219 protein-coding genes and 1 tRNA gene (2 of these 220 only partly in view) are annotated in these 220,178 nt (G+C 71.2%); 93 read left to right on the top strand and 127 right to left on the bottom strand.

The window, feature by feature from the left end; all coding sequences use genetic code 11:
- The 18 genes from C1M51_RS08560 to C1M51_RS08475 all read right to left on the bottom strand — a co-directional run.
- Positions 1-590, bottom strand: the 5' portion of a protein-coding gene (locus tag C1M51_RS08560) for a Fe2+-dependent dioxygenase (RefSeq protein WP_129449069.1). The gene continues 91 nt to the left of window position 1, outside the view; the window shows 590 of its 681 coding nt (coding positions 1-590); its start codon is at positions 588-590; the stop codon falls past the left edge of the window.
- 80 nt (positions 591-670) lie between these two features.
- A complete protein-coding gene (locus C1M51_RS08555) occupies positions 671-3,007 on the bottom strand; it encodes a TonB-dependent siderophore receptor (protein ID WP_129449068.1) in 2,337 nt (778 codons plus the stop codon).
- Between the two features lie 229 nt (positions 3,008-3,236).
- Positions 3,237-4,658, bottom strand: coding sequence for an efflux transporter outer membrane subunit (locus tag C1M51_RS08550; RefSeq protein ID WP_242500006.1), 1,422 nt, complete (start codon positions 4,656-4,658; stop codon positions 3,237-3,239).
- 17 nt (positions 4,659-4,675) lie between these two features.
- Complete coding sequence (locus C1M51_RS08545) at positions 4,676-6,661, bottom strand: MacB family efflux pump subunit (RefSeq protein ID WP_129449066.1); 1,986 nt, start codon at positions 6,659-6,661, stop codon at positions 4,676-4,678.
- Complete coding sequence (locus tag C1M51_RS08540) at positions 6,661-8,364, bottom strand: efflux RND transporter periplasmic adaptor subunit (RefSeq protein ID WP_129449065.1); 1,704 nt, start codon at positions 8,362-8,364, stop codon at positions 6,661-6,663. The genes C1M51_RS08545 and C1M51_RS08540 overlap by 1 nt, the downstream gene beginning before the upstream one ends.
- Positions 8,365-8,569: 205 nt before the next feature.
- On the bottom strand, positions 8,570-8,989 hold the full coding sequence (locus C1M51_RS08535) for a biopolymer transporter ExbD (RefSeq protein ID WP_011831293.1): 420 nt from the start codon (positions 8,987-8,989) through the stop codon (positions 8,570-8,572).
- Positions 8,990-9,031: 42 nt separating this feature from the next.
- Complete coding sequence (locus C1M51_RS08530) at positions 9,032-9,775, bottom strand: MotA/TolQ/ExbB proton channel family protein (RefSeq protein WP_129452133.1); 744 nt, start codon at positions 9,773-9,775, stop codon at positions 9,032-9,034.
- Between the two features lie 23 nt (positions 9,776-9,798).
- Complete coding sequence (locus C1M51_RS08525) at positions 9,799-10,518, bottom strand: energy transducer TonB (protein WP_129449064.1); 720 nt, start codon at positions 10,516-10,518, stop codon at positions 9,799-9,801.
- A 196-nt stretch (positions 10,519-10,714) separates the two neighbouring features.
- Positions 10,715-11,557, bottom strand: a complete 843-nt coding sequence (locus C1M51_RS08520; protein ID WP_129449063.1) for a 23S rRNA (adenine(2030)-N(6))-methyltransferase RlmJ — start codon at positions 11,555-11,557, stop codon at positions 10,715-10,717.
- A 40-nt stretch (positions 11,558-11,597) separates the two neighbouring features.
- Positions 11,598-12,191 (bottom strand): MOSC domain-containing protein, encoded by a 594-nt coding sequence (locus C1M51_RS08515; protein WP_129449062.1) that lies wholly within the window; start codon positions 12,189-12,191, stop codon positions 11,598-11,600.
- On the bottom strand, positions 12,188-13,318 hold the full coding sequence (modC, locus tag C1M51_RS08510) for a molybdenum ABC transporter ATP-binding protein (protein WP_207207821.1): 1,131 nt from the start codon (positions 13,316-13,318) through the stop codon (positions 12,188-12,190). Before modC ends, C1M51_RS08515 begins: the two co-directional genes overlap by 4 nt.
- Entirely contained in the window at positions 13,315-14,001 is a 687-nt protein-coding gene (gene modB / locus C1M51_RS08505; protein ID WP_129449061.1) for a molybdate ABC transporter permease subunit, read from the bottom strand. The genes modC and modB overlap by 4 nt, the downstream gene beginning before the upstream one ends.
- A 79-nt stretch (positions 14,002-14,080) precedes the next feature.
- Positions 14,081-14,875, bottom strand: coding sequence for a molybdate ABC transporter substrate-binding protein (gene modA / locus C1M51_RS08500; protein WP_129449060.1), 795 nt, complete (start codon positions 14,873-14,875; stop codon positions 14,081-14,083).
- Between the two features lie 68 nt (positions 14,876-14,943).
- On the bottom strand, positions 14,944-15,168 hold the full coding sequence (locus tag C1M51_RS08495; RefSeq protein WP_129449059.1) for a formate dehydrogenase subunit delta: 225 nt from the start codon (positions 15,166-15,168) through the stop codon (positions 14,944-14,946).
- Positions 15,158-16,015, bottom strand: coding sequence for a formate dehydrogenase accessory sulfurtransferase FdhD (gene fdhD / locus C1M51_RS08490; protein WP_129449058.1), 858 nt, complete (start codon positions 16,013-16,015; stop codon positions 15,158-15,160). Before fdhD ends, C1M51_RS08495 begins: the two co-directional genes overlap by 11 nt.
- Positions 16,012-18,942: a formate dehydrogenase subunit alpha gene (fdhF, locus tag C1M51_RS08485; protein ID WP_129449057.1), complete on the bottom strand. Its 2,931-nt coding sequence runs from the start codon at positions 18,940-18,942 to the stop codon at positions 16,012-16,014. Before fdhF ends, fdhD begins: the two co-directional genes overlap by 4 nt.
- A gap of 10 nt (positions 18,943-18,952) precedes the next feature.
- The gene (locus tag C1M51_RS08480; protein ID WP_129449056.1) at positions 18,953-20,515 is read right to left on the bottom strand and encodes an NADH-quinone oxidoreductase subunit NuoF; all 1,563 of its coding nucleotides are present in this window, start codon (positions 20,513-20,515) and stop codon (positions 18,953-18,955) included.
- Positions 20,512-21,003, bottom strand: a complete 492-nt coding sequence (locus C1M51_RS08475) for a formate dehydrogenase subunit gamma (RefSeq protein WP_129449055.1) — start codon at positions 21,001-21,003, stop codon at positions 20,512-20,514. Before C1M51_RS08475 ends, C1M51_RS08480 begins: the two co-directional genes overlap by 4 nt.
- A 175-nt stretch (positions 21,004-21,178) precedes the next feature.
- On the opposite strand from C1M51_RS08475, the gene C1M51_RS08470 reads away from it, so the two are divergent.
- On the top strand, positions 21,179-22,264 hold the full coding sequence (locus tag C1M51_RS08470; protein WP_129449054.1) for a substrate-binding domain-containing protein: 1,086 nt from the start codon (positions 21,179-21,181) through the stop codon (positions 22,262-22,264).
- Here the strand turns inward: C1M51_RS08470 and C1M51_RS08465 are convergent, their stop codons facing one another.
- Positions 22,265-23,110, bottom strand: a complete 846-nt coding sequence (locus tag C1M51_RS08465) for a substrate-binding domain-containing protein (RefSeq protein ID WP_129449053.1) — start codon at positions 23,108-23,110, stop codon at positions 22,265-22,267.
- Between the two features lie 327 nt (positions 23,111-23,437).
- On the opposite strand from C1M51_RS08465, the gene C1M51_RS08460 reads away from it, so the two are divergent.
- Positions 23,438-25,315 (top strand): phosphoenolpyruvate carboxykinase (GTP), encoded by a 1,878-nt coding sequence (locus C1M51_RS08460; RefSeq protein ID WP_129449052.1) that lies wholly within the window; start codon positions 23,438-23,440, stop codon positions 25,313-25,315.
- A gap of 78 nt (positions 25,316-25,393) precedes the next feature.
- Here C1M51_RS08460 and C1M51_RS08455 read toward each other — a convergent pair whose 3' ends face one another.
- Positions 25,394-25,606, bottom strand: a complete 213-nt coding sequence (locus C1M51_RS08455) for a hypothetical protein (RefSeq protein WP_129449051.1) — start codon at positions 25,604-25,606, stop codon at positions 25,394-25,396.
- A 118-nt stretch (positions 25,607-25,724) separates the two neighbouring features.
- Positions 25,725-25,979, bottom strand: coding sequence for a hypothetical protein (locus C1M51_RS08450; RefSeq protein WP_129449050.1), 255 nt, complete (start codon positions 25,977-25,979; stop codon positions 25,725-25,727).
- Positions 25,980-26,123: 144 nt separating this feature from the next.
- Between C1M51_RS08450 and C1M51_RS08445 the strand changes: the two genes are divergently transcribed.
- From C1M51_RS08445 to C1M51_RS08435, 3 genes are read left to right on the top strand one after another with little or no spacing between them, the layout of a single operon-like run.
- Complete coding sequence (locus tag C1M51_RS08445; protein ID WP_129449049.1) at positions 26,124-26,888, top strand: YecA family protein; 765 nt, start codon at positions 26,124-26,126, stop codon at positions 26,886-26,888.
- A gap of 50 nt (positions 26,889-26,938) precedes the next feature.
- Complete coding sequence (locus C1M51_RS08440; RefSeq protein WP_129449048.1) at positions 26,939-27,718, top strand: metallophosphoesterase; 780 nt, start codon at positions 26,939-26,941, stop codon at positions 27,716-27,718.
- A 52-nt stretch (positions 27,719-27,770) separates the two neighbouring features.
- Entirely contained in the window at positions 27,771-28,193 is a 423-nt protein-coding gene (locus tag C1M51_RS08435; protein WP_129449047.1) for a universal stress protein, read from the top strand.
- Positions 28,194-28,203: 10 nt separating this feature from the next.
- Here the strand turns inward: C1M51_RS08435 and C1M51_RS08430 are convergent, their stop codons facing one another.
- A complete protein-coding gene (locus C1M51_RS08430; RefSeq protein ID WP_129449046.1) occupies positions 28,204-28,818 on the bottom strand; it encodes a TetR/AcrR family transcriptional regulator in 615 nt (204 codons plus the stop codon).
- Between the two features lie 165 nt (positions 28,819-28,983).
- Here C1M51_RS08430 and C1M51_RS08425 point away from each other — a divergent pair, with 165 nt between their 5' ends.
- Both C1M51_RS08425 and C1M51_RS08420 read left to right on the top strand, forming a co-directional pair.
- Positions 28,984-29,451 carry a MaoC family dehydratase gene (locus C1M51_RS08425; protein ID WP_129449045.1) on the top strand — a complete coding sequence of 156 codons (468 nt, stop codon included), beginning with the start codon at positions 28,984-28,986 and terminating at the stop codon, positions 29,449-29,451.
- Positions 29,448-29,954, top strand: a complete 507-nt coding sequence (locus C1M51_RS08420; protein WP_129449044.1) for a flavin reductase family protein — start codon at positions 29,448-29,450, stop codon at positions 29,952-29,954. Before C1M51_RS08425 ends, C1M51_RS08420 begins: the two co-directional genes overlap by 4 nt.
- Positions 29,955-30,026: 72 nt before the next feature.
- On the opposite strand, the gene C1M51_RS08415 is transcribed toward C1M51_RS08420, so the two are convergent.
- Together C1M51_RS08415 and C1M51_RS08410 are read right to left on the bottom strand one after the other, a co-directional pair.
- On the bottom strand, positions 30,027-30,287 hold the full coding sequence (locus tag C1M51_RS08415; protein ID WP_129449043.1) for a hypothetical protein: 261 nt from the start codon (positions 30,285-30,287) through the stop codon (positions 30,027-30,029).
- Positions 30,288-30,451: 164 nt separating this feature from the next.
- Positions 30,452-32,254 carry an ABC transporter substrate-binding protein gene (locus tag C1M51_RS08410; RefSeq protein ID WP_129449042.1) on the bottom strand — a complete coding sequence of 601 codons (1,803 nt, stop codon included), beginning with the start codon at positions 32,252-32,254 and terminating at the stop codon, positions 30,452-30,454.
- Positions 32,255-32,425: 171 nt separating this feature from the next.
- Between C1M51_RS08410 and C1M51_RS08405 the strand changes: the two genes are divergently transcribed.
- The 4 genes from C1M51_RS08405 (at position 32,426) to C1M51_RS08390 (ending at position 36,596) form a co-directional block, all read left to right on the top strand.
- Positions 32,426-33,364, top strand: coding sequence for an ABC transporter permease (locus C1M51_RS08405; protein WP_129449041.1), 939 nt, complete (start codon positions 32,426-32,428; stop codon positions 33,362-33,364).
- Positions 33,361-34,419: an ABC transporter permease gene (locus tag C1M51_RS08400; protein ID WP_129449040.1), complete on the top strand. Its 1,059-nt coding sequence runs from the start codon at positions 33,361-33,363 to the stop codon at positions 34,417-34,419. Before C1M51_RS08405 ends, C1M51_RS08400 begins: the two co-directional genes overlap by 4 nt.
- Positions 34,416-36,146 carry an ABC transporter ATP-binding protein gene (locus C1M51_RS08395; protein WP_129449039.1) on the top strand — a complete coding sequence of 577 codons (1,731 nt, stop codon included), beginning with the start codon at positions 34,416-34,418 and terminating at the stop codon, positions 36,144-36,146. Before C1M51_RS08400 ends, C1M51_RS08395 begins: the two co-directional genes overlap by 4 nt.
- 207 nt (positions 36,147-36,353) lie before the next feature.
- A complete protein-coding gene (locus C1M51_RS08390; RefSeq protein WP_036230959.1) occupies positions 36,354-36,596 on the top strand; it encodes a hypothetical protein in 243 nt (80 codons plus the stop codon).
- 349 nt (positions 36,597-36,945) lie between these two features.
- Here C1M51_RS08390 and C1M51_RS08385 read toward each other — a convergent pair whose 3' ends face one another.
- Positions 36,946-39,447: an ATP-binding protein gene (locus tag C1M51_RS08385; protein WP_129449038.1), complete on the bottom strand. Its 2,502-nt coding sequence runs from the start codon at positions 39,445-39,447 to the stop codon at positions 36,946-36,948.
- A 163-nt stretch (positions 39,448-39,610) separates the two neighbouring features.
- A complete protein-coding gene (locus C1M51_RS08380; RefSeq protein ID WP_129449037.1) occupies positions 39,611-40,693 on the bottom strand; it encodes an alkene reductase in 1,083 nt (360 codons plus the stop codon).
- 103 nt (positions 40,694-40,796) lie between these two features.
- On the opposite strand from C1M51_RS08380, the gene C1M51_RS08375 reads away from it, so the two are divergent.
- Both C1M51_RS08375 and C1M51_RS08370 read left to right on the top strand, forming a co-directional pair.
- Positions 40,797-41,639, top strand: coding sequence for an HDOD domain-containing protein (locus C1M51_RS08375; protein WP_165349662.1), 843 nt, complete (start codon positions 40,797-40,799; stop codon positions 41,637-41,639).
- Between the two features lie 120 nt (positions 41,640-41,759).
- A complete protein-coding gene (locus C1M51_RS08370) occupies positions 41,760-42,770 on the top strand; it encodes an ABC transporter substrate-binding protein (protein WP_242500004.1) in 1,011 nt (336 codons plus the stop codon).
- A 9-nt stretch (positions 42,771-42,779) separates the two neighbouring features.
- Here the strand turns inward: C1M51_RS08370 and C1M51_RS08365 are convergent, their stop codons facing one another.
- Positions 42,780-43,565 carry a response regulator gene (locus C1M51_RS08365; protein ID WP_129449034.1) on the bottom strand — a complete coding sequence of 262 codons (786 nt, stop codon included), beginning with the start codon at positions 43,563-43,565 and terminating at the stop codon, positions 42,780-42,782.
- A 151-nt stretch (positions 43,566-43,716) separates the two neighbouring features.
- Here C1M51_RS08365 and C1M51_RS08360 point away from each other — a divergent pair, with 151 nt between their 5' ends.
- Positions 43,717-44,208 carry a glutathione peroxidase gene (locus tag C1M51_RS08360; RefSeq protein WP_129449033.1) on the top strand — a complete coding sequence of 164 codons (492 nt, stop codon included), beginning with the start codon at positions 43,717-43,719 and terminating at the stop codon, positions 44,206-44,208.
- 12 nt (positions 44,209-44,220) lie between these two features.
- On the opposite strand, the gene C1M51_RS08355 is transcribed toward C1M51_RS08360, so the two are convergent.
- Positions 44,221-45,240 carry a DUF6976 family protein gene (locus tag C1M51_RS08355; RefSeq protein WP_129449032.1) on the bottom strand — a complete coding sequence of 340 codons (1,020 nt, stop codon included), beginning with the start codon at positions 45,238-45,240 and terminating at the stop codon, positions 44,221-44,223.
- A 4-nt stretch (positions 45,241-45,244) separates the two neighbouring features.
- The gene (locus C1M51_RS08350; RefSeq protein WP_207207819.1) at positions 45,245-46,018 is read right to left on the bottom strand and encodes a hypothetical protein; all 774 of its coding nucleotides are present in this window, start codon (positions 46,016-46,018) and stop codon (positions 45,245-45,247) included.
- A gap of 343 nt (positions 46,019-46,361) precedes the next feature.
- Here C1M51_RS08350 and C1M51_RS08345 point away from each other — a divergent pair, with 343 nt between their 5' ends.
- Both C1M51_RS08345 and C1M51_RS08340 read left to right on the top strand, forming a co-directional pair.
- Positions 46,362-47,558 (top strand): amino acid aminotransferase, encoded by a 1,197-nt coding sequence (locus C1M51_RS08345; protein ID WP_129449031.1) that lies wholly within the window; start codon positions 46,362-46,364, stop codon positions 47,556-47,558.
- A 32-nt stretch (positions 47,559-47,590) separates the two neighbouring features.
- On the top strand, positions 47,591-48,016 hold the full coding sequence (locus tag C1M51_RS08340; protein ID WP_129449030.1) for a VOC family protein: 426 nt from the start codon (positions 47,591-47,593) through the stop codon (positions 48,014-48,016).
- A 17-nt stretch (positions 48,017-48,033) separates the two neighbouring features.
- Here C1M51_RS08340 and C1M51_RS08335 read toward each other — a convergent pair whose 3' ends face one another.
- From C1M51_RS08335 to C1M51_RS08290, 10 genes are all read right to left on the bottom strand, one after another.
- Positions 48,034-48,681 (bottom strand): glutathione S-transferase family protein, encoded by a 648-nt coding sequence (locus C1M51_RS08335; protein WP_129449029.1) that lies wholly within the window; start codon positions 48,679-48,681, stop codon positions 48,034-48,036.
- Positions 48,682-48,691: 10 nt separating this feature from the next.
- Complete coding sequence (locus C1M51_RS08330) at positions 48,692-49,597, bottom strand: EamA family transporter (RefSeq protein WP_129449028.1); 906 nt, start codon at positions 49,595-49,597, stop codon at positions 48,692-48,694.
- Between the two features lie 64 nt (positions 49,598-49,661).
- On the bottom strand, positions 49,662-50,384 hold the full coding sequence (locus C1M51_RS08325) for an enoyl-CoA hydratase/isomerase family protein (protein ID WP_129449027.1): 723 nt from the start codon (positions 50,382-50,384) through the stop codon (positions 49,662-49,664).
- Positions 50,381-51,553: a CaiB/BaiF CoA-transferase family protein gene (locus C1M51_RS08320; RefSeq protein ID WP_129449026.1), complete on the bottom strand. Its 1,173-nt coding sequence runs from the start codon at positions 51,551-51,553 to the stop codon at positions 50,381-50,383. Before C1M51_RS08320 ends, C1M51_RS08325 begins: the two co-directional genes overlap by 4 nt.
- A 64-nt stretch (positions 51,554-51,617) precedes the next feature.
- Positions 51,618-52,322, bottom strand: a complete 705-nt coding sequence (locus C1M51_RS08315) for an ABC transporter ATP-binding protein (protein ID WP_011831249.1) — start codon at positions 52,320-52,322, stop codon at positions 51,618-51,620.
- Positions 52,312-54,210, bottom strand: a complete 1,899-nt coding sequence (locus tag C1M51_RS08310; RefSeq protein WP_129449025.1) for an ABC transporter permease subunit — start codon at positions 54,208-54,210, stop codon at positions 52,312-52,314. The genes C1M51_RS08315 and C1M51_RS08310 overlap by 11 nt, the downstream gene beginning before the upstream one ends.
- Positions 54,207-55,052: a branched-chain amino acid ABC transporter permease gene (locus tag C1M51_RS08305; protein ID WP_242500003.1), complete on the bottom strand. Its 846-nt coding sequence runs from the start codon at positions 55,050-55,052 to the stop codon at positions 54,207-54,209. Before C1M51_RS08305 ends, C1M51_RS08310 begins: the two co-directional genes overlap by 4 nt.
- A 139-nt stretch (positions 55,053-55,191) precedes the next feature.
- On the bottom strand, positions 55,192-56,547 hold the full coding sequence (locus tag C1M51_RS08300; RefSeq protein ID WP_129449024.1) for a substrate-binding protein: 1,356 nt from the start codon (positions 56,545-56,547) through the stop codon (positions 55,192-55,194).
- Between the two features lie 125 nt (positions 56,548-56,672).
- Positions 56,673-56,846 carry a rubredoxin gene (locus C1M51_RS08295; RefSeq protein ID WP_011831245.1) on the bottom strand — a complete coding sequence of 58 codons (174 nt, stop codon included), beginning with the start codon at positions 56,844-56,846 and terminating at the stop codon, positions 56,673-56,675.
- Positions 56,843-57,925, bottom strand: coding sequence for a Rieske 2Fe-2S domain-containing protein (locus tag C1M51_RS08290; RefSeq protein WP_207207818.1), 1,083 nt, complete (start codon positions 57,923-57,925; stop codon positions 56,843-56,845). The genes C1M51_RS08295 and C1M51_RS08290 overlap by 4 nt, the downstream gene beginning before the upstream one ends.
- Before the next feature lie 342 nt (positions 57,926-58,267).
- Between C1M51_RS08290 and C1M51_RS08285 the strand changes: the two genes are divergently transcribed.
- The 3 genes from C1M51_RS08285 (at position 58,268) to C1M51_RS08275 (ending at position 61,397) form a co-directional block, all read left to right on the top strand.
- Positions 58,268-59,071, top strand: a complete 804-nt coding sequence (locus C1M51_RS08285; protein ID WP_011831243.1) for an IclR family transcriptional regulator — start codon at positions 58,268-58,270, stop codon at positions 59,069-59,071.
- A gap of 78 nt (positions 59,072-59,149) precedes the next feature.
- A complete protein-coding gene (locus tag C1M51_RS08280; protein ID WP_129449022.1) occupies positions 59,150-60,301 on the top strand; it encodes an NAD(P)/FAD-dependent oxidoreductase in 1,152 nt (383 codons plus the stop codon).
- A gap of 130 nt (positions 60,302-60,431) precedes the next feature.
- On the top strand, positions 60,432-61,397 hold the full coding sequence (locus tag C1M51_RS08275) for a cyclase family protein (protein ID WP_129449021.1): 966 nt from the start codon (positions 60,432-60,434) through the stop codon (positions 61,395-61,397).
- A 34-nt stretch (positions 61,398-61,431) separates the two neighbouring features.
- Here C1M51_RS08275 and C1M51_RS08270 read toward each other — a convergent pair whose 3' ends face one another.
- From C1M51_RS08270 to glpK, 3 genes are all read right to left on the bottom strand, one after another.
- The gene (locus C1M51_RS08270) at positions 61,432-61,932 is read right to left on the bottom strand and encodes a hypothetical protein (protein WP_129449020.1); all 501 of its coding nucleotides are present in this window, start codon (positions 61,930-61,932) and stop codon (positions 61,432-61,434) included.
- Between the two features lie 41 nt (positions 61,933-61,973).
- On the bottom strand, positions 61,974-62,522 hold the full coding sequence (locus tag C1M51_RS08265; RefSeq protein ID WP_036234213.1) for a VOC family protein: 549 nt from the start codon (positions 62,520-62,522) through the stop codon (positions 61,974-61,976).
- Between the two features lie 120 nt (positions 62,523-62,642).
- Complete coding sequence (gene glpK, locus C1M51_RS08260; protein WP_129449018.1) at positions 62,643-64,142, bottom strand: glycerol kinase GlpK; 1,500 nt, start codon at positions 64,140-64,142, stop codon at positions 62,643-62,645.
- Between the two features lie 50 nt (positions 64,143-64,192).
- Here glpK and glpD point away from each other — a divergent pair, with 50 nt between their 5' ends.
- Complete coding sequence (gene glpD / locus C1M51_RS08255; RefSeq protein WP_129449017.1) at positions 64,193-65,773, top strand: glycerol-3-phosphate dehydrogenase; 1,581 nt, start codon at positions 64,193-64,195, stop codon at positions 65,771-65,773.
- 349 nt (positions 65,774-66,122) lie between these two features.
- Here glpD and C1M51_RS08250 read toward each other — a convergent pair whose 3' ends face one another.
- From C1M51_RS08250 to C1M51_RS08220, 7 genes are all read right to left on the bottom strand, one after another.
- A complete protein-coding gene (locus C1M51_RS08250; protein WP_129449016.1) occupies positions 66,123-66,308 on the bottom strand; it encodes a CsbD family protein in 186 nt (61 codons plus the stop codon).
- 163 nt (positions 66,309-66,471) lie between these two features.
- A complete protein-coding gene (locus C1M51_RS08245; RefSeq protein ID WP_165349661.1) occupies positions 66,472-67,446 on the bottom strand; it encodes a helix-turn-helix domain-containing protein in 975 nt (324 codons plus the stop codon).
- A 114-nt stretch (positions 67,447-67,560) separates the two neighbouring features.
- Positions 67,561-67,959, bottom strand: a complete 399-nt coding sequence (locus C1M51_RS08240) for a cytochrome c (protein WP_129449014.1) — start codon at positions 67,957-67,959, stop codon at positions 67,561-67,563.
- 22 nt (positions 67,960-67,981) lie between these two features.
- Positions 67,982-69,649, bottom strand: coding sequence for a PQQ-binding-like beta-propeller repeat protein (locus C1M51_RS08235; protein WP_129449013.1), 1,668 nt, complete (start codon positions 69,647-69,649; stop codon positions 67,982-67,984).
- Between the two features lie 188 nt (positions 69,650-69,837).
- Entirely contained in the window at positions 69,838-70,272 is a 435-nt protein-coding gene (locus tag C1M51_RS08230) for a 2,4'-dihydroxyacetophenone dioxygenase family protein (RefSeq protein WP_011831232.1), read from the bottom strand.
- A gap of 142 nt (positions 70,273-70,414) precedes the next feature.
- Complete coding sequence (locus C1M51_RS08225; protein ID WP_129449012.1) at positions 70,415-71,146, bottom strand: GntR family transcriptional regulator; 732 nt, start codon at positions 71,144-71,146, stop codon at positions 70,415-70,417.
- Positions 71,143-72,405: an iron-containing alcohol dehydrogenase gene (locus C1M51_RS08220; protein WP_129449011.1), complete on the bottom strand. Its 1,263-nt coding sequence runs from the start codon at positions 72,403-72,405 to the stop codon at positions 71,143-71,145. The genes C1M51_RS08225 and C1M51_RS08220 overlap by 4 nt, the downstream gene beginning before the upstream one ends.
- 119 nt (positions 72,406-72,524) lie before the next feature.
- Here C1M51_RS08220 and C1M51_RS08215 point away from each other — a divergent pair, with 119 nt between their 5' ends.
- The 7 genes from C1M51_RS08215 (at position 72,525) to C1M51_RS08185 (ending at position 80,400) form a co-directional block, all read left to right on the top strand.
- A complete protein-coding gene (locus C1M51_RS08215; protein ID WP_129449010.1) occupies positions 72,525-73,271 on the top strand; it encodes an alpha/beta fold hydrolase in 747 nt (248 codons plus the stop codon).
- Positions 73,272-73,450: 179 nt separating this feature from the next.
- On the top strand, positions 73,451-74,521 hold the full coding sequence (gene dctP, locus C1M51_RS08210; protein ID WP_129449009.1) for a TRAP transporter substrate-binding protein DctP: 1,071 nt from the start codon (positions 73,451-73,453) through the stop codon (positions 74,519-74,521).
- Positions 74,522-74,591: 70 nt separating this feature from the next.
- Entirely contained in the window at positions 74,592-75,104 is a 513-nt protein-coding gene (locus tag C1M51_RS08205; RefSeq protein WP_129449008.1) for a TRAP transporter small permease subunit, read from the top strand.
- Positions 75,101-76,423 carry a TRAP transporter large permease subunit gene (locus C1M51_RS08200; RefSeq protein ID WP_129449007.1) on the top strand — a complete coding sequence of 441 codons (1,323 nt, stop codon included), beginning with the start codon at positions 75,101-75,103 and terminating at the stop codon, positions 76,421-76,423. The genes C1M51_RS08205 and C1M51_RS08200 overlap by 4 nt, the downstream gene beginning before the upstream one ends.
- A 5-nt stretch (positions 76,424-76,428) precedes the next feature.
- Positions 76,429-77,751, top strand: a complete 1,323-nt coding sequence (locus C1M51_RS08195) for an FAD-dependent oxidoreductase (RefSeq protein WP_129449006.1) — start codon at positions 76,429-76,431, stop codon at positions 77,749-77,751.
- 43 nt (positions 77,752-77,794) lie between these two features.
- Positions 77,795-79,498 (top strand): dihydroxy-acid dehydratase, encoded by a 1,704-nt coding sequence (locus C1M51_RS08190; RefSeq protein ID WP_129449005.1) that lies wholly within the window; start codon positions 77,795-77,797, stop codon positions 79,496-79,498.
- A 41-nt stretch (positions 79,499-79,539) separates the two neighbouring features.
- Positions 79,540-80,400, top strand: coding sequence for an oxaloacetate decarboxylase (locus C1M51_RS08185; protein WP_207207817.1), 861 nt, complete (start codon positions 79,540-79,542; stop codon positions 80,398-80,400).
- 19 nt (positions 80,401-80,419) lie between these two features.
- Here C1M51_RS08185 and C1M51_RS08180 read toward each other — a convergent pair whose 3' ends face one another.
- Both C1M51_RS08180 and C1M51_RS08175 read right to left on the bottom strand, forming a co-directional pair.
- The gene (locus tag C1M51_RS08180; protein WP_242500002.1) at positions 80,420-81,376 is read right to left on the bottom strand and encodes a recombination-associated protein RdgC; all 957 of its coding nucleotides are present in this window, start codon (positions 81,374-81,376) and stop codon (positions 80,420-80,422) included.
- 93 nt (positions 81,377-81,469) lie between these two features.
- Entirely contained in the window at positions 81,470-82,063 is a 594-nt protein-coding gene (locus tag C1M51_RS08175) for a YigZ family protein (protein WP_129449003.1), read from the bottom strand.
- Positions 82,064-82,140: 77 nt separating this feature from the next.
- Between C1M51_RS08175 and C1M51_RS08170 the strand changes: the two genes are divergently transcribed.
- A complete protein-coding gene (locus C1M51_RS08170) occupies positions 82,141-83,091 on the top strand; it encodes a rhodanese-like domain-containing protein (RefSeq protein WP_129449002.1) in 951 nt (316 codons plus the stop codon).
- Here C1M51_RS08170 and C1M51_RS08165 read toward each other — a convergent pair.
- The gene (locus C1M51_RS08165) at positions 83,088-83,276 is read right to left on the bottom strand and encodes a hypothetical protein (RefSeq protein ID WP_036232445.1); all 189 of its coding nucleotides are present in this window, start codon (positions 83,274-83,276) and stop codon (positions 83,088-83,090) included. The two genes, C1M51_RS08170 and C1M51_RS08165, sit on opposite strands and share 4 nt — an antisense overlap.
- Before the next feature lie 157 nt (positions 83,277-83,433).
- Here C1M51_RS08165 and C1M51_RS08160 point away from each other — a divergent pair, with 157 nt between their 5' ends.
- Positions 83,434-84,261 carry an AraC family transcriptional regulator gene (locus tag C1M51_RS08160; RefSeq protein ID WP_129449001.1) on the top strand — a complete coding sequence of 276 codons (828 nt, stop codon included), beginning with the start codon at positions 83,434-83,436 and terminating at the stop codon, positions 84,259-84,261.
- 21 nt (positions 84,262-84,282) lie between these two features.
- Here the strand turns inward: C1M51_RS08160 and C1M51_RS08155 are convergent, their stop codons facing one another.
- Positions 84,283-84,879, bottom strand: a complete 597-nt coding sequence (locus tag C1M51_RS08155) for a DUF1269 domain-containing protein (protein ID WP_129449000.1) — start codon at positions 84,877-84,879, stop codon at positions 84,283-84,285.
- Between the two features lie 148 nt (positions 84,880-85,027).
- Between C1M51_RS08155 and C1M51_RS08150 the strand changes: the two genes are divergently transcribed.
- Positions 85,028-85,996 (top strand): DMT family transporter, encoded by a 969-nt coding sequence (locus tag C1M51_RS08150; protein ID WP_129448999.1) that lies wholly within the window; start codon positions 85,028-85,030, stop codon positions 85,994-85,996.
- A 15-nt stretch (positions 85,997-86,011) separates the two neighbouring features.
- On the opposite strand, the gene C1M51_RS08145 is transcribed toward C1M51_RS08150, so the two are convergent.
- The 11 genes from C1M51_RS08145 to C1M51_RS08095 all read right to left on the bottom strand — a co-directional run bounded on the left by C1M51_RS08145 (position 86,012) and on the right by C1M51_RS08095 (position 97,337).
- Positions 86,012-87,163: a hypothetical protein gene (locus tag C1M51_RS08145; protein WP_129448998.1), complete on the bottom strand. Its 1,152-nt coding sequence runs from the start codon at positions 87,161-87,163 to the stop codon at positions 86,012-86,014.
- 19 nt (positions 87,164-87,182) lie between these two features.
- A complete protein-coding gene (locus C1M51_RS08140) occupies positions 87,183-88,169 on the bottom strand; it encodes a hypothetical protein (RefSeq protein WP_129448997.1) in 987 nt (328 codons plus the stop codon).
- Positions 88,170-88,182: 13 nt separating this feature from the next.
- Complete coding sequence (locus C1M51_RS08135) at positions 88,183-88,896, bottom strand: hypothetical protein (protein WP_129448996.1); 714 nt, start codon at positions 88,894-88,896, stop codon at positions 88,183-88,185.
- A gap of 89 nt (positions 88,897-88,985) precedes the next feature.
- On the bottom strand, positions 88,986-90,227 hold the full coding sequence (gene glcF, locus C1M51_RS08130) for a glycolate oxidase subunit GlcF (RefSeq protein ID WP_129448995.1): 1,242 nt from the start codon (positions 90,225-90,227) through the stop codon (positions 88,986-88,988).
- 14 nt (positions 90,228-90,241) lie between these two features.
- Positions 90,242-91,372, bottom strand: a complete 1,131-nt coding sequence (gene glcE, locus C1M51_RS08125; RefSeq protein ID WP_129448994.1) for a glycolate oxidase subunit GlcE — start codon at positions 91,370-91,372, stop codon at positions 90,242-90,244.
- A 42-nt stretch (positions 91,373-91,414) separates the two neighbouring features.
- On the bottom strand, positions 91,415-92,929 hold the full coding sequence (locus C1M51_RS08120) for an FAD-linked oxidase C-terminal domain-containing protein (protein ID WP_129448993.1): 1,515 nt from the start codon (positions 92,927-92,929) through the stop codon (positions 91,415-91,417).
- A 161-nt stretch (positions 92,930-93,090) separates the two neighbouring features.
- Complete coding sequence (locus C1M51_RS08115; protein WP_129448992.1) at positions 93,091-93,669, bottom strand: hypothetical protein; 579 nt, start codon at positions 93,667-93,669, stop codon at positions 93,091-93,093.
- 82 nt (positions 93,670-93,751) lie between these two features.
- Positions 93,752-94,978: an FIST N-terminal domain-containing protein gene (locus C1M51_RS08110; protein WP_129448991.1), complete on the bottom strand. Its 1,227-nt coding sequence runs from the start codon at positions 94,976-94,978 to the stop codon at positions 93,752-93,754.
- 19 nt (positions 94,979-94,997) lie between these two features.
- On the bottom strand, positions 94,998-95,747 hold the full coding sequence (locus tag C1M51_RS08105) for a PhaM family polyhydroxyalkanoate granule multifunctional regulatory protein (RefSeq protein WP_129448990.1): 750 nt from the start codon (positions 95,745-95,747) through the stop codon (positions 94,998-95,000).
- Positions 95,748-95,853: 106 nt separating this feature from the next.
- Positions 95,854-96,336: a TIGR02281 family clan AA aspartic protease gene (locus C1M51_RS08100; RefSeq protein ID WP_129448989.1), complete on the bottom strand. Its 483-nt coding sequence runs from the start codon at positions 96,334-96,336 to the stop codon at positions 95,854-95,856.
- Between the two features lie 17 nt (positions 96,337-96,353).
- The gene (locus C1M51_RS08095; protein WP_011831206.1) at positions 96,354-97,337 is read right to left on the bottom strand and encodes a fumarylacetoacetate hydrolase family protein; all 984 of its coding nucleotides are present in this window, start codon (positions 97,335-97,337) and stop codon (positions 96,354-96,356) included.
- A gap of 125 nt (positions 97,338-97,462) precedes the next feature.
- Here C1M51_RS08095 and C1M51_RS08090 point away from each other — a divergent pair, with 125 nt between their 5' ends.
- The 3 genes from C1M51_RS08090 to C1M51_RS08080 all read left to right on the top strand — a co-directional run bounded on the left by C1M51_RS08090 (position 97,463) and on the right by C1M51_RS08080 (position 99,714).
- Positions 97,463-98,287 carry an IclR family transcriptional regulator gene (locus C1M51_RS08090; RefSeq protein WP_129452129.1) on the top strand — a complete coding sequence of 275 codons (825 nt, stop codon included), beginning with the start codon at positions 97,463-97,465 and terminating at the stop codon, positions 98,285-98,287.
- A complete protein-coding gene (locus tag C1M51_RS08085) occupies positions 98,284-99,357 on the top strand; it encodes a DUF3108 domain-containing protein (protein ID WP_129448988.1) in 1,074 nt (357 codons plus the stop codon). The genes C1M51_RS08090 and C1M51_RS08085 overlap by 4 nt, the downstream gene beginning before the upstream one ends.
- Positions 99,358-99,435: 78 nt before the next feature.
- Positions 99,436-99,714 carry a DUF3567 domain-containing protein gene (locus C1M51_RS08080; protein WP_011831203.1) on the top strand — a complete coding sequence of 93 codons (279 nt, stop codon included), beginning with the start codon at positions 99,436-99,438 and terminating at the stop codon, positions 99,712-99,714.
- Here C1M51_RS08080 and C1M51_RS08075 read toward each other — a convergent pair.
- Positions 99,668-100,945 (bottom strand): putative zinc-binding metallopeptidase, encoded by a 1,278-nt coding sequence (locus C1M51_RS08075; protein ID WP_036235937.1) that lies wholly within the window; start codon positions 100,943-100,945, stop codon positions 99,668-99,670. The genes C1M51_RS08080 and C1M51_RS08075 overlap by 47 nt on opposite strands.
- A gap of 200 nt (positions 100,946-101,145) precedes the next feature.
- Between C1M51_RS08075 and C1M51_RS08070 the strand changes: the two genes are divergently transcribed.
- The 3 genes from C1M51_RS08070 to C1M51_RS08060 are packed head-to-tail and all read left to right on the top strand — an operon-like array spanning position 101,146 to position 104,715.
- Complete coding sequence (locus tag C1M51_RS08070) at positions 101,146-101,904, top strand: class II glutamine amidotransferase (protein WP_129448987.1); 759 nt, start codon at positions 101,146-101,148, stop codon at positions 101,902-101,904.
- Between the two features lie 16 nt (positions 101,905-101,920).
- Positions 101,921-102,424, top strand: a complete 504-nt coding sequence (locus tag C1M51_RS08065; protein ID WP_129448986.1) for a (2Fe-2S)-binding protein — start codon at positions 101,921-101,923, stop codon at positions 102,422-102,424.
- A complete protein-coding gene (locus tag C1M51_RS08060; protein WP_129448985.1) occupies positions 102,421-104,715 on the top strand; it encodes a molybdopterin cofactor-binding domain-containing protein in 2,295 nt (764 codons plus the stop codon). The genes C1M51_RS08065 and C1M51_RS08060 overlap by 4 nt, the downstream gene beginning before the upstream one ends.
- A gap of 16 nt (positions 104,716-104,731) precedes the next feature.
- Here the strand turns inward: C1M51_RS08060 and pyrF are convergent, their stop codons facing one another.
- Both pyrF and purB read right to left on the bottom strand, forming a co-directional pair.
- Positions 104,732-105,568 carry an orotidine-5'-phosphate decarboxylase gene (pyrF, locus tag C1M51_RS08055; RefSeq protein ID WP_129448984.1) on the bottom strand — a complete coding sequence of 279 codons (837 nt, stop codon included), beginning with the start codon at positions 105,566-105,568 and terminating at the stop codon, positions 104,732-104,734.
- Positions 105,569-105,581: 13 nt separating this feature from the next.
- Positions 105,582-106,955 carry an adenylosuccinate lyase gene (gene purB, locus C1M51_RS08050; protein WP_129448983.1) on the bottom strand — a complete coding sequence of 458 codons (1,374 nt, stop codon included), beginning with the start codon at positions 106,953-106,955 and terminating at the stop codon, positions 105,582-105,584.
- Positions 106,956-107,103: 148 nt separating this feature from the next.
- Between purB and C1M51_RS08045 the strand changes: the two genes are divergently transcribed.
- Positions 107,104-107,724: a glutathione S-transferase C-terminal domain-containing protein gene (locus C1M51_RS08045; RefSeq protein ID WP_011831196.1), complete on the top strand. Its 621-nt coding sequence runs from the start codon at positions 107,104-107,106 to the stop codon at positions 107,722-107,724.
- A 27-nt stretch (positions 107,725-107,751) separates the two neighbouring features.
- On the opposite strand, the gene C1M51_RS08040 is transcribed toward C1M51_RS08045, so the two are convergent.
- The 12 genes from C1M51_RS08040 to C1M51_RS07985 form a co-directional block, all read right to left on the bottom strand.
- Positions 107,752-109,212, bottom strand: coding sequence for a sensor histidine kinase (locus tag C1M51_RS08040; RefSeq protein WP_129448982.1), 1,461 nt, complete (start codon positions 109,210-109,212; stop codon positions 107,752-107,754).
- 68 nt (positions 109,213-109,280) lie between these two features.
- The gene (locus C1M51_RS08035) at positions 109,281-110,012 is read right to left on the bottom strand and encodes a response regulator transcription factor (protein ID WP_129448981.1); all 732 of its coding nucleotides are present in this window, start codon (positions 110,010-110,012) and stop codon (positions 109,281-109,283) included.
- Positions 110,013-110,077: 65 nt separating this feature from the next.
- Positions 110,078-111,742, bottom strand: a complete 1,665-nt coding sequence (locus tag C1M51_RS08030; protein ID WP_036236169.1) for an FMN-binding glutamate synthase family protein — start codon at positions 111,740-111,742, stop codon at positions 110,078-110,080.
- 50 nt (positions 111,743-111,792) lie between these two features.
- A complete protein-coding gene (locus C1M51_RS08025; protein WP_242500001.1) occupies positions 111,793-112,635 on the bottom strand; it encodes an anti-sigma factor in 843 nt (280 codons plus the stop codon).
- Positions 112,636-112,646: 11 nt separating this feature from the next.
- Positions 112,647-113,171, bottom strand: a complete 525-nt coding sequence (locus C1M51_RS08020; RefSeq protein WP_036251953.1) for an RNA polymerase sigma factor — start codon at positions 113,169-113,171, stop codon at positions 112,647-112,649.
- Between the two features lie 17 nt (positions 113,172-113,188).
- Complete coding sequence (locus tag C1M51_RS08015) at positions 113,189-113,593, bottom strand: hypothetical protein (RefSeq protein ID WP_129448979.1); 405 nt, start codon at positions 113,591-113,593, stop codon at positions 113,189-113,191.
- A 56-nt stretch (positions 113,594-113,649) separates the two neighbouring features.
- Entirely contained in the window at positions 113,650-114,552 is a 903-nt protein-coding gene (locus tag C1M51_RS08010; protein ID WP_129448978.1) for an alpha/beta fold hydrolase, read from the bottom strand.
- Positions 114,553-114,584: 32 nt separating this feature from the next.
- Positions 114,585-114,932: a hypothetical protein gene (locus C1M51_RS08005; RefSeq protein WP_129448977.1), complete on the bottom strand. Its 348-nt coding sequence runs from the start codon at positions 114,930-114,932 to the stop codon at positions 114,585-114,587.
- Positions 114,929-115,471 (bottom strand): lactoylglutathione lyase, encoded by a 543-nt coding sequence (gene gloA, locus C1M51_RS08000; RefSeq protein WP_129448976.1) that lies wholly within the window; start codon positions 115,469-115,471, stop codon positions 114,929-114,931. The genes C1M51_RS08005 and gloA overlap by 4 nt, the downstream gene beginning before the upstream one ends.
- 107 nt (positions 115,472-115,578) lie before the next feature.
- Positions 115,579-117,267 carry a nitric oxide reductase activation protein NorD gene (locus C1M51_RS07995; RefSeq protein ID WP_129448975.1) on the bottom strand — a complete coding sequence of 563 codons (1,689 nt, stop codon included), beginning with the start codon at positions 117,265-117,267 and terminating at the stop codon, positions 115,579-115,581.
- Positions 117,268-117,281: 14 nt separating this feature from the next.
- Positions 117,282-118,124 carry a CbbQ/NirQ/NorQ/GpvN family protein gene (locus tag C1M51_RS07990; RefSeq protein ID WP_129448974.1) on the bottom strand — a complete coding sequence of 281 codons (843 nt, stop codon included), beginning with the start codon at positions 118,122-118,124 and terminating at the stop codon, positions 117,282-117,284.
- Positions 118,125-118,140: 16 nt separating this feature from the next.
- Positions 118,141-119,181 (bottom strand): aliphatic amidase, encoded by a 1,041-nt coding sequence (locus C1M51_RS07985; protein WP_036236347.1) that lies wholly within the window; start codon positions 119,179-119,181, stop codon positions 118,141-118,143.
- Between the two features lie 64 nt (positions 119,182-119,245).
- Between C1M51_RS07985 and C1M51_RS07980 the strand changes: the two genes are divergently transcribed.
- The 5 genes from C1M51_RS07980 (at position 119,246) to C1M51_RS07960 (ending at position 124,750) form a co-directional block, all read left to right on the top strand.
- Positions 119,246-120,202, top strand: coding sequence for an alpha/beta hydrolase (locus C1M51_RS07980; protein WP_242500000.1), 957 nt, complete (start codon positions 119,246-119,248; stop codon positions 120,200-120,202).
- Between the two features lie 70 nt (positions 120,203-120,272).
- Positions 120,273-121,316 (top strand): RNA methyltransferase, encoded by a 1,044-nt coding sequence (locus tag C1M51_RS07975; protein ID WP_129448972.1) that lies wholly within the window; start codon positions 120,273-120,275, stop codon positions 121,314-121,316.
- 375 nt (positions 121,317-121,691) lie between these two features.
- Positions 121,692-123,230 (top strand): DNA cytosine methyltransferase, encoded by a 1,539-nt coding sequence (locus tag C1M51_RS07970; protein ID WP_129448971.1) that lies wholly within the window; start codon positions 121,692-121,694, stop codon positions 123,228-123,230.
- Positions 123,181-124,302, top strand: a complete 1,122-nt coding sequence (locus tag C1M51_RS07965; protein WP_129448970.1) for a protein NO VEIN domain-containing protein — start codon at positions 123,181-123,183, stop codon at positions 124,300-124,302. The genes C1M51_RS07970 and C1M51_RS07965 overlap by 50 nt, the downstream gene beginning before the upstream one ends.
- Before the next feature lie 40 nt (positions 124,303-124,342).
- Complete coding sequence (locus C1M51_RS07960; protein WP_129448969.1) at positions 124,343-124,750, top strand: very short patch repair endonuclease; 408 nt, start codon at positions 124,343-124,345, stop codon at positions 124,748-124,750.
- Positions 124,751-125,220: 470 nt separating this feature from the next.
- Here C1M51_RS07960 and C1M51_RS07950 read toward each other — a convergent pair whose 3' ends face one another.
- From C1M51_RS07950 to C1M51_RS07935, 4 genes are all read right to left on the bottom strand, one after another.
- Positions 125,221-125,595, bottom strand: a complete 375-nt coding sequence (locus tag C1M51_RS07950; RefSeq protein ID WP_129448968.1) for a type II toxin-antitoxin system RelE/ParE family toxin — start codon at positions 125,593-125,595, stop codon at positions 125,221-125,223.
- Positions 125,588-125,905, bottom strand: coding sequence for a type II toxin-antitoxin system Phd/YefM family antitoxin (locus C1M51_RS07945; protein ID WP_129448967.1), 318 nt, complete (start codon positions 125,903-125,905; stop codon positions 125,588-125,590). Before C1M51_RS07945 ends, C1M51_RS07950 begins: the two co-directional genes overlap by 8 nt.
- 120 nt (positions 125,906-126,025) lie before the next feature.
- A complete protein-coding gene (locus C1M51_RS07940) occupies positions 126,026-126,682 on the bottom strand; it encodes a PQQ-binding-like beta-propeller repeat protein (RefSeq protein ID WP_129448966.1) in 657 nt (218 codons plus the stop codon).
- A 49-nt stretch (positions 126,683-126,731) separates the two neighbouring features.
- Positions 126,732-127,997 carry a helix-turn-helix domain-containing protein gene (locus C1M51_RS07935; protein WP_129448965.1) on the bottom strand — a complete coding sequence of 422 codons (1,266 nt, stop codon included), beginning with the start codon at positions 127,995-127,997 and terminating at the stop codon, positions 126,732-126,734.
- 191 nt (positions 127,998-128,188) lie between these two features.
- Here C1M51_RS07935 and phaP point away from each other — a divergent pair, with 191 nt between their 5' ends.
- From phaP to C1M51_RS07920, 3 genes are all read left to right on the top strand, one after another.
- The gene (gene phaP / locus C1M51_RS07930) at positions 128,189-128,725 is read left to right on the top strand and encodes a TIGR01841 family phasin (RefSeq protein ID WP_129448964.1); all 537 of its coding nucleotides are present in this window, start codon (positions 128,189-128,191) and stop codon (positions 128,723-128,725) included.
- A 19-nt stretch (positions 128,726-128,744) separates the two neighbouring features.
- Positions 128,745-129,086 (top strand): hypothetical protein, encoded by a 342-nt coding sequence (locus C1M51_RS07925; protein WP_036236292.1) that lies wholly within the window; start codon positions 128,745-128,747, stop codon positions 129,084-129,086.
- 134 nt (positions 129,087-129,220) lie between these two features.
- Positions 129,221-129,544 (top strand): DUF1161 domain-containing protein, encoded by a 324-nt coding sequence (locus tag C1M51_RS07920; RefSeq protein ID WP_242499999.1) that lies wholly within the window; start codon positions 129,221-129,223, stop codon positions 129,542-129,544.
- Between the two features lie 13 nt (positions 129,545-129,557).
- On the opposite strand, the gene C1M51_RS07915 is transcribed toward C1M51_RS07920, so the two are convergent.
- Entirely contained in the window at positions 129,558-130,874 is a 1,317-nt protein-coding gene (locus C1M51_RS07915) for an amidase (RefSeq protein WP_129448962.1), read from the bottom strand.
- A gap of 200 nt (positions 130,875-131,074) precedes the next feature.
- Here C1M51_RS07915 and C1M51_RS07910 point away from each other — a divergent pair, with 200 nt between their 5' ends.
- Both C1M51_RS07910 and C1M51_RS07905 read left to right on the top strand, forming a co-directional pair.
- Positions 131,075-131,428, top strand: coding sequence for a DUF1428 domain-containing protein (locus C1M51_RS07910; RefSeq protein WP_129448961.1), 354 nt, complete (start codon positions 131,075-131,077; stop codon positions 131,426-131,428).
- Between the two features lie 62 nt (positions 131,429-131,490).
- Positions 131,491-131,985 carry a LapA family protein gene (locus C1M51_RS07905; RefSeq protein WP_129448960.1) on the top strand — a complete coding sequence of 165 codons (495 nt, stop codon included), beginning with the start codon at positions 131,491-131,493 and terminating at the stop codon, positions 131,983-131,985.
- Between the two features lie 9 nt (positions 131,986-131,994).
- Here C1M51_RS07905 and C1M51_RS07900 read toward each other — a convergent pair whose 3' ends face one another.
- Positions 131,995-133,452 (bottom strand): acetamidase/formamidase family protein, encoded by a 1,458-nt coding sequence (locus C1M51_RS07900; RefSeq protein ID WP_011831173.1) that lies wholly within the window; start codon positions 133,450-133,452, stop codon positions 131,995-131,997.
- Positions 133,453-133,635: 183 nt separating this feature from the next.
- On the opposite strand from C1M51_RS07900, the gene C1M51_RS07895 reads away from it, so the two are divergent.
- Positions 133,636-136,170, top strand: coding sequence for an acetamidase/formamidase family protein (locus tag C1M51_RS07895; RefSeq protein ID WP_129448959.1), 2,535 nt, complete (start codon positions 133,636-133,638; stop codon positions 136,168-136,170).
- Here the strand turns inward: C1M51_RS07895 and C1M51_RS07890 are convergent.
- Positions 136,143-137,159 carry a 1-aminocyclopropane-1-carboxylate deaminase gene (locus tag C1M51_RS07890; RefSeq protein ID WP_129448958.1) on the bottom strand — a complete coding sequence of 339 codons (1,017 nt, stop codon included), beginning with the start codon at positions 137,157-137,159 and terminating at the stop codon, positions 136,143-136,145. The genes C1M51_RS07895 and C1M51_RS07890 overlap by 28 nt on opposite strands.
- A 141-nt stretch (positions 137,160-137,300) precedes the next feature.
- On the opposite strand from C1M51_RS07890, the gene C1M51_RS07885 reads away from it, so the two are divergent.
- Positions 137,301-137,822, top strand: a complete 522-nt coding sequence (locus C1M51_RS07885) for an Lrp/AsnC family transcriptional regulator (protein WP_129448957.1) — start codon at positions 137,301-137,303, stop codon at positions 137,820-137,822.
- A gap of 301 nt (positions 137,823-138,123) precedes the next feature.
- Here C1M51_RS07885 and C1M51_RS07880 read toward each other — a convergent pair whose 3' ends face one another.
- Positions 138,124-139,218 (bottom strand): fatty acid desaturase, encoded by a 1,095-nt coding sequence (locus C1M51_RS07880; RefSeq protein ID WP_207207815.1) that lies wholly within the window; start codon positions 139,216-139,218, stop codon positions 138,124-138,126.
- Positions 139,219-139,417: 199 nt separating this feature from the next.
- Between C1M51_RS07880 and C1M51_RS07875 the strand changes: the two genes are divergently transcribed.
- Positions 139,418-140,632 carry a multidrug effflux MFS transporter gene (locus C1M51_RS07875; protein ID WP_129448956.1) on the top strand — a complete coding sequence of 405 codons (1,215 nt, stop codon included), beginning with the start codon at positions 139,418-139,420 and terminating at the stop codon, positions 140,630-140,632.
- A gap of 13 nt (positions 140,633-140,645) precedes the next feature.
- On the opposite strand, the gene C1M51_RS07870 is transcribed toward C1M51_RS07875, so the two are convergent.
- From C1M51_RS07870 to urtA, 8 genes are all read right to left on the bottom strand, one after another.
- A complete protein-coding gene (locus tag C1M51_RS07870) occupies positions 140,646-140,990 on the bottom strand; it encodes a hypothetical protein (protein ID WP_129448955.1) in 345 nt (114 codons plus the stop codon).
- Positions 140,991-141,090: 100 nt separating this feature from the next.
- A complete protein-coding gene (locus tag C1M51_RS07865; protein WP_129448954.1) occupies positions 141,091-141,441 on the bottom strand; it encodes a zinc ribbon domain-containing protein in 351 nt (116 codons plus the stop codon).
- A 19-nt stretch (positions 141,442-141,460) separates the two neighbouring features.
- The gene (gene fmdA, locus C1M51_RS07860; protein ID WP_129448953.1) at positions 141,461-142,690 is read right to left on the bottom strand and encodes a formamidase; all 1,230 of its coding nucleotides are present in this window, start codon (positions 142,688-142,690) and stop codon (positions 141,461-141,463) included.
- Between the two features lie 43 nt (positions 142,691-142,733).
- A complete protein-coding gene (gene urtE / locus C1M51_RS07855; RefSeq protein WP_129448952.1) occupies positions 142,734-143,423 on the bottom strand; it encodes an urea ABC transporter ATP-binding subunit UrtE in 690 nt (229 codons plus the stop codon).
- A gap of 13 nt (positions 143,424-143,436) precedes the next feature.
- The gene (urtD, locus tag C1M51_RS07850) at positions 143,437-144,180 is read right to left on the bottom strand and encodes an urea ABC transporter ATP-binding protein UrtD (RefSeq protein ID WP_011831163.1); all 744 of its coding nucleotides are present in this window, start codon (positions 144,178-144,180) and stop codon (positions 143,437-143,439) included.
- 130 nt (positions 144,181-144,310) lie between these two features.
- On the bottom strand, positions 144,311-145,525 hold the full coding sequence (gene urtC, locus C1M51_RS07845; protein WP_129448951.1) for an urea ABC transporter permease subunit UrtC: 1,215 nt from the start codon (positions 145,523-145,525) through the stop codon (positions 144,311-144,313).
- A 31-nt stretch (positions 145,526-145,556) separates the two neighbouring features.
- Positions 145,557-146,471: an urea ABC transporter permease subunit UrtB gene (gene urtB / locus C1M51_RS07840; RefSeq protein WP_129448950.1), complete on the bottom strand. Its 915-nt coding sequence runs from the start codon at positions 146,469-146,471 to the stop codon at positions 145,557-145,559.
- 75 nt (positions 146,472-146,546) lie between these two features.
- Complete coding sequence (urtA, locus tag C1M51_RS07835) at positions 146,547-147,803, bottom strand: urea ABC transporter substrate-binding protein (RefSeq protein ID WP_129448949.1); 1,257 nt, start codon at positions 147,801-147,803, stop codon at positions 146,547-146,549.
- Between the two features lie 205 nt (positions 147,804-148,008).
- On the opposite strand from urtA, the gene C1M51_RS07830 reads away from it, so the two are divergent.
- The 5 genes from C1M51_RS07830 (at position 148,009) to C1M51_RS07810 (ending at position 155,209) form a co-directional block, all read left to right on the top strand.
- Positions 148,009-151,386, top strand: coding sequence for an ATP-binding protein (locus C1M51_RS07830; RefSeq protein ID WP_129448948.1), 3,378 nt, complete (start codon positions 148,009-148,011; stop codon positions 151,384-151,386).
- A complete protein-coding gene (locus C1M51_RS07825; RefSeq protein ID WP_129448947.1) occupies positions 151,370-152,290 on the top strand; it encodes a response regulator transcription factor in 921 nt (306 codons plus the stop codon). Before C1M51_RS07830 ends, C1M51_RS07825 begins: the two co-directional genes overlap by 17 nt.
- Positions 152,291-152,466: 176 nt before the next feature.
- Positions 152,467-153,630, top strand: coding sequence for a homoserine O-acetyltransferase (locus C1M51_RS07820; RefSeq protein WP_129448946.1), 1,164 nt, complete (start codon positions 152,467-152,469; stop codon positions 153,628-153,630).
- Positions 153,627-154,211, top strand: a complete 585-nt coding sequence (gene metW, locus C1M51_RS07815) for a methionine biosynthesis protein MetW (RefSeq protein ID WP_129448945.1) — start codon at positions 153,627-153,629, stop codon at positions 154,209-154,211. Before C1M51_RS07820 ends, metW begins: the two co-directional genes overlap by 4 nt.
- 188 nt (positions 154,212-154,399) lie before the next feature.
- Positions 154,400-155,209, top strand: a complete 810-nt coding sequence (locus tag C1M51_RS07810) for a TenA family transcriptional regulator (RefSeq protein WP_036234030.1) — start codon at positions 154,400-154,402, stop codon at positions 155,207-155,209.
- 84 nt (positions 155,210-155,293) lie between these two features.
- On the opposite strand, the gene C1M51_RS07805 is transcribed toward C1M51_RS07810, so the two are convergent.
- From C1M51_RS07805 to C1M51_RS07795, 3 genes are read right to left on the bottom strand one after another with little or no spacing between them, the layout of a single operon-like run.
- Positions 155,294-156,793 carry an efflux transporter outer membrane subunit gene (locus tag C1M51_RS07805; RefSeq protein WP_129448944.1) on the bottom strand — a complete coding sequence of 500 codons (1,500 nt, stop codon included), beginning with the start codon at positions 156,791-156,793 and terminating at the stop codon, positions 155,294-155,296.
- Complete coding sequence (locus tag C1M51_RS07800) at positions 156,786-160,007, bottom strand: efflux RND transporter permease subunit (protein WP_129448943.1); 3,222 nt, start codon at positions 160,005-160,007, stop codon at positions 156,786-156,788. Before C1M51_RS07800 ends, C1M51_RS07805 begins: the two co-directional genes overlap by 8 nt.
- A 16-nt stretch (positions 160,008-160,023) precedes the next feature.
- Complete coding sequence (locus C1M51_RS07795; RefSeq protein ID WP_129448942.1) at positions 160,024-161,268, bottom strand: efflux RND transporter periplasmic adaptor subunit; 1,245 nt, start codon at positions 161,266-161,268, stop codon at positions 160,024-160,026.
- 305 nt (positions 161,269-161,573) lie between these two features.
- Here C1M51_RS07795 and C1M51_RS07790 point away from each other — a divergent pair, with 305 nt between their 5' ends.
- From C1M51_RS07790 to C1M51_RS07780, 3 genes are read left to right on the top strand one after another with little or no spacing between them, the layout of a single operon-like run.
- On the top strand, positions 161,574-163,082 hold the full coding sequence (locus C1M51_RS07790) for a M20 family metallopeptidase (RefSeq protein ID WP_129448941.1): 1,509 nt from the start codon (positions 161,574-161,576) through the stop codon (positions 163,080-163,082).
- Positions 163,083-163,116: 34 nt separating this feature from the next.
- Positions 163,117-163,494, top strand: a complete 378-nt coding sequence (locus C1M51_RS07785; protein ID WP_129448940.1) for a CidA/LrgA family protein — start codon at positions 163,117-163,119, stop codon at positions 163,492-163,494.
- Positions 163,491-164,258: an LrgB family protein gene (locus C1M51_RS07780; protein WP_207207814.1), complete on the top strand. Its 768-nt coding sequence runs from the start codon at positions 163,491-163,493 to the stop codon at positions 164,256-164,258. The genes C1M51_RS07785 and C1M51_RS07780 overlap by 4 nt, the downstream gene beginning before the upstream one ends.
- Positions 164,259-164,274: 16 nt before the next feature.
- Here C1M51_RS07780 and C1M51_RS07775 read toward each other — a convergent pair whose 3' ends face one another.
- The 8 genes from C1M51_RS07775 to C1M51_RS07740 all read right to left on the bottom strand — a co-directional run bounded on the left by C1M51_RS07775 (position 164,275) and on the right by C1M51_RS07740 (position 171,280).
- Positions 164,275-164,790 (bottom strand): hypothetical protein, encoded by a 516-nt coding sequence (locus C1M51_RS07775; protein WP_129448939.1) that lies wholly within the window; start codon positions 164,788-164,790, stop codon positions 164,275-164,277.
- Positions 164,787-165,548 carry a 5'-methylthioadenosine/adenosylhomocysteine nucleosidase gene (locus C1M51_RS07770; RefSeq protein WP_011831147.1) on the bottom strand — a complete coding sequence of 254 codons (762 nt, stop codon included), beginning with the start codon at positions 165,546-165,548 and terminating at the stop codon, positions 164,787-164,789. The genes C1M51_RS07775 and C1M51_RS07770 overlap by 4 nt, the downstream gene beginning before the upstream one ends.
- A 28-nt stretch (positions 165,549-165,576) precedes the next feature.
- Entirely contained in the window at positions 165,577-166,083 is a 507-nt protein-coding gene (locus C1M51_RS07765) for a hypothetical protein (RefSeq protein ID WP_129448938.1), read from the bottom strand.
- Between the two features lie 130 nt (positions 166,084-166,213).
- Positions 166,214-167,887 carry a long-chain-fatty-acid--CoA ligase gene (locus C1M51_RS07760; protein WP_129448937.1) on the bottom strand — a complete coding sequence of 558 codons (1,674 nt, stop codon included), beginning with the start codon at positions 167,885-167,887 and terminating at the stop codon, positions 166,214-166,216.
- Between the two features lie 146 nt (positions 167,888-168,033).
- A complete protein-coding gene (locus tag C1M51_RS07755) occupies positions 168,034-169,455 on the bottom strand; it encodes an NAD(P)(+) transhydrogenase (Re/Si-specific) subunit beta (RefSeq protein ID WP_129448936.1) in 1,422 nt (473 codons plus the stop codon).
- Positions 169,456-169,458: 3 nt separating this feature from the next.
- Positions 169,459-169,779, bottom strand: coding sequence for an NAD(P) transhydrogenase subunit alpha (locus C1M51_RS07750; RefSeq protein ID WP_011831143.1), 321 nt, complete (start codon positions 169,777-169,779; stop codon positions 169,459-169,461).
- A gap of 18 nt (positions 169,780-169,797) precedes the next feature.
- Positions 169,798-170,160: an aspartate 1-decarboxylase gene (gene panD, locus C1M51_RS07745; protein WP_129448935.1), complete on the bottom strand. Its 363-nt coding sequence runs from the start codon at positions 170,158-170,160 to the stop codon at positions 169,798-169,800.
- A 1-nt stretch (position 170,161) separates the two neighbouring features.
- Complete coding sequence (locus C1M51_RS07740) at positions 170,162-171,280, bottom strand: Re/Si-specific NAD(P)(+) transhydrogenase subunit alpha (RefSeq protein WP_129448934.1); 1,119 nt, start codon at positions 171,278-171,280, stop codon at positions 170,162-170,164.
- 78 nt (positions 171,281-171,358) lie between these two features.
- On the opposite strand from C1M51_RS07740, the gene C1M51_RS07735 reads away from it, so the two are divergent.
- Positions 171,359-171,850: an NUDIX hydrolase gene (locus tag C1M51_RS07735; RefSeq protein ID WP_165349660.1), complete on the top strand. Its 492-nt coding sequence runs from the start codon at positions 171,359-171,361 to the stop codon at positions 171,848-171,850.
- Between the two features lie 2 nt (positions 171,851-171,852).
- Positions 171,853-172,962, top strand: coding sequence for a tRNA 2-thiouridine(34) synthase MnmA (gene mnmA, locus C1M51_RS07730; RefSeq protein WP_129448932.1), 1,110 nt, complete (start codon positions 171,853-171,855; stop codon positions 172,960-172,962).
- Between the two features lie 7 nt (positions 172,963-172,969).
- On the opposite strand, the gene C1M51_RS07725 is transcribed toward mnmA, so the two are convergent.
- The 3 genes from C1M51_RS07725 to lplT form a co-directional block, all read right to left on the bottom strand.
- The gene (locus C1M51_RS07725; protein WP_242499998.1) at positions 172,970-173,596 is read right to left on the bottom strand and encodes a CAP domain-containing protein; all 627 of its coding nucleotides are present in this window, start codon (positions 173,594-173,596) and stop codon (positions 172,970-172,972) included.
- Positions 173,597-173,678: 82 nt separating this feature from the next.
- The gene (locus C1M51_RS07720) at positions 173,679-174,593 is read right to left on the bottom strand and encodes a DMT family transporter (RefSeq protein WP_129448931.1); all 915 of its coding nucleotides are present in this window, start codon (positions 174,591-174,593) and stop codon (positions 173,679-173,681) included.
- Positions 174,590-175,867 (bottom strand): lysophospholipid transporter LplT, encoded by a 1,278-nt coding sequence (gene lplT, locus C1M51_RS07715; protein WP_129448930.1) that lies wholly within the window; start codon positions 175,865-175,867, stop codon positions 174,590-174,592. The genes C1M51_RS07720 and lplT overlap by 4 nt, the downstream gene beginning before the upstream one ends.
- Before the next feature lie 180 nt (positions 175,868-176,047).
- Between lplT and alr the strand changes: the two genes are divergently transcribed.
- From alr to C1M51_RS07670, 9 genes are all read left to right on the top strand, one after another.
- Complete coding sequence (gene alr, locus C1M51_RS07710) at positions 176,048-177,151, top strand: alanine racemase (protein ID WP_129448929.1); 1,104 nt, start codon at positions 176,048-176,050, stop codon at positions 177,149-177,151.
- An 85-nt stretch (positions 177,152-177,236) separates the two neighbouring features.
- Positions 177,237-177,641: a DUF2177 family protein gene (locus tag C1M51_RS07705; protein WP_129448928.1), complete on the top strand. Its 405-nt coding sequence runs from the start codon at positions 177,237-177,239 to the stop codon at positions 177,639-177,641.
- Positions 177,642-177,729: 88 nt separating this feature from the next.
- A complete protein-coding gene (locus tag C1M51_RS07700; protein WP_011831133.1) occupies positions 177,730-177,981 on the top strand; it encodes a GlsB/YeaQ/YmgE family stress response membrane protein in 252 nt (83 codons plus the stop codon).
- A 16-nt stretch (positions 177,982-177,997) separates the two neighbouring features.
- Positions 177,998-178,495 carry a hypothetical protein gene (locus C1M51_RS07695; protein WP_129448927.1) on the top strand — a complete coding sequence of 166 codons (498 nt, stop codon included), beginning with the start codon at positions 177,998-178,000 and terminating at the stop codon, positions 178,493-178,495.
- Entirely contained in the window at positions 178,495-178,983 is a 489-nt protein-coding gene (locus C1M51_RS07690) for an acyl-CoA thioesterase (protein WP_129448926.1), read from the top strand. The genes C1M51_RS07695 and C1M51_RS07690 overlap by 1 nt, the downstream gene beginning before the upstream one ends.
- Positions 178,980-179,390: an alternative ribosome rescue aminoacyl-tRNA hydrolase ArfB gene (gene arfB / locus C1M51_RS07685; RefSeq protein ID WP_129448925.1), complete on the top strand. Its 411-nt coding sequence runs from the start codon at positions 178,980-178,982 to the stop codon at positions 179,388-179,390. The genes C1M51_RS07690 and arfB overlap by 4 nt, the downstream gene beginning before the upstream one ends.
- Before the next feature lie 22 nt (positions 179,391-179,412).
- The gene (radA, locus tag C1M51_RS07680) at positions 179,413-180,777 is read left to right on the top strand and encodes a DNA repair protein RadA (RefSeq protein ID WP_129448924.1); all 1,365 of its coding nucleotides are present in this window, start codon (positions 179,413-179,415) and stop codon (positions 180,775-180,777) included.
- On the top strand, positions 180,774-181,148 hold the full coding sequence (locus tag C1M51_RS07675) for an antibiotic biosynthesis monooxygenase (protein ID WP_129448923.1): 375 nt from the start codon (positions 180,774-180,776) through the stop codon (positions 181,146-181,148). Before radA ends, C1M51_RS07675 begins: the two co-directional genes overlap by 4 nt.
- Positions 181,142-181,543 carry a hypothetical protein gene (locus C1M51_RS07670; protein ID WP_129448922.1) on the top strand — a complete coding sequence of 134 codons (402 nt, stop codon included), beginning with the start codon at positions 181,142-181,144 and terminating at the stop codon, positions 181,541-181,543. The genes C1M51_RS07675 and C1M51_RS07670 overlap by 7 nt, the downstream gene beginning before the upstream one ends.
- A gap of 9 nt (positions 181,544-181,552) precedes the next feature.
- On the opposite strand, the gene C1M51_RS07665 is transcribed toward C1M51_RS07670, so the two are convergent.
- Positions 181,553-181,810, bottom strand: a complete 258-nt coding sequence (locus C1M51_RS07665; protein WP_129448921.1) for a PEP-CTERM sorting domain-containing protein — start codon at positions 181,808-181,810, stop codon at positions 181,553-181,555.
- Positions 181,811-182,019: 209 nt separating this feature from the next.
- Here C1M51_RS07665 and C1M51_RS07660 point away from each other — a divergent pair, with 209 nt between their 5' ends.
- From C1M51_RS07660 to waaF, 3 genes are read left to right on the top strand one after another with little or no spacing between them, the layout of a single operon-like run.
- Entirely contained in the window at positions 182,020-182,943 is a 924-nt protein-coding gene (locus C1M51_RS07660; protein ID WP_011831125.1) for a branched-chain amino acid transaminase, read from the top strand.
- 28 nt (positions 182,944-182,971) lie between these two features.
- Positions 182,972-183,175: a zinc-finger domain-containing protein gene (locus C1M51_RS07655; RefSeq protein ID WP_129448920.1), complete on the top strand. Its 204-nt coding sequence runs from the start codon at positions 182,972-182,974 to the stop codon at positions 183,173-183,175.
- Between the two features lie 16 nt (positions 183,176-183,191).
- Entirely contained in the window at positions 183,192-184,220 is a 1,029-nt protein-coding gene (waaF, locus tag C1M51_RS07650) for a lipopolysaccharide heptosyltransferase II (RefSeq protein WP_129448919.1), read from the top strand.
- A 25-nt stretch (positions 184,221-184,245) separates the two neighbouring features.
- Here waaF and C1M51_RS07645 read toward each other — a convergent pair whose 3' ends face one another.
- The 3 genes from C1M51_RS07645 to C1M51_RS07635 form a co-directional block, all read right to left on the bottom strand.
- On the bottom strand, positions 184,246-184,791 hold the full coding sequence (locus C1M51_RS07645; protein WP_036236145.1) for a DUF3455 domain-containing protein: 546 nt from the start codon (positions 184,789-184,791) through the stop codon (positions 184,246-184,248).
- Positions 184,792-184,894: 103 nt separating this feature from the next.
- Positions 184,895-185,587, bottom strand: coding sequence for an anti-sigma factor domain-containing protein (locus tag C1M51_RS07640; protein ID WP_129448918.1), 693 nt, complete (start codon positions 185,585-185,587; stop codon positions 184,895-184,897).
- A gap of 7 nt (positions 185,588-185,594) precedes the next feature.
- Positions 185,595-186,212, bottom strand: a complete 618-nt coding sequence (locus C1M51_RS07635; protein WP_129448917.1) for a sigma-70 family RNA polymerase sigma factor — start codon at positions 186,210-186,212, stop codon at positions 185,595-185,597.
- Between the two features lie 74 nt (positions 186,213-186,286).
- Here C1M51_RS07635 and purU point away from each other — a divergent pair, with 74 nt between their 5' ends.
- From purU to C1M51_RS07615, 4 genes are read left to right on the top strand one after another with little or no spacing between them, the layout of a single operon-like run.
- On the top strand, positions 186,287-187,174 hold the full coding sequence (gene purU, locus C1M51_RS07630; protein ID WP_129448916.1) for a formyltetrahydrofolate deformylase: 888 nt from the start codon (positions 186,287-186,289) through the stop codon (positions 187,172-187,174).
- A 19-nt stretch (positions 187,175-187,193) separates the two neighbouring features.
- The gene (locus C1M51_RS07625) at positions 187,194-187,634 is read left to right on the top strand and encodes a nuclear transport factor 2 family protein (protein ID WP_036234639.1); all 441 of its coding nucleotides are present in this window, start codon (positions 187,194-187,196) and stop codon (positions 187,632-187,634) included.
- A 16-nt stretch (positions 187,635-187,650) separates the two neighbouring features.
- Complete coding sequence (locus C1M51_RS07620; protein WP_129448915.1) at positions 187,651-188,670, top strand: YheT family hydrolase; 1,020 nt, start codon at positions 187,651-187,653, stop codon at positions 188,668-188,670.
- A 21-nt stretch (positions 188,671-188,691) separates the two neighbouring features.
- Positions 188,692-189,228 carry a DUF2946 family protein gene (locus tag C1M51_RS07615; protein ID WP_129448914.1) on the top strand — a complete coding sequence of 179 codons (537 nt, stop codon included), beginning with the start codon at positions 188,692-188,694 and terminating at the stop codon, positions 189,226-189,228.
- A 77-nt stretch (positions 189,229-189,305) separates the two neighbouring features.
- Here the strand turns inward: C1M51_RS07615 and C1M51_RS07610 are convergent, their stop codons facing one another.
- Positions 189,306-189,851: a cytochrome c5 family protein gene (locus C1M51_RS07610; RefSeq protein ID WP_036234631.1), complete on the bottom strand. Its 546-nt coding sequence runs from the start codon at positions 189,849-189,851 to the stop codon at positions 189,306-189,308.
- 139 nt (positions 189,852-189,990) lie between these two features.
- Here C1M51_RS07610 and C1M51_RS07605 point away from each other — a divergent pair.
- The 6 genes from C1M51_RS07605 to C1M51_RS07580 all read left to right on the top strand — a co-directional run bounded on the left by C1M51_RS07605 (position 189,991) and on the right by C1M51_RS07580 (position 195,734).
- A tRNA-Arg gene (locus C1M51_RS07605) sits at positions 189,991-190,066 on the top strand.
- A gap of 104 nt (positions 190,067-190,170) precedes the next feature.
- The gene (locus C1M51_RS07600; protein ID WP_165349659.1) at positions 190,171-190,818 is read left to right on the top strand and encodes a glutathione S-transferase family protein; all 648 of its coding nucleotides are present in this window, start codon (positions 190,171-190,173) and stop codon (positions 190,816-190,818) included.
- Between the two features lie 113 nt (positions 190,819-190,931).
- Positions 190,932-191,309, top strand: coding sequence for a DUF805 domain-containing protein (locus C1M51_RS07595; protein ID WP_129448912.1), 378 nt, complete (start codon positions 190,932-190,934; stop codon positions 191,307-191,309).
- Complete coding sequence (locus C1M51_RS07590) at positions 191,306-193,591, top strand: FAD-binding protein (protein WP_129448911.1); 2,286 nt, start codon at positions 191,306-191,308, stop codon at positions 193,589-193,591. The genes C1M51_RS07595 and C1M51_RS07590 overlap by 4 nt, the downstream gene beginning before the upstream one ends.
- The gene (locus C1M51_RS07585) at positions 193,591-194,637 is read left to right on the top strand and encodes a hypothetical protein (RefSeq protein ID WP_129448910.1); all 1,047 of its coding nucleotides are present in this window, start codon (positions 193,591-193,593) and stop codon (positions 194,635-194,637) included. The genes C1M51_RS07590 and C1M51_RS07585 overlap by 1 nt, the downstream gene beginning before the upstream one ends.
- Positions 194,638-194,639: 2 nt before the next feature.
- A complete protein-coding gene (locus C1M51_RS07580; RefSeq protein WP_129448909.1) occupies positions 194,640-195,734 on the top strand; it encodes an alpha/beta fold hydrolase in 1,095 nt (364 codons plus the stop codon).
- A 104-nt stretch (positions 195,735-195,838) separates the two neighbouring features.
- Here the strand turns inward: C1M51_RS07580 and C1M51_RS07575 are convergent, their stop codons facing one another.
- Positions 195,839-196,039, bottom strand: coding sequence for a heavy-metal-associated domain-containing protein (locus C1M51_RS07575; protein WP_129448908.1), 201 nt, complete (start codon positions 196,037-196,039; stop codon positions 195,839-195,841).
- Positions 196,040-196,183: 144 nt separating this feature from the next.
- On the opposite strand from C1M51_RS07575, the gene C1M51_RS07570 reads away from it, so the two are divergent.
- From C1M51_RS07570 to otnI, 3 genes are all read left to right on the top strand, one after another.
- Positions 196,184-198,400: a cation-translocating P-type ATPase gene (locus tag C1M51_RS07570; RefSeq protein WP_129448907.1), complete on the top strand. Its 2,217-nt coding sequence runs from the start codon at positions 196,184-196,186 to the stop codon at positions 198,398-198,400.
- A gap of 140 nt (positions 198,401-198,540) precedes the next feature.
- On the top strand, positions 198,541-198,900 hold the full coding sequence (locus C1M51_RS07565) for a MerR family DNA-binding protein (protein ID WP_242500037.1): 360 nt from the start codon (positions 198,541-198,543) through the stop codon (positions 198,898-198,900).
- Between the two features lie 34 nt (positions 198,901-198,934).
- Positions 198,935-199,711 (top strand): 2-oxo-tetronate isomerase, encoded by a 777-nt coding sequence (otnI, locus tag C1M51_RS07560; RefSeq protein ID WP_129448906.1) that lies wholly within the window; start codon positions 198,935-198,937, stop codon positions 199,709-199,711.
- A 17-nt stretch (positions 199,712-199,728) separates the two neighbouring features.
- Here otnI and C1M51_RS19360 read toward each other — a convergent pair whose 3' ends face one another.
- Together C1M51_RS19360 and pcaD are read right to left on the bottom strand one after the other, a co-directional pair.
- A complete protein-coding gene (locus tag C1M51_RS19360) occupies positions 199,729-200,604 on the bottom strand; it encodes a CsgG/HfaB family protein (protein WP_129448905.1) in 876 nt (291 codons plus the stop codon).
- 116 nt (positions 200,605-200,720) lie between these two features.
- Complete coding sequence (gene pcaD, locus C1M51_RS07550; RefSeq protein WP_129448904.1) at positions 200,721-201,998, bottom strand: 3-oxoadipate enol-lactonase; 1,278 nt, start codon at positions 201,996-201,998, stop codon at positions 200,721-200,723.
- A gap of 75 nt (positions 201,999-202,073) precedes the next feature.
- Here pcaD and C1M51_RS07545 point away from each other — a divergent pair, with 75 nt between their 5' ends.
- From C1M51_RS07545 to C1M51_RS07535, 3 genes are all read left to right on the top strand, one after another.
- Positions 202,074-203,177, top strand: coding sequence for a lipid A deacylase LpxR family protein (locus C1M51_RS07545; RefSeq protein ID WP_129448903.1), 1,104 nt, complete (start codon positions 202,074-202,076; stop codon positions 203,175-203,177).
- Between the two features lie 135 nt (positions 203,178-203,312).
- The gene (locus tag C1M51_RS07540; RefSeq protein ID WP_242499997.1) at positions 203,313-203,828 is read left to right on the top strand and encodes a septal ring lytic transglycosylase RlpA family protein; all 516 of its coding nucleotides are present in this window, start codon (positions 203,313-203,315) and stop codon (positions 203,826-203,828) included.
- A 63-nt stretch (positions 203,829-203,891) separates the two neighbouring features.
- Entirely contained in the window at positions 203,892-204,887 is a 996-nt protein-coding gene (locus C1M51_RS07535; protein WP_129448902.1) for a septal ring lytic transglycosylase RlpA family protein, read from the top strand.
- A gap of 8 nt (positions 204,888-204,895) precedes the next feature.
- Here the strand turns inward: C1M51_RS07535 and C1M51_RS07530 are convergent, their stop codons facing one another.
- Complete coding sequence (locus tag C1M51_RS07530) at positions 204,896-205,648, bottom strand: SDR family oxidoreductase (protein ID WP_129448901.1); 753 nt, start codon at positions 205,646-205,648, stop codon at positions 204,896-204,898.
- Positions 205,649-205,712: 64 nt separating this feature from the next.
- Between C1M51_RS07530 and C1M51_RS07525 the strand changes: the two genes are divergently transcribed.
- Positions 205,713-207,623 (top strand): PhoX family phosphatase, encoded by a 1,911-nt coding sequence (locus C1M51_RS07525; protein ID WP_165349658.1) that lies wholly within the window; start codon positions 205,713-205,715, stop codon positions 207,621-207,623.
- An 8-nt stretch (positions 207,624-207,631) separates the two neighbouring features.
- Here C1M51_RS07525 and C1M51_RS07520 read toward each other — a convergent pair whose 3' ends face one another.
- Entirely contained in the window at positions 207,632-209,152 is a 1,521-nt protein-coding gene (locus tag C1M51_RS07520) for a CoA-acylating methylmalonate-semialdehyde dehydrogenase (protein ID WP_129448900.1), read from the bottom strand.
- Between the two features lie 107 nt (positions 209,153-209,259).
- Between C1M51_RS07520 and C1M51_RS07515 the strand changes: the two genes are divergently transcribed.
- Positions 209,260-210,204: a LysR family transcriptional regulator gene (locus C1M51_RS07515; protein ID WP_129448899.1), complete on the top strand. Its 945-nt coding sequence runs from the start codon at positions 209,260-209,262 to the stop codon at positions 210,202-210,204.
- A gap of 213 nt (positions 210,205-210,417) precedes the next feature.
- On the opposite strand, the gene C1M51_RS07510 is transcribed toward C1M51_RS07515, so the two are convergent.
- The 4 genes from C1M51_RS07510 to C1M51_RS07495 are packed head-to-tail and all read right to left on the bottom strand — an operon-like array spanning position 210,418 to position 213,873.
- Entirely contained in the window at positions 210,418-211,515 is a 1,098-nt protein-coding gene (locus tag C1M51_RS07510) for an exo-alpha-sialidase (RefSeq protein ID WP_129448898.1), read from the bottom strand.
- Between the two features lie 36 nt (positions 211,516-211,551).
- A complete protein-coding gene (locus tag C1M51_RS07505) occupies positions 211,552-211,821 on the bottom strand; it encodes a MoaD/ThiS family protein (protein WP_129448897.1) in 270 nt (89 codons plus the stop codon).
- A gap of 47 nt (positions 211,822-211,868) precedes the next feature.
- Positions 211,869-213,203 (bottom strand): D-amino acid dehydrogenase, encoded by a 1,335-nt coding sequence (locus C1M51_RS07500; protein ID WP_129448896.1) that lies wholly within the window; start codon positions 213,201-213,203, stop codon positions 211,869-211,871.
- Positions 213,204-213,219: 16 nt separating this feature from the next.
- Complete coding sequence (locus C1M51_RS07495; RefSeq protein WP_129448895.1) at positions 213,220-213,873, bottom strand: LysE/ArgO family amino acid transporter; 654 nt, start codon at positions 213,871-213,873, stop codon at positions 213,220-213,222.
- A 95-nt stretch (positions 213,874-213,968) separates the two neighbouring features.
- Here C1M51_RS07495 and C1M51_RS07490 point away from each other — a divergent pair, with 95 nt between their 5' ends.
- Positions 213,969-214,907 (top strand): LysR family transcriptional regulator ArgP, encoded by a 939-nt coding sequence (locus tag C1M51_RS07490; protein ID WP_129448894.1) that lies wholly within the window; start codon positions 213,969-213,971, stop codon positions 214,905-214,907.
- Positions 214,908-214,932: 25 nt separating this feature from the next.
- Here the strand turns inward: C1M51_RS07490 and C1M51_RS07485 are convergent, their stop codons facing one another.
- Complete coding sequence (locus C1M51_RS07485) at positions 214,933-215,157, bottom strand: hypothetical protein (RefSeq protein ID WP_129448893.1); 225 nt, start codon at positions 215,155-215,157, stop codon at positions 214,933-214,935.
- 169 nt (positions 215,158-215,326) lie between these two features.
- Between C1M51_RS07485 and C1M51_RS07480 the strand changes: the two genes are divergently transcribed.
- Positions 215,327-216,901, top strand: coding sequence for an alkaline phosphatase (locus tag C1M51_RS07480; RefSeq protein ID WP_129448892.1), 1,575 nt, complete (start codon positions 215,327-215,329; stop codon positions 216,899-216,901).
- A gap of 102 nt (positions 216,902-217,003) precedes the next feature.
- Positions 217,004-217,183 carry a hypothetical protein gene (locus C1M51_RS07475; RefSeq protein WP_129448891.1) on the top strand — a complete coding sequence of 60 codons (180 nt, stop codon included), beginning with the start codon at positions 217,004-217,006 and terminating at the stop codon, positions 217,181-217,183.
- 46 nt (positions 217,184-217,229) lie between these two features.
- Here C1M51_RS07475 and C1M51_RS07470 read toward each other — a convergent pair whose 3' ends face one another.
- The 3 genes in view from C1M51_RS07470 to C1M51_RS19065 are tightly spaced (at most 22 nt apart) and all read right to left on the bottom strand, a layout consistent with a single transcriptional unit that may run on beyond the window.
- Complete coding sequence (locus C1M51_RS07470) at positions 217,230-218,711, bottom strand: VWA domain-containing protein (RefSeq protein ID WP_129448890.1); 1,482 nt, start codon at positions 218,709-218,711, stop codon at positions 217,230-217,232.
- A gap of 7 nt (positions 218,712-218,718) precedes the next feature.
- Positions 218,719-220,119 (bottom strand): AAA family ATPase, encoded by a 1,401-nt coding sequence (locus C1M51_RS07465; RefSeq protein WP_129448889.1) that lies wholly within the window; start codon positions 220,117-220,119, stop codon positions 218,719-218,721.
- A gap of 22 nt (positions 220,120-220,141) precedes the next feature.
- Positions 220,142-220,178 carry the 3' end of a hypothetical protein gene (locus tag C1M51_RS19065; protein WP_207207813.1) on the bottom strand. It continues 806 nt past the right edge of the window, so only the last 37 of its 843 coding nucleotides appear in the window; its start codon lies beyond the right edge, outside the window; the stop codon is at positions 220,142-220,144.

Genomic DNA, 220,178 nt, shown 5'->3' with positions numbered 1-220,178 from the left:
TGGATGTTCTGGTCCAGGTCGAACAGCATCGTGCGGTGCCAGTCCTCGCGCACCATGCTCTGCACCCAGAAGAATGAGCTGACGCGAACGCCACGTGTCACCGGCTCGACGCGGTGCAGGCTGCTTGCCGGGTAGACGATCAGGTCGCCGGCCGGCAGCTTGACCTCGTGGGTACCGTAGGTGTCGACCACCACCAGCTCGCCGCCGTCATAGTCCTCTGGCTCGGTCAGGAACAGGGTGCACGAGACGTCGCTGCGCACCCGCTGCCCGCTGTCGGCGGCCGTCCGGATGGCACCGTCGACATGGAGTCCGTAGTGCTCGCCGCCGCCGTAGCGGTTGAAGAACGGCGGCAGGATGCGGTGCGGCAGGACGGCGGAAAAGAACAGGGGGTTGGCGTGCAGCGCGGTCACGATGGCCTGACCCAGCTGCAGCGCCAGCGGCGAGCCTTCGACCAGTTGGTGGTTGTGTTTCACCTGCGCGCCTTGCGAGCCGACGCTGGCGCGTCCGTCGACCCAGCTGGCGCGATCCAGCGCGGCGCGCAGGTCGGCGACCTGATCGCCGTTCAGCACGGCGGGCACATGGAGCATCATGGTCGAGTCCGTTTCGGCGAGCGATGAAAAAGGCCTCTTCCGAGGAAGAGGCCGGGTCGGGACGGTGAACGAAGGCGTCGTCAGAACGCGTAGCTGGCGGTCAGCGTGACGGCACGGCCATCGCCCGGTGTGGCCCAGCCATTGTTGCGGATGCGCGTGTAGTAAGTGCGGTCCGTCAGGTTCTTCACGTTGAGCTGCAGGTCCAGGCTGCGGTTGACCTGGTAGGCCACCATGGCGTTCTGGACCCAGTAGCTCGGCGCCTTGTACAGCGGCGGCAGCGCGTTGTTGAGGTACCAGCTACCCTGGTACAGCACGCCGTAGCCGACGGTCAGGCTGGGCACGAACTGGTAGGTGGTCCAGAGACTGAACGCGTGCTCCGGTGTGTTGGTCAAGGGGTTGCCCGTCATCGCCAGCGCGGCATCGCAGTTCAGTGCCGTCGGGTTGGCGACGCAGAAATCGGAGGCGCCCGAGAGCACTTCGCTGTCCAGGTAGGTGTAGTTGGCCGACACGCTCCATTGCGGCGTGATCTGCCCGGCCGCACCGAGCGCCACGCCATCCACGCGCGACTTGCCGTCGAGCTGCTGGTCGGGGACCGTCGGGTCGTTGGAGTTGACGCGGTAGTTGCGCAGCTCGTTGCGGAACACCGCGGCCGTCAGCGACAGCCGGTTGTCGAGCACGTCCCACTTGGTGCCGACCTCGATGTTGATGGCCGTCTCGGGCGCGACGTTGCAGTTGTTGTTGCCGGTCGTCGTGGTCTCGTTCTGCGTGCAGGCGCCGTTCACCGTGGCCTTCGAGGGCGTCTTCGAGTTGCCGTAGGCGACGTAGAAGCTGCCGATCGGAACGGGCTTGTAGACCAGGCCAACGCGGAACGAGGTCAGATTGTCGGTGCGCGACTGCGTCGGGCTGCTGGTGGTCACGCCGGCGGCGATGGCGTCGGTCGACGACGAGGTCCGGTTCTTCTCGTAGCGAACGCCGCCGTTGAGTGCCCACTGCTCGTTGAACTTCAGGTTGTCGAACAGGTAGACCGCCACGTTGTCGAGTTCGCCGCGCGTACGGCCAGTCGCGACAAAGTTGACAGGGCCGCCGTAGACGCCCTCCGGGTTCGCGATGTCCATCGGCGGCAGCACGGGGTTCGGCAGTGCGCCGCCGGGGTTGCGCAGCGAGTTGCCGTTGACCAGGCGGTAGCGTTCGTGCGACAGCGAGAAGCCGGTGACGAGCGTGTGCTCGATGCCGCCAGTCTTGAACTCGGTCGTGAAGTCTGTCTGGTTGGCCAGGTAGTCGTTGCTGCTGTCGCGCGTCGACCCGCGCGGACCGCTCGGGGTGTAGAGGCCGGGCGTCGCGCAGGGCGTGCCGTCCGAGGCCAGCGTGCCGCTGGCCAGGCAGTAGCTGCCCTGAGGCGGGTTCACCACGAGGAACTGGTCGATGCGCTGCGCGCGGGTCTGGTTGCGCACCCGGAAGCGGTCGCTGAAGCGGTGATCGAACACCACGGTGAACATGTCGACATCGATCTCCTGCGTGTCGACGTCGCGATAGCCGTAGTAGTTGCTCGACTTGGCGCCCGGGATCAGGCCGTTGTTGAACGCGTTGCGGTAGTAGGGCACGCCATACTGCGGCACGTTCTCGTCGCGCTGGTGCAGGTAGCTCAGGGTCAGCTGCGTCGGGGTGTTGAGCCCGAAGGTGATCGACGGCGCGATGCCCCAGCGCTTGTACTCCTCCACATCGCGTCCCGGCACGTCGTTGCCGTGCGCCATCACATTGACGCGGAAGGCCGTGGTCTCGCCGAGCAGGCGGTTCACGTCGGCGGTGGCCCGCCGGTAGCTGTCGGTGCCCAAGCCGAGGCTGACGCGGCCGAAGTTCTCGGCCTTCGGCGATTTGCTCACGAGGTTGATGCCGCCGCTCACGTTGCCCGCGCCGCCATAGACCGAGTTGGCGCCGTTGGTCACCTCGATCTGCTCGAGGTTGAAGGCGTCGGAGCGGTTGTACTGGGCGCTGTCCCGCATGCCGTCGACGGTGATGTTGTTGTTGGCCGAGTAGCCGCGGAAATTGATGCTGTCGCCATAGCCGCCTCCGCCTTCGCCGGCGCCGAAGGTGATGCCCGGGACCGTGCTCAGGGCCTCCACCAGCGAGACGCGGTTCTGCTGCTCCAGGACCTTCGAGGGCAGCACCGTGATGGTCTGCGGCGTGTCGAGCAGCGGCGCGGTGTACTTGGGCGAGGCCACCTGTTCGGGCTTGGCCACGTTCTCGCTCGCGGCCTTCGCCTTGATCTCCGGCAGCACCGGACTGCCAGTGGCCGGCACCTCGGTCTGCTGGGCGTGGACGGCGGCGGCCGGGATGGTCAAGGCCGCGAAGGCAGCGAGGACCGACACGTTGCTGCGTCGGAGCGGAAGGGCGTGCTTGCGCGCACGGATATAGACCATGGCTTTCTCCTCGGGGGTCGATAAGGCGGCAGAGGCTGGCTCTCTGCGGCAATTCCGACCGCGTTTCGACGCGAGGAGATGCAGATGGCTGACCGGGGGGCTGTCGGAGCTCGACAGCACTCAATCATTGATGATAATTATTCGTATTAAGATTTGTCAACTTGAGTCACGGCGTGTGACGGGGCTGCAACATCGTTGAGTCGAGTCGTTGGAGCAGACTTCAAGAACTTCATTGAGAAAGTTGGCGATCACTCATCGACCAGCCTCCCCCCAGCGCCTTGAACAGATCCAGCGCCGCCGTCAGCCGGGCCAGCCGCAACTGCGCCAGCTGGTCGATCGACGAGAACAGCGTCCGCTGCGCGTCCAGCACGCTGGTCAGGTCGTCGGCGCCCTCGCGGTAGCGCAGTTCGGCGAGGCGCAGCGAGCGCTGCGCCTCGTCGCGGATCGCCAGCTGGGCCTGCTCCTGCCCGCGGTTGCGCACCGCGTTGCCGAGCGCGTCCTCCACCTCCTTCAGCGCGGTGTAGATCGCGCTGCGGTAGCTCTCCACGAGTTGCCGGCGCGCCGATTCGCCCAGCGCCACCTGGTTGCGCAGGCGTCCGCCGTCGAACAGCGTCTGCACGATCGATGCACTGAGCCCGATGCTGGAGGAGGGATTGGCCAGCGACAGCAGCGCCGTGCTGGCCAGCCCGGCGGAGCCCGACAGCGACACGCTGGGCAGCAGCGCGGCACGGGCCGCGGCCACGTCGGCATCGGCCGCGGCGAGCTGCGCCTCGGCGCTGGCCAGGTCGGGGCGGCGCACCAGCAGCTCCGATGGCAGACCGGCGCCGGCCTCGGGCACCGCGAAGCGCTCGAAGCTGCGCGCCTCCACCTGCAGCGCCTGCGGCGGGCGGCCGAGCAGGAGGGCCAGCGCGGTGACGGTCTGGCGCTCCTGCACCTCCAGAGGCTCCAGCGTGGCCCGCTGCGACAGCACCGTGATGCGCTGGCGGCTCACGTCCAGCGCCGACGCCGCACCATTGCGGTAGCGGGATTCGACGATGCCGAACACGCGCTCGGCGATGGCCAGGTTGTCGCGCGCGATCTCGATCCGCATGCGCAGCGCGAGCACCTGGAAATAGGCGTTGGCCACGCCGGTGCTGAGTGACAGCCGCGCGGTCTCGAGGTCGTAGCGGCTGGCGGCGAGCGAGGCCTCGGCGCCCTTCACGCCGGCGGCGAGCCGGCCCCACAGGTCGATCTCGTAGCTGACGCCGAGCGACACGCTCGACGACTTGCTGGTGCTGGCGTCGAACCCCGGCCCCGGGTCGGCGCGACGGGCGCCGGAACTGCCGCTGACGCTGACCGACGGGAACAGCGTCGCGCCGGCGCTGCGCACCGCGATCTCGGCCTGCTGCACGCGCTCGGCGGCGATCGCCAGCGTCGGGCTGCCGGCCTGGGCGGCATCGATCAGCCGCGCCAGCTCGTCGGACTGGAAGCCGCGCCACCAGTCGCGCTGCAGCGGCGCGCTGGCGGCGGTCGTGGCCTCGTTCCACTGCGGCGGCAGGTCGAGCGTGGGCCGCGTGGTGTCGATCGCCGTCGCGCAGCCGGCAAGCGCCAGCGCGATCAGCAGGGCGGAGGCGCGCCAGCGCGGCGCGGGGCGGGGAAGCATCGTGGACATGGGGCGGGAGAGGGTGTTCATTCGGCGGCCAGCGCAACCACCGGGTCGAGCTGCGCGGCCTTGCGCGCGGGCAGCCAGCCGAACACCAGGCCGGTGCCGAAGGCGCAGCCGAAGGCCAGCAGCACCGGCGCGAGCGAGTACTGGATGGGCGTGCCGAAGGCGCCGATCGCTGCGGCGGTGGCCAGGCCGCCGACCACGCCCACCGCGCCGCCGATCGCCGACACCACCATCGCCTCGATCAGGAACTGCTGCATGATGTTGCGTTCGCGCGCGCCGGTGGCCATGCGGATACCGATCTCGCGGGTGCGCTCGGTCACCGACACCAGCATGATGTTCATCACGCCGATGCCGCCCACCAGCAGCGAGATCGCCGCGATCGAGCCGAGCAGGATGGTCAGCGTGTTCTGCGTCTGTTCGGTGGCCTCGATGATCGAGGCCATGTTGCGGATCTGGAAGTCCACCACGCCATGGCGGTCGAGCAGCAGCGACTCCACGGCTTCCTGGGTCTCGTCGATGCGCGACACGTCGTCGACCGCCACCGTCACGTTGCGCAGGAAGCGCTGGCCCGACAGCCGCAGGCTGCTGGTCGCATACGGCACGAACACGATGTCGTCCTGGTCCGAGCCCATCGGCGATGCACCGCGCGCCGTCATCACGCCGACCACCTGGAACAGCAGGTTGTTGACCAGCACGTACTCGCCCACCGGGTTCCCGCCGTCGGGGAACAGCGCCTTCGCAACGGTCTGGCCCAGCACCGCCACGGTGGCGTAGCTCGCTTCGTCCTCGGCGCTGAAGAAGCTGCCTTGGGCCACCGGCCACTGCCGCGCCAGCGGAAACTTCGACGAGGTGCCGTTGATGCTGGTGCTGTAGTCGGCGCCGCTGTAGCGCAGCGTCGCGCTGCTGTTCTGTTCGGGCACCGCGGCCAGCACGTTGGGCACCTGGTCGATCGCGGCCACGTCGGCGACCACCAGCGTCGCGGTGCTGTTGAAGCCGCGCTGGTTGGGGGCGCCGGGGCGCACCAGCATCAGGTTCGAACCCATCGCGCTGATGCGGTTGATGACCTCCTGCTTCGCACCGTCGCCGATCGCCAGCATCGCGATCACCGAGCCGACGCCGATCACGATGCCCAGCAGCGTGAGCACCGAGCGGAACAGGTTGGCGCGCAGCGAGCGCAGCGCCATCTTCGCGGCCTCCACCACGTCGGCCAGGTGCGAGCCTTCGTGGGTGATGGCCGGCGGCACGTAGTCGGCCTGCTCCGGCGATGGCGGCGCCGAGCCGGGGTCGGCGACGATGCGGCCGTCCTTGATCTCGATCAGCCGGTCGGCGTGGTCGGCCACTTCCTTCGCGTGGGTGATCAGCAGCACCGTGTGGCCGCGCGCCGACAGGTCGGCCAGCAGCTTCATCACGTCGGCGCCGCTCTTGCTGTCGAGCGCGCCGGTCGGTTCGTCGGCGAGGATGATGCGGCCGCCGTTCATCAGCGCGCGCGAGATCGACACGCGCTGCTGCTGCCCGCCCGACAGCTGGTTGGGCCGGTGCTCCAGCCGGTCGGCCAGGCCCAGCTCGCCGAGCAGCGCCTTCGCGCGCGCGTGCCGCTGCGCCGGCGGCAGGCCGGAGTACATGGCCGGCACCTCGACGTTCTCGGCCGCGTTGGCGGTTGCGATCAGGTGGTAGCTCTGGAACACGAAGCCGAAGTCGTCGCGCCGCAGCAGCGCGAGTTCGTCGCGGTCGAGCGAGGAGACGTCGCGGCCGAGGAAGCGGTAGCTGCCGGTGGTGGGCTTGTCGAGGCAGCCCAGGATGTTCATCAGCGTCGACTTGCCCGACCCCGAGGCGCCCATGATGGCGACGAACTCGCCCTCGTAGATCGTCAGGTCGATGCCGTGCAGCACCTGCACCGCGAGGTCGCCGTTGCGGTAGGTCTTGGTCACGCCGCGCAGCTCGATCAGCGGCGTCTCGCCGGGGCGCAGCCCGGCGCTGGCGACGGCCGGTTCGGGGTCGCGCTGCATCAGCGGCCTCGCGGCGGCTGTCCCATGCCCGGCGGCATGCCGGCCGGCCCCTGCTGCAGGCCACCGCCCTGCGCGCCGGCGCTGCGCGGGGCCTGCGCCTGCTGCGGCTGCTTGATGCCGGCGACGACCTGGTCGCCCTCGCTCAGCCCGGACAGCACCTGCACCTGCACGCGGTTGCTCACGCCGAGTTCGACGCTGCGTTCCTCCAGCGTGCCGGCCGGCGTCAGGATCTTCACGGTCGAGCGGCGCGTGCCGCGCGGCCGCTCGACGGTCGCGAAGCCGCCGGTGGCAGGAATGGTCGGGCCGCTGGCGGCGGCCGGGGCGGCTGCCGATGCAGCACGGGCCGCCGGGGCACGTGCGGTCTCGCTGCGGCTGCCGCCGCTACCGCCAGCCGCCAGGCGCTGTTCGCGCAAGGCCTGGCGCTCCTCGGGCGACATCGCCTCGAAGGCGGCGCGGCGCTCTTCCCGGCTCATGCCCGCGAAGCGCTCCGGCAGCGGGCCGCCGCTGCGCGGCGCCGAGGCACCCGTTCCCGCCGGGGCCGCGGCATGGGCCGCGCTGCGGCTGGGCCCTGCCGGTGCGGACGCGGCTGCGGCGCCCGTGGCCGCGACTGAGGCCGCGGGGGCGCTGGCGCCCTCGCCCGGCGCCGATGCGGCGCGCTCGGTCTCGCCGCGCTCGCGGCGGCCAACGCCGGTGCGTCCGCCGCCGGCGCTGCCGATCGCCGCGACCGGCACGACCAGCGCGTCCTTGGCTTCGGCCGCGATGAAGAAGACCTGCGCGGTCATGTTCGTCATCAGCGCCTGGTTGTTGTTGGGCACGTCGAACAGCGCGTTGTAGAGCACCACGTTGTTGGTCACGGTCGGCGTCGGCTCCACCTTGCGCAGCGTGCCGTACCAGCGCCGGCCCTGGCTGCCCAGGGTCGTGAAGTAGACCGTCATGTCCTGGCGCAGCTTGCTGACGTCGGCTTCCGACACCTGGGTCTGCACCGTCATCGTCGACAGGTCGGCGATGCGCAGGATGGTCGGCGCCGACTGGTTGGCGTTCAGGGTCTGGCCCTGGCGCGCGGTGACGCTGACCACCGTGCCGGCCAGCGGGGCGTAGATCTTGGCGTAGTTGAGGTTGGCCTCGTCGGCGCGGAGCGTCGACTCGGTCTGCTCGATCGACGCCTTGATGGCGTCGATCTGCGCCTTGGCGGCCTTCGCGGTGGCCTCGGCCTGCTGCAGCGACTCGGTGGTCGTCGCGTCGTCCTTCATCAGGTTGCGCTGGCGGGTGAGCAGCAGCTGCGCCAGCGCGTACTGCGATTCACGCTCGGCCAGCGTCGCGCGCTGGTTGCGCAGGCCGGCGCGGCGCGCATCGACGGTGGCGGTCAGCACCGTCGGGTCGATCTCGGCCAGCAGGTCGCCGGCCTTGACGATCGAGCCGACCTCGACGTGCAGCCGCTTCAACTGCCCGGACACCTGTGCGCCGACGTCGACGTAGTCGCGCGGCTGCACGGTGCCGGTCGCGGTCACCAGGTCCTGGATGTCGGCGCGCTGCACCGTCGCGAACTGGTACTGCTCGCGCAGGTTGGGCTGGCCATAGACCGCGCGCCAGGCCGCGTAGCCGCCGCCGACGACCAGCAGCAGCGCGATCACGGCCCACAGGGCACGATGGGAGAGAAGGCGGCGCCAGCGCGGGCGCGATGCGGTGTCGGGGCGTGCGGTCATGGGAAACGGAGCCGGGGTCCTGGGGTGCGGGTGCGGCGGTCGGTGCGGGCCGGCGGCGAAGGAGTCGCCAGTCTGCCGGCCGCACGGTTAAGCAATGGGGCGCGATTGTGGCGGCTTTGTAAAGCCCGGGCGGGCAGCGCCGGCGGCGCGGGCCCGACGTGACGAAGGCCGCACGCGGCGGCCTTCGTCGTCCGGCGGGCCGCCGTCAGCGCGCGTCGGGCTCGCTGACGAAGCCGACCTTGCTCAGGCCCGCCTTCGAGGCGTCGGCCAGGGTCTCGGCGACGTAGCGGTAGGCCACGGCCTGGTCGGCGCGCAGGTGCACCTCGGGTTGCGGCTGCTTCTGGCCCGCATCGGCGAAGCGCTGCGCGGCTTCCTCGCGCGTCACCGTCTCGCCGTTCCAGAAACGGACGCCGGCGCCGTCGATCGCGAACTCGATCTTGTCGGGCTTGAGCTCGTTGACCTGGCTGCTCGCCTTCGGCAGGTCGAGCTTGACCGCATGGGTGAGCAGCGGGGCGGTGACGATGAAGATCACCAGCAGCACCAGCATCACGTCGATCAGCGGCACCATGTTGATCTCGGACACCGGGGCGGACGAGGACTTGCGGTCGAAGCTGGCGAAGGCCATGGCGGGCTGGCTCCTGCGTGAGGGTGGAGAGAGGGAGGCGGCTCAGGCGCCGCGCGGGGCCGGCGTCAGCTTGCCCGGCATCGTGCGCACGTTGTCGCTGCCGCTCTTCGCGGCGTCGGCCAGCGGCGAACCCATGGACAGGAAGGTCATCAGCTCGAAGGCGAAGGCGTCGAGCTTGGCGTTGAGCACGCGGTTGCTGCGCGTGATGGCGTTGTAGGCCATCACCGCGGGGATGGCGACCGCGAGACCGATGCCGGTCATGATCAGCGCCTCGCCCACCGGGCCGGCCACCTTGTCGAGCGTGCCGGAGCCGCTCATGCCGATCGCCACCAGCGCGTGGTAGACGCCCCAGACGGTGCCGAACAGGCCGACGAAGGGCGCGGTGGCGCCGATCGTCGCGAGCCAGGTCAGGCCGTTCTCGAGCCGCGTGGTCTCCTCGTCGAGCACCTTCTTGATGGTGCGCGTGACGAAGTCCTGCGCGGTGCCCGCCTCCTCCAGCTTGGCCGCGCCGTAGCGGGCATGGTGGGCCTGCGCGTTGATCGCATGGGCGGTCAGGTGCGCGAACGGCTCCTGCACGCCATGAGTGCCGATCTCGGCACCCACCTCATCGAGCGAGCGCGCGTTCCAGAAGAAGTGCAGGAACTTCTCGCTGCGCCGCGTGCGCAGCAGCTGGCCCAGGCCCTTGACGACGATCAGGGTCCACGAGATGGCCGACATCACCACCAGCACGGCCAGCAGCGACTTGCCGACGAAATCGCTCTGCGCGATGAAGTGGGCGAAGCCCATCGAGGTGTTCACATCGGTCACGGTCATCTCTCCATTTCAAAGACCAGGGGCATCACGACCCAGAAGGGCTGGGCCACGCCGTTCTCGGTGTAGGGCTTGAAGCGCGTCGCCTTCACGGTGGCGAGCGCGGCGTCGTCCAGGCGGGAGAAGCCCGAGGCGCGCTGCAGGACCATCTGGCGCGGCAGGCCCTGGTCGTCGACCAGCACGCGCACGAGCACGCGGCCCGATTCGTTGAGCCGCTTGGAAGCGGTCGGATAGACCAGGTTCGGCGGCGTCAGGTACTCCACCTGCGTGATCGCCACGGTGCGCGGTTGCGGCGGCGGGGCCGGTGGCGCGGGCGGGGCCGGCGGCGGCTCGACCGCCACGATCACAGGCGGTTCGGGCGGCGGCGGGGGCGCGACGAACACCGGCGGTTCCGGTGTGGGCACCCGTTCGCTGACGAGGATCGGCGCGGGCGGCGGCGGCGTCTTGGGGATCGGCCGCGGCGGCGGCGGAGGGGGCGGCGGCGGGATCGGCACCGGCGGGGCCGGCGGCGCGATCAGGTCGACCATGATCGGCGCGGCCGCCTGCACCGCTTCGCGCACCGAATCGATCTGCAGCAGGCCCCAGCCGCCGGCGACGTGCGCCGCCAGCACGCCCAGCACCAGCCCGCGCCGCGCGCCCGGCGTCAAGCCTTCCGACGAGGCGGTGGGCAGCGGCGGGGGCGCGACGCCGTTCGGCAGGGGAGGAAAACCAGCGCTCATGAGAAGTCTTGTGGTCCGCAGGGCCGGAGGGCGGGCGCCGCGGGCGAAACCGGTGCGTTGAGGGCTTGGCGGAACTGCCGACGCCGGAACGGGCCATTTTAATGCGAATCATTCGCATTATTCAAGCGGCTTCGACGGCATCCACTGCGCCGATGCCGGCCGGTGGCGACGGCCCACCGAGTGGGCGGCGGCGCGCTCAGGCCGCGCGCTGTTCGAGCAGGTGGCTCGGCGTGTCGACCTGCGCCAGCGCCTGCGCCAGATAGGGCAGCGTGTCGCGCAACTGGGCGTGCAGCGTCCAGGGCGGGTTGATCACCACCATGCCGCTGCCGGCCAGGCCGAAGCCCTGCACGTCGAGCGGTTGCACCGTGAGCCGGGCGTGCAGCCAGCCCTTGGGCGCCAGGTTCTGCAGGCGCTTGGGCAGTTGAGCGGCCTCCAGCCGGCTGACCTGCGGGTACCAGACCAGGATCACGGCTTCCGCAAAGCGCTGCAGCGCCTCGCGCACGGTCGCGACGAGTCGGGTGTAGTCGGCCTTGAGCTCGTAGGACGGGTCGATCAGCACGACCGCGCGGCGCGAGGGCGGCGGCAACTGGGCTCGCAGCCCGGTGAAGCCGTCCTCGTGGTGCACCTCGGTGTGCGGCCGGTCGGCGTGGTGGGCGGCGAGCGTGCGCAGGTCGGCCGGGTGCAGCTCGAACAGGCGCAGCTCGTCGTGCGGACGCAGCAGCCGGCGCTCGAACTCCGGCGAGCCGGGGTAGCGGCCCAGGCCGCCGTCGGGGTTGAAGTCGCGCACCAGCTGCACGTAGTCGGCCACCAGCGGCGGCAGGTCGCCGCGCTCCATCAGGCGCGCGATGCCGTGCTCGAACTCGCCCTTCTTCAGCGCCTCGGGCGTGCCCAGCGAATAGCCGCCGGCGCCGGCGTGGGTGTCGATCAACCGGTAGGGCTTGTCCTTCTGCGCCATGTGGCGCAGCACCGCGCACAGCACGGTGTGCTTGAGGACGTCGGCATGGTTGCCCGCATGGAAGGCGTGTCGGTAGGCGAGCATGCAGTGATTGTCGCGCGCCGGGCGACGCGGCCCTTGCGCGTCAGTCGCGGCGGTGCCTGCCCATCACCGCACGGAACAGCTCGGGAATGCCGACCTCGCGCGGGCCCGGCTGCAGCACCCCCGACTCGCCGGCCGCGATCGTGCCCGACTCGCGCACCGCGAGGTAGACGCCGCAGTAGCCCGACTGCAGCATCATCTTCGCGGCCTGGTTGAAGCCCATCACCGCGTTGAACTTGTCGCAAGGCTGGCGTGGCGCGGCGACCGCCAGCGCGCAGTGCGGGAAGCGCAGCACGTCGCCGATCCACAGCTGGCCTTCCTGCAGGCCGGCGAGCGTGAGGTTCTCGCCCATGAAGCCGTGCGGCAGCGCCTCGTCCCACGGCGCCACGCGCGCCTGCGCGCGCACCGTCTGCCAGAACGCGTAGTGCTCGCTGGGGTAGGCGTAGACGGCCTTGTCGAGGCCACCGTGCACCGTGGGGTCGGCCTGCTCGTCGCCGGCGAGCCCGAGCCGGCCCACCGGCACCGCGCCGCTCACGCCGCGCTTGCCGATCGCGCTCATGACGCGGCGGTCCCCGCCGACCTCCAGCGTGCGCGCCGTGGCGACGTTGACACTCAGGACCCGCAGCGCGTGGCTCATGAGGGCGAGGACTCCGTTTCAGTGTGGACGGCGGCGGCGCGCCCTTCGACCGCCACCGCCTTGAAGCTGGCCACCATCGGCTGGCCCGGCGCCACCGCCAGGGCCTGCACCGAGCGTTGCGTGACCAGCGCCCACAGGCGCTCGCCCGGCGCGCCGCCCGGGCCCAGCGCGAGTTCCACCGCGGCGTACGGCGCCTCGCGCTCGATCACGCGCAGCACCGTGCCGGCGAGCTGGTTGCTCGCGCTCGATGCCAGCACCTCGCGCTGCAGCGCCACGTCGCGCGCGCGGATGCGCAGCCGCACCGCGGCGCCGGGCGCGGCGGCCACCTGCGGCACCGTCACGCGCTGGCCGGCGACCGTCACGGTGGTGAGCTGCCAGTCGCCCAGTTGCTCGGCCACGCTGCCGGCCAGCACGCTGCCGGCCTCGAAGCGGCCGACCAGCGGGCCCAGCGTCAGGTCCGACAGCAGCTCCAGCGCCGGACCCTCGGCGGCCACCCGGCCGTCGGCCAGCAGCACCACGCGGTCGGCCAGGCGCATCACCTCGTCCATCTGGTGGGTCACGTAGAGGATGGGCAGGTTCAGCCGCGCCGGCAGCGCGGCCAGGTAGCCCAGCAGCTCCTGGCGGCGTGGCGGATCGAGCGAGGCCAGCGGCTCGTCCATCAGCAGCGCGCGCGGCTTGCCCAGCAGTGCGCGGCCGAGCGCGACGCGCTGGCGTTCGCCGCCCGAGAGCTGGTGCGGCCGACGCGCCAGCAGCGGCGCGAGGCCCAGCAGCGCCACCACCTCGTCGAGCGCCGGTCCTGCGGCGGAGGCCGGCGCGCGCTTGGCGCCGTAGAGCAGGTTGGCGCGCACGTCGCGGTGCGGAAACAGCCGACCGTCCTGGAACACGACACCCAGTCGCCGCGCCCCGGGCGCCAGGTCGGTGCCGGACGCGGCATCGAACAGCGTCGCCCCGTCGATCGCGACGCGCCCGGCCGACGGCCGCAGCAGCCCCGCGGCCGCCTGCAGCAGCGTGCTCTTGCCGGCGCCGCTGCGCCCGATCAGCGCCGTGATGCCCTGCGGCGGCACGTCGATGCGCGCCGTCACGGCGGTGTCGCCGCGAGCGACGCTCACGTCGATCAGCAGGCTCATCGCTGCCCCAGCCAGCCGGCCACGCGCCGGTGTCCCCACTGCGCCAACGCCAGCGCGCCGATCGCCAGCAGCACCGAGCAGGCCACCAGGCGCAGCGCGGCGGCCTCGCCGTCGGCGCTCTGCAGCGCGCTGTAGATCGCCAGCGGCAGCGTCTGGGTCTGGCCCGGCACGTTCGAGACGAAGGTGATGGTCGCGCCGAACTCGCCGAGCGAGGCCGCGAAACCCAGCACTGCGCCCGACAGCAGGCCGGGCGCGGCCAGCGGCAGCGTCACGCTCGCGAAGGCATCGAGCCGCGAGGCGCCGAGCGTGCGCGCGGCATCCTCCAGACCGCGGTCCACGGCCTCCAACGCCTGCCGCACCGCGCGCACCATCAGCGGCAGCGCCATCACCGCGGCGGCCAGCACCGCGCCGCGGAAGCTGAACACGAAGCTGATGCCGAGCCACTCGTGCAGCCAGCGCCCCAGCGGGCCCTGGCGGCCGAAGCCCAGCAGCAGCGCATAGCCGATCACCACCGGCGGCAGCACCAGTGGCAGGTTCACCGCGGCCTCCAGCAGCGCCTTGCCGGGCCAGCGGCCGCGCGCCAGCGCAAGCGCGAGCAACAGCGCGACGGGCAGCGTCAGCGCGGTCGCGGTGGCCGCGACCTGCAGGCTGAGCCACAGGGCCTGGAGTTCGAGCGGGGTCAAGGGGTCTCGCCCGCACGGGCGGGCGGTGGCGGTCGGAACGGGCCCCGACTGTGCCAGACCGGTGGGTGCCGCGGCGAGATCAGGGCGTCGAGAAGCCGGCGGCCTTCAGCAAGGTGCCCGCCTCGGCGCCGAACAGGTGTTCGTAGAAGCGCTGGGCGGCCGGCCCGGCACCGGTCAGCAGCGCGGCGGGGTAGCGGATCGGCGGGTGGCTGTCGGCCGGGAACAGCGCCACGACCTGCACCTTGCGCGAGGCCAGCGCGTCGGTTCGGTAGGTGATGCCGAGCGGCGCCTCGCCGCGCTCCACGAAGGCGAGCGCGGAACGCACGTTGTCGGCGCGCGCGAGGCGCGGCCCGGCCTCGGCCCACAGACCGAGCGTGCCGAGCGCGGCCTGCGCGTATTTGCCGACCGGCACGTGCGCCGGATCGCCGGTGGCGATGCGGCTGTCGGGGGTGGCCAGGGCGGCGCGCAGCAGTCGGCTCACGGCCTCGGCCGTCTCCGGCGGGGCCGTCGGCTCGGCGCTGCCCGGCGCCACCAGCGCGAGCCGGTTGCCGACCCAGTCGCGCCGCGTGCCGGGCAGGATGCGGCCGGCCTTGCCGACGGCGTCCATCCAGGGCTCGTCGGCGCTGACGAAGATCTGCGCGGTGGCGCCCTGCTCGATCTGACGGGCCAGCGTGGAACTCGACGCGAACGAAAACCGGATGCCGGTGAAGCCGCCCTGCCGCGCGATCGCCTGCAGCACGTCGGTCAGGCTGGCGGCGGCGAACACCACCACCTCGTCGTCGGCCGCGCGGGCGGCGGGCGGACTTGCGAGCAGCCAGGCGGCCAGGGCGGTGGCGAGGGCGGTGCTCAGGCGGCGGCGCAGTGGGGACTTCATGGGCAGGGTTTCGGGCGAGTGGAGGAGGACGGGGTGGCGAGGACGCGAGTCTGGCCGCGGACGGCGCCTCAGTCGAGCACCGCGCGGTGCCGGGTGAGGGCCGCCTCGACCATCGCATTGAGCCCGGCGCTGCCGTGGCGGTCGACGTGCGCCAGCAGCGCGCGCCGCATGCGCGGGTCCCAGAACTTCTTCAGGTGCTCGGCCACTTGCTGCGCGGCCTCGGCCGCGTCGGGCATCGCCTCGAAGAACTGGCCGATGCGGTTGGCCATGCGCACCAGGTTGTCAGCGTCCATCGTCGCGCTCCGCCATGTCGATCCGTTCGGGCCCGGCGTAGACCACCAGGTCGCGGCCGCGCGCGAAGCCGGCCAGGCCCACGCCCAGCCGTCCGGCCAGATCGATGGCCATCGTGGTGGCCGCCGACACGGCGACCAGCAGCCGCACGCGCGCCGCGGCGGTCTTGTGCAGCATCTCGTAGCTGGCGCGGCTGGTGACCGCGAAGAAGCCCTCGGTGCCGGCGTCGCCGGCAGCCAGCGTGCCGGTCCGCGCCATCGCGCCGATCAGCTTGTCGAGCGCGTTGTGGCGGCCGACGTCCTCGCGCAGCAGGCGCACCGCGCCGTCGTCGCCGCACCAGGCGGCGGCGTGCACCGCGCCGGTCGCGTGCTGCAGGGCCTGCAGGCCGCGCAGTTCGGCCTGCGCGCGCGCCAGCGCGGCGCGCGGCACGGCCGGGCCGGGCGGCAGCGGCGCCAGCGGCCGCTCCAGCTGGGACAGGCTCTCGATGCCGCACAGGCCGCAGCCGGTGCGACCGGCCAGCGCGCGGCGCCTTGCCTTCAGGCGTGCCATGCAGCGCGCGGCGATCTGCAGCTTCAAGGTGATGCCCTCGGGCGACTCGACCGCCTCCAGGCCGTGCAGCTCGCCGGGCGCGTCGAGCAGGCCCTCGCTCAAGGCGAAGCCGAGCGCGAAGTCCTCCAGGTCCAGCGGCGTCGCCAGCATCACCGCCTGCGCGACGCCGTTGAACTCGAGCGCCACCGGGCGTTCCTCGGCGACCCAGTCGGGCGCCGCGAACGCGGTGCCGCCGCGCACGCCCGCGACCGGCCGCCGCTGGGCGCCGCCGGCGTGAAGCGGGCCGTCGGGCATCTTCATTTCTTGCTGCCGGCGAGGGCCGGCTCGGCCTTGTGCCGCTCGGCGAGCAGGCGCTCCTGCACCTCGGTGAAGCGGCTGTAGTCCTTCTGCCAACCCGAGGGCTGCATCACCGGCAGCACCTGCACCGCGGTCACCTTGTACTCGGGGCAGTTGGTGGCCCAGTCCGAGCTGTCGGTGGTGATTACGTTGGCGCCCGATTCGGGGAAGTGGAAGGTCGTGTAGACCACGCCGGCCTGCATGCGGTCGCTGACCTGGGCGCGCAGCACGGTCTGGCCCGAGCGGCTCTCGATGCCGACCCAGTCGCCGTCCCGGATGCCGCGCTCCTCGGCGTCGTGCGGGTGCAGCTCCAGCCGGTCCTCGCTGTGCCACTGGTTGTTGTCGGTGCGCCGCGTCTGCGCGCCGACGTTGTACTGCGACAGGATGCGCCCGGTCGTCAGCAGCAGCGGGAACTTGCGTGTCACCTTCTCGTCGGAGGCGACGTACTGCGTGATGAAGAACCTGCCCTTGCCGCGCACGAAGCGGCCGATGTGCATCGTCGGCGTGCCCTCGGGCGCGTCGTCGTTGCACGGCCACTGGATGCTGCCGAGGCGGTCGATCTTCGCGTAGCTGACGCCGGCGAAGGTCGGCGTCAGCGCGGCGATCTCGGCCATGATCTGCTCGGGATGGGTGTAGTCCATCGGGTAGCCGAGCGCGTTCGACAGCTTGACCGTCACTTCCCAGTCGGCCAGGCCGGCCTTCGGGGGCATCACCTTGCGCACCCGCGAGATGCGGCGCTCAGCGTTGGTGAAGGTGCCGTCCTTCTCGAGGAAGGACGAACCGGGCAGGAAGACGTGCGCGTACTTTGCGGTCTCGTTGAGGAACAGGTCCTGCACGACGATGCACTCCATCGACGACAGCGCGTGCGCGACGTGCTGCGTGTCGGGGTCGGACTGCACGATGTCCTCGCCCTCGCAGTACAGGCCCATGAAGCTGCCCGACAGCGCGGCGTCGAACATGTTCGGGATGCGCAGGCCGGGCTCGGGCTGCAGCTCGACGTTCCAGGCCGCCTCGAACAGCGCGCGCGTGCTGCCGTCCGACACGTGGCGGTAGCCCGGCAGCTCGTGCGGGAAGGAGCCGATGTCGCAGGAGCCCTGCACGTTGTTCTGGCCGCGCAGCGGGTTCACGCCGACCCCCTCGCGCCCCACGTTGCCGGTGGCCATCGCGAGGTTGGCGATGCCCATCACCGTGGTCGAGCCCTGGCTGTGCTCGGTGACGCCGAGGCCGTAGTAGATGGCGCCGTTCGGCCGCCGGCCGCGCAGGCGCAGCGTCTCGGCGGTGCCGGCGCTGTCGCCGGTGGCGTAGAGGCGCGCCGCGGCGCGCAGCTCGGCCGCCGGCACGCCGGTGATGGCCTCGGTCGCCTCGGGTGAGTTGACCGGGCGCGACACGAACTCGCGCCATTCGCCGAAGGCTTTGGACTCGCAGCGCTCGGCGATGTAGGCCTCGTCGAGCAGGCCCTCGGTGACGATCACGTGCGCCATCGCGGTGACCAGCGCGACGTTGGTGCCGGGACGCAGCTGCAGGTGGTGCTCGGCACGGATGTGCGGCGACTTCACCAGGTCGATGCGGCGCGGGTCGGCGACGATCAGCTTCGCGCCCTCGCGCAGCCGCTTCTTCATGCGCGAGGCGAACACCGGGTGGCCGTCGGTCGGGTTGGCGCCGATCACGAGGATCACGTCGGACTGCTCGACCGACTTGAAGGTCTGCGTGCCGGCCGATTCGCCCAGCGTCTGCTTCAGGCCGTAGCCGGTCGGCGAGTGGCACACGCGCGCGCAGGTGTCGACGTTGTTGTTGCCGAAGGCCGCGCGCACCAGCTTCTGCACGAGATAGCCTTCCTCGTTGGTGCAGCGCGAGGAGACGATGCCGCCGATCGCGTCGCGCCCGTACTTCGCCTGGATGCGCTTGAACTCGCTGGCGGCGTAGCCGATCGCCTCGTCCCAGCTCACCTCCTGCCACGGGTCGGTGATCTGCTTGCGGATCATCGGCGTGGTGATGCGGTCCTTGTGGGTCGCGTAGCCCCAGGCGAAGCGGCCCTTGACGCAGGAGTGGCCCTCGTTGGCCTGGCCGTTCTTCCACGGCACCATGCGCACGACCTCGTTGCCCTTCATCTCGGCCTTGAAGCCGCAGCCGACGCCGCAATACGCGCAGGTGGTGGTGACGCTGTGCTCGGCCTGGCCCAGCCAGATGACCGACTTCTCCTGCAGCGTGGCGGTCGGGCAGGCCTGCACGCAGGCGCCGCAGCTGACGCACTCGCTCTCCATGAAGGGCTGGTCCTGGCCCGCCGACACGCGCGACTCGAAGCCGCGGCCGCTGATCGTGAGCGCGAAGGTGCCCTGGGTCTCCTCGCAGGCGCGCACGCAGCGGTTGCAGACGATGCACTTGCTCGGGTCGTAGGTGAAGTACGGGTTCGACTCGTCCTTCGCGCTCTTCAGGTGGTGGGCGCCGCCGTACTGGTCACCGACGCCGTAGCGGACCTCGCGCAGGCCGGTCACGCCGGCCATGTCCTGCAGCTCGCAGTCGCCGTTGGCGGCGCAGGTCAGGCAGTCGAGCGGGTGGTCGGAGATGTAGAGCTCCATCACCCCCTTGCGCAGCGTCTGCAGCTTCGGGCTCTGCGTGCGCACCTTCATGCCGGCCTCGGCCGGCGTGGTGCACGAGGCGGGGGTGCCGCGGCGGCCCTCGATCTCCACCAGGCACAGCCGGCACGAGCCGAATGGCTCGAGGCTGTCGGTCGCGCACAGCTTGGGCACCTGCACGCCGGCGTCGATCGCCGCGCGCATCAGCGAGGTGCCCGCGGGCACGGTGACGGCCTGGCCGTCGATCTCGAGCGTGACGGCCTGCGTCGAGGCGCTGGCCGGGGTGCCGTAGTCGATCTCGGCGTGGGGGTCGAGCATGGTGAGCTCCTCAGGCGGCCGCGCGGTCGGGTGTCGCGAGGCCGAAGTCTTCGGGATAGTGGTCGAGCGCCGACAGCACCGGGTAGGGCGTCATGCCGCCCATCGCGCACAGGCTGCCGGCGAGCATCGTGTCGCACAGGTCGCGCAACAGCTTGACCTGCTGGGGGCGGTTCACGTTGGCGGTGATGCGGTCGATCACCTCGACGCCGCGCGTCGAGCCGATACGGCAGGGCGTGCACTTGCCGCAGGACTCGATCGCGCAGAACTCCATCGCGTAGCGGGCGAGCCGGGCCATGTCGGCGGTGTCGTCGTGCACGACGATGCCGCCGTGGCCGACCACGCCGCCGAAGGCCGCGTAGGCCTCGTAGTCCATCGGCACGTCCCACTTCGACTCGGGTACGTAGGTGCCGAGCGGTCCGCCGACCTGCACCGCCTTGATCGGCCGGCCCGAGGCGCTGCCGCCGCCGAAGTCGTACAGCAGCTCGCGCAGCGTCACGCCGAAGGCCTTCTCGACCAGGCCGCCGCGCTTCACGTTGCCGGCCAGCTGGATCGGCAGCGTGCCCATCGAGCGGCCGACGCCGTAGTCGCGGTAATGCGCCGCGCCGCGTGCCAGGATCAAAGGCACCGACGCGAAGGTGATCACGTTGTTGATGACGGTGGGCTGGCTGAACAGGCCTTCGATGGCCGGCAGCGGCGGCTTCGCGCGCACGATGCCGCGCTTGCCCTCCAGGCTTTCGAGCAGCGCCGTCTCCTCGCCGCACACGTAGGCGCCGGCGGCCTTGCGCACCTGCAGGTGGAAGGCGCGGCCCGAACCCAGCACGTCGCCGCCCAGGAAGCCGGCCGTCTCGGCGCGGGCGATCGCGTCGTTCAGCGTGGCGATCGCGTGCGGGTACTCGGAGCGCACGTAGAGGTAGCCCCGGGTCGCGCCGACGGCCAGCGCGGCGATCGTCATGCCTTCGATCAGCATGTACGGGTCGCCCTCCATCGTCATGCGGTCGGAATAGGTGCCCGAGTCGCCCTCGTCGGCATTGCAGACGATGTACTTCTGCGCCGACGGCGTGTTCAGCACCGTCTTCCACTTGATGCCGGTCGGGAAGGCGGCGCCGCCGCGTCCGCGCAGGCCGGACTGCAGCACCTCGTCGACCACCGCCGCGTCGGGCATTGCCAGCGCGCGGCGCAGGCCGGCCCAGCCTTCGTGCGCCTCGTAGTCGGCGAGCGACAGCGGATCGGTGAGGCCCATGCGGGCGAAGCACAGGCGTTCCTGCTTCGCGAGGTAGGGGATCTGATCGGTCGGCCCGTGGCCCAGCGCGTGCGGTGCGCCCTGCAACAGGCCGGCGTCGAGCAGCCCCGGCACGTCCTCGGGTGTCACCGGACCGTAGGCCACGCGGCCGGTGGCGGAGCTCACCTCGACCAGCGGCTCCAGCCAGAACAGCCCGCGCGAGCCATTGCGCACCAGGTTCAACGCCAAGCCGCGCCGCGCGCACTCGGCCTGCAGCGTGGCGGCCACCGCATCGGCGCCGACCGCGAGTGCCGCCGAATCGCGCGGGACGTGGACGGTGATGGCGGCGCTCATCGCGCGGCCTCCGCGGTGTCTTCGGTGTCGTCTTCCAACGCGCCGATCAGGCGATCGAACACGGCCGGGCTGACGCGCGCGTGCAGGTGCTCGTCGATCACGATCGCCGGCGACGACGCGCAGAGCCCCAGGCAGAACACCGGCTCGAGCGTGTAGCGGCCATCGCTGCTGCTCGCGTGGCTGCGGCAACCGAGACGGCGCTCGGCGTGCGCCAGCAGCGCCTCGGCGCCCAGGGCTTGGCAGGCCTCGGCGCGGCACACCTGGATCACGTGGCGGCCGGCCGGCTCGCTGCGGAAGTGGTGGTAGTAGGTGATGACGCCATGCACCTCGGCGCGCGACAGGTTCAGCGCGCCGGCGATCTCGGGCACCACGTCGGCCGGGATGCAGCCCAGCTGGTCCTGCACCTCGTGCAGGATCGGCAGCAGCGCGCCCGGCTCGTCGGCCCGGCGCGCGAGGACGGCGCGCACCACCGCCAGCGGCGTGCTCATCGCGCGGCCGCCCGAACGGCCGGGCGAGCGTTGCAGGAAGCTTTGGGGGAGGCTGTCATATGTTGTTTCCGGCATATGGATTCGAGAGCGTGCTTCACTGTATGGTGGGAGTTCCTGCGGTTCAATATGAACCGTCAGGCCGAGCGCATATGCGCTGAAGCGCCGAAAGATCGCCATGCTCGAAGTTTCGATCCAGCCGCAATGGAGCATCCGCCGCACAGGCCAGCCCGAGCTGCCGCCACGGCTCATCCAGTTGCTCGGACAGGTGCATGAGCACGGCAGCCTGCTGCGTGCCTGCGAGGTCAACGGCGGCTCCTACCGCCATGCCTGGCAGCAGCTGCGCGAGGCCGAAGCCGCGCTCGGGCAGGCGCTGATCCGCACCGAGCGTGGCCAGGGTTCGAAGCTCACCCTGCTGGCCGAGAAGCTGCTGTGGGCGGACCGCCGCATCGCCGCAAGGCTGTCGCCGATGCTGCATACGCTGGCCTCCGAACTGGAAGTCGAACTGGGGCGGGTGGTCAGCCCGGAGGGGGCGATGCTGCGCATCCACGCCAGCCACGGCTTCGCGATCGAGAAGCTCGACGAGTTCCTGCGCGCCGACCAGGTGCCGGTCGAACTGAAGTACTGCGGCAGCCAGGAGGCCGTGGCGTCGCTGGCGGCCGGCAGTTGCGACGTGGCGGGCTTCCACATGCCGCTCGGCGCCTTCGCGCCGGTGGCGCTGGCCCATTACGCGCGCTGGTTCAAGCTGCGCGAGCAGGCAGTGGTGCACGTGGCCACGCGCAAGCAGGGGCTGATGGTCGCGCCGGGCAACCCCAGGAAGCTCTACACGCCGGCCGATCTGGTGCGGCCCGGCGTGCGCTTCATCAACCGGCAGCCGGCCTCCGGGACGCGCTTCCTGCTCGATCTGATGCTGCAGCGCGACGGGGTCGACGCCCGGCGCATCGACGGTTACGAGCGCGTCGAGTACACGCACGCCGCCGTCGCGGCCTACGTGGCCAGCGGCATGGCCGACGTCGGCTTCGGCGTGGAGCCGCCGGCCCGGCGCTTCGGGCTGGAGTTCATTCCGCTCGAGACGGAGCGCTACCTGCTGCTGTGCGATGCGCAGGCGCTGCAGGGCCCGCGGCTGCAGCAGATGCTGCTGTTGCTCCGCAGCGAACCGTTCCGTGCGGCGGTCGACCAGCTGCCGGGCTACGACGGGCAGGGCATCGGCGCGGTCGTCGAGGTCGACGCGCTGCTCAAGGGGCCGAAACGTCGGCGACCGTGATCAGGCCGGCCGGCGGTAACCGCGCCCGAAGCCGGCCACGACGCGCCGGCCGTTCGGGCCGGCGAGCCAGTTCACCAGCAGCTTGCCGCCGGGGTGGTTGACGCGGAACGAGCGCATCACGTGGTAGCTCACCTGCAGGCGCGGGTCGCCTTCGACCAGTACCGCCAGCCCGCTGCCGGCGCCCAGCGCCGACCACAGGCCGCGCTCGACGAAGGCGTAGCCGCCGGTGTCGCGCGCCAGGGTCAGCACGGCGGTGGGTCCGGGTCCGGCGGTGCGCAACCAGGGGCCGACCGGCTGCGGGCCGGCCGCCTTCCACAGGGTCTGCTCCAGCGCGCGGGCGCCGCTCGGCTCGCCCGGTGTCACGAAGACGGCCTCGCCTCGCTCGCCGGCCGCGACGATGCGGCCGAGAGCGGCGGCGGCGTCGCGTTCGCCGGCGATGCCGGCCGGGTCGCCTCGGGCGGGGAGCTTCTTGGTGGCCTTCAGCGGCGCGGGCCCGACCAGCACGAAGTCGCCCAAGGCGATCGGACGGCGGTCGTGCACCAGGTTCTGTCTTTCCAGCGCCAGTTCGAGCTCGGGCGCCTGCGTCAGCGCGGCGTCGAGTTCTCCGCGTTCGAGCTGCGGCAGCAGCAGGCCGCTGGGGCCGGGGCGCCAGTCGATCGCCAGCCCCGTGTCGCGGGCGATCGCGGTGCGCAAGCGCGCGGCGAGGCCGGAGGCCTGCAGGTCGGCCTCGACCCCCACGGTGATCCGGCGATCCGGGCCGCGCTGGGCCCAGGCGGGCCCGGCCAGCGCCACGGCCAGGGCGCCCAGCGCGCGTCGTCGTCGTCGATCGAACACGGGGACTTGCATCACCCCATGTTAAGGGGGGAGCCGCCGCGGACAGGGGGTGCCGGCGGCCGCCGCCGCCGGCAAGATCGGTCCAGCCTTTGGCTGACACCGAGGTGCAGGCGCGTTGGGCGCGTGCTTCGAGGGTCGGGTCGAGGTGCAGAAAAAGCCCACGCATGTGGTCATGCACAAAGTGCATATCACCATCCTGTCACGCCGAAGTCACACCCCTACACTTTCTTTCAGGCATCTCCAGAGCAGTCCCGACCAGGGTGGGATCGATGCCGCCAGTGCCCGCCCCTCCTGCAGTTTTGCAGGCACTGACGAGATCCATTCCTTCCCGGAGAAACGATGAATCACCCCGCCATGCAAGGGCTTCGCGTCGAAGCGCCTGCCCATGTAAAGAACGCCCGCCTGATCGCCTGGGTGGCCGAGATGGTCGCGCTGGCCCAGCCCGCTGCGATCCACTGGTGCGACGGCTCGCAGGCCGAGTACGACCGCCTGTGCGGCCAGCTCGTCGAGGCGGGCACCTTCCGCAAGCTCAACGAGGCCAAGCGGCCGAACAGCTACCTGGCCTGGAGCGATCCGAGCGACGTGGCGCGCGTCGAGGACCGCACGTTCATCTGCTCCGAGAAGAAGGAAGACGCCGGCCCCACCAACAACTGGACCGCGCCCGAAGAGATGCGCGCCCTGTTGCAGACCGGCCGGGCCGACGGGACGCCCGCTCTGTTTGCCGGCTGCATGCGTGGCCGCACGATGTATGTCGTGCCGTTCTCGATGGGGCCGCTGGGCTCGCCGATCGCGCACATCGGCGTCGAGCTGTCCGACTCGCCCTACGTCGCCGTCAACATGAAGATGATGACGCGCATGGGCAAGCCGGTGCTGGAGGTGCTGGGCAGCGACGGCGACTTCGTGCCGTGCATGCACACCGTCGGTGCGCCGCTGGTCCCGGGCCAGAAGGACGTGGCCTGGCCGTGCAACAAGACCAAGTACATCGTCCACTACCCCGAGACGCGCGAGATCTGGAGCTACGGCTCGGGCTACGGCGGCAATGCGCTGCTGGGCAAGAAGTGCTTCGCGCTGCGCATCGCCTCGACGATGGGCCGTGACCAGGGCTGGCTCGCCGAGCACATGCTGGTGCTCGGCGTGAAGAACCCGCAAGGGCAGAAATTCCACGTGGCCGCCGCCTTCCCCAGCGCCTGTGGCAAGACCAATTTCGCGATGCTGATCCCGCCTGCCGGCTTCGAAGGCTGGGAAGTGACCACCATCGGCGACGACATCGCCTGGATCAAGCCCGGCGCCGACGGGCGGCTCTACGCCATCAACCCCGAGGCGGGCTATTTCGGCGTCGCCCCCGGCACCAACGACCAGACCAACCCCAACTGCATGGCCTCGCTGCAGCGCGACGTGATCTTCACGAACGTGGCGCTGACCGACGACGGCGACGTCTGGTGGGAGGGCATGACCGCGTCTGCGCCCGCCCACCTGGTGGACTGGCAGGGCAAGGACTGGACGCCGGCGCTGGCCAAGGAAACCGGCGCGAAGGCAGCGCACCCCAATGCACGCTTCACCGTGGCCGCCATCAACAACCCGGTGCTCGACGAGAACTGGGACAACCCGGCCGGCGTGGCGATCGACGCGTTCATCTTCGGCGGCCGCCGCTCGACCACCGTGCCGCTGGTGACCGAGGCGCGCGACTGGGTCGAGGGCGTCTACATGGCCGCGACCATGGGTTCCGAGACCACCGCCGCAGCCGCCGGCCAGCAGGGCGTGGTGCGCCGCGACCCGTTCGCGATGCTGCCCTTCATGGGCTACAACATGAGCGACTACTTCCAGCACTGGCTAACGCTCGGCCGCAAGCTGCAGGACGCCGGCGCCAAGCTGCCGAAGATCTACTGCGTCAACTGGTTCCGCAAGGGCGCCGACGGCAAGTTCGTCTGGCCGGGCTACGGCGAGAACATGCGCGTGCTGAAGTGGATGCTCGAGCGAGTGCAGGGCAGTGCGCAGGGCAGCGAGAACGTCTTCGGGGTCAGCCCGCGCTATGAGGATCTGGCGTGGAAGGGGCTGGACTTCACGCCGGCGCAATTCGGCAGCGTGATCGGCGTCGACCGGGCCGCGTGGCAGCAGGAGCTGGAACTGCATGCGGAGCTGTTCGCCCAGCTCGCCCACCACCTGCCGCCCGAGCTGCCGGCCACCAAGGCCCGCATCGAGCAGCGGCTGGCCGGCTGAACGGCCCGGAGCCGGGTTGCCGGCGCCCAGTGAAAAGGCCGCCCGAGGGCGGCCTTGTTCGTGGGGCGCGATCGCGGCTCAGAGCCGCACGGTGGCGCCGCGGTACAGCGCGTCGACCGTGCGACGGGCTGCCCGCTGGTCCAGTGAGACCTCGCTGAACTGGTCGAGCCACGCCGCCGGGGCGTGGCCCGCCGTAGGCCGCGGCACGTCGCCGCCGAAGATTTGAAAGGCCGTGCCGACCGACCCGACCGACTCGGCGATCGCGGTGCCGAGCACTTGATAGATGTTCACGAGAAACCTCGAGGTGAATGACGGACTGCGCCGCCGATGCTGTCAATATTAAGGGTTAACCCTTGAATTGCGAATGCCGTTGCGGCATGCGGGCGAGCGGTCGCCCGCATGGCTGCGCTCAGGAGCACTGCGTCTCGCGTTCCCAGCGCCGGGCGGCGCCGCGCAGGTCGGCGGCCAGGCCGGGATCGATGCTCTGGTATTTGTCAGCGAGCGCCCACAGTTGCGGCAGGTCTTGCCGGGGATCGTGAGCTTGCTGGCGCTTCGCCAGGTGACCGGCGGCCCATTGCCACGCGGCGGCGACCGCGCGGGCCAGGGGTTCGGCGCCACGGGGGGCCTTGCGGGGGGCCACGGCCTGGATGCTGATGGTGCTCATGGGATGAACCTTTCCGTTCGTTCGGCGGGAAGCCAGTGACGCGATTCTAGGTGAAAACCCTTATGCCCTGCGCCCGACAAGGTCGCCCGCGCCGCCGTGCCGCGGCAAAGCGTGGCATCCGACCGGCATAGGACAATGGCGGCCATGTCTTCCGCCGCCTCTTCCGCTCCCCTGACCGATCCCGAGATCACCGAGCTTGACGATCTGCTGGCCGCGATCCCCGAACCGCTCGAACCGCTGGACGCGGTGATGCTCGACGGCTACTTGTGCGGCGTGATCGCCCAGCCCGAGCTGATCGATCCGGCGCGCTGGCTGCCGCCGGTGTTCGACTGGAACTTCGGCGATCCCGACCAGCCGGACGCCGGCGCCGAACTCACGCCGGACACCGCCGGCTGGCATGCCGCGAAGCACGAACGACTGCTCGCGCTGGTGATGCGCCACCACGCGGTGCTGGAGCGACAGCTGCGCGAAGACGCTTGGTTCGACCCGCTGGTGATGCAGCCCGACGACGACCAGGGGCGCCCGCTCGAGGGCGCTGCGGCCATCGGGCCCGCCTTTGCGCCGTGGGCGATCGGCTTCGAGCACGCGCTGAATCAGTTCGACGCGCTCGAATCGCTCAAGCATGCCGACCTGCCGGACCTGCTGGCCTGTGTGCGCCGCCACTTGCCCGAGCAGACCGGCGACGATGCAGCGTTCAAGAAGGCGCTCGACGACGAGCACCCGCTGCGCGGCATGGACGAGGCGATCGAGGATCTGGTGTCCAACGTGGTGGCGCTGGCCGACCTGGCCCGTGGCGAGCGACTCAAGGTCGAGACCGTGCGGCGCGCCGGCCCCAAGGTCGGCCGCAACGATCCTTGCCCCTGCGGCAGCGGCAGGAAGTTCAAGCAGTGCCACGGCCGCGACGCCTGAGCTGGCCGCGGCATCACGGCTGCGGCCGGGCGCGCTGAAGGGCTCGGCCCGTGCGACTGCAACTGCTGTCGGACCTGCATCTCGAGACCGAGGCCTACACGCCCGAGCCGGCCGTGGACGCCGAACTGCTGGTGCTGGCGGGCGATGTCGACAGCACCTGGGCCGGGCTGGAGCGCTTCGCGCGCTGGCCGGTGCCGGTGCTGTTTGTCGCCGGGAACCACGAATTCGACCGGCGCGAGCTGCGCAGTGCCTGGCCGGCGCTGCGTGAGCGCTGCGCTTCGCTCGGCATCACACTGCTGGAGCGCGAGCAGCACCGCCGCACCGACAAGGCGGGTCGCCGCATCCGCTTCGTGGCGACGACCCGCTGGTGCGACTTCGACCTGTTCGGTGCCGCGGGTCGTGAGCGGGCGATGCGGGCTGCGGGCTACTTCATGCATGTCATGCGGGCCCGCTGCGATGGCCGGCTGTTCGACGCGGCCGCGGTGCGCGACGAGGCGCTGGCCTGTCGCGCCTGGCTGGCGCAGGCGCTGGCGGAACCGACCGACGCCGACGCCACCGTCGTGATCACCCATTACGGGCCGAGCCTGCGCAGCGTCGACCCGCGCTATGGCGAGCAGCCCGGATCGGCGAGCTTCTGCAACGCCGACGACGAACTGCTGCCGTTCGCCGACCTGTGGCTGCACGGTCACCTGCACTGCCGCCACGACTACAGCGTGGAACACCCGCCCGGCATGCGGCGGGCCCGCACCCGTGTGGTCAGCAATGCGCGCGGCCATGCCCGCAAGGGCGAGGCCGCGGGTCACGACGGTTTGCTGTGCATCAACGTCTGAGCGCCGTGGCTTGCGGCACACTGACAGCTCCATCCTGCACGAGGAGCGAACGATGAAGATCCTGGCCGCCGTCGATGGCAGCAGCTACACGAAGCGCATGCTCGGCTACCTGACGGCGCACGCCGAATGGCTGGTCGCCGGGCACGACATCACCGTGCTCACCGTCAGCGCGCCGGTGCCGCCGCGAGCGGCAGCGGCGCTCGACCGGGACATGATCCAGTCCTACTACGAGGACGAGGCGGAGAAGGTGTTCAAGCCAATCCGCGCGTTCTTCGCCAAGCAGGGCGTGAACGCCACGTTCGTGCGCAAGACCGGCCACGCGGCCGAGGTCATCGGCAAGACCGCCGAAGCCGGCAAGTTCGACCTGCTGATGCTCGGCTCCCACGGCCACGGCGCGCTGACCGGCATGGTGATGGGCTCGATCACCACCAAGGTGCTGGCCTCCTGCCGGACGCCGGCGCTGCTGATCCGCTGAGCGCGGCCGTTCAGGCCCGCGCGCCGACCAGGCCGCGGAAGCAGGTGCGCAGCAGCCACTCGATGATCTGCGCGTCGCTGTGCTGGCCGCCGGCCTTCAGCAGGCCGAGGACCGGATCGCAGGCGCGCGCGAACAGCGTGTAGAGCACCACCTCGGCCGGTAGTTGGCGGTCGATCTCGCCATCGGCCTGCGCAGCGGTGATCCAGGCGCCCAGCCGGTCGCTGACCTCGAACAGCCGATCGAGGTAGCCGCGATTCGCCATCAGCGCATTGCGCAAGGTCGAGTTCTGCGCCGGGAGCGACGGCATCTCGCCCGCCAGCTGGACCTCGAGGGTCCAGCGCGCAACGGCTTCGAGCCGCGCGATCGGCCGCAGTCGATCATCGGCAGCCAAGATCTCCGTGAAAGCGAGCGCCCGCTGCAGGACGCGAATCATCGCGGCCGCCGCCAGCTCTTCCTTGGACGTGAAGTGCTTGTAGAGGCTGGCCTTGGCGATCCCCACGTCGGCCGCCACCTCGTCCACCGTCATCGCCTCGAAGCCCTTTTCCGCCAGCAGGCGGTTGACCGAGGACACGATCGCATCCTCACGCGCGCGCAGCATCTGTTCACGGAAGGAGGTTTTCGCCATCCCGGAATTGTAGGAGTGCGGCTGCCGCGCTGTACTGATGGGTCGCAGCGCTACTCGCGAGTCGCCTTGGGCCGCGCGCGCCGGCGCGGCGGCCGCGAGGCTCTGAGACACTCTCGGGGTACGCCCTCTCCTCGACCCCGACCGGATCCCCGTGCGAACTGGACCATGACCTCTCAACCGCGCTATTTCTGGGAAGACTTCGGCGTCGGCAGCGTGCGCGAGTTCGGCGCCCACACGCTCGGCCGCGACGAGATCGTGCGCTTCGCCAGCGAGTTCGATCCGCAACCCTTCCATCTCGACGAGGATGCCGGCCGGCAGTCGCTGTTCGGCGGCCTGGCGGCCAGCGGCTGGCACACCTGCGCGCTCGTGATGCGCATGATGTGCGACGAATACCTGCTCGATTCGTCCAGTCTCGGCTCGCCCGGACTCGAGCAGCTGAAGTGGCAGAAGCCGGTGCTGGTGGGCGATACGCTGCACGTGCGGATGACGGTGACCGACGCCCGTCCCATGACGAGCAAGCCGCACATCGGCCTGGTGCGCACCCGCTGGGAAGCGCTGAACCAGCGTGACGAGGTGGTGCTGGTGATGGAGGGCTGGAACATGTTCCGCCGCCGCGACGTCCCGGCGCCATGAGCACGCCGCGCGCCCAGGCGCCGAGCTTCACGGCGGCGCATTTCCGCGCCGCGCTGGGCATGTTCGCGACCGGCGTGACCATCGTGACGGCACGCACCGCCGAGGGGCAGCGTGTGGGCCTGACGGCCAACTCCTTCAATTCGGTGTCGCTGGCGCCGCCGCTGGTGCTGTGGAGCCTGGGGCGAAGCGCTGGCACCATGCCGGCCTTCGCGCGCGGCTCGCACTACGCGATCAACATCCTGGCGGCCGACCAGCGCGAACTGGCCGAGCGCTTCGCGAGCAAGACCGCCGACCGCTTTGCCGGGGTGGCCTGGCGCGAAGGCGGTAGCGGTGCGCCGCTGATCGACGGCGCGGCCGCGGTGTTCGAGTGCTTCAACCGCAGCCAGTACGAGGAAGGCGACCACGTCATCTTCGTCGGCGAGGTCGAGCGCTGCAGCGTGACCGCCGGCGCGACACCCCTGATCTTCCATGGCGGGCGCTATTTCAGCGAGCTGCCGCTCTGAGCGTTGCGTCGCTCGGGGATGTGCAAATGACAAGGCCCGCCGAAGCGGGCCCTGCTGCGATACGAGCGGCGTTCAGTTGCGGCGGGTGCGGCGGCTGACCACGAAACCCATCACCAGGAAGGCGGCGAGCAGCTGCATGTAGGTGCTCGGCTCCGGCAGCGCGGTCAGTTCGGCCGACTCCTGCACCGTCGAGCGGTCGGACACCGCCTGGGTCGCATCGGCGCGGGTCGTCTGCGTGGCGACGCCGGCTTTGATGGCCTCGGTGGCGGCGCTGGCCGTGCCAGCCACCAGCAGGCTTGCCGTGACGATCAGGGTCTGAAGGGCCTTGTTCATGGAGTGCATCTCTTGCCGTGGAGTCGTTGAGCAAGAGTTTGTCCGGCCGGGCCGGGGGCGGCAGCCCCCCCTTCGCGGGTGAGGCCCCCCGTGGTTCAGGGGGCTCAAAAGTCGCTTTCGAGGACTTGAGTCGGGTGCGCGTGAACAAGTCACGCAGCCCGCCGTCAAGGTGCGGCGGGACGCCGTGCCGGATCGATGTCCACGTACTGCCACCAGTCGAGCCAGAACGGCGCGCGCCGGTAGCCGACCACCCAGGGATAGGCCAGGTCGGTGAGGATGCGGTGCACGTGCACGCGGTAGGGCGCATACGCCACCAGCAGCTTGGTCGCCTGGTCGAACAGGGCCTGGCGCTCGGGCCCGTCGGGCAGCGCGTTGAGCTGCTCGTAGACGCGGTCGAAGGCCGGCAGCGAGAAGCGCGCGAGATTGCCCTTGCCGACCGACGCCCCGTAGGCGCGCTCCAGCGAGCCCTGGCCGTCGGGCGAGCCCGCGCTGGAGCCGACGCGCCACAGCATGAAGCGCCCCGAGCGCGCCGACTTCAGGTTCTCGGGCCACTGCGCTGTCTTGAGCACGGCGCGCAGCCCGAGCGCGTCCATGTTCTTCTTCCACAGTTCGTCGAGCTGGCGCGAGGCCTGGTCCGACTGGGTCTTCATCTCCAGCACCAGCGGCTGGCCGTCGGGCCGCTCGCGCCAGCCGTCGCCATTGCGATCGACATAACCGTAGAGATCGAGCAGGGCCTTGGCGCGCGGCAGGTCGAAGGCGCTCATCTCGGTGCGCAGCTCGCTGCGGTAGCCGCTGGTCAGCGGCGGCATGATCGATTGCGCCGGGATCGCCTGGCCGCGCCGCACCAGCTGGATCTCGCGGCCGATGTCGGTGCCGAGGGCCATTGCGCGGCGCAGCGCCACCTTGTCCGGCGTGTAGCCGCCGACCAGCGGGTCCTCCATGTTGAAGACGGTCAGCGTCACGTCGGCGCCGGGCACGCGGAACATCTGCAGGCCGCGCTTGGCCAGGTTGGGCGCCAGCGTGCCGCCGGGCACGGCCTGGTCGACGAACTCGTTGGGCAGCCGCTCCAGCACGTCCTGCTCGCCGTTCAGGAAGGCCAGCCAGCGCGGCTGCGACTCCTCGATCACGGCGATCTCGACCCGGTCGACCATCGGCAGGCGCCGGCCCTTGAAGCGCTGCAGCAGCGCCTGGCCCTCGGCATCGTCGGCGTTCGGCTGGGCGTCGTAGACCACCTCGCGATAGCGCGGGTTGCGCTCGAGCACCATGTGCGAGCTGCGCCGCCATTCGGCGAGCCGGAACGGCCCGGTGCCGACCGGGTGCTCCATGATCTTGTCGCCATAGGCCTCGACCACCTCGCGTGCGACCGCGCCCATCACGTCGGAGGCCCAGCCGTAGACGTGCCGTGGCCGCGGCTCGCGCAGCTGTACGCGGAAGGTATAGCGGTCCAGCGCCTTCAGGCCCTCGACCTCGCGGTCGTAGTCGAACGGCTGGCCTTTCAGCGCCGCCTCGCGCAACTCGCTCAGACCGATGATCTTCTCCTCCTCGAGCCCGGGCTGGGCCGGGCTCTTGAGCTTGGGGTCGAAGATGCGCTTGACCGCGTAGACGTAGTCCTGCGCCGTCAGCTCGCGCGGCTGGCCCTTGAAGGCCGGATCGTCGGCGAAGTAGAGGCCCGGCTTGATGCGGAAAGTGAAGCTGCGGAAGTCGTCCGACACCTCGGGCATCGCCGCCGCGGTCGAGGGCCGCAGCTTGAAGGGCCGCGCCAGGTGGTCGTAGCCCAGCGGCGGCTCGAAGATGTGGGCCGTGATGATGCGCGAGTAGAGGTCGCTCACCTGCACCGGATCGAAGCCGGTCTCGGCCACCGGGAAGGCGTAGCGCAGGACCTTGGTCTCGGCCGCGACGGCGATTGCCGTCGCGCAGCAGGCCAGGGCCGCGAGCAGCAGCGCGCGCAGGGGTCGGGAGAGGCTCATGGGCAAGGCGGGCGGCTTCCGGTCGACGTGGGTTGCATGCTATCGCGCGCCCGGGCTTGTCCCGCTGGCGGTGGAGTTGCGCGATCAGGCTCTAGACTCGCGCCTGCACACACCCGTCGGCGGGACCGCGCAGCGCGGCCGCTGCGATCCGTTTCCTGGAGTGCTTCGGCGATGGCGGCCTACCTGATCCGGCGCCTGTGGCAAATGATCCCGACATTGATCGGGGTCGTGCTGCTGGTGTTCTTCCTGTTCAAGACCTTCGGGGGCGACCCGGCCGAGATCCTCGGCGGCCTGAACGCCAGCGCCGAGCAGGTCGACGCGATCCGCGAGCAGCTCGGCCTGAACAAGCCGGTGTGGCAGCAGCTGTGGATCTTCGTGCAGCAGATCGTCACCTTCGATTGGGGCAAGAGCTGGGCCACCAACGAGGCGGTCAGCTCGCTGTTCGCGAGCCGCCTGCCGGCCACGCTGACGGTCATGACGCCGATCCTGCTGCTCGACGTGCTGCTGGCGATCCCGTTCGCGCTGGCCGTCGCCTACGTGCGCGGCTCGCTGACTGACCGCGCGATCATGGTCATCACCACCATCGCGCTGTCGATCAGCTTCCTGGTCTACGTGATCGTCGGCCAGTACGTGTTCGCGTTCCGGCTCGGCTGGTTCCCGGTGCAGGGCTGGAGCGACAGCGTGTGGACCAACCTCGCGGTGTACGCGCCGCTGCCGGTGCTGCTGGCGGTGATGGTGGGCATCTCGCCGCAGACCCGGCTGTATCGCAGCTTCTTCCTCGACGAGATCGGCCAGGACTACGTGCGCACCGCGCGCGCCAAGGGCCTCACCGAGACGCGCATCCTGCTCAAGCACGTGCTGCGCAACGCGCTGATCCCGATCCTGACCAACGTGGCGGTCGCGCTGCCGGGGATCTTCGTCGGCTCCTTCCTGATCGAGACCTTCTTCTCCATCCCGGGCCTGGGACGCGAGGTGCTGCTGGCGGTGAACCGCAGCGACTACCCGGTCATCCAGGCCGTCACGATCTACATCGCCGTCATCACGATGCTGGTCAACCTGGCGACCGACGTGCTCTACAAGCTGGCCGACGCGCGGGTGGTGCTGAAATGAGCGCGCTGCCGATCGACGCGGTGCCCGTCGCCGCCGCCGGCCCGGCGCGCTCCGAAGGCGTGTGGGCCGCGGCCTGGCGGCGCCTGCGCGGCGACCGCGTCGGCATGGTCTCGCTGGCGGTGGTCGCGGCTTTCCTGTTGATGGTGTTGCTGGCCGGGGTGGGCCTGGTCGCGACGGCGTGGCAGGCCGAGGTCGGCGTCCCCAACGCGCCGCCGAGCTTTATGGGCCCGGCGCCGAAGGTGGCCGAGACGGCCATCGCGGTGCCCAGCGGACCGGTGCTGGATCTGTCCGACGTCGACCCGCTGGCGCCGCGCTATGCCGAATGGGCGGAGCGCGCCAAGCAGTTCAGCAGCGTCGCCACGCCGCGCGCCGAGACGCTGCCCTTCGGCGCCGACCGCCTGGGCCGCGACGTGCTGGCCAAGGCCATCAAGGGGGCCGAAGTCTCCATCCTCGTGGGCGTCTCCGCGGCGCTGCTGGCCACGCTGATCGGCACCGTGCTCGGTGCGCTCGGTGGCTTCTTCGGTGGCCGGGTCGGCGACCTGCTGGAGTGGGTCTACAACGTCTTCACGTCCATCCCCGGCATCCTGCTGGTGTTCGCCTTCGCGGCGGTCACCGGCCGCGGCGTGACCTCGGTGGTGCTGATCCTCGGGCTGACCGGCTGGACCGGCATCTACCGGCTGGTGCGGGCCGAGTTCCTGAAGCACGCGGTGCGCGAGTACGTGCGCGCGGCCGAGGCGATCGGTGCCTCCACCGCATCGCGCATGTTCCGCCACATCCTGCCGAACGTGAGCCACGTGGTGCTGGTGCAGTTGTCGATCCACGTGGTGGGCTTCATCAAGGCCGAGGTGATCCTCAGCTACCTCGGCCTGGGCGTCAGCGTCGACCAGGTCAGCTGGGGCACGATGCTGGCCGAGGCCCAGGGCGAGCTGTTGCTCGGCCACTGGTGGCAGCTGGCGGCGGCGACTGGCTTCATGGCGGTCTTCGTCACGGCCTTCTCGCTGCTCACCGACGCGCTGCGCGATGCGCTCGACCCGAAGCTGAGAGGCGCGGAATGAGTGCCCTGCTGAGCATCGACCAGTTGCGCGTAAGCTTCCGTCTCGGCCGCGGCGCGGCGGCCAGCCGCATCGAGGCGGTCGGTCGCGGCGAGCAGGGCGTGAGCTTCCAGATCCCCGAGAACACCACCGTCGCACTGGTCGGCGAATCGGGCTCGGGCAAGAGCGTCACCGCGATGGCGGTGCTGAACCTGCTGCCGGAGAACGCCGAACGCCAGGGCTCCATCCGCTTCCGCGACCGTGAACTGCTCACCGCCGGGCCGGCCGAACTGCGCGCACTGCGCGGGCGCGAGATCGCCTGCGTGTTCCAGGACCCGATGAGCTCGCTGAACCCGGTGTTCACGGTCGGCCAGCAGCTGATCGAGCCGCTGGTGCTGCACCTCGGGCTCGGCCGGCGTGCTGCGCGGGCGCGTGCCGAGGCGTTGCTGAACGAGGTCGGCCTGCCCGATCCGAAGCGGCGGCTCGACGCCTATCCCCACGAGCTGTCGGGCGGCCAGCAGCAGCGCGTGATGATCGCGATGGCAATCGCCTGCGAACCCCGGCTGCTGATCGCCGACGAGCCGACCACCGCGCTCGACGTCACCATCCAGCGCCAGATCCTCGAGCTGCTGGCCGGGCTGAAGGAGCGGCACCGCATGAGCATGCTGTTCATCAGCCACGACCTCGGCGTGGTCGGCGAGATCGCCGACCACGTGGTCGTGATGCGCCAGGGCACGGTGCGCGAGCAGGCCCCGGTCGCGGGCCTGTTCACCGCGCCGCAGGACCCCTACACGCAGGCGCTGCTGGCTTGCCGGCCGACCCTGGCAGCGCCGCCGGTGCGCCTGGCGGTGATCGACGATCCGCAGGCCGGCCCGACCGGGCGCAGCGCGCACGTTGTCGTGCCGAAGGACCCGGACGCGCCGCTCGTGCTGCAGGTCGAGGCCCTCAGCAAGAGCTTCTGGCTGCGCGCGGGCCTGTTCGGCCGCCGGGCCTTCCCGGCCGTCAAGGACGTGAGCTTCGAGCTGCGGCGCGGCCACACGCTGGGCATCGTCGGCGAGTCGGGCTCGGGCAAGACCACTGCCGGCCTGGCGCTGCTGCGCCTGCACGAGGCGAGCGGCGGGCCGACCGGTGGCCGGGTGGTCTTCCACAGCGCCAGGGGCGGCGGCAGCCACGAGCTGCTGCAGCTCGGCAAGGCCGAGTGGCTGCCGATGCGCCGGCGCCTGCAGGTGGTGTTCCAGAACCCGTACGCCTCGCTGAACCCGCGCTTCACGATCGGCCAGACGCTGGTCGAGCCGATGGCCATCCACGGCCTCGAGCGCGACGACGCGGCGCGCGAGGCCCGGGCGCGTGCGCTGCTGGCCAAGGTCGGCCTTGACGCCAGCGCCTGGGGCAAGTACCCGCACGAGTTCTCCGGCGGCCAGCGCCAGCGCATCGCGATCGCGCGCTGCCTGACGGTCGACCCCGAGGTGCTGGTGCTCGACGAGGCGGTCTCGGCGCTCGACGTGTCGGTGCAGGCCCAGGTGCTGAACCTGCTGCGCGACCTGCAGGACGAGCTGGGCCTGGCCTATGTCTTCATCAGCCACGACCTGGCGGTGGTGCGCTTCATGGCCGACGAGGTGCTGGTGATGAAGGACGGCGAGGTGGTCGAACGCAACACGGTCGAGGCCCTGCTCAGCGCGCCGCGCGAGGCCTACACGCAGCGCCTGCTGGGCGCGATCCCGCGCGGCTACCGGGGCGCGGTGGCGGCCTGAGTACAGCGGCGCGCCGGCGCCGGCAGTTGACGACACGCGCCGATCGATCGACCAAAAGCGTCGCCCGTGTAACGGTGTTGAAGCGTCGTGCTCGGCGGGCTGGCGACGGCGCGTGATGGTTTGCACGGCCTCGGCCGTCCGTCGTCCCGCACCGCGGCTGGCACGCTAGATGCGTTGCCGCCCTCCATTCAGCAGGAGGAGTCCGGCATGACACAGAGCATCAAAACAAGGCTTCGCCCCAGCCCGGCGCGCGGCGTTGCGTTCGGCGCGGTGTCTTCGCTGCTGCGCCTGGCGGCGCGCGAGCGTCAGGCGCACGGCGATGCGCCGGCCTGGCTGCAGGGTCTGACACGCGCGCTGCGCGCCGGCGGTCCCGGCAGCGGCGCCCGGCCGCTGCATGCGGTGCTGGCCGGCGGCGATTGCGCACCCAGCGAATGGCGCAGCGCTCGCTGAGCCGACATCGTTCACAGCAAACACATCACACTCCCCCGCCATGATCGCTCCGCGCTTCAAGCTTGCCGCGACCGCTGCCTTCAGCGGATCACGTGACAAGGGCACCAGTGCCGAGCGATCCGGTCGGGGGCCGGTGCTGTCTGCCCGCAACGCGCCCGGTCAGCTCACGCTGCCCTGGGGTGTGGTGCCCGCGGCGCCGGCACGTCAAAGGTTGCGGACCGGTTGACGTCCAAGAGGGGGCGGGCGGGTCGGGGTGGATGAGAGCGAGCCCCTGACCACCACGTCCCGCCCCCTTTCTTTTTCGATCCCCCTCGACGCAGACGCCGCCCCGCAGTGCCGGTCGGCCCGGTCAGCGCGCCGGTCGCCGGGTCACCAGATGGTGATCGAGGCAGCGCAGCAGTTCGGCCACGTCGACCGGTTTGGTGAGATATTCGTCGAAGCCGCGTTCACGCGCGGCGCGCACGACCTGCGGTTGCGCGTCGGCCGACAGTGCGATGCGGGGCACCTGGGCCAGCGCCGCGTCGTCGCGCAGGGCATCCAGGACCTCGAGTCCGCTCATGTCGCCCAGGTGCATGTCGATCAGCAGCAGGTCGGGGGGCTCGCGGCGCGCACTCTCGATCGCCTCGCGGCCGGTGTACGCGACGCGCAACTCGCAACCGCTGCGCAGCAGCAGGAGCTGCTGCACCAGTTCGATGTTGAGCCGGTTGTCTTCGGCGTACAGCACGCTGTGCGGCGTGCTGTCGGAGGCCGCGGGCCTGGACGGATCGGGCACCATCTGACCCGTGGCCGCCGGGGGCCCGGGCGGCGCGGGCGCACGGCGCAGCTCGACATGGAAGGTCGAACCGCTGCCGGGCTGGCTGTGCACGCTGATGCGGCCGTCCATCAACTCCACCAGCCGCAGCGTGATCGCCAGACCCAGCCCGGTGCCTTCGATGCTGCTGCGCTCCGCGCCGAGCCGGTTGAAGGGCTCGAACAGGTGCAGTTGCTGTGCCGGCGTCATGCCCATGCCGGTATCGGTCACGGCGATGCGCACGGTGTGCTCGTCGATGCTCTCGGTCTCCACCACGACCTGGCCGCCCGAGCGGTTGTACTTGACCGCGTTGCTCAGCAGGTTGACCAGCACCTGGCGCAGTCGCATCGGGTCGGCGGTCACGTGCAGGTCACCGGGGCCGCGCCGGATCAGCGTCACGCCGCTCGCGTGGGCCGTCGGCAGCACCAGCGCGAAAGACTCGGTGACCAGCGCGCTCAATCCCACTGGCTGAGGCTGCAGCGGCAGGCTGCCGGTCTCGATGCGCGACAGGTCGAGCACGTCGCCGATCATCGCCAGCAGATGCTGGCCGGCGCGCTCGATGTGGCCGAGGCGCACCCGCTGGCCGTCCTGCAGCGGCGCCGAAGGATCGCCCAGCAGCAGCTGCGTGAAGCCGAGCACCGCGTTGAGCGGCGTGCGCAGCTCGTGGCTCATGCGCGACAGGAACTCGGTCTTGGCCTCGTTCGCGCGCGCCGCCGCCTGGGCGTTCATCAGTGCGGCGTCGGCGTGCTTGCGGTCGGTGATGTCGCTGATGTAGCCGTGCCAGGTCGTGCTGCCATCGGGCAGCCGCTCGGGTGATCCCTGGGCCTCGACCGCGCGCCGTCCGCGTGACGGCAGATCGACCTCGAACTCGATCGCCCAGGGTTCGAGACGCTGCCCGGCGCGCTCCAGCGTCTCCCACACCCGCTTGCGTTGACCCTTGGCCACGCGTTCGATCATCAGGCGCGCGTCGTCACGCACGGCGCCGTCCGGGTCGAGTTCGAACAGCTCGTGCAGGCCGCGGCTCGCGTAGGGCACTCGCGCGACGCCTTGCGCGTCGACATTGAACTGCAGCAGCACGCCCGGCACCCGATCGGCCAGCTTCGTGAACAGCGCCTCGCGCTCCTGCAGCGCGGCTTCGGCACGGCGGCGCTGGTCGATGTCGAGCGCCACCGTGACGGTGTGCTGGAAGCGACCCTGGGCGTCGAACACCGCCGTGACGGTGAGCTGCACCCACAGGGCCGTGCCGTCGGGCCGCAGGTAGCGCTTCTCGCGGTTCTCTCGCAGCACCTGCCCGGCCACCAGGCGGCGCAGCAGATCCTCGTCGTCGGCAAGATCCTCGGGATGCGTCAGCTCGCGGAAGCTGCCCGCGAGCAGCTCGTCGCGCGAGCGGCCCACGATCTCGCAGAAGCGCGCATTGACCTCGAGCAGCCGTCCGTCGGCACCGGTCTGGGCGATGCCGGCGCCGGCCATCTCGAAGCTGTGGCGCCAGCGTTCCTCGCTGGCGCGCAACGCGGACTCGGCGGCCCGCCGCTGGCGGTCGAGCTGCACCGACGCGATGATGCCGGCCATGCTCTGGAACAGCGGGTCGAGCGCGTCCAGCAGGGCGCGGTCGTAGCCCGGCCGCCGGTTCGCGAGGCCGATCATCCCGACCAGCTCGCTGCCGTAGTGCAGCGGCACGCCGAGGAAGGTGTTCAGCGCCTGGTGGCCTTGCGGCAGGCCGCCGCCGCGGCGCGGATCGTTCGGGGCGTCGTTGGCGATCACGGTCTCGCCGGTCACCAGGGCTGCGCCGAACAGCGTCTTCAGGTTGTGGAACTCCATGCCGTCGACGCGCTGGCGCTCGACCTGTTCGCGCGAGGCGGCGTCCCAGGCGATGTTGCTCAGCGTGAAGATCTTCAGGTAGGGCGTGCCGTCGGGCTGGCGCCAGACCTCGGCGATGAAACCGTACTCGCTCTCGCCGAGCCGCAGCAGTTCGGGCAGCAAGGCATCGAACACGCGGTGCGGCTCGGCACTGCGCACGAATCGCGATTGCAGCTGTCGGATGAGTGCACCCAGTTCAGGCATGGCGGCGTCGGGCGAGCTGCGACGTGGACACGGTGCACGGATCGTAAGTCACGCCCGACACGTGGAATACCCCAACGCGGTCGACCCCTCCGCGGGGGGATCCGGCGCGACGATCGCCGTCGGCCGCCGGAGCAGCGGCCCGTCGCCGCCCCGGCGGGCCGCCTCACGGGGCCTGGAGCGCTGGGTAGTCGGTGTAGCCCTTGGCGCCGCCGCCGTACAGCGTGTCGCGGTCGAGCGCCGCGAACGGTGCGCCCACGCGCAGCCGCTGCACGAGGTCGGGGTTGCTGATGAAGGGCCGGCCGAAGGCCACGACATCCGCCCGGCCGGCCGCCACCGCCTCGATCGCCATGTCGCGGTCGTAGCCGTTGTTCACGATCCATGGCGCCTTCACCCGAGCGCGCAAGGCCGCATAGTCGAACGGCGCGACGTCGCGCGGGCCGCCGGTCGCGCCCTCGATCACGTGCAGGAAGGCCAGCTTCAGCGGCGCCAGCTGCTCGGCCACGTGGTTGAACAAGGCCTGCGGATCCGAATCGAGTGCGGCGTCGTTGGCGGGCGTCACCGGCGACAGGCGCAACCCGGTGCGGCCGGCGCCGATCTCGGCGGTCACGGCGCGCATCACCTCGAGCAGCAGGCGCGCGCGGTTCTCGATCGAGCCGCCGTAGGCGTCGGTTCGGTGGTTGGTGCTGTCACGCAGGAACTGCTCGAGCAGGTAGCCGTTGGCGCCGTGCACCTCGACGCCGTCGAAGCCGGCCTCGATGGCGTTGCGCGCCGCCACGCGGTACTGCTCGACGATGCCGGGCAACTCGTCGAGCGCCAGCGCGCGTGGCGCCGACACGTCCTCGAAACCGTTGCGGGTGAAGGTCTTGCTCTTCGCGGCGATCGCCGACGGCGCGACCGGCACCTCGCCCTCGGGCAGCAGCGAGACGTGCGAGATCCGTCCGACATGCCACAGCTGCACCACGATCTTGCCGCCGCGCTCGTGCACCGCACGGGTCACTGCCTTCCAGCTCTCCACCTGCTCTCGGCTGTAGATCCCCGGTGTGTCGAGATACCCCTGGCCCAGCGGCGAGATCTGGGTGGCCTCGGTGACGATCAGGCCGGCGTCGGCGCGCTGGCGGTAGTACTCGACGGCCAGCGGCGACGGCACGCGCCCGGCGACGGCGCGGTTGCGCGTCAGCGGCGCCATCGCGATGCGGTTGCGAAGCTCGATGTCGCCGAGGCGGATCGGATCGAACAGGCTGGTCATGCGCAAATCCTTCACGGAACAAGTTGCAAGCACTCTAGAAGCACTGCAAAAGGCGCGCTGCTGCAGGCTTACTGGATTCGTGCTTGCGCCTAGGATCGCGCCCATGGCCATCGACAACGCCCTGCGCGCCCTTGACATCGACCTGCCGGCCTGCCCGCAGACCCTGGTGCAGCTGTCGCTGCTGATGCACGACGAGGACGCGAACCTGCAGTCCATCGGCGGACTGATCGAGACCGACATGGCGCTCGCGTCGGCCGTCGTCCGCACCGTCAATTCGGCCCTGTTCGGCCTGCTGCGGCGGGTCGAGTCGGTGCCCGAGGCGGTCCGCTATCTCGGCACCCGCGAAGTCGCGGGGCTGACCTTCGAGATCGGCCTGCGCGGCGCCTTCCCGCCCAGCCCGCTGCTGACCGCACTGTGGGCGCGCGCCGGCCGCCGGGGGCTGGCGATGGGCCGCGCGGCCCCCTCGCTCGACATCGACCCCTGGCTCGCGCACACCGCGGGCCTGTTCGCCGAAAGCGGTCAGGCGGCCCTGGTGGGCCATGACGCCCCCGGCTACGAGGCGCTGGTGGCGACCACCCCGAACCCGCTGGTGCAGCTCGAGGCCGAGGCGGTGACCTATGGCCTGAACCATGCTGCCCTGGGCGGCGCGCTGTGCCAGGCCTGGGGCCTGGCCGGCGACGTGGCCGCCAGCGTGCGGCTGCGCCCGATGGCGTTGCGTACCCTGGTTGCGCCGGAGGGCGACGATTTCGCGGCCCCGTGGCTGACCGAACCGCTGTCGGTGCAGCGTCTGCTCGCTCTCGGGGCGGCCGTCGATGCCGCGCTCGAAGGTCAGGGCGAGGACATGCTCGCCCGCGCCAGCGCCACGCTCGGGCCGCTGGCCGGACTCGACGCCGCGCTGCTGCACGAAGCCGTGGCGGCCAGCGTCGCACGGCTCGGCGACGCCTGAGCCGCTGATCCCGGTCCCCACCGCGCAGCGGCAACACGCTGCGCGCGCCGGCACGAGGCGCCCGGTACTGGCACGATGGCGGTCCTTGCGACTCCTTGCCGCCGCCACATGTCCGTCCCGATGAAACGCCGCTCCCTGTTGCTGGCGGCGCTGTGCGCGGCGGCCGCGCCCGTGCGGGCCGCCGACAAGGTGGTCTTCGCCACCAACTGGAAGGCGCAGGCCGCGCACGGCGGCTTCTACCAGGCGCTGGCCGACGGCACCTATGCGAAGTACGGTCTCGACGTGCAGATCCGTCCGGGCGGACCGCAGGTCAACAACCGGCCGTTGCTGCCGGCCGGCCGGATCGACTTCCTGATGACCGGCAACCTGCTGCACAGCTTCGACAACGTGAAGAACGGCGTGCCCACCGTCGTGGTGGCCGCGATGTTCCAGAAGGACCCGCAGGCGCTGTTCGCCCATCCCGGCCAGGGCGTGCGCGGCTTCGACGACCTGAAGAAGGCGCCGGTGGCCTGGATCGCGAAGGACGCGCAGTTCACCTGGTGGGCCTGGCTCAAGAGCGAACACGGCTTTCGCGACGAGCAGCTGCGCCCCTATGCCTACAACCTCGGCCCCTTCCTCGCCAACCCGAAGAGCATCCAGCAGGGCTACGCGGTCGAGGAGCCGGTCTCGATCGAGCAGCAGGGCGGCTTCAAGCCGCTCACCTTCCTGCTGGCCGACCACGGCTTCTCGACCTATTCGACGCTGATCGAGACCACGGCCGAGACGGTGGCGCGCAAGCCCGAACTGGTGCGGCGCTTCGTCGATGCGTCGATCGTCGGCTGGGTCACCTACCTGTACGGCGACCGCCGCCCGGGCGACGCGCTCATCCTGCGCGACAACCCGGACATGCGGGCCGAGACCATTGCCCGCTCGGTGGGGCTGATGAAGGAACTGGGCATCGTCGACTCGGGCGATGCGCAGACGCTGGGCATCGGCGCGATGAAGCCGGAGCGCATCCGTGACTTCCACGACAAGATGGTCCGGGCCGGGCTGTACCGGGCCAGCGAGGTGGACCTGGAGCGCGTGGCCACCACGCACTTCGTGAACCGCGGCACCGGCGTGGCGCTGATGCGGCAGCTGCGCGGGCGCTAGCCCGACGGTCTAGCGGGCGCGCCGCCGCCGGTTGCTGCAGGCGCGCAGCACCGTCACCAGCTCGGCCGCGTCGATCGGCTTGCCGAGGAAGCCGTCGGCGCCGGCGATCGTCGCGCGCACGCGGTCGCTGGGCGTCGACTGGGCGCTGACCAGCACCACCGTCGGCGCGCCCTTGCGGCGCTGCTTGATCTGCTGGCACAGCGCGAGGCCGTCCATGTCCTTCATCTCCACGTCGCTGAAGACGATGCGGAAGTGCGATGTCTGGAGGCGCTCGAGCGCGTCGGCGCCGCTCACCGCCGTCGTGACGCGGCAGCCCAGCTTCTGCAACTGCACCTGCAGGAGCCGGCGCGCGATATCGATGTCGTCGACCACCAGCACATCGATGTCGAAGTGCGTCTCGTCCGCGGCGCGCGGCCGCCGGGCCGGACGCGCGGCGGCGGACTTCGGCGCATAGGGGTCGGCCACCGCCTGGCGCGCCAGCACCAGGGTCTCGAGCGCGCGCGCCACCTGTCGCGCGTCGATCGGGCGGTGCAGGTGCATCACTGCGCCGTCCGGCACCTGCTGGCCGATGACCACGGCCGCGGCCATGCGGGCGGCGGCGCGCACCTCCTCGACGGCGGCCGGCCGATCGCCATCGACCACGCAGAAGTCGCTGTCGGCCAGCGAGGCGGCCGGCTCGAAGGCGGGCGTCTGCCCCGCTGCCAGCCGGAAATAGCTCTCGAGCGCTTGTTGCTCGAAGGCACTGAATCCCACCAGTGCCACGCGGTGCCTCGGGGTCACGACGGGCGGGGGCATGGGAGGCGGAGCGGTTCGCGCATGGATCGGATGCTCCGCTGCGCTGGCGGGCGCGTCAATCCCACGCCGAGCGAAGTGCCGGATGTCGGCGCGCACCGACCGGGCCTAGCATCGGCGCAATCACCACCGCGCGGCCTACCGGGAGTCCTGCATGACCACCACCACGATCTACGATTTCGAGGCCCGGTCCATCGACGGCCGGACCGTCTCGCTGGCCGGCTACCGCGGCAAGGTGCTGCTGATCGTCAACACCGCCAGCGCCTGCGGCTTCACGCCGCAGTTCGCCGGTCTCCAGTCGCTGTGGCAGGCCTACGGCGAGCGTGGGCTGGCGGTCCTGGGCTTTCCGAGCAACGAGTTCGGCGGGCAGGATCCCGGCAGCAACGACGAGATCGCCAGTTTCTGCCAGCTGAACTACGGCGTCAGCTTCCCGATGATGGCCAAGGTCGAAGTCAACGGCGCCGGCGCCCATCCGCTCTACCAGTGGCTCACCGGCGAGGCCAAGGGCCTGCTCGGGACGCGGGCGATCAAGTGGAACTTCACCAAGTTCCTCGTCGGGCGCGACGGCCGCGTCCTCGGGCGCTATGCGCCGACCGACAAGCCCGAGAGTCTGACGCGCGACATCGAGGCCGCGCTCGCCGCCTGAGGTCGCGCGCGCTCAGCCGCGGTCGATCGACAGCACGACCATGGTCTGGTTCAGCAGCTGGTAGGCCACCTCGCCGAAGGTCATCGGGCCGGTGATGGGCCCGGTGCGCTTGCCTTCGAGTCCGGAGTAGAGATAGTTCAGGATGCAGTTGCAGCTCCAGCCGACCTGCCCGCTGTCGGCGGGCAGCGCACCGACCAGCGCCTGCTCGTAGTGGTCCATCGGACGCGCGAAACGGTACTCGATGTCGTCGAACACCGGAGCGTAGAAGTCGACGCGGTGGTCGGCCTCGTCGATGCCCTTGAACGACACGTTGACCATCGCGCCGGAGTAGTCGGCCACCAGGGGCCAGCGTGTGTCGACCGCGTTGCGCTTCAGGTAATCGGCGAAGTTGACCGGTTTGCCGTTGACCAGGCAGTCGTGCGCGTGGAACCCGGCCTCGGTGAAGCGGATGCGATCGCCATCGCCCTGCTCGAACAGGTTGACGATGTCCAGCCGTGCCAGCTGATCCTCGGGCAGCGGCAGGTGCATCACCAGCGCGCGCTCGCCGTCGAACTCGCCGGTCTCGCCGTTGACGACGACCGGTGCCGCCTTGCCGAGATCGTCGAGGTGGATGCCGGCGATCCAGCCGAGCAGCGGCTTCAGGTACATGTCCTCGTACTGCGGCGCCTCGCGCGCGAACTGCGAGTGCACGGCCGAGAAGGCCGGAATGATGATCAGCGAGTAGCCATTGGCCGGGCCGTCGACGCACACGTTCGGCAGGCTCTTCGCGTCGTACCAGCGCAGCGTCGATTCGAGGGCGGCGCCGGGCAGCGCCGCGACGAACACCTGCTCACGCGTGGTGCGCCCGCCGTCCTGTCCCATGAAGTAAGGGATGCTGCCGCCGATCCAGCGGCCACGCGGCAGCCGGCGCAGCAGTGCCTCCTCGCCGGCGACCATGTAGCGGCCGTGGCTGCGCAGCAGCACGCCGGCTTCCTCGACGGACATCAGCGCGCCGGTGGCCGGGCGCAGCGACGATGAGGGTCGTGCGGTCATGGCCTCATCCTAGTTTCAGTTGCGCCAGCTCGTGCGACAGCACCCGCTCGTTCTTCACGAAATAGCGGTGCAGGTCGCGCAGCTTCAGCAGCCGCACCTCGTCGTCGGAGATGAGGTCGAGCTGCGAGCGCACCCGCGTGAGCATCAGCTTCAGGCTCAGCACGCGGATGTCGAGCTGCAGGTCGCCGTTGGCGAGCCGCAGCCAGATCGGGTCGGTGACGTCGGGCACGTCGCCGGTGGCGTCGGGCGTGGCGCTCGGCAACGTGGCGGCCACTGCGGCCGGCGGCGCCGCGGCGTGGGCGGTGTCGGTGCGCGTCGGTGGTGCTGGGTTCGACGCGGCCTGCACCTGGGCGCGGCCGTTGTCGAGCGCGAAGCGGTAGCGCCAGACGTCATTCAGCGACAGCTTCATCAGACTGCAGATCGCCTGCAGCGACACGCCCTCGTTGAAGAAGGCGAACACCTGCTGCGCCAGCGCCGTGGTGAACGGCATGCCCGGGTCGCCCATCCACGGCAGCTTGTCGACCTCCGAGGTCGACGGGATCGACACGTGCAGGAAGAAGCGCACCGGCCCGAGCGACAGGTGCTGCCACATGTGCTGCTGCAGGCGCACCGGCACGCCCTTCTTCGGGCGGCCGAACCAGCCGCGCTCCACCTGTGGGCCGATCCACACGTCGCAACGGCGCTTGCGAAGGTCCAGTTGATAGTCGCTGATCTCCCATGGCCCGTCGACCAGCAACAGGTGGCGCAGCAGCGACTTGTCGACTCCGATCATGAGCATGTCTCCTCGTGGCGCGTCGTCCCGGGCCTTCGATGACGAGACCCGGGCGGGCGGCGTGTTGTGCCGGCTGCCATTGCAAGTGCAGGGCCACGATCGGCCGTCGGCGCCGCGCGGGCCGGAAAGGCGCGGCCCTTGTCCAGAAACGCACGAACCTGCGGCCCCTGCGCGACCATTCCGCCGGTCGGGCGACGGATTCCGTCGGCGGGACGTCGCGGCCACGGCGCAAGCTGTGCTGCGCGGGTGCTCCGCGGTGAAGCGAGGGGATGCTGCGGCCTCAGGGTTTGTTCCGATCCGCCAGGGCTGCCTCGATAATCCGGCCTCCTCCGTCTTCACCCCCGCCGCCATGTTCCAGCACGTCGAAGCCTATCCCGGCGACCCGATCCTGAGCCTCAACGAAGACTTCCAGAAGGATCCGCGCGCGGGCAAGGTCAACCTCAGCATCGGCATCTACTTCGACGATGCCGGCCGCATCCCGGTGCTGGATTCGGTGCAGCGCGCCGAGGCCGAACTGCTGACGCGCGGCGGCACCAAGTCCTACCTGCCGATCGAGGGCGCTGCCAATCTGCGCAACGCCGTGCAGGCTCTGCTGTTCGGCGCCGACCACGAGGCGGTGACCGGCCGGCGCATCGCGACGATCCAGTCGGTCGGCTCCAGCGGCGGGCTCAAGGTCGGCGCCGACTTCCTCGTGCGCTACTTCCCCGGCAGCGCGGTCTGGGTCAGCGATCCGACCTGGGACAACCACCGCGCGATGTTCGAGGGCGCAGGCCTGACGGTGAACACCTACCCCTACTACGACCCGGCGACCGGGGGGCTGAAGTTCGACGCCATGCTCGCCGCGCTGCGCGGGCTGCCGCCCCGGAGCATCGTGCTGTTGCATGCCTGCTGCCACAACCCGACCGGCGTCGACCTGAGCGGGGCACAGTGGGAAGCGTTGATCCCGGTGCTGCGCGAGCGGCAACTTCTGCCTTATCTGGACCTGGCCTACCAGGGCTTCGGCGACGGCATCGAGGCCGATGCCCACGCGGTGCGCGCGCTGGCGTCGGCCGGCCTGAGCTTCTTCGTCGCCAACTCCTTCAGCAAGAGCATGAGTCTGTATGGGGAGCGGGTCGGCGCATTGAGCGTCGTCTGCCCCGATGCCGCGCAGGCCGACAACGTGCTCGGGCAGCTCCGCGCCACGGTACGCCGAAACTATTCCAGCCCGCCGATCCACGGCGGCCAGCTGGCCGCGCTGGTGCTCGGCGAGCCGGCGCTGCGGGCCCGGTGGGAAGGCGAGCTCGCCGCGATGCGCGACCGCATCCTGGCGATGCGCCGCGCGCTGCACGCCGCCCTCACCGCCCGCCTGCCGGGTCGGGACTTCGGCTACTTCCTCAGCCAGCGCGGCATGTTCAGCTACACCGGCCTGAGCGCGGCCCAGGTCGACCTGCTGCGCGAGCGGCATGCCGTCTACCTGGTGCGCTCCGGCCGCATGTGCGTGGCCGGGCTCAACACTGGCAACGTGCAGACGGTCGCCGAGGCGATGGCCGCAGTGCTGGGCGGCTGAATGCAGGCGGTCGGGCACCGAAGGAGGCTGCGATGAGCGACGACAACCCGAGTGCGATCTCCCATGTCTCGATCGGCAGCAACCGCTTCGAGTCGGCGCGCGACTTCTACGACGCGGTGCTCGCCACGCTCGGCGTGCGGCGCCTGATGGAGCACTCCGGCGCCGCGGCGTACGGCAAGGTCTACCCCGAGTTCTGGCTGCAGACACCGATGGACGGCGCGCCGGCCTCGGTCGGTAACGGCAGCCACGTCGGCTTCCTGGCGGCGAGCCGCGCGCAGGTCGATGCCTTCTACGCGGCGGCGGTGGCGGCAGGTGCCCGTGGCGACGGCCCGCCCGGCCCGCGCCCGCACTACGGCGCGCCCTACTACGGCTGCTTCGTGCGCGATCTCGATGGCCACAAGATCGAGGCCTCGTTCTGGGACGAGGCGCTGGCGAGCCCCACCACGCCGGGCGGCTGAGCCGCCGCCCGTGCCGCTCAGACCCAAGGCGCTGCCAAGCCCTCGCGTTCGAACACCTGCCGCACCGCGGGCCGGTCGAGCACGCGCTGGAGGTAGGCTCCCAGTGCCGGCCGCGCGCGGGCCGGGTGCGCGAAATGGCGCGTCCAGCGGCACAGCATCAGCGCATAGGCATCGACCGCGCCGTAGCGTGCGCCCAGCAGCCAGGGCCCGCCGTGGCGCTGCAGTTCGGCCTCCAGCAGATCGAGCAGCGCGCCGGTGCGGCCCTCGGCGCAGGTCTTGAGCTCGGCCGCCCCAGCATCGTTGCCGTCGGTGAGCCAGCGCTCGGGGTAGAAGAACACCATCAGCGTGGCCTGCAGCGTGTTCGTCAGCCACACCAGCCACTTGTAGAAGTGCGCCCGCTCGTCGCTGCCCGGCGGCGGCGCCAGAGCCGCCTGCGGATGGCGGTCGACCAGGTGCAGGCAGATCGCCGCACTCTCGTAAAGCACCAGGTCGCCGTCGACCAGCACCGGCACGCGGCCGTTCGGGTTGAGCGCCAGGTAGGCCGGCGAGCGGTGTGCCTGCGCCGCGGTATCGACCGGCCGCAGCACGAAGGGCACGCCGATCTCGGTCAGCAGGATGTGCGGTGCCATCGCCGCGGTGCTGGGGGCATGGTGGAGTTCGATCATCGGGGCCTCGTCAGGAGACGGATTCCGTGAACCGCTCGGGCGTGGCGGCCGTGCGCGTGGCGCGGCTGGCCAGCGTGTTGAGCGCCAGGCCGCCCAGCACCAGCGCGGTCGCACCCAGCTTCCAGCCCGGCAGGCTCTCGCCGAGCAGCAGCGACGAGGCCGCCATGCCGAACACCGGGACCAGCAGCGCGGCCGGCGCCACGGTCGCGGCCGGATGGCGCGCCAGCAGCCAGTTCCACGCGCCGTAGCCGAACAGCGTGTTGCCCAGCGCCTGCCACGCCACCGCGGCCCAGGCGCCGGCGCTGGCCTGCGACAGGCTCGTGACGATGCGCGCCGGGCCCTCGATCAGCAGGCTCAGCAGCGCCAGCGCGGGCGCGGCGAACACGCTGATCCAGACCATGAAGCCCAGCATGTCGACCCGGCCGACCGATCGGGCCACCATGTTGGCGCCAGCCCAGCACAAGGCGGCCGTGAGCACCAGCGCCAGGCCCAGCGCCGTGATGCTGTGCTGGTCGATGTGGCCGGCGATCAGCGCCATGCCGGTGACCGCGAGGCCGAGGGCCAGCCCCTGCAGCGGCCGCGGCCGCTCGCCGTCGAGCAGCATCGCCAGCACGATGGTGAAGAACACCTGCGTCTGGATCACCAGCGAGGCGAGGCCCGGCGAGATGTCGGCGCGCATCGCGTACAGCATCAGTCCGAACAGGCCCAGGCCGTGCAGCGCACCGAAGCCGGCCAGCTTGTGCCAGGGCACGGCCGGTCGCTTGATGAACAGCAGCAGCGGGAACGCAGACAGCGCGAAGCGCAGCGTCGTGAACAGCAGCGGCGGCAGCTCGGCCAGGCCCCACTTGATGACGACGAAGTTGGTGCCCCAGACCGCGACCACGGCCAGGGCGAGCAGCAGGTGCGGAAGCGGCATGGCGGCAGTTTAGGAGCCGCGACCGGCGCCGCGCCGCGGTGGGGACAAGGACCGCCGCGCGGTCTCAGGCGCGACGATAGGCGGCCACCCGCGCATGCAGGCCGCGGCGGCCGACGCTGCGCACCAGGTCCGCGAGGTCGGCGTCGGCGGTGTCGGCGTCGGTCAGCGCGAACAGCGTGCGCAGGCTGGCCGCATCGAGCTTGCGGGTCGATTCCACCAGGGCGTCGACCCGTGCTTCCGGCCCTTCGGCGTCCACGAGTTCGGTGAGCAGCCCGCAATGCAGCGCCGCCGCGGCATCCAGCTCCTCGTTGTGCAGCAGGATGGCGCGTGCGCGCTCCGCGCCGGTGATGGTCGCGAGACGCCGCGTGCCGAGCGCGACGCCGAACTGGAAGCCGGGGAACCTGAACCGCGCCGCCGGCGTGCCGATGCGCACGGCACACGCGCAGGCGATGTCGGCGCCGGCGCCGAAGGCCGCGCCGGCCACCCAGGCGATGGTGAGGAAACGCGCCTGGCGCAGTCGCGCGAGCAGTTCGTTGATGCGCACGAAGCGCAGCAGCAGGTCGCCTTCGGACAACTGCTCGTAGCCGGTGAAATCGAAGCCCGCGCAGAAGTTGCGGCCCTCGCCGCGGATCACCAGCGCCAGGGTCTCGGGGCCGATCGCGTCGAGGCTGGCGTGCAGGTGGTCGACCAGGGCCGCCGACAGGGCGTTGGCCTTGTCGGGGCGGTTGAGGCACAGCGTGCGCACGCCCTCGGCGGTGGGCGGCGACAGCAGCGCGAGTTCGCTCATCGCAACCACTCCCGGGCGACGGCCTCGGTGTGCTCGCCCAGACGCGGCGGGCGGGCGTCGACCGAGAACTCGTAGCCCGCGATGTGCACCGGAAAGCCGATCGTCGGCGTCTTCAGTCCGTTGGGCAGCTCGAGCTCGGAGACCCAGCCACGCTCCTTGACGTGCGGGTCGGCCAGGATGTCGGCGAAGTCGTTGATCGGTGCACAGGGCACGCCGCGCCGGTCGAACTCGACCAGCCAGTCGGCGGCGCTGCGGCGCGCGAAGTGCGGCTGCAGCAGGGCGGCGAGCTCGCGCTGGTTGGCCGCGCGCTGGGTCTGCGTCACGAAGCGCGGGTCGTCCTCGAGCTGCGGCTGGCCCACCGCCGCGCACACCTCGCCCCACAGCTTGTCGTTGCCGGCCGCGATCACGAAGGGCTTGTCGCTGCCCTCGAAGGCCTGGTAGGGCGCATTGCGCGGGTGGGCCGAGCCGAGCCGCTGCGGCGCCCGGCCGGTGCCGAAGTACTCGCTGATCTGCAGCGCCGAGATGCCTAGCATGCAGCCGAGCATCGAGCAGTCGATCTGCGTGCCGACGCCGGTGCGCCGCACCTCCATCACGGCAGCGAGGATGGCGTACGCCGCGTACAGCCCGGCGGTGAAGTCGGCCACCGGCACGCCGCACTTCACCGGGATGCTGTCGTTCTCGCCGGTCACGCTCATCAGCCCGCTGATGGCCTGGACCGTCACGTCGAAGGCCCCCTTCTTCGCGTAGGGACCGTCCTGGCCGTAGCCGGTGACCGAGCAGTACACCAGCTGCGGGCGGCGCTCGCGCAGCGCTTCGTAGCCCAGGCCCAGGCGCTGCATCACGCCCGGACGGAAGTTCTCCAGCACGATGTCGGCCGCCGCGCACAGCTCACGCACCCGCGCCACGTCGGCCGGGTCCTTGAGGTTGGCCGCGATGCTGCGCTTGTTGCGGTTGAGCGAGGCGAAGTTGCCGCTGTAGGCCTCGGCGTCGGGCGCGGCACGCATCAGCGGCGGCCACTGGCGCATGCCGTCGCCGCCGTCGCTGTTCTCGACCTTCACCACGTCGGCGCCCAGGTCGGCGAGCAGCATCCCGCAGAACGGCACCGTGACGATCTGGCCGAACTCGAGCACCCTGAGGCCTGCGAGGGGTCGAAAGGAATCAACTGACATATCCGCTCCTACTGAATCAAACATCTTTCGCGGGTCGCCGGGCCGCCGGCGGGTGCGACCGGCCCTAGACCGAGAGGTGGCGCTTCTGCGTCTCCTTGTCGTCCATCAGCGCCTTGGCCGAACCTTCGTGGACCACCAGGCCGTTGCTGAGCAGGTAGACGCGGTCGGCCAGCGTCAGGCAGGCCTTGACGTTCTGCTCGACGATCACGATCGTCTGGCCTTCCTTCGCCAGCCGGCCCACCACTTCCATCAGCGCGCGCACGATGATCGGCGCCAGCCCCTCGAACGGCTCGTCGAGCATCAGCAGGCGCGGCGACTGGATCAGCGCCCGCGCGATCGACAGCATCTGCTGCTCGCCGCCCGACAGGTGCCGCCCGTGCGACTTCTTGCGCTCGCCCAGGCGCGGGAACACCTCGTACATCGCGTCGATGGTCAGGGGCTTGGCGCAGCCCATCGCGGCGAGGACCAGGTTCTCCTCCACTGTCAGGCCGGCGAACACGCGGCGGTCTTCCGGCACCAGCTGGATGCCGGCGCGCGCCCGGCCTTCCGGCGAGGCGTCGCGCAACGCGCGACCGGCGTACTCGATGACGCCGGACTTCGGCTCCAGCAGCCCCATCACGGTCTTCAGCGTGGTGGTCTTGCCCGAGCCGTTGCGGCCGAGCAGTGCGACCACCTCGCCCTCGGCGACGCGCAGGTTGATGTCGTGCAGCACATGCGATTCGCCGTAGCAGGAGTTGACGTCGCGCAGCGAAAGCAGGTCAGTCTTCATCGCGACCTCCCATGTAGGCGGAGTGGACGATCGGGTTCTCGCGGATCTCCGCCGGCGGCCCGACGGCGAGGTTGCGGCCCATGTGCAGCACCGCGATGCGGTCGGCCAGGCCGAACAGCGCGTCCATGTCGTGCTCGACCACCAGCGTGGTGCGCCCGATGCTGGCCGCCTTGATCACGCCCACCACCTGCACGCGCTCCTCGGGGCTGAGGCCGGCCAGCGGCTCGTCCAGCAGCAGCACGTCGGGCTGGGTGGCCAGCGCGATGCCGATCTCGAGCCGGCGCTTCTCGCCGTAGGACAGGTCGGACACCGGCCCGCCCAGCCGGTCGGACAGGCCCATCATCGCCAGCAGCCGGTCGGCGTCCTTCATCAGTTCGCCATCGCGCTTGACCGAGGCCATCACGTCGAAGCGGAACGCGCCGCGCTGGCGCGCCAGCAGCGGCACCAGCAGGTTCTCGCGCAGGCTGAGCTCGGGGTAGACCTGCACGATCTGGTAGCTCTTGCTGATGCCCATCGCGCAGGCCTCGCGCACGCCCACGCCGGTGATGTTCCTGCCGCGGAAATGCACCTCGCCGCTGGTGGCCGGCATCTCGCCGGTGAGGATGCGGAACAGCGTGCTCTTGCCGGCGCCGTTCGGGCCGATCAGGCCCATGATCTCGCCCTCGCGCACCGACAGGCACACGTCCTCCAGCGCCACCAGGCCGCCGAACTGCTTGCGGATGTGGCGTGCCTCGATCGCCGGCACGCCATCGTCCGAGGCGGCAGCGCGTGGCGACGCAGCGGCCGTGCCCGCCGTCGCGGCGAAGAAGTCGGCCGGCGGTGCCGCCGGCACGAACGCGGCGAGCTTCTCGGTGGCCGCCGCGGCGGCCGCGGCCGCCGCCATCCGCCGCTTGTAGAAGACATGCTGGATCTCGCCGACGATGCCGCGTCGCATCGTCGTGACGGCCAGGATGAACAGCGCGCCGAGGATCAGCTTCCACATGCCGCCGATGCCGGGGATCTGCTGCAGGATGTCGCGCAGGTAGATCCACACCGCCGCGCCGACCAGCGGGCCGATCAGCGTGCGCACACCGCCGACCACCGTCTGCATGACCACCTGGCCCGAGGTGTCGAGCGCGAACGCATCGGGGCCCACGTAGCTCTGGAAGATGCCCATCAGCGTGCCCGCCAGGCCGGCGTAGCCGGCCGCGACGACGAAGGCCGCCATCTTGTAGCGCTGCACGTCGTGCCCCACCGCCAGCGTGCGCTCGGGGTTGATGCGCGTGGCGTTGAGCACCCGGCCGAACGGCGAGGTCACCACGCGTCGCGCGAACCAGAACGTGGCGACGAAGATCGTCGCGATCACCGCGTACATGCCCCAGCCCGAGGCGAGCTCGAAGCTGCGGTCGCCGAACTGGAACACCGGGTGCGGCACGCCGGGCAGGCCGTTGTCGCCGCCGGTCCAGCGCGACAGCACCGAGTGCTGGATGAAGAAGCACAGCTCGCCGATCGCGAAGGTGATCATCGAGAAGTAGATCCCCACGCGCTTGAGCGCCACCATCCCGACCAGCACGCTGAACAGCATCGACGCCACCACACCGGCGCCGATCGCCAGCAGGAAGTTCGTCACCAGCCCGCTGACCAGCAGGTAGGCGGTCACGAAGCTGCCGGTGCCGAAGAACGCCGCCTGGCCGAACGACAGCATGCCGGCGTAGCCGAACAGGATGTCGAAGCCCAGGCCGAAGATGCCCCACAGCAGGATGCGGATCGCGGTATCGACCGAGCCGCCGCCTGCCAGCAGCAGGAAGGGCATCAGCGCGAGCGCGAGGACGATCCAGCACTCGGTCGGCAGCGAGACCGCCAGCCGCCGCACGCCGCCCGCGCGGGCGGCCAGTTGTTGCGCCGTCATTTCCGTCCCTCCACGCCCATCAGGCCGCGCGGGCGGACCGCCAGGATCGCCACCATGGTCAGGAACAGCGCCACGTCGCTGTAGGCGGCCTCGAAGATCGCCGTCAGTGTCTGGATCTGGCCGGCGATGAAGCCGCCGATGATGGCGCCGGGGAAGGACCCCAGGCCGCCGATCACCACCACCACGAAGGACTGCACCATGAAGCGCGCGCCGACGTCCGGGTTGATCGAGACGATCGGCGCCATCACCACGCCGGCCAGCCCGACGGCCAGCACGCCGATCGCGAACACCACCGCCTTGATCTGGGCCGCGCGCAGGCCGAGGATGCGCACCATCAACGTGTCCTCGATCGCGGCACGCACGATCAGGCCGAGCCGGGAGTGGTAGAGCAGCAGGTAGAACACCAGCAGCGAGAGCGCGGCGATGCCGAACACCACCAGCCGGTATTCCGGGTAGATCACCGGGCCGATCGACACGGCGCCGGCGGCCCAGTCGGGCGACGGCATGGCGCGGCCGACGCCGCCGAAGATGGCGCGCAGTGCCTCCACGATGACGATGCCCAGGCCGAAGGTCAGCAGGATCTGGTCCTCGTGGGGCCGCTGGTAGAAGCGGCTGATCAGTCCGCGCTCGATGACGAAGCCGAAGGCGCAGGTCACGGCCGCGCCGATCACCACGGCAGCGAGGTAGGAGCCGGTCCATTCGAACGCCAGCCAGCCGGCGTAGGCGCCGATCGCGAAGAACGCGCCGTGCGCGAAGTTCACGAGGCCGAGCGTCCCGAGGATGATGGTCAGGCCGCAGCCGACGAGCGCCAGCGTGCCGCCGAGCACCAGGCCGTGGAACACCTGCGATATGACGAGAGGGAGAGGTGGCATGGGAGCCTCCATGGGCCCGCCGCGTGAGCGGCGGCGGGCGGGTCGGATGGATCGGGCGGATCGGCGGCGGACCGGCGCGCTGCGGCGGCGGTCGCGCTGCCGCGGAACCTCAGGTGAGTTCGCCCATCTTGCAGGTGCCCTGGTCGAGCGGCGTCACGGCGTCGGCGCCGGGGATCATCTTGATCACCTCGTAGTAGTCGTCCTTGGACTTCATCTCGGAGGGCTTCTTGCCGCGCATCACCGGGACCGGGCGGACCAGCTGGTGGTCCTCGGGACGGTACATCACGTCGCCCAGCGTGGTCCTGATCGGCACGCGCGCCTCGAGGGCCTTGATGACCTCCGGCGGGTAGAAGGTCTTGGCGCGCTCCACCGCCACCGCCCAGATCAGCATCTGCGAGTAGGCGATGTGCGCCGGCCAGTAGGGCTTGTAGTTGTGCTTGGCCTGGAAGTCGTCGACGAACTGCTTCGCGAGCTCGTTGCTCTCGGCCAGCGACCACCAGAAGTCCATCACGCCCAGAATGTCCTGCGTCACCTCGGGGCCCAGCTGCTGCGCAAGGAAGGGCTGCAGCGTCGGCACCACCAGGGCGGCGTTCTTCATGACACCGAAGTTCTTGGCCTGCTTGATGGACACCGAGCAATCGTTGCCGACCGTGCAGTTCACGAACACGTCGGCGCCGCTGTTGGCGATGTTGAGCAGGTAGGTGCTGAAGTCGGCGGTGCCGATCGGGCAGACCTGCTTGGACACCGTCTTCCAGCCCATCGGCTCGGTCAGCCGCGCCATCGATTCGAACTGCGTGTGGCCGAAGGTGTAGTCGGGCACCAGGTAGGCCACCTTCTTGCCCTTGCCCAGGCGCTCGGCCAGCACCGGGGCCAGCGCGCGCGACGCCATGGTGGTGCTGGGCTGCGAGCGGAAGCTGTAGCGCTGGCAATCCTTGCCGGTCACGTCGTCCGAGCCGGCCGGGCCGGCCATGTAGAGCACCTTCTCGCGCTGCGCCAGCTTGCCGAGCGCGACGGTCACCGCGCTGCTGTAGCAGCCGGTCATCAGGATCGCCTTGTTGTTGCGGAGGAAACGGGTCTGTCCCTGGATCGCCGATTCGGCCTTGGCCTCGGTATCGACCACGCCGAAGGTGATGGTCTTGCCCAGGACACCCTTGCCCTTGAGCTCGGGGATCTTGCCGGCCAGCTTGCCCGAGTTCAGGTGCTCGAACGCCAGCTCGAAGCCGAGCTGCTGGTCCTTGCCTTCGGCCGAGAACGCCCCGGTCAGGGGTACCGACACGCCGACGAATACCGAGCTGCCCTCCGTACCCGCCGGAAAGTTGCCGAGCGGCGGGAAGCTCTGCGCTCGCGCGTCGCGCATCGCGCCGGGCAGCAGGCCCAGCCCGCTCGCGGCCGCGGCGGACAGCACGAGGCTCCGGCGCAGGGTGTCGGGGGTTGCGTCGAACGCGATAGGTCGCTTGTTTGTCACCTCGATCTCCTTTCGGGAAAACCACCGACAGACCTGCCCGGGCTCTGCCGGCCCGGTGCAGCGATGTCAGCCATTGATCGGCCGACTCCGGCCGACCGCCTGACGCCGCGTGCGCGGCGCCTTGTTCACTCTGCGGGCACCATCTCGAACTCGTCCTTGCTGGCCCCGCAGTCGGGGCAGCTCCAGCTGTCGGGCACGTCGGCCCAGGCGGTGCCGGGCGCGATGCCTTCCTCCGGCAGGCCGGCCGCCTCGTCGTAGACGAAGCCGCACAGCACGCAGCGCCACTTCAGGGAGTTCATGCAGCGACCGCCTGCGACGTCGGTTGAGCCTCGGCGGCCACCATGTCGCGCACGATCTCGCGGGCCTTGAGGATGCCGGTGTCCGCGCGCAGGTGCATCTCGCCGAGGTAGTGCGTGTCGGCCAGGTCGAGCATCTTCTGCTGCTCGGTCAAGGCCCACAGGTCCTGGGCGATCACGCCGGGGAACTTCTCGGCCACGCGCGCCACGGTCGACACGCTGGGATCGGCCGGCCAGCGGTGGCCGGCGCGACAGGCGGCGATGACGCGCCAGCGGTGATGGCGTTCGTCGATCGGCGTGATCAGGTGCGTGAGGATGTAGCCTCGTTCGTCCTCGGTCTCCAGCCGCCCGGGCGGCGCGCAGCGCAGGTCCACGCGGATCGCCGCGGGCGAGATCATGCTGTGGGAATGGTGGCGGTCGACCAGTTCGTAGCCGAAGAAGTCTTCCAGGTAGGGCGGGTGGCGGTAGGACTCGGCCTTGCGCACCGAGGTCACCGACCGATTGCCCTGCACCCCGTCATGGGAGAACTCGACCGGGATCTCGCTGTTGGCGATGTCGCCGATGTTGCCGTCGTGCAGCGGGTAGAAGTGGCTGATGTCGAGCAGGTTCTCGATCAGCAGCAGGTAGTTCGTCGGCACCTCGGCGTTCTGCACGCGGATGGCTTCCCATTCGGGACTCGCGAGCTCGGGGATGCGCGGCGGGCGCAGCGTCGGGTTCGCGTCGTCGCCCATCCAGATCCAGACCATGCCGTCCTGTTCGACGATCGGATAGGGCCGCAGCTTCGCGCGGCTGGGGATCGCGCGGCCCGGTTGCGACGGGATCTTCACGCACTTGCCGGCGCTGTCGAAGCAGAGGCCGTGGTACGCGCATTCGAGCGTGCCGTCGGCGAGCAGCTTGCCCGCGGCGAGCGGCATCCGCTTGTGGCAGCAGCGGCCGTCGAAGGCGACGACCTCACCGCCCGCTTCCGGGCGCCACAACACCAGCGGCAGGCCGACGATCGTCTGGCCGACCAGCTGGCCGGGCGCGAACTCGTCGCTGGTTCCTGCGACGTACCAGAGGTTTCGGATCAGGGTCTCTTTCACTTGGATCTCCACGGAAGAGTGCAGAAAGCTCGATCGGCCGGGGCGTGTTGCCGATCGATGTCGACAAAGATGTTCTAAATAATGGAACAGCGTTTCGAATTGATGAAACAATGCTAGCAGTGCCTGACGCAGTGTCAACATTGATCGGCATCCGGATATACGCTTAGGCCGCGCCGTGGAGGTCCGGGAAATCAAGCATTTCCCATGGAGTGGAAAGCGAACGATGGACCGATCGTTCTGTCGGATCGGTGCGTGGTGCCGGGCCGGGTTCTTGACAGCGCGCAGGCACAGACCTAAGCTCTTGGCACAAAGTATCAATATTCAGAACAACACTGAACACGCATGGACACCACTTTCGTGAAGGGCCTCCAGGTGATCGAGGCGCTGGCGACGCACCCGCAGCTGACGGGCGTGACGGAGCTGGCGAAGCACCTGGGACTGACCAAGAGCAATGCACACCGGCTGCTTCAGACGCTGGTGGCCTGCGGCTACGTCCGCAACCTCGAGCAGAGCGGCAAGTACGAGCTGACGCTCAAGCTGTGGGAGCTGGGCGCCGCGGTGGTGGGGCGGCTGGACCTGAAGACGGTGGCGGTCGAGTACATGGAGCGCCTGTGCCAGCTGTCGGGAGAGACGGTGCACCTGTCGGTGCTCGAGGGCACCGAGGTGATCTACCTCGACAAGGTCGACAGCCCGCATCCGGTGCGGGCCTATTCGCGGGTCGGCGGTCGGGCTCCGGCCTACTGCGTGGCCACCGGCAAGGCGCTGCTTTCGTACGCCTCGGCCTCGCTGATCGACCAGATCTCGCTCGAGCTCAAGCCGTTCACGCCCTACACCCTCACCACGCCGAACGAGCTGCGCAACGAGCTCGAGAAGCAGCGCCAGCTGGGCTATGCCGTCAACCGCGGCGAATGGCGCGACGGCGTGTGCGGCATCGCGGCGCCGATCTGGAATGCCGGGGGCCACGTGTGCGCGGCGATCGGCGTCTCCGGTCCGTCCGACCGCTTCAAGCCGCGCAACCTGAAGCTGCTGGCCCCCACCGTCGTCAGCGTGGCCCAGCAGATCTCCGCCCGTCTGGGCTACCGGCCGCAGCGCGAGACCGCGGCGGCGACCGCGGGCGTGGCCGAGCTGGCGGCGAGCGCGGCCTGACGACCGACGCGCGCCGGCCGCGCGCCGGCGATGTCACGGATCACCTCTCTCCTTTTCCACTCTTCCCGGACCCCTGCAATGAGCCCCATCGTCGTGATCGGAAGTGGCCTGGCCGGGTACACGGTGGCCAAGGAACTGCGCAAGCTCGATCGGGGGGTGGCGGTCACGCTCGTCACCGAGGATGACGGCGCGTTCTACTCGAAGCCGATGCTGTCGAACGCCTTCGCGCTGAAGAAGGCCCCGGCGGCGCTGGCCACGGCGGCCGCTGCCCAGTTGGCCGGCGACTACGGGATCGAGATCGTGGCCGGCCACCCGGTCCAGCGCATCGACCGTGCGGCGCGCACGATCGAGGTGGCGGGCCGCGATCTCGCCTACGACCGCCTGATCCTGGCTGTCGGAGGGCGGCCGATCCGGCTTCGGCTGGCCGGCGATGCCGCCGACCGCGTGCTGAGCGTCAACCACCTGGCCGACTACCAGCACTTCCGCCGGCACCTGGAAAGCCATCCGCGCGTGGTGATCCTCGGTGCGGGCCTGGTCGGCTGCGAGTTCGCCAACGACCTCGCCGCGGCCGGCCACGCCGTCGACGTGATCGACATCGCCCCGCGTGCGCTGCCGCGCTTCTGGCCGGACCCGATGGCGCTCGAGTTCCAGGCGCGGCTCGCCGCGGCCGGGGTGCGCTGGCATCTGTCCGAGGCGGTCGAGCGCATCGACACGATCCCTGGCGGCCTGCGGATCACGATGGAGAGCGGCCGCACGCTGGAGGCCGACACGGTGCTGTCGGCGATCGGCCTGGCGGCGAACACCGAACTGGCCGTGCAGGCCGGCCTGGCGGTGAACCGAGGCATCGTCGTCGACCGCCACCTGCAGACCAGCGACGATCACATCTACGCGCTGGGCGACTGCGCCGAGGTCGACGGCCTGCTGCTGCCGTTCATCATGCCCATCATGCATGCGGCGCGCGCCCTCGCACGCACGCTGAACGGGGAGCGCACGGCGGTCGTCTACCCGGCGATGCCGGTGGTGCTCAAGACGCCGGCCTGGCCGGCGGTGTTCTTTCCGCCGCTGCAGCCGGGCGGCGGCAAGTGGCACATCGAGCGGGAAGACACGGGCATGCGAGGCCACTACCGCGCTGCCGATGGTCGTCTGCTGGGCGCCGCTCTCGGTGGCAGCTGCACGCGTGAGAAGGACGCGGTGGCGAAGCAGTTGCCCGCGCTGACGGGCAGTGCCTGAGCGCGCAGCGCCCGCCTGTCGCACCACGGCACATCCTTGGTGGCGCGTGCAAGGCCGAGCCGGACGGGCTATCGTCCGCGCGAGCCCGGACGGCGCCAGCCGAGCGCCGCGACACCACCAAGGAGACTCCATGGTTCTGCACAAGGCGCTGCGGCGCGGCGCGGTTGCGCTTTCCATCGCCCTCGGCCTGGCCGCCTCGGCGACCCAGGCCCTTGCCCACGCCGAAGCGTGGTGCAAGTCGAAGTACGGGCCCACCGATGAGATCGGCGCCGCCAACCTGCTGATTCCGCAGCTCGCGCTCGACGCCGCGAAGCTGGTGAAGACCGGCAAGACCTACCGGCTCGGGGCCGAGACGAACGCCAAGTCGCCGGCCTACCCTCCGCGCGGCTGGTCGCTCACGGTCACCTCGCCGGGCCAGGCCGGCGGCGCGACGATCGGACCGTCCAAGACCAGCTACAACGACGACATCTACGCCGGCTGGGTGGGCGTGGGCAGCCAGATCGACGGGCTGGGCCATGTCGGCATCGACAACGTCTACTACAACTGTTTCAAGAACAGCGAGTTCGTGCAGGTCGACGGCCTGCGCAAGCTCGGCGTCGAGAAGATCCCGCCGTTCGTGACGCGCGGCGTCGTGCTCGACATGACGGCCTATTACGGCCGCGACGTCGTGCCCGAGGGCACGGCCTTCAACCGCAAGGAGATCGACGAGCAGGCCCGGCGCCAGGGCATCGAGATCCGCACCGGCGACGTGGTGCTGTTCCACACCGGCTGGCTCTCGCTGGTGGGCCAGGACGACAAGCGCTACCTCGCCGGCGAACCGGGGCTGGGGCGCGAGGGCGCGGCCTACCTTGCGAGCAAGCAGGTGCTCGCGATCGGCGCCGACACCTGGGGGCTGGAGACCATCCCGTTCGAGAAGGACGCCGGCGTGTTCGAGGTGCACCAGATCCTGCTGGCGAAGAACGGCATCTACATCCTCGAGAACATGAACACCGCCGAACTGGCCCGCGACCGGGCCTGGGAGTTCATGTTCGTGCTGAGCGCGGTGCGCGTGACCGGCGGCGTGCAGAGCCTCGTCAACCCGGTCGCGATCCGCTGAGGGTTGCGGGCCGGGCTCGTGCCGGCGGCCGGCCTCAGGGGGGCGTCGTCGGGCGCTCCGCGCGCTGACCGAGGCGGGGCCGCCACACCGCCAGCGAGACAGCGGCGACGGCGAGCGCCAGGACCGACCACGCGCCGAGGCGCTCGCTGCGCAGCACGGTCGCCAGCGCGGCGGCCGTGGTGGCGTCGGTGGGGTGGGTCAGTGCCTGCACGGCCAGTGTGCGGGCCTGACGTGCCGCACCGTGCACCTGCACGAGCGCGATGCCGCAGACCGCGATGCCGATCAGCAACTTGCCGATCAACCAGCGCTGCTCGATCAGTGCCGGCCGCAGCGCGAGCAGCAGCAGGCCGCTCAGCACCATCAGACCGAGCGCCGGCAGCACGACGGTGGACGACACCGACAGAGCGATGTCGCGCGCCGCCAGCAGGCGCGGCGGCGTGTCGGCCGCCACCGAGGCGATCGCGAGCTGGGCCGCCAGCGCGCCGGCGAAGCCGACGCCGCCGAGCAGATGCAGCAGCCGAAGCAGCGTGCGCACAGCCGAGACCCGTGAGGCCGTCACACCGCTTCCACGGTGACTCAGGGGCGTGCCGGATACCAGGCCAGCGGCTCGGGCAGCGCGAAATCGGCCGGGATGTCGAAGATCTCGATCGTGGTCGTGATCAGCCCCTCGGTGCCGAAGTAGGCGTAGGGCACGCGGCCCTGCCAGGTGCCCGACTGGATCAGTTCCAGGCCGCGCGCCAGGTAGGTGGCCACGCGCTCGGCATAGGGCAGACCGTTGCAGCCCTGCGCCACGTGGTGGATGCCTTCACCGTGCTCGCGCAGGAAGTCCTCGTAGATGTTCGGCCCGGTGATCGGCTCGATCACCTCCCACATCATCGTGCCCGAGAAGGCCAGCGCGAGCTTCATGCGGTAGCGGCCGGGCTGGCCACGGTAGGTCATGTCGCTGCAGGTCTCCGGCCCGAACTCGTAGATGCGCCACGGGCCGATGCCCAGCTTCACCATGCCGGCCAGCGTCCGCTGCATGTCGCGGGTGACCACGCAGGTCTGGATGGTGTCGCCCTGGAAGCTGTTGTCGAGGGCGACTTCGCTGACGACGCGGGGCGTGCTGTGGCTGCTGCTGCTCATGTCGGTGGGGCTCGGTGGTGGACTCGCGGGCCAGGCGGGTGTGGACGGGCGAGTCGGCATCTTGCGCGACGACCCTGCGATGCGATCTCCTGCAAAACCCGAAGCCGGCCGCGGCCCGCGTCAGGGAGCGACCGTCTGGCGCACCGCGCGTTCCCAGCGCGCCATCCGCTCCGCCGCGCGCTCGCGCGGCATCGTCGGCAGGAAGCGCCGCTCGGCCTGCCACTGCGCCGCCAGCTCGTCGGTGCCGGCGTAGAGGCCGCAGCCCAGTCCGGCCAGGCAGGCCGCGCCGAGCGCCGTGGTCTCGATCACCTGCGGCCGCACGACCGGAATGCCCAGCAGGTCGGCCTGGAACTGCATCAGCAGGTCGTTGACGCAGGCGCCGCCGTCGACGCGCAGCTCGCTGACCGGCTGCCCGCCGGCGGCCACCGCGTCGCGGCTCATCGCGTCGAGCAGCGCCGCGCTCTGGAACGCGATGCTCTCCAGCGCTGCGCGCGCGATGTGGGCCACCGTGCTGCCGCGCGTCAGGCCGACGATCGCGCCGCTGGCCTCGGGCTGCCAGTAGGGTGCGCCCAGGCCGGTGAAGGCCGGCACCACCACCACGCCGCCGGCGTCGGGCACGCTCTCGGCCAGCGCCTGCACCTCGCCGCTGCCGCGGATCGCGTGCAAGCCATCACGCAGCCACTGCACCACCGCGCCGCCGATGAACACGCTGCCCTCCAGCGCGTACTGGCGCGGTGCAGCGCTGCCCACCTGCGCCGCCGCGGTGGTGATCAGGCCGTGGGTCGAGGCCTGCCGCTGTGCGCCGGTGTGCATCAGCAGGAAGCAGCCGGTGCCGTAGGTGTTCTTCGCCAGCCCGGCCTGGAAGCCGGCCTGGCCGAACAGCGCGGCCTGCTGGTCGCCCGCGATGCCGCACACCGGCACGGCGCGGCCGAGCAGCGCGGGCTCGGTGTCGCCGAAATGCGAGGCCGACGGCTGCACCGCCGGCAACAGCGCGCGCGGGATGTCCAGCGCCGCCAGCAGCGGCTCGCTCCAGGTGCCGCGGTCGATGTCGAACAGCATCGTGCGCGAGGCGTTGGTGGTGTCGGTGGCGTGCACGCGGCCACCGGTCAGTTGCCACAGCAGCCAGCTGTCCACCGTGCCGAAGGCCAGCTCGCCGCGCTCGGCCCACGTGCGGGCGCCCGGCACGTGGTGGAGCAGCCAGGCGATCTTGCTGGCCGAGAAGTAGGGGTCGATCACGAGGCCGGTCACGCTGCGCACCGCGTCGGCCAGGCCCTGCGCGCGCCAGCGCGCGCACAGCGGCTCGGTGCGGCGGTCCTGCCAGACGATGGCGTTGGCGATCGGCCGGCCGCTCGCGCGTTCCCACAGCAGCGTGGTCTCGCGCTGGTTGGTGATGCCGATGGCCGCGATGTCGGACGCCGCCAATCCTGCCTGGGCCAGCGCCTCGCGGGCCGTGGCGAGCTGGGTCTCCCAGATCTCCATCGGGTCGTGCTCCACCCAGCCCGGTTGCGGGTAGATCTGGCGGAACTCGCGCTGCGCCATCGAGCGGATGCGGCCGTCGCGGTCGAACACGATGCTGCGCGAGCTGGAGGTGCCCTGGTCGAGGGCGAGCAGGTAGGTCATCGGCGGCGTCCGGGAGGTCGACCTCGCCAGCCTAAGCGAAGCCCCGCAGAATGGCAGCAGTGGAACAACCCAGGTCCGACCCGTCCCGTGAGCCGCGGCACTGCGACGTGCTCGTCGTCGGTGGTGGCATCAATGGCACGGGCATCGCGCGCGACCTCGCGGGCCGCGGCTGGCGCGTCGTGCTGTGCGAACGCGACGATCTGGCGGCGCACACCTCGTCAGCCTCCACCAAGCTGATCCACGGCGGCCTGCGCTACCTGGAGCACGGCGAGTTCGCGCTGGTGCGCAAGGCGCTGCAGGAGCGCGAGCAGCTGCTGCGCAGCGCGCCGCACATCATGTGGCCGCTGTCCTTCGTGATGCCGCACGACGCGGCCATGCGGCCGGCCTGGATGATCCGCGCCGGCCTGTTTCTCTACGACCACCTCGCGCGTCGCGACTGGCTGCCCGGCTCGCACGGCGTCGACCTGCGCCGCCATCCCGCCGGCGTGCCGCTGCAGCCGCGGCTGCAGCGCGGCTTCGTCTACAGCGACGGATGGGTCGACGATGCGCGGCTGGTGGTGCTGGCCGCGATCGACGCCCGCGAACGCGGCGCCACGGTGCTGACGCGCTGCGCCTGCATCCGGGCGCAGCGCCATGCGGACGGCTGGCGCGTCACGCTGCAGCGCGCGGGCGAGGCGGCGGTGGAGTGGCAGGCCCGCGCACTGGTCAACGCGGCCGGTCCCTGGGCCGCGAGCTTCGTGCGTGACACGGTGGTGTCGGCGCACGGCGAAGCGCTCGCCACACGCCAGCTGCGGCTGGTGAAGGGCAGTCACATCGTCGTGCCGCGGCTGTTCGACCACGCGCACGCCTACCTGTTCCAGAACCCGGACCGCCGCATCGTCTTCGCGATCCCCTACGAGCGAGACTTCACGCTGATCGGCACCACCGACGTCGAACTGCATGGCGACCCGGGCGACGCCGTCGCCAGCGAAGCCGAGATCGCCTACCTGTGCGAGCAGGTCAGTCGCTACTTCGCGCGGCCGGTCGTGCCAGCCGACGTGTGCTGGTCCTATGCCGGCGTGCGGCCTCTGCTCGACGAGGCCGACGGCGACGAGGCGAGTGCCGTGACGCGCGACTACCTGCTCGAGACACACGCCGACGGCGCCCCGCTGCTCACGGTCTGGGGCGGCAAGATCACCACCTTCCGCAAGCTGGCCGAGGAGGCGGCCGACGCGGTGGGCCGCCTGCTGGGCGAAGCCCGCAACGCATGGACCGCGTCGGCGGTGCTGCCCGGCGGGGATCTGTCGGCCTGGACCGGCACGCCGCCGGGCACGCCGGCCGAGGACTTCGAGCGTTTCGTGGAGGCGCTCGGGCGTCGGCATGCCTGGCTGCCGCCGGCGCTGGCCCTTCGGCTGGCTCGCGCCTACGGCACGCGCGCGACCAACTGGCTGGGCGAGGCCCGGTGCCTGGACGACTTGGGGCTCGAGATCGCCCCCGGGCTGCGCGAAGCGGAGCTGGCCCACCTTCAGCGTGACGAGTGGGCCGTGACGGCCGACGACGCGCTCTGGCGGCGCTCCAAGCTCGGGCTGCACCTCGACGCCCGTCAGCGGGCGGGCGTGAGCGACTGGTTCGCTGCACGCACCGGCGCCTGAGCGGACGAGAAGGGCGGGGTGTCGTCGGTCAGGCCGCGGTGGCCATCGGTGGCGGCATGCCGGGCGGTTCGCGCACCGGCAGTGGCACGTCGGAGGGGGGCGGATCGGTGATCTCCGGCGGCTGCACGTCCGGGCGCGGCGGTGCGGGCGGAATCACCTCCGGCGGTGGCGGGTGCGAGGCCGGCGGCGACGGGAGCTCCGCGCACCGCGGCGCGGGGCGCACGATCCCCCCGGCGGGCCGGAACGGCGTCAACGAGACGCGCGCGATGGGCCGACGGGGCGTTGTCGCACCTGGGTGCCGCGCCGCGTGCGGATGCAGTGAATCGAGATTCATCGTGCACTCGCGCGATCAGGTCTTGTCGATCAGGTCCTTGGCCTTTTCCTTGGCATCGCCATAGGTCGCCTGGGTCTTGCCGGTGACCTGCTCCACGCGGCCCTCGGTCTCGAGTTTCTCGCTGCCGACGACCTTGCCCGCGACTTCCTTGACCTTGCCCTTGGCCTGCTCGATGCGGCCCTTCAGTTGGTCGTTGTTCATTGGTGAATCCTTCCATCCATGCAAACGGTCGGCGGCGCCCCGCGGGATGCCGGACGCCCGACCGATGGAAGGAGGGTGCCGGGGGCGCCGGCCCCTGCCTGCCGGCAACGCGCTCGTCGGCGTGTAGGACGGGGGCGCACGGGACTCGGTCGCGCTGCGCTCGTCAGCGGCGGCAGTGCCCCGGTGGATGGCCGAAATGCTGCTTGAAGACGCGGCTGAAGTGCGCCGGGTCGGTGAAGCCCCACTGGTGGGCGATCTCGGCCACGCTGTGCTCGCGGTAGGACGGGTTGCTCAGCGCCTCGCCGCAACGCTGGAGGCGCTGCTGGCGGATGTAGGCCGACACGCTCTGCCCGGTCTTGCCGAACAGCAGGTGCAGGTAGCGCGGCGAGATGTGGTGCGCCTGCGCGATGCTGCCCGGCGTCAGCGTCTCGTCCTGCAGATGGTCGAGGATGTAGTCCTGCACTCGCTTGAGCTGCTGCAGCGACAGGCCGCGCGGCGCCGGTTCGAGGCGGCAGGACATCGCCGCCGTCAGCAGCTCGACGGTGGCGCGCCGCACCGCGCTCAGCTCGCCCGCCTCCAGCTCCTCGAGTTGCGAGGCCAGCGACTCGATGTGCGAGTACAGCACCGCGCCGATGCCCGAGCGGCTGTCGAGCACGGTGCCGCGGAAGCGCCCGGTGCGTGGCAGCCGCTCCTTCACGTCGTCCCACGGCAGGATCAGCGAGACCTTGTGCAGCCGCTCGGTCACCGTGAATTCCATCGGCTGGTCGCTGGTCCAGATGACCAGATCGCCCGGCCCGACGGCCACGTGCTCGTCGCCGGCCCGCAGCGACTCGCGCCCCGAACGGGTGATCTGCACGCCGATGTAGGCCGCCCCTTCCTGGCTCACATGGCGCGGCAGCCGGCGCCCGCCGCAGGGATCGCAGAGGCACTCGACCACGCGCAGCCCGGCCACGTCGCGGTGCCGCAGACGCGCGTTGAACTCCGGTGCCACGCGGTCCGGCACCTGCCACCGCCGGAAGTTGTCGCTGAGCGCGGCTTCCCAGGCGTCGGTGCGGTCGGCCAGGGCCACGTCCGTGGTCGACCACCAGGGCGGTTCGGGCAACGAGGAGGGAACGGTCGGCGAGGCGCTCGCTTCCATGTCGGGTTCCTGGCGCGGCAACGACCGGCGCTCCGGCGCAGCGTAGTGAGATTCCGGCCGCGGCACGAGAGGGAAACCCATGGGGCGCCCCGGCCGGGCGGCGGCCCGGGTCCGCTAGGGCTGGGCGCGCGGCTGGCCGCCGAGCGAGCGGATGAAGGCCGTGATGCGCCAGATGTCCTCGTCCGACAGCGAGCCCTTCCAGGCCGGCATCACGTTCGCGCCCCGCTTGCGGCCATTGGTGATCACGTCGTGGATCTGCACCGGGTCCCAGTCAACACGCTCGCGGAACGGTCGGTTCTTGCCGGAGTCGCCTTCCTTGCCGTGGCAGTAGGCGCAGATCTGGCCGAACTTCTCGCGGCCGGCCTGCACCCACTCCGGATTGCGCAGGTCCTCGGCGCTGGGAACGGCCGCCGTTTCCTGGGCCTGTGCGGTCGACAGGCCGGTGAGCAGCAGCGCAACCGCGGCGATCCGCCAGGCCGGGCCGGCGGTGTCAGGGGGTCGCATTCTCGTCATCGACAGGTCCTGTTCATCCGCGCTATTCCAGCGTGAAGGCGATCAGCGCCGCGCCGCCGCGCACGTTCTTGAACTCCGGCCACGGGATGGACGCGAAGCCCGGGAACAGCGAGCCGAAGCCGGTCGCCGCGACGATGTACTGCTTGCCGCCGGCCGAGTAGCTGACGATGCCGCCGCGCATGCCCGAGCCGACGTTGAAGGACCACAGCGTCTTGCCGGTCCGGTCGTCGTAGGCCGACAGGAGACCGCGCGGGTCGCCGTTGAAGATCAGGCCGCCGCCGGTGGCCAGCACATGCGCCAGCCCCGGGGCCTCGAAGTCCAGCCGCCAGGCCTGCTTGCCGGTCACCGGGTCATGGGCCACCAGCCGCGCGGACGCCTTCTTGCCCGGCGGCGGGATGATCTCCAGCTCGGCCACGTCGTAGTAGCCCTGCGAGAACGCCAGCTGGTCGATCGGCTGCTGTTTCATCACGACGCGGTTGCAGATCTCGTAGGCGTTCGTGTACCAGAGCTTGGTCTTCGGGCTGTAGGCGCCCGCGTTCCAGCTGCGCACGCCCAGTGCACTGGGGCAGAACACCTCGCTCTGGCCGGACTTCGGCGGATTGCGCCCGATCAGCGCGCCGGTCTTCGGGTCCACGCCCTTGATCCAGTTCATCTCCTCGGCGATCCGCCAGACGTCCTGCACCGCGCCGGTCTTGCGGTCGTAGACCGAGACGAAGCCCCCCTTGTTGAGGTGCATCATCAGTTCCTGGCCGTTCTTCTCGAACATCACGAACTCGTAGGCCGAGTCGAAGTCCCAGGCGTCGTTCGGCACCTCCTGGTGGTGCCACTTGATGCGGCCGGTGGACGGTTCGAGCGCGAGCACCGTCGCGGTGTAGAGGTTGTCGCCCGAGCGCAGCTCGGCATTGAAGTCCGGCGCCGGGTTCGACGTGCCGATGAAGAAGGTGTCGTTCTTCGCGTCGTACTGGCCGGGCAGCCAGGCACCGCCGCCACCGACCTTGATGGTGTCGCCGGGCCAGCTCTTCGGGTCGTCCTTCAGCAGCTCCATCGTCCACGCGCGCTCGCCGGTGTCGGCCTTCAGCGCATAGAGCTTCGAGCGCTGCGCCAGATCGCCGCCGGTCGGGCCGGCGATCAGCACGTCGCCGGCCAGGATGGGCGGCGAGGTGAAGTTGCAGCCGTGGCAGGTCTTGGGGTCGGTGAGCTTCACCTTCCACAGTTCCTTGCCGGTCTTCTGGTCGAGCGCGATCAGGTGGCCGTCCGAGGCGCCGATGAAGACCTTGCCGCGGCCGACCGTCACGCCGCGGTTGTAGAAGCCGAACACAGACTTCTCCTGCACCGCGTCGAGCTCGGGGATGTACTCCCAGAGCTGCCGGCCGGTGGCGGCGTCGAGCGCGAAGCTGCGGTTGTTCGACGCGCTGTAGTACAGCACGCCGTCGAGCGCGATCGGCGTGGCCTGCAGGCCCTGCGCGATCTCGCCCGGCTGGTGGATCCATGCCACCTTCAGCTTCTTGACGCTCTTCCGGTTGATCTGGTCGAGCGGGCTGTAGCGCCAGCCGCGCCAGTCGCCGTGGTAGTCGGGCCAGTTCTTGCCGGTCTCCTCGGCGCTGCCCGTGCCGGTGCAGAGCAGCAGGGCGGCCGCAGCGGCCAGGCCGGCGAGCGATCGCTTTCGCGGAACGTCGAGCTTCGGGATCACGGTGACTCCTCCGTTGGGTATCTCTCGGGCGCCGGATGCCAGGGCGCGGCCGGCCCGGCCGGCGCAGGGCGAGGCAGCTTAGGTCTGCGTGCGGTCTGCGCGCGTCGCCAAGGTGACGTGCGGGCCGACACCCCGTACAAGTCCGGGGGTGCTGCGCGCCGGAGGCGCGCCTTCCCGCAAGCTTCGGCTCACGCCGCCCAGGCGCCCTGCGCGTCCTCCCAGCCGATCACGGCGATCGGCGAGCCGTCGGGCTTCACGAAGGTGAGCGGTCCGAGGAAGCTCATGTAGAACTCGCTCGCCACCGGGAACTCGGTCTTGTCGTGGCGTGCGTTGGCCGACTCGTAGCCGTAGCCCGGCGCGATCGCGGTGTCGCCGCCGGCGGCCTTGCCGCCGCGCACGTCCATCTTGCCCTTGGTCAGGAAGTACTCGCCCGGGCCGACATGGACGTGCGCCGCGAACGACGAGCCCGCCGGGCAGTCGAAGATCGCCGTCCACGAGCCCATCTCGGGCGAGACGTGCAGCAGCTTCCAGCGGATGCCGCCGGTGGAGAACGCCGCAGGGAACGGCTTCCAGTCCACCTGGTCCATCTGCACGTACTCTTCCTTGATCTTCGACTTCAGCATGTCGCGTCTCCTGCGGGTCGGCGTGGCGAGGCGGGATCGGTCGATCCCCGAGACGGCACGATAGCGAGGCCGCGGCCGCCGCCCTAGTCTCAGCGCGCAGCCCGGCTTGACCGGGAGTGAAATTCAGCGCAAACCCTAGGGCCTAGAAGTCGGTGCTGACCGTGGCCTTGGTGAAGGCCTCGTTGTGGTCGATCAGGTCTTCCATGGCGCGGGCCGCCGCCGCCTCGTCGCGCTGCGAGATCGCGCGCGCGAGCGCCCCGTGCAGCTTGGCCATCAGCGGCGTGTCGGCCGCCTGGCGGTAGTGCAGGTACCAGAAGCGCCGCGACAGGCCGTGCATCAGGCCCATGGCGCCGGCCGCGAACTCGTTGCGCGCGGCGCGCAGCGACAGGTCGTTGAATTCCTTGTCGGCGCGGATGAAGCGCGTCTCGTCGTCCTGCTTGCCGGCCGCGTCGAACTCCCGGGCCAGCTCCTCGAAGCGTGCGCGCTCGGGCTCGGTGGCGCGCCGTGCGGCGCAGCGCACCACGAGGCGCTCCACCTCGCGGCGGGTCTCCAGCAGCCGCAGCTGGCGCTTGATGTCGATCTCGGACACCAGCACGCCGCGCTGCGGCAGGATGGACACCAGATGCTCGCGCGCCAGCCGCTGCAGCGCCTCGCGCACCGGGGTGCGCCCGATCTGCAGCCGCGCGGACAGCTCCGCCTCGGAGATCGCGGCGCCCGGCAGCAGCTCGAGCTTGACGATCATCTCCTCGATCAGCTCGTAGGCGGTGGCGGTCAGGCTGCGCGGCTTGGCGGCGGCGGCGCCGTTGGCGGCCACCGCCGTGCGGGAGCGGGCCGTCGTCGCCTTGGGGGTCTTCCTGGCCGCAGTCTTCTTCATGGCGTCTCGATTCCCGACAGTTCACCAGCATAAGCGCGCCGGACGATGGCCGCGTAGTCGGCCTCGGGGGGTTGTTGGGGATAGGCCCTGGCCAGCCGCGTCACCGCGAGTCCGTCGTGCACCAGCTGGTCGAGCGCGCGCTCCGGCACGCCGAAGGCGGCCAGGTCGGCCGGCACGCCGAGCTCCTGCACCAGCGCGCGCGTCCGCACGGACGCCTGGCGCGCCATCGCGTCGCTGTCGGCGCGCGGCACGCCGGCCATCGCGGCGATGTCGGCCAGCTCCTCGCGGCGCGAGGGCCGCAGCGCGTCCATCACGTAGGGCAGCAGCGCGGCATTGGTGCTGCCGTGCGAGGCGTGCGTGAGCCCGGCCAGCGCATAGGCGAGGCCGTGCACCGCGTTCAGCCCGGCCGACGCATAGGACATCGCGGCGAACAGGCTCGCGTAGGCCATGCCGGTGCGGGCCTGCAGGTCGTCGGGCACATGGTAGGCGCGGGGCAGGTGCGCGAAGCACAGTGTGATGGCCTCGCGCGCGAACATCGTCGTCAGCCGGTTGCGGCCGCTGTACGACGGGTCGGCGTCGCCGCCGGTGTCGAAGCGCGTGGCGTCCATCGTCAGGTAGGACTCGATGGCGTGCGTCAACGCGTCGAGCCCGGCATCGGCGGTGACCTTCGGCGGGCAGCTCAGCGTGAGCTCGGGGTCGATCACCGCGATCGCCGGTCGCAGCGCATTGCCCATCACCGCGACCTTGGTGGCGCTGCTGTGCTGCAGCAGGATGGCGCCCGGCGTGATCTCCGAGCCGGTGCCCGAGGTGGTGGGCATCGCCAGCATCGGCAGCGGGCTGCCGGGGAAGCGTGTCGTGCCGACGAAGCTCGCGACCGGTCGGCGGAACGGCAGCGTGAGGCACAGTGCCTTGGCGAGGTCGATGTTGCTGCCGCCGCCGAGCGCGATGACGTGGTCGATGCGCGCGGCGCCCGGGCGCGCGAGCAGCTCCTCGGTGGCGCGGTCGCACAGCTCGGTCGACGGATCGGGCTCGCCGCCGTCGAACACCAGCGCGTCCAGGCCTTCGGCCTGCAGCGCGCGCACCAGCGCGTCGACCACCGTCGTGCGGCCCGAGAAATGGCGGTCGGTGACGATCAGCGCGCAGCGCCAGCGCTGCGCGGCACACAGCGCGGCCACGCGATGGCGTGCGCCGGCGGCCAGCAGCACGCGCGAGGGCGTGCAGAAGTAGAGGGTCTCGTCGGCGCTGACTGGGGTGTGCATCGGCTGGGCTCGTGGGTCGGGCGGGCACGCAACCCGGCGCCGGGCACGCGCCCCGGCGACGCGGGAAAGGCGTCGTGCAATACTAGTAAGACATTACTAATATATCAATAGGAGACACCATGCCCTCACCGTTCCCGCCGCTGCTCGGACGCCTCGACTGCCGGGTGTTCGGCCAGGGCCGGCCGCTGGTGCTGCTGCACGGCATCCAGGGCACGGCCGAGGCCTGGCTGCCGGTCGCGCAGCGGCTCGCCGACACGCACCGCTGCGTGCTGCCCAACCTGCCGGGCCGGGCCGCGTCGCCGCGCTGGCGCACGGCCGACGACGGGCCGATCGAGCGCTACTACCACCTGGACCACTACGCGGGCCTGCTGCACGAGCTGCTGCAGGCGATCGGCCAGCCGGTGGTGCTGGCGGGGTGGAGCATGGGCGTCAGCGTGATCCTGCGGATGGCGGCGCTGCAGGGCATCGACACGGTCGAACGGCTGGTGCTGGTGTCGGGCACGATGCGCGCCGGGCCACCGGAGGCCACCTGGTTCCACGCTGCGGACATCGACGCCCTGCGCAGCGAGGCGCGACAGCGCGCGGAGCGCCTGGGGCTGACGCAGGTGGCCGACGCCGAGGCGGTGGCGTGGTCCTGGCAGTCGGCGCGCGGCCTGGACCTGGCGGCCGGGGCGGCGCGCATCGCGTGCCCCACGCGGGTGGTGCACGGCGAGACCGACGACCAGTGCCCGCTCGCGCATGGCCGGGCGCTGGCCGCGGCGATCACCGGCGCGCAATGGCTGGCGCTGCCGGGAGTCGGCCACAACGTGCTGGGCGCCGAACCGGCACGGCTCGCGGCCGCCATCACGGCGGAAAACCCGCGTTGACATGCATCAAAGAGATTACTAGGATTTAACTAATACATCAGTCGTATTCAGAAACCGGTGCGAGGCCTGCGGCAGCAGGCCGCACCGCCCTGCCGGCGGCGTCGAGAGGCGCCGTCTCCTCGCCACCGCACCCGATCCAGGCCGCCAGAGCCGTCGATCCCACCCCACGGAGACCCACCATGAAGCGTCGCAATTTCGTCAACGCCACCCTGGGCAGCGCCGGCCTGTTCGCCACCGCCGGCGCGCTGGCCCAGACCGCCGGTCCGAGCTACAGCTGGAAGATGGCCACCGGCTGGGCCGGCGGCCCCATCATGGACATCGGCGCCAAGGCCTTCGCCGAGCGCATGGAGTTCTTCTCGGGCGGGCGCTTCAAGATCCAGACCTTCCCGGGCGGTGGCCTCGGCAATGCGCTGAAGGTGCCCGAGACGGTGAAGAACGGCCTGGCCGAATGCGGCCACACCTGGATGGGCTACGACTGGGGCAAGGACCCGACGACGGTGCTGTTCGGCGGCTACGCCGGCACCTTCGACACCGAGCGCATGCTGCACTGGCTCTACGAGTCCGGTGGTGCCGACCTGCAGCGCCAGTTCCGCGAGGACACCGACGGCGTGATCTCGATGCCGCTGTTCATCCGCACGGCCGAGGTGTTCCTGCACTCGCGCAAGCCGGTCAAGAGCCTGGCCGACCTGAAGGGCCTGAAGCTGCGCACCGCCGGCGCCTGGCTGGAGATGTCCAAGGACCTCGGCGCCGCGCCGGTCACCACCGCCGCCGGTGACGTGTTCCCGATGCTCGAGCGCGGCGCGATCGACGCCACCGAGTGGGGCACCCCGTGGGAGAACGTGTCACCCGGCTTCTACAAGGTCGCCAAGTACCTCAGCTACCCCGGCGTGCACCAGCCGACCGCGCCGTTCGAGCTGGTGATCAACAAGGACGTGTGGGCCAAGCTGAGCCCCAACGACAAGAAGCTGATCGAGGTGGTCGCCAAGATGGTGACGATGGAGACCTACCTGCGCATCGGCGCCGAAGACGCGAAGGCGATGGAGTTCTACAAGAAGCAGGGCGTGACGCTGGTGCACCTGGACGACGAGGTCCAGTACACGGCGCGCAAGATCGGCCTCGAATGGGCCGACGCCACGGCGAAGGAGAACAAGCACAAGTGGTTCGCCCGCGTGCACAAGAGCCAGGTCGAGTTCGACGCGGCCTGGAAGGATGCCGACGACTGGCGCAAGGTGAAGGTCAAGCACGCCTGAGCCGGCGGCCTGCGGGCCGCAGGAGCCCGCCCGCGGGGCGGGCTCGTCCCTTCATCCAATGGAGTCGCGATTGAACCGCCTCATCGTCTTGCTGGAGCGCCTGGTCGTGGCGGTCGGCATCGCCGCGGCGATGCTGCTCGTGCCGCTGGTGCTCGCCACCACCTGGGAGGTGGTCGCGCGCTACGCGTTCGGCGCACCCACCATCTGGGCCTACGAGGTCGGCTACCTGCTGACCGGCTCGCACTTCCTGCTGGGCCTGGCCTACACGCTGCGCCAGGGCGAGCACATCCGCATCGACGTGCTCAGCGCCCACATGGCGCCGACGACCCGGCGCCGCATCGACGCCGTCGCCTACGCCGTCGTGCTGCCGCTGCTGGTGTGGCTGAGCGTGGCGCTCTTCAACTACTTCATGGCCGGCTACACGCGCGGCGAGACCTCGGGACAGTCGGCGCTGAACTTGCCGGTGTGGCCGTTCCGTGCGGTGTTCGTCCTGTCTTTCGCGATGTTCTCGTTGCAGGTGCTCTGTGAACTGCTGAAGTCGCTGAGGGCCCCGAAGAACGATCAAGAGGCTCAGCCGTCATGAGCGATTACCTGCCCTTCTTCATGCTGCCGCTGGCCTTCACGCTGATGTTCCTCGGCGTGCAGGTCGCGTTCGCGATGATGCTGACCGCGGCCGCCTTCGGGCTGGCCATCTTCGGCCCCAACGTCATCCACCAGTTCGTCGAGAAGATCGACGACCTGTCGTCGAACTTCGTGTTCGCCGCGGTGCCGCTGTTCGTCTTCATGGGCGCGATGCTCGAGAAGTCGGGCATCGCCGACCGCCTGTTCGAGGCCATCCACATCTGGACGCGCCGCCTGCCCGGCGGCCTGGCGATCGCCACGGTGCTGATGTGCATCGTGTTCGCGGCCTCCAGCGGCGTGATCGGCGCGACCGAGTCGGTGGTGGGCCTGCTCACGATCCCGATCATGCTGCGCTACGGCTACAACAAGAGCCTGATCAGCGGCACCATCTGCGCCGGTGGCTCGCTGGGCACCATCATCCCGCCGTCGGTGGTGGTGGTGGTGATGGGCCCGCTGGCCAACCTGTCGGTCGGCGACCTGATGTACGGCATGGTGCTGCCGGGCTTCCTGATGGCCGGGCTCTACCTCGCCTACATCTTCGTGCTGTGCCTCGTGAAGCCGGAGATGGGGCGGCGCATCCCGCCGGAACCCGGCGATCCGACCTTCATGCAGAAGATCGCCATCACCACCCGCAACCTGGTGCCGCCGCTGGGCATGATCGTCGCGGTGCTCGGCTCCATCCTGCTGGGGCTGGCGTCGCCGACCGAGGCCGCCGCGATCGGCGCGCTCTGCTCGGTGGGACTGACCGTGCTCTACGGCCGCTTCACCTGGCCGGGGCTTTACGAGTCGCTGCTGAAGACGCTGCGCGTCACCGCGATGATCATGTTCGTGCTGCTGGGCGGCACGCTGTTCACCGGTGTCTTCATCGGCGGCGGTGGCATCAACCTCGCCAGCTCGATGATCACGCACCTGGACCTGTCGCCGTGGGCACTGCTGGGGATGATGCTGTTCATCCTGTTCATCGCCGGCTTCTTCCTCGACTGGATCTCGATCGTGCTGATCTTCCTGCCGATCTTCACGCCGCTGGTCACCGCGGCGGGCTTCGATCCGGTGTGGTTCTGCATCCTGTTCCTGATCATGATCCAGACCAGCTACCTGACGCCGCCGATGGCGCCGGCCATCTTCTACCTGCGTGCCGTGGCGCCGCCGGAGATCACGATGCGGCACATGTACTGGGGAATGATCCCGTTCATCGCGCTGCAGGCCATCACGCTGGCCTGCACGCTGATGTGGCCGCAGCTCGTGACCTGGCTGCCGACCGTCGCCATGCAGATGAGGTGATGGCGATGGATGCGAGACCGGGTCAGCGTGTCGAGGTCGACGTGCTCGTGGTCGGCGGCGGTGCCACCGGCGTGGCCGCGGCAACCGTCGCGGCCCGCGCCGGGCTGAAGACCTTGCTGGTGGAGCGCTACGGCTTCTGCGGCGGCGGCGCGGTGGCGGGCCTGTCGGGCACCGTCTGCGGACTCTACGAAGCCGAGGAGACGCCGCGGCGGCCGAAGCAGATCGTGCACGGCTTCGTCGACGACTTCATCGCCGCGATGGAGCAACGCGGCGGGCTGGCCGAGCCGGTGCTCTACGGCAAGACCTGGACCCGGGTGCACGAGCCGTTGGCGTGGCGCGAATCGGCCGATGCGCTGCTGGGCATGGCCGGCGTGCAGCTCGCGTACCACGCGCTAGCGACCGGCGTGCACCGCGACGGCGACCGCATCGACGGCGCAATGGTGTGGACCAAGGGCGGCCTGCTCGATGTGCGCGCCGGCCTCACGATCGACGCCAGCGGCGATGCCGACCTGGTGGCGATGGCCGGCCTCGAGACCTACTGCGGTGCCGATGGCGTGGTGCAGAACCCGACGATGATCTTCCGCCTGCAGGGCGTGGACGTCGCGCGTTTCAAGGCGGCCTACGGCAGCGACACCATCATGCCGCCCGAGGTCACGGCGCTGATCGCCGCCGCGGCCGACACCGGCTACGCCTTGCCGCGCCAGAAGATCTGGCTGTTCGAGACCACGCGTCCCGGCGAGCTGCTGTGCAACTGCACGCGCGTGCGCGGTGCCGACGGGCGCGAGCTCAACTGCATCGACGGCGACGACTTCACCGAGGCCGAGGTCGAGGGCCGCCGCCAGGTGCGCGAGTACGCCCGCTTCTTCAAGGACCGGCTGGCCGGCTGCGAGGCGAGCTGGGTCAACGACACCGCGGTCCAGGTCGGCGTGCGTCAGACCCGCCAGGCACGCGGCCTGGCGACGTTGCGCAACGAGGACGTGGTGAGAGGCAGCAAGTTCGCCGATGGCGTGGCGCGCTCGCCCTGGCCCATCGAGCTGCACGCCGGCAGCAAGCCGCGCGTGCAGTGGCTGCTGAACGACTGGTACGAAGTGCCCTGGGGCTGCTTCGTGCCCGAGCGCGGCGAGGGCCTGCTGTTCGGCGGGCGCTGCCTGTCGGCCGAGCACGAGGCCGTGGCCTCGGCCCGCGTCACCGCGCAGTGCTTCTCCTATGGCCACGCGCTGGGCGTGGCGGCCACGGTGGCGCTGCGCGAGCGCACGCCGGTGCGGGCCATTCCGGGCAGCGTGATCCGCGAGCTGCTGAACCGGCAGGGCGCCTGCCTCGACGCCTGACGCCGGCCTCCCTCACTCCTTTCTTTCCCTGCACCCGAACACCATGGCCCGTTCCTTCCGCAGCAATTTCGAGCCCGGCTCCACGCGCTGGGCGGTGCGTCATGCGCAGTGGAGCGCGATGGGCATCGCCGAGGCCGACTTCGACAAGCCCAAGATCGCCGTCGTCAACACCTCCAGCGGCCTGTCGGTGTGCTTCCAGCACCTCGACGGCATCGCGAAGCGGGTGGCCGAGGCGATCCGCGCCGCCGGCGGGCTGCCGCTGGAGATCCGCACCGCGGCGCCGTCCGACTTCGTCACCAGCGCGGGCCGCCAGGGCCGCTACCTGATGCCCACGCGCGACCTGATCGTCAACGACATCGAGGTGCAGGTCGAGGGCGCCGAGCTCGACGGCATGCTGCTGCTGTCGAGCTGCGACAAGACCACGCCGGCCCACCTGATGGCCGCCGGCCGCCTGGACGTGCCCAGCCTGGTGCTGGCCTGCGGCTACCAGCTCGGCCGCCAGTGCGGCGAGCACCACGTCGACATCGAGGAGGTCTACAAGGCGGTCGGCACCGTGAAGGCCGGCCAGATGGACCTCGACGCGCTGCAGGGCATGTGCCGCGTGGCGATCGACGGCCCCGGCGTGTGCGCCGGCCTCGCCACGGCCAATTCGATGCATTGCCTGGCCGAGGCGCTGGGCATGGCGCTGCCCGGCAACGCGCCGGTGCGCGCCGACGGCCCGCGGCTGCACGCGCTGGCGGCGCAGGCCGGCACGCGCATCGTCGAGATGGTGCAGCAGGACCTGCGGCCGCGCGCCATCCTCACGCCCGGCGCCTTCCGCAACGCGGTGCGCTTCGCGGTGGCGACCGGCTGCTCGGTCAACGTGATGCGCCACCTGATCGCCATCGCGATCGAGTCCGAGTGCCCGGTCGACGTGATCGCGGAGTTCGAGCGCGCCGCCGACGAGGTGCCGATGCTCACCCGCATCCGGCCCAACGGGCCGGACCGCATCGAGACCTTCGAGGCCGCCGGCGGTGTGCGCGGCGTGCTCCGGCAGCTGGCACCGCAGCTCGACCGCGAGGTGCTCACGGCCGACGGCCGGCGCCTGGGCGCGTTGATCGACGAGACTCCGGCGCCCGACGCCGCCTGCATCCGGCCGCTGGCCGAGCCGTTCGCACACGAGCCGGGGCTGATGATCATCCGCGGTTCGCTCGCGCCCGACGGCGCGCTGGTCAAGCTGGCCGCGGTGCCGGCGGCGATCCGCCGCTTCCGCGGCGAAGCCCGGGTGTTCGAGGACGAGGCGCTGGCGATCGAGGGCCTGAAGACCGGCGCGGTGCGCCCGGGCCAGGTGATCGTGCTGCGCATGCTGGGCCCGAAGGGCGGGCCGGGCACGGTGTTCGCGGCCAGCTTCATGGCCGCGCTGGTGGGCGCCGGGCTGGGCAGCGAGGTGGCGGTGGTCACCGACGGCGAACTGTCGGGCCTGAACAGCGGCATCACCATCGGCCAGGTGATGCCCGAGGCGGCCGAGGGCGGCCCGCTGGCGGCGGTGCGCGACGGTGACGCGATCGAGATCGACCTGACCGCGCGCCGCATCGAACTGCAGGTGCCGGCCGAGGAGGTGGCACGCCGGCTCGAAGGCTTCGCGCCGCCGGAGGCGGGCGGCCGCTTCGGCTGGCTGCACCTGTACGGCACACTGGTGCAGCCGTTGTCCAGGGGCGCGGTGCTCGGCGTGCGGCCGGTGCTGACGCCGGCGGACCCGCAGCGCTGAAGCCGCCGCCGCGGCCGCAGCAACGACAGGAGCAGCACGCCATGAGCGGAAACGAAAGCGTCGCGGCCCGGGCCGCGGCCCAGGCTGAACGCGCCGGGCGACTGCGCGCACTGCACGAGCGCGATGGCGCGTTCGTGATCCCCAATCCCTGGGACGCCGGCTCGGCGAAGCTGCTCGCCGCGATGGGCTTCGAGGCGCTGGCCACCACCAGCGCCGGCTACGCGTTCTCGATCGGCCGGCCCGACATGGAGGGCGCGGTCACGCGCGACGAGACCTTCGCCAACGCCCGCGCGATCGTCGAGGCCACCGAGCTGCCGGTGTCGGCCGACCTGGAGAACGGCTTCGGCGACGATCCGGCCTCCTGCGCCGAGACCGTGCGCATGGCCGCGCGGGCCGGCCTGGTGGGCGGCTCGATCGAGGACGCCAGCGGCCGCCGCGACGCGCCGATCTATCCCTTCGAACTGGCGGTCGACCGCGTCCGGGCCGCGGTGCGCACCGCGCGGACGCTGCCGTTCCCGTTCGTGCTGACCGCGCGCGCGGAGAACCTGCTGCACGGTCGCATCGACCTCGCCGACACGATCCGCCGGCTCGAGGCCTACGCCGAGGCCGGCGCCGACGTGCTGTACGCCCCCGGGCTGAAGACGCCCGAGGACATCGCCGCGGTGGTGAAGGCGGTCGCGCCGCGGCCGGTCAACGTGGTGATGGGCCTGGCGGGCGCGGCGCTGTCGTTCGACGAGCTCCAGCGCCTGGGCGTCAAGCGCATCAGCGTGGGCTCGTCGCTGGCGCGTGCCGCCTACGGGGCCTTCCTGCGCGCGGCGCGCGAGATCCGTGCCGACGGCACGTTCACCTACGCCGAGGCAGCCGTGCCGTTCGGCGAGATCAACGCGATGTTCCGCCGCTGAGGCGCCCGCGGCACCGGGCTCAGGCCGCCTTCAGTTCCGGCAGCGGCTCGGGCCGCGATGACGCGCCGGCGGCGGGATCGGCCTCGCCGCCGAGCGCGTCGACCAGGTCGGGAATGAGCTGCACCAGCTCGCCGGTGGCGATGGCCAGGTCGGCATCGAAGGCCGCGTCGGCGTCGGCGCGGCCGGGGTGGGCGTCGAACACGCCGTCGAGGAAGTCGAGCTTCTTGATCTGCGCCGCGTCGGTCAGCACGAAGGACACGCGACCCCGCCAGGTCAGGGCCAGTCGCGTCGGTCGCTTGCCCTCGCCGATGTGCTGCCGCACCTCGTCGGTGTCGAGCCGGTGACGCGCATAGCGCACCACCGACTTCTGCTCGTCGTCGGACTTCAGCTCGCACTCGCGGTCCACCGAGAAGGCGGGCGGCGGCTCGCCGTCGGCCAGCCAGCCGGCCATCGCGGTGGCGGCCGACAGCGCGGTCTGCAGCGGCGCGACCGGCAGGCCGTCGAGCACCTTGACCAGGTGTGTGACCACATCGCCGGCGCGTGCCGGGCTGCTGGCGTCGACGATCAGCAGCCGCCGCTGCGGGTCCAGCCAGACACGGAAGGACGCGCGCTTGGTGAACGCCATCGGCAGCAGTTCCAGCGCCGCCTGCTCCTTCAGCTCCTTCAGGTGCTTGCGGCCCGGCTTGCGCCCGGTGTCGTGCTCGGCGCGCTGCGCCAGCTCGTCGGTGCGGCGCTTCACCACGGCGGCCGGCAGCAGCTTCTGCTCGACCATCAGCGTCGCCAGCCACTGGCCCGCGACGCTCTCGACCAGCGCACCGTGCGCGTGCCCGCGCGGCGGCACCCAGCCGGCCGACAGGGCCTGCGTGGCGCCGCATTCGGTGAAGCGTGCGGTGGCGAGGCGCTCCTCGATCTGTGTCGCGCTGCCCGACCACTCGGGGCCGATGCGGTACACCGTCAGGTTCTTGAACAAGGCCATCCTCTCTTTGATGCAGCGTCGGCCGGCCGCTCGCGCGGCCCGGCCGGGGAGGGGCGATTGTCCATGGTCGGCGCCTGCCGGCCGGGCTGCGGCTCAGTCCGCCGGCGCCACCCACACCAGCCGGCCCTGGCCGCCGTCGTCGAGCCGCCGCCGCAGCGCCGCGGCGTCACCCTCGGGCAGGCTGAACTGCAGCTCCACGTGCATGCCGTGGCGGACCTGCAGGCCCCCGGCACCGGCGGCGTCGAGCTCGCGGCGCAGCCAGCCCTCGAGCGCGTAGGGCAGCACGCAGCGCAGCGTCTGCAGTCGCTGCAGCGGCCGCTTGTCGGCGCCGAGCAGGGCCTGGGCCACCGCGTCGGTGTAGGCGCGCACCAGGCCGCCGGCGCCGAGCTTCACGCCGCCGAAGTAGCGCACCACGGTGGCCAGCACGCCGTCGAGGTCCTGGTGGCGCAGCACCTCCAGCATCGGCCGCCCGGCGGTGCCACCGGGCTCGCCGTCGTCGACTGCCGCCGAGGCGCCGCCGGCCAGCAGCGCCCAGCACACGTGCGCGGCGCCGGGGTGCAGGGCCCGCAGCGCAGCCACGCGCAACAGCGCCGCCGGGCGGTCGGCCACCGGCTCGACGCAGCCGATGAAGCGGCTCTTGCGGATCAGCAGTTCGCTGTGGACGGCGCTGGCCAGGGTGCGGGGCATGGGCGCGCAGCATAGCCGGCACGGCGGCGCGCGCTGTGCTCGAATGCCGGCTTCGCCCCTCTTGCGGAACGCAGCGCGTGCAAGCCCTCATCGCCCTCGTCGTCCAGCACGGCCTGATCGTCGTGTTCGCCACCACGCTGGCGGCGCGCATCGGCGTGCCGCTGCCGGCTGCGCCGCTGCTGGTGGTGGCCGGCGGCCTGGCGGTCGGCGGCACGCTGTCGCTGCCGGCGCTGCTGGCGGTCGCGGTCGTCGCCAACGTGCTGGGCGATGCGGCATGGTTCGTCGCCGGGCGGCACTACGGGCATCGCGTGCTCGGGCTGCTGTGCCGCATCTCGCTGTCGCCCGATTCCTGCGTGCGCCAGAGCGAGGCGCTGATCCTGCGCTGGGGCGGCAGCTCGCTGGTGGCGGCCAAGTTCGTGCCCGGCGTCTCGGTCGTCGCGGCGCCGATGGCCGGTGCGGTGGGCATGAGCGCCGCGCGCTTCGTCGCCTACGACGCGCTGGGCGGGGCCGTCTGGTCGCTGGTGTTCCTGGGCCTGGGCGCGGTGTTCAGCACGCAGATCCAGGCGCTGCTCGACGTGCTGGCCCGGGCCGGCGCCGCGGCGACCGCACTGCTGCTGCTGGCCGTCGCCGGCTTCGTGCTGTGGCGCTACCTGCGGCGGCGGCGCTTCCGCAACGCCGCAGCCATGTCCCGCATCACGCAGGCCGAACTGCAGGCGTTGATCGATGAGGGCGCAGGGCCCGTGATCCTCGACGTGCGCTCCGGCGCCGCCACCGGTCTTGATCTGCGCCACATTCCCGGCGCATGGCGCGTGGAGTTGAGCGAGGTCGCGGTGCATGCGTCGCAGTTGCCGCGCGACCGCGAGATCGTGCTGTATTGCAACTGCCCCAACGAGGCCTCGGCGGCCACCGCCGCGCAGGCGCTGCGGGCGGCGGGGTTGCAGCGCGTGCGACCGCTGGCCGGCGGACTGGAGGGGTGGGCGGCGATGGGCCGCGCGGTGGCCGAGGGTCGGCCGCCGCCGCTGCCCTAGGACGTGGGTGCCGCAGGCGCCATCTGCTTGCAGACGTTGCCGCCGACGATGGTGAGCCGCAGGCTGCCGCCATGCCACTCGAGCCAGTTCAGGGCCACGTAGTCGGCGATGACGCCGGCGTCGATGAGGTCGGCGCGCCGCTGCTTCAGGTGGTCGACGGTCTGCCGCAGGCCATCGCGCAGCATCTCGCGACGTGGATCGGGGCGGGCAGCCGCCGGCAGGGAGCGCCGCTTGGGCGTCGGGGGGCGTTGGAGGGCGATAAGGTTCTCCAGGAGCGGGCTCCCACAGTAACAGCAGTGGCGCGACGCGGCCAGGCATTTCTCCGCATGCCATGATCCCGCGATGAAGGGCGTGCCGCCGCATTTCGACCACCCGCTCGATGCCGTCGAGTTCCGCCGCCCGGGCCACCGCGAGGGCGTCGAGCTGTACCGCGCGCACATCGTGCGCCACGCCTTCGAGCCGCACACCCACGAGGCCTTCGGCCTGGGCGCCATCGAGTCGGGGGTCGAGCGCTTCCGCTACCGCGGCGCGGACCACCTGGCGCCGGCCGACTCGCTGGTGCTGATGAACCCCGACGAACTGCACACCGGCCGCGCCGAGACCGACGGCGGCTGGCGCTACCGCATGGTCTACCTCGATGTCGACGTGGTCGAGCGCATCAGCGGCGAGCGCGGCTGGCATTTCGGCGACGCAGTGGGCCACGACGCGCCACGCGCGCGCCGCGTCGGTGCGCTGCTGCAGCGGCTCTGGCAGGCCGACGAGCCGCTCGCGTTCGACAGCCTGCTGCACACGCTGCTGGCCGAGTTCCGCAGCCACGCCCGCGTGGCGCGCGAGAGCCCGGCCGAAGGAGCCTTGCGCTTCGCGCCGGTGGTGGACTACCTGCGCGCCCATCTCGATCGCCGCCTCACGCTCGACGAACTGGCGGCGGTGGCCGGCCTCAGCCCCTTCCATTTCCTGCGCCGCTTCAAGGCGCAGTACCACGTCACGCCACAGCAGATGCTGATGGCGCTGCGGCTGTTCGAGGCCAAGCGCCTGCTGGCGGCCGGCGAACCGGCGGCGCAGGTCGCCGCGGCCACCGGGCTCACCGACCAGGCGCACCTGACGCGCACCTTCGCGCGCCGCTACGGCGTCACGCCGGCGCGTTACCAGCGGCAGGTGCGGCGGCGCTAGCTGCCGGTCGCGCGGCCCGGCTCAGGGGAAGGCCGGCACGTCCGGCTCCACGCCCTCGAAATGCGCCTCCGGGTGCGTGGCCTGCAGCAGCGACTCGATCTCCTGCACGCGCGAGCGCGGCACGTCGACCATCAGCAGCAGCTGGCCGTCCGCCAGCGCGCCCTCGAAGCGGCGCAGCCGCCCGCTCGGTGCGGCGATGCCGATCATGCTCGACGACCAGGCCCCCAGCAGGCCGCCCAGCACCGCGAGCACCGCCGCCATCGCCCACTGCGGCGAATCGAGCGCCGACCGCAGTTCGGCGCCGCTCCAGTCGGACGACGCGAACACCGCGCGCAGCGCCGCCAGCCCCGACTCGGCACCGCCGACGATCGGGAAGAACATCGCGGCCAGCACGCCGATCACCGCGCCGCCCAGCCCGCCGATCACCAGCCCGGCCTGCGCCGAGCGCAGCAGGTCGGAGGTCTGCAGGAGGTTCGCGGCGTGCAGCCCGGACAGGTCGGCGTTCTCGCGCGCGACGAAGTGGATGTGGGCGTCGCCGATGCGGGCGAGCAGCAGGTCGTTCATGGTCCGCCTGGCGCTCGTCAGGTCGGGCAGCAGCCAATAGATGCGTCTGCGCATGGCACCCTCCTTGAGTGGTCGCGGGGCCCACCCCGCGGGGCGATCGACGTTCCGCTTATACGCCGGCCCATTCATGCGTCGCAAGCAGGGTCAAGGCGCAAGCCGGTACAAGACCGCCGGCGCGGCGGGCGGCTACGCTCGCGGGATCATGTGGATCGGAACCCTGTTCGCGCTGTCCGCCGGCCTGATGTGGGGCCTGGTGTTCATCGCCCCGACCTTGCTGGCCGACTACCCGGCGGCCCTGCTGTCGTTCGCGCGCTATCTCGCCTTCGGGCTGATCGCGCTGCCGCTGGCGTGGCTGGACCGCGCGCGCCTCGCGCAGTTCACGCGCGCCGACTGGCGCGAGGCGCTGCGCCTGTCGCTCGTCGGCAACCTGCTGTACTACCTGTGCCTCGCGGCGGCCATCCAGCGCGCCGGCGGGCCGCTGCCGACGATGATCATCGGCACGCTGCCGGTGGTGATCGCGATCACCTCCAACCTGCGCGACGCCGCGCGCGACGGCCGGCTGCCCTGGGGCCGGCTGGCGCCCTCGCTGGCGCTCATCGCGGCCGGCATCGGCTGCGTTAACCAGGCCGAGCTCGCCGCGCTGCGCGCCGACCCGCAGGCCGACCTGGGCCGCTACGCCGTCGGCGCGCTGCTGGCCGTCGGCGCGGTGGCGTGCTGGACCTGGTACCCGCTGCGCAACGCCGACTGGCTGCGCGCGCACGCCGACCGCAGTCCGCGCACCTGGGCCACCGCACAGGGCGTGGCGACGCTGCTGCCGGCGGCGCTGGGTTTCGCGGGCTTCTGGGCGTGGAACGCGGCGAGCGGCCAGGCCTTCGCGATGCCCTTCGGCCCGCAACCCGAGCGCTTCGTGCTGCTGATGCTCGCGGTCGGCCTGTTCGCTTCCTGGCTGGGCACGCTGTGCTGGAACGAGGCCAGCCAGCGCCTGCCGACCTCGCTGGTCGGCCAGCTCATCGTGTTCGAGACGCTGTCGGCGCTGGCCTATGCCTATGCGCTGCGCCAGGAATGGCCCGGTCCGCTCACGCTCGCCGGCGTGGCGTTGCTGATTGCCGGCGTGATGTGGGCGTTGCGGGTGCGCCCCGAGCCGCTGGCGGCCGAGGCGCACCCGGCCTGAGCGCCCGCCGCGGCGCTACTCGCAGGCGCCGGCGCTGAACAGCTCGCCGGCCACCTGCGCGAACGACTGCTGCAGCACCGTGAGCTCGGTCTCGGCGCGCGCGCCGCCCTTGCTGCCGTCCTCGATGTGCTCGGTCGTCTGCAGCTTGCTGACGGGTGTGCGCTGGCGCGGCGTCATGGTGACGTTGAGCGTGAGCTTGTGCGACGGCAGCACGCGCGGCACGCCGCGCATCTGCTCGCGCACGTGGCGCTGGCAGCTGGCGCGGTCGGTGCCCGGCAGCTTCAGCCCGAGCGGCACGCCGCCGATCGACACGCCCTGCGTGCAGGCGCGCAGCGCGCTTTCCAGCTTGTCGTACTCCGGGTTGTCGACCCGGGAACGCGCCCACTCGATGACGTCGACGCCGATGCGGCAGCGCGCGCTCGCATCCTGCGGCGGCACCACCGGGCGGCCGGCGGACTCGCTCAGCCACGATGCGACGTAGGTGGTCCAGTTGGGGTTGACGCGGCCGCGCTGCTTCACGCCCTCGAGCGCGACCGGCACGCCGCGCACCGCGGTGCGGAAGCGGTCGCCGACCAGGCGGTCGATGACGTCGAAACGCAGCACGTCCACGCGGTCGTCGGCCTCGCGCACGCTCACCACGATGCCGGCGAAACGGCCGTTCGAGCGCACGATCGAGCCGCTGTCGGACTGGATGATGCGCAGCTTGTCCTCGAAGGCCAGCGTGTGCCATTGCGAGGTGCCGCCGGCCGCGCGCAGCCGCACGATGGTCTCGCGGCCGCCGGGGTAGTGGCGCACCACCTCGAAGGGTGCGTTCGCGGCAGCGGCGGCGGGCGCCACCTCCGACGCATCGGGCCAGCGGTCGTTGCAGGCCACGACGGAGCGTGCCGGCAGTTCGATCAGCGCCAGGTCCTCGGTGCGCGACGGGTTGTAGTAGATGCGCTGTCCGGTGGCCTTGCCGCCCTGGCGGTCGGTGACGGTGATGTCGGCGCCGGTCTCCGCGACCACGTGGCCGGCGGTGACGACGAGGCAGTTGTCGCCGCGCCGAAAGCCGTAGCCCGAGCCGTTGGAGTCGCCCTGGCGGATGTCGACCGGCTCGGCGCCGGCGGTGGAGATCAGGGCCGGTGCCAGCAGCAGGCCGAGCCATCGGGCGATCGGGAGGGGTGTCATCGGGCAGGCGGGTGGGTCGTCAGGGGGCGGGTCGAAACAGTCCGGGCAGCGTGGTGACCGTCTGCGCCAGCGTGCCGAGCAGCAGCAGGGTGGCCGCGAACATCTGCACGAACTGCAGCGAGACGAAGCGGTTCCACCAGGTGACGGCGACGGCGCGCTGTTCGCCGCCGTGCTGCGCGATGCCGATGCGCGCGGTCGTCACGTGCAGCTTCACGTCGAGTGCGCGATCCTTGTTGTCGTAGACGATGCCGGTGGCGCTCACCGGCGTGGTGCCCAGGCAGGCGAGCTGCGCGGGCGCCTCGGCATGCATCAGGCAGGCATGCGTGTCGACGCGGCTGCCGGCGTCCAGGGCCTCCTCGATCACCGGCACGCTGCGGTCGGTGAAGGGCTCGCGGGTGCGCGCCTCGAGCTTGCCCTCGCGCAGCAGCGGCGAGGTGGTCTGCTGCCAGCCGCCGCCGTGGCGCAGCAGTTCCCCCAGCACCACGCGGCCGCTCAGCAGCAGCACGGTACCGGACGGCTTGTCGTCCTCGTCCTTCTGCGGGCCCGCTGCGGCGGGCCGTGTCGTCCGCACGCTCAGCGCGCGCGGTCCCTTCGCGGGGTCGGTCGGCAGTTCCAGCACCTGGTCGTCGACCGTCACCACCACCGCCGGCTGGCCGGTCTGGGCGATGCAGCGCGCGTGCAGCGGCCCGCGGGTCAGGTCGATGCGCCACAAGCCGTCGGGGCGCCGCTCCAGCACCGCGCGCGCGCCGCCGCGCAGGTGCACGCTGGTGGCGCTGGCGCCTCGCCCCGGCGCTGTCGCGCCGGCCCCGAGCGCCACGGCCTCGGCCCTGCCGAGGTCCCAGACCAGTTCCTGGTCGCACAGCGGCTCGACCGACAGGACGTCGGTGTTCGCGGTCAGCGTGAACGCCGTGTCGGTCGCGGTGCGCAGGCTGAGCGGCAGCGCGATGGCCGCCGCCAGCGCTGCGAGCAGCAGCATCACGGCCAGGTGGGAGAGCAGGTGTCGCACCGTGCGCGGGCCTTCACCAGCCGACGACGACCGGCTGCTCCAGCTCTTCGAAGCCGTCGCGGCGCACCAGCGTGAGCTTGCCCTTGCTGCCCACGACGTTGGCGAGCGGCAGTTCGCACAGCATGTCGAAGCGCACCGTCGACTTGTCCGGCGCCCGCCGGCACATCTCGGGCGGACGGCCCTTCACCGCGACCAGCATCTCCGGGGCGCGCCGGCTGTTGACATACAACCGCAGCGTCGCGGCCGTCGCCGTTGCGGACGGGACCTCCCAGGCCGCGACCATCGGATGCTCGACCGACGAGCCGTTCTCGACATAGCGCACCGACACCGCGACGCGCTCGGGCGCCAGCGGATTGGGGCGCAGGCGCTTGCCGTCCCTCGGTTTGAGTTCGAGCTCGATCCATTCGCCCTCGCGGGCCTCGCCCTGGAAGACGCCGTCGCCACGCAGCCGGCCATCGGCGGTGGTGAGGCTGACGCGCACCTGCCCGCTGAACGGCGCCTTGGCGCGGGCGTAGAGGAACTGCGCGCCGATCTGCGACTGCACGCCGATCAGGGCCGCGCCCACCACCGCCTGGCCCTGCACCTGGGTCGGCGGGTCGGCCACCTCGCGGTACTCCTGGCCTGCCACGGGAGTGAAGGGCCCCGCCAGCACCTCGCAGCCCGCGATCAGCGCAAACAGCCCGGCCCCGCGTGCGCGCCAACGGCCGCGCCCGTCACGAACTCCCATGCTCTCCCCTTGCAGTCGCCGGTATCGTAGACAGCAATCTGCAAGAGAACAAGCGCAGCGCGGGGCCCACCGACAGGTCCTCGGGGCCGTCAGGCCAGCGCCTCGTCGAGCACCTCCACCCAGTGCTTCACCGGCGTCGGCGTGCCGCTCTGCAGGTGCTGGATGCAGCCGATGTTGGCCGACACGATGGCCTGGGCGCCCACCGGCGCCAGCGCGGCGAGCTTGCGGTCGCGCAGCTGGTAGGCCAGCGCCGGCTGCAGCACCGAGTAGGTGCCGGCCGAGCCGCAGCACAGGTGGCTGTCGGTCGGGGTCAGCGTGACGTCGAAGCCGAGCTCGCGCAGGCCGCTCTCCACGCCGCCGCGCAACTGCTGGCCGTGCTGAAGCGTGCAGGGCGGATGGAACGCGAGCTTGGGGGCCTTGCCGCGCAGCCGCGGCTTGAGCTTGGGCACCAGGTCGGGCAGCAGTTCGCTCAGGTCCCGGGTCAGCGCCGAGATCCTGGCGGCGCGCTCGGCATAGGCCGGGTCGTGCTTCAGGTGGCGGGCGTAGTCCTTGACGGTCACGCCGCAGCCCGAGGCGTTCATCACGATCGCCTCGACGGCGCCCTGCCCGGTCAGGCCCTCGACCAGCGGCCACCAGGCGTCGATGTTGCGGCGCATGTCGGCCAGGCCACCGTCGTGGTCGCCGAGGTGGTCGCGGATGGCGCCGCAGCAGCCGGCGTCGTCGGCCACCAGGGTCTGGATGCCGGCGGCGTCGAGCACGCGCGCGGTGGCGCTGTTGATGTTCGGCGCCATCGCCGGCTGCACGCAGCCCAGCAGCATCAGCACCTTGCGCGGGTGGCTGCGCGTCGGCCAGCGGTGCGCGCTGGCAGGCGCCTTCGGCGGGACCTTGGCCTTCAGCGCCGCGGGCACCAGCGGACGGAACAGCTGGCCGAGCTTCATCGCCGGGGCGAACAGCGGCGAGGTCAGGCCTTCCTTCAGCGCCGTGCGGGCGGCGCGTTCGCCGGCCGGGCGCTCGACCTTGGCATCGACCACGCGGCGGCCGATGTCCACCAGCGCGCCGTACTGCACGCCCGACGGGCAGGTGGACTCGCAGTTGCGGCAGGTCAGGCAGCGGTCCAGGTGGAGCTGGGTCTTGCGCGTCGGCTCGGCGCCCTCGAGCACCTGCTTGATCAGGTAGATGCGGCCGCGCGGGCCGTCGAGTTCGTCGCCCAGCAGCTGGTAGGTCGGGCAGGTGGCGGTGCAGAAGCCGCAGTGCACGCACTTGCGCAGGATCGCTTCGGCATCGGCGCCGTCGGCGCTGCCCTGGTATTCGGGGGCAAGGGTGGTTTGCATCGTGCGGGGTCAGCTCACAGATCGGGGTAGAGGCGGCCGCGGTTGAACACGCCGGCCGGGTCGAACTCGCGCTTGAGCTCGCGCTGGATGCGCTGCAGCGGCGCACTCAGCGGCGCGAACACGCCGGCCGCCTTGTCGCCGCCGCGGAACAGCGTGGCGTGGCCGCCGGCGCGCTGGGCCGCCTCGCGCACCGTGGCCGCGCTGGCGGCGGTGCACCACCAGCGCTGCGCGCCGCCCCATTCGATCAGCTGCTCGCCGGGCAGCGCGATCGGCGCGGCCGTCTGCGGGACCGACAGGCGCCACAGCGCCGCACCGGTGTTCGACTCGACCGCGGTGCGGGCCTTCACGAAGAACTCGTCCTCGTGATCGCGCAGGCCGTCCCAGAACGGCGTGGCCAGGCTGTCTTCCACGCCCTCGCCGCGGTACCGGGTGAGCAGGGTGTCGACGGCGGCGTTCACGGCGGCGCGTGCGCCGCGCAGCCGCAGCAGCAGCATGCCGGCCCACCACGCGCTGGCGCTGATTGGCAGCGGCTGGCCGCCCCAGGCGTTGAGCTGCTGCAGCGCAGCGGCCTCGTCGAGTTCGAAGCGCAGCGTGGCCGTGGCCGGCTGCACCGGCAGCACCTTCAGCGACACCTCCAGCACGACGCCCAGCACGCCCATCGAGCCGCACAGCAGGCGCGACACGTCGTAGCCGGCCACGTTCTTCATCACCTGGCCGCCGAAGCTCAGCACCTCGGCGCGGCCGTTCAGCAGCGTGGCGCCGAGCACGTGGTCGCGCACCGCGCCCACGCTGGCGCGGCTGGGCCCGCTCAGGCCGGCCGCGACGAGCCCGCCCACCGTGCCCTTGGCGGCCGAGCCGACGCGAAAGCGCGGCGGTTCGAACGGCAGGCACTGGCCGTGCTCGGCGAGCGCTGCCTCCAGCTCGGCGATCGGCGTGCCGGCGCGTGCGCTCACCACCAGCTCGGTGGGTTCGTAGCTGGAGATGCCAGTGAGCCCGGTGGTGTGCAGCGCCTCGCCGTGGCGCGGGCCGCCGTAGAAGGCCTTGGAGCCGTGGCCGGCGATCTCGAGCGGGGTGCCGTCGGCCTGCGCGGCACGCACGCGCTCGACCAGGGCGCGCAAGGCGGGGTCGTCGTCGGGAGGGGTCATCGTCGGGGCACGGGTTCTCGAACGGGTTGGGGGCGACCGGCGTCAGAACCGCGGCAGGTCGGGAAAGGGCAGCAGGCCCTTCTTCACGTGCATCTTTCCGTACTCGGCGCAGCGGTGCAGCGTGGGGATCACCTTGCCGGGGTTCAGCAGGCCGGCCGCGTCGAAGGCGCGCTTGAGGCCGAGCATCTGCTCGCGCTCGGCCGGCGTGAACTGCACGCACATCGAGGCGAGCTTCTCGACGCCCACGCCGTGCTCGCCGGTCACGGTGCCGCCGAGCATCACGCTGGTCTCCAGGATGTCGGCGCCGAACAGCTCGGCGCGGTGCAGCTGGTCGGGGTCGTTGGCGTCGAACAGGATCAGCGGGTGCAGGTTGCCGTCGCCGGCGTGGAACACGTTGCAGCAGCGCAGGCCGTACTTCGTCTCCATCTCGGTGATGCGGGTCAGGATCTCGGCCAGCTTCTTGCGCGGGATGGTCGAGTCCATGCACATGTAGTCGGGGCTGATGCGCCCGCTCGCCGGGAAGGCGTTCATGCGCCCGCTCCAGAACTTCAGGCGCTCGGCCTCGCTGGTGCTGATGTCGAAGCGCGTCGCGCCGGCGCCCTCCATCACCGCCACCATGCGCGCGATCTCCTCCTCCACCTCCTCGGGTGTGCCGTCGCTCTCGCAGATGAGGATGGCGTGGGCGTCGAGGTCGTAGCCGGCGTGCACGAAGTCCTCGACGGCGGCGGTCATCGGCTTGTCCATCATCTCCAGCCCGGCCGGGATGATGCCGGCGCCGATCAGCGCGGCCACCGCGTTGCCGGCCTTGCGCACGTCGTCGAAGCTGGCCAGGATGGCGCGCGCCAGCAGCGGCTTGGGCACCAGCTTCACGGTGACCTCGAGCGTCACCGCGAGCATGCCCTCGGAGCCGATCACGGCCGACAGCAGGTCCAGGCCGGGCGCGTCGAGCGCCTCGGAGCCGAACTCGACCGGCTCGCCCTCGACGGTGTAGCCGCGCACCCTCAGCACGTTGTGGATCGTCAGGCCGTACTTCAGGCAGTGCATGCCGCCGGAGTTCTCGGCCACGTTGCCGCCGATCGTGCAGGCGATCTTGCTGCTCGGGTCGGGCGCGTAGTACAGGCCGTGCGGCGCGGCGGCCTCGCTGATGGCCGCGTTGCGCACGCCGGACTGCACGACGGCGGTGCGGCTGACCGGATCGACCTTCAGGATCTTGTTGAACTTGGCCAGCGACAGCGTGACGCCCAGCTCGTGCGGCATCGCGCCGCCCGACAGGCCGGTGCCGGCGCCGCGCGCCACCACCGGCACCGCGAGGCGGTGGCAGGCCTTCAGCACCGCGGCGACCTGGGTCTCGGTCTCCGGCAGCGCCACGACCAGCGGCATGGCGCGGTAGGCGGTGAGGCCGTCGCATTCATAGGGAACGGTGTCCTCGCGCTGCCACAGCAGCGCATGGGCGGGCAGCAGCGGCGCGAGCGCGGCCACCACTTCGGCCTGGCGGCGGCTGCGTTCTTCGCGGGACGGGGCGGCAGGCAGCGCGGTCGCGGCGAGCGGTGCGTTCATCGAGGTCTCCTGGCGTGGCCGCCGATCCCCACGGATGGCGACGGCCGCACTCAACGCGCGAGCTTAAGCGCTGCCGACCCCGCCGGCCGTGCGCTCGGGTTCTGGCGGTTTTGACGCGGACGAGGGCAATGGCACGCGACGAACGCCGCAGGCCGGTCTCGTCAATGGTCCACCAGCGTGCCCGGCGGTGGCGTGGCGCCGGGGCGGGGCGGGACCTTGGGGCCAGGTCGCTCCGGCGGGCGATGCTCCGGCGGGCGCACCGTGGGAGGTGGACGCGGTCGCACCGGGCGGTGCGGGATCACGACCACCGGCGGTGGCGCTTCCGCCTCGGCGCGGGCGCGGGCCGCCTCGCGCTCGGCCTCGGCCTGTGCCGCCTTCGCGCGGGCGAGCTCGACTTCCTGGTCGCGTTCGCGCTGCTGTTCGATCTGGCGGCCGATGCGTTCGCTGACCGCGGCCGATTCGCGCTGCGCCGCGGCGCGGCGCGCGTCGGCCTCGGCCGGGTCTTCCGGGGTGGTGGTCCAGCGGCGTTCGGTCCTCGCACCCGGCTGCGGCCGGTCGGTGAAGATCACGCGGCCATCGGGCAGGCGCTGCTGCACGATCGCGCGCGCGGCGGGGGCTGTGGTTGCGGCGGCCGAGGCCGCCGACGCCGGCGTGGCGGTGGGGGTCGGCTGGGCAGACGCCGGCGCGTGCAGGGCCAGCGCCATCAGGCCCGCGACGATCGGAAGCGACGGGACGCGCATGCTTGTCAGACCGCGACCCTGCACGCCGGTTCCCCGGGGCGAGACCGCCGCCGCAAGGCCCGGCAGCGCTTCGGGCAGGTCCTCACGCCGGCGCGGTGAACACGGTCAGCACGCCGGTGTAGCCGTAGAGATGGCGGTGGCCGATCTCGCCCGCGGCGAAGAAGCCGACCAGCGGCACGTCGCCGAGCGCATGGCGCAGCAGCTGCAGCTCGGCCGACGGCGCCCCGAAGTGCGGGCCGCCGCGGCCGGTGCAGCTCACGTAGAGCGCTCCGGCGATCCGGCGCCCGCCGGTGGGGGCCGTGCCGCCGTCCGGCAGCTCCTCGGGCTCAAGGGCGCTGCGGATCTCGGTGGCGATGCGCACCAGGTCGCGGCGGGCCGCCTCGGTGTCGCGGTGGCAGAAGGCCAGCTGCTGGCCGGCCAGCGCGGTGTCGGCGATCGCGATGCCGCGGCGCTGCGGGTCGATGCCGATCAGGTGGCGCACCCGCGTCTCGGTGCCGAAGGCATGGCCGCGCGCCGCGGTGACGAACTCGCCCGGCTGCGGGGCCGCGGTGTCGCTCAGCCCGACCAGCGTGCTGCGCATGCGGGGCAGCGCCTCGCGCGGCGCCTGCTCGTCGACGGCCAGATCGCCCAGCAGGCAGTCGAGCGCGGGCCGGTCGTCGAGTTCGTAGACCACGTTGCGCTCGATCCGCGTGATGGCCCGCACCGGGCCCACCGGCTGGCAGCCCTGGGTGATGCGCGAGACGATCGCCACGTCGGCCGTGAACGCCACGCCCGACAGGCCGCCGGTGAACACGCCGCCTTCACCGGCGTCGCCGCCGCCGGGCGCGGCGATCGTCAGCACGCGGTTGCGCGCCGAGCCGAGGCCGCCGAACAGGTAGCCGCTGTCGACCCGCTCGCTCAACTCGCTGACCAGCTCCGACAGCTCGGGCGTCGACGGGTCGGCGTGCACCAGCGCCGTGTGCGGCACGAAGCCGGAATCGCCCTGCAGCGGCCGACGTCCGGAGAACACGCGGAACTGTTCGTGCGGCATCGCCGCCAGCATCACCGCGAGCCCGGGCTCGTCGAAGTACTCGACACCGCTCGCGCAGACGCCGATCCCGACGCTGCCGACCCAGGCGGTGCCCGGAAAGCGCTCGCGCAGGTCGGCCAGCAGGGCCTCGGCGGCGTTGGCGTGGTGGTCGGTCAGGTAGCACCAGCCCAGCGTCGGCGCGGGGCGGTCGGCGAGCTGGGCGTCGAGCTGCGCGCACACCAGCCCCAGGGCCAGCCGGGCGTCGGGGTGGGTGGCGTGGGCGTGGGCAAAGGCTTGCATCGAGTCCGGCACGGGAACGTCAGCGTCGGCGCGCGGCGGCCTTGCGTGCCGGTGCGGCCTTCTTCCTGGCCGCGGCAGGCTTGGCGGCCGACTTGCCGGCCGCCGCCGCGCGCGCCGCGCGGTTGGCCACGCCGCCGGCCATCTCGGCCGCCTTGCGGGCCGGCGCCATGCCGACCTTGATGGTCTGCTCGGCCGCGTCGAAGCTCTGCTTCACCAGGTTGCCGGCGAGCTGCTTCGCGGAGTCGGAGGCCACGTCCTTCATGGTGCTGGCGGCCAGCTGGGTGAACTGCTTGGTCAGTGCGCCCCACCACTGCGTCGGGTCGACGATGCCGGTCACCGGTGCGGCAGTGGCGCGGGATTTCGCGCGCGGTGCGGCGCGCTTCTTCGCCGGCGCGGCCTCGGCCGGCGCGTCGTCGGAGTGGTCGTCGGAGGGCGCGGGCGGCGCGCCGGCCGGCACCTCGTCGGGCAGCTTGATGCGCAGCGATTCGCGCAGGTCGGCCACCTGCACGTTCATGGTCTTCAGCGTCGACAGCGTCATGCGCTGCACTTCCAGCGCCTGGATCGTGGCGCCCAGCATGCGCGCGTTCTGCTCCAGCCAGAACTGCACGGTGCGCAGCTCCTCGATGCGCTTCTCCAGTTCTTCCGGGTTGAGCGTCGGTGCGACCCACTGGCCGATGTTGGGCAGCACCGAGCCGGCGTTCTTGACCAGGCCCTGCAGGAAGTCGAAGCCGGGAACCAGTTTCGCGAAGTCGGGGGGGGCGGCAGTCATCGGCGGTCTCCTGTTGTTGTGGTCGTGGGGCCAGCCATTGTGCGGCGCCGCGCCGCGCTTGTGCACGGTTCGCGCTAGGCAAGAACCCGCCTCGGCGCGAACGACCTCAGCCGCCGGCCTCGATGCGCAGCACGCCGCCCTGCTGCTGCCAGCGCAGCCGCCCCAGCACGTCCATGCCGAGCAGGGGCTTGTCGCCGAGCGCCGGCAGCACCACCAGCGGCAGGCGCTCGACACGCACGCCGCCGTCCAGCACCAGGTCGGCCCGCGCCACGTGGCCGCGCACCACGCCACCGGCGGTGCTGGAATCGATGCGGCCGATGGCCTCGAGCTTCAGCTCGTCGGCCAGCGCCGCCGAGATCGCGCTGCGCGTCGCGCCGGTGTCGACCAGGAAGTCGACCTCGCGGCCGTTCAGCCGCGCGGGCCAGTGGTAGTGGCCGTCGTTGCCGCGCCGGATCTCGATCACGCCGCCCTCGTGCGAGAAGCGCGAACGCTGCTGCTGCGCCTCCAGCGCCCGAAAGCCGAGGAACACCGCCAGGCCCAGCAGCAGCCAGACGGTGGCGATCTTCAGGGTGCGGGGGAACTCGGTCATGCGCCGCAGTGCACGGATCAGCCCGGCGCCGCCACCGTCTGCTCGATCGCGCCGAACACGCTCTGGCCGTCGCTGCCCTTCATTTCGATGCGCACGGTGTCGCCGTAGCGCATGAATTCGGTGACCGGCGCGCCGCCCTCGATCGTCTCGATCGCGCGCTTCTCGGCGATGCAGCTGTAGCCCTTGGACCAGTCCTTGTTGCTGACCGTGCCGCTGCCGACGATGCTGCCGGCGCGGACCCGGCGCGTGGTGGCCAGGTGGGCGATCAGCTGGCCGAAGTGAAAGGTCATCTCGGGCCCGGCCTCGCACAGGCCCACCTTCCTGCCGTTCCACTGGGTCTGCAGCGTGAGGTGCACGCGGCCGCCCTGCCAGGCCGTGCCCAGTTCGTCGGGCGTGACGGCGACCGGGCTGAAGGCGGTGGCCGGCTTGCTCTGCAGGAAGCCGAAGCCCTTGGCCAGCTCGGCGGGGATCAGGTGGCGCAGGCTCACGTCGTTGGCCAGCATCAGCAGGCGGATGCCGTCGATCGCCGCTTCCGGCGACACGCCCATGGGCAGGTCGCCGGTGATCACCGCGACCTCGCTCTCGAAGTCGATACCCATCTTCTCGCTCGGCACGACGATGTCGTCGCAGGGGCCGAGCAGGTCGTCGCTGCCGCCCTGGTACATCAGCGGGTCGGTGTAGAAACTCTCGGGCACCTCGGCGCCGCGCGCCTTGCGCACCAGCTCCACGTGGTTGAGGTAGGCCGAGCCGTCGGCCCACTGGCAGGCGCGCGGCAGCGGCGCCATGCACTGCGCGGGCTCGAACGCGAAGGCGTGGCGGGCCTTGCCCTGGTTCAGCGTCTCGTACAGGTCCTGCAGCTGCGGCGACAGGAAGTTCCAGTCGTCCAGCACCTGCTGCAGGCGGCCGGCGATGCCGTTCGCGTGATGGGCCGTGGACAGGTCGCGCGAGACGACGACCAGCTGGCCGTCGCGCGAGCCGTCCTTGTAGGTGGCGAGTTTCATCGGTGTCGGTCTCCTCGGCGGGGCCGCGGCCCCGTTGGCGAAATTTCGATACAGTGAATCAGTTTCGTCATTGTAAATTTGCCGTCGTGTCCACGCGTTCTCCTTCCGCCACGGTCGGTGCGGCCATGATGCCCGGGCGCGCCGGTATCCAGTCCGTCGAGGTCGGCTATGCCGTGCTCGACGCGCTGGCATCCGCGCCCGACGCGATGATGCTGCGCGATCTCGCCGCCGCCTGTGCCATGAGCGCGGCCAAGGCCCACCGCTACCTCGTGAGTTTCCAGCGTGTCGGGCTCGTGGCTCAGGATCCTGCCACCAGCCGCTACGACCTCGGCCCGACGGCACGGCGCCTCGGTCTGGCCAGCCTGGCGCGGCTCGACGGCCTGGCGGCCGCGCGCGCGGCGGCGGCCCGCCTGTGCGAGGCGATCGGCCACACGACGGCGCTGGCCGTGTGGAGCGAGCGCGGTCCCATCATCGTGCATTGCGAGACCCCTTCGTGTCAGCCGCTCACCATCGGCCTGCGTTTGGGAAGCGTGATGCCCTTGTCGAGTTCCGCGACCGGCCGCTGTTTCGCCGCCTGGTTGCCGCGCGAGCAGATCGCGGCCGTGCTGGCGCGTGAACGCGGCGCCAGGCCGGCGCGCCCCCTGGCGCGGCTCGCCACCGGGTCCGGTTGGGCCACCCGGATGGCGGCGGTCCGCGCGCGCGGCGCCGGCACGGCCGACGGCGATCCGCAACCGGGTCTCGTCACCTGGTGTCATCCGGTGTTCGATGCCACCGGCCGCCTCGTGCTGGGCCTGGTCACGCTGGGCCCGAGCGCCGCCTTCAACGGCCGGGCCGGCGGCATGATCGATCGGGCCGCGCAGTCGGCCGCCGCGGCGCTGTCGCGCGAGTTCGGCGCGGCGGACGCCGGTCCGGCGCCCGCGGCGACCCGGTCCCCGAGGCGCCGCCGATGAGACGGCACGGCGCGCTGTGGCTCACCGGCCTGGCTGCGGCGGTGCTGTTGCTGCACGCCTGGGCGCTCGAGGGACTCGGGGGGGCGCGCCCCGACGCGCCCTTGCCCGCAGCGGCGCCGGGGCGATCGGTCTGGGCGCTGGCCTCGCCGGCCGGGGCATCGCTCGCGCCGCCCGTGCTGCTGGCCAGCGCCGAAACCACCGTGACGCTGCCCGTGCTCGAGGCGCTGGCGGCGGCGCGGGCCGCGCCGCCGGCGCCCAGCGTCCGGCCTGTCGAGGTCGCGCCGTCGCGCCGTCGCGCCGTGGCCGATGCCGAGCTGTCGGCGCTCGAGGCGAAGGACGAAGCCGCGCCCGCCGCGCTGCCCGACGACCTGCTGCTGGCTGTTGCGACCACGGCACCCGCCGCGGCGGCGACCGGTGGCGACGCTGCACCGCCGACCTACCGCACCCGCATCCCGGCCGCGGCCAGGGTCGACTACCGCCTCAGCCGCGGCGCCATCACCGGCAGCGGCGAGATCGACTGGCGACCGCAGGGCAGCGGCTATGTGCTGCGGCTCGAGGGCCGGGTGCCGATCATCGGCACGCTGATCACGCAGACCAGCCGCGGCGGCTTCGACGCCGCCGGCCTGGCGCCGGAGCGCTACACCGACAAGCGGCTGCGGCGTGCCGAGCAGGCGGCCAGCTTCCAGCGCGGCGCCGGGGTGATCAGCTTCTCGGGGCAGAGCCCGGAGCAGCCGGTGACGCCCGGCGTGCAGGACCGCCTGAGCGTGATGCTGCAGCTCGCGGCCATCGCCAACGCCTGGCCCAAGCCGCCGCCGGCCGGCGAGCACTTCCTGATCCGGGTGGTCGGGGCGCGTGGCGATGCCCACGTCTGGTCGCTGCGCTTCGAGGGCCTGCAGTCGGTCGACACGCCGGCCGGCAGCGTGCGTGCGCTGCGCTTCCTGCGCGAGCCCGAGGGCCCGCAGGACACCCGCGCCGAGTTCTGGCTCGACCCGGCCCGCCAGTACCTGCCGGTGCGCGCCCGCCTCACCGACGGCAGCAGCGACGCGTTTGAACTGCTGCGGGTGAACTGAGTCGAACCCTGCAGGCGATGGGGTTCCTGGCTTGAAATTTGCGTCAGCCCCATCACCTGGCCCTCAAAGGGGAAGTCCATGCAGATGCTCTACAACTCCGACAGTTTCGCCGTGGTGCAGTTCGAGGTGGCGTCCGAGGAACCGGACGTCCGCGAAGGCGTGCCCGGGCTTACGCGGGGCGGCTACGAGATCGTCGACAAGTTCGCGCGCAAGGAGATCTTCATCGAGGGCGCCCTGGCCGCGAGCTTCCGCGAGGGCGTGGACGCGCTGATCGAGACCTCGCCGTCCGAAGAGGAGATCGACGCCTATGTCAGTCGCTACGCGGCGCTGATGCAGCAGCCGCTGGTGCTGCACTGACGGCGGGCGCCTCCGGAGGCACGGCGGCTTCGGCGTCGGTCGCAGCGAGCGGTTCCTTCGCGGGCGCCGCGCTCTGCGGCTCGGCGGCCGCCGCCTGCACCACCAGGTGCACGAACTGCAGCTTCGCCACCACCGGCCGCGGCAGCACGAAGGGGTAGAAGTCGTGCTGGCCCATGCTGCGCGACAGCTCGTTGAGCACGCTGGTCAGGGCCACCCATTCGTTGACGAAGCCCAGGAAGTGGGCGGCGCCGGGATCGTCGGGGCGCCACAGCACGTCGGCTCCGAAGGGCTCGATCTCGATCGCCACCGTGCGGGCGTCGAGGCCGAAGCTGAGCGCGGTGTCGTGCGTGTCGACCATGTGCAGGTAGTGCGCCCAGGTCTCCGCCCAGTCCTCCCACGGGTGCGTGCTGGCATAGCTGCTCACGTGGCGCTGCGCCCAGTCGGGCGCCGGCCCGTTGGCGTAGTGGCGCTGCAGCGCCGCGGCGTAGTCGTCGCGCTCGTCGCCGAACAGCTCGCGGTAGCCGTCCAGCCAGGGTGTGCCGTCCACCAGCCGGTCCCAGTAGTAGTGGCCCACCTCGTGGCGGAAGTGCCCCAGCAGCGTGCGGTAGGGCTCGCGCATCGCGGCGCGGATGCGTTCACGCACCGCGTCGTCGGCCTCGTCGAGGTTCAGCGTGATCAGGCCGCTGGCATGCCCCGTCATCACCGCGGGCGCGCCGGGCAGCGGCGCCAGCACGTCGAACATCAGGCCGCGTTCGGCGTCCCGGTCGTCGCCAGCCACGCGCGACGCGACCGGCAGGCCCAGCGAGATCAGCTGCGACACCAGGCGCCGCCGGGCCAGCTCGATGCGGCGCCACAGCTCGGCATGGTCGGGTTGCGTCAGGTCGGGAATGGTGCGGTTGAGCCGGCAGGCCTGGCACAGCGGCTGGAAGCGGCCGTCCGCCGAGGCCGGCACCAACCAGTTGCAGCCGGCGATGGTGTCGAAGTTGCCGCAGCGCCGGTACAGCGTCTGCGCGTCGCCCTCCACGTGCCAGGTGGTCTCCTCGGGGCCCGGATCGAGGGCCAGCACCTGCCCGCGCCGCGGCTCGTAGCCCAGCGCGGCGCCGCAGCCGTGGCACAGGCTGTTGCGGAAGAACACCGGCCGGCCGCAGCGGCAGCGGTAGCTGCGCGGCACGCGCGGCGTCGGCAGGCCGGCGTCGGTCGGGTTCGTCGGCAGATCGGCAAGATCGGTCATCAGGGGCTCCGCGGCCGTGGGGGCGCCGCTGCGAACGAGTGTGTCATGCAGCGGCCGTTCCGTTGCCGGTTGTGCAAGGCCTTGCACACCGAAGCGATCTGTTGCACGGCGGCCCACGCACGGCCGCGGCCGTGGCCGCGCCGGCGATAGAAGCCGATACTGTCCGTCCGCGTCTCCACTCCCTCTTCTTCACGCATCCCATGTGCCAGCTGCTCGGCATGAACGGCAACACGCCGACCGACATCGTGTTCAGCTTCACCGGCTTCGCGACGCGCGCGGTCGAGCACAAGGACGGCTTCGGCATCGCCTTCTTCGAGGGCCCCGGCGTGCGTTGCTTCGTCGACCACCACAGCGCCAACGATTCGCCGGTGGCCGAGATGGTGCGGCGCTACCCGATCCGCAGCCGGCACGTCATCTCGCACATCCGCAAGGCCACGCAGGGCGGCGTGGCGCTGCAGAACACCCACCCCTTCGTGCGCGAGCTGTGGGGCCGCTACTGGGTGTTCGCCCACAACGGCGACCTGAAGGATTTCCACCCCAAGCTGCATGCCGCCTTCCATCCCGTCGGCGACACCGACAGCGAGCGCGCCTTCTGCTGGCTGCTGCAGGAGCTGGCGAAGAACCACGCGTCGGTGCCGAGCGTGCGCGACCTGACCGAGACGCTGCGCGAGCTGGCGCCGCCGGTGGCCCGCCACGGCAGCTTCAACTTCCTGCTCAGCAACGGCGACGCGCTGTGGGCGCACGGCGCCACGCGGCTGCACTGGCTGGTGCGCCAGCACCCGTTCCGCCACGCGCGGCTGCAGGACCAGGACCTGACGGTGAACTTCGCCGAGCACACCACGCCGAACGACCGCGTCGCGGTCATCGTCACCGAACCGCTGACGGCCGACGAGGACTGGCAGGCCTTCGCACCCGGCGAACTGCGGGTGTTCCAGGACGGGCAGGCGCTCGACGCCTGAACCGGCACGCCACGCGATGGACCTGCTGATCAACGGCCGCTTCGTGCCGCTGCCCGACGAGGCCGTCGACCCGGCGATGCCGCTGCTGTGGGTGCTGCGCGACGTGCTGCAGCTCACCGGCAGCAAGTACGGTTGCGGCATCGGTGCCTGCGGCGCCTGCACCGTGCGGCTCGACGGCGTGCCTGCGCGCTCCTGCGTCACGCCGCTGTCCGCGGTCGGCGGCAGGGCGGTGCAGACCATCGAGGGCCTGGGCAGCGCCGAGCGGCCGCACGCGCTCCAGCGCGCCTGGGTGCTGCACCAGGTGCCGCAGTGCGGCTACTGCCAGAGCGGCCTGCTGATGGCCGCCGCGGCGCTGCTCGAGCGCCAGCCCCGGCCGAGCGACGCCGACATCGACGCGGCCCTCACCAACCTCTGCCGCTGCGGCACCTACCCGCGCGTGCGTGCCGCCATCCACACGGCCGCGGCGGCCCTGGCGGCGCCGCGCGCGGCCACGCCCCCGCCGCCGAAGCGCGCGCCATGAAGCGCCGCACGCTGCTGCTCGGTGCGGCGGCGGCCGGCGGCGGCCTGCTGCTGGGCTGGGCGGCGCTGCCGCCGCGTTCGCGGCTGGGCGACCGTGCGCTGCTGGCGCTGCAGGCCGGCGAGGTGGCGTTCAACGGCTGGATCAAGGTCGCCGCCGACGGCGGCGTCGCGCTGGCGATGAATCGCAGCGAGATGGGCCAGGGTGTGCACACCGCGCTGCCGATGCTGGTGGCCGAGGAGCTCGACATCGGCCTCGACCGCGTGCGGCTGGTCCAGGCCGGCGCCGATGCGGTCTACGGCAACGTGGCCACCTTCGTCGCGTCGCTGCCCTTCCACCCGCGCGACAGCGAGCCGGGCCGCAGGACCGCGGTGGTGAAGGGCGGCGAGTGGGTCGTCGCCAAGCTGGCGCGCGAGCTCGGCATCAACATGACGGGCGCGTCGACCAGCATCGTCGACGCCTGGGAGCCGCTGCGGCTGGCTGCGGCCACGGTGCGGGCCCAGCTGGTGGGAGCCGCCTCGCTGCGCTGGCGCCTGCCCAAGGAAGAGATCGTGGTGCGCGACGGCGTCGTGTCGCATGCCTTCGGCGTGCACGCGCATTTCGGTGAGCTCGCCAGCGCGGCTGCCGGCACGCCGGCCGGTGACGTGGCGCTGAAGCCGCGTGCCGCCTGGACGCTGATCGGTCGCGACACGCCGCGCACCGATGTCGTCGCCAAGAGCAACGGCAGCGCCGTCTACGGCCTCGACGTGCGGCCCGAGGGCCTGCTGTACGCCGCAGTGCGCATGTGCCCGGTGCTCGGCGGTGCGCCGCAACGCATCGGCAACGAGGACGAGGTGCTGCGCCGCCCCGGCGTGCAGCGGCTGGTGCGCCTGCCGGCCCGGGCCGGCGCGACCGCCGGCGTTGCGGTGGTCGCGCGCAGCAGCTGGCATGCGCGCCAGGCGGTGGAGGCGCTGGCGATCGACTGGGCGTTGCCGCCGGCCGGCACGGTCGATTCGCAGGCCATCGCCGCATCGCTGGAGGCCGCGGCGCGCGACGCTTTGGCGCAGGACGGCGGCCTCGCCTATCACCGCCGCGGCGATGTGGCGGCGGCCGGGCGCGAGGCCGGCCCCGGCGCACGCACCGTCGAGGCGCTCTACCGCGCGCCCTACATCGCGCACGCCGCGCTCGAACCGATCAACTGCACCGCGCAGGTCCGCGACGGCCACGTCACCGTGTGGGCGCCGACCCAGGTGCCCGGCATCGCCCGCGCGCACGCGGCGCGCGCCGCCGGGGTCGACGAGCACGCGGTGACGCTGCACGTCACGCTGCTGGGCGGCGGCTTCGGCCGCCGGCTCGATGCCGACTTCGTGGCGCAGGCCGTCGCGGTGGCGCAGGAGACCGGCGGCCGGCCGGTGCAGCTGCTGTGGTCGCGCGAGGAGGACACCACGCACGACTACTACCGCCCGGCCGCGGCCGCGGCGCTGAAGGCGGTGCTGGGGGCCGATGGACGGCCGCTGTCGCTGCGCGTCGCGAGCGCCGGCGATGCCATCACGCCGCGCTGGATGGAGCGCGGCCTGCCCTGGCTGGCCGGCCCGGTCGACCTGCCCGACAAGACCACCGCCGAGGGCCTGTTCGACCAGCCCTACGACATCGCGCACCAGCGCATCGCCCACGTCGCCACGCGCAGCGGCGTGCCGGTCGGCTACTGGCGCTCGGTCGGCCATTCGCACAACGCCTTCTTCCTCGAGAGCTTCATCGACGAACTGGCGCACACGGCGCAGCAGGACCCGGTGGCCTACCGGCTCGCGCTGCTGGCCGGCAGCCCGCGCCACGCCGCGGTGCTGCAGCTCGCCGCGGCGCAGGCCGGCTGGGGTCGGCCCTTGCCGGCCGGGCGTGCGCGCGGTGTGGCGCTGCACGAGAGCTTCGGCAGCATCGTCGCGCAGGTGGCCGAGGTGTCGCTGCCGGCCGGGGGCGTGCCGCGCGTGCACCGCGTGGTCTGCGCCGTCGACTGCGGCACCGTGGTCAACCCCGGCATCGTGCGGCAGCAGATGGAGGGCGGCATCGTGTTCGGCCTCAGCGCCGCGCTGCACGGTGGCATCGACATCGTGGCCGGCGCGGTGCAGCAGAAGAACTTTCCCGAGCAGCCGCTGCTCACGCTGGCCGAGACGCCACGGATCGAGACCCATCTCGTCGCCAGCGAGCACCCGCCCGGCGGCGTCGGCGAGCCCGGCACGCCGCCCATTGCGCCGGCGGTGGCGAATGCGCTGTTCGTGTTGACCGGGGTGCGGCGGCGGGGGTTGCCGTTGCGGGGATGAGGGGGCTGCTGTTTCCTCAGCGCGCCGCGTTCAGCGCCGCCCGCGTGGCCAGCGCCACCTGGCGCGCCGCGCTCGCGAACTCGGCATCGCGGCCGGCGTACAGCACCGCGCGCGAGGAGTTCACGATGATCGGCGCGCTCGTCGTTGCCTTGTCGCCGCGCCAGGCCGCCTTCACCGTCGCCGCCGCGTCGCCGCCCTGCGCGCCCACGCCGGGGATCAGCAGCGGCAGCGTCGGTGCCAGCGCGCGCACGCGCGCCAGCTCCTCGGGGAAGGTCGCGCCCACCACCAGGCCGAGCTGGCCGTTGGTGTTCCACGGGCCCTGCGCGAGCTGCGCCAGGTGCTCGTACAGCCGCGGTGTGCCCTCCACGTCGGCCAGCCGCTGGTTCTGCAGGTCGCTGCCGCCGGGGTTGGAGGTGCGGCACAGCAGGATCGCGCCCTTGCCGGGCCAGCGCAGGTAGGGCTCGACCGAGTCGAAGCCCATGAAGGGCGACAGCGTCACCGCGTCGGCCTGGTAGCGCTCGAAGGCCTCGCGCGCGTATTGCTCGGCGGTGCTGCCGATGTCGCCGCGCTTGGCGTCCAGGATCACCGGCACGTCGGGCGCCACGCGGCGGAGGTAGGCCATCAGCCGCTCCAGCTGGTCCTCGGCGCGGTGCGCCGCGAAGTAGGCGATCTGCGGCTTGAAGGCGATCACCAGGTCCTTGGTGGCGTCGACGATGCGGGCGCAGAAATCGAAGATGCGCGTGGCGTCGCCGGTCCACGGCGCCGGGAACTTGGCCGGCTCGGGGTCCAGCCCCACGCACAGCAGCGAATCGTTCAGCCGCTCGGCGGCCAGCAGGCGGGCGCGAAAGCTCATGTCGTGTGCGCCCTCAGCCGCCGATGCGCTGCGCCAGCTCGGCCGCCTTGCCGGTGTAGTTGCCCGGCGTCAGCGCGCGCAGGCGCTGCTTCTCGGCCTCGGGCAGCTCCAGCGTCTCGATGAAGGCGGCGAGCGACTCGCGCGTGATCGCCTTGCCGCGTGTCAGCTCCTTGAGCCGTTCGTAGGGGTTGGGCAGGCCGTGGCGGCGCATCACGGTCTGGATGGGCTCGGCCAGCACCTCCCAAGCGGCGTCGAGGTCGGCCGCCAGCGCGGCCTCGTTGACCTCGAGCTTGCCGAGGCCGCGCGAGAGCGAATCCCAGCCCAGCAGCGCGTAGCCCAGCGCCACGCCCATGTTGCGCAGCACCGTCGAGTCGGTCAGGTCGCGCTGCCAGCGGCTGATCGGCAGCTTCTGGCTCAGGTGCGCGAGCAGCGCGTTGGCCAGGCCCAGGTTGCCCTCGGCGTTCTCGAAGTCGATCGGGTTGACCTTGTGCGGCATCGTGCTCGAGCCGATCTCGCCGGCCTTGAGCTTCTGCTTGAAGTAGCCCAGGCTGATGTAGCCCCAGACGTCGCGCGACCAGTCGATCAGGATGGTGTTGGTGCGCGTCACCGCGTCGAACAGCTCGGCCATGTAGTCGTGCGGCTCGATCTGGATCGTGTACGGGTTGAACGCCAGGCCGAGCTGCTGCTCCACCACGCGGCGGCTGAAGGCCTCCCAGTCCAGCTCGGGGTAGGCCGACAGGTGGGCGTTGTAGTTGCCCACCGCGCCGTTCATCTTGGCCAGCAGCGGCACCGCGGCGATGCGCTGGCGCGCGGTGGCCAGGCGCGCCACCACGTTGGCGATCTCCTTGCCCACGGTGGTGGGGCTGGCGGTCTGGCCGTGGGTGCGGCTCAGCATCGGCAGGTCGGCGAACTGGTTCGCCATGCGCGTCAGCGTGGCCACCAGGCCATCGAGCGCCGGCAGCAGCACGCCCTCGCGGGCGGCACCCAGCATCAGCGCATGGCTGGTGTTGTTGATGTCCTCGCTGGTGCAGGCGAAATGCACGAACTCGCCGGCCGCCTGCAGCTCCGCGTGGCCGGCGAACTTCGACTTCAGCCAGTACTCGACTGCCTTCACGTCGTGGTTGGTGGTCTTCTCGATGTCCTTGATGGCCTGTGCGTCGGCCTCGGCGAAGCCCGTCACCAGCGCTCGAAGGTGAGCACGGGCTTCGCTGCCGAGCGGTGCCAGTTCGGGCAGGCCTGCGTCGCTGAGGGCGATGAACCATTCCACTTCCACCTGCACGCGGCGGTGCATCAGGCCGAATTCGCTGAGCAGCGGCCGCAGCGCGGCAAGCTTGGCGGCGTAGCGGCCGTCGAGCGGCGACAGGGCGGTGAGGGCGGTCAATTGCATGGGAAGCGGTCGGTCGTGCGGGCGCGCCACGGGCGTGGCAGGGAGCTTGCAATTGTAGGAGGGGGGCTTGTGCCACACGGCCCCGGAAGGCGGCGGTCCGGTCGGGGCGGCTGGCTAGAATCGTTTCGCACCCCACACCCCACCTCCCATGAAACTCATCGGTTCCCTCGCCAGCCCCTACGTCCGCAAGGTCCGTGTCGTGATGGCCGAGAAAAAGCTCGAGTACAAGTTCGTGCTCGACGACGTGTGGGGCGCGGAGACCTCCATCTCCGAATCCAACCCACTCGGCAAGGTGCCCTGCCTCGTGATGGAGGGGGGCGAGGCGGTGTTCGACTCGCGCGTCATCGTCGAGTACCTCGACATGCTGTCGCCGGTCGGCAAGCTCATCCCGCCGTCCGGTCGCGAGCGCATCGAGGTGCGCACCTGGGAAGCGCTGGCCGACGGCCTGCTCGACGCCGCCATCCTGGCGCGGCTCGAACGCACCTGGGCCGGCCGCAGCGAGGCGCAGCGCAGCGACGCCTGGGTCGACCGCCAGATGGCCAAGGTCGACGCCAGCCTGCAGGCGATGAGCCAGGGCCTGGGCGACCGCCCCTGGTGCGGCGGCAACCACTTCACGCTGGCCGACATCGCCGTCGGCTGCGCGCTCGGCTGGCTGTCGTTCCGTTTCCCGCAGATCCCCTGGCGCGACGATCATCCGTCGCTGGCCAAGCTGCTCGACAAGCTGAGCCAGCGACCGAGCTTCGCGGACACGGCGCCGCCGGTGGCCTGAGAAGCCGCGCCCTCACCGCGGCCCCGCTCAGCCCGCCGCCGCTCCCGGCAGCGGCAACTCCAGCGTCACCGCCCAGCCCTCCGGGTGCGGGCCGCTGTCGAGGCGGGCCGACAAGGCCGCCGCGCGGCGCTGCATGTTGGCCAGGCCACGACCTCCGTGCACGATGGACGGCGGCACGAACAGCGGCATGTCGACCTGCGCCTCGCTCATGCGCTGCTGCAGGCCGTTGTCCACCACCGCCAGCGCCAGCCGCTGCGTGCCGCGCGCCTCGAGGCGCAGCCACACCACGGTGGCGTGGGCGTGCTTGATCACGTTGGTCAGCGCCTCGCGCACGATGCGCAGCACGTGCAGCGTCTCGGCCGCCGGCAGTTCCACCTCGCTCGCCGCGTCGTCGAGCTGCCACACCAGCCGCACGCCGGCCGCGCGCAGCGAGGGCTCGACGCGGAAGCGCAGCTCGGCCAGCGCCTCGATCAGCGGACGCTGGTCGGTCTCCAGCGAGTCGAGCGCGAGCCGCAGCTCCACCAGGCAATCGTCGAGCGTGAGCTTCAGGTCGCGCAGCGGCTCGTCCACGCTGCGCGGCTCGCCGCCCGGCGGTGGCAGTGACTGGCGCTCCACCTGCGAGGTCAGCGCCATCGCCGCCACGAGCCGGCCGCCCAGGCCGTCGTGCATCTCGCGCAGGATGCGGTCGCGCTCGGCCAGCACGGCCTGCCGCTGATCGCGCAGCCGCGTGCCCTCGAACGCCATCTGCAGGTCGCGCTCCTTCTGCGCCACGCGGTCCAGCAGGTCACGGTTCAGCGCGCGCAGTTCGGCGCTGGAGCGCGTGAACTCGTCCACCAGCAGCCACGCCGCCACCGCGATCAGCAGCAGCACCGTGTAGCGGCTCCAGGCCACCGGATCGCCGGCCTCCGGCTGGCCGAACACCCACAGGTCGCGCAGGCCGATCGCCAGGCCGATCACGGCGGTGACGGTCAGCAGCAGCGCGGGCGCGCTGCGCTGCTGCCGTGCCGCGGACGCCAGCGCCCACAGCACGCCCATCGCCATCGCCAGCGTGCCGGCCCGCAGCAGCATGCCGAGCGTCGGCGCCGGCAGCAGCACCGCGCCGGCCGCCAGGGCCAGCGCCACGGCGGCCCAGCCGCCCAGCACGAGGCGGGTGCGCGGCGCGTCGCGGCCCACCACGTTCATCGCGTACAGCGCGCCCAGCACCGCGATCCATGCGAAGCCCGCCTGGTGCAGCACCACCGTCCATGGCCCCGCGTCGGGGCCCGGGCCGCCAGGCAGCGTGGCCTCGCGCACGGCCCACAGGAGGCTCGCGGCGCCGAACCAGCCATAGCCCGAGCGCCGCGCGCGGCCCGCCAGCAGCAGCGCCAGCACCCCCAGTGCGCCGGCCGCGCCGGCGATCCAGGGGCTGCGCAGGCCGCTCGTGTCCACGGCGACCAGCGGCGCGGCATGGCAGCCGCTGCCCGACAGGCCGATCGCGACCAGCAGCACGCCCAGCCCGCACGCCCCGCCAGCGCGCGGCGCAGCGGGTGCCCGCCTCGTCGCGGGGCGGGCCGGCTTCACGCCCAGCCGGGACGCGACTGCGCCTGCACGGTGGCGCGGGCGCGCTGCCCCAGCTGCAGCTTGCGGTAGACGTTGCGCACCGCGGTGGCCACGGCGCTCGGCGTGGTCAGCAGGCGCTCGGCGATCTCCTCGCTGACGTAGCCCTGGGCCACCAGCCGCAGCACCTCGTGCTCGCGGGCGCTGACCTCGTGGTCGCGGCGCGAGGGCTCGTCGAGGTCCATCATGCCGGTGTCGCCACCGCCACTGCCGAACTCCGAGAAGCCCGAGTCGCGGAAGCTCGTGTCGCTGAAGCCGTCCTCGCGGAAGCGCTTGAGCAGGTGGCGCGCGATCGCCGGCGAGATGGGCGACTCGCCGCGCGCGGCCTGCTCCACGGCGCGCACCAGTTCCTCCGAGGTGCAGCCCTTCAGGAAGTAGCCGTCGGCGCCGGCCTCGATGGCCTGGATCACGCGCGCCTCGTCGCCGAACACCGAGAACACCAGGATGTGCGGGTGCCACACGCCGTCGATCGCGGGGGCATGGCTCAACTCGCCGATCAGCTCGGTGCCGTCGCCGTCGGGCAGGCCCAGGTCGGACAGCAGCACGTCGGGGCGGCACTGCGGCAGGTCGATGCGGGCGATGCCCAGCCGGTTGGCGTGGCCGACGCAGCGGATGCCGGGCGCTTCGTTCAGCGTGTCGAGCACATGCTGGGCCACCAGCGGATCGTCTTCGACGAGATAGACCTTCAGCACGCTTGTCGTCTCCTGGGGACTGTGACTCTGGGGCGATCGGGGCCGCCTGCCGGGAGCTTAGTCGTTCACGCCGCCGCTGTCGCCAGCGGATCGGGCTGGTGCAAGAAGGAATGCGCACTCGCGCGTGGCCAGTAGAGCCGGAACACCTGGTGCGGCCAGTCGATCTCGCCGCGCTCGGCGGCCAGCAGCGCGCCCGGCTTCACGAACGGCAGCAGCGTCGCCAGCAGCTTCACCTCGTGGTCGGCCACGCGCCGCACGATGTGCGCGGCGGTGATCTCGCGCGGGTGCTGCAGCCCGGCGGCCTGCACCAGTTCCTTCAGCGCGCGCAGCGTTTCCTGGTGGAACATGAACACGCGGTCGGCCTTGGTCGGCACCACCAGCGCCTTCTGGCGCATCGGGTCCTGCGTGGTCACGCCGGTCGGGCAGTGGCCGGTGTGGCAGGCCTGCGCCTGGATGCAGCCCAGCGCGAACATGAAGCCGCGCCCCGCGTTGCACCAGTCGGCGCCCAGCGCCATCAGCCGCGCGATGTCGAAGGCACTCACCACCTTGCCGGCGCAGCCGAGCTGGATGCGATCGCGCAGCCCGATGCCGGTCAGCGTGTTGTGCACCAGCATCAGCCCCTCCTGCAGGGGTGCGCCCACGTGGTCGGTGAACTCCAGCGGCGCGGCGCCGGTGCCGCCCTCGGCGCCGTCGACGACGATGAAGTCCGGCAGCAGATGCGTCTCTCGCATCGCCTTGGCAATCGCGAACCACTCCCACGGGTGGCCGATGCACAGCTTGAAGCCCACCGGCTTGCCGCCCGACAGCGTGCGCAGCTTCTCGATGAACTGCAGCATGCCCACCGGCGAGTCGAAGGCGGCGTGGCGCGACGGCGACACGCAGTCCACACCCACTGCCACGCCGCGCGCCGCGGCGATCTCCGACGTCACCTTCGGGCCCGGCAGCACGCCGCCGTGGCCGGGCTTGGCGCCCTGGCTCAGCTTGAGCTCGATCATCTTGACCTGCGGGTCGCGCGCGGTCTCGGCGAAGCGTTCCTCGCTGAACGAGCCGTCGTCGTGGCGGCAGCCGAAGTAGCCCGAGCCGATCTCCCAGATCAGGTCGCCGCCGTGCTCGCGGTGGTAGCGGCTGATCGAGCCCTCGCCGGTGTCGTGCGCGAAGCCGCCGCGCTTGGCGCCGGCGTTGAGCGCGAGGATGGCGTTGGCGCTCAGCGCGCCGAAGCTCATCGCCGAGATGTTGAAGATCGACGCGCTGTACGGCTGCGCTCGCTCGCCGCCCACCGTGATGCGGAAGTCATGGCTCGCGAGCGTGGTGGGCGCGATGGAGTGGTTGATCCACTCGTAGCCCTCGGCGCCCACGTCGTGCTGCGTGCCGAACGGCCGCTTGTCGGGCTCGCCCTTGGCGCGCTGGTAGACCAGCGAGCGCTGCTGGCGCGAGAACGGCGCCGCCTCGTTGTCGCCCTCGATGAAGTACTGCCGCATCTCCGGCCGGATGAACTCGAAGAAGAAGCGCAGGTGGCCGATCACCGGGTAGTTGCGCAGCACCGAGTGGCGCGACTGCCGCACGTCGTGCACGCCGGTGCCCACGAGCGCCAGGAACACCAGCAGCACCAGGCCGCCGCTGCCGGTCACCACCCACACCAGCGCGCTCAGCAACGCGCCGACCGCACAGGCCAGCCAGACGACGTAGCGGATCGGGAAATGTTCGTTCAGACGCAACAGCCAGGCGGGCATGACGGATTCCTCGGGGCGCGGTGACCCGGGGATGCTAGCCCTGCCGCGTGTCAGTGCGCCGGTCCGACGGGTTGGGGGTTTCCACGGGCGCCGGGCTGCGCAGCGGGGGCTTCGAGCTGCCGGTACACCGCCGTCGCCAGCGCCTGCAAGCGGGCCCGTGGCAGGTCGGCGCTCAGCGCATAGCCCTGCCGGCCATCGACCCAGTAGAAGCTGTGCGTCGGGCCGTCGCCACGCCACTGGAAGGCGGCGGGGGCCGAGGCGCCGGGCGCAGCCGCGCTGCCCAGCACCGACACGTACAGCGTCACGCGCTGCCCCTGCGCGTCCTCGTACATGAACTGCGCGCGCGCCTGCCCGGCCTCGCCGGGCAGCAGCCGACCACCGACCAGCCGCAGCCCCTCGCCGTCGAGCGCCGGCACGCGCAGTGGCGCGCCCAGTCGCTTCGACAGCCACTGCACCAGGTGGGCCTGCTGCGCCGCGTCCACCTCGACCGGGTGGCGCTGATCGGGCACGTAGACGGCGTGCGCGGCCATCGCTTCGCGCACGAAGCCCGGCGCCGCCACCTGCGCCGCCTCCGGCGGGGGCCGGCGCCACTCGGCCGCGCCGTAGCCGAGCAGCGCGCCGAGCGCCAGCAGCAGGCCGGCCGCCAGGGCCTCGAACCGTCGCGCGCGGCGCGGCGGCGCGATCAGCGCGCGCGTCAGGTGCGGCGGTGCCGGCTCGGCCAGCAGATCGGCGTGCAACGCCTGCAGCCCCGCGCGCTGTGCCTGCCAGGCGGCCACGCGGGCCGCCTCGTCGGGGTGCGCGGCCAGCCACTGCGCCACCTCGGCGGCACGACCGGGCGCCAGCTGACCGTCGACCCAGGCGTGCAGTTCGGTCTCGCCGGGTCGCGTGTCCATCGGGCCGTCCTTCACTTCACCACCTTCAGCGCCGCGCGAGGTGCCGGCGCGCCGTCCATCAACTGGCGCAACTGCTCGCGCGCCCGCGCCAGGCGCGACATCACCGTGCCGACCGGCACGCCCAGCATCTCCGCGGCCTCGGCATAGGCGACCTGCTCCACAGCGACCAGCAGCAGCACCTCGCGCGCCGCCGTCGGCAGCAGCGCCAGCGCACGCTCCAGGTCGAGCCGCATCACCGTGCCCGGGGTCGGATCGTGGCGCGGTTCCAGCGCTGCGTCGAGCGCCACGCTCGGGTGGGCGCTCGACTGCCGCCACTGGTTGGCGTGCAGGTTGTGCATCAGCGCGAGCAGCCAGGCGCGCAGCGCGGCCTGCACGTCGGCACCCGGCGCGCCGGGCGGGCGCCACAGCGACCACTTGCGGCAGGCCCGCTCCAGCGTGTCCTGCACCAGGTCGTCGGCGCGTGCCGCGTCGCCGACCAGCAGCCGGGCGTAGCGGCGCAGGCGCGGAATGTGAGCGATGGCGTCGGCGGCGTCCAAGGCGGCGCGTGCGGGCCCTAGGGCGTCGCGGCGTGCCACACGCCGTTGACGCCGTCGCCGGTCTTGTCGCCCGGCTTGGTGTCCTTGGCCCAGTAGTACAGCGGGCGGCCCTTGTAGGCCCATTGGCGCGTGCCGTCGTCGCGCGTCACCACGCTCCAGTCGCCGCTGGCCGCGTCCGCGGTCGCGGCGGCGAGCGGCGGCCAGTTGGCGGCGCAGGGACCGTTGCAGACGCTCTTGCCAGAGCCGGCCGTGTCGCGGTCGAACACGTACAGCGTCATGCCATTGGCACCGGCCAGCACGCCGCCGGCCGTCTTGGCCGGCGCCGCGGCGTGCGTGCCGTACGAGCTGCCGTAGCCGGCGCAGCCGGCGACGAGCGCGGCGATCGGGGCGAGGGCGCAGAGGAACGGGATCTTGCGGTTCATGGAGCCTCCGGGGGTGGTCTGTCGTGGTGAACAGTCCAGCCCGCCGGCTTATTCCGTCACGCGCCAAAAAAATTCTGCAGCTCGGTCGCCGTCAGCGCCGGCAACTCCTCGGGGATGAAGTGCCCGGCCGGCACCGCGTAGCCGCTCACCGCGCCGCTGCACGCGGCCTGCCAGTCGGCGATCGGCTGGAACTGCTTGGCCACCACGCCGCGCGCGCCCCACAGCACGTGCAGGTCACAGGCCACGCGCTGGCCGGCCTGGCGGCTGGCGCGGTCGTGCTCGAGGTCGATGCCGGCGGCGGCGCGGTAGTCCTCGCAGGCGCCGTGCACGCCCTCGGGCGTGCAGAAGCCGCGGTCGTAGTCGGCCAGCGCCTCGGGCTCGATGAACGCGATGCCCTTGCTTCCCCAGCCGCCCAGCGTGTGCCGCAGGTACCAGCCCGGGTCGGCGCCGATCTGCTTCTCGGGCAGCGGCGCCGGCTGGATCAGGTAGAACCAGTGGTAGTAGGCCTGCGCAAAGGCCATGTCGGTGCGCTCGTACATCGTCAGCGTGGGCACGATGTCCAGCACGCACAGCTTGCGCACCGCCTGCGGATGGTCCAGCGCCAGCCGGTGCGCCACGCGCCCGCCGCGGTCGTGGCCGGCCACGAAGAAGCGCTCGTGGCCCAGCGCGCGCATCACGCCCACCACGTCGGCCGCCATCGCGCGCTTGCTGTAGTTGGCGTGGTCGTGCGTGCCGGGCGGCTTGGCCGAGCGGCCGTAGCCGCGCAGGTCGGGCATCACCAGCCGGTAGCGGTCGGCCAGCCGCTGCGCCGCCCGATGCCAGATCGCGTGCGTCTGCGGGTAGCCGTGCAGCAGCAGCAGCGGCGGCCCGTCGGGCGGGCCGCCGACGCGGGCGAACAGCGTCACGCCGTCGATGTCGAACGTGCGGCTCTCGAAACCTTCGAACCAGTGGCTGCCCATCGTCGTTGCTCCGTTGTCCGTCGAGGCGCCCGTCATTCCTCGTCGGCGGTGATCACCAGGCCCAGCCGCGCGGCGCGCTGCGTCTGCGCCACCGCCGTCAGGCGCAGCGGCTGTCCGGCCGGGACCTGGCGGCGCAGCCGCACGTCGAGCGAATCGCGGTCGCCCGGCTGCGTGCTCACGCGGCGCGACCACGCCAGCGCGCCGTCCACCAGCACCCGCAGCTCGTGCCAGGCCTCGCCACTGCCCTGCGCCTTCACGGCCAGGCTGCAGTAGATCTCGAAGCCGCGCTCGCGGCTCGCGTGCGGCGGGATGTCCAGCCGGGCCACGTCGCGCTCGCCCGCGTCGGCGGCCCAGTGCTCGGGCGCCGCGTCGTCGCTCAAGCCGGGCGCCCCAGCTTCGCCAGCCGTGCCGGCTCGACGATCTCGATCCAGTAGCCGTCGGCGTCCTTGATGAAGGCCACGTCCTTCATCTTGCCCTGCTCCGGCCGCTTCACGTAGGTCACGCCGTTCTCGTCGAACCAGCGCACCGCGGCGTCGAGGTCGGGTACCGAGATGCAGATGTGGCCGAAGCCCTGCGGCTTGGCATTGCCGTCGTGGTACTGGAACTCGGCGTCGTTCTCGGTGCCCCAGTTGTGCGTGAGCTCCAGGATGCCGCGCTGCGCGAAGGTCCACGCGGTGCGCTCGCCCACGTCCTGCGGCGCCGCGGCGGCCTCCTCGGCCTGCGCCAGGAAGTAGAGCGAGAAGCTCATCTCCGGAAAGTCCAGCTTGCGCAGCAGGCGCATGCCGAGCACGCGCGTGTAGAAGTCCAGCGCAACCTTCGGGTCCTTCACGCGCAGCATGCTGTGGTTCAGCGTGAAGCCCTTCGTCGCGGCCGGGGCCTGCTCGCAGACGCCGGGCTGTTGTTCGGTGGAGAAGCTCATGGGGGAGGTCCTGTGTCGGGGCCGGAAAGGGCGGGGGCCACGATGATGCCGCAGCGTGCCGGCCGCGGCAGCCAGGCAGACCAAGCCCCGTCGCCCTCGCGGGGCGTTCAGCGCCCGGGGCTCGCCAGCGCCGCGCGCGCCAGCAGCGCCGGCAGCGCGTCGGCCCTTGCCGACACGCAGTAGCCGCCGGCGCCGAAGATGCGCCGCAGCGCCGGCGCCGCCGCCGGGTCCAGCCCCACGCAGCGCACCGTGATGCCGCGCCGCGCCGCGGCCTGCACCGCGCGGCGCGCGTCCTCCACCAGGTAGCGCGGGTCGTGCGTGTCGATGTCGTGCGGCTCGCCGTCGCTCACCAGCACCAGCGTGCGCCGCGCGGCGCGTTGCCGGCCCAGCAGCGCGGTGGCGTGGCGCAGCGCCGCGCCCAGCCGGGTCGACAGGCCGGCGGCCAGCCCGTCCAGGCGCGCCGCCGCGTCCGCGTCCAGCGCATCGCCGAAGTCCTTCAGCCGCCGGTAGTGCACCGCCTCGCGGCCCTCGGAGCAGAAGCCGTGGATCGCGCAGGCGTGGTGCGGCCCCTGCGCGCTGCGGGCCGCCAGCCAGGCCGCGTGGCGCGCCGCCTGCAACAGGCTGGTCGCGCCGTCGTGCCCCCGCGCCGGCCCCGCGCTGGAGGCCGACGCATCGATCAGCCACAGGCTCGCGCGGGGCTCGGCCTGCCGCGCGCGGCGGCGGTGCACGCGCGCGTCGGGGGCCAGGCCGGCGCGGCCGGCGGTGGCGGCCTGCGCCAGCGCGTCGAGGTCGAACTCGTCGCCGTCGAGCTGCGCGCCGCGCGCGAACGCCGGCGTCGCCGGCACGCGCAGCGGCTTGCGCCGTGCGGTGCGGGCGGCCACCGCGTCGCGGCCCGATCGCGGCAGCGCGAGCGGCCGGGTCTCCAGCACCGTGCACCACGCGGGCCGCTGGCGCGCGATCAGCCGGTCCCACTCCGGGTAGCGGTAGCGCGCGGCCTCGGGGGGCGCCTGCGCGGGCTGCGGCGGTGTGTCGCTCGCGCCGGCCGCCTGAGGGGGCGGCACCGGGGTCTCGGCCGCCGGCGCGGCCTGCTCGGGCAGCCACAGCCAGGCGTTGTCGTCGCGGTAGCTCGGCTGCACCAGGTACTCGCGGTCGTTGAAGCCGGCGCGCATCTGGCCGATGTCGTGGCCCAGCCGCGCGGCCAGCGTGCGCAGCGCGGCGGTGTGCGGCACCGCGAGCACCTGGCCGTGGTCGTCCAGGAAGAACAGCCGCCGGCCCTTCGCCACCCAGGGGTGCGGGTCGCCGTAGCCGGCGTCGAGCAGGCTGCGCGCCAGCCGCTGCATCAGTGCCTCGAAGCCGTCGCCCAGCGCCGGGCTGGCGGTGTGGAAGCGCAGCCACAGCCGGCGCAGCCCGGGCAGCTCGCGGCAGGCCAGGTGCTCCACGCGCGCGTCTTCCAGCAGCCCGACCAGCGCACGCACCACCGGCCCGCTGGGGCCGCGCGCCAGCGGCTGGCTGCCGTAGGCGCGGTGCGCGGCGGCGTGGGTGGCCGCGGCGCGGTACCAGTGGCGCGCCGCGCCGTCGTCGGCCTCGTGCGCGGCCAGCGCCACCGTGGGCGGCAGGTGCACGCCGCGCGCCGACAGCCAGGGCCGCGCCGCATCGGCCTCGGCCAGTGCCGGCGCGGCGCGCCACAGCGTGCGCAGGTAGGGCCCGAGCTCGGCGCGCATGTCGGCCAGCGCCAGCCATGGCGGCGCGCCCGCGGGGGGCGAAGCGGCCGCGCGGGCCGGCAGCGGAGCGGCCATGCGCGGGGCGCCGGTCAGAAGCTGGCGTCCACCGCCGCCCGCAGCGCGGCGCCGAGGTCGGGGTCGTCGGACAGCGGCGCCACCAGCGCCATGCGGCAGGCCGCGGCCGGCGCGGTGCCGGCGGCGATCAGCTGCGCGGCGCGCACCAGCATGCGCGTCGACGCGCCTTCGTCCAGCCCCTCGCCCTGCAGGCGGCGCGTGCGCACGCCCAGCGCCACCAGGCTGGCGGCCAGGTCGGTGGGGATGCCGGACTCGCGCGCCACGATCTCCACCTCCACCTCGGTGCCGGGGTAGCTGCAGTCCAGCGCGCAGAAGCGCTGCCGCGTCGCGGCCTTCAGCTCGCGCGGCGCGCCCGGCGTGCCGGGGTTGTAGGACACCACCAGCTGGAAGTCGGGGTGCGCCTTCAGCAGCTCGTTGCGGCGGTCGATCGGCAGCAGGCGCCGCGTGTCGGTGAGCGGGTGGATCACCGCCAGCGTGTCGGCCCGCGCCTCCACCACCTCGTCGAGGTAGCAGATGGCGCCGTGCCGCACCGCCAGCGTCAGCGGGCCGTCCTGCCAGTGCGTGCCGTCGGCATCGAGCAGGTGGCGTCCCACCAGGTCGCCAACGCTGGTGTCGTCGTTGCAGGCCACGGTGATCAGCGGGCGCTGCAGCGCCCAGGCCATGCGCTCCACCAGCCGCGTCTTGCCGCAGCCGGTGGGGCCCTTCAGCATCACCGGCAGGCGCTGCGCGCACGCGGCCTCGAACAGCGCCAGCTCGTCGCCCACGCTGCGGTAGTAGGGCTCGGCGGCGATGCGGTAGGCGTCCATCCGCAGGACGGCGGCCGCGGCGGGCGCCGCCCGGGGCGTGGGCGCGAGCATGTCGATCGCGCCCACCTCAGCGGTGGCCCACGCTGCCCTGGTGGGGCAGGCCCTCGATGGGGGCCTCGTCGGTGCCCACCGTGCTGCGGGTGAAGGACTCCACCTTCTCGCGCATCGCTTCGGGGTCGGCGATCCACTGCGCATAGAAGTCGTAGGGGCAGGCGGCCACGCCCTTGTCGCCCTCGCGCGAGTTGATCATTCCGGTGTAGCCGCGGTGCAGCAGCTTGAACAGGTGGTTCTCGCTCTGGCCGTTGCGGCGGAAATCGCGGATCAGGCTCTTGCTGAGCGCCGCGTACTGGATGCCCATTTCCTCCTCGCCGCACTCGCCCAGCGTGCGGCCGTCGAAGCCGATGATCGCGCTGTGGCCGAAGTACGAGTACACGCCGTCGAAGCCCGCCGCGTTGGCCACCGCCACGTAGGTGTTGTTGGCGAAGGCCATGGCCTTGCTGATCAGCACCTGCTGCTCCTTGGCCGGGTACATGTAGCCCTGGCAGCGCACGATCAGCTCGGCGCCCTTCATCGCGCAGTCGCGCCAGATCTCGGGGTAGTTGCCGTCGTCGCAGATGATGAGGCTGACCTTCAGGCCCTTGGGGCCTTCGCTCACGTAGGTGCAATGGCCCGGGTACCAGCCCTCGATCGGCACCCACGGCATGATCTTGCGGTACTTCTGGACGATCTCGCCCTGGTCGTTCATCAGGATCAGCGTGTTGTACGGCGCCTTGTGCGGGTGCTCCTCGTGCTGCTCGCCTGTGAGCGAGAACACGCCCCACACCTTGGCCTGGCGGCAGGCGGCGGCGAAGATCTCCGTCTCGGCGCCCGGCACCGTGGCCGCGTTGGCGTACATCTCGGCGCTGTCGTACATGATCCCGTGGGTGCTGTACTCCGGGAAGATCACCAAGTCCAGCCCCGGCAGCCCGGCCTTCATGCCCACCACCATGTTCGCGATCTGCTTCGCGTTGGCCAGCACCTCGGCCTTCGTGTGCAGGCGCGGCATCTTGTAGTTGACGACGGCCACGCCCACGGTGTCCTTGCTGCTGGAAATGTCTCCGTGGATCATGGGGGCGCTCCTGCTCCTGATGCGGCTGATGAACGAATCCATTCTTCGGTGGCCCCTCCGCCCGGTGAATACGTTGATTGACGTAGGCCGCGCGACGCGCCGCATCGTGTGCGTGACGGCCCTGCTGCTGCTTGCCGCCGGGGCCTGCGGCGCCGCGCAGGACACGCTCGATGCCGACGAGGCGCCCCCCACCCCCGCCAGCCGCGCGCGCTGGCTGCCGCCGCAGGTGCAGCTGCTGCGCGACCTGCGCTACGGCGACCACGAGCGCCAGCGCCTCGACGTGTACCGCCCGGCCCAGGCGCAAGGCGCGGCCACCGTCTTCATGGTGCACGGCGGCGGCTGGGCGCACGGCGACAAGGCCATGGACTCGGTGGTGAAGCACAAGGTGCAGGCCTGGGTGCCGCGCGGCGTGGTGGTGGTGTCGGTCAACTACCGCCTGCTGCCGCAGGCCGCGCCGCTGGAGCAGGCGCGCGACGTGGCCCGTGCACTGGCGTTCGCCCAGTCGCGCAGCGCCGAGTGGGGCGGCGACCCCGCGCGCTTCGTGCTCATGGGCCATTCGGCCGGCGCCCACCTGGTGGCGCTGCTGGACGCCACGCCCGCCCTCGCGGCCGAGGCTGGCGCCACGCGCTGGCTCGGCAGCGTGCTGCTCGACAGCGCCGCGCTCGACGTGCCGGCGCTGATGCAGGCGCGCCACCTGCGGCTGTTCGACCGCGCCTTCGGGCGCGACCCGGCGGCATGGCACGCCGCCTCGCCCTGGCACCGCCTGGCCGCGCGCGGCGCGCCGCTGCTGGCGGTGTGCTCCACGCGCCGCGACGAAGCCTGCGCGCAGGCGCGCCGCCATGTGGAGAAGGCGCAGTCGTTCGGCAGCCGCGCCAGCGTGCTGCCGCAGGACCTGTCGCACCGCGACATCAACCTGCAGCTCGGCGAGCCCGGCGCCTACACCGGCGCGGTCGAATCCTTTTTGCGCTCGCTGGACGCCGGCCTGGACGCCACGCTGTCCGCCGCCGCGCCGCCCCTCTGAGGGCCGGCCGCGGCCCTGCCTACACTCCCCCCTGGCCGCTGCGGCCGGCACCGCCCCCTCCCTGATCCCCATGCGCATCGACGCCATCCGCCAACGCCTGCGCGCCCTGGGCGCCCGGCCCGGCCACGAGCAGAGCGTGCTGCGCCACTGGGCCTGCGCGCTGCCGCAGCAGCGCCGCAGCGCGCGGGAAGACGTGCTGCCGCTCGCGCTGCGCGAGGCCCTGCCGGCGCTGGAGGCTGAGCTGCAGGGCCTGGCGCAACTGCGCTCCGAGCACCCGGCCGAAGACGGCTCGGCCCGCCTGCTGGTGGCGCTGGCCGACGGCCAGACGGTGGAGAGCGTGCTGCTGCCGCGCGACGGCCTGTGCGTGTCCACCCAGGTGGGCTGCGCGGTGGGTTGCGTGTTCTGCATGACCGGCCAGGGCGGCCTGCTGCGCCAGCTGGGCAGCGCCGAGATCGTGGCCCAGGTGGCATTGGCACGGCGCCAGCGCGCGGTGAAGAAGGTGGTGTTCATGGGCATGGGCGAGCCCGCGCACAACCTGGACAACGTGCTCGAGGCCATCGAACTGCTGGGCACCGCCGGCGGCGTGGGCCACAAGAACCTGGTGTTCTCCACCGTGGGCGACGAGCGCGTGTTCGAGCGCCTCCCGCAAGGCCCGGTGAAGCCCGCACTGGCACTGTCTCTGCACACCACCAAGCCCGAGCTGCGCGCGCAACTGCTGCCGCGCGCGCCGCGTATCGACCCCGAGGACCTGGTGGCCCACGGCGAGCGCTATGCCCGCGCCACCGGCTATCCGGTGCAGTACCAGTGGACGCTGATCGACGGCGTGAACGACGGCGACGACGAGCTGGACGGCATCGCGCGCCTGCTGGCCGGTCGCTACGCGGTGATGAACCTCATCCCCTACAACACCGTGGACGGCTTGGCTTTCCAGCGCCCGGCCTGGGAGCGCGCGGTGGCGATGGCCGGCGCGCTGCACCGGCGCGGTGTGCTGACCAAGCTGAGAAGGTCAGCGGGGCAGGATGTGGAGGGGGGGTGTGGGCAGTTGAGGGCGAGGGTGGGGGGTGAGGTTCGGCGGATTGAGATCAGGCCGGCACTCGGTATCGGCGCGTCTTAGTTCTCGATTGGCATCTGCCGCAGGCGCGAGGGCGCGCGAGAAGGCCGCATCTGATGTGAGTCAGTTTTCGGCCATCAAGAGTCGTTCACGATCGGCCGCTGTTGGGTCGGATGGCCCGTTGCAGCGTGGGCCTTGGCACCAGCGCCACCAACCCTTCCGCTCGAACTCCGCGACCTCTCCCGGGTACCTTGATTTTTTGCTCAGGGCGGCTGAGCGCCTGCTTAGCAGCTGCTACTAGGGCTTGCCCCAGGGCAGGGAAGCCACGCCGCCCTGGCTGTAAGCTGAGGGGGCCGCAAAATACCTGGTGTTCCAGCAAGCCCCGGCGCACAATGCCTCTGACCCTGTCCAAGGACTCCTTGCGACCCTCAAGCAGCCATGACCCAGCGCCACTTCACGAAGCTCACACCAGCCGTTGTCAATGCCAAGCACAAGAGGATTCTCGAAGGACACGCACCCAGGACGCTCGACCTCTTCGCCGGCTGCGGCGGCCTGTCTCTGGGCTTCGATGCGGCGGGCTTCAGGACCATCGGCGCGGTCGAGTTCGACACTGACGCGGCACGCTCGCACGCTGTCAACTTCATGTCTGACCAGCCGCATGAACTCTTCGAGGCTCACGCAGTAGCAAAGGACATCACCAAGATCGAGCCGGCTGACCTACTGAAGAAGCTCGGCATCGCCGGCAAGGTCGAGCAACAGGTTGACGTCATCGTCGGTGGCCCACCATGCCAAGCCTTCGCACGCGTCGGGCGAGCAAAGCTGCGGGAGGTTGCCGACCATCCTGAGGCCTTCCTGAAGGATCCACGGGGCAACCTGTACCTTCGGTACTTGCATTACGTCAACGAGCTGAAGCCGTTGGCGATCCTGATGGAGAACGTGCCTGACGTCCTGAACTATGGCGGGCACAACGTCGCTGAGGAGACCTGCGAGATCCTGACCGCGATGGGATACCGCTGTCGGTACACCCTGCTGAACTCCGTCTTCTACGGCGTTCCGCAGATGCGCGAGCGGATGTTCCTGATCGCCGTCGCGGCAGAGATCGCGGACGAGATCGATTTCCCTGAGCCGACCCACTGGATCGAGATGCCCAAGGGGTATGAAGGCACGCGGCAGGTCGCCCTTCAGACGGTTAAGCAGGACCTCTTCGAGGCAGACCCGTTCTTTGCGAACCCACCGGTCGCTGACAAGACCAAGTGCAAGCCTGCGGTGACCGCTGAGGATGCTCTCGGAGACTTACCGAAGATAACGCTGCACCTCGAAGGCAAGCTGAAGAAGGGTGCTCGGCGGTTCGACACTGTCACCCCCTACGTCAGAGACGTCGATGCGCTCAACGACTACGCCAAGCTGATGAGGTCATGGCCCGGTTTTGAAAACGACGAAGGCATCAAAGACCATGTAATCCGCTGGCTGCCGCGGGACTACGCTATCTTTGCCCGGATGAACCCTGGGGACCAGTATCCTGAAGCGCACAAGCATGCGGTAGCGCTGTTCGAAGAGCGCATCACGGCCCTGCGGAAGAAGACTGGAAAGCCGCTTGGGCCTAAGTCAAAAGAGTTTCAAGACCTGTGGGATGCCACCGTCCCGCCGTATGACGCGACGAAGTTTCCAAACAAGTGGCGCAAGATGGAGTCGTTCGCTCCAGCTCGCACGCTGATGGCTCACCTAGGTAAAGACGGCTACTCACACATCCACTATGACAGCGCGCAAGCCCGCACAGTCTCTGTGCGCGAAGCCGCTCGCCTGATGTCGTTTCCCGATGGTTTCGTGCTGACCGGTAGCATGAACCCTGCGTTCAAACAGATTGGCAACGCTGTTCCAGCCCTGCTGGCGAAGGCTGTTGCCACTCAAATCTACAAACTGCTGACTGATGAGCGTACTGTCCCGCAACGTCGCGCTGAAGAAGCTCACAGCGTCTGACCTCTCCTTCTTTGCAAGCTACTTCGCCCGCTTTCCCAACGTAAAGCAGAAGGCCTTTAACCTGGACGCCGCGGTTATTGAGAGGACCTTTTTTCCGAACATGGCAGCGGCCATCGCGGCAGCGCCAGGACAACGCGCTCCGACTGCGCTGACGATCTACGGCCCCGGCGGGGCTGGCATCGACCTTCTTATGCGGAAGGTGCTGAAGCAGCAGAAGAACTGGCGGCTGAACGGCGAACTGATCCACAACCCTCCCAGCCAACCGCGCCGATACGACAACTTGGTGCCGGGTGACCTCGCGATCATGGAGTTCTATGGCTCCGCGATGCCAAACGCCATCAAGATCGTATTTCTGCAAGCAAGTGACCGAGCGGACGCCACGACGCACGCTGAATTGACCCGCCGCTACCCCGGCCAATGGATGGTCGTTCTGAGCGAGGACGACATTAGCGCTGCCATTACGGCAGCTAACACGCCGACAGTTCATCCCATCCGCGACTGGCTCGAAGGTGACCTGCTAGAAGCAATCGGCAATGGTGATGCTCAGGCAGTCGAGCGGCTGACCACACGCCGGGCGGGGCGTGGCCTTACCGTGGACGACCTCGATAGGGCCAGGGAAACCGCCGCCAAGGTGGGTCGTGACGGGGAGGAACTCCTCAACTTTTTCTTCCAGGAGCAAGGGCCTGCCAACGTCGCCGACTATGAGTGGGTCTCAAGCACTAACGCGGTGTCGCCGTACGACTTCAGCCTCCGCATGACCGACGGCAGCGTTAGATATCTGGACGCGAAGAGCACAGGCGGGGCGTTCGGCAACTCTATCTACATGTCGATCGGCGAAATCCGAGAGGCCGTGAACGGTGGCCTTCCTTACGATCTGTACCGGCTCTACAACGTGACCGAAAGCAGCGCATCGATGCGCATCGCCCATGACGTTGGCCCGTTGCTGGCGCCTGTACTGGCGAACGTCGCGGCATTCCCAGCCGGCGTAAAGGTTGAGTCACTTGCCTTCGACCCGACGTTCTTCAACTTCGGCGTGCAAGAGATTGGGATCAGCTATCCCGACGAGCCCTGAGCGTTCAGATGTTCTGACAGAGGAGCAGCGCAGCTTCTGCATGTCTCGCAACCGCGGGCGTGACACGAAGCCGGAGAAGCTGCTTCGCAAGGCTTGCTGGTCGGTCGGCCTACGCTATAGGTTGGGCTCCAAGGTCATCGGCAAGCCAGACTTTGTGCTAGGTCGAGCAAAGGTGGCCGTCTTTGTGGACGGCTGCTTCTGGCATGGCTGTCCTGAGCACTACAAGGCTCCCGCAACCAGGGCCGACTTCTGGCTCAAAAAGCTTCAGAGCAACCGCATGCGTGACGAGCTGGTCAACATTCAGCTTGCTGCCGAAGGTTGGACTGTCGTGCGCATATGGGAGCACACGGTCAAGCGAGACCTATCTGCTGCTGTCGAGACGGTGCTTCAAGCTCGGCAGGCCTCCAGCAGGGTGCCTAGCTCTTCAGCCAAGGCCGCCTTCACCTGAGGGACAGCAGTTAGGTAGGACTCAGAGACGAGTCCTCTGACTTGATGTCCGATGGCGTGACGGCAAGCACGTGCCTGCTCGCCAGGGATCATGGACAGCACTTCCTGCAGGGTGTCGGCGGTCGGCGCATGCGCCTCAATGAAGGTCGGCGAACCATCGGCGTCGCAGCGATACACCCCGTCCAACACCAGACAGTGGAGGTGGGTTGAGGTTGCCCGACCGGCAGCTTCAGGGCGTCGAGATCGGGGCGGACTATGTCTCTTCAGGGTCGATCGCACCAGCTATGTACCAGCGACAGATCTGCAGTCGCTCACAGGAGTCCTTCTTGAACCGCGTGCTCGAGCAGTCCAAGGTCTGGATCATCGGAGTCGAAAGTGACCTCAGCCTTTAGCAACCTCAGCGGGCCCGGCAAATCCTTGAAGGCGGACCTCCTCGCGTAACTGGGTCATCACAACCCACTTGGCGCCGCTTCAGGGCTCCCACAGCTTCGCAAACGCGAACGACAGTTGACGGTGGTGGCGGATCGACAGGAGATAGACCGTCGATCCGGTGAGCGTGTAGAGGACGAGATAGTCGCCGTGCAGGTATTCGCGCAGAGCATCGACGGCCCCTGGCGGCAGCGCGGCGAGTAGCGTCATCGCTTCGGCGGATTGGGGAGGCTGATCCAGGTAGCGACGCCCGAGGCGCGGGAAGCGGCGCAGATTCGGGATGACGGTGCGGCGAAGCCCGTCGAGCAGCTTGTCGTAGGCCTCAGGTGCATCGGCTTCGGCGAGAAAGGTTTCGATCGACGCCAGCCGCTCGACGAAGCTCGCGGTGAGTTCGACCTGAATGCGCGGCTCAGCCACGCCGCTTGGTGGTCTTGGTTACGGGCTTGCGCGCTTGCTGCAAACGGGCGATGGCCGTATCGGCGTCCTCGGTGCGGCCGGCTGCGATGTCAGCCAGCCCGCGCTTCACGTCTTCGAGCAGCAGCAGATGAATGCGCTCGCGCTCCAGGCGGTGGTAGTAGTCGAGGCGGTCGGCATCGATGAGGGCGACGTAGCTCTCGCCATTCTTCGTGATGACCTTTTCGCTGCCTTGCTTCACTTCATCGGCCAGCTCGGAGAGGGTGGCGCGGGCCTGCGTGAAGGGCACCACGTCCTTTGCGGCAATCGACATGGTGGCTCTCCTGTTGCAGAATTCTGTGCAGTCTACCGGATCATCCTGGGAGAGAACAGGACGATGCCGCGATCGGGGCCAAGCGGCAGGGCGGGCATCCAAAGGCGGCTCGCGCTGCAATCAAGCGCCCACCCGCCTCGGCCTCCTCACCGCCCGCACCTTCCCACTCGCCCCCCCGCCGCAATACAGCAGCCCGGCCCCGTCCGACTCCAGCCCACTCACGCCAGTGCCGGCGGGCATTTCCAGCCGCTCCAGCACGTCGCCACTCGCCGGGTCGATGCGGCGCAGTTCGCTCTCGTCGCCTTCCCAGGTGCCGTGCCACAGGTCGCCGTCCACCCAGGTCACGCCGGTCACGTGGCGGTTGGATTCGATGGTGCGCAGGACCTTGCCGGTGGCGGGGTCGATCTGGTGGATCCTGCGGTCCAGGTACTGCCCCACCCACAGGCTGCCTTCGGCCCAGGTGAGCCCCGAGTCGCGGCCCTCGCCGGGCGCGGGGATGGACGCGAGCACCTGGCCGGTGGCCGGGTCGATCTTGTCGATGCGCGCCTCGGCGATCTGGTACAGGTGCTTGCCGTCGAAGGCCAGCGTGCGCGTGGTCTCGCCGCTCGCGGGGTCGAAGGCCATCAGCCGCTCGCCGGTGGCGGCCCACACGCGCTGTCCGTCGTGCGTCACGCCGTGGATGCGCTCGGCGCCGTCGAAGGGGCCGTACTCGCGCACGATCTCTGCGGGTGCCGTGCGCGCCGGTGGAGTGGTCCGGAGGGTGCTGCTGTTGGTCATGGTCAGGTTCCTTTCGTTGCGCGTCGTGGCCGATGCGGTGGAACCCAATCTACGTGAGCGGCAGCGCGGCAGGGAGTAACAAGTTCGTCGTGAATCCGGCCAGCGGCGGCGCCAGCCAGCGCTGCGCGCGGGCCCGCCCGATGGCGCGCACGCGGCCCGCCGCTTCCAGTTCCACCAGCGCGCGCTGCACGGTGCGCTGGCTCGCGCCCAGCGCCAGCGCCAGCGCCGAGGTGGACCACGCGGCGCCGTCGGCCAGCAGCGCCAGCAGCGAGGCGCGGTCGCCGGCTAGCGGTGGCACCAGCACCACCACCGCGGCAGCGGTATCACCTTCGTGACCCCGCGGCACGAGCAGGAAGCCGCGCTCGGTGGCCTCCACGCGCGCCAGCGGCGCCGCCAGCTTCCGCAGGCGGCCGATCTCCACGCGCAGGCGGGCGCGGTGCGTCTCGTCGGGGCGGCGGGTGCGGAAGGCCTGGGCGATCAGCGCGTTGCGGTCGGCGTCACTGGGCCAGGCCTCGGCGAGCGCGCGCGCCAGCGCGAACAGCAGCGGCCGTCGCGCCAGCGGCAGCCAGGTGCCGCCGGCCCCGTGCAGGCCGCGGCGGCAGGCGTCGACCACCAGCGCGCCGGAGGCGAGCAGCGCTTCCACCTCGGCCAGGCGCAGCGGCTGTTCCTGGCCCGTGGGCAGCAGGCGCCGGGCGGCAGGGCGCTCGAGCGCGGCGCGTGCCTCGGCCACCTCGGCCTGCAGTGCCGGCACGCCGGAGCGCTGAGCTGCGGCGTGCGCGCGGGCCAGGGCCGCCTGTGCCGGCGCGGTGTGCAGCGAGCGCCACGCCAGCTCGGCCGTGGCCAGTGCGGCCACGGCGCGCAGCGCCGGGGGCGCGCCGGCTTCGTTGTCGCCGCGCCGGGGGTCGTCGAGGGGGCCCAGCGCCGCTTCGGCCTCCTGCAGCCGGCCGAGCAGCAGCAAGCGGCGCACCGCGATCAGCCGCGCCTGCAGTGCATTGGCGCGGTCGCCGCGTGCCTCCAGCGCCGCCGCCGCGGCGGCTAGCGTGCCGGGCGCGCCGCGCAGGTCGCGCATCGCGAGCGCCACCTCGGCCTCGGCCACCACGCAGCGGGCGTGGGCCAGGGCCTCGTGGCCGCTGCCGAAGCGGCGCGCGGCGCGCTGCAGCAGCTCGCGGGCGCGCGCGTGCTCGCCCAGCTGCGCCATCGCGATGCCGCGCAGCGCCAGCGCCGGTGGGTCGTCGCGCAGCGCCACGCGCTTGAGCGCGCCGAGGGCGTCGCCGGCGGCCAGGGCGCGTGCGGCGGCGGCGATCAGGGAGTCCATCGGGGCAGGGTACAGCGCGGAGCGACCGGGCCCGCGCCGGGGCCGGAGCCCGGGGGTTCTAGGAACTTGCCTCTAGATTGCTGCAACGCAACAAATCCGTGCCCCATTCGCCGAATCTTTCAGTAAGATGAACTCATGTTGCATCGCAGCAAAATCTGTCCACCCCTCACCCCGATCGACTGGAGCTTCCCATGCTGAACACCGAACAATTCGCCGCCACGAACAAGGCCAACTTCGAAGCCATGATGGGCCTGACCGCCAAGGCCTTCCAGGGCGTCGAGCAGCTCACCGCGCTCAACCTGCAGGTCGCGAAGGCCGGCCTCGACGAAGTGGCCGAAACCGGGCGGGCCGCGCTGTCGGCGAAGGACCCGCAAGCCCTGCTGGCGCTGCAGGCCGCCCCGCTGCAGGCCGCGGCTGAGAAGGCCTCCGCCTACGGCAAGCAGGTGTACGGCATCGTCGCCGGCTTCAAGGCCGACGTGGAGAAGCTCGCCGCCGAGCAAGCCGCTGCGGCGCAGAGCTCGTTCGTCGCCCTGGTCGAGTCCGCCGGCAAGAACGCGCCCGAAGGTGCGAGCAACGGCATCGCGCTGTTCAAGTCGTCGCTGGCGACCCTGAACAACGCCGTCGACGGTCTGCAGAAGGCCAGCCGCCAGGCCGCCGAGACCGCCGAAGCCAACTACGCCGCCGTGACCGGCTCGGTGATCAAGGCCGCCAAGACCAAGCGCGGTTGAGCCCTGGCAAGAGCGTGCCATGAGCGCCTCGTCGCTGCGACTGCAGCTCGGGCTGGAGGATCTTCTCGGAGACCTCCGGCACGCGCGCAGGAGCGGCGACCTGGGCCGACTGGCCCTGCTCCTGTACTGTGAAGTCCGGCGCTGGGCCCGCATGGCCGGTGAGCACCAGCTCGCCGAGCATTCGTCGGCGCTGTTCCTGCAGGGCCCGCACACCGGCCGCGAGGAGTTCCTCGCGCAGGTCGACGACCTGATCGTCGAGCTGGAGAACGCGCACCCCGGGTACGCCCGAAGCGCGTTGCTCGACCCCGCCGCCAGGCCCCCGGGCGAGAGCCCCGTGGCGGCGCGGCCCGCCGAACACTGACGACACCGTCCCTCACGTTTCGTCACAGGGCCCGCCGCTAGACTGCCCTCCGTTCAGGTCTTCTTCTTTCTCTTCAAGGCGGGCGCGCGATGCGGATCCACAGGCTCTCCTTTTCTCTGTGCACCGGCGCCGCCGTGCTGCTCTGTGGTGTCAGCAGCCTCGCCGGTGCGGCGCAGAGCTGCGAGCAGCTGCGCGAGCGCATCGACGCGAAGGTGCGCGCCTCGGGCGCCACGCACTACACGGTCACCACGGTCGATGCCGATGCCGCGGTCGGCGCCTCCGCCAAGGTGGTGGGCCGCTGCGAGCTGGGCACGAAGAAGATCGTCTACACGCGTGGCGAGGAGAGCCCCGTGGCTGCGGCTCCCGCGCCCACGGTCACGGACCGGCCGCGCGGCGAGCCCCTCCTCACCGAGTGCAAGGACGGCTCGGTGTCGGTGGGAGGCGACTGCAGGAAGTAGCCGAGCGCCGGCCTCAGCGCTGCGGCGGCAGCAGCAGTGCCTCCAGCACGGCCGCCGCGCGCAGGCACTCGGCATCCGCGCCGCGCGCGCCGGTCACCTGCAGACCCAGCGGCGCGCCGTGCGGGCCGCGCAGGCCCGGCACGCTGACGCAGGGCGCACCCAGCAGCGTCCACAGCCGGTTGTAGCTGGCCGCGCCGGTGCTGTGCTCGCTCAGCAGCGGCGCCTCGTCGGGCGCGCCGGGCGTGAGCAGCACGTCCACGCCGTGCGCGGCCAGGCCGTCGTCGGCCAGCGCCGCGCGCGCCGCGGCGGCCGTGCGCTGCGCGGCGTCGTAGTCGGCGTCGCCGATCGTTCTCGACGCCTCGCGCAGGTAGTCGCGCAGCAACGGCGACAGCGCATCGGCGTGCTGCGTCAGCTCGGTGTGCAGGCTGCGCACCGCCTCCCAGCCCTGCACGGTGGCCTGGGCCTCGAAGGCCGGGGCGGCCCAGGCCGGCAGGCGCACCTCTCGCACCGTGTGGCCGGCCGTGCGCAGCCGCGCCGCGGCCTCCTGCAACGCGGTGGCCATGGCCGGGGACAGCGGACCCCACGGGTAGTCGGTCACCAGGCCGAAGCGCGGCGCCGCGGTCGGTGCGGGCCGCGTTGCCGCGAAGCGCCGCCCGGCCAGCGCCTGGGCGAAGAACGCCGCATCGGCGACCGTGCGGGTGAACAGCCCCACGGTGTCGAGCGACCACGAGAAGCAGCGCACGCCGGCCGTCGGCAGCCAGCCGAAGCTGGGCTTGCAGCCCACCACGCCGCAGTACGAGGCGGGCCGGATCACCGAGCCGCCGGTCTGCGTGCCGATCGCCAGCTCCAGCAGCCCGGCCGCCACCGCGGCTGCCGAGCCGGCCGACGAGCCGCCCGGCGTGCGGCCCGGTGCGTTGGGGTTGCGCGTGGCGGTGGGGTGCAGGTAGGCGAACTCGGTGCTGGTGGTCTTGCCGATCACCACGCCGCCGGCACGGTGGATCGCGCCCACCAGCGCGGCATCGCTGCGCGGCCGGTGGCCGGTGTAGAGGGGCGAGCCGTAGGCGGTGGGTAGCGCGGCGGTGTCCACGATGTCCTTCACGCCGACCGGCAGGCCGTGCAGCGGACCGCGGTGTTCGCGCTGCGCCGTGGCGGCCTCGCGCCGGGCCGCGTCGCGCGGCAGCAGCGCCGCGAAGGCGCCCAGCGCGGCCTCGTGCGCGTCGATGCGGGCCAGCGTGTCGTCCGCCAGCGTGGCGGCGTCCAGCGTGCCGGCCGCGAGGCGGGCGACGGTGCCAGGGGGGCTGCGGTCGGCGGGGTGCGGGGCGGTGTCCACGGGGTCTCCTGTGTTCCTGTGTATTGCCGCGGCCGATCGTAGGCGCATGTCGCACCCGACGGGTCGGGCATTGCGGCCGGCGTAGGCTGAAGCCTCGAACCGGCACCTCGCCATCGGATGCAAGCGTCCGTCGCACGCTGTCGATTCCGGGGGCGCTGGATCGTCGTGCCCCTATCACCCACTCGAGCAGGAGAAGCGCGATGAACTATGTCGATGGATTCGTGTTGGCCGTGCCCACCGCCCAGCGCGAGGCCTACACCCAGATCGCCCGGAAGGCCTCGGAGGTGTTCAAGGACCACGGCGCGCTGAGCGTGGTGGAGTGCTGGGGCGACGACGTGCCGGAAGGCAAGCTCACGTCGTTTCCGATGGCGGTGAAGCGCAAGGACGACGAGACCGTGGTGTTCTCGTGGATCACCTGGCCCGACCGCCAGACGCGCGACGCCGGCATGGAGAAGTCCATGGCCGACCCGCGCTTGAAGGACGGCATGGACCAATGCCCCTTCGACGGCCAGCGCATGATCTTCGGCGGCTTCCAGGTGATCGTCGAGGCCTGAGCCGCGCCGGGGCGGCCTCGGTGTATGGTCGGCCCCCCGACATGCACCGAGGAGCCGCATCGATGAACCTTCGCGCACTGGCGATTGCCGCGGCCGTGGCCGCGCTGGGGCTGTTCGCCCTGCTCAACTGGCCCGCGATCACGGCGCCGACCGCGCTGACCCTGGGCTTCGCCGAGGTGAACGCGCCGCTCGGCCTGATCCTGCTGGTGGCCAGCGGCGTGCTGGTGGCGCTGTTCCTGGTCTACATCGTGTTCCAGCAGGCCGGCGTGATCATGGAGGCCCGCCGCACCGCGAAGGAACTCAAGTCGCACCGCGAGCTGGCCGACACCGCCGAGGCCTCGCGCTTCACCGAGCTGCGCGCCTTCCTCGACGGCGAGCTGCGCCGGATGGAGGCGCAGGGCGCCGCCACCACGCGCGAGCTGGGTGCGCGCATCGAACAGCTGGAGCGCCAGCTGCAGGAGCAGCTCGCCGAGTCCACCCGCACGCTGTCGGCCTACGTAGGCGAGGTGGACGACAAGCTCGACCGCCTGTTGCCGCCGCCGCAGCTGCCGCGCTAGCCGCGGCGCTCAGCCGCCACGCGCGGGGAAGATGCTCTTCTTCACCACCGCGTGCACGCCCCAGTTGCCGTCCACCACCTGGGTGATGCCGAAGTCGACCGCGATCGACATCAGCGAGATCGCCTCGTCCTCGCCGAGGCCCTGCGTGGTCATCAGGAAATGGCGCATCTTGTGATACGCGTCGCGCAGCGCCTTGTCGACCGATGACTTGCTGTAGATGTCGTTCTGCGCATTGGGGCCCAGCTCGGCCAGGTAGTTGGCGTAGCTGAAGCCGTGCAGCAGCCACTCGTCCTGCGTCTCGAGCAGCGGGTACTTCAGCTCGGCCAGCGGCGTGCCGGGCAGGCTGGCCTTCTTGTGCAGGATGAGCTGGAAGGTGCCGGTCAGCGAGCACTCGATGGCGGTGCCGCAGAGCTCGGAGTCGCCCTGAGACGCATGCGGGTCGCCCACCGAGAACATGGCGCCGGGCACGGCCACCGGGTAGTAGACGGTGGCGCCCTTGCCGATGCGCCAGTTGTCGATGTTGCCGCCGGTGTAGTTGGGCGGGATGGAGTTCACCATCTCGGCCTCGACCGGCGCCACGCCCATGGTCCCGAAGTGCGGCCGCACCGGGATGCGGATGTTCTTCAGCACGTTCTCGTTCTTGGTGATCGTGCGGTGGTCGACCGGCACGCCGGGGTAGTCGATCGTCGGGTGCACCACGCCGAAGGGGTCGGTCTGCGGCGTCCACTTGAAGTTGTAGACCGCGCGCGCCCAGTTGCGCTCGCCGGTGGCGTCGACCTCGTAGATGGTGATCACCTCGCGCTTCTTCGGCTCGGTGATGGTGTCGCCGTAATGGAAGCCCCACCACGCGGCGGCGTTGCTGCCGAAGGCACGGCCCTTGTAGGCCGGGTTGGCGCTGGGCCGCGTGGCCACGTCGACGATGCGCACCTCCAGGATGTCGCCCGGCTCCGCGCCCTTGATGCGCACCGGCCCGGTGCAGATGTGCACGCCTTCGCCGCCACCGGCGCCCACCTTGGCGTCCATCGCGCCGGCGCCGCGGCGGTTGACGCCCTTCTTCTTGGCGTCCCAGTGGAACACGCTCTCGGCGCCGGGGTCGCCCTTGATCATGCGCTCGGCGTCGTCGTTGGCGTGGTGGGTCAGGGTCTCGATGGTCACGAAATCGCCCGACTCCACTTCCACCACCGGCTTGGCCGACTTGCTGAAGTAGCCCCACAGCACGGTGCCGGCCGAGGCCGGGATGTAGTAGTGCGAAGTGAGCCCCGAGCCCGGCTTGGCGGCGCTCTGCGCGAAGGCGCTGGGCGTCATCGCCACGTTCAGCGAGGCCGCCGAGACGGTGGCGCCGCCGACCGCCAGCGCGTCGCGCAGGAAGCTGCGGCGTGCGACCTTGAACTCCTCGCGGACCTCGGCCTCGGCCTCGGGCGTGGCAGGGCCGTGGTTGCAGCCCGGACCGCAGATGTGCTCGTACATGGTGTGAACCCCTCGTGAAGGTGTGGATGGAAGCGACGAGGGCAGTGTGTTGGCCTGGGGGCCGGCGTCGCTTGTCGTGCAGCGCCCAAAAACTTGTCGGCGGCCTGCCGGCGGCCATCGCCGCTGCCGCCGGGCGCGCTCCATGCATGAAGCGAGGCATCCCGACCGGGAGTGCCCGCCACCATGCTCGACGACCTCCGCCGCTTCTCCACCGACGCCTTCCCGGAAGACCTGCGCCCGGCCGCCTGGGCCGAGGTGATGGCCAAGGTGCTGATGGCCCCGGCCGCGCCGGCCTACGACGCCCCGCCGCTCGCGGGCTACGTGTCGGCGCGCAGCTCGGCGCTGGAGTCGGTGTTCGCGCGGCTCAGCTCGTCGCCGCAGGTGTGGCAGCCGCACTCCGGCAACGCGCGGCGCGGCGGCCACACGGTGCTGATGCTGGCGCTGCTGGAGGGCAGCGGCCTGGTGGTGGAGGGGCAGGAGTCGGTGGCGCTGGCGGCCGACGGCATCGTGCTGCTCGACCCGGCGCGACCCTGGCGCGTGGCGCTCAATACCGATTTCCGGGCGGTGGTGATCCGGCTCGAATCGGCGAGCTTCGTGCTGCGCCTGGTGCGCACCAGCGGGCAGGACCTGAACACCATCTCGCCGAAGACCGGCGTGGGCGCGGTCTGCCTGAACCTGGTGCGCTCGATCGCCGACGAGCTGGACCAGCTGGGCCGCCACGAGCTGCTGCCGATCGAGGCGACGCTGATGGAGCTGCTGGTCACCTGCCTGTCGCACGTGGACGACGAAGACGCGCAGGCCGCGGCGTCACCGGACGACTCCACGTCGGTGCAGCTCGGCCACCTGCGGCGCGTGTGCCGCACGGTCGAGGCGCGGCTCGGCGACGCCGAGCTGACACTGGAGGCGATCGCGGCGCTGGAGGGGCTGTCGCCGCGCTACATCCAGAAGCTGTTCAAGGCCGCGTCGGCCAGCTTCGGCGAGTACCTGAAGGCGCGCCGCCTGGAGCGCTGCCGGCTAGATCTGGCCAACCGCGCGCTGGCGCACTTCACGATCGCCGAGCTGTGCTTCCGCTGGGGCTTCGGCGATGCCGCCAACTTCAGCCGCGCCTTCACCGCGCGCTTCGGTGTCTCGCCCAAGGCTTATCGCGCCGCGCCGCCGGCTGACCCGGCACAGGGCCCCACGCAGCGCGGTGCGCCGGCGGCCGGCCTGACGACAAGCCCTTCCGTACGCGCGGCCGCGGCGGCCGACACACCGGAGGCGCGCCGCCGCCAGTTCGAGGCGGTGCTGACGGATCACGAGCGCTATGCGCTGGCGCTGGCGCTCGCGCCGAAGCGCGCGGTGCCGCACGCCGCGGAGGCCGGGCTCCCGGAGGCGCTGCCCGGCGCCGGGCATGCGCCCGAGTACCACTACATCCCGGTGTCCGACCGGACGGTGCACTGGGGCTACCTGAGTCGCACGCTGAAGCCGGTGATCAGCGTGCGCTCGGGCGACGTGGTGACGATCGAGACGCTGACCCAGCACGCCAGCGACGACCGCGAACGCATGATCGACGGCGACCCTGGTGCCGAGAGCGTGTTCCACTGGACCGCCACGCGCAAGGCGGTGGCGCGGCGCGGCGCCGGGCCGATGGATGCGTCGGTGTTCGGCCGCGGCGCGGGCGAGGGCTTCGGCGTGCACATCTGCACCGGGCCGGTCCATGTGCGCGGTGCCGAGCCGGGCGATGTGCTGGAGGTGCGCATCCTCGACATCCGCGCGCGCCCGAGCTGCCACCCGCAGCACCGCGGCAGGCTGTTCGGCAGCAATGCCGCGGCCTGGTGGGGCTACCAGTACCACGACCTCATCACCGAGCCGAAGAAGCGCGAGGTGGTGACGCTCTACGAACTGCAGACCGACGTGGCGGAGCCGTATGCGAAGGCCGTCTACAGCTTCCGCTGGACGCCGCAGACCGACCCCGATGGTGTGCGCCACGAGACCATCGACTACCCCGGCGTACCGGTCGACCCTGCCAGCGTCGACAGGCGCCACGGCGTGCTGGCGAAGGCGCGCGTGCCGATCCGTCCGCATTTCGGCCTGCTGGCGGTGGCGCCGAAGGAGAGCGGGCTGATCGACTCGGTGCCGCCGGGCTACTTCGGCGGCAACCTCGACAACTGGCGCGCCGGCAAGGGCGCGCGGCTGTTCCTGCCGGTGTCGGTGGAGGGCGCGCTGTTCTCGGTGGGCGACCCGCATGCCTCGCAGGGCGATGGCGAGGTCTGCGGCACCGCGATCGAGTGTTCGCTGACCGGCAGCTTCCAGCTCGTGCTGCACAAGCGCGCGCAGATCGCCGACGGTTTCCTCGCCGACCTGAACCACCCCTTCCTCGACGCCGAGGATGCGTGGGTGGTGCAGGGCTTCAGCTTCGCCAACCACCTGGCCGAGCTGGGGCCGCAGGCGCAGACCCAGGTCTACCAGAAGTCCTCGCTGGACCTGGCGATGCGCGACGCCTTCCGCAAGGCGCGCCGCTACCTGATGCAGGCCCACGGCCTGGACGAGGACGAGGCGCTGTCGCTGTTGTCGGTGGCGGTGGACTTCGGCGTGACCCAGGTCGCCGACGGCAACTGGGGCGTGCACGCGGTGATCCGCAAGGCGATCTTTCCGCCGGAGGCGGAGGGCGACGGGGCGGGCGCGGCGTCCGCCTCATCAACGCTGCCGGCTCAGCCGTTGCGGAACAGGAAGCTGTAGGCGTTGAGCGCCGGCACGCCGCCGAGGTGGGCGTACAGCACCTTCGAGCCGGCGGGGAATTCGCCGCGCCTCACCTTGTCGATCATGCCCTGCATCGACTTGCCCTCGTACACCGGGTCGGTGAGCATGCCTTCCTGGCGCGCGCACAGGCGGATGGCGTCGAGCGTGGCCTCGCTCGGCAGGCCGTACTCGGGGCCGCCGTAGCGGGTGTCGAGCACCACGTCCTGCGCGGTGATCTCGCGGCCCAGGCCCACCAGCTCGGCGGTGTTCTGCGCGATGCGCAGGATCTGCGCATGGGTCTGCTCCGGCTTGGCCGAGGCGTCGATGCCGATCACGCGCTCGGCCCGGCCGTCGGCCGCGAAGCCCACCACCATGCCGGCCTGGGTGCTGCCGGTCACCGAGCAGACCACGATGTAGTCGAACTTGAAGCCGAGCTCGGCCTCCTGCGCGCGCACTTCCTCGGCGAAGCCGACGAAGCCCAGGCCGCCGAGCCGGTGCTCGGAGCAGCCGGCCGGGATGGGGAAGGGCTTGCCGCCGGCGGCCCGCACGTCGGCCATCGCCTGCTCCCAGCTCGGGCGGATGCCGATGTCGAAGCCGGCGGCGTCGAGCCGCACGTCGGCGCCGAGGATGCGCGACATCTCGATGTTGCCGACGCGGTCGTAGACCGCGTCGGCGTAGTTGACCCAGTTCTCCTGCACCAGCACGCACTTCATGCCGAGGTGGGCCGCCACCGCGGCGACCTGGCGCGTCTGGTTGGACTGGATGCCGCCGATCGACACCAGCGTGTCGCAGCCCTGGGCCAGGGCCTCGGGGATCAGGTACTCGAGCTTGCGGGTCTTGTTGCCGCCGAAGGCGAGGCCGCTGTTGCAGTCCTCGCGCTTCGCGTAGAGCTCGACCTGCCCGCCGAGGTGGGCGCTCAGGCGCTTGAGCGGCTGGATGGGCGTGGGGCCGAAGGTGAGCGGATGGCGGGGGAAGCGCTGGAGGTTCATGGCGGGGTTCCTGCGAGGGCGAAGACGGTGCCGTCATCTTAGGAAAGCCGCCGGAAATCAGGGTTGCAAAGAAGATCGATCTTGCGCACCATCGAAAGATGAAACTCGAGATGAATCGCCTTTGATTGTTTGAGAAACACCATGTGCGCAACAAAAGTTCGTCGTCGCACCGCGCCGGCTGCCGGGACGCCGGCGCCACCCCCGGTGCCGCTCGACCGTACCGACAAGGCCATCCTGCGTGCGCTGCAGCGCGACGCCTCGGTGTCGAACGTGGCGCTGGCCGCGAAGGTGAACCTCAGCGCGCCGGCCTGCCTGCGCCGCGTCGAGCGGCTCAAGCAGGCGGGGCTGATCAAGGGCATCGTCGCGCTGCTGAACCCGGCCGCGCTGGACGCCGGCATGCTGGTGATGATCGGCGTGGTGCTGGACCGTTCCACGCCCGATTCCTTCGCCGATTTCGAGAAGGCCGCTGCCCGCGTGTCGGGCTGCATGGAGTGCCACGTGGTGACCGGCGAGTTCGACTACTTCATGCTGGTGCGCACGCGCGACAACGACAGCTTCAACCGCCTGCATGCCGAGCAACTGCTGCACCTGCCGGGCGTGCGGCAGATCCGCTCGTTCATGGTGCTCAAGCAGGTGCTGTCGACGACGCAGTTTCCGGTTTGAGGCGGCAGGCGCGAGATCAGACCGATGGGGCACTCTGCTGCGCTCATGTCCCCCGCCGCCGACCTTCGGCCGTCGTCTCCTCCTCTACTTCGCTCCGCAAAGCGCCCCACCGGCCTGATCCACCACCGTCATTGGTGTTCGACCGTCGCAACTCACCGTTGTGTCTGCCAAGGACGTCGGGTGGCCGACGGAGCGAAGTAGAGGAGGAGGCCAGGCGCAGCCTGGCCGGGGGACATGAGCGCAGTCGGCCACCCGATGGCTTTGGCCGCCCCGCACATCGACGATGCGCAAAGGAAACGCTTTACCCCGCAGCCAACGGCGCACTGGTCCGGCGGCCCGAGAAGTCGGTCCAGCAGCCGGCCTCGAAGTCGTAGAGCTTGCAGCGCCGCGCGGTGTCGGCGTACCAGCGCCACGAGAACGGCTGCACGACGATGTGCCCCGCGAGCCGCTCCTCCAACAGCCGCTGCGCCCGCTTTAGACGGTACAGCGGCACGCTCATGTCCACGTGGTGCGCGGTGTGCTCCATGATGTGGTGCAGCGCGCTGCCCATGAAGGAGCGGAAGGTCAGGTGGACCGTGGTGGACACGAAGGGCTGCGCGTCCGCCCAGCGCCGCTTGTCCTCGTACCACGCCACGCCGGTGTGCGTGTGGTGCACGTAGACCACGAAGCCGATCATGCCGTTCCAGAACACGAAGGGCAGCACGAAGCCCGTCAGCACCAGCAACGCGGCCGACTGACCGGTGGCCGCCGCGGCCGCCACCAGGCCGGCGATCCATGCCGCCGCGCCCGCGACCACCAGCACGCCGTCCCAGAAGAACGCCGCGCGCCGCGTCGGCATGGTGCGCCGGTTCGGGAACAGCAGCCGGCTCCACCAGATCTCCACCAGGTAGTAGAGCCAGGGGGCCCAGCCGCTGCGGTACAGGCGCTCGAGCCCGCGCCGCCAGCGCGGCAGTGCGCGGTAGGCCTCGAGCGTGCGTGGTTCCCACACGAAGTCGAAGCCCTTCAGGTTGGTGTAGCCGTGGTGCACCACGTTGTGCCCCACCTCCCACAGGCTGTAGGGCGTGAGCGAGGGCAGGAACACCAGGCGGCCGAGCCAGCGGTTGAGTCGGCGGTGCGGCGTGAGGCTCTGGTGGCAGGCGTCGTGGCCGAGGATGAACAGCCGGCCGATGACGAAGCCGGCCGCCATGCCTGCCAGCAGCTTCATCGGCAGCGTCTCGAACGCGACGGTGGCGGTCAGCGCGGCGCCCAGCAGCAGCAGGTCGACGAGCGTCAGCGCGAGCGCGTAGGCCGTGCTGCGCGAGGCCAGCGGCGCCAGCCAGGCGCGGATCAGCTTGCGGTGGGGGATGGCGCTCGGGGCGGCGGACGGGGGCGCGAGGTCGGGACAGGCAGCAGGCATCGGAGGCGGGTGGCGCGAACGCAGGCGGATCGGAACGCCGAAGGCTAGGGCCGCGGGCGGGGGCTGTCCTTGACGGCGGTCAAGCGGGCGCGCCGGGCGTGTGCGCTCGTTGCCCGTGCACGCACGCGGCGTGCGCGATTCGGGGATGATCGGCGGCCAGCGGCGCTGGCGGCTGCCCGCGTCCCGTCTTCCTTCCCCGATGAATTCGACTTTCCTGCGCAGGGCCCTGGTGCTGGGCCTGCTGTCCTCGATCGGTCCGTTCGCGATCGACATGTACCTGCCCGCGCTGCCGGCCATCGGCAGCGCACTGCAGGCTGACGTGCACGCGGTGCAGATGAGCCTGATGGCCTTCTTCGTGTCGTTCGCGATCAGCCAGCTGGTCTACGGTCCGGCGTCCGACATGTTCGGCCGCAAGCCGCCGCTGTACGTCGGCATCGGGCTGTTCATCGTCGGCAGCGTGGGCTGCGCGCTCGCGCCCGACATCGGATGGTTGATCGCCTTCCGCTTCCTGCAGGGCCTGGGTGGCGGTGCGCCGATCGTGGTGCCGCGCGCCATCGTGCGCGACCTGCACACCGGCGTGGAGGCCACGCGGCTGATGTCGCTGCTGCTGCTGGTGTTCAGCGTGTCGCCCATCCTCGCGCCGCTGATCGGCAGCTTCGTGATCGACGCCGCCGGCTGGCGCGCGATCTTCTGGGCGGTCACCGGCATCGGCGTGGTGGGCCTGCTGCTGGTGGCGCTGACGCTGGAGGAGACGCGGCCCGCCGCGCAGCGCACGCAGAGCGATGTGGCGAGCACGCTGCGCGCCTTCGCGCTGCTGCTGCGTGATCGGCATTTCCTGGGGCTCACGGCGATCGGTGCCTTCGGCATGGCGAGCTTCTTCATCTTCCTGGCCAACTCGTCCTTCGTGTTCATCGGTCACTACGGGCTGACGCCGCGCGAGTACAGCCTGGCCTTCAGCGTGAACGCGGCCTCGTTCATCGGCGTGTCGCAGTTCGCCGGCCGGCTGACGGCGCGCTTCGGCCTCGCGAGCATCGTGCGGGTGGCGGTGCTGGGCTTCGCGCTGTCGCTGGGTGCGCTGCTGGCGTTCAACCTGGCCGGCATCGACCGGCTCGACGTGATGATCGTCGTCATGCTCGTCGGCTACGGTTTCCTCGGCCTGGTCGTGCCCACCACCTCGGTGATGGCGCTCGACGACCACGGCGAGATCGCCGGTGCCGCGTCGGCGCTGATGGGCACGCTCCAGCTGGTGCTCGGTGCAGGGGTGATCGCGCTGATGAGCGGCTTCGCCGACGGCAGCGCGCGGCCGATGGTGGCCGGCATGGCGGCCGCAGCGCTGTGCGCGCTGCTGCTGACCTGGTTGACGCTGGGCGGGCGCCGGTCGGCCGCGTCGGCGGCGACGCGGCCCTGCAGCTGAGCCGTCGCGACGCTCAGTCGGCCGGCGAGGACGAGGACGCGCCCGAGCTGCCGACCGACTTGAGCTTCTGCCCGCCGCTCTCGATCACCTCGCCGGTCTTGCGCACCCCCTTGCGGACCGCGCGGCCGGTGGCCTCGGCGCCGGTCTCGATGGCTTCGCCGGCCTTGTGCGCGCCGCGCTCGATCGCGGCGCCGGTCTTCCTCGCGCCGCGCTCGATGGCTTCGCCGGTCTTGACCGCGGCGTTCGACACGGCCTCGCCGGTCGCGCTGGCGGCCTGCTTCACCTTGGACGGTGCCTCTGCGGCCACGGCGGCCGCGCAGGCGATCAGGGCAATGGCGATGACGGGGGTCTTGCGCATGGGCTCGCTCCTCGCGGACGGTGCGCCGGCATCCCGCGGGGCGCCGGTCAGTCGCGATTCTGCGCGAACCGGTCGCGCTGCCTGTCGCAGGGTGTGTCCGTCAGTGGCTGATCATCCAGGGCCGCTTGCTCGGGAAGGCCTTGGCGCCGTTGGCCGCGGTCACCGTGGCGCCGCGCCGCGTGGACGCGCCGGAGGAGCAGCAGCCGCAGCCCGACGGGTGCCGCAGGCGCTGGTAGTCGCGCGAGCTCTTCGGTTCATGTCGCGCGCGCTCGTTGACCTCGATCGCGCTGCGGGTGCTGCCGGCCATCAGTGCCAGCCGTGGCGCGCTGACGAAGACGCGCGGCGACTCGCGCTGGCAGTCGGGGCAGGCGGCCGGCTCGTTGCGGGCGGACAGCGTGCGGAAGGCGTCGAAGCCGCCGCACGCAGGGCAGGCGTAGTCGTAGGTGGGCATGGCGGTGGCCTCGGGGGACTCAGAGGTCGGGCGACAGCGGCATGTCGATCGAGCCGTCGAGGTACTTCACCGGCCCGGCGGCGCTCGGGTTGATGTCGAAGTCGAAGATCTGCGTCGGCAGCCACAGCGTGGCGCAGGCGTTCGGGATGTCGACCACGCCGCTGATGTGCCCCTGCACCGGCGCCGTGCCGAGGATGGAGTGCGCCTGCGCGCCGGAGTAGCCGAACTTCTTCAGGTACTCGATGGCGTTCAGGCAGGCCTGGCGGTAGGCCACGTGCACGTCGAGGTAGTGCTGCTGGCCGTGCTCGTCGACCGAGATGCCCTCGAAGATGATGTAGTCGTTGTAGTGCGGCGTGATCGGGCTGGGCTTGAAGATCGGGTTCTTGATGCCGTACTTGGCCATGCCGCCCTTGATCAGGTTCACCTTCATGTGCACCCAGCCGGCCATCTCGATCGCGCCGCAGAAGGTGATCTCGCCGTCGCCCTGGCTGAAGTGCAGGTCGCCCACGCTGAGGCCGGCGCCGTCCACGTAGACCGGGAAGTAGATCTTGGAGCCGCGCGACAGGTCCTTGATGTCGCAGTTGCCGCCGTGCTCGCGCGGCGGCACGGTGCGCGCCCCCTCGGCGGCGGCCTTGGCCTTGGCCTCGCCGGTCATCTTGCCCATGTGGGCGGTGCCGGCGAACGGCGGGCAGGCCAGCGCGGGCACGCGGTCGGGGTCGGTCGCGATGAAGGCGGTCTCGCGCTCGTTCCACAGGTCGAGCATCTTCCTGTCCGGCAGGCAGCCGATCAGCCCGGGGTGGATCAGGCCGGCGAACTGCACGCCGGGCACGTGGCGCGAACTGGTGAACATGCCGTGGAAGTCCCAGATCGACTTCTGCGCCTGCGGGAAGTGGTCGGTGAGGAAGCCGCCGCCGTTCTTCTTGCTGAAGAAGCCGTTGAAGCCCCACAGGCTGTCGGGCTTGGCGCCGATGTCGAGCAGGTCCACCACCAGCAGGTCGCCGGGCTCGGCGCCCTTCACGCCCACCGGGCCCGACAGGTAGTGCACCGTGGTCAGGTCGATGTCGCGCACGTCGTCGGCGCTGTCGTTGTTCTTGATGAAGCCACCGGTCCAGTCGAAGGTCTCGAGGATGAAGTCGTCGCCCGGCTTGACCCAGCAGGCCATCGGGATGTCCGGATGCCAGCGGTTGTGGATCATCTCGTTCTCGGTGGGCGACTTCGTGAGGTCGACCTTGATCAGGGTGTCGGTCATGAGGGGCTCCTTGGGCGGGGTTGTCTCGGGGCGCTTGGGGGGGTCAAACGGAGAGGTACTGCTTGATGTGGGCCACGTCGGTGCTGGCGCGCGGGGTCTCGTGCACGAGCCGGCCGCCCTCGATGACGAACAGCCGGTCGGCCACGTCCATCGCGAAGCTCAGCACCTGCTCGGAGACCACGATCGTGATCTCGCGCATCTTGCGGATCTCGTTGAGCGCCTTCGCGATGTCCTTGATGATCGACGGCTGGATGCCTTCGGTCGGCTCGTCGAGCAGCAGCACCTTGGGGTTGGTGACCAGCGCGCGGGCGATGGCGAGCTGCTGCTGCTGGCCACCCGACAGGTTGCCGCCCTTGCGGCGGCGCATGTCGAACAGCACCGGGAACAGCGCGTAGATCTCTTCCGGTATCTCCTTGTGCTTCGCGTTCTCCAGGCCGGTCTGGATGTTCTCCTCGACGCTGAGCGTCGGGAAGATCATGCGGCCCTGCGGCACGTAGGCGATGCCCTTGGCGACGCGGCGGAAGCTCTCGTCCTTGGAGACGTCCTGGCCGTCGATCTCTATCGTTCCCGACTTCAGCGGCAGGATGCCGATCAGCGACTTGAACAGCGTGGTCTTGCCCATGCCGTTGCGGCCCATGATCGCGACCGTCTCGTTCTTCTTGGCCGAGAAGTCGATGCCGTGCAGGGCCTCGCTCTGGCCATACGCGACGTGCAGGTTCTTGACGTTGAGCATGGTGGCGATCTCCTCAATGTCCGAGATAGACGTCGATGACCTTGGGGTCGTTCTGCACCTTGTCCATCGAGCCCTCGGCGAGGATCTTTCCCTGGTGCATCACGGTCACCTTGTGGGCGATCTGCTTCACGAAGTCCATGTCGTGCTCGATCACGATCACCGCGCGGTTCTTGCAGATGCGCTGCAGCAGCTCGGCGGTGAGCTCGCGTTCGCGCGCGCTCATGCCGGCGATCGGCTCGTCGAGCATCAGCAGCTCGGGCTCCTGCATCAGCAGCATGCCGATCTCGAGCCACTGCTTCTGGCCGTGGCTCAGCAGGCCGGCCTCGGTCTCCAGCAGCTCGGCGAGGCCGATCTCCTCGGCCACCACCTGCACGCGCGCCTTCACCGTGTCGTCGCACTTGAAGAACAGCGCGCCGGCCACCGAGCGGCCCTTGGGGAAGGACACCTCGAGGTTCTTGAACACCGACAGGTTCTCGTAGATCGACGGCGTCTGGAACTTGCGGCCGATGCCCAGGCGCACCCGCTTGTGCTCGGCCATCCGGGTGAGCTCGGTGTTCTGGAAGCGGATGCTGCCGTGGCTCGCCTTGGTCTTGCCGCAGATCAGGTCGAGCAGCGTGGTCTTGCCGGCGCCGTTGGGGCCGATGATCACGCGCAGCTCGTTCTTGTCGATGTAGAGCGTGAGCTTGTCGATGGCCTTGAAGCCATCGAAGGAGACGGTCAGGTCCTCGACCGCCAGCGCGAAGTCGGTATTGCTCATGACTGCCCCTCGTCCGCCGGGACCGTCGGCCGATCCCCCGCGGGGATGCGGGCCGGCTTGGGAGCGGCCCGGCGCTCGGCCCGCCAAGACGAGATCTTCATTCCGTGTTCCATGGTTTTCTCCTCCAGGATCAGGCGCGCTGGCCGCTCACGCCGCCGGGCAGCTTCGGGTCGCCGGACGGCGGCGTGGCGCGGGCCGGCTTGGGCGGTGCATCGGGGTAGGCGGCGTGCGCGGCGGCCACGCGCTCGCGGGTCGACCGGCGGTCGGCCTGGCGCTTTGCCCACCACGGCTTCACGTGGCTCTCCCACAGGCCGGCCAGGCCCATCGGGAAGGCCAGCGTCACGCCGATGAACAGCGCGGCCATCAGGAACAGCCACAGGTCGGGGAAGCTCTCCGAGAAGAAGGTCTTGCCGGCGTTGACCAGCAGCGTGCCGTAGACCGCGCCGACCAGGCTCATGCGCCCGCCGACCGCCGCGAAGATCACCATCTCGATCGACGGCACGATGCCGACGAAGCTGGGCGACATGAAGCCCACCTGCAGCGAGAACAGCGCGCCGCCGATGCCTGACAGCGCCGCCGCCAGGCAGAAGGTGAAGATCTTGAAGTTGGAGACGTCGTAGCCGGAGAAGCGCACCCGGTCTTCCTTGTCGCGCATCGCCAGCAGCAGGGTGCCGAGCTTGCTGGTCTGGATCCAGCGGCACAGCAGGATGCTGGCCACCAGCAGCGCCACGCAGAGGTAGTAGAGGATGTACTTAGCGCTGTCGGTGCGCGTGTCCCAGCCCAGCACGGTCTTCAGGTCGGTCATGCCGTTGACGCCGCCGGTGTAGCCCTGCTGGCCGATGATCAGCACCGTGAGGATCAGCGCGACCGCCTGCGTGATGATCGCGAAGTACACGCCGCCGACGCGGCGCTTGAACATCGCAAAGCTGATGATCCAGGCCAGCAGCGTGGGCACCGCGATCACCAAAATGAGGCTCAGCGGCAGGCTCTTGAACGGCAGCCACATCAGCGGCAGCTCGGTGATCTGGTTCCAGTCCATGAAGTCGGGGATGCCCGGCGTGGTCTGGATCTTGGTGGTCTCCGGGTCCGAGGCCTCGAGCTTCAGGAACATCGCCATCGCGTAGCCGCCGAGCCCGAAGAACACGCCCTGGCCCAGGCTCAGCACGCCGCCGTAGCCCCACACCATCACCAGGCCGACGGCGACGAAGGCGTAGGTGAGGTACTTGCCGACCAGGTTGAGGCGGAAGATGTCCAGCGTGAGCGGCAGCACGACCGCGAGCAGCAGGATCAGCAGCAGCAGGCTGCCGAGCCCCGATTTCTTAGACCACGCGAGCAGCGATTTCATGGGAAGGGGTCCTCTGCGTCGGAAAACGGTGTCAGCGCCGGACCTTGACGGCGAACAGGCCTTGCGGGCGGAACATCAGGATCAGCACGATCAGCGACAGCGTGAGCACCTTGGCCATCGAGCCGGTCATGAAGAACTCGGAGATCGACTGCGTCTGCGCGATGCCGAAGGCCGAGACCACGGTGCCGAACAGGCTGGCCGCACCGCCGAAGGTGACCACCAGGAAGGCGTCGACGATGTAGAGCGAGCCGGAGGTGGGCCCGGTGGAACCGATGGTGGTGAAGGCCGCACCGGCGACACCGGCGATGCCGCAGCCGATCGCGAAGGTCAGGCGGTCGGTCTTCATCGTGTTGATGCCGATCGCGTTGGCCATCGTGCGGTTGCTGACCGTGGCGCGCACGCGCAGGCCCCAGCGGCTCTTGTAGAGCGCGATCAGCACCAGCGTGGTGACCAGCGCGGTCAGCCCCAGCACGAACAGGCCGTTGATCGGGATGTCCAGCCCCTCGTGCGGCGCCCAGGAGCCGAGCAGCCAGTCGGGCAGCGTGGGGCTCACTTCCTTCGGGCCGATGAAGGTGCGGAAGATCTGCTGCAGCCCCAGGCTCACGCCCCAGGTGGCGAGCAGCGTGTCGAGCGGGCGCTTGTAGAGGTGGCGGATCAGGCCCCACTCGACGCCCCAGCCGACGATGAAGGCGAACACGAAGGCCAGCACGATCGCGACCGGGAAGTAGTAGGGCACCAGCGTCGGCGCGAACTTCTCGGTCAGCGTGGAGCCGAGGAAGATGGTGTAGGCGCCGATCGTCATGAACTCGCCGTGCGCCATGTTGATGACGCCCATCTGGCCGAAGATGATGGCCAGTCCCAGCCCCATCAGCAGCAGCACCGCGAACAGGCTCAAGCCCGCGAAGCCCTGCATCAGGCCGATGTTCATCATGTCGGAGAAGGTCATCGCGGCTTCCTGGTGTGTGCGTCTTCGGCCCCCTCTCCCGCGTGCGGGAGAGGGCGGGGGTGAGGGCTCGGCCTCTTATTGATATCCCTTGGGGAAGGGATCGGGCTTGATCAGCTCGGGCGACTCCGCCACCACCTTGAAGGTCGCGTCCGGCATGCCCTGGCCGATGCGCGCCTTGCTCCACAGGTGGTGGTTGGCGTCGAGCTTCACGTAGCCCTCGGGCGCGGTCTTCAGCTCGATGCCGGGCGAGGCCGCGACCACCTTGTCGACGTCGAAGCTGCCGGCCTTCTCGACCGCCGCCTTCCACAGCCACGGGCCCAGGTAGCCGGCCTGCGTCACGTCGCCGATCACGGCGTCCTTGCCGTACTTGGCCTTGAAGGCCTCGACGAACTTCTTGTTGTTGTCGTTCGTCAGCGACTGGAAGTACTTCATCGACGAGTAGAAGCCGGCGAAGTTCTCGCCGCCGACGCCGGTCATCTCGTCTTCGGTCACCGACAGCGTCAGCAGGAACTGCTTGTCGCCGGTGATGCCGGCGGCCTTGAGCTGCTTGTAGAAGGCCACGTTGGAGCCGCCGACCACCGCCGCGAAGATGCAGTCGGGCTTGGCGACCTTGATCTTGTTGATCAGCGAGTTGAAGTTGGTGTGGCCCAGCGGGTAGTACTCCTCGCCCTTGACCGTGCCCTTCTGGAAGTTCTCGATGTGCTTGCGCGCGATCTTCATCGAGGTGCGCGGCCAGATGTAGTCGCTGCCGACCAGGAAGAAGGTCTTGGCCTTCTTCTCCTTCGCGCCCCAGTCCAGGCCCCAGATGATCTGCTGGGTGGCTTCCTGGCCGGTGTAGATGACGTTCTTGCTCTGCTCCAGGCCTTCGTAGAAGGTCGGGTAGTACAGCAGGCCGTTCTCCTTCTCGAACACCGGCAGCACCGCCTTGCGCGAGGCGCTGGTCCAGCAGCCGAACACGGCGGCGACGCGGTCGTTGACGAGCAGCTTCTTGCTCTTCTCGGCGAAGTTCGGCCAGTCGGAGGCACCGTCCTCGGAGATCACCTTGATCTTGCGGCCGAGGATGCCGCCCATCGCGTTGATCTGGTCGATGGCGAGCTGCTCGGCCTGCACCGAGCCGGTTTCCGAGATGGCCATCGTGCCGGTCTTGGAGTGCAGCTGCCCCACCGTCACCTCGGTGTCGGTGATGGCGAGCTTGGTGGTGTTGACCTTGGCGGTCGGGAACTGCTGGGCCAGCGCCCAGGCCGGCATGCCGGCCAGCGGCAGCGCGCCGAGGCCCTGCAGCAGGCGACGGCGATCGACGGAGAACGGGGCGTCATCACGATCTTGGGACATGGCTAGCGACTCCTGCGGACGGTGGTTGGAAGAGGCGGCATGAAGCGATAGCAGCCGCGACGGAAGCGATGGTGCGGACAAGCGTGCGCAGGCCGAATACGTCAATCGACGTAGCCCGCAAATGCGGCGCAGGGCCCGCAAACGGTGCCCTGGTGCGGCCCGGCGCGGTTCTTGCACCAGCACGGGGAAGAACTGGAAGTGCACCGTGTCGATCGCTACGCAGAAGATCTTTCGCATCCGGCGTGACTACAACGCCTGGGTCGCCGACGAGTCCATGGAGGACTACGCGCTGCGCTTCACGCCGCGCAGCTTCCGCAAGTGGTCGGAGTGGCGTGTCGGCAACGCCGCGTTCGGTGCCACCTCCTTCCTGGCGCTCGAGGCCATCGGCGCCTCGGTGGCGCTGAATTACGGCTTCTCGAACGCGCTGTGGGCCATCCTGGTGGTGTGCGTGGTGACCTTCTTCACCGGCCTGCCGATCAGCTACTACGCCGCCAAGTACGGCGTCGACATGGACCTGCTGACGCGCGGTGCCGGCTTCGGCTACCTCGGCTCCACGCTCACCTCGCTGATCTACGCGAGCTTCACCTTCATCTTCTTCGCACTCGAGGCCGCCATCCTGGCGCTGGCGCTGCAGATGTACTTCGACTGGCCGCTGGCGCTGTGCTACCTGCTGTCGTCGCTGGGCATCGTGCCGCTGGTGATGCACGGCATCACGCTGATCTCGCGGCTGCAGCTGTGGACGCAGCCGGTGTGGATCGTGCTGTTCTTCTGCCCCTACGTGGCGATCCTGCTGAAGAACCCCGAGGCCTTCGCCGACTTCACCGGCCTGGCCGGCCGCAGCTCGGGCAGCAGCGGCTTCGGCTGGCTCATGTTCGGTGCGGCCGCCACGGTGGCGTTCTCGCTGGTGGTGCAGATCGGCGAGCAGGTCGACTACCTGCGCTTCCTGCCGGAGAAGACGAAGAAGAACCGGGTGCGCTGGTGGACCGCGGTGCTGGTGGCCGGGCCGGGCTGGATCGTGCCCGGCGCGATCAAGATGCTGGGCGGCGCCTTCCTCGCCTTCATCGCCCTGCAGCACCAGATCCCGACCGACAAGGCCATCGAGCCGACGCAGATGTACCTGGCCGGCTTCTCCTACGTGTTCGACAACGCATCCTGGGTGCTGCTGGCCACCACGGTGTTCGTCGTCGTGTCGCAGGTCAAGATCAACCTGACCAATGCCTACGCCGGCTCGCTGGCGTGGTCCAACTTCTTCGGCCGGCTCACGCACAGCCACCCGGGCCGCGTGGTCTGGCTGGTGTTCAACGTGCTGATCGCGATGCTGCTGATGACGCTGGGCGTGTTCGAGGCGCTGGAACGCGTCCTCGGCCTCTACAGCAACGTCGCGATCGCCTGGGTCGGCGCGCTGGTGGCCGACCTGGTGATCAACAAGCCGCTGGGCTGGAGCCCGAAGCACATCGAGTTCAAGCGTGCCCACCTCTACGACATCAACCCGGTCGGGCTGGGCGCGATGCTGTTCGCGGCCACGCTGGCGATCGTGGCCTATGCCGGTGTGATGGGGCCGGTGGCCGAGGCCTTTGCGCCCTTCATCGCGCTGTTGACGGCGATGATCGTGTCGCCGCTGCTGGCCTGGCTGACGCGCGGGCGCTACTACGTGGCGCGCGAGAGCCGCAGCGAGTGGGCGCCGGGCCAGATGGTGGCCTGCTCGGTGTGCGACAACCGCTTCGAGTCCGAGGACATGGCGCACTGCCCCGCCTACGAGGCGCCGATCTGCTCGCTGTGCTGCACGCTCGACTCGCGCTGCCACGACCGCTGCAAGAGCGGCTCGCGCGCGGCCGAGCAGGTGGGGGCGGCGCTCGGCGTGGTGCTGCCGGCCTCGCTGGCCTCCCACGTGAACTCGCGCGTCGCGCACTACCTGGTGACGGTGGTGTCGCTGCTGGCGCTGCTGGCGGTGATCTTCGGCGTGGTGTACGACCAGGAGAGCACGCTGCGCGGCGCCCAGGGGGTGGCGCTGCAGGGGCCGTTCCTGAAGGTGTTCGCGCTGCTGGCGCTGGTGGCGGCCGTCGGCGCGTGGTGGATGGTGCTGGGCAGCGAGAGCCGCCACCTCGCGCAGGAGGAGTCCAACCGGCAGAACCAGCTGCTGACGCGCGAGATCGACGCGCACCAGCGCACCGACGCGGCGCTGCAGGCCGCCAAGGAGGTGGCCGAGTCGGCCAACCAGGCGAAGACGCGCTACGTGGCCGGCATGACGCATGAGCTGCGCACGCCGCTCAACAGCATCCTGGGCTATGCGCAGATCCTGCTGAAGGACGGCGTGCTGAGCGCCGCGCCGCGCGAGGCGGTGCACACCATCCGACGCAGTGGCGAGCACCTGATGGGACTCATCGACGGCCTGCTCGACCTGGCCCGCATCGAGGCCGGCCGGTTGCGGCTGGAGCCGGCCGCGCTGCCGCTGCCGGCCTTCCTGGACGAGCTGGTGCGCATGGTGCAGCCGCAGGCGCAGGCCAAGCGCCTGGCCTTCGTCTACACGCACAGCGGTCGCATGCCGGCCTGGGTGCACGCCGACGCCAAGCGGCTGCGGCAGATCCTGATCAACCTGTTGAGCAACGCGGTGCGCTTCACCGACGAAGGCACGGTGACGCTGCACGTCGACTGCCGGCGCGAGGTGGTGCGCTTCGACGTGGTGGACACCGGCATCGGCATCGCGCCGCAGGACCAGCAGCGCATCTTCATGCCCTTCGAGCGCGGCGCGGCGGGGCGCCGGCGCGGCGAGCCGGGCACCGGGCTGGGCCTCACCATCACGGCGCTGCTCACCTCGCTGATGGGCGGCGAGCTCGGACTCGTCAGCGCACCCGGGCGCGGCAGCACCTTCAGCGTGCGGCTCTACCTGCGCGAGGTGAGCGACCCCGGCCCGCGGGCCGAAGCGCCGCGCCAGGTGGGCGGCTACGTGGGCCCGCGGCGCACGCTGCTGGTGGTGGACGACCAGCCGGTGCAGCGCCAGATGCTGGCCGGCATGCTGGCGCCGCTGGGCTTCGTGCTGCGCGAGGCGGCCAGCGGCAGCGAGTGCCTCGACAGCCTGCGCGAGGCGGTGCCCGACGCCATCCTGCTCGACATCACGATGGACTACCTCGACGGCTGGCAGACCGCGCGGCTGGTGCGCGACGCCGGCTACACGCTGCCGATCCTGATCGTCTCGGCCAACATGTTCGAGAACCAGCCCGAGCGCCTGCTGGCCGCGCAATGCCAGGCCTTCATCGGCAAGCCGGTGATCGAGTCGGAGCTGATTGCGACGCTGCAGCGCCATCTCGGCATCGAGTGGATCGCCGCGCACGCGTCGACCCTGCCGCCACTGCCGCCGGAGGCCCCGGCCGACCTGCGCCGCCTGCCGGCCGAGGCGCGCACCGAGCTGCTGCGGCTGGCGCAGATCGGCCACGTGCACGGCCTGCGGCGTCAGCTCGACGCGATCGAGGCCAGCGATGCGCGGCATGCCGCGGCCTGTGCGCGGCTGCGCGCCTGCCTCGCGGCCTTCGATCTCGAGGGTCTGCAGGCCTGTCTGACGGAGGCCGCCGATGGACAGCCGGCCTGAACCGTCGCGGCCCGAGGCCGCGCGTCCGGTCGTGCTGGTGGTCGACGACGCGCCCAGCAGCCTGGGCATGCTGTGCGACACGCTGGAGGACGCCGGCTACACGGTGCTGATCGCGCGCGACGGCGAGGCGGCGCTGCAGCGGCTGCGCCTGGTGGTGCCCGACGTGATCCTGCTCGACGCGATGATGCCGGGAATGTCGGGTTTCGAGACCTGCCGCGCCCTCAAGGCCGACCCGGCCCTGACGCACATCCCGGTGATCTTCATGACCGGGCTGTCGGAGACCGCGCACGTGGTCGAGGGCTTCGCGTGCGGCGGGGTCGACTACGTGGTCAAGCCGATCCGCGCGCCCGAGGTGCTGGCACGGCTGCACACGCACGCCCGCAATGCGCGCATCACGCGGCTCGCGCGCGAGGCGGTCGACGTGGCCGGGCTGGGCGTGCTGCTGGTCGACGCGCACGGCCGCATCGCCTGGCGCTCGCCGCAGGCCGAACGCTGGCTCGCGGCCTGCGGCGCAGACGGCCCCGGCGACGTGATCGCGCCGGCCGAGGCCGGCACCGAGCGCGTGTTCCCGATGACCGGCCCGCTCGCGCCGCAGCGCCTGACGCTGCGCAGCCTGGGGCCGGCCGGCATGGGCGAGACGATGTGGCTGCTGGAAGTGCAGCGCGGCGACGGCAGCGACGGCGCGGCCTCGCCGTCCCGGCTCAGCGCCGCGGCGCTGACGCCGCGCGAGACCGAAGTGCTGTCGTGGCTGGCCAAGGGCAAGACCAACCGCGACATCGGCGACATCCTCGGCGTGAGCCCGCGCACCGTGAACAAGCACCTCGAGCACATCTTCGAGAAGCTCGGCGTCGAGACGCGCGCGGCGGCGGCGGCGCTGGCGAGCACGCAGTGGGTCGGGGACTAGGACCCTCCCGCGGGCCGGGTCGGCTCGCTATACTGCAGCCCATAGCGCCGATTTGATCCGGATTGCGGGCGCTCAACAAATGCAGCTAAAGAGGGGCCCTCGACCGTTCACCACCGTCACCCGGCCTCGCTAGCGCAGCGACGCCGGGTTGTCTTTTTCTTGGGTTGAACATCGGGATGGCTTCGGTCGGCATCGTCACTCCACAGTCCCTGCGCCTGAACGCGCCGCTGCCGTTGCGCAGCGGTGCGGTGCTCGACGACTGCACGCTGGTCTACGAGACCTACGGCACGCTCAATGCGCAGCGCAGCAATGCCGTGCTGGTGTGCCATGCGCTCAACGCCTCCCACCACGTGGCGGGCCGCTACGAGGGCCAGGACAAGAGCGAGGGCTGGTGGGACAACCTGATCGGGCCCGGCAAGCCGCTGGACACCGACCGGTTCTTCGTCATCGGCGTCAACAACCCGGGCTCCTGCTTCGGCTCCACCGGGCCGGCCTCCACCGACCCGAAGACCGGCCAGCCCTACGGCGCGGACTTCCCGGTCGTCACCGTCGAGGACTGGGTCGACGCCCAGGCCCGGCTGCTCGACGCGCTGGGCATCGAGCAACTGGCCGCGGTGATCGGCGGCAGCCTGGGCGGCATGCAGGCGATGAGCTGGACCGTGCGCTACCCGCAGCGTGTGCGGCACGCCGTCGTGGTGGCCTCGGCGCCCAACCTGTCGGCCCAGAACATCGCGTTCAACGAGGTCGCCCGGCGCGCCATCGTCACCGACCCCGACTTCCACGGCGGGCACTTCTACGCCCACGGCGTGGTGCCCAAGCGCGGCCTGCGCGTGGCGCGCATGGTCGGCCACATCACCTACCTCAGCGACGACGTGATGGCGAGCAAGTTCGGCCGCCAGACGCTGAACCCCGAGCTCGCCTACAGCACCCAGGACATCGAGTTCCAGATCGAGAGCTACCTGCGCTACCAGGGCGACAAGTTCAGCGACTACTTCGACGCCAACACCTACCTGCTGATCACCCGCGCGCTCGACTACTTCGACCCGGCGCGCGAGTTCGACGGCGACCTGAGCCGCGCGCTGGCCGGCGCCACGGCGAAGTTCCTGGTGGTCAGCTTCACCACCGACTGGCGCTTCTCGCCCGAGCGCTCGCGCGAGATCGTCAAGGCGCTGGTCGACAACCGGCGCGACGTGAGCTACGCCGAGATCGACGCGCCGCACGGCCACGACGCCTTCCTGATGACCGACGCGCGCTATCACAACGTGCTGCGCGCCTACTTCGCCCGCATCGCCGACGAAGCCGTGGCGCCGGCGGGCGGGATCAAGAGGTTCGCGGTATGAGCGAACGAAAAGACCTGGAGCTGATCGCGCAGCTGGTGCCGCAGGGCTCGCGCGTGCTCGACCTCGGCTGCGGCAACGGCGCGCTGCTGGCGCTGCTGCGCGACACCCGCGGCTGCACCGGCTACGGTGTCGAGCTCGACGACGCCAAGGTGCACGACTGCGTGCAGCGCGGCGTCAACGTGATCCAGCGCAACCTCGACGAGGGGCTGGCCCTCTTCGCCGACCAGGCCTTCGACGTGGTGCTGCAGCTCGACACGCTGCAGAACCTCCGCAACACCGAGGCGATGCTGATCGAGACGGTGCGCGTGGGCCGGCTCGGCATCGTCAGCTTTCCGAACTTCGCGCACTGGCCCAACCGCGTGTCGGTGCTGCGCGGCCGGATGCCGGTGACCAAGGTGCTGCCCTACCAGTGGTACGACACGCCCAACATCCGCGTCGGCACCTTCGCCGACTTCGAGGTGCTGGCCCGCAAGAACGGCCTGCGCGTGCTCGACAGCTTCGGCCTGCAGAACGGCCGTGCCGTGCGGCGCTGGCCCAACCTGATGGCCGGGACGGCACTGTTCAAGTTCGAGCGGGCCTGACCTGGCGCAAGGCGCATCCCCCGGGAATACGAAGACCTTACAGGGGTCGCCAGTGTGGCGCGGATGTTGCATCCGTGTGTGACGCAATGCGCGCGGCGTCGCAGTTTTCGCTTATTGTCGCGACTGTCGGCATGCGTCGACCGAGATGCCCGTGCCGTTCAATGCAACCAGAGACGAGGAGCGTATTCGTGAGCGATGACTTCATTCGGGAAGGGGAGCTGACCGACATCCGCAGCTATCCGGCGTGGGCGCAAGACCTGGTCGAGAGCTGCGCCGAGACGCGCGAACGCGTGGCCTCGCACGAGCTCTTCCATCGCATGCGCGACAACGAGCTCGACGCCAACCAGATCAGCACCTTCCTGGTCGGCGTGTGGCCGGTGATCGAGCAGTTCCCGCAGTACATGGCGCAGAACCTGCTGAAGCTGCAGTACGGCCGGGCCCGCGGTCACGACCTGGCGCGCCGCTACCTGATCCGCAACATCCGCGTCGAGCAGAACCATGCCGACCACTGGGTCGAATGGGCCGTCGCCAGCGGCGTGAGCCGCGACGAGCTGCTGTACGGCGAGGTGCCGACCGAGACGCACGCGCTGTCGCACTGGTGCTGGCACACCTGTGAACGCGACACCCTGGCCGCCGCGATGGCCGCCACCAACTACTCGATCGAGGGCGTGACCGGCGACTGGTCGGCGCTGGTCTGCTCGTCCGACGTGTACGAGCAGAGCTTCCCGCTCGAGGTGCGCGCCAAGGCCATGAAGTGGCTCAAGCTGCATGCCAAGTACGACGACACCCATCCCTGGGAAGCGCTCGAGATCATCTGCTCGATCATGGGCACCGACCCGACGCAGCGCGGCGTGTCGCTGATCCGCTCGCGCGTGCTCAAGAGCTACGAGTACATGCGGCTCACGCTCGACTACTCGCTCAACGCCGAGCAGGTGGCCACCATCCCGGGTCAGCTGCTCTCGCTGGTCTACCCGGAGGAGCGCAAGCGCGCGGCCTGAAGCGTCGGATGACCGGCCTGCGCCCGCCCATGGGCGGGGCTCACGGCCTCGCCAGGGTGCGAACCCGGCGAGGCCGTGGTGTTTTCAGCGGGGGTTGTTGCTGCTGACGGCCACCGGCGCAGCGGCGGCATCGGTCGGGGCGGTCCAGCCGCCGCCCAGCGCGCGGTAGACGCTGACCAGCGCGGTGGCCGTGGCCACCTGGGCCTGCACCAGCTGGTCGCGGCTGGCGAGCACCTCGCGCTCGGCGTCCAACACCACCAGGAAGTCGGTCACGCCGGCGTCGTAGCGCAGCCGGGCCAGCCCGGCGGCCTCCTCGGCGCTGCGCGCGGCGCGGTCCAGGCGCTCGGCACGCTGCGCGTTGCGGGTGAACTGCGTCAGCGCGCCTTCGGTTTCCTCCAGCGCGGTCGCCACCGTCTGCTCGTAGCTCGCGAGGCTGGCCTGGGCTCGCGCCTCGCTGGCGGCGATGCGCGAGCGCACCCGGCCGAAGTCCAGCACGCTCCAGCTCAGGCCCGCGCCCAGCGAGTAGATCGCCGATTCGCTGCGGCCCAGGTCACCGAGCGTGGCCGCATTCAGGCCCAGCAGGCCCGACAGCGAGATGCGCGGATAGAGATCGGCCTTGGCGACGCCGATGTTGGCGGTGGCCGCGGCGAGCTGGCGTTCGGCGGCAATCAGGTCGGGACGGCGCGCCAGCCAGGCCTCGGGGGTGCCCAGCGGCAGCGCCGAGAGGTCGGTCACCGGCAACCCGGGCAGCGCCGCCGGCGGCGCGAGCGTGGTCGCCAGCGCGCGCGGCGGCTGCGCGCTCAGCGTGGCCAGGCGGTAGATCGTGCGGTCGATTGCGGCCTGCAGCGCGGGCCGCGTGGCCTCGGTGTTCTCGACCAGCGTGCGCGCCCGCGCGATGTCGAGCTGGGTGCCGCGGCCGGCGTCGAGCCGGGCCTCGGTGATGCGCAGCGACTCGCGCTGGTTGACCAGCGAGGTGTCGGCGACCTGCAGCCGCTGCTGCAGGCCGCGCAGCTCCAGGTAGTTGCGCGCCACCTCGGCGGCCACCGCGGTGTGGGCCGCGTGCAGGCCGGCCTCGCTGGCGGCGACCAGCGCCGCGGCCGACTCGCTGGCGCGTCGGTTGCGGCCGAAGAAGTCGAGCTCCCAGTTCGCCACGAAGCCGGCGTCGTAGACCGTGCCGGTGCGGTCGCTGCGCGACAGGCCCGGCGCCTGCGTGATCGGCGTGACGCCGCGCGTCGCGCCGGCGCTGACGCCGACGTCGGGCAGCAGCGCGGCCTGGGCCAGCCCGAGATCGGCGCGTGCCTCCTGCAGGCGCGCCTGCGCGATGCGCACGTCGCCGTTGGCAGCCAGCGCGCGGTCGACCAGCGTGCTCAGCGCCTCGTCGCCGAAGCCGCGCCAGAAGCTGGCGATGTCGGCCGACACCGGTTGGGTGTTGCTGGCCGACGCGCCGGCATTGATGAACTCGGCGTCCACCGTGCGGGCGGGCCGCTCGTAGTCCGGACCGACCGCGCAGCCGGTGGCGATCAGGGCGGCCGCGGCCAGCACGCCGAGACGGCAGGGCAGCCGGAGGAAAGGGGCGTCACGCATGGTCGTCTCCCGTCGGGGCGCGCGGCTTCAGCGGCGCGGCATGGGCGGTGGGCAGGTGCTTCTTGGGGGCGAGCTTGCGCAGCAGCACGTAGAACACCGGCGTCAGGAACAGGCCGAACACGGTGACGCCGAGCATGCCGCTCGCCACCGCGATGCCCATCGCCTGGCGCATCTCGGCGCCGGCGCCGCTGGACAGCACCAGCGGGATCACCCCGGCGATGAAGGCGATCGACGTCATCAGGATCGGGCGCAGCCGCAGGCGGCAGGCCTCGACCACCGCCTTGACGGTGCTGCGGCCATGGTCCTCCAGCTCGCGGGCAAACTCGACGATCAGGATGGCGTTCTTGCACGCCAGCCCCACCAGCACCACGAAGGCGATCTGCGTGAAGATGTTGTTGTCGGCCGGCTGCCCCAGGAAGCCGCTGAGCCACACGCCGGTGATCGCGCTCAGGATGCACATCGGCACGATCAGGATGATCGCCAGCGGCAGCGTGGTGCTCTCGTAGGTGGCTGCCAGCACCAGGAACACCAGCAGCACGCACAGCGGGAAGATGTAGATCATCGTGTTGCCGGCGGTCTTCTCCTGGTAGACCAGCTCGGTCCACTCGTAGCTGATGCCGCGCGGCAGCGTCTCCTTCAGGATCTTCTCCATCTCGGCCTGCGCCTCGCCGGAGCTGAAGCCGGGCTTGGCGGCGCCGTTGAAGTCGGCGGTGTAGAAGCCGTTGTAGCGGCCCACCGAACCCGGCCCGAAGGTGGGTTCGATGCGCATCATGGCCGACAGCGGCACCATCTCGCCGGCGGCGTTGCGGACCTTCAGCGCGCCGATGTCCTCGGCCTTGGCGCGGTGGCCGGAATCGGCCTGCACGATCACCTGGTAGGTCTTGCCGAAGCGGTTGAAGTCGTTGACGTAGAGCGAACCCAGGTAGGTCTGCATCGTCTCGTAGATGTCGCTGAGGTTGACCCCCATCTGCTTGGCCTTGGTGCGGTCGACGTTGGCGAACAGCTGCGGCACGTTGATCTGGTAGTTCGAGAACGCCTGCGTGATCGTGCTGTTGGGGTTGCCGTAGATGCGGCCCATCAGCTGCTGCACAACACCGTTGAGCGCACCCTCGCCCAGCGAGTCGCGGTCCTGCAACTGCAGCTTGAAGCCACCGGCATTGCCCAGGCCGCTCACTGGCGGCGGCGACAGCACGAACATGAAGGCGTCCTGGATCGCGCCCAGCCGCTGGTTGACCTGCCCGACGATCGCGTCGGCGCTCTGCTCCGGCGCCGTGCGGTTCTCGAACTCGTCGAGGCTCAGGAACACGATGCCCGAGTTGGGCGCCGCGGTGAAGCCGTTGATCGACAGGCCCGGAAAGGCGACCGAACTCTTCACGCCCGGGACCGACAGCGCGATCTCGCTGAGCTGGCGGATGACCTTGGTGGTGCGTTCGAGGCTCGCGCCGTCGGGCAACTGCGCGATGCCGATCAGGTACTGTTTGTCCTGCTGCGGCACGAAGCCCGGCGGGACCAGCTTGAACAGCAGCAGGGTGGCGCCCAGCAGCACCGCGTAGATCACCAGCGCGATCGACTTGCGCTTGACGACGGTGCCGGTGACGCCGCGGCTGTAGCGGTCGGCATTGCGCGTGAAGAAGCGGTTGAACCAGCCGAAGAAGCGGCCGAACACCTTGTCCATCCCGCGCGTCAGCCAGTCCTTCTTCGCGTGGTGCGGTTTCAGCAGGATGGCGCTGAGCGCCGGCGACAGGGTCAGCGAATTGAAGGCCGAGATCACCGTGGAGATCGCGATGGTCACCGCGAACTGCTTGTAGAACTGCCCGGACAGCCCGGACACGAAGGCCAGCGGCACGAACACCGCGCACAGCACCAGCCCGATCGCGATGATCGGGCCCGACACCTCCTGCATCGCCTTCACGCTCGCGTCGCGCGGGCTCAGGCCGGCCTCGATGTTGCGCTCCACGTTCTCCACCACCACGATCGCGTCGTCGACCACGATGCCGATCGCCAGCACCAGGCCGAACAGCGTGAGGGTGTTGATCGAAAAGCCCAACGCCAGCAGCACGGCGAAGGTGCCGACGATGGACACCGGCACCGCCAGCAGCGGGATGATGGAGGCGCGCCAGGTCTGCAGGAACACGATCACCACCAGCACCACCAGCGCGATCGCCTCGACCAGCGTGTGGATCACCTTCTCGATCGAGGTGGCGACGAAGCGCGTGGGGTCGTAGACGATGGCGTAGTCGACGCCGGGCGGGAAGTCGGCCTTCAGCCGCTCCATCGTGGCGCGCACGTCGTTCGACAGCTGCAGCGCATTGGAGTTGGGCGCCTGGAAGATGCCGATCGCGGCCGCTTCCTTGTTGTTCAGCAGCGAGCCGAGCGAGTAGGTGTTGGGGCCGAGCTCGACGCGACCGAGGTCGCGCACGCGGATCACCGAACCATCGGCGGTGTCGGCGCGCACGATGATGTCGCCGAACTCCTGCTCGCTGCTGAGCCGTCCCTGGGTGTTGATCGCGAGCTGGAACTCGGTGTTGTTCGGTGACGGCGGCGCGCCCACCACACCGGCGGCGACCTGCGCGTTCTGCTCGCGGATCGCGCCTACCACGTCGGCCGAGGTCAGGCCGCGGGCCGACAGCTTCTGCGGGTCGAGCCAGATGCGCATCGCGTAGTCGCCCGAGCCGAAGGTCTGCACCGAGCCCATGCCCTGGATGCGCAGCAGCGGGTCGCGCACGTTCAGCGTGGCGTAGTTGCGCAGGTAGAGCGCGTCGTACTTGTTGTCCGGCGAGACCATGTGCACCACCATGGTCAGGTTCGGCGAGCTCTTCTCGGTGGTCACGCCGATCTGCCGCACCACCTCGGGCAGGCGCGGCAGCGCGCGGTTCACGCGGTTCTGCACCGCGGTCTCGGCCACCTCGGGGTTGGTGCCGATCTTGAAGCTGATCGTCAGCGTCAGGGCGCCGTCGGCCGAGGCCTGGCTGCCCATGTAGAGCATGTTCTCGATGCCGTTGATCTGCTCTTCGAGCGGCGTGGCCACCGTCTCGGCGATCACGCGCGGGTTGGCGCCGGGGAACTGCGCGCGCACCACCACCTGCGGCGGCGCGACCTCGGGGTACTCGGAGATCGGCAGCTTGAAGATCGCGATCGCGCCGACCAGCGTGATGAAGACCGACAGCACGGCCGCGAAGATCGGCCGGTCGATGAAGAAGCGGGACAGGTTCATGGAAGCCGCTCCCGGATCAGGCGGTGCGCGCAGCCGCGGCCGGCGCGCTCAGCGCGGCCTTCTTCTCGTCCTTCTTGCCGCCGGCGCCCGGCGGCGGCGCGACCGGCTTCTCGACCGGCATGCCGCGGGCGTCGACATCGAGCTTCTCCGGCGCCAGCGGCGCGCCCGGGCGCACCCGCTGCAGGCCGCTGACCACCACCAGCTCGCCCGGCTTCAGGCCGCTGGTGACCACGCGCATGCCGTCGATCAGCGCGCCGAGCTTGACCTCTCGGAACTCGGCGACGTTGTTGGCGCCGACCACGAACACGAACTTCTTGCTCTGGTCGGTGCCGATCGCACGCTCGGGCGTCAGCACCGCGTCGTAGGAGGTGCTGCCCGCCACCTGCAGCCGGGCGAACAGGCCCGGCGTGAACTGGCCGTCGGCGTTGTCGAACACCGCGCGGATGCGGATCGCGCCGGTCTGGGTGTTGAGGCGGTTGTCGATGAAGTCGACCTTGCCGGTGTGCGGGAAGCCGCTCTCGTTGGCCAGGCCCATCTTCACGTTCAGCTGGGCGTCGTTGGCCTTGCGCAGGCGCAGGAAGGTCTGCTCGCTGCCATCGAAGTAGGCGTAGACCTTGTGCGTGGCCACCAGCGTGGTCAGCACCGTCTTGTCGTCGACCAGGTTGCCGGCGGTGATGTTGGCGCGCGACAGGCGCCCGGCGATCGGCGCGCGCACCGCGGTGTACTCGACGTTGAGGCGCGCCACGCGCAGGGCCGCCTCGGCGGCGCGGATGTCGGCCTGCGAGGTGCGCTCGCCGGAGCCGAGCTGGTCGAACTCCTGGCGCGACACGGCCTTGGCGTCCAGCAGCTTCTGCGCGCGGGCCAGTTCGGCCTTGGCCAGCTCGGCGCGCGACTGCGCGGCGGCGAGCTGAGATTCGGCGCGCGCCACCTCGGCCTGGTAGGGCCGGGGATCGATAGTGAACAGCAGCGCACCCTTCTTGACGGTGGCGCCGTCGACGAAGTGCACGCGATCGATCGTGCCGCCGATGCGCGGCCGGATGTCGACGGTCTCCAGCGCCTCGAGGCGGCCGGTGAACTCCTCGCTGTCGGCGATCGGCTTCTGCACCGCCGGGGCCACCGAGACCGGCGGGGCCGGCGGCGGGCCGCCCTGCGCCTCGGCGCGCTCGCCGCAGGCCGTCAGCACGCCGGCGGCCAGCGACACGGCGATCAGCAGCGCGGCGGCATGTCGGAACGGAACAGGGAAGGCAACGGAGTCACGCATGAGAGCACCTAGGAGAAAGAGGTGGTGAGGCATCGAGGCCTCCGCGACAGCCGTGCGAAGTCCTCCCTGAGGGGCGCACACGTTCGGAGATCGTCCGCCACTCCACGTGTGTCTTTTGTGCAGGAGGGGATGTTACTGACCCAACGGTCATCAAGTGATGACCGTGAAATGCCCCCGAAGCCCGCAAGCCTATTGCAGGGCGGCTTGCAAGTCTTCGGCCAGCTCTTTACGCGGGCAGGATGCCCTGGGTGGGGGCTGCCTATACTGGTCCGTCGCTCCACCTCGCGCGTCCAGCGCCCATCGCCATGAACGCTCCCGACCGCCTGCCCGGCCTCGACGCCGGCGCCTTGCAGGACCACGTCGACCAGGCCTGGGACGCGCAGATCGTGCCCGAGCTGATCGACTACATCGCCATCCCCGCCAAGAGCCCGATGTTCGACGCGGACTGGGCCGCGCACGGCCACATCGACCGCGTGGTGCACCGCGCCGCGGCCTGGGTCGAGCGGCAGCGGCTCGCCGGTCTGAAGCTCGAAGTCATTGCGCTGCGCGAAGCCGACGGCACGCCGCGCACGCCCGTGATCTTCTTCGAGCTGCCGGCCACCACGCCGGGTGGCAATGCGACCGGTGCGCCCACCGTGCTGCTCTACGGACATCTCGACAAGCAGCCCGAGTTCAGCGGCTGGCGCGCCGACCTGGGGCCATGGACGCCGAAGCTCGAGGACGGCCTGCTCTACGGCCGCGGCGGCGCCGACGACGGCTATGCGGTCTACGCGGCCGTCACGGCGCTGCAGGCGCTCGACGCTCAGGGCGTGCCGCGGCCGCGCTGCGTCGGGCTGATCGAGACCTGCGAGGAGTCGGGTTCGGGCGATCTGCCGGCCTATATCGACGCGCTCAAGCCGCGGCTCGGCGACGTGAGCCTGGTGGTCTGCCTCGACTCCGGCGCGGGCAACTACGACCAGCTCTGGCTCACCACCTCGCTGCGCGGGAACGTCACGGGAACGCTGCGTGTCGAGGTGCTGAGCGAAGGGGTGCACTCCGGCGACTCGAGCGGCATCGTGCCGTCGAGCCTGCGCGTGCTGCGCCAGCTGCTCGACCGGCTGGAGGACGCCGCCACCGGCCGCCTGCTCCCGCAGAGCCTGCACTGCGAGATCCCGGCCGAGCGCGTGGCACAGGCCGCCGAGACGGCGCGCGTGCTGGGCGACGAGGTCTGGAAGCGCTTTCCCTGGGCCTGCGGCGCCGACGGTGGCCCGGTGCTGCCGATGACCACCGACGCCACCGAGGCGCTGCTGAACCGCACGTGGCGTCCCACGCTCAGCGTGACCGGCGCTGCCGGCCTGCCGGCCATCGCCGACGCCGGCAACGTGCTGCGGCCGGTCACCGCCTTCAAGCTGAGCCTGCGCCTGCCGCCGCTGGTGGACGGCCACGACGCCGCGGTGCGGCTCAAGGCCCTGCTGGAGGACAACGCGCCCTACAACGCCAAGGTGGTGTTCGCGCCGGACGGCCGGGTCGGCGCCTGGGGTGCCAGCGGCTGGAACGCCCCGCCGATCGAGCCCTGGCTGGAGACGGCGCTGCAGTCGGCCTCGCGCGCGCACTACGGCGCGCCCTGCGGCTATGTGGGCCAGGGCGGCACGATCCCGCTGATGAGCCTGCTGCAGCAGGGCTTCCCGAAGGCCCAGATGATGGTCTGCGGCGTACTCGGTCCGAAGAGCAACGCCCACGGCCCGAACGAGTTCCTGCACCTGCCCTACGGCAAGCGGCTCACGGCCGCGGTGGCGCAGGTGATCGCGGCGCTGCCCGCCGACGCAGTCGCCTAAGCCCGGCGGCCTCGGCGCCCGGCCGCGACCGACCATGATCCAGGGCCTGGCCGCGCTGCTGCTGTTCCAGTCGCTCGGCGAGGCGATCGCGCAGCTCACGCACGCGCCGGTGCCGGGGCCGGTGATCGGGCTGGTGCTGCTGCTCGCCGGCCTGTTGCTGCGGCAGCGCCTGGGCAAGCCGGCCTGGGCGCCGCTCGAGCAGGCGGCCGACGGCCTGCTGGCCCACTTGTCGATCTTCTTCATCCCGGCGGCCGTCGGCGTGATGCTGTACTGGGAGCCGCTGGTGCGCGAGGGTCTGGCGTGGGTGGTGGCGCTGGCGGCCAGCACCGCCGCGGCGATCGCCGTCACGGCGTGGTTCCTGTCGCGCCGGCTGGGGTCGGACGACACCGACGACAAGGCGCCGGCGCCATGAGCGAGTCCCGCGCGCTGACGCTGCCGGTCGGCCTGAGCGGCGCGCTGGAGCCGCTGGCCGAGGTGTGGGTCTACCTGGCCGCCACGCCGCTGTTCGGGCTGACGCTGACCCTCGGCGCCTACGTGATCGCCGAGCGCGTGTCGGCGCGCAGCGGGCGCCATCCGCTGGCCAATCCGGTGCTGTGGTCGGTGCTGGCGATCATCGCGGTGCTCGCGGCGACCGGCACGCCCTACCGCCGCTACTTCGAGGGCGCGCAGTTCGTGCATTTCCTGCTCGGCACCGCGACGGTCGCGCTGGCGGTGCCGCTGGCGCGCCTGTGGCCCGAACTGCGGGCGCGCGCTGGAACCTTGCTGCTCGCGCTGTTGCTGGGGGCCGCGACCTCGATCGCGGTGGCACTCGGCACGGCCTGGGCGCTGGGCGGATCGAAGCTGATCCTGGCCTCGTTGCTGCCGAAGTCGGTCACCGCGCCGATCGCGATGGGCATCGCCGAGCGCATCGGCGGCTCGGCCACGCTGGCGGCGGTGTTCGCGGTGACGACCGGCATCGTCGGCGCGCTGATCGTCACGCCGCTGCTCAACGCGTTGAGCGTGCGCGACTGGGCGGCGCGCGGCTTCGCGGCCGGGCTCGCCGCGCACGGCATCGGCACGGCACGCGCCTGGTCGATCCATCCACGCGCCGGCGCCTACGCCAGCCTGGCGATGGGGCTGCACGGCATCGCCGGCGCACTGCTGCTGCCGTGGCTGGCGCGCTGGCTGGTGGGTTGACGGCGAGCGCGCCGGTTCAGGCGCGGCGGCCGGCCCGCCAGTGACGCCAGCGCCGGCGCCAGGCAGCGCCGGCCCGCGCGACAGCCTGCGCGATCGGCGTCGCGCGCCACCACGCCTTGACGCGCTGCTTGTAGGCCGACCAGGTGTCGAGCGCACACGCCAGCCAGCGGTAGTGGCGCAGTTGCGGCTCGGTCAGCACGAACAGGCGACCGAGCAGGGCGGTGCCGAGCAGCTTGGCCGCGGCGATCAGCACCAGGCCCAGCGCCGCATGACCGGCATGGACGAGCCCCAGCGCGAGCAGCTTGACGGGCAGCAGCGCCAGCGTCGGCGCGAGGAACAGGGTCAGCGCGAGTGGCGGCGGCGCCCGCCGCAGGCGGTCCTCCAGGCGCGCGATAGGCGGCCAGCGGCTCAGGCGGCCGAGTGCGCGCGACAGCGGCCGCCAGCCCCATTCCTCGAACAGGATCAGCAGCGCGACCGGCACGCCGGCAACGGCGCGCAGCAAGCGCCCCAGCCGGGCGAGGGCGCGGTTCACGCCGGTTCGACGCGGCGCAGCCAGGTGCGCACGATGGCCGCGCCCAGCGGGCCGGCCACCTCGGCGACGAAACGGCCGAAGTCCACGTGGGCGCTGTCGTCGGCACAGTCGGACAGCGTGCGCAGCACCGCGAAGGGCAGGTCGCAATCGAGGCAGACCTGGGCCACCGCCGCCCCCTCCATCTCCACGGCCAGCGCGTCGGGCAGCTCGGTACGCAGAGCGGTGCGCTCGAGCGAGGTCGCCACGAAGCGGTCGCCACTGACCACCAGGCCCTCGTGCACACGCGGGCGGTCGATGCCGAGCGCGGCGAAGCTGGAGTCGAGCCCGATGCGCTCGGCCTCCAGTGCGTCGCGCGCTGCGCGCGCCAGCGCGTCGCTGAGGTCGGCGTCGGTCGGGAAACGCGAGCGGCCGGTCAGCGGCACTTCGTGACGCGGAAACAGCGGCGAGGCGTCCATGTCGTGCTGCAGCAGCTCGCGCGCGACCACCACGTCGCCGATCGAGGCCGCGGGCTGCAACGCGCCGGCCACGCCGGTGAACACCAGCGCATCGACGCCGTAGCGGTCGGCCAGCAGCAGCGCGGTGGTGGCCGCGGCCACCTTGCCGATGCCCGAACGCACCAGCACCACCTCGTGGCCATCGAGCCGGCCGCGGTGGAAGGCTCGGCCGGCATGGTGCTCCGTCACGGGCGATTGCAGCGCCGCGAGCAAGGTGCGCAGTTCCTCTTCGAGAGCCGCGACGAGTGCGAAGCGCAACCCCATGGCGGGTCCTGTCGGTGCGTGCTGCCGATCAGGGCAGCAGCAAGGCGCGCCGCGCGGAGCGAGCCACTGTGGCTCCCTTGGCGCGCTCGATCTCGGTCAGCAGGTCGCGGGCCACCGATTGCAGGCCGACCAGACCGTCGGCCTTCTCGATCGCCAGCACGAAGCGGTAGCCCTTCATCAGGCCCAGGTGCTGTTTCGCCAGGCTGGGCAGCAGGTCGTAAAGGTCCGAGTAGGACAGCGACGACGCCTCCAGCGCGCCCGGGCCGGTGGCGGTGGCCGTGGTGGCGGATGGTTCGGGTTCGGCCGGTGGCAGGCTCGGTGCGACGCTCGGGCCGCCGAGCGGGCTCACGAGGCCGGCATCGACGAGCGTCTGCAGGTCTGCGGCGCTGGCGCCCTGCACCATCGACACCCAGTTCGCGCCGTCCCGGCTGGGATCGATGATCAGCAGCAGATTGCGGGCGGTGCGCGTCAGTGCATGGACGCGGGCGCGGATCTCGGCTCGGCCCGTCTCAGTCTTCGTGTAGCGATCGGCCATCGTGCATCAACAGCTTGCTCTGCCTCGGTACGATCCAGCACGCAGTGTACGGGCCGCCTTCGGCCGGCGTGCCGCGGTGAGCGACGACAGACCGACGCCCGTGACGCTGCGCACGCCGTGGCGCCGGGGCTCAGGCCTTGTCGCGCAGCTCGCGGCGCAGGATCTTGCCGACTGGCGTCTTGGGCAGCTCGGTGCGGAATTCGACGATCTTCGGCCGCTTGTAGCCCGTCAGGTTGGCCTCGCAATAGGCGCGCACCTGTTCCTCGGTGACCGCAGGGTCGCTGCGCACGATCACCAGCTTGACCGCCTCGCCGCACTTGGCGTCGGCCACGCCGATGGCGGCACACTCCAGCACGCCCGGCATCTGCGTCACCACCTCCTCGACCTCGTTCGGGTAGACGTTGAAGCCACTCACCAGGATCATGTCCTTCTTGCGGTCGACGATCCTGAAGTAGCCGCGCTCGTCGACCACGCCGATGTCGCCGGAGCGGAAGTAGCCGTCGGCCGTCATCACCTTCGCGGTCTCGTCGGGACGCTGCCAGTAGCCGGCCATCACCTGCGGGCCCTTGATCGCGATCTCGCCCGGCGTGCCCGGCGGCACCTCGTGGCCATCGTCGTCGATCAGCTTCAGCAGGGTGTTGGGCATCGGCAGGCCGATGTTGCCGCTGTAGGCGGTGCTGTCGACCGGGTTGCAGGTGGCCGAGGGCGAGGTCTCCGACAGGCCGTAACCCTCGACGATGGGACAGCCGGTCTTCTCGAGCCAGAGTTTGGCGGTGGCGCTCTGCACCGCCATGCCGCCGCCGACCGAGATCTTCAGGTGGCTCCAGTCGACGCTGCCGAAGTCGGCGTGATGCGCCATCGCGTTGAACAGCGTGTTGACCGCCGGGAAGCTGTGGATGCGTTCGCCGCGCAACTGCTTGAACATCGTTGGCAGGTCGCGCGGGTTGGCGATCAGGATGTTGCAGCCGCCCATGCGCAGGCCCAGCATCATGTTCGTGTTGAAGCCGAAGATGTGATAGATCGGCAGCGCGCACACGGTGTTGATCTGCTCGCCGGCGGGGATCTTCTTCAGGGCCGGCTGGTACCAGGCCTCCGACTGCAGGATGTTGGCGACCAGGTGACGGTGCAGCAGCACCGCGCCCTTGCTCACGCCGGTGGTGCCGCCGGTGTATTGCAGCACCGCGATGTCGTCCGGTCCCACCTTGGCGGGCGTGTACGACCTGCCGCGGCCGGCGGCCAGCGCATCGTTGAAGCGCACCGCGCCGGGCAGCTCGAACGCCGGCACCATCTTCTTCAGCTTGCGCACGACGGTGTTGACGATCAGCGACTTCGGGAAGCCGAGCAGGTCGCCGAGCGCCGTGACCACCACCTTCTTCGTCGGCACCGCCGACAGCACCTTCTGCAGCACGTGCGCGAAGTTCTCGACGATCACGATGGCCTTCGCGCCGGAATCCTTGAGCTGGTGCTCCAGCTCGCGGGGCGTGTACAGCGGGTTGACGTTGACCACCACGTAGCCGGCACGCAGGATCGCGGCCACCGTGACCGGGTACTGCGGCACGTTGGGCATCATCACCGCGACGCGGTCGCCGGCAACCAGGCCGAGCGTCTGCAGGTAGGCCGCGAGCGAGCGCGACATCTCGTCGACCTGGGCGAAGCTGAAGGCCTTGCCCATGAACTTGTAGGCAGGCAGGCTGCCGAACTTCTTGAAGCTGTCGTCGATCAACGCGACCAGCGAGGGGTACTGCGCAACGTCGACGTTGTGCGGCACGCCGGCCGGGTAGTGCTCGAGCCAGATGGGGTCCATGGGCAGCTCCATACGCGAAAAGTCATTCTGACTTCGCGCTGACAGGGCCTCTCTCAGGGAATGCGATAGCCCGTGCTGGAGCGGGCTGTCTAGGGCCCGCCGGCATCATCCCTTCGAAGCGAGGCCCCGAGCCGCGGGGCGATGGCTCACTCGATGGCCTTGACCATGTCCTCGACGACCTTCTTGGCATCGCCGAAGACCATCATGGTCTTGTCCATGTAGAACAGCTCGTTGTCCAGGCCCGCGTAGCCGGCCGCCATCGAACGCTTGTTGACGATGATCGTCTTGGCCTTGTAGGCCTCGAGGATGGGCATGCCGTAGATCGGGCTGCCCTTGGTCATCGCTGCCGGGTTCACCACGTCGTTGGCGCCCAGGATGATGGCCACGTCGGCCTGGCCGAACTCGCCGTTGATGTCCTCCATCTCGAACACCTGGTCGTAGGGCACCTCGGCCTCGGCCAGCAGCACGTTCATGTGCCCCGGCATGCGCCCGGCCACCGGATGGATCGCGTACTTGACTGTCACGCCCTTGTGCGTGAGTTTCTCGGCCAGTTCCTTGACCGCATGCTGCGCACGCGCCACCGCCAGACCGTAGCCCGGCACGATCACCACCGTCTCGGCATTGCCCAGCACGAAGGCCGCGTCGTCGGCGCTGCCGCTCTTGACCGGCCGGGCCTCGGCCTTGCCGGCCGTGGCCGCCGTGGCGTCGCCGCCGAAGCCGCCCAGGATCACGTTGAAGAACGAGCGGTTCATCGCCTTGCACATGATGTAGCTCAGGATCGCGCCCGAGCTGCCCACCAGCGAGCCGGCGATGATCAGCATGCTGTTGTTCAGCGAGAAGCCGATGCCCGCGGCCGCCCAGCCCGAGTAGCTGTTGAGCATCGACACCACCACCGGCATGTCGGCGCCGCCGATCGGGATGATGATGGTCACGCCGATCACGAAGGCCAGCGCGAGCAGCAGGGCGAAGTCCAGCTTGGACTCGCTGATGGCGTAGCCGACGATGAAGAACAGCAGCGCGAGGCCGAGCGCAGCGTTCAGTGCGTGCTGGCCCTTGAACACCACCGGCGCACCCTGGAACAGGCGGAACTTGTAGCTGCCCGAGAGCTTGCCGAAGGCGATCACCGAGCCGCTGAAGGTGATCGCGCCGATGGCCGCGCCCAGCGCCAGCTCGACGCGGTTGCCGACCGGCACCGCACCGCCCTTCTCGACGATGCCGAAGGCCCAGGGCTCGACCGCCGCGGCGACCGCGATGAACACCGCCGCCAGGCCGATCATGCTGTGGAAGAAGGCCACCAGCTCGGGCATCTTGGTCATCTCGACCGTCTTGGCGCGCCACGCGCCATAGCCGCCGCCGACCACCAGGCCGACCAGGACCCAGCCCAGCCCGAGGGCCGAGCCGGCCAGCTTGACGATCAGCGCCGCGGTGGTCAGCGTGGCGATCGCCATGCCGACCATGCCGAACAGGTTGCCGCGGATCGAGGTGGTCGGGTGGCTGAGACCCTTGAGCGCCTGGATGAAGCAGACGCTGGCGACGAGGTAGAGCAGGGTGACGAAATTGAGGCTCATGGCTTACTTCCCCTGCGCCGTCGCTGCGGGCTTCTTGTCCTTCTTCTTGAACATCTCCAGCATGCGGCGCGTGACGAGGAAGCCGCCGAAGATGTTCACCGCGGCCAGCGCCACCGCCAGCACGCCCATGGTCTTGCCCAGGCCGGTCTCGGTGAGGGCGGCGGCGAGCATCGCGCCGACGATCACGATCGCCGAGATGGCGTTGGTCACCGCCATCAGCGGCGTGTGCAGCGCCGGCGTGACGGTCCACACCACGTGGTAGCCGACGTAGATGGCCAGCACGAAGATGATCAGGTTGAGGATGGTGGGACTGACGATGTCCATCTTGTTGTCTCCTGGGAATCAGAACTTGCGGACCGACTCGATGCGGTTGCCCGGCCCGAGCAGCACCACCTTGGGCTTGTGCGTCGCGACCTCGGCGTCGTTCATCGGGGCGTAGGTGCAGATGATCAGCAGGTCGCCGACATGGGCCTTGCGGGCCGCGGCGCCGTTGAGCGAGATCACGCCCGAGCCCGGCGGCGCCGGGATGATGTAAGTCGAGAAGCGCTCGCCGTTGTTGACGTTGTAGAGCTCGATCTGCTCGAACTCGCGCATGTCGGCGGCCTCCAGCAGCGCGGCATCGATGCCGCACGAGCCCTCGTAGTGCAGGTCGGCCTCGGTGACCGTGGCGCGATGCAGCTTCGCGCGGAGCATCAGACGATGCATGTCAGGCTCTCAGCAGCTGGCCGTCGCGGCACATCAGGCAGGCCTTGACGATGTCGTCCTCGAGGTCGATCTTCAGCGCCGCGGCGTCCTTCTCGAGCACCAGCTTCAGGAAGTCGAGCACGTTGCGCGCGTACAGCGCCGACGCGTCGGCCGCCACCAGCGCCGGCAGGTTGGTCTCGCCGACCAGCGTGACGCCGTGCTTCACCACGGTCTGGCCGGCCTCGGTCAGCGGGCAGTTGCCGCCCTGCGGCGCGGCCATGTCGACGATCACCGAGCCGGGCTTCATGGCCTTGACCATGTCCTCGGTCACCAGCACGGGCGCCGGGCGGCCCGGGATCAGCGCGGTGGTGATCACGATGTCGGCCTGGGCCACGCGCTTGGCGACCTCGACCTTCTGGCGTTCCAGCCAGGAGGGCGGCATCGGGCGGGCGTAGCCGCCCACGCCTTCGGCGGCTTCCTTCTCCTCGGCGGTCTCGTAGGGCACGTCGATGAACTTGGCGCCCAGCGACTCGACCTGCTCCTTCACCGACGGCCGCACGTCGCTGGCCTCGATCACGGCGCCCAGGCGCTTGGCGGTGGCGATGGCCTGCAGCCCGGCCACGCCGACGCCCAGGATCACCACCCGCGCGGCCTTCACGGTGCCGGCAGCCGTCATCAGCATCGGGAAGATGCGCTGGTACCGGTCGGCGCCGATCATCACCGCCTTGTAGCCGGCCAGGTTGGCCTGCGAGCTCAGCACGTCCATGCTCTGCGCGCGCGTGGTGCGCGGCGCGGCCTCGAGCGCGAAGGCGGTCAGCTTCGCGTCGGTCAGGCCCTGCAGGCCGTCCTTGTCGAAGGGGTTGAGCATGCCGATCAGCGCCGTCGACGCCGGGATCAGCGCGCGCTCGGCCACCGAGGGCGCGCGCACCTTCAGCACCAGCGGGCAGCCGAAGGCGCCGGCCGCGTCGGTGATCTCGGCACCGGCGGCCACGTAGGCCTCGTCGGTGACGCTGGCGCTCAGGCCGGCGCCCGCCTGCACATGCAGCGAGTGGCCCTGTGCCTTGAGCTTCTTGACCGTCTCGGGGGTCGCGGCAACGCGGGTTTCTCCCGCAGCCGTCTCGCGCGGCACGCCGATGCGCATGGTGCTGCCTCCTCAGGGCTTGTTGTGTTTGGGGGCGGAGCTTACACAATCCGGAGACCGTCCCCCTTACGATCGTGCATGAAACAAAGATGGAAACCTGCCGTGACCGTGGCTGCGGTCATCGAAAACCAGGGTCGTTACCTGCTGGTGGAAGAGCAGACGCCCGAGGGCATCTGCTTCAACCAGCCGGCCGGTCACCTTGATCCGGGGGAGTCGTTGCTCGAGGCGGTGGTGCGCGAGGTGCTCGAGGAGACCGCCTGCGTGTTCACGCCGACCGCACTGCTCGGCGTCTACATGTCGCGCTTCATCCGCAGCGCCCGCAACGAGGATGTGACCTACCTGCGCTTCTCCTACTGCGGCAGCGTCGGCGAGCCGGTGGCCGGCCGTGCGCTCGACAAGGGCATCCTGCGCACGCTGTGGATGACGCCCGAGGAGATCCGCGCCAACGCCCACCGCCACCGCAGCCCGGCGTTGCAGCGCAATGTCGACGACCACCTGGCCGGCATTCGCCATCCGCTCGGCACGGTCTTCGTCGACCCCGGCCTCTACGATCCGGTGGAAAAATCCTGAGGATGAGCGCGAAGACGGAGCGGGTGGTGGTCGGGTTGAGCGGCGGGGTCGACTCCGCGGTCAGCGCCTGGCTGCTGAAGCAGCAGGGCCACGAGGTGGTGGGCCTGTTCATGAAGAACTGGGAAGACGACGATGACGACGAGTACTGCTCGTCGCGCCAGGACTTCCTCGACGCCGCCAGCGTGGCCGACGTCATCGGCATCGAGATCGAGCACGTCAACTTCGCGGCCGAGTACAAGGACCGCGTGTTCGCCGAGTTCCTGCGCGAGTACGAGGCCGGCCGCACGCCCAACCCCGACGTGTTGTGCAACGCCGAGATCAAGTTCAAGGCCTTCCTGGACCATGCCCTGCGACTGGGCGCCGGCAAGATCGCCACCGGACACTATGCCCGGGTGCGCGAGGCCGATGGCCGCCACCAGTTGCTCAAGGGCCTGGACGCGAGCAAGGACCAGAGCTATTTCCTGCACAGGCTGAGCCAGGCGCAGCTGGCGCGCACGCTGTTCCCGGTGGGCGAGCTGCCGAAGACCGAGGTGCGCCGCATCGCCGCCGAGATCCGCCTGCCGGTGGCGGCGAAGAAGGACTCGACCGGCATCTGCTTCATCGGCGAGCGGCCGTTCCGCGAGTTCCTGAACCGCTACCTCGCGCACGCGCCGGGGCCGATCAAGGACGATCGCGGACGCACGCTGGGCGAGCACGTGGGCCTGTCCTTCTACACGCTGGGCCAGCGCAAGGGCATCGGCGTCGGCGGGGTGAAGGAGCGCGGCGCGCCTCGCGGCGGTGGCGCACACGAGCCATGGTTCGTCGCCCGCAAGGACCTCGAGCGCAACACGCTCTACGTGGTGCAGGGGCACGACCATCCGTGGCTGCAGTCGCGCCGGCTGGAGGCCGACGACGCGAGCTGGATCGCCGGCGCGCCGCCGGCGGCGGGCTCTCTGGCGGCCAAGACCCGCTACCGCCAGACCGACGCGCCCTGCGTGCTGGCGCCCGGCGCGAACGGCACCTTCCACCTCGACTTCGGCGTGCCGCAGTGGGCGGTGACGCCGGGGCAGTCGGCGGTGTTGTACGACGGCGAAGTCTGCCTCGGCGGCGGCGTGATCGCCGGCTCGGGCTGACGCCGCCTCACTGCGGGCGCGCCAGATCCAGCGTCCAGTACAAGCCGTAGCTGCTGGCGCTGTTGCGCGCGCAGGCGAGGCCGAATGCCGTGAAGCCCGGGCTCATCAGGTTGGCGCAGTGCCCGTCGCTGGCCATCCAGCCGTCGACCACCGACTGCAGCGAGCCGTAGCCGGCGCCGATGTTCTCGCCGACGCCGGACCACGCGTAGCCCGCCGCGCTGACGCGGGCGCCGAGCGTGCTGCCGTCGGTCCCGGTGTGTGAGAAGTGATCGTTATCGGCCATGTCGCGGCTGTGGCGGTAGGCGGCCTGGGCGAGTTGCGCGTCCCAGGCCAGCGCCGGGACGGCGGCGAAGCTGCCGCGCGCGCCGCAGGTGGCTCCGGCCGCGCGGCGCGCATTGACGAGGCGCAGCGCCTCGGCCTGGAAGTCGGCGAAGCCGCAGCTGATCTCCGCGCCGGTGGCGAGCGGGGCGGCCGGGCTGCTGGCGCCGTCGGACGAGGCGGCGACCTCCTCGCCGCCGCCACCGCCGCCCCCGCCGCAGGCGCCCAGGGCCAGCAGCAGCCCCAGGGCGAGGAGGCGGTAGCAGCGCGGGGGCGCGCCGGCGGGGTGGGGCGTGGCATGCATGGCGTCGAGCATGCCCGCGGCGTTGCCGGCGAGGCATGACAAAGTGCAACGCCGCGGCCCCGTCTTGTGACGGCTCGCACGCGGCCGGCCTGCGCTACGGGTGCGCCGGTTCCGGCTCCAGCGCCGACAGCAGCGCGGCGGCGAGGATGAAGGCGCCGCCGATGACCATCTGCAGCGTCAACACCTGATCGCCGAGCAGCACCGCCGAGACGGAGGCGAACACGATCTCGGTGAGCATGACGACCGAGGTCACGTTCGCCCGCAGCCGCGAGGCACCGTACTGCAGCGCCAGGTTGGCGGCCAGGAAGGCCAGCGACAGCATCACCAGCGGCAGCAGCCAAGACGGCTCGGGCGCCGGCGGCCAGGCCACGCCGCCGGCCGCGCTCAGGGCCAGCGCCAGCCCGCCGGCGACGAGCACACCACCGAAGAACATCGCCAGCGCACGGCCCTCCGGCGGCCGCCGCGACTCGCGCCGCAGCATCACGTTGTTGAGTGCGAAGCTGAAGCCGCCGACGATGCCCAGCAGGTCCGCCAGGCCCGACGGCAGCGGCCAGCCGGCGCCGGCGGGCTTGAGCACGATGGCAGCGCCGGCCAGCGCCAGCAGCACGCGAAACAAGGCCCAGCGAGTGAGCCTCTCGTGCAGCAGCAGGCGCGCGAGCAGCACGGTCCACAGCGGCATCAGGTAGAACAGCAGCACCACGCGAACCACGTCGCCGATCGTCACGGCCCAGTTGAAGGCGGCGTTGGTGGTGCCTGCCGCCAGCACCAGCACCCACAGCACGGGCGTGCGCCGCAGCTGGCCCGGAGCCTGCGGCCAGCGCAGCACGATCACGGCGACCGCCAGGCCGTAGACCAGCGCGGTCGCCCACAGCGGATGCAGGCCGAACGAATGGAGCTGCCGGAACGGCCACCACGACACGCCCCACACGAAGGCGTTGAGCATCAGCGCGAGCACCGCCAGCAGCGGCACGGCCGGCGGCCTGCCGGCGTGCGGCGGAGCGCCGGTCATTGCGGATCGCTGCGGGCCAGCGCGATCAGGTGATCGACCTCGTCCTTGTGGCGCACGCAGTTGTTGCGGTGCCAGCGCTGGATCAGCCACATCGAGCCGGCGACCACCACGCCGAAGATCGTGATCGCGCCGAAGGCCGACAGGCCGAAGCGCGTCATGCCGGTGTAGAAGGCGCCGAGGCCGAGGATGCAGGCCTGCTCGTTGAAGTTCTGCACCGCGATCGAACGGCCCGCGCCCATCAGGTTGTGGCCGCGGTGCTGCAGCAGCGCGTTCATCGGCACCACGAGGAAGCCGCCCAGGCCGCCCAGCAGCACCAGAAAGGGCGCTGCCACCCACACGTTGGAGATGAAGTTCATGCCGATCACCAGCACGCCCATCGCGATGCCCAGCGGGATCACGAGCGTGGCCTGGTCGAGCCGCATGCGCACCGAGGCCAGCACGGCGCCGATCGCCGTGCCGATGGCCACCACGCCGACCAGCGACGAAGCCTGCGTGGTGCCGTAGCCCAGCGCCGCGGCGGCCCAGGCCAGCACGATGTAGCGCAGGTTGCCCGAGACGCCCCAGAACAGGGTGGTGGTGGCCAGCGAGATCTGGCCCAGCTTGTCGTTCCACAGCCGCGCGTTGCAGGCCGAGAAGTCGCGCACCAGCGCGACGATGCTGTGCGCGACCGGCTGCAGCGGCGCCTGCGTGCGCGGGATGTAGAGATTGAACACGGCGGCCACGACGTAGAGCGAGGTGAGCGCGGCGATGGCGGCCTCGGGCGCGGTGTCGATGCCGGTGTCGAACAGCGGCAGGTCGATCGCCAGCAGCGTGGGCGCGACCGCGCGACCCACCAGCTGGCCGCCGAGCAGCACGCCGAGGATGATGGAGCCGATCGTCAGCCCTTCGATCCAGCCGTTGGCCTTGACCAGCTGCGAGGGCGGCAGCAGCTCGGTCAGGATGCCGTACTTGGCCGGTGAATAGGCTGCGGCGCCCAGCCCGACCACCGCGAACGCCACCAGCGGGTGCGAACCGAACAGCATCATCAGGCAGCCGACGACCTTGATGGTGTTCGAGATGAACATCACCCTGCCCTTGGGCACCGCATCGGCGAACGCGCCGACGAAGGGCGCGAGCACCACGTAGAACAGGGCGAACATCGGCACCAGCGCGGCGCGCTGCCACTCGGGCTGACCGGAGGTCCTCAACAACTCGACGGCGGCGACAAACAGGGCGTTGTCGGCCAGCGAGCTGAAGAACTGCGCCGACATGATGGTGTAGAAACCTTTTTTCATCCGCTCGTCGGCTGCGGCATCCGGGATCGACCGGTGCCAAACTGTCTCCCTGCGGCGCGGGTTATAGCACGCGGTCCTGGCAGTCTCCGGGTGCCGCACCGGGGTATCAGGACGGCTGATGTGCCTTGAATTTGCCTGCGTGCGGCCCTGCCGCCGCTTCGGCGCATGCACACTTGCGACATGCCGCGCCCCATCGAAGCCCTGATCCACGCCGAGGCCCTGACGCACAACCTGGCCCGCGCCCGAGCGGCCGTTCCCGACGCGCGGGTGTGGGCGGTGGTCAAGGCCCAAGCCTACGGCCACGGCATCGCGCGTGTCTTCGAGGCGCTGCGTGCCGCCGACGGCTTCGCGCTGCTCGATCTGGCCGAGGCGCAGCAACTGCGCGACCTGGGGTGGCGCGGCCCGATCCTGCTGCTCGAGGGCGTGTTCGAGCCGCGCGACCTGGAGCTGTGCTCGCGCCTGAACCTCTGGCACACGGTGCACTGCGAGGCACAGATCGACTGGCTGGCGATGCACAAGACCCACCAGCCGCACCGGGTGTTCCTGAAGATGAACAGCGGCATGAACCGGCTGGGCTTCCGGCCCGCGGCGTTCCGCGCGGCGTGGACGCGGCTCCATGCGCTGCCGCAGGTCGACGAGATCTCGATGATGAGCCACTTCTCGGATGCCGACGGCGGCCGCGGCATCGCCGCGGCGATGCAGGTCTTCGACGACGCCACGCGCGACCTGCCGGGCGAGCGCAGCCTCTGCAACAGCGCCGCCACGCTGCGCCACGGCGCCGACGCTGCGGTGCGTGCCGACTGGGTCCGCGCCGGCATCATGCTGTATGGCTCCGCGCCCGATTTCCCCTCGCACGACATCGCCCACTGGGACCTGCAGCCGACGATGACGCTGCGCGCGCGACTGATCGGCACGCAGGACCTGCAGGCCGGCGATACGGTGGGCTACGGAAGCCGCTTCACCGCGGAGACGCCGATGCGCATCGGCGTGGTGGCCTGCGGCTATGCGGACGGCTACCCGCGCCACGCGCCGAGCGGCACGCCGGTGCTGGTCAATGGTGTGCGCACGCGGCTGGTCGGGCGGGTGTCGATGGACATGGTGACCGTCGACCTGGGCGGGCTGCCCCAGGCCGCGCGCGGCAGCGAGGTCACGCTGTGGGGTCGGGCGTCGTCGGGCGCGGTGCTGCCGATCGACGAGGTCGCCCACGCGGCCGACACGGTGGGTTACGAACTGATGTGCGCGCTGGCCGCGCGCGTGCCGGTGCGGCTGGACGCCGCCGGCTGACCCGGCATGCAGCCGCGGCGCCGTCCTACAGCATCGGTCGCCAGCCCCAGGCAACATCGGCCCCACGTTCATCAGGGGCCCGCCGATGCCACGCTACCTCCTCGCCTATGTCGCCGCACTCGCGGTGCTCGTCGTGCTGGACGCGCTGTGGCTCGGGGCCGTCGCCAAGGACTTCTATCGCGGGCAGATCGGCCCCCTGATGGCGGAGCAGGTGCGCTTCGGTGTCGCGGCATTTTTCTATCTGCTGTACATCGTCGGCGTGGTCGTGTTCGCCGTGGCCCCGGCGCTCGCGGCGGAGTCCGTGACGCGCGCGCTGATGCTGGGCGTGCTGTTCGGCTTCTTCGCCTACATGACCTACGACCTCACCAACCTGGCCACGCTGCGCGGCTGGTCATGGCAGGTCACGCTGACCGATATCGCCTGGGGCAGCTTCGTGTCCGCCGTCGCGGCCGGGGCCGGCTGCGCCGCGGCGCTGCGTCTCGGGCGCTGACCGGGCTCGCGGGCCCGTCATCCACTTCGGCATCGGTTGTGCCAACATCGGCCGTTCCTTCAACTGCCTCTCCGGGGAGACTCTCGCCATGGGCATCATTACCACCCTGATCGTCGGTCTGATCGTCGGCGCGCTGGCGCGTTTCGTGATGCCGGGCGAGCAGAAGATGGGCTGGATCCTGACCTGCGTGCTCGGCATCGCAGGGTCGTTCCTCGCCGGCTTCGTGGGTCAGTCGCTGGGCTGGTATGCGGTCGGCGAGCCGGCGGGCTGGATTGCCTCGGTGCTCGGCGCGGTGGTGCTGCTGTTCATCGTCGGCAAGCTGAGCGCTTCCAAGGCCTGAGCGCAGAGGCCGCGCGGTGTCCGCCGATCCCGCCCTGGAGCGGCACTGCCGCCGCCTCGTGCGGCGGCAGGCGCTGAAGGCCGCCGGCGTGTCGGTGCTGCCGGTGCCGGGCGCCGACCTGTTCGTCAACGGCCAGTTGCTGGCATCCACGCTCGGGCAGATCAGCATGGCGCACGGGCTCGGGCCCGACCAGCTGGCGCGCCTGCCGTCGCCGCTGCGCAGCCGGGTCGACGACCTGGCGATGGAGGTCGGCAGCTACCTGATCGGCCGCGCGCTGACGCAGGGCGTGCTGATCAGCGCGCTGCGCGGGCTGGGGGTCCGTCTGGGCGTGCAGCAGGCGGCCAAGTTCGCGCCGGTGGCCGGCCAGGTGGCGTCGGCTGCGCTGTCGGGCTGGATGTTCAAGCGCCTGTGCGACCGCCACCTCCTGCACTGCCAGCAGGTGCGCGCCGCCTTGCCTGAGCTGCCGGCGCCCCCGCTGTTGCCGGCCCTGACGCATTCGACGGTGACACACTGATGAGCGACCGGCCGCTGCACCAGCTCATGATGAGCGTGCTGATGACGCCCGACATGGCCAACTTCTCGGGCAACGTCCACGGCGGCACCATCCTGAAGCTGCTCGATCAGGTGGCCTATGCCTGTGCGAGCCGCTATGCGGGCCGCTACGTGGTCACCGTGTCGGTCGACCAGGTGGTGTTCCGCGAGGCCATCCACGTCGGCGAACTGGTCACCTTCCTCGCGTCGGTCAACCTGACCGGCAGCTCGTCGATGGAGATCGGCATCAAGGTGGTGGCCGAGAACATCCGCACGCAGGTCGTGCGCCACGCCAACAGCTGCTTCTTCACGATGGTGGCGGTGGACGATGCCGGCAAACCCACCGCGGTGCCGCCGCTGCAGCCCGCCACGGCCGACGAGGCGCGCCGTCACAGCGAGGCGCTGCAGCGCAAGGCGCTGCGCCGCGAACTCGACGCACGGCTGCGCGACATCAAGGGCAGCCCGGCGTGAACCGGGAGGCGCTGGCCGCGCTGCTGGCGCGCGAGGCCGAGTGCACCGCGGTGCGCGCCCAGGGTGCTGGCGGGCAAAACGTCAACAAGGTGTCGAGCGCGATCCACCTGCGCTTCAACGTGCCCGCCTCGTCGCTGCCCCCGGCACACAAGGCGCGGCTGCTGGCGCTCAACGACCAGCGGCTCAGCAGCGACGGCGTGGTCGTCATCAAGGCGCAGGAGCAGCGCACCCAGGCGCGCAACCGCGAGGACGCGCTGCAGCGCCTGCTGGAACTGGTGGCGAGCGTGGCGACGCCGCCGCGCCGACGGATCGCCACCAAGCCGACCCTCGGCTCGAAGCAACGGCGGCTGGAGAGCAAGGCGCGCGACGGGCAGATCAAGGCGCTGCGCCGTCGCGCCATCGATTAGCACGCGCGCCACAATGCGGCGCATGGCCAAGGACAAGACGAACTACACCTGCAGCGAATGCGGCGGCACGAGCCCCAAGTGGCTCGGCAAGTGTCCGGCCTGCGGGGCCTGGAACACGCTGGAGGAGACCGTCGCCGAGCCGGCCGCGGCCACGCGGCACCGCTTCCAGTCGCTGGCACGCAGCCAGCCGGTGGCCACGCTCAGCGAGATCGACGCGGCCGATGTCGCGCGCACGCCCACCAGCATCGAGGAACTCGACCGTGTTCTCGGCGGCGGCATCGTGGCCGGCGGCGTGGTGCTGATCGGCGGCGACCCGGGCATTGGCAAGTCGACGCTGCTACTGCAGGCGGTCGATGCGCTGTCGGCGCAGATGAAGGTGCTGTACGTCAGCGGCGAGGAGAGCGGCGCGCAGCTCGCGCTGCGCTCGCGCCGGCTCGGCCTGGACGGCAGCCGCGTGCGGGTGCTGGCCGAGATCCATCTCGAGAAGATCCAGGCCACGATCGACGCCGAGCAGCCGGCCTTCTGCGTGATCGACTCGATCCAGACCGTCTATTCGGACCAGCTCACGTCGGCCCCGGGCTCGGTGGCCCAGGTGCGCGAGTGCGCCGCCCAGCTCACGCGCACCGCCAAATCCAGCGGCACCAGCATCGTGCTGGTCGGCCACGTGACGAAGGAGGGCGCGCTGGCCGGGCCGCGCGTGCTGGAGCACATCGTCGACACCGTGCTGTACTTCGAGGGCGACACCCACAGCAGCTTCCGTCTCGTGCGGGCCATCAAGAACCGCTACGGCGCGGTCAACGAGATCGGCGTGTTCGCGATGACCGAGCGCGGTCTCAAGGGCGTGGCCAATCCGAGCGCGATCTTCCTCTCGACCCACGGCGAACCGGTCCCGGGCTCCTGCGTGATGGTCACGCTCGAAGGCACCCGCCCGCTGCTGGTGGAGATCCAGGCGCTGGTCGACAGCGGCGGGCCCAGTCCGCGGCGCCTGTCGGTCGGCCTGGAGCGCGACCGACTCGCGATGCTGCTGGCAGTGCTGCACCGCCACGCCGGCATCGCCTGCATGGACCAGGACGTGTTCGTCAACGCGGTCGGCGGCGTGCGCATCAGCGAGCCGGCGGCCGACCTGGCGGTGATGCTGGCGATCCAGAGCTCGCTGCGGGGGCGGCCGCTGCCGCGCGGCTTCATCGCCTTCGGCGAGGTCGGTCTGGCCGGCGAGGTGCGACCGGCGCCGCGCGGCCAGGAGCGCCTGAAAGAGGCGGCCAAGCTGGGGTTCAGTGTCGCGGTGCTGCCGAAGGCCAATGCACCGAAGAAGCCGATCGAGGGCCTGCGGATCCACGCCGTCGAGCGCGTCGAGCAGGCGGTCGACGTGCTGCGGGAGCTTTCATGAGCAATGATGCGGCCTTCGCGGCCCTGCCCGCGCCGCCCTACTACGCGGTGGTCTTCAGCAGCCGACGCGCGCCGGCTGTACCGGACAGCGACGACGGCTACGACGCGATGGCCGGCCGCATGGTCGAGGTTGCCGCCACGCAGCCGGGATTCCTGGGGGTGGAAAGCGCGCGCGACGTCGAGGGCTTCGGCATCACCGTGTCCTACTGGCGCAGCCTGGCCGACATCGCCGCATGGAAGGCACACGCCGAGCACAGCGTGGCGCGCGAGCGCGGCCGGCAGGGTTGGTACGCACACTACGAATTGCGGATCGCGCGGGTCGAGCGCGCCTATGGCGGGCCGTCCGCGCACGAGGAGGGTCCGGCATGTTGAACCGACCCGGGATGGGCTGGGGTCTGGCCGCCGCGGCCCTGGTGGCGGGCTACTGGGGCTATGGCTGGCCGGGGCTGGCCCTGGCGGCGACGGCGATCGTGTTCTGGCTGCTGCTGCAGTTCAGCCGCGCGATGCGCGTGATGCGCCAGGCGGGCAGCGGGCCGATCGGTCAGGTCGGCAGCGCCGTGATGCTCAACGCCAGGCTGCGGCCGGGCCTGACGATGCTGGAGATCCTGCCGCTGACCGGCAGTCTGGGGGCGGTGATCGGCGACCCGGCCGACGAGGCTTTTCGCTGGCGTGACGCCGGCGGCGCCAGCGTGCGCCTGCAGCTCAAGCGCGGGCGCCTGCAGTCGTGGGTGCTCGAACGCGAGGACGCGGCGGCGCCCGATCGCTAGCGGGGCCGTTCAGCCGCCGAAGCGCCGGCGCGAGACCAGGCCGACGACGCCGAGCGCGGCCAGGATCAGTGCGACCGTGTTGGGCTCTGCCACGCTGCCCGCATCGGCTTCGGGCGTCACGGCACGGGCGGCGACGGGCGCGGCGATCGCCGGTGTCGACCGGGCCACCGGATGCTCCGCGGCCTCGGGGCGGGTCTGGGCCTGGCTGCCGTAGGCGATGGCCGCCAGGGTCAGCGTGGCGAGCAGGGGCTTGAGGAACACGTTCATGGGTGACCGAAGTTCGGCTCGGGATCGAGTTGGGCAAGAAATTGCTGCACAGCACAAAATTACCGCCGTACCCTTGCACCATCAACCCCGTGAAGGGGGGTTCCCCCCGGTTCAGGGGGCGGCGGGCGAGGGCGGCCGGCCGGGCGGGGCGCGGCGCGCGCGCCCGTAGAATTTGCGGTTCTGCTTGCGCACTGAACCGAGGAACTCCGATGTCTATGTCCGACCGCGACGGCAAGATCTGGATGGACGGCCAACTGGTCGACTGGCGCGACGCCAAGATCCACGTGCTGACCCACACCCTGCACTACGGTTGCGGTGCATTCGAGGGCGTGCGCGCCTACAACACCATCAAGGGCACGGCGATCTTCCGGCTGCGCGAGCACACCGAGCGGCTCTTCAACAGCGCCAAGATCCTGCGCATGAAGATTCCGTTCTCGCTGGAGCAGGTGATGGACGCGCAGCGCGAGGTGGTGCGCGTCAACAAGCTGGAGAGCTGCTATCTGCGTCCGCTGACCTGGATCGGCGACAAGAAGCTCGGCGTCAGCCCGAAGGGCAACACCATCCACCTGATGATCGCCGCCTGGCCCTGGGGCGCCTACCTCGGCGAGGAAGGGCTCAAGCGCGGCATCCGCGTCAAGACCTCCAGCTACACGCGCCACCACGTCAACATCACGATGACGCAGGCCAAGGCCGTGAGCAACTACAGCAACTCCATCCTCGCCAACATGGAGGCTACCGACGACGGCTACGACGAGGCGCTGCTGCTCGACGCCTCGGGCTTCGTCAGCGAAGGCGCGGGCGAGAACATCTTCGTCATCAAGAACGGCGTGATCTACACCCCTGACCTGTCGGCCGGCGCGCTGAACGGCATCACGCGCAACACCGTGTTCTCGATCGCGGCCGATTTGGGGCTGAAGATCGTCGAGAAGCGCATCACGCGCGACGAGGTCTACATTGCCGACGAGGCCTTCTTCACCGGCACCGCCGCCGAGGTCACGCCGATCCGCGAACTCGACCGCATCGAGATCGGCATCGGCTCGCGCGGCCCGATCACCGAGAAGATCCAGTCGGCCTTCTTCGACATCGTCAACGGCCGCAACGCCAAGTACGCCGAGTGGCTGGCCGCGGTCTGATCCCTTCCACCCCGCCGGACCCCCTTCCATGAGCAGCCAACCGCAAGCCGTCGTCGAAGTCACCGCCCAGGACCTCCAGGGCCCGGGCGTGGTGTTCTGCCCGAACCCGAAGATGCCACTGTGGAGCGCGCACCCGCGTGTCTTCATCGACGTGGCCCACGCGGAAGGCAAGTGCCCTTATTGCGGCACCGTCTACCGGCTGAAGGCCGGTGAGAAGCTCCACGCCCACTGAGCCGCTCGGCGGTGCGATGACCCGCGCCCTGGTCATCGCGCCGCAGTGGATCAGCTACGCCGTGATGGCCGAGCCGCTGCTGGCCGCGCTGGCGGCCCGCGGCGAGCACCTGACGGTGGCCGCGTTGCCCGCGGTCGCGCCGCTGTTCCAGGCGATGCCGCAGGTGGCCGAAGTGATCACGCTCCCGTTCGCGCACGGGCGGCTCGACTGGTCGGCCCGGCGCGCGCAGGCGCGGCAGATCAAGGGTCGCTTCGACGTGGCCTACGTGCTGCCGAACTCGCTGAAGTCGGCGCTGCTGCCGTGGCTGGCGCGCATCCCGCGCCGTGTCGGCTACCAGGGCGAGGGACGGCTCGGGCTGCTCAACGAGCGCCTGCCCAACCCGGTCGGCGAGCCGCCGCTGGTCGCCTTCTATGGCGCACTCGCCGGCGGCTTGCCGCCGCGCGCACGTCCTCGCCTGCAACTGGCGCCCGGGCGCATCGATGCCGTGCTCGCGCGCAGCGCGCTCGAGCCGCAGGGCTACTGGGTGCTGGCGCCCGGCACGGAGCAGGGCGTCGCCCGCCGCTGGCCGGCCTCGGCCTATGCGGCGTTGGCCGAGGAACTGAACGCACTCCATCGGCTGCCGGTCCGGCTGGTGGGCTCCGGCCCGGAAGTGCCGGTCTGCGAGGAGATCGCAGCGCTGGCGCGCGGCGCGGACTGCCGCGTGCAGGCCGGTCCGGGCACGCTCGAGGACGCCATGGCCTTGATCGCGGGCGCGCGCGGCGTGGTCAGCAACGACTCGGGGCTGATGCATGTGGCGGCGGCCTTCGGCGTACCGCAGGCCGCCGTGTTCGGCTCGACCAGCCCGCAGCACATGCCGCCGCTGAACCGGCATGCACGCGTGCTCTGGTTGCAGACGATGCGCGGCGTCGAGCATCTCGATTGCCAGCCCTGCTTTGCGCGCGATTGCCGCTTCGGGCACCTGAAGTGCCTGACCGGCATCGTGCCGGAGCGCGTTCACGCGGCGCTGCGGGACGCGCTGGCGAGCAGCGCGTCCCGGCCCGGTTGAACGATCCGGCTGCGCCGCCGGGCGATCAGCGACCGTAGAACACGTAGTCGGCCGCGTAGCTCACGACCTGTTGTTCACCCTTGTTCGCGGCCGCGCACGCTGCGGCCGGAGCCACGCCGCCGACCGTCTTCAGGCGCTGGATGTAGGTCACGCCCTGCATCGCGCCACTGCCCATCGCCGGGTCGGCCTTCACCAACTGCAGCGGGATGCTACCGGGCTGGTTGGGCGCCACCGCGAGCTGCTTGCCGGTGACCTTCGAACCGTCGTTCGACTCCCAGGTGGCGGGCGGGCCGTAGTACTTGCCGACCGCCTTGCCGTCGGCGTCCTGCAGGCCGGCCACCGGGCCGACGAACACCCATTCATGCTGTCCGGCCGCATCCTTCTTTTCGCGGCATTCGTAGGTGATCTTGCCGCCGGTGGTGGTGGTCCACAGCTTCTGGGCCTCGCCGGCCGGAACGCGCACCGACTCGGGCAGGCTCGCGTTGTCGATCGTCTTCGGGGACGTCATCGGTTGCATGGCGCAGGCGCCCAGAGTGAGGGCGGCGCAGGCGGTGATCAGGTTCAGGCGCATGGGGGTCTCCGTAGGTGGGTGGGTGTTCGGGGGCGTGCCCCTCACCCCTGCACTACGGAGACGGCGCGTCGGCAGATGCAGCACCGCCGACAGAATTTTCAAGTCAGATCTGCAGCTTCCCGACCGACAGGATCGGTCCGGTCGGTGCGCCGGTCGGTGAGCCGCCGCTCGGCTCCAGGCTGACCGCGAACGCTGCCGTGTCGCGCAGCAGCAGCCCGCGCCGCACCGTGGTGGCCTGCTCGCCCGACACCAGGCCCAGCGAGCGCGGCGCCCCCTGCGGCGGCACGGCCCACAGTTCGAAGGCGCGGCCGCTGCCCGGCGCCACCGGGTGGATCGGCTGCAGCACCAGCGCGCGGCCGTCGCGCGTGAGGCCCGCGGCGAAGCCGGCCTGCAGCACGCCGGCGGCCTCCGGATTCGGCGCGATCACCACGATGATCGGCGGCTGCACCGGTTGGGGCCGCGACAGCACCAGACCCAATGCGAGCGCGGCCACCGTGGCGAAGGCCGACACGCCCTGCCACAGCCCCAGCCGCTGCCACCAGCGCACCGGCGCCGCGGCGCCGACTCCAGCGAACAGCCGCCGCTCGAGCCGCGACCAGACACCGGGCGAGGGCGGCACCGGCGTCACCGCCGCCGACAGCGGCAGCAGCCGCGCCTGCCAGCCGGCCACGGCGGCGGCGAGCGCCGGGTGCGCGGGCAGCAGCGACTCGAAGCGGCGACGCGCCGGGCCGCGCAGGGTGCCGAGCACGTACTCGGCCGCGAGGCGGTCCGCGAGGAGGGATCGGCTGTAGTCCACGGCGCCCTCAGCCGGTGGTGGCCCGCTCGAGGCAGGTCTTCAGCGATTGCAGCGCACGCCGTACCCAGCTCTTCACGGTGCCCAGCGGCTGGCGGAGCTGGTCGGCCACCTCGGCATGCGACAGGCCCTGGTAGAAGGCCAGCGCCAGGCTCTGCTGCTGCTCGCCGCTGAGCGCACCGATGCAGTCGCGCAGCGCGCGGGCGTCGGCTGCCTGCCCGAGCAGTTCGAGCGGGCCGGCATCGGGGGATGCCAGTTCCTCAACCATGTCGTGTTCATCGTCCTCGCTGTCCGAGCCCATCGAGGTGCTGACCGTGTGCGGTTCGTTCTGGCGGCGGCGCAGGCTGTCGATGGCCCGGTTGCGGGCGATGCTGGTCAGCCAGGTGAGCGGCTGGCTGCGGCCGGCGTCGAACCCCTGCGCCGCGCGCCAGACGTTCACGTACACCTCCTGCAGCACGTCCTCGGCCTGGGCCCGGTCCTTCTGGATACGCAGCACGACGCCCAGCAGATGCGCGCTGGTCTGCTGGTAGAGCGTGGCAAATGCCGCGCGATCGCCGAGCGCGACCCGCGCCAGTGCGGCTGCGATGGCGCGGCTGCGTTCAGACCAGTCCTCTGGGGCGGTGACCATGCGTGCGCGGATTCTAGAGACGGAGGCAGCGAGCGTCGTCGCCGTTCGGGCCCGCTCCTTACAATCGAAGCACCATGGAAACTACCGCTCGAGAGTTCGTCCTCACCCTGTCGTGCCGAGATGCCAAGGGCATCGTCTACGCCGTGTCGGGCCTGCTGTACCAGGCCGGCTGCAACATCCTCGACTCCCAGCAGTACGGCGACGTGCAGGGCGCCGACAGCACCGGGCTGTTCTTCATGCGCGTGCATTTCAGCGCGCCCGGGCACCTGGCCGACGAGGCCTCGCTCGACAAGCTGTTCGCGCACGTGCGCGGCGAATTCGGCATGACGGCGCGCTTCCATGCGCTGGCCATCAAGCCACGGCTGCTGCTGCTGGTCAGCAAGCACGGCCACTGCCTGAACGACCTGCTGTTCCGCTGGAAGAGCGGCTCGCTGCCGGTTGAGATCCCGGCGGTGGTGTCCAACCACCCCGACTTCGCCGCGCTGTGCGAGAGCTACGGCCTGCCGTTCCATCACCTGCCGCTGGCCACCGGCAGCAGCGCGGCGGTCAAGCGCGAGCAGGAGTCGCGGATCGAGGCGCTGGTCGAGCAGCACCGCATCGACCTGGTGGTGCTGGCGCGCTACATGCAGATCCTGTCGGCCGACTTCTGCCGTTTCCTCGATGGCCGGGCCATCAACATCCACCACAGCTTCCTGCCCAGCTTCAAGGGCGCGCGCCCCTACGACCAGGCGCATGCGCGCGGCGTCAAGCTGATCGGTGCGACCGCGCACTACGTGACCGCCGATCTCGACGAGGGCCCGATCATCGAGCAGGACGTGCAGCGCGTGGACCACTCGCTGGGCGCGGCGGACTTCACCGCCGTCGGTCGAGACGTCGAGTGCGTCGTGCTGGCGCGTGCGGTCAAGTGGCACACCGAGCACCGCGTGCTGCTCGACGGCCACAAGACCGTGGTCTTCAAGTGACGCGCTGAGGACCTGCCGCATGCCCGCCAAGCCGAAGGCGCCGCCCTCGTCGCCCGACGACGTCGAGGCGCAGTTCTACGAGGCGCTGCAACAGGCCGATCTCGAGAACCTCATGGCCGTCTGGTCGGACGACGACGAGGCCGCCTGCGTGCACCCCGGCGGCCCCCGCCTCGTCGGTGCCCCGGCGATCCGCGCCTCCTTCGAGGCGATCTTCGCCAACGGCGCGATCGACGTCCACCCCGAGAAGGTGCGCCGGCTCCACATCAACGGGACGGCGCTGCACCATGTGCTCGAACGGGTGCAGGTGCTCGGCGAGGACGGCGTGCAGAAGGCCTATGCGATCGTCACCAACGTCTACGTCCTCGGACCGCAGGGCTGGCGCATGGTGCTGCACCACGCCAGCCCCGGCATGGCGCGCGAGCTGCAGGAGATCTCCGAAGCGCCGTCCACGCTGCACTGAGGTCCGCGCACCCCGCATGGCCGCCGCCGCCGCCGACCGCCGCGCCCCGCCGCCGTTCGACTGGGCGGCGCCCTGGTGGTTGCCGGGGGGCAATGCGCAGACCATCTGGCCGGCGCTGTTCGCGCGCCGCGTCCGCGGGCCGGCACCGCGTCTGCAGCGCGAGCGCTGGGACACCCCCGACGGCGACTTCATCGATGTCGACCGCCTGACCGGCGAAGCCGGGCTGCCGGCGGCGCCGCTGCTGGTGCTGTTCCACGGCCTCGAAGGCTCGTCGGCCAGCCATTACGCGCAGGCCTTCGCGGGCTGGGCGCAGGCCAACGGCTGGCCGTTCGCGCTGCCGCACTTTCGCGGCTGCTCCGGCGAGCTCAACCGGGCCCCGCGCGCCTACCACTCGGGCGACTTCGAGGAGGTCGGCTGGGTCCTCGCGCGGCTGCGCGCGCAGCAGGCGCGGCCCGTGGTGGCGGTGGGTGTCTCGCTCGGCGGCAACGCGCTGCTGCGCTGGGCCGAGGAGGCCGGCGACAGCGCCGCGGCCACGGCGGCAGCCGTGGCCGCGGTGTCGTCGCCGATCGACCTCGCCGCCGGCGGCCACGCGATCATCCGCGGCTTCAACCGGCAGGTCTACAACCGCATGTTCCTGCGCACGATGAAGCCGAAGGCGCTGGCCAAGCTGGCGCAGCATCCGGGCCTGTTCGACCGCGAGCGTCTGCTGGCCGCGCGCGACCTCCGTGCCTTCGACGACGTGTTCACCGCGCCGCTGCACGGCTTTCGCAATGTCGACGACTACTGGGGCCGGGGTTCGGCCAAGCCGCAGCTCGTGCGCATCCGCATCCCGGCGCTGGTGCTCAACGCGCGCAACGATCCCTTCGTGCCGGCCGCCTGCCTGCCGCGGCCGAACGAGGTGGGTCGCCACGTCACGCTGTGGCAGCCGGCACAGGGTGGCCACGTCGGTTTCCCGCGCGGGGCCTTTCCCGCCGAAGTGCTGGGCTTGCCCGAGGCGGTGATGGCCTGGGTCCGGCACGGCGCCGGGGTGGCCTGAGCCGGGCCGCACAATGCCGCGATGGATGACATCGTCCGTGCCGCGCTGAAGAAGTGGCCCCGGGTGCCGGCCTGCCACGGCTGGCTGGGGCTGGACGCGCGGGGCGACTGGTACATGCGCGACGACCGGGTCCAGGCGGCGGGGCCGTTCCCGCAGGTCAAGGGCAGCCGCCTGCTGCACCGCAAGCTGGTGGAGTTCATCGGCCGCAACTACGAGGCCGATGCCGAAGGCGCCTGGTTCTTCCAGAACGGTCCGCAGCGCGTCTACGTCGAGCTGGAGGCGGCCCCGCTGGTGCTGGGGGTGCAGCGCGTCGACGCCGACTACCGCGTGCAGACCCACACCGGGGCCGAAGTCCGCCAGGTGAGGAGCGCCTGGCTCGACGAACTCGGCCGGCTCTTCCTCGACACCGAGCGGGGCTTCGGCCTGCTGCGCTCGCTCGACATGGACGCCGCGGCCGATGCGGTGGCCGAAGGGCGGTGGACGCCTGCCGAACGGCCGTTCGCCGAACTGCCGCGCAGCTTCGGCTATGTGCTCAGCCCGCAGCGCGCCGGCCCGTAGCGCCGTCTGCCGGCCCGTCGGCGGGCGTGAAAAAGCCGGTCGCATGGACCGGCTTGCAGAGGGGGCGCGCTTGCCGCTCAGGGCGCCGCGCTGGCCGCCGGTGCCGGCGGCTTGGGCTCGTCGAACTTGGCCCCGCCGGCGTTGGCCATGAAGACCACCGCACGGCCGATCTCGACATCGCTGAAGTCGCCACCGCCCTGCGCGCCCATCGCACCCTTTCCCTTCAGCGCCGAGGTCAGCAGGGCCTCGTAGCCGGCCGTGATGCGCGGGCCCCAGGCAGCGGCATCGGCGAACTTCGGTGCCCCTGCCACGCCGGCGGCGTGGCAGGCGGCGCACTGCGCCTTGTACACGTCCTCGCCGCCCTTGAGCGCGCTCACGTCCGACGCGTCCTTGACCTCGACCTTCCCGACCGGGGCAATGCGCTCGGCGGTGGCTTCGGCCTTCAGGCCATCGCTGCCGGCGGCCGGCTTCTGGGCCGAGCTCACGTAGCTGGCCAGCAGCACGATGATGGCGATCGGCACCACGAAGGCAAAGACCACCGCGATCACCAACTGCTTGGGCGTGCGGATCGGGCCTTCGTGATTGGGCTCGTGATCGTCGTCGTGGGAGGGCGCTGCGCTCATGGGGTCCTCGATGAGTCTTGTGGGGCGGAGCGGCGTGGTGAAACGCAGCTCGCAAAACCCATGGAGTATACAAGGGCACCCCGTCGCGGGCCTCGCCGGGTGCGGCCCGCAACAGGGGCGCTGATAGAATGAAGGCGTTGCGTCCGTAGCTCAATGGATAGAGTACTGCCCTCCGAAGGCAGGGGTTGCTGGTTCGATCCCAGCCGGGCGCGCCATCCAGCGTATCGGTCGCCGCCACAGCCGGCCCCGTCGCCGCCGCGACACCCTCTGTTCAGCCTCCGTGTGACGATGCCGGATCGAGCCGAACGAGGAGCGAGCCGTGCTGACCGTGCATCACCTGAACAACTCGCGCTCGCAGCGCATCGTGTGGCTGTGCGAGGAACTGGGCATCGACTACCGGCTGGTCAAGCACCAGCGGCATCCCGAAACGCAACGCTCCCCCGAGTCGCTCAACCAGGTCCATCCGCTCGGCAAGGCGCCGACGATCGAGCATGCGGGTCAGACCCTCGTCGAGTCGGAAGCGATCATCGAGTACCTCTGTCAGGTCTGCGGCGGCGGCCGGCTGAGCCGGACACCGGCCTCGGCGGAGTACGGTGCCTATCTGCAGTGGCTGGCCTACGCCGAGGGCACGCTGTTCCCGGGGCTGCTGGTCGATCTGGTCTACGCCTGGACCGGCGGCGGCAACGCCGCGTTGATGGGGTTCTTCGACGTCGAGATCGAAAAGAACCACCGCTACATCGAGACCGTGCTGGCGCAGCGCGATCACCTTCTCGCATCGGGCTTCTCCGCGGCCGACGTCAACCTCGGCTGGGCGCTCGAGTTCAGCGAATGCCGCGGCCGCCTGAAGGACTTCCCCGCACTGCGCGCCTACCTGGCGCGGCTGCGCGGCCGCGACGCCTACCGGCGCGCCATCGAGCGGGGCGGACCCCAGGACCTGTCGGTGTTCTCCGCGGGCGCTGCGACCTGATCACCGTCCCGGTGCCGAGATTGTGAAAGCCCCTTAGGGCAGGGTAGGCTTGCGTCCATGACGCCGGTCGAGCTGCTCCAGCAGCCGCGGCGCACGCCTGCGGGAGGGTGAGCATGGGATGGGTGGGTGAGTTCTCGACGGCCGGCCGATTGAGCCGGTGGGCCTTCTGGTGGCGGCACCTGCTGCTGCTGCCGCTGGCGTTGTTCCTGTGCGTCTCGACCACGCAGCTGCTCGGCGAGCCGGTCGACGTGCTGCCGGCGCTGCTGACCACGGTGTTCCTGGTCTCGGTCTGGGGGCGACGGCTGCACGATCGCGGGCGCTCGGCGTGGTGGCTGCTGGTCGTCGCGCTGCCCGTGCTGGGCGCGCTGTGGCTGCTGCTCGAGTGCGGCCTGCGCGCGTCCGTGGACCGCTCCCGCTACGGTGCACCCGCCGGCCTGCGGCCCGATTACGTGACCGTCGGCGCCGCGCCGCGGATGGAGCGCGCGCCATGAACACCGACCACCACATCGTCAACGACGTCACCCAGCTCAACCCGGTGCGGGTGATGGCCATCGTCGCGCCGAGCAGTGTCGAGGACGTGCAGGAAGCGCTGCGGCGCACCACCGGCCCGGTGTCGATCGGCGGCGGGCGCTTCAGCATGGGCGGCCAGACGGCGAGCCCGGGCAGCCTGCATTTCGACATGCGTTCGATGAACCGCATCGTCGCGTTCTCGCCCGAGAACAAGACCATCCTCGTGCAGGCCGGCGTGCGCTGGTGCGACATCCAGCGCTTCGTCGATCCGCACGGCCTGGCGGTGAAGATCATGCAGACCTACGCCAACTTCACGGTCGGCGGCGCGCTCGGCGTCAACTGCCACGGTCGCTACGTGGGCCTGGGGCCGCTGGTGCTGTCGGTGCGCAGCCTCAAGCTCGTGCTGCACGATGGTCGGGCCGTGCTGGCCAGCCGCACGGCGCACCCGGAGCTGTTCTTCGGCGCCATCGGCGGCTACGGTGCGCTGGGCGTGGTGGTCGAGGTCGAACTGGATCTTGCCGACAACCGGCGCGTCAAACGCATCGACAAGGTGATGCCGCTGTCGGCCTACGGCGCCTACTTCAAGGACACCGTGCGCTGCAACCCGAAGGCGGTGTTCCACAACGCCGACCTCTACGGCCCGCATTACCGCAGCGTGCGCGCCGTGACCTGGGCCGAGACCGACGAGCCCGCCACCACGCCCGATCGCCTGCAGCCGCTGCGTGCCGCCTACCCGCTGCACCAGTACTTCCTGTGGGCCGTGTCGGAAACGCCGTTCGGCAAGGAGCGGCGCGAGAAGGTCGTCGATCCGCTGCTCTACCTGCGCAAGAAGGTGCACTGGCGCAACTACGAGGCCGGCTACGACGTGGCCGAGCTCGAGCCGCCGTCGCGCGCCGAGCGCACCTACGTGCTGCAGGAGTACTTCATCCCGGTCGAGCGGCTGCTGGAGTTCGTGCCGAAGATGGCCGCGGTGCTGAACCGCCACCGCGTCAACGCCCTGAACATCTCGATCCGGCACGCGATGCCCGATCCCGACACCGCGCTCGGCTGGGCGCCGACCGAGACCTTCGCCTTCGTGCTGTACCACAAGCAGCGTACGCGCGAGAACGCCCGCAGCCGGGTCGGCGTGTGGACCCGCGAGCTGATCGACGCCGCGCTGTCGGTCGGCGGCACCTACTACCTGCCGTACCAGCCGCACGGCACGGTCGAGCAGTTCCACCGCGCCTATCCGAAGGCGGCGCACCTGTTCGCGCTGAAGTGGGAGGTCGACCCGAACTTCCGCTTCACCAACGTGCTCTGGGACAAGTACTACCGCGCCTGGCTCGACCGCGGCACGCCGCCCGCAGCGCCAGCGCCGGCCAGCGAGTTCCACCAGGTGTTCGGTGACGTCGAGCTGTCCGATGCGTTCTACCGTTTCCTGCAGAACGTGTTCCGCGTCGCACCGGAAGACCGCTTCCACCACCTGATCGGCGAGGCCTGCCGGCTGCACGCCGACGAAGAGACCGTCTACCGTCACATCCAGCGCGAGCTCAAGAGCATCAAGCCGGCCACGGCCGACCTGCGCTACGCGCTGCCCTCGCTGTTCAGGCAGAAGGCCGAGATGACGCGGCAGACGCTGCAGGTGCTGGGCGGACGCCGCAAGTTCGACGGCTATGCGGAGATCGGCTCCAAGGGCCGCTACTACCGCGGCCTGGCCTCTGCGCTGGAGCTGCGCGGTCCGCGCTACTTCATCGACGAGCAGCCGCAGACGTTCTCGCCGGTCGACATCATGGAGCGCGGGCAGGTCGGCCGGCTCGGCGTGCACGTGCCGCTGTCCGATTACGCGCCGCTCGGGCCCGGCATCGCCGATGCGAGTCTCGACCTCGTGACCTGCTACGTGGGCCTGCACCACATGACGGCCGATCGGCTGGGGTATTTCCTGCAGTCGGTGCGGCGCGTGTTGCGCCCTGGCGGCGCCTTCATCGTGCGCGACCACGACGTGCGCAGCGACGAACTGCGCGTGCTGGTGTCGCTGGCGCACACCGTCTTCAACGCCGGCCTGGGCGAGAGCTGGGAGACCAACCGGGCCGAGCTGCGATTCTTCGAGTCGGCCAAGACCTGGGTCGACCGGCTCCAGGCGCAGGGCTTCGACGACACCGGGCACCGCGTGCTGCAGGACAACGACCCGACCGACAACACGCTGTTCTGCTTCGTGCGCCGCCTCGACCCGCAGACGCTGCGCGATCCTGCCGTGATGGTGCAGGCCCGCGGGGTGCGGCCTTGATGCGCCGCCGGTTCGCGGCCGCGGTGGCGGCGGTCGGGCTGCTGTGCGCCGCAGCGCTGGCGCAGGACGGGGCGGCCACGCTGCCGGCCACGCCACCCGAACACCGGCGCACGCCTGACCAGACCTTCCTCACCTTCCCCGAGTGGTACCTGGTGCACAGCCCGGCCGAGTACGCGGCCTACCTGTCGCGCAGCGGCCACCCGAGCAGCTTCCCGCTGTTCTCGCACATCGGCCAGTTCTGGCAGTCGTATGCGGGCGTGAGCCGCGAGATCGAGAAGTACCCGTTCAACGGCGGCTACCACCTGATGGTGATGGTGATCGGCGTCAGCACCACGGTGGAGTACGGCCTCAAGGGCCTGTACGAACGGACGATCGGGCGCCTCGCCGAGGCGCTGCGTTCGGACGAGTCGGTGCCGGAAGAGCAGTTCGCGGCGCGCTACGCGCAGGCCTACGTCGACTTCATCCGCGTCGAGCCGTGGTACCAGTTCGATTTCTGGCAGCAGTTGCGCGCGCTGTGGTCGGCCGCGCCGACCGGCGGGCCGAATCTCGTGCGGCGCTGGGAGCGCCGCTTCGCGCTCACCTCGGAGCTGCTGGTGAAGGAGGGCTATGCGCGGCTCATCAAGCTCGGCACCCAGAGCCTCTACGACGCGCCGAAGCCGGTCACCGCCGTGCTGCTGAGCGCGGCGCCGCGGGCCGATCCGCAGCACCCCGACTACCAGCCGCTGGCCGCGGCCGAGGCGGGTGCGCCGGTGCTGGCCACCGTGCCGCGCTACGAAGCCTTCACCGCCTACAGCACCTGGCTCGCGGACCAGGGCATCGACTTCCGGCAGATCGCCGGCAACGACGGCGAGGTGGTGGTGAGCGTGCTGGTGCCCGCCAACTGGTCGGCGGCCAGCGTGCGCACGCTGTTCGAGCAGCCGGTGCTGACGCAGCCCGGGCGCAAGCGCGTCGTCTTCGCGGTCCCGGTGGCGCGGCTCGCCGCCGAGCTGCGGCGCGCGCAGGCCTCGGCGGGGCAGGTGGTGGTGGAACACGTCTACGACTTCTGAGGATGCGTGCGCCTCCGAAGGACAGGCGGCGCCGTCCTGCCCGCCCGAGCCTCGCCGGGCGCATCGCCCGGCACGTGGTTGCTGCGGCGCTGTTGCTGGTGGCTGTGCTGGCGCTCGCGCTCTCGGCCTGGATCGCCTGGAGCCAGCACGCCCGGGCGCAGCGCGAGACGCAGAGCGCCGAGCAACTGGCGGGCGCCGCCGGCCGCTGGGTGGACGTCGGCGACGCGCGGCTCCACCTGCAGGAATGGGGCCGCCCCACCGACCCTGCGCTGCTGCTCACCCACGGCACCGGCGCGTGGAGTGGCACGTGGTTCGGCCTGCCCGACGCACTGGCGGCGGCCGGATGGCGCGTGGTGGCCGTCGACCTGCCGCCGTTCGGCCTGACGACGACGCCCGACGACGGCCGCACGGTCGACTACTCGCGCGCCGCCCAGGCGCGGCGCCTGCTCGCGCTCGCCCGCACGCTCGGGCCCGACCTCACGCTGGTGGGCCACTCCTTCGGCGCCGGGCCGGCGCTGGAGGCCGCCGTCGCGGCAGCCGCAGATTCGAGCGGGGTGGTGCTGCGCCAGCTGGTGCTGGTCGATCCGGCGCTCGGCCTCGGCCCCGGCGGCGAGCCGCCGCAGTGCGAGGCCGGTGCCGGGCCCGGGGCGTTGCTGGCCAGCCGGTCGCTGCGCACCACACTGGTCGGCGCCACCGCCACCTGGCCGGGGCTCACCGGTCCGCTGCTGCGCCAGTTCGTGCACCGCCGGGACGCAGTGACCGACGCGCTGCTGCCCGCCTACCGGCTGCCGTTCGCCCGCACCGCGTTCAGCCAGCGGCTCGGCGACTGGGCCGCGGCCTTCGCGCAGGCGAGCTGCGAACCGGCCGAGAGTCTGCGGCCCGAGCGGCTCACCGCCTGGGCCGCACGCGGCCTGCCGGTGGCGCTGGTCTGGGGCGAGGAAGACCGCATCACGCCGCTGGCCCAGGGGCACGCGCTGCAGCGCTGGATGCCGGGCGCGGCGCTCGCCGTGCTGCCGGACGTGGGCCACATCCCGCACATCGAGAGTCCGGAGGCCTTCGCCACGGCGCTGATCGGCGTGCTGGGCCCGCCGCGCTGAAACCGCACCAGGGGCATGGGCGCCTGCTGCCGGTCCGCACGGTCAGGCGTTCCGATGCGCATCGACGGCCGCGTTGCGATGCCGCGCGCCACGGGCCGTACCGATCAAAGCACGGGTGTCGGCGGAAAGCCCGCGTCGCGCAGCGCGTGCTCGAGCTGCGCGCGCGGCACGCCGGTCTCCACGCGCACGCGGTGCGTCGGCAGTTCGGCGAGCACCTTGGCGTCGGGGTCCAGCGCGGTGATCGCCTTCGTGATGGCGCCGACGCAGTGGCCGCAGCTCATGTCCTTGATCTCGAACTCGATCATCGCGATCTCCTGGCAGGGATTGAATGGCTCGATCTTCGACGTTGCCCCGGTGGGAAGGTCAAGCAGCGGCCGGCACCCTGACTTGCGTGAGGTCAATGCCGGCGTGTTTGACTTTGCCATGATGGGAAGGTCGAGACTGCCGTCATGATGAACACCGCTGCGTCGCCCCCGCTGACCCTGAGCATCCAAGGCATGAGCTGCGCCTCGTGCGTGCTGCGCGTGGAGAAGGCGCTGAAGAAGGTGCCCGGCGTCACCGAGGCTGTCGTGAACCTGGCGACCGAGACTGCGCAGGTGCGCGCCGCGCCCGGCACGCTGCCCAGCGCGCTGGAGGCCGCGGTGCACGCGGCCGGCTACGAGGCTCATGCCGCGCCGGCGGACGGCCCGCCGCCGACGGTGGCGCCCAGCGAGGCCTCGCTGGGCTGGCCGGTGGCCGTCGCGGCGCTGCTGTCGCTGCCGCTGGCGTTGCCGATGCTCGCGCTGCTGTGGGGCGGCCACGCGATGCTGCCCGCCGCCTGGCAATGGGCGCTGGCGACGCCGGTGCAGTTCTGGCTCGGCGCGCGCTTCTACCGCAACGGCTGGCATGCGCTACGCGCCGGCAGCGGCAACATGGATCTGCTGGTGGCGCTGGGCACGTCGGCGGCCTATGGCCTCAGCGTGTGGCAGCTGCTGTGGGGCCACGCGACACACGGCGATCCGCATCTCTACTTCGAGGCATCGGCGGTCGTCATCACGCTGGTGCTGCTGGGCAAGTGGCTGGAGGCCCGAGCCAAGCGCCAGACCACCGCGGCGATCCGCGCGCTGCAGGCGCTGCGGCCCGAGACGGCACGCGTGCTGCGCGACGGCGTCGAGACCGAGCTGCCGCTGACGGCGCTGGTGCGCGGCGACCTCGTCGTCGTGCGGCCCGGCGAGCGGCTGCCGGTCGACGGCCTCGTCGAGGAGGGCGCGAGCCACCTCGACGAGTCGCTGCTCACCGGCGAGAGCCTCCCGGTGGCGCGCGGCGCGGGCGAGCGCGTGATCGGCGGCTCGCTCAACGGTGAAGGCCTGCTGCGCGTGCGCGCGACGGCGCTCGGTGCGGAGTCGACACTGGCGCGCATCGTGCGGCTGGTCGAGACGGCGCAGGCCGCGAAGGCGCCGATCCAGCAACTGGTCGACCGGGTCAGCGCGGTGTTCGTGCCGGTGGTGCTGGTCATCGCCGCGCTCACGCTGCTCGGCTGGGGCCTGGCCGCCGGCGACTGGTCGCGGGCCACGCTGAACGCCGTCGCGGTGCTGGTCATCGCCTGCCCCTGTGCGCTGGGGCTCGCGACGCCGGCGGCGCTGATGGCCGGCACCGGCGTGGCCGCGCAGCACGGCATCCTGGTCAAGGACGCGGCGGCGCTGGAGGCGGCGCAGGGGCTGCGCGTGGTGGCCTTCGACAAGACCGGCACGCTCACCGTCGGCCAACCCACGCTCGTCGAGCTGAAGGCGACCGGTGCGCACGACGCCACGCTGGCGCTGGCCGCGGCCGCGCAGGCCGGCAGCGAGCACCCGCTGGCGCGCGCGGTGCTGTCGGCGGCGCGCGCCCGCTCGCTCGCGCTGTCGGCGGCGCAGGACGTTCGGGCGGTCGCCGGCCGCGGCGTGGCGGCGCGGGTCGGCGACCGCTCGCTGGGCCTCGGCAGCACGCGCTGGATGCGCGAGCTCGGCGTCGACCTCGCGCCGCTGGAAGCACTGGCGGCCGAGCACCAGCGCCAGGGCCGCACGGTGTCGTGGCTCGCCGACCTGGGCGACACCGCCGCGCCATCGTTGCTGGCCCTGCTGGCCTTCGGCGACACGCTCAAGCCCACGGCCGCGGCCGCGGTGCGGCATCTGCAGCGGCTCGGCCTGCGCACCGTGCTGGTCACCGGCGACCAGCCCGGCGCCGCGCAGGCGGTGGCCCAGGCCCTGGGCATCGACGAGGTGCGTGCCGAGGTCCTGCCGGCCGACAAGGCCGCGGTGATCGCCGGACTGCGCAGCGAGAGCGGCTCGGTGGCGATGGTCGGCGACGGCGTCAACGACGCGCCCGCGCTGGCCGCGGCCGACGTCGGGATCGCGATGGCCAATCCCGACGGCGGCGGCACCGACGTGGCCATGCATGCGGCCGGCATCACGCTGATGCGCGGCGACCCGGCGCTGGTGGCCGACGCGATTTCGATCTCCCGCCACACCACGCGCAAGATCCGCCAGAACCTGTTCTGGGCCTTCATCTACAACGCGGTCGGCCTCCCGCTCGCCGCCCTCGGCCTGCTGAGCCCGGTGTTCGCCGGTGCGGCGATGGCGCTCAGCAGCGTCAGCGTGCTGGGCAATGCGCTGCTGCTCAGGCGCTGGAAGCCGGAGGAGGGCAGATGACTGCGACAGCAAGAGCCGGCCGAGCGCCGGGCCGCCCCAAGCCGGTCGACATCCCCACGGGGGATCGGGTGCCGCGGGCACCCGAGGGGCAGTCATTCAACATCGGAGACGCTGCCCAGCGCAGCGGCGTGTCGGCCAAGATGGTGCGGCACTACGAGAGCCTCGGCCTGCTGCCGACGGTGGCGCGCAGCGAGGCCGGCTACCGGCGCTACTCGATGCGCGAGGTGCACACGCTGCGCTTCATCCGCCGCGCACGCGAACTGGGCTTCGGCATGGCGGAGATCCGCGTGCTGCTGTCGCTGTGGCAGGACCGGGGCCGTGCCAGCCGTGAGGTGAAGCAGGTGGCGCAGCGCCATGCCGCCGACCTGCAGCGGCGCATCGACGAGATGCAGGCGATGCAGCGCACGCTGGAGGCGCTGGCGCAGCACTGCCATGGCGACGAGCGCGCCGATTGCCCGATCCTCGACGACCTGCAGGCCGGCCCGCGGGACCGGCCTTGATGCCGAGGCCGGCAGAAGCTGGCAGCATGCGAGCATGCCTCGATTCGCTGCCAACCTGACGCTGCTCTACACCGAGCTTCCCTTCCTCGATCGTGCCGCCGCCGCCGCGCGCGACGGTTTCGAGGCCGTGGAATGCCAGTTCCCGTACGAACACCCTGCCGCCGAGTTCGCGGCCCGGCTGGCCGACAGCGGCCTGCCGCTGGTGCTGATGAATGCGCCGCCCGGCGACATGGCGGCCGGCGAGCGCGGTCTCGCGGCCCTGCCGGGACGCCAAGCCGACTTCCGGCGCGCCGTCGACACGGCGCTGGCCTACGCGAGCGCCGTGCGATGCCCGCGCCTGCACGTGATGGCCGGTCGGCTGCCGGCCGGCACCGAACGCGCCGCGCTGCAGCCGATCTTCGTGGAGAATCTGGCGTGGGCCGCGAGGCAGGCGGCCGGCACCGGCATCGAGCTGCTGATCGAGCCGATCAACCTGCGTGACATGCCGGGCTACTTCCTGAATCGCCAGGACCACGCGCACGAGATCGTGCAGCGGGTGAACGCGCCCAACCTGAAGGTGCAGATGGACCTGTACCACTGCCAGGTGGTGGAGGGCGACGTGGCGATGAAGCTGCGGCAGTACCTGCCCACCGGCCGCGTCGGCCACCTGCAGGTGGCGGGCGTGCCGGAGCGCCAGGAACCCGACATCGGCGAACTCAACGCGGCCTACCTGTTCGATGTGATCGACGCGCTGGGCTACGGCGGCTGGGTCGGCTGCGAGTACCGGCCGCGCGGCGAGACGAGCGCCGGCCTGGGCTGGCGGCAGCGCTGACCCGCCGGCGGCCCGGTTCAGGCCGGCGCGCTGGCCGCGCGCTCGGGCGCGGAGGCGGGCACTGGCGGCGGTGCGGCAGACGGCTCGAGCGGGAGCGGCAAGGGCACAGGCGCGGGCGGTGTCACCGGCGCCACGACGGGCTTGGCCTTCGGAGGCGGCGCGATGTCGGCTGCCGGCAGCTTGGGCAGCGTGCGGTTCCAGGCGTCGACCAGTGCCGCGGCCACCGTCTTCGCCTGCGGCGTGTCGGCCCAGCCGCCATCGATCGCGAACACGCCGCTGCTGAGCACCAGGCTGCCGAGGCCGGCCGAATCGCTGGTGCCTCGGCCGAACACGGAGCTCGTGATCTCGCTGGTGCGCGCGTCCACCACGCTCAGCAGCACCACCGCTTCCTTCTTGTTGTACTGGCCACCGATGCCGCCGATCACGTCACCGAACACGCCGCCGAGCACGCCCTTGCTCTGGCCGATCTGTTCGGCGAACACGATCTCGGCGCGCAGGATGTAGTCGAGCGGCTGCAGGTTCCGGGCGACGGTCGCGTTGGCGTCGGTGCCGAGCTGCTCGCGCAGCCTGCGCTCGGCCTCGAGCAGCGAGTAGGCCGCGCCGCGGTCGACCACGTTGAAGCAGCCGCTGCGGATCAGCAGGTGGCGCACCAGCGGTGCCATCGAGCGCGGCAGGCCGGCCGACATCAGCGCCTGGCTGTTGACCTCCGATTCGGTGATCGCCACGGTGCCGAGCCGCTTCTCGCACCGGCCCACGCCGCCCTCTTGCGGTGAGGCCTGGTCGGCGATGGCCATGTCGGAAGGACCGCCGATCTCGGTTTTCGAGGTGCTGCAACCCGCGATCCCGAGGGCCGCGAGCGCCACCACGGCGAGCGCGCGCAAGGACTGTTTCACACCGCTATCCTCCCACCATCCGAGCCGCGGTTCGGGCTACAAAACGTAAGCAGCGGCGTGAACCGCATGACCGGCGACACGGTTGGTGGCCGAATGCCTCCGACGGTTCCCCGCCGTCAGGCCAGGGTGGCAAGGAAGTCGTGCACCACGGCGGTGAACGCCGCGGGTTGTTCCAGCACGCTCAGGTGGGCCGCGTCGTCGAGCACCACCAGCCGCGCCCCGGGCACGGCATCCGCGATCACTTTCGACATGGCCACCGGCGTGCCCGGATCCAGCGCGCCGGCGATCACGAGCGTGGGGGCGCTGATCTGCGGCAGGCGCGCGGCCGTGTCGTGCCGCAACACGGCCTGCGACGCTGCCACATAGCCGTGCGCCGGCGTGCTGGCGACCCGGCGGCGCCAGCGCGCCACCGTGGCCGGCTGCGCGCTGCGGAAGCCCGCGGTGAACCAGCGCTGCATCGCCGCGTCGGCCACCGCGTCGACGCCGCCCTGCGCGACCGCGTCGATGCGCTGCTGCCAGGCGGCGCGGCCGGCCTCGTCGAAGCCTGCGCTCGAGTTCGCGATCACCAGGGCCTCGACGCGCCGCGGATGGCGCAGCGCCAGCTCCTGGCCGACCATGCCGCCCAGCGACAGGCCGATCCACACCACCGGGCCGGTGTCCAGTTCGGCCAGCAGGCGTTCGGCGTCGTCGGCCAGTTCGGCCATCGTGTACGGACCGGCCGGCGCCTCGGAATCGCCGTGGCCGCGGTGGTCGTAGCAGATCACGCGGTGCTCGGCGGCCAGCGCATTGGCCAGCGCATCCCACAGGCTCACGTCGCAGCCCAGCGCATGGCTCAGCACCACGGTGCGGCAGGGCGGTGCCTTGGAACGCGGTTCGCGCACGGTGTAGTGCAGCGCGGGTGTGCCGGCGCTGCGGAAGGAGCGGCCGCTGCCGGTGTGGGCCACCTCGGTGGCCGGCAGCGGCGGCAGCGCGTGGCCCAGCTCGCGCAGCAGTTTCACCGCGATCGACATGCCGGTGTTCGCGGCCGGCACGCCCGCGTAGATGGCGGCCTGCATCAAGACCTCCTTCACCTCGTCGGGCGTCAGCACGGTGGGCGCATCGTCGCCGGCGCCGAGGCTCGCGCCGGAGCCGCCCACCAGCGCGGCGCGCAGGTGCAGCTCGAACTCCTCCCAGCGGCCGAGCGCGCAGGTGATGGCCAGCACGATGACACGGCGGGTCCGCGCGTCGAGCCCGGGCCGTCCCCACACCTCGTGCCAGGCATAGCGGGTGATGAAGTTCTGGAAGTCGGCGGTGAAGGCGTTCGCGCTGGCGATCGACTTGTCCACCCAGGCATCGCCGAGGAGGGCGCGGCGGTTGCGCAGGCCGCGTTCGAGGTCGTGGTCGTAGGGGTCCATGGTGCATCGTAGAACAGCGGCCTGCGGGCGACTCTGACGAACACGCCGCGCGCGGCGCTGTTACCCTTCGCGCCCATGAAATTTCGCGATGTCGCCGCGTCCGCCGTCGGCGCGGCGCAAACGCTGTTCGCCGGCTTGGCCCTGCTCGTGCTTCTGGGTCAGGTGACGTCGGCGCGAGCAGCCGACGAGGCAGCCTGCCGCCGGGTGGGGCCGGGCGCGCTGAATCCTGCGCTGCTGGTGCTGCGCCTCGACAACGACGTGATCGCGCGCCAGGACCAGGGCTACAGCAGCGGCCTGCAGATCAAGGCCGTCACGCCCAACCTCGATTCGCACGACGGCGACGCCTGCCTGTCGGGGCCGGCGCGCTGGCTGAACCGCGAGCTGGAGTGGCTGAGCCCGGCGCACTACGAGCAGCGCAACCTGGTGTTCGGCCTCGGCCAGGCCATCTACACACCGAACGATCCCGAGCGCAGCGACCTGATCGTCGACGACCGGCCCTACGCCGGCGCGCTGCTGCTGAGCGCCGGCTACAACGCGCGGCTCGGCGACGAGCTCTGGGCCTCGCAGATCGTGCTCGGCGTGGTCGGTCCGGCTTCGCAGGCCGAGCGCACGCAGAAGCTGTTCCACCGCGTGTTCGGCTCGGAGCGCTTCCGCGGCTGGGACCACCAGTTGAAGAACGAGCCGGTGGTCATGCTGCTGCACGAGCGCTCGCGGCGGTGGGGCAGCCACGCGCTGCTGCCCGCGAGCGACAGCCTGCGCTGGGATGCGATCACGCACTGGGGTGGAACGGTCGGCAACTTCCTGACCGGCGCGAATGTCGGCTTCGAGATCCGTTTCGGCTACCGGCTGCCCGACGACTTCGGCTCCAGCCCGCTGCGGCCGGCTGGCGAGAACACCGCGCCGCTGCGCGCTGCCGTGTCGTCGGGCGGCTGGTCATGGCATGCCTTCGTGAACACCGACGCGCGCCTGGTGCTGCACGACATCACCCTCGACGGCAACAGCTTCCGCGACAGCCACCATGTGCACAAGCGGCCGCTGGTGGCCGACGTGGCTCTCGGCGTCGCCGTGCTGGGGGGCGACTGGAAGCTCGCGTTCGCACGCAACTACGGCACGCGCCAGTTCCGCGGGCAGCAGGAGCGCCCCTCGTTCGGCAGCATCACCTTGAGCCGCGCGCTCTGAGGTCATCGTCCTACACGCCGACACGCCGTCGGCCGATCGTTCGCGGCGGCTCGCTTGCCGACACTGGTGTCCTGCGCCGACGCACGGCGGCCCGCGCGGCCATCGCCCGTCGCGCCCGACCCGAAGAGGTGAGAGATGACCCAGTACGCCCCCCTGACATCCCCCTGGCTCGCGAGCATCGCCGCGGCGTTCGCGCTGTGGACCGCCGCGCCGATGCCGGCTTCGGCACTGACCGACGCCGAGGCCATCGCGGTCCAGCGCACGCTCGCGCCCGACCGCAGCGGCCAGGCCCGCAAGGGCAAGGCGTCCTACTACCACGACCGTTTCGCGGGCCGCAAGATGGCCGACGGCGGGCGCATGGACCCGGCGTCGAACAACGCGGCCAGCAAGACCCTGCCGCTGGGCACCATCGCGAAGGTGACGAACCTCGAGAACGGCCGCAGCGCGATCGTGAAGATCCGCGACCGCGGCCCGTATGCCGACGGCCGCATCGTCGATCTCTCCCCCGGCACGGCGCGTGAACTCGACATGACCGAGAAGGGTGTCGTGCGCGTCGTCGTGGCCCCGCTGATCGTGCCGCTGCCCGACGGCAGCATCCGGCTCGGTGCCGGCCTGACCGAGGGCGGGCAGGCCACGGCGTCGGCGCGCTGACGCCCGGCCCGCAGCGCGCGGCGAGCGCGCGGACCCAGGCCCGGCCTCGGTTATGGTTCGCCCATGCCGTTTCGCCGAGCGCCTTGCCCGCCCTGCATCCACGCGCGGTCGCGTGCGTTGCTGGGCGCAATGCTCGCGGCCTTGCTGGTGGCCTGCGGCTCGGCCCCGACCCGTCCGGGCGCGGCGAGCGGCCGGGACGGCCCGGCCGCCGAGATCCCGCCCGACCTGGCCCGCACGCCGGATGCGGAGCCTCGCGTCGAGCCCATCCGGTCGGGTGGACCCAACAAGCCCTACGAGGTGCTGGGCCGCAACTACACGCCCGAGACCCGCGACGTGCCGATCAAGGAAAAGGGGCTGGCCTCCTGGTACGGCCGCAAGTTCCACGGTCGCAAGACGGCCAGCGGCGAGATCTACAACATGCACGCCATGACCGCGGCGCACAAGACCATGCCGCTGCCGAGCTATGCGCGGGTGCGCAACCCGGCCAACGGCCGCGAGGTCGTAGTGCGCATCAACGACCGCGGGCCCTTCGTGGCCGGGCGCGTCATCGACCTGAGCTACACCGCGGCACTCAAGCTCGACCTGCTGCGCGGCGTGGGCCAAGTCGAGGTGGAACGCATCACCTACGAGGACATCCGCACCGGCGCCTGGCGGCGCGATGCGGCGCCGACGGCCGTGGCGGCGGTGACCGCGCCCGAAACCATGCCGGCGCCCGCGTCGTCGAGCGAGCCGGTGCCGGACGCCAGCCCGGCGGCCGAAGCATCGGAACCGCCGGGATCGCCCGTCGCCAGCGGTGCGCCGGGCCGGGCGCTGACGAGCGGCGCGCGCGGTTACTGGGTGCAGCTCGGCGCCTTCCGCGAGCGTGGCGGCGCCGAGTCCTTCCAGCAGCGCGTGTCGAGCGAACTGGACTGGCTGGCGCCGCTGATGGCGGTGTTCAGCGAGGCGCCGCTCTACCGTCTGCAGGCCGGACCGTATGCCTCGCGCGACGAGGCGCAGGGCGCGGCGCAGCGCGTGCGCGACGCGCTGCAGCTGGTGCCGGTGATCATCGAGCGGCGCTGAGGTTCTGGCTAGCGCCCGCCCGACACGTCGAGCAGCGCCCCGGTGACGTAGCTGGCCGCGTCGGACAGCAGCCACACGATGCTCTGCGCCACCTCGTCGGCGCTGCCGGCCCGCTGCATCGGCAGCTGCGGCGCGGCGCGCGCGGCGCGGTCCGGCTGGCCACCGGAGGCGTGGATCTCGGTGTCGATGATGCCGGGCCGCACCGCGTTCACGCGCACGCCCTCGGTCGCCACCTCGCGCGCCAGCCCGAGCGTGAAGGTGTCGATCGCGCCCTTGGCGGACGCATAGTCCACGTACTGCCCGGGCGAGCCGATGCGCGTGGCCGCCGAGGACACGTTGACGATCGCGCCGCCCGCGCCGCCATGCACGCGGCTCATGCGCAACAGTGCCTCGCGGGCACACCAGAAGCTGCCGAACACGTTGATCGCGAACATGCGCTGCACGCGCTCGACCGGCATCGCATCGACGCGCGCTGCAACATCCACGACGCCGGCGTTGTTGACCAGCCCGCGCAGCCGGCCGGTGCCGAAGCGCGCGTCGATCGCGGCGAACATCGCGCGCACCTGCGCGTCGTCGGACACGTCGGCGCGGTAGGCCTCGGCCTCCCCGCCGTCGCCGCGGAGGTGTTCGACCAGCGCGCGCGCGGCCGCGTCGTCGCGTGCATAGTTCAGGGCGACGGCCCAGCCTTGCCGGGCGGCGAGCGTGGCGGTCGCGGCACCGATGCCGCGGCTGGCGCCGGTGATGAGCAACAGGGGTTTCATGGCCGACAGGTTAGCGCAAGCCCCCCGCGGCCGGCGCGCGCGAACGACGGAAGCAAGACACGACATGCCCAAGGACTTTTCGACGATGGAGGACTCCAACGCCTCCGCCAACCCTGCCTTCCACCAGCTCAGCGATCCGGTGCGGCGCGTGCTGCTGCGCGGCGGGCTCGCCGCCAGCGTGGGCGGGCTGCTCGCACCGCTGGCCGGCTGCGGCGCGCCGGCGCGGGAGCCGGGCGGGGCGCTGCTGGGCTTCCGCGCGGTGCCGGTGTCGAGCGCCGATGCCGTGGTGGTGCCGCCGGGCTATGTGGCCGAGGTGATCTACGCCTGGGGCGACGCGATCGGCGCACCGGGCCTCGCGGCCGGTCAGCCGGCCTTCCGCGGCGACGGCAGCCACAGCGCCGAGGACCAGCAGCTGCAGGCCGGCATGCACCACGACGGCATGCACTTTTTCCCCGCAGGCCGCGGCGATCGTGGCCTGCTGGTGGTCAACCACGAGTACACCGACGAAGGCCTGCTGCACGCCGACGGCATGCAGCACTGGAGCGCCGAGAAGGTGCGCAAGTCGCAGGCGGCGCTCGGCGTGTCGGTGGTCGAACTGGCGCGCGCGGCGGACGGACGCTGGGCGGTGCAGCGCCCGTCGGCCTATGCGCGGCGCATCAGCGCCCGCACGCCGATGACGATCAGCGGGCCGGCCGCCGGCCACGCGCTGATGCGGACGGAGTTCGATCCCTCCGGCCGCCAGGTCATCGGCACCTTCAACAACTGCGCACACGGCGTCACGCCCTGGGGCACCTATCTCGCCTGCGAGGAGAACTTCGTCGGCTACTTCCATGGCCCGGCGCAGCCCGATGCGCATGCGAAGCGCTGGGGCCTCACACCGGGCGGCTACGGCCTGCGCTGGCACGAGCACGACGCGCGCTTCAACGCGACGCTGCATCCGAACGAGTTCAACCGTTTCGGCTGGGTGGTGGAGATCGACCCGCTCGACCCGCGCAGCACGCCGGTCAAGCGCACCGCGCTCGGCCGCGCGGCGCACGAGGGCGCCTTCGTCACGCAGGCGGCCGACGGGCGCGCGGTGGTCTACATGGGCGAGGACGCGCGCTTCGAGTACCTCTACAAGTTCGTGTCGCGTGACCCGGTGCGCACCGGCGGCTACGCGAACAACCGCGAGGTGCTGGACCACGGCACGCTGTACGTGGCCCGTTTCGACGCGGACGGTACTGGCGAATGGCTCGCGCTGGTTCACGGGCAGAACGGACTCGATGCGCAGGCCGGCTTCGCCGATCAGGGGGAGCTGCTGGTCAAGTCGCGTCAGGCGAGCGACAAGGTCGGCGCGACCAAGATGGACCGCCCCGAATGGATCGCGGGCGACCCGCGCACCGCGACGCTGTACTGCGCGCTCACCAACAACAGCCGCCGCGGCACCGACGGCTATCCGGCCGTCGACGCCGCGAATCCGCGCGCGCGCAACACCATGGGCGAGGTGATCCGCTGGACCGAGGTCGGCGGCCATGCCGCGACGCGCTTCCTGTGGGACCACTTCATCCTGGCCGGCGATCCGGCCAACGAGCGCGCCGAGGCGCGCGGCAACGTGAAGGGCGACCCGTTCGGCAGCCCGGACGGCCTGTGGTTCGACGCGCGCGGCGTGCTGTGGATCGCGACCGATGCGTCACCGACGGCGCTGGGCCAGGGCGACTACGCGCGCCTGGGCAACAACATGCTGCTGGCCGCCGATCCGCGCAGCGGCGAGGTGCGGCGTTTCCTCACCGGACCGGTGGGCTGCGAGATCACCGGCATGGTCGGCACGCCGGACCTGCGCACGCTGTTCGTCAACATCCAGCACCCGGGCGAAGGCGGCAACGACCCCGGCGATCCCGCCGCCGCGCGCAAGCGCTCCAGCTGGCCCGGCGGCGGCCGCCCGCGCTCGGCCACGGTGGCGATCCGCCGCACCGACGGCGGCGCGATCGGCACCTGAGCGTCGGCCTACTTCGACGTCGGCATCACGAACTCGGCGCCCTTGGGCGTGCTCTCGGGCCAGCGCTGCATCACCGACTTCTGCTTGGTGTAGAAGCGCACGCCCTCCTCGCCGTAGGCGTGCATGTCGCCGAACAGGCTCTTCTTCCAGCCGCCGAAGCCGTGCCAGGCCATCGGCACCGGGATCGGCACGTTGATGCCGACCATGCCGACCTGGATGCGGCGCGAGAACTCGCGCGCCACGTGGCCGTCGCGCGTGAAGCAGGCCACGCCGTTGCCGAACTCGTGCGCGTTGACCAGCGCCACCGCGCTGGCGAAATCGGGCACGCGCACGCAGGCCAGCACCGGGCCGAAGATCTCCTCCTTGTAGATCTTCATCTCGGGCGTCACGTGATCGAACAGCGTGCCGCCGGTGAAGAAGCCCTGCTCGTGGCCGGGTACCTTCAGGCCGCGGCCGTCGACCACCAGCTTCGCGCCCTCGTCGACACCGTGCGCGATGTAGCCCTCGATGCGCTCGAGCGCCTGCGGCGTGACGATCGGGCCCATCTCGGCGTCGAGCTCCATGCCGTTCTTGACCTTCAGCGCCCTGGCGCGCTCGGCGAGCTTCGGCACGATCTGGTCGGCCACGTCGCCCACCAGCACCGCCACCGAGATCGCCATGCAGCGCTCGCCGGCCGAGCCGTAGGCGGCGCCGATCAGCGCGTCGACGCTCTGCTCCAGGTCGGCATCGGGCATCACCACCATGTGGTTCTTCGCGCCGCCCAGCGCCTGGACGCGCTTGCCGTGCTTCGCACCGGTCTCGTAGATGTACTGCGCGATCGGCGTCGAGCCGACGAAGCTCACCGCCTTCACGTCGGGGTGGGTCAGCAGCGTGTCGACCGCCAGCTTGTCGCCCTGCACGACGTTGAACACGCCGTCGGGCAGGCCGGCCTGCTTCAGCAGCTCGGCGATGAAGAGGCTGGGGCTGGGATCGCGCTCGCTGGGCTTGAGCACGAAGCTGTTGCCGGTGGCGATGGCCATCGGGAACATCCACATCGGCACCATGACCGGGAAGTTGAACGGGGTGATGCCGGCCACCACGCCCAGAGGCTGGCGCAGCACCCAGTTGTCGATGCCGGTGCCCACCTGGTCGGTGAAGTCCGTCTTCAGCAACTGGGGCGCGCCGCAGGCGAACTCGACGATCTCGATGCCGCGCGTGACCTCGCCCTGCGCGTCGGTGTACACCTTGCCGTGCTCGGCGGTGATCATCGCGGCCAGCGTGTCGCGCTGCTCGTTGAGCAGTTGGAGGAACTTGTTCAGCACCCGCGCGCGGCGCAGCGGCGGCGTGTCGGCCCAGGCCGGGAACGCGGCCTGCGCGGCGGCGACCGCAGCGTTCACCTCGTCGGCCGAGGCCAGCGCGACCTGGCGCGCGACGGCGCCGGTGGCCGGGTTGTAGACCGCCTGGCGGCGCCCGCTCGTGCTGGGCACGGCGCGGCCGCCGATGAAGTGGCCGATCTCGGCGGTGGCGGTGAAAGCTTCGGGAGCGCCCATGTCGTGTCTCCTGGCGATGATTCGATCCCTGCAGCTTAGGTGCGCCAGGCGGGTCTGACCAGTCACGTTGCGTGACTACATTGTTCGTTTGGGTGAACAATGGGCGCATGAGCACGACCCCCAACGCGCCGCTGTGGCCCCACGTGCATGCCCTCGGCACGATCGCGCAGAGCGGCAGCTTCACGCTCGCCGCGCAGCGGCTCGGCCTGTCGAAGGCGGCGGTCAGCCAGCGCATCGCCGAACTCGAGCGGGCGGTGGGCGTGCCGCTGCTGCAGCGCACGACGCGCAGCGTGCGGCTCACCGAGGCCGGCAAGCAGCTGGTCGACGAGACCGCCGCCAGCTTCGCGCAGATCGAGCAGAGCCTGCTCGGCGTGCGCGACCTGGCCTCGCAACCGCAGGGCCTGGTGCGGATGACCGCGCCGGTCGCGCTGGGGCGCCAGCACGTCGGGCCGCAGCTCGAGAGTTTTCTGCGGGCCTGGCCCGGCATCCGCGTCGAGCTCGACCTGTCGGACCGGCTGGTCAACCTCGCGCACGAGGGCTTCGACCTGGCGGTGCGCCACACCAGCGCGCCGCCCGACAGCCACGTGGCGTGGAAGCTGTGCGCGTCGCGCACGCTGCTGCTGGCCTCGCCGGCCTACCTGCGGCGGCGTGGCACGCCGCGCCATCCCGACGAGTTGGCGGGGCACGACTGCCTGCCCTATCTGCGCAGCGGGCCGGCGCTGTGGGCCTTCGAGCAGGCCGCGGCCCGAGGCCGCCGCGGCGAGCCGGAGCGGGCCCGCGTCACCGTGACCGGCCCGCTGCGGGCCAACAACTCCGAGGTGCTGCGCGACGCAGTGCTGGCCGGGCTGGGGCTCGCGCTGCTGCCCGACTTCAGCGCCGCGGCGGCGGTGAAGGCCGGTCGGCTGCGCGAGGTGCTGCCCGACTGGCGGCCGGTCGGCTTCTTCGGCGATGCGATCTATGCGCTGCGACCCTTCAGCGCGCAGGTGCCGCGGGCCGTGCGCTCGCTGGTCGAGCACCTGCGTGCCGCCCTGGCGCCGGGTTTCGAGCCCTGAAAAAAAACAGCCCACCGGGGAGGGTGGGCTGGCAAGTCCTTGGGAAAGGACATCGTTGGGACTGTTGGAGCGTGCCGCGCCGCGAAGGGTGATCGCTGTGGCGCCGGCGCGCGCATCCTTGTTCCGTGTGACAGCGGGTGAGGAAACTGTAGGAGTCGGGGCGTTGCACACCCATCCCCATAACGTAGGGGTTCGGGGGGGCCGCCGCTGCGTTCAATCGAATGCGAGCGCGCTCACCGGCGGCAGGTGGGTGGACAGGCATTGCCAGTCGTCGCCGCCGTTCCCGCTGAGCCAGAGGTTGCCGCTGGTGGACGCCATCGCGAGGCACTCGCCGCCGGCATCGACCACGAGCGCGTGGCGATAGACCAGGTCGTAGGCGGGCGGCGGCGGCAGCCCGCGCGTCAGCGTCTCGAAGCTGGCGCCGCCGTCGCGGGTGCGCGTCACCGCCAGCCGGCCCTCGACCGGTACCCGGCACTCGTCCTTCACGGCCGGCACGAACCACGCGGTCGCAGGTTGCTGCGGGTGGACGGCAACCGCGAAGCCGAACACCGAGGGGCCGGCCTCGGTGACCTCCTGCCAGCTGCGTGCGCCGTCGCGGCTGACGAAGATGCCGTTGTGGTGCTGGGCCCACAGCGTGTCCGGTGCGGCGCGGCACTGCACCACGCGGTGCGGGTCCTGGATGTTCTGTTCGTGAGCCTGGTCGGGCGGCATGAAGGCCGCGCGCATGCCCTGCGCCGACAGGGCCCAGCTCGCGCCGTCGTCGTCGCTGCGCCAGACGCCGCCGCACGAGATCCCGAGCAGCAGGCGCCGGCTGTCGCGCGGGTCGACCAGCACGCTGTGGATGCCGGGGTGGTCGTAGCCGCCGCCGAACCAGCCGCGGCGCTCGGGGCGTTGCCACAGCGACTCGACCAGTCGCCAGCTCGCACCCCGGTCTTCGGAGCGGAACAGGCCGCCCGGGATGGTGCCGGCCCACAGCACGCCGGGCTGTTCAGGCCCGCCGGCGGCGAGGCTCCAGATCAGCTTCAGATCCCAGGGCGCCGGATCGTCGTCGCCGTCCGGCTTGGCCGGATAGGCCGGTGCGGCCAGCTCCTGCCAGTGGCTGCCACCATCGTCGCTGCGGTGCAGCTTGCAGCCGAAATGGCCAAGGTTCAGCGCGGCGTACAGCGCGCCGTCGCGGGCGTCATGCAGGACTTGACTGACCGGGTCGCCGAGGAAGGCCGGTGCGGCGTTCGGCCGCCACCCGCCGTTGTCGTCGCGGTGCCAGCCCAGCAAACCCTTGCGGGTGGCGACCCAGAGTCGGTTCGACGGCATGGGGCTCTCCTTGGCATCGAGGAACGCGATGCGCTTTCAGCCGCCGGTCAGCGCCTGCAGCACGTGCACGTCGGCATCGGGGCGCAGCGCGTCGCTCAGGTGCCGCCGATCCCGGGCCCGCTGCCCGTCGATGAAGACCGCGACGTGGGCGCGCAGGGCGCCCTGGTCATCGAGCAGGTAGCCACGCGCCCGCGGGCTGGTCTTGAACACCTGCTCGAGGGCTTCGGCCAGCGTGGCGGCCTGCAGCACGTGCCGCGGACAATCGACGTGGCGCTGCAGGTGGGCTGTGAACGTGACGCTGACCATCGCGCACGATTCTGCCGCTGCAGGCGGGCCGGTGGTGCGTCGGCGCGTCAGGCTTGCGAGGGCGCTGCCGCCGCGGCGCGGCGTGCACCAGCCCAGGCGGTGCCGCTCCGGCGCTCGCCGAGGAAGCCGAACTCGAGTGCCGGCCGCTGGCCGCTGATCAGTTCAGCCAGCGCCCGCCCGGAGCCCGCGCCATGCGTCCAGCCGAGCGTGCCGTGGCCGGCGTTGACCCACAGGTTCGCGATGCGGCTGCGGCCGATGCAGGGAATGTTGGTCGGTGTGCTCGGCCGCAGGCCGGCCCAGAAGTTCGGTGCGGACAGGTCGGCCACGCCGGGGAACAGCTCTTCATAGCGCCGCACCAGCGCCTGGCAGCGCACGCGCGCGGTGGGGCTGTCGAGACCGGTGTCGTAGCCGGCCAGCTCGGCGGTGCCGGCGATGCGGACCTCGTCGCCCAGTCGCGAGACGGCGATCTTGCGCGCGTCGTCGATCATGCTGACCACGCTGGCGCGCTCAGGCTGGCGCAGCTTCAGCGTCGCCGAGTAGCCCTTGGCCGGATAGATGTTGAGGTGCACGCCGAGCGGGCGCAGCAGCGGCGCCGTGTAGGAGCCGAGGGCCGCGACGAAGACATCGGCCTTCAGCGTGCGCGGTTGCTGCGACGCGAGGTCGTGGACGCGCACCGCGCCCAGCCGATCGCCTTCGCGGTCCAGGCCATCGATCGCGTGGCCGTAGAGGAAGACCGCGCCGCGCGCGGCGCAGCGCTTCGCCAGTTGCTGCGTGAAGACGCGCGCATCGCCCGACTCGTCGCTCGGCGTGTAGGTGCCGCCGGCGATGCGCGGGCCGTAGCTCGCCAGCGCCGGCTCGACGCGCAGCACCTCCTCGCGCGACAGCACGCGGCGGTCGACGCCGTGGCGGCGCATCAGCTCGGCACCGGCCGCGCCGCCTTCGAAGTCCTTCTGGCTGCTGAAGAAGTGCAGGATGCCGCGTTCGAGCCGGTGGTACTCGATGCCGGTCTGCGCCACCAGGGCCTTCAGCGACTCGTGGCTGTAGCGACCCAGCGCGACGAGTTGCTGGACGTTGCGTTCGAAGGCGCCGTCGGTGCATTGCGTCAGGAAGCTCAGGCCCCAGCGCCATTGCCAGGGATCGAGCTTGGGGCGGAACAGCAGCGGCGAGTCGTCGCGAGCCAGCCACTTCAGCACCTTCAGCGGCGCCTCGGCGTTGGCCCAGGGCTCGCAGAAGCTGACCGAGATCTGCGCACCATTGGCGAAGCTGGTCTCCAGCGCGGCATCGGGCTGGCGGTCGACGACCGTGACCTCGTGCCCCTGCTCGAGCAGGTACCAGGCGGTGCTCACGCCGATGATGCCGGCGCCCAGGACGATGACCTTCATGATGGCGAACTCCTCATCAAGCCTGCTTCAGGGGCGTCAGCATCAACTGCGCCGCGACTGCCCACATCACCACCGCGACGAGCGCGTCGATCGCCCGCCATGCGGCGGGCTGGCGCAAGAAGCGCGCCGCGCCGACCGCCCCGAAGCCGAGCAGCGCGAACCACGCCGCCGACGCCAGCCAGGCCCCGGCGACGAAGCCCAGCCGCGCCGCACCGGCATGCTGTGCACCGACGCCGCCGACCAGCACCACGGTGTCGAGGTAGACATGAGGGTTCAGGTAGGTGAGCGCGAGCGTGGTCGTCAGCGCGCCGCCGAGCGAGCCGCCGCTGCCCGCGATCTGCAGCCCGGCGGCCGTGCCCAGCCAGGCCTGGCGCGCGGCGCGCCAGCCGTAGGCCACGAGGAAGGCCGCACCGCCGTAGCGGAAGGCTTCCAGCAGCAGCGGCTGCGCGGCGATCAGCGCCCCGAGGCCGAACACGCCCAGCGCCACCAGCAGCCAGTCGGACAGCGTGCAGAGCAGCACCACCGGCAGCACGTGCGCGCGCATCACGCCCTGGCGCAGCACCAGGGCGTTCTGGGCCCCGATCGCGACGATCAGGCCGCCCATCATCAGCGCGCCCTGCAGCAGCGCGGTGGGCACGGCGGGATCGAGCGGGAGGCCGGTGGACAGCATGGCGGGATTGTGGCCAGGGCCCGCCCCCCAGTGAAGTGTGATTCAAGTTATTGGCATTACATTAGAAACACTGATCAATTGACCGGGACCGCGCCATGCAGAACCTCGATCCCGCCGCGCTCGATTGCCTGGCGGCGCTGGCCGACGATGGCAGCTTCGAGCGCGCCGCACAGCGGCTGTCGATCACGCAGTCGGCGGTGTCGCAGCGGCTGCGGGCGCTGGAATCCCAGGTCGGCCAGTTGCTGGTGGTGCGCGCCCGGCCATTGCGGCTGACCGAGCCGGGCAAGGTGCTGCTGCGCTTCGCGCGCCAACTGCAGGCCATGCGCGCCGACGTCGCCCGCGAGCTCGGCGAGCGCATGCAGTCGCAGGCCCGGCTGCCGATCGCCGTCAACGCCGACAGCCTGGCCACCTGGGTGCTGCCGGCGCTGGACGATCTGGTCCAGCAGGGCCTGAAAGACGGCTTCGGGCTGGAGCTGATCGTCGACGACCAGGACTTCACCCACGAGTGGCTGCGCCAGGGCCAGGTGCTGGGTTGCGTGTCGACCGTGCCGCAGGCGCTGCGCGGATGCCGCGTCGAGCCGCTCGGCGTGATGCGCTACATCGCGGTGGCCAGCCCCGGCTTCGTGGCACGCGAGCTGGACGGCGACGCGGCCGCCGGGCTGCACCGCGGCAACTTCGCGCGCGTGCCTTTCCTGGTGTTCAACCGCAAGGACGACACGCAGACGCAGTGGGTCGCACAGGCCTTCGGGGTGCGCGCGCCACGGCTGGAGGAGCGTTTCGTGCCGTCTTCCGAGGCCTATGTGCGGGCCGCCGCCCTGGGTTGGGGCATCGGCGTGGTGCCGGAGCTGCAGGTGCGCGAACGGCTCGCGCAAGGCGAGCTGTTGTGCCTGCGCCCCGACATCGGCATCGAGGTGGCGCTCTACTGGCACCAGTGGAAGCTGGGCGACGACAGTGGCCTGCCGGTGCGCGCCGCGCGGCTGGACGAGGTGGGCGCAGCGCTGGCGCGCGGCGCTGCCATGGCGCTGGATCGCTGACGGCGGCGCGGACGCCGCCGCGCACTCAGCGCGACGCGGCGTCCGGTGACGAACGCTGGTTCGGCTGCGGCGCCGGCTGCAGGCGCTCGGGGGCGCCGTGGCGGCCGAGCGACGCCGGGCGCACCCCCGCGCTCGGTGGCTCGAAGCGCCATTCGGACGCGTCGTCGCCCGCCGCAGCGAGCAGCATCGCGCTGACCACGGCGGCGCTGACCGTGCCCCAGGTGATGGCTTGCAGAGAAGTGCGGGTCATGGGAATGGCCGAGGGTTGCAGTGCGACAAGCATGAAGCGGGCCGCGGCCCGAACGACGAGGTTAGGCGATCGGGCCGCCACGGCCAAGCCGCCAAGCTAGGGAAGTCGTGACGAAACGCAGCGGGGCGCCACCGGATCTTCACGGACGCTGGGCACAATCGGCCGCCTCATGTGGCGCCGTGATTTCCTCCATCGCCTCGGCCGCCGTGCGGCCACACTGGCGCTCGGCACGCTGTTCGCGCCCGGCGTCGGCCGCAGTGGCGAGCGGGCCGAGACGCTCCGCGGTGGCGCCGACCCCTTCACGCTCGGCGTCGCCAGCGGCATGCCGGCGCCCGACGGCGTGGTGCTGTGGACCCGGCTGGCCCCGAGGCCGCGCGAACCGCTCGGTGGCCTGCCCGACGCGCCCATCGCGGTGCGCTGGGAACTGGCCGAGGACGAGGGCTTCTCGATCGAACGGCGCACTGGCGTGGTCTGGGCCCGGCCCGAGCACGCGCACAGCGTGCACGCCGAGGTGACGGGCCTGCCGAGCGACCGGCGCTACTTCTACCGCTTCCATGCCGGGGAGGCGACCAGCCCGCTCGGGCGCACCCGCACCGCGCCGGCGCCCGAGGCCGAGGTCGGCCGCCTGCGCATCGCGCTGGCGTCCTGCCAGCACTACGAGCAGGGCGAGTTCACGCTGCACCGCGAGATCGCCGCGCGCGACCTCGACCTGGTGCTGTTCGTCGGCGACTACCTCTACGAATCCAGCAACGCGCGCCTGCGCATCCGACCGCACGAGGCGGCACAGCCGACCACGCTGGACGGCTTCCGCCAGCGCCACGTCACCTACAAGCTCGACGCCGCCCTGCGCGCGGCCCATGCGGCCCACCCCTGGGTGCTGACCTGGGACGACCACGAGGTCGAGAACGACTACGCCGCCGACGCCTCGCGCGATCCCTCGCGCAGCGCGGCGGCGTTCCTGCAGCTGCGCGCGGCCGCCTACAAGGCCTACTTCGAGCACATGCCGGTGTCGCCGCGCAGTGCGCCGGTGGGCGCGCAGATGCGCATCCACGCGCACTACCGCTGGGGCCGGCTGGCCGACCTGTGGACGCTGGACAACCGCCAATACCGCTCGCTGCAGCCCTGCAATGCGCCCGGCGTGGCCGGGGGGCGCATCCTCACGCAGTGCGAGACGCTCGAGGACGAGTCGGCCACGGTGTTCGGCGCCGCGCAGGAGCACTGGATCGGCGAGCAGCTCGCCGCCAGCCGGCGCGGCTGGCGCCTGCTGGCCCAGGGCACGCAGATCGCGCCCAGCGGCATCGACACGCCGCTCGGCCGCAGCCTCTTCAGCGACGGCTGGGACGGCTATCCGAAGGCGCGCGCACGCCTGATGCGGGCGATCGCCGGGCAGCCGCAGGGCAACGTGGTCTGCCTCGGCGGCGACGTGCACCGCCACGTGGCCGCGCGCCTGCGCGCCGACGTCGGCGATCCGCGCTCGCCGGTGGTCGCCAGCGAGTTCGCCACCAGCTCGCTCACGTCGCGCGGGCTGTCCGACACCGCCACGGCGCTGATGCGCAGCAGCAATCCCGACCTGCTGCATGCGCGCAGCGACGAGCGCGGCTACGTGCTGCTCGACCTCACGCCGCAGCGTCTGCACGCCGAGCTGCGCGCCACAGCCTTCCCGGTGGCGGCCGATGCGCGGGTCCACACCCAGGCCGCCTTCGTCGTCGAGGCGGGCCGCGCCGGACCGCAACGCGACGCCTGATCGCACCGCAGGGCGACGCCGTCGCCTCACCCGGTGGCAATGGGCCGATAAAGCCCCGCAATTCCGGCGCTCCCCGGAGCGGCATCCGCGCAGACTGCGTGCATGGACCTGTCCCTGTGGTGGAAACGATGGTTGCTGCGCTGGCACCTGCCTCGCGCCGAGCCGCATGTCGTCCACCCGCCGGCCGACCCGGCCGATTGCGGCACCGCCTGGGGGCTCGATCTCACACTGCCGCGCGAGGCCTACGACCGGCCCACCGCGCCGCGTCGCCCGCCGCGCTGAGCGGCCTGCCGCGCTTCACGCAAAGCCGGGCGGCTTCGGGCCACGCTCAGACCTGCAGGTGGCGCCGCGCGCGCTCGCTCAGCGCATTGGGGAAGTAGAGCGCGGTGAGGCTCTTGCTGTGCACCGGCGAGTGGCCGTCGGCGTGGGCGCGCTGCGGGTCCGGCGCGTAGCGGCGCCAGTCGCGCACCCAGTGGATGGCGTCGCAGACTTCGAGCAGGCCCATCGTCTCGCGGTCGCCCACCAGCACGCCCTGCACGCGCAGGCCGTGGCGCTGCCGCGCGCCGTCCAGCAGCGCCAGCGTGGCCGGCGTGCAGCCGAACTCGCCGTCGCTGACCAGCAGCAGGTCGGCCTGCTGCCAGCGCGCGCTGTGGACCGCGGCCACCGCATGCGCGAGCGGTGCCGCCAGGTCGGTGCCGCCGTCGAAGGCCTGGCCGATGAAATCGAGCAGTGCGTCCAGCCCGGCCGGCGTCAGCGCCAGCTCGTGGGTCAGCAGCTCGCCGGCACCACCGAAGGCGATCAGCTGGCAGGCCCGCCGTTCGCGGTGCGCGGTGCGCGCCGCCTGCAGCACCACGGCCTTGGCCAGTTGCTCGGGTGCGCCGCGCATCGACCCCGAGGTGTCGACGCAGACCAGCATCGGGCCGCGCGCCAGCGGGGGCGGCGCGGCCTGCGCCGCGGCGCGCAGGGGCGTGGCGCCGCCCGGTCGCTGGTCGAACAGCACGGCCTCCTCGTCCCACACCATCAGCCGCGCCTCGGCCAGCCGTGCGCGCCACAGCTTGTGCAGCAGCGGATGGCGCAGCTGCGCCGCCTCGGACGGCAGCATGCGCGCCAGGTTGCGACCCGGGCGCACGCCGAGGATCTCGCCCGGCGCGTCGGGCAGGCGCGTCTCGACCAGCTGGCCGAGCACGCGCGTGCGGCCGGGGGCCGTCGGGGCCGGCTGCGGCGACGCCTCGCGCGGCAGGCCTCGGCCGAGCGAGGCGATCAGCGCCACCAGCGCCGGGTTGCGCGTCAGCAGCGCCGCCAGCTGCTGGGCCGCCTGCCATTCGCGCCGCGCCAGCCGGCCGCGCAGCGCGTCGCGCTGCAGGGCCGCGAGCTCGCCCAAGTCCTGCAGCAGCGCGAGCAGGTGCTCCCAGTCGGCGTGCAGCAGCGTCCATTCGGCGCGGAACGCCGCCACCATCTCGGCGATCGCGGTCTCGCGCGGCTCGTCGGCCGGGCGGTCGATCAGCCGGTCCAGATGCCACAGCACCGTGCGCAGCACCTGCTGCGCTGCAGCTGGGGCCTCGCGCGCCAGTTCGTGCAGGCCCAGCTCGCCGATCGCCTGACGCAATGGCCGCAGCGCCTGCGGATCGTCGAAGTCGAGCGCCGCGTCGGGCAACTCGCCGGCCTCGAGCGCCGCGAGCCAGGCCGGCGCCTGCCGCAGCCGCGCCTCGCTGGTCCCGACCGCGGTGATCAGCGTCGGCAGCCATAGCTCGCGCGGCAACGCAGCGAGGCCATCGTAGGGCCGGTCGACGGCGGCCAGGCGTGGGTCCATCGGGCGTTCAGGCCGTGGCCGCCGCTTCGCTCCAGCGCACCGGCGCCGGCGCCGGGTCGGTGACCGCGGCGTCGATCGGCAGCGTCGCGAAGTCGGCCCGCACCGCCTGCAGCCGCGCGATCAGCGCCTCCAGGGTCCGCAGCGAGTCCGCATGGGCCGCGGCGATCTGCGCCGCCAGCGTCGGCGGCAGCCACAGGGCCTGCTGCAGCGCCTGGCCCATGGCGGCGGCGCGGGCGCGCAGCGGTTGCAGGTGGTCGTGCGCGCGCGCCAGCACCTCGTCGAGCTGCGACACGCGCGCCGCGATGTGGCGTGCCCCGTAGCGCGGCAGCATTCGCGCTTCCAGCGACGCCGTCACCATGCGGGCCACGCCGGGCCCCTGCTCCAGGCCGCCGATCGCATGCGCCAGCGCCATCTTGCCGCTTTCGCCGTCGTCCTGGCGCGGCTGGCACTCGATGCCGAACTGCTGCTCGAAGGCCTCGATCGCGCGCGTGAGCCAAGTGGCCTCGAGCGGCTGCGCGCCGAGCAGCGTGGCGTGCACCCAGTCGCTCAGCAGCGCCAGCTGCGCCGGCTGCTCGGCCAGGCAGTAGGGCAGCAGCCACAGGTCGATGCGCGACACCGCGCCGCGGCCGCTGCTCGCAGCGGCGGTCTTCAGCAACCCGACGGTCTGGCGCCAGCGGCGGTCCGACACCGCGATGGCCTGCTCGCGCACGAAGCGGCGCGCCTCGGCCAGCGCGTCCAGCACCTCGCTGTCCAGCACCACCGCGTCGCGCGCCGCGGCCAGGCCTTCGCGCTCGGCGGGCGTGATCGGCCGCAGGCCGCCCGGCGCACTGTCGTCCAGCCCCAGCAGCGCGGCGAAGCCGGCGTCGCTGACCGGCTGCACCGGCACGCGCAGCAGGAAGCGGTCGTAGAAGGCATGCAGCGATTCGTCGGCCGGCACCTCGTTGGTGGCGCCGACCACACACACCAGCGGCGTCTGCACGCGCTCGCAGCCGTTGTCGAACTCGCGCTCGTTCAGCAGGGTCAGCAGCGCATTCAGGATCGCCGAGTTGGCCTTGAACACCTCGTCGAGGAAGGCGATGCCGGCGGTGGGCAGGTAACCCTCGGTGAGGCGCTCGTAGCGGTCGTCCTCCAGCGCCTTCAGCGACAGCGGGCCGAACAATTCTTCCGGGACCGAGAAGCGTGTCAGCAGCCGCTCGAACCAGCGTGCGCCCTCGAAGGCGTGCTGCAGCCGCCGCGCCAGCGCGCTCTTGGCCGTGCCGGGCGGGCCGATCAGCAGCACGTGCTCGCCGGCCAGCGCGGCCAGCAGCGCGAGCCGCACGGCGGCCTCGCGTTCGAGCAGGCCGTGTTCGAGCCAGTCGATCAGTGCGCGCAGGCGCGCCGGGTCCGGAGCAGGGGCATGGGCATCCATGCCCCCATTCTGACGGCGGACCCTAGCGGCCGAACAGTCCGCGCAGCTTGTTCACCGCG

This window comes from Methylibium sp. Pch-M (assembly GCF_004136295.1).
GTDB lineage: Bacteria > Pseudomonadota > Gammaproteobacteria > Burkholderiales > Burkholderiaceae_C > Methylibium > Methylibium petroleiphilum.
Note: the sequence above shows the minus strand (reverse complement) of the source record. Positions and strands in the feature narration are given on the sequence as shown.

Excerpts from the sequence above, each read along its gene's own strand:
- C1M51_RS07900 (WP_011831173.1), bottom strand. The coding sequence starts at position 133,452 with ATGTACGAGCACATCTGCGGTCCGGGCTGCAACCACGGCCCTGCCACG.
- urtA (WP_129448949.1), bottom strand. The coding sequence starts at position 147,803 with ATGTCCCAAGATCGTGATGACGCCCCGTTCTCCGTCGATCGCCGTCGC.
- urtD (WP_011831163.1), bottom strand. The coding sequence starts at position 144,180 with ATGAGCAATACCGACTTCGCGCTGGCGGTCGAGGACCTGACCGTCTCC.
- C1M51_RS07945 (WP_129448967.1), bottom strand. The coding sequence starts at position 125,905 with ATGTCGATTGCCGCAAAGGACGTGGTGCCCTTCACGCAGGCCCGCGCC.
- C1M51_RS08435 (WP_129449047.1), top strand. The coding sequence starts at position 27,771 with ATGAAGATCCTGGCCGCCGTCGATGGCAGCAGCTACACGAAGCGCATG.
- C1M51_RS07770 (WP_011831147.1), bottom strand. The coding sequence starts at position 165,548 with ATGGGGTTGCGCTTCGCACTCGTCGCGGCTCTCGAAGAGGAACTGCGC.
- pyrF (WP_129448984.1), bottom strand. The coding sequence starts at position 105,568 with ATGAGCTTTCGCGCCCGCCTGCTGGCCGCCGAGCGGCTGAACGATTCG.
- C1M51_RS07590 (WP_129448911.1), top strand. The coding sequence starts at position 191,306 with ATGAACACCGACCACCACATCGTCAACGACGTCACCCAGCTCAACCCG.
- C1M51_RS07570 (WP_129448907.1), top strand. The coding sequence starts at position 196,184 with ATGATGAACACCGCTGCGTCGCCCCCGCTGACCCTGAGCATCCAAGGC.
- C1M51_RS08495 (WP_129449059.1), bottom strand. The coding sequence starts at position 15,168 with ATGGACGCTGACAACCTGGTGCGCATGGCCAACCGCATCGGCCAGTTC.
- C1M51_RS07880 (WP_207207815.1), bottom strand. The coding sequence starts at position 139,218 with ATGCCTGCTGCCTGTCCCGACCTCGCGCCCCCGTCCGCCGCCCCGAGC.
- lplT (WP_129448930.1), bottom strand. The coding sequence starts at position 175,867 with ATGAAAAAAGGTTTCTACACCATCATGTCGGCGCAGTTCTTCAGCTCG.
- C1M51_RS08070 (WP_129448987.1), top strand. The coding sequence starts at position 101,146 with ATGTGCCAGCTGCTCGGCATGAACGGCAACACGCCGACCGACATCGTG.
- C1M51_RS07525 (WP_165349658.1), top strand. The coding sequence starts at position 205,713 with ATGCCCAAGGACTTTTCGACGATGGAGGACTCCAACGCCTCCGCCAAC.
- C1M51_RS08395 (WP_129449039.1), top strand. The coding sequence starts at position 34,416 with ATGAGTGCCCTGCTGAGCATCGACCAGTTGCGCGTAAGCTTCCGTCTC.
- C1M51_RS08420 (WP_129449044.1), top strand. The coding sequence starts at position 29,448 with ATGAGCACGCCGCGCGCCCAGGCGCCGAGCTTCACGGCGGCGCATTTC.
- glpD (WP_129449017.1), top strand. The coding sequence starts at position 64,193 with ATGGCAGCAGTGGAACAACCCAGGTCCGACCCGTCCCGTGAGCCGCGG.
- C1M51_RS08015 (WP_129448979.1), bottom strand. The coding sequence starts at position 113,593 with ATGAACCGCAAGATCCCGTTCCTCTGCGCCCTCGCCCCGATCGCCGCG.
- C1M51_RS08545 (WP_129449066.1), bottom strand. The coding sequence starts at position 6,661 with ATGCAGCGCGACCCCGAACCGGCCGTCGCCAGCGCCGGGCTGCGCCCC.
- C1M51_RS08030 (WP_036236169.1), bottom strand. The coding sequence starts at position 111,742 with ATGCCCGCCTGGCTGTTGCGTCTGAACGAACATTTCCCGATCCGCTAC.
- C1M51_RS07490 (WP_129448894.1), top strand. The coding sequence starts at position 213,969 with ATGCAGAACCTCGATCCCGCCGCGCTCGATTGCCTGGCGGCGCTGGCC.
- C1M51_RS08245 (WP_165349661.1), bottom strand. The coding sequence starts at position 67,446 with ATGGAAGCGAGCGCCTCGCCGACCGTTCCCTCCTCGTTGCCCGAACCG.
- C1M51_RS08100 (WP_129448989.1), bottom strand. The coding sequence starts at position 96,336 with ATGACCGAGTTCCCCCGCACCCTGAAGATCGCCACCGTCTGGCTGCTG.
- C1M51_RS08110 (WP_129448991.1), bottom strand. The coding sequence starts at position 94,978 with ATGCAAGCCTTTGCCCACGCCCACGCCACCCACCCCGACGCCCGGCTG.
- C1M51_RS08400 (WP_129449040.1), top strand. The coding sequence starts at position 33,361 with ATGAGCGCGCTGCCGATCGACGCGGTGCCCGTCGCCGCCGCCGGCCCG.
- C1M51_RS07615 (WP_129448914.1), top strand. The coding sequence starts at position 188,692 with ATGGATGACATCGTCCGTGCCGCGCTGAAGAAGTGGCCCCGGGTGCCG.
- C1M51_RS08445 (WP_129449049.1), top strand. The coding sequence starts at position 26,124 with ATGTCTTCCGCCGCCTCTTCCGCTCCCCTGACCGATCCCGAGATCACC.
- C1M51_RS07575 (WP_129448908.1), bottom strand. The coding sequence starts at position 196,039 with ATGATCGAGTTCGAGATCAAGGACATGAGCTGCGGCCACTGCGTCGGC.
- C1M51_RS08230 (WP_011831232.1), bottom strand. The coding sequence starts at position 70,272 with ATGCTGAAGTCGAAGATCAAGGAAGAGTACGTGCAGATGGACCAGGTG.
- C1M51_RS07620 (WP_129448915.1), top strand. The coding sequence starts at position 187,651 with ATGGCCGCCGCCGCCGCCGACCGCCGCGCCCCGCCGCCGTTCGACTGG.
- C1M51_RS08385 (WP_129449038.1), bottom strand. The coding sequence starts at position 39,447 with ATGCCTGAACTGGGTGCACTCATCCGACAGCTGCAATCGCGATTCGTG.
- C1M51_RS07645 (WP_036236145.1), bottom strand. The coding sequence starts at position 184,791 with ATGCGCCTGAACCTGATCACCGCCTGCGCCGCCCTCACTCTGGGCGCC.
- C1M51_RS08265 (WP_036234213.1), bottom strand. The coding sequence starts at position 62,522 with ATGAGCAGCAGCAGCCACAGCACGCCCCGCGTCGTCAGCGAAGTCGCC.
- gloA (WP_129448976.1), bottom strand. The coding sequence starts at position 115,471 with ATGAGCTTCTCCACCGAACAACAGCCCGGCGTCTGCGAGCAGGCCCCG.
- C1M51_RS07670 (WP_129448922.1), top strand. The coding sequence starts at position 181,142 with ATGTTGAACCGACCCGGGATGGGCTGGGGTCTGGCCGCCGCGGCCCTG.
- C1M51_RS08350 (WP_207207819.1), bottom strand. The coding sequence starts at position 46,018 with ATGCTCATGATCGGAGTCGACAAGTCGCTGCTGCGCCACCTGTTGCTG.
- C1M51_RS08115 (WP_129448992.1), bottom strand. The coding sequence starts at position 93,669 with ATGCGCGTCCCGTCGCTTCCGATCGTCGCGGGCCTGATGGCGCTGGCC.
- C1M51_RS08525 (WP_129449064.1), bottom strand. The coding sequence starts at position 10,518 with ATGAGCGCTGGTTTTCCTCCCCTGCCGAACGGCGTCGCGCCCCCGCCG.
- C1M51_RS08465 (WP_129449053.1), bottom strand. The coding sequence starts at position 23,110 with ATGCAAGTCCCCGTGTTCGATCGACGACGACGACGCGCGCTGGGCGCC.
- C1M51_RS08370 (WP_242500004.1), top strand. The coding sequence starts at position 41,760 with ATGAAACGCCGCTCCCTGTTGCTGGCGGCGCTGTGCGCGGCGGCCGCG.
- C1M51_RS08165 (WP_036232445.1), bottom strand. The coding sequence starts at position 83,276 with ATGCTGCGCGATGGCCTGCGGCAGACCGTCGACCACCTGAAGCAGCGG.
- C1M51_RS07465 (WP_129448889.1), bottom strand. The coding sequence starts at position 220,119 with ATGGATGCCCATGCCCCTGCTCCGGACCCGGCGCGCCTGCGCGCACTG.
- C1M51_RS08080 (WP_011831203.1), top strand. The coding sequence starts at position 99,436 with ATGCAGATGCTCTACAACTCCGACAGTTTCGCCGTGGTGCAGTTCGAG.
- C1M51_RS07985 (WP_036236347.1), bottom strand. The coding sequence starts at position 119,181 with ATGATCCACGGAGACATTTCCAGCAGCAAGGACACCGTGGGCGTGGCC.
- C1M51_RS08310 (WP_129449025.1), bottom strand. The coding sequence starts at position 54,210 with ATGACGGCGCAACAACTGGCCGCCCGCGCGGGCGGCGTGCGGCGGCTG.
- C1M51_RS07485 (WP_129448893.1), bottom strand. The coding sequence starts at position 215,157 with ATGACCCGCACTTCTCTGCAAGCCATCACCTGGGGCACGGTCAGCGCC.
- C1M51_RS08150 (WP_129448999.1), top strand. The coding sequence starts at position 85,028 with ATGTGGATCGGAACCCTGTTCGCGCTGTCCGCCGGCCTGATGTGGGGC.
- C1M51_RS08060 (WP_129448985.1), top strand. The coding sequence starts at position 102,421 with ATGAAGCGCCGCACGCTGCTGCTCGGTGCGGCGGCGGCCGGCGGCGGC.
- C1M51_RS08330 (WP_129449028.1), bottom strand. The coding sequence starts at position 49,597 with ATGCCGCTTCCGCACCTGCTGCTCGCCCTGGCCGTGGTCGCGGTCTGG.
- pcaD (WP_129448904.1), bottom strand. The coding sequence starts at position 201,998 with ATGGACCCCTACGACCACGACCTCGAACGCGGCCTGCGCAACCGCCGC.
- C1M51_RS08075 (WP_036235937.1), bottom strand. The coding sequence starts at position 100,945 with ATGACCGATCTTGCCGATCTGCCGACGAACCCGACCGACGCCGGCCTG.
- C1M51_RS07505 (WP_129448897.1), bottom strand. The coding sequence starts at position 211,821 with ATGGTCAGCGTCACGTTCACAGCCCACCTGCAGCGCCACGTCGATTGT.
- C1M51_RS08460 (WP_129449052.1), top strand. The coding sequence starts at position 23,438 with ATGAATCACCCCGCCATGCAAGGGCTTCGCGTCGAAGCGCCTGCCCAT.
- C1M51_RS08120 (WP_129448993.1), bottom strand. The coding sequence starts at position 92,929 with ATGAACGCACCGCTCGCCGCGACCGCGCTGCCTGCCGCCCCGTCCCGC.
- C1M51_RS08315 (WP_011831249.1), bottom strand. The coding sequence starts at position 52,322 with ATGAAGACTGACCTGCTTTCGCTGCGCGACGTCAACTCCTGCTACGGC.
- C1M51_RS07510 (WP_129448898.1), bottom strand. The coding sequence starts at position 211,515 with ATGCCGTCGAACCGACTCTGGGTCGCCACCCGCAAGGGTTTGCTGGGC.
- C1M51_RS08225 (WP_129449012.1), bottom strand. The coding sequence starts at position 71,146 with ATGAAGAAGACTGCGGCCAGGAAGACCCCCAAGGCGACGACGGCCCGC.
- C1M51_RS07740 (WP_129448934.1), bottom strand. The coding sequence starts at position 171,280 with ATGCGCATCGGCGTGCCGCGCGAGACGGCTGCGGGAGAAACCCGCGTT.
- purB (WP_129448983.1), bottom strand. The coding sequence starts at position 106,955 with ATGCAATTGACCGCCCTCACCGCCCTGTCGCCGCTCGACGGCCGCTAC.
- C1M51_RS08390 (WP_036230959.1), top strand. The coding sequence starts at position 36,354 with ATGACACAGAGCATCAAAACAAGGCTTCGCCCCAGCCCGGCGCGCGGC.
- C1M51_RS07725 (WP_242499998.1), bottom strand. The coding sequence starts at position 173,596 with ATGCTCGACGCCATGCATGCCACGCCCCACCCCGCCGGCGCGCCCCCG.
- C1M51_RS07530 (WP_129448901.1), bottom strand. The coding sequence starts at position 205,648 with ATGAAACCCCTGTTGCTCATCACCGGCGCCAGCCGCGGCATCGGTGCC.
- C1M51_RS07535 (WP_129448902.1), top strand. The coding sequence starts at position 203,892 with ATGCCGTTTCGCCGAGCGCCTTGCCCGCCCTGCATCCACGCGCGGTCG.
- urtB (WP_129448950.1), bottom strand. The coding sequence starts at position 146,471 with ATGACCTTCTCCGACATGATGAACATCGGCCTGATGCAGGGCTTCGCG.
- C1M51_RS07780 (WP_207207814.1), top strand. The coding sequence starts at position 163,491 with ATGAGCGAGTCCCGCGCGCTGACGCTGCCGGTCGGCCTGAGCGGCGCG.
- C1M51_RS08145 (WP_129448998.1), bottom strand. The coding sequence starts at position 87,163 with ATGACACCCCTCCCGATCGCCCGATGGCTCGGCCTGCTGCTGGCACCG.
- C1M51_RS08535 (WP_011831293.1), bottom strand. The coding sequence starts at position 8,989 with ATGGCCTTCGCCAGCTTCGACCGCAAGTCCTCGTCCGCCCCGGTGTCC.
- C1M51_RS08380 (WP_129449037.1), bottom strand. The coding sequence starts at position 40,693 with ATGACCAGCCTGTTCGATCCGATCCGCCTCGGCGACATCGAGCTTCGC.
- dctP (WP_129449009.1), top strand. The coding sequence starts at position 73,451 with ATGAAGCGTCGCAATTTCGTCAACGCCACCCTGGGCAGCGCCGGCCTG.
- C1M51_RS07655 (WP_129448920.1), top strand. The coding sequence starts at position 182,972 with ATGAGCAGCCAACCGCAAGCCGTCGTCGAAGTCACCGCCCAGGACCTC.
- C1M51_RS08530 (WP_129452133.1), bottom strand. The coding sequence starts at position 9,775 with ATGGGCTTCGCCCACTTCATCGCGCAGAGCGATTTCGTCGGCAAGTCG.
- C1M51_RS08065 (WP_129448986.1), top strand. The coding sequence starts at position 101,921 with ATGGACCTGCTGATCAACGGCCGCTTCGTGCCGCTGCCCGACGAGGCC.
- C1M51_RS07785 (WP_129448940.1), top strand. The coding sequence starts at position 163,117 with ATGATCCAGGGCCTGGCCGCGCTGCTGCTGTTCCAGTCGCTCGGCGAG.
- C1M51_RS07735 (WP_165349660.1), top strand. The coding sequence starts at position 171,359 with ATGAAACAAAGATGGAAACCTGCCGTGACCGTGGCTGCGGTCATCGAA.
- phaP (WP_129448964.1), top strand. The coding sequence starts at position 128,189 with ATGCTGAACACCGAACAATTCGCCGCCACGAACAAGGCCAACTTCGAA.
- C1M51_RS08045 (WP_011831196.1), top strand. The coding sequence starts at position 107,104 with ATGAAACTCATCGGTTCCCTCGCCAGCCCCTACGTCCGCAAGGTCCGT.
- C1M51_RS08340 (WP_129449030.1), top strand. The coding sequence starts at position 47,591 with ATGAGCGACGACAACCCGAGTGCGATCTCCCATGTCTCGATCGGCAGC.
- C1M51_RS08450 (WP_129449050.1), bottom strand. The coding sequence starts at position 25,979 with ATGAGCACCATCAGCATCCAGGCCGTGGCCCCCCGCAAGGCCCCCCGT.
- C1M51_RS08240 (WP_129449014.1), bottom strand. The coding sequence starts at position 67,959 with ATGACGAGAATGCGACCCCCTGACACCGCCGGCCCGGCCTGGCGGATC.
- C1M51_RS08365 (WP_129449034.1), bottom strand. The coding sequence starts at position 43,565 with ATGCCCCCGCCCGTCGTGACCCCGAGGCACCGCGTGGCACTGGTGGGA.
- glpK (WP_129449018.1), bottom strand. The coding sequence starts at position 64,142 with ATGACCTACCTGCTCGCCCTCGACCAGGGCACCTCCAGCTCGCGCAGC.
- C1M51_RS07975 (WP_129448972.1), top strand. The coding sequence starts at position 120,273 with ATGCGCATCGACGCCATCCGCCAACGCCTGCGCGCCCTGGGCGCCCGG.
- C1M51_RS07870 (WP_129448955.1), bottom strand. The coding sequence starts at position 140,990 with ATGCGCAAGACCCCCGTCATCGCCATTGCCCTGATCGCCTGCGCGGCC.
- C1M51_RS07475 (WP_129448891.1), top strand. The coding sequence starts at position 217,004 with ATGGACCTGTCCCTGTGGTGGAAACGATGGTTGCTGCGCTGGCACCTG.
- C1M51_RS08355 (WP_129449032.1), bottom strand. The coding sequence starts at position 45,240 with ATGACCGCACGACCCTCATCGTCGCTGCGCCCGGCCACCGGCGCGCTG.
- C1M51_RS07910 (WP_129448961.1), top strand. The coding sequence starts at position 131,075 with ATGAACTATGTCGATGGATTCGTGTTGGCCGTGCCCACCGCCCAGCGC.
- C1M51_RS07820 (WP_129448946.1), top strand. The coding sequence starts at position 152,467 with ATGGCTTCGGTCGGCATCGTCACTCCACAGTCCCTGCGCCTGAACGCG.
- C1M51_RS08195 (WP_129449006.1), top strand. The coding sequence starts at position 76,429 with ATGGATGCGAGACCGGGTCAGCGTGTCGAGGTCGACGTGCTCGTGGTC.
- C1M51_RS08405 (WP_129449041.1), top strand. The coding sequence starts at position 32,426 with ATGGCGGCCTACCTGATCCGGCGCCTGTGGCAAATGATCCCGACATTG.
- C1M51_RS07765 (WP_129448938.1), bottom strand. The coding sequence starts at position 166,083 with ATGGCCGATCGCTACACGAAGACTGAGACGGGCCGAGCCGAGATCCGC.
- C1M51_RS08470 (WP_129449054.1), top strand. The coding sequence starts at position 21,179 with ATGCTCGAAGTTTCGATCCAGCCGCAATGGAGCATCCGCCGCACAGGC.
- C1M51_RS08280 (WP_129449022.1), top strand. The coding sequence starts at position 59,150 with ATGAGCCCCATCGTCGTGATCGGAAGTGGCCTGGCCGGGTACACGGTG.
- radA (WP_129448924.1), top strand. The coding sequence starts at position 179,413 with ATGGCCAAGGACAAGACGAACTACACCTGCAGCGAATGCGGCGGCACG.
- C1M51_RS07515 (WP_129448899.1), top strand. The coding sequence starts at position 209,260 with ATGAGCACGACCCCCAACGCGCCGCTGTGGCCCCACGTGCATGCCCTC.
- C1M51_RS07805 (WP_129448944.1), bottom strand. The coding sequence starts at position 156,793 with ATGCGTGACGCCCCTTTCCTCCGGCTGCCCTGCCGTCTCGGCGTGCTG.
- glcE (WP_129448994.1), bottom strand. The coding sequence starts at position 91,372 with ATGACCCCTCCCGACGACGACCCCGCCTTGCGCGCCCTGGTCGAGCGC.
- C1M51_RS08010 (WP_129448978.1), bottom strand. The coding sequence starts at position 114,552 with ATGGGCAGCCACTGGTTCGAAGGTTTCGAGAGCCGCACGTTCGACATC.
- modA (WP_129449060.1), bottom strand. The coding sequence starts at position 14,875 with ATGAAGTCCCCACTGCGCCGCCGCCTGAGCACCGCCCTCGCCACCGCC.
- C1M51_RS07795 (WP_129448942.1), bottom strand. The coding sequence starts at position 161,268 with ATGCGTGACTCCGTTGCCTTCCCTGTTCCGTTCCGACATGCCGCCGCG.
- C1M51_RS08180 (WP_242500002.1), bottom strand. The coding sequence starts at position 81,376 with ATGGCCTTGTTCAAGAACCTGACGGTGTACCGCATCGGCCCCGAGTGG.
- C1M51_RS08320 (WP_129449026.1), bottom strand. The coding sequence starts at position 51,553 with ATGTCAGTTGATTCCTTTCGACCCCTCGCAGGCCTCAGGGTGCTCGAG.
- C1M51_RS07665 (WP_129448921.1), bottom strand. The coding sequence starts at position 181,810 with ATGAACGTGTTCCTCAAGCCCCTGCTCGCCACGCTGACCCTGGCGGCC.
- C1M51_RS08200 (WP_129449007.1), top strand. The coding sequence starts at position 75,101 with ATGAGCGATTACCTGCCCTTCTTCATGCTGCCGCTGGCCTTCACGCTG.
- fmdA (WP_129448953.1), bottom strand. The coding sequence starts at position 142,690 with ATGACCGACACCCTGATCAAGGTCGACCTCACGAAGTCGCCCACCGAG.
- C1M51_RS08190 (WP_129449005.1), top strand. The coding sequence starts at position 77,795 with ATGGCCCGTTCCTTCCGCAGCAATTTCGAGCCCGGCTCCACGCGCTGG.
- C1M51_RS07675 (WP_129448923.1), top strand. The coding sequence starts at position 180,774 with ATGAGCAATGATGCGGCCTTCGCGGCCCTGCCCGCGCCGCCCTACTAC.
- C1M51_RS08360 (WP_129449033.1), top strand. The coding sequence starts at position 43,717 with ATGACCACCACCACGATCTACGATTTCGAGGCCCGGTCCATCGACGGC.
- C1M51_RS07480 (WP_129448892.1), top strand. The coding sequence starts at position 215,327 with ATGTGGCGCCGTGATTTCCTCCATCGCCTCGGCCGCCGTGCGGCCACA.
- C1M51_RS08540 (WP_129449065.1), bottom strand. The coding sequence starts at position 8,364 with ATGACCGCACGCCCCGACACCGCATCGCGCCCGCGCTGGCGCCGCCTT.
- C1M51_RS07495 (WP_129448895.1), bottom strand. The coding sequence starts at position 213,873 with ATGCTGTCCACCGGCCTCCCGCTCGATCCCGCCGTGCCCACCGCGCTG.
- metW (WP_129448945.1), top strand. The coding sequence starts at position 153,627 with ATGAGCGAACGAAAAGACCTGGAGCTGATCGCGCAGCTGGTGCCGCAG.
- C1M51_RS07885 (WP_129448957.1), top strand. The coding sequence starts at position 137,301 with ATGTGCGCAACAAAAGTTCGTCGTCGCACCGCGCCGGCTGCCGGGACG.
- C1M51_RS08430 (WP_129449046.1), bottom strand. The coding sequence starts at position 28,818 with ATGGCGAAAACCTCCTTCCGTGAACAGATGCTGCGCGCGCGTGAGGAT.
- C1M51_RS08520 (WP_129449063.1), bottom strand. The coding sequence starts at position 11,557 with ATGCTCGCCTACCGACACGCCTTCCATGCGGGCAACCATGCCGACGTC.
- C1M51_RS07925 (WP_036236292.1), top strand. The coding sequence starts at position 128,745 with ATGAGCGCCTCGTCGCTGCGACTGCAGCTCGGGCTGGAGGATCTTCTC.
- C1M51_RS07585 (WP_129448910.1), top strand. The coding sequence starts at position 193,591 with ATGCGCCGCCGGTTCGCGGCCGCGGTGGCGGCGGTCGGGCTGCTGTGC.
- C1M51_RS07635 (WP_129448917.1), bottom strand. The coding sequence starts at position 186,212 with ATGGTCACCGCCCCAGAGGACTGGTCTGAACGCAGCCGCGCCATCGCA.
- C1M51_RS08250 (WP_129449016.1), bottom strand. The coding sequence starts at position 66,308 with ATGAACAACGACCAACTGAAGGGCCGCATCGAGCAGGCCAAGGGCAAG.
- C1M51_RS08555 (WP_129449068.1), bottom strand. The coding sequence starts at position 3,007 with ATGGTCTATATCCGTGCGCGCAAGCACGCCCTTCCGCTCCGACGCAGC.
- urtE (WP_129448952.1), bottom strand. The coding sequence starts at position 143,423 with ATGCTCAACGTCAAGAACCTGCACGTCGCGTATGGCCAGAGCGAGGCC.
- C1M51_RS07970 (WP_129448971.1), top strand. The coding sequence starts at position 121,692 with ATGACCCAGCGCCACTTCACGAAGCTCACACCAGCCGTTGTCAATGCC.
- C1M51_RS08220 (WP_129449011.1), bottom strand. The coding sequence starts at position 72,405 with ATGCACACCCCAGTCAGCGCCGACGAGACCCTCTACTTCTGCACGCCC.
- C1M51_RS08105 (WP_129448990.1), bottom strand. The coding sequence starts at position 95,747 with ATGACTGCCGCCCCCCCCGACTTCGCGAAACTGGTTCCCGGCTTCGAC.
- C1M51_RS08345 (WP_129449031.1), top strand. The coding sequence starts at position 46,362 with ATGTTCCAGCACGTCGAAGCCTATCCCGGCGACCCGATCCTGAGCCTC.
- C1M51_RS07890 (WP_129448958.1), bottom strand. The coding sequence starts at position 137,159 with ATGAACCTCCAGCGCTTCCCCCGCCATCCGCTCACCTTCGGCCCCACG.
- urtC (WP_129448951.1), bottom strand. The coding sequence starts at position 145,525 with ATGAAATCGCTGCTCGCGTGGTCTAAGAAATCGGGGCTCGGCAGCCTG.
- C1M51_RS08285 (WP_011831243.1), top strand. The coding sequence starts at position 58,268 with ATGGACACCACTTTCGTGAAGGGCCTCCAGGTGATCGAGGCGCTGGCG.
- alr (WP_129448929.1), top strand. The coding sequence starts at position 176,048 with ATGCCGCGCCCCATCGAAGCCCTGATCCACGCCGAGGCCCTGACGCAC.
- C1M51_RS08095 (WP_011831206.1), bottom strand. The coding sequence starts at position 97,337 with ATGAAACTCGCCACCTACAAGGACGGCTCGCGCGACGGCCAGCTGGTC.
- C1M51_RS07965 (WP_129448970.1), top strand. The coding sequence starts at position 123,181 with ATGAGCGTACTGTCCCGCAACGTCGCGCTGAAGAAGCTCACAGCGTCT.
- C1M51_RS07790 (WP_129448941.1), top strand. The coding sequence starts at position 161,574 with ATGAACGCTCCCGACCGCCTGCCCGGCCTCGACGCCGGCGCCTTGCAG.
- C1M51_RS07990 (WP_129448974.1), bottom strand. The coding sequence starts at position 118,124 with ATGCTCGCGCCCACGCCCCGGGCGGCGCCCGCCGCGGCCGCCGTCCTG.
- C1M51_RS08415 (WP_129449043.1), bottom strand. The coding sequence starts at position 30,287 with ATGAACAAGGCCCTTCAGACCCTGATCGTCACGGCAAGCCTGCTGGTG.
- C1M51_RS07690 (WP_129448926.1), top strand. The coding sequence starts at position 178,495 with ATGAGCGACCGGCCGCTGCACCAGCTCATGATGAGCGTGCTGATGACG.
- C1M51_RS08335 (WP_129449029.1), bottom strand. The coding sequence starts at position 48,681 with ATGATCGAACTCCACCATGCCCCCAGCACCGCGGCGATGGCACCGCAC.
- C1M51_RS08550 (WP_242500006.1), bottom strand. The coding sequence starts at position 4,658 with ATGTCCACGATGCTTCCCCGCCCCGCGCCGCGCTGGCGCGCCTCCGCC.
- C1M51_RS07595 (WP_129448912.1), top strand. The coding sequence starts at position 190,932 with ATGGGATGGGTGGGTGAGTTCTCGACGGCCGGCCGATTGAGCCGGTGG.
- C1M51_RS07565 (WP_242500037.1), top strand. The coding sequence starts at position 198,541 with ATGGTGCGGCACTACGAGAGCCTCGGCCTGCTGCCGACGGTGGCGCGC.
- C1M51_RS07470 (WP_129448890.1), bottom strand. The coding sequence starts at position 218,711 with ATGGACCCACGCCTGGCCGCCGTCGACCGGCCCTACGATGGCCTCGCT.
- C1M51_RS08515 (WP_129449062.1), bottom strand. The coding sequence starts at position 12,191 with ATGAGCCACGCGCTGCGGGTCCTGAGTGTCAACGTCGCCACGGCGCGC.
- C1M51_RS07500 (WP_129448896.1), bottom strand. The coding sequence starts at position 213,203 with ATGAAGGTCATCGTCCTGGGCGCCGGCATCATCGGCGTGAGCACCGCC.
- glcF (WP_129448995.1), bottom strand. The coding sequence starts at position 90,227 with ATGCAAACCACCCTTGCCCCCGAATACCAGGGCAGCGCCGACGGCGCC.
- panD (WP_129448935.1), bottom strand. The coding sequence starts at position 170,160 with ATGCATCGTCTGATGCTCCGCGCGAAGCTGCATCGCGCCACGGTCACC.
- C1M51_RS08155 (WP_129449000.1), bottom strand. The coding sequence starts at position 84,879 with ATGCGCAGACGCATCTATTGGCTGCTGCCCGACCTGACGAGCGCCAGG.
- C1M51_RS07540 (WP_242499997.1), top strand. The coding sequence starts at position 203,313 with ATGACCCAGTACGCCCCCCTGACATCCCCCTGGCTCGCGAGCATCGCC.
- C1M51_RS07865 (WP_129448954.1), bottom strand. The coding sequence starts at position 141,441 with ATGCCCACCTACGACTACGCCTGCCCTGCGTGCGGCGGCTTCGACGCC.
- C1M51_RS07705 (WP_129448928.1), top strand. The coding sequence starts at position 177,237 with ATGCCACGCTACCTCCTCGCCTATGTCGCCGCACTCGCGGTGCTCGTC.
- C1M51_RS07755 (WP_129448936.1), bottom strand. The coding sequence starts at position 169,455 with ATGAGCCTCAATTTCGTCACCCTGCTCTACCTCGTCGCCAGCGTCTGC.
- C1M51_RS07720 (WP_129448931.1), bottom strand. The coding sequence starts at position 174,593 with ATGACCGGCGCTCCGCCGCACGCCGGCAGGCCGCCGGCCGTGCCGCTG.
- modC (WP_207207821.1), bottom strand. The coding sequence starts at position 13,318 with ATGAGCCTGCTGATCGACGTGAGCGTCGCTCGCGGCGACACCGCCGTG.
- C1M51_RS08375 (WP_165349662.1), top strand. The coding sequence starts at position 40,797 with ATGGCCATCGACAACGCCCTGCGCGCCCTTGACATCGACCTGCCGGCC.
- C1M51_RS07625 (WP_036234639.1), top strand. The coding sequence starts at position 187,194 with ATGCCCGCCAAGCCGAAGGCGCCGCCCTCGTCGCCCGACGACGTCGAG.
- fdhD (WP_129449058.1), bottom strand. The coding sequence starts at position 16,015 with ATGAAGATGCCCGACGGCCCGCTTCACGCCGGCGGCGCCCAGCGGCGG.
- C1M51_RS07580 (WP_129448909.1), top strand. The coding sequence starts at position 194,640 with ATGCGTGCGCCTCCGAAGGACAGGCGGCGCCGTCCTGCCCGCCCGAGC.
- C1M51_RS08175 (WP_129449003.1), bottom strand. The coding sequence starts at position 82,063 with ATGCCCCGCACCCTGGCCAGCGCCGTCCACAGCGAACTGCTGATCCGC.
- C1M51_RS07940 (WP_129448966.1), bottom strand. The coding sequence starts at position 126,682 with ATGACCAACAGCAGCACCCTCCGGACCACTCCACCGGCGCGCACGGCA.
- C1M51_RS07545 (WP_129448903.1), top strand. The coding sequence starts at position 202,074 with ATGAAATTTCGCGATGTCGCCGCGTCCGCCGTCGGCGCGGCGCAAACG.
- C1M51_RS08085 (WP_129448988.1), top strand. The coding sequence starts at position 98,284 with ATGAGACGGCACGGCGCGCTGTGGCTCACCGGCCTGGCTGCGGCGGTG.
- C1M51_RS08325 (WP_129449027.1), bottom strand. The coding sequence starts at position 50,384 with ATGAGCGAACTCGCGCTGCTGTCGCCGCCCACCGCCGAGGGCGTGCGC.
- C1M51_RS08215 (WP_129449010.1), top strand. The coding sequence starts at position 72,525 with ATGCCCTCACCGTTCCCGCCGCTGCTCGGACGCCTCGACTGCCGGGTG.
- C1M51_RS07935 (WP_129448965.1), bottom strand. The coding sequence starts at position 127,997 with ATGGACTCCCTGATCGCCGCCGCCGCACGCGCCCTGGCCGCCGGCGAC.
- C1M51_RS08185 (WP_207207817.1), top strand. The coding sequence starts at position 79,540 with ATGAGCGGAAACGAAAGCGTCGCGGCCCGGGCCGCGGCCCAGGCTGAA.
- C1M51_RS07995 (WP_129448975.1), bottom strand. The coding sequence starts at position 117,267 with ATGGCCGCTCCGCTGCCGGCCCGCGCGGCCGCTTCGCCCCCCGCGGGC.
- purU (WP_129448916.1), top strand. The coding sequence starts at position 186,287 with ATGGAAACTACCGCTCGAGAGTTCGTCCTCACCCTGTCGTGCCGAGAT.
- C1M51_RS07520 (WP_129448900.1), bottom strand. The coding sequence starts at position 209,152 with ATGGGCGCTCCCGAAGCTTTCACCGCCACCGCCGAGATCGGCCACTTC.
- C1M51_RS08410 (WP_129449042.1), bottom strand. The coding sequence starts at position 32,254 with ATGAGCCTCTCCCGACCCCTGCGCGCGCTGCTGCTCGCGGCCCTGGCC.
- C1M51_RS08160 (WP_129449001.1), top strand. The coding sequence starts at position 83,434 with ATGAAGGGCGTGCCGCCGCATTTCGACCACCCGCTCGATGCCGTCGAG.
- C1M51_RS08025 (WP_242500001.1), bottom strand. The coding sequence starts at position 112,635 with ATGGACACGCGACCCGGCGAGACCGAACTGCACGCCTGGGTCGACGGT.
- C1M51_RS08090 (WP_129452129.1), top strand. The coding sequence starts at position 97,463 with ATGATGCCCGGGCGCGCCGGTATCCAGTCCGTCGAGGTCGGCTATGCC.
- mnmA (WP_129448932.1), top strand. The coding sequence starts at position 171,853 with ATGAGCGCGAAGACGGAGCGGGTGGTGGTCGGGTTGAGCGGCGGGGTC.
- C1M51_RS07760 (WP_129448937.1), bottom strand. The coding sequence starts at position 167,887 with ATGGACCCCATCTGGCTCGAGCACTACCCGGCCGGCGTGCCGCACAAC.
- C1M51_RS07905 (WP_129448960.1), top strand. The coding sequence starts at position 131,491 with ATGAACCTTCGCGCACTGGCGATTGCCGCGGCCGTGGCCGCGCTGGGG.
- C1M51_RS07800 (WP_129448943.1), bottom strand. The coding sequence starts at position 160,007 with ATGAACCTGTCCCGCTTCTTCATCGACCGGCCGATCTTCGCGGCCGTG.
- C1M51_RS08475 (WP_129449055.1), bottom strand. The coding sequence starts at position 21,003 with ATGAGCACGCCGCTGGCGGTGGTGCGCGCCGTCCTCGCGCGCCGGGCC.
- C1M51_RS08275 (WP_129449021.1), top strand. The coding sequence starts at position 60,432 with ATGGTTCTGCACAAGGCGCTGCGGCGCGGCGCGGTTGCGCTTTCCATC.
- C1M51_RS07660 (WP_011831125.1), top strand. The coding sequence starts at position 182,020 with ATGTCTATGTCCGACCGCGACGGCAAGATCTGGATGGACGGCCAACTG.
- otnI (WP_129448906.1), top strand. The coding sequence starts at position 198,935 with ATGCCTCGATTCGCTGCCAACCTGACGCTGCTCTACACCGAGCTTCCC.
- C1M51_RS07610 (WP_036234631.1), bottom strand. The coding sequence starts at position 189,851 with ATGAGCGCAGCGCCCTCCCACGACGACGATCACGAGCCCAATCACGAA.
- waaF (WP_129448919.1), top strand. The coding sequence starts at position 183,192 with ATGACCCGCGCCCTGGTCATCGCGCCGCAGTGGATCAGCTACGCCGTG.
- C1M51_RS07825 (WP_129448947.1), top strand. The coding sequence starts at position 151,370 with ATGGACAGCCGGCCTGAACCGTCGCGGCCCGAGGCCGCGCGTCCGGTC.
- C1M51_RS07960 (WP_129448969.1), top strand. The coding sequence starts at position 124,343 with ATGTCTCGCAACCGCGGGCGTGACACGAAGCCGGAGAAGCTGCTTCGC.
- C1M51_RS07750 (WP_011831143.1), bottom strand. The coding sequence starts at position 169,779 with ATGGACATCGTCAGTCCCACCATCCTCAACCTGATCATCTTCGTGCTG.
- C1M51_RS08135 (WP_129448996.1), bottom strand. The coding sequence starts at position 88,896 with ATGGGAGTTCGTGACGGGCGCGGCCGTTGGCGCGCACGCGGGGCCGGG.
- C1M51_RS07700 (WP_011831133.1), top strand. The coding sequence starts at position 177,730 with ATGGGCATCATTACCACCCTGATCGTCGGTCTGATCGTCGGCGCGCTG.
- fdhF (WP_129449057.1), bottom strand. The coding sequence starts at position 18,942 with ATGCTCGACCCCCACGCCGAGATCGACTACGGCACCCCGGCCAGCGCC.
- C1M51_RS07875 (WP_129448956.1), top strand. The coding sequence starts at position 139,418 with ATGAATTCGACTTTCCTGCGCAGGGCCCTGGTGCTGGGCCTGCTGTCC.
- C1M51_RS08295 (WP_011831245.1), bottom strand. The coding sequence starts at position 56,846 with ATGAACTCCCTGAAGTGGCGCTGCGTGCTGTGCGGCTTCGTCTACGAC.
- C1M51_RS07895 (WP_129448959.1), top strand. The coding sequence starts at position 133,636 with ATGCTCGACGACCTCCGCCGCTTCTCCACCGACGCCTTCCCGGAAGAC.
- C1M51_RS08480 (WP_129449056.1), bottom strand. The coding sequence starts at position 20,515 with ATGAGCGCCGCCATCACCGTCCACGTCCCGCGCGATTCGGCGGCACTC.
- C1M51_RS08425 (WP_129449045.1), top strand. The coding sequence starts at position 28,984 with ATGACCTCTCAACCGCGCTATTTCTGGGAAGACTTCGGCGTCGGCAGC.